The following is a 214035-nucleotide window of genomic DNA, read 5'->3' on the forward strand; positions in this document are numbered from 1 at the left end:
ACGCTTAAACTCTTCGCTGAAATTCGATTTGCTCATGATGCTCTTCTTGCCTCAAAATTAGGAAAGAAGGTGTCTACAAATCTAGGGGCTATTCAAACCGGTGTCAGCAATTTCACGCGCAATGTTCAGAAGTCGATCTTTTACGTCCTCGTAGAGGCAATAGATGATTTGGCTCTCGCTCAAGACGTCTTGAAGAAATTCGGTCTGGCTCGCGATGAGTTGATGGACAAGGCGCGTCTTTCCGTACCCCGATGGTCCTATTACACGTACTGCATTGCCGCGTGTAGAAAGAAAGGTAGATATGACCTGCCTAATACCCTCAAAGGACTTTTCCTGTAAAATTGAGGCATCTTCGTTCTGCCAAGTCTGGGTTTCCGATCCTTTGACAACAAATCGCGTATCGTCACTTTGCTGAAACTCGATTTCTGAAATTTCCGGAGATCGCTTCCAATCATCAAACGTTTGAAAACCGCCAAGATAAACATCACGCAGCAACGCGTTGAGCCAAAGCACCACTGACGGATGCGTATTTGTCCAGGCAGCAAGTCTGTTACAGTCATAAATTTGGATGGAAGACAACAAAGACGGATCGCTACCCGTGTCGCCGATTCCCTCTCGAATAGCATTAATACGGCGGTCAACGTTTGTACCGACAACCGGAGTGGGCGTAACGATGACATAGGCGCCGCTCTGCAAAATGGCTTCCTCAAGCGCCTCATTCAATTTTGGAGCTTTGGTGCCTTGCGTGGATTTAGTGTGAGTCTCTGCCTTTAACCCTGCGGGAGAGGTCGCTCCCTTTTTGCTCTGAAAAATCGTAAAGCGGCTGGGCAGCCAATCTGTTTCATTTGGGCCGCCTGACCATGAAACTCGTGAATCGTCACCACCGTCAGGTATGGTGATCTGTGCAGGGGCTGTACCGGATCGTAAAGGGATAGAATTCTTATTGAGTTCGGCGCTGATGAGACGACGTAGAAGATCAATAACCTGATGTTCATCCAGCCGTTCAATCTGATCGGAATTGACCTCAAAAATCATGGATTCTCCCCTGATATATCTGAGTAAGCTGCCCTAAGTTAGGGCGCCACGACAGGAATCACTCATTAGCTGCAGAGCTTAACAAAAACAACCAAAGCTCACATAACGATTCTAGAATCGGCAGGCTCTTGCGATGCACTGGTTTCCAAGCTGTGACTCGACACTATCTATTATGAGGGAGTACCACTTCAAAACTGCTGCATACCACCAGCCACTTTTGGCGCGGATGAGAGCGACGACTGCGGCCAGAACCGCGAATATCTCAAATAGAACCAGGGAACACGAATGGATCAAAAATTGAAGGTCACCACGGGAACCGGATTTGCGGCTGCCGCAATGCTCTTTTCCAGCGCTGTTGCCTTTGCCACGCCAACATACCTTAGCTGTGAATTCGCAAGTTCGAAAGGAACTCCTCAGGTGTTCAATTTCGCTCTCGACGAAGCCGCCGGGACATTTGGAGTTTATGTCCCGGCTTCTGGAAGTCAGAGAATGGAGAAAGGCACCTTTGCCGGTGGTAAAGCGAGCCTGAATGAAGGCTCGGTGGCATGGGAGATCGATATCGCCAAGGGTTCGGTCATTCGTGACAAGCGCATGGTTGGCGAGAAGGATGGTGGAACCTGCAAGACGATCTCGCGCGCGCAGAGCGGCTTTGAAGAGTAATTGTCGGTCTGGACAAGAGGCCAGTATCGAGACCTCCGCACATGGAGCTGGCGGCCCGGCTCATCTATAGCGCCTTGGCGAAGCGTTCCAGTTTGCCCAGCGTTTGCTGACCCAGCTCCACGGCGCCGAAGCCCTTCGCTTGCTGGAACTCGGCTTCCGTGCTGAACACCATGCCCAGCACAACTTTCGTCTCGCCGTCCTGATCTTCGAAGGAGGCCCAGGCATCGGCATGTTTCGGCCCGTTTTCGCCCCATAGCAGCGTATAGCCGATTCGCTCTTCGGGCCGGACCTCGACATAACGATGATGGTTCGGGAAGACTGTGCCGTCAGGGCCAATCATGTCAAAGACCCATTCCCCGCCGGTGCGCAGGTCAATCCTCTTCGTGCGGCAGGAAAACCCTTCAGGACCCCACCATTGCGGCAGCGTCTTCTCGTTCATCCAGGCTTTCCAGACGATGTTTCGCGGCACCTTTATCGTTCGCTCCAGCACCATGGTTCGCCCGGCCACGCTGGCCAGATTATTGAGACCGGCGCTGAAACCTTGTTGATAGCCATCGCGCATATCCTCCGCCAGAGAGGAAAGCTGTACCGTTACGGTCAAGCGGCTACGCTCTTCCGCAGCCTGAAAATCGGCAGTTACCAGCGCTGCCGACTGGGTTACGCCGCCGGATGAGACCACCTCGTAATTCACGCTGCGGCGGGTTGGCTGCAGCTCCAGCCAGCCGCATTCACAGCGAATATCCGGCTGGCCGGCGACCTTGCAGAGCGAAACTTCGCGACCGCCCAGCCTGCTGTCCGCCTCCAGGAATTCCACGGTGACCGAGGGCGAGGGAGAGGCCCACACCGCCCGGGCGGCGGGTGAGAGCCAGACCTGCCAGAGAGCCGATAGCGGAACGGCAATTTCCCGTTCGAAGCTGAGCGTCGCGAAACGGTCTTGTGGCAGATGCGGTTCAGCGTGCGCGCTTTGTTGACCCGGTTTCGTTGTCATTCTGAATCCTCCTTCATGGCCTGCATTGCAAATGCCTCCAGCCGGTCAAGCCGGCTCTCCCACACGGCCCGCTGCTCATCGAGCCATGTGCTTACCGGCTCCAGCGCTTCCGGCACGATGGCGCAGGTGCGCACCCGCCCATCCTTGGACGTGATGATCAGCCCTGCCTCCTCCAGCACGGAAAGATGCCGCATCACCGTGGGCAGACGCAGCCCCGTGGGTGCGGACAGTTCCATGACCGGCGCCGGCCCGCCGCCAAGGCGCGCCAGAATCGCCCGTCGCGTCGGATCGGCCAGAGCCTGGAAGATCAGTGAAAGTTCCTGATGATGCTTAGTCATGTTGCTAACTATCATGTTTCATCGTGACGGGGCAAGGGAAAACTTAGCAGATTAACTAAGTTTTTTCGGGAGGGATGGTCCCGGGGATGAAATGCCGATGCGTCGCCCGGCCGTTTCGTTTGGGTAACCGGCCTTTCCCCTTCATGCGCCTGGCGTTCGGCAACGGGCGGCGGATGCAACTGTTGGGTCGAAAACAAGCCATCAAAAGTTGCAGAAAAAGATTGACTCTCGCTGCCGCCTGAGTGAGCTTCGCCGGGAAAATGACGGGGAAAACATCAAATCATCATGTCACCAGAACGCTTCAATCAATGCCTGCGGGTGATCCGCTGGACGCCGATCAATATTGCGTCCGCGCTGCAATGCGAACTTTCATGGATTGAGGCGCTGGAAGCGGGCAACGAGGAAGTTCCCGCTGGCCTGGCGACATGGCTTGAAACGCTGGCGCAGGCCCATGAAGCTCTTCCGCCTCCGTCCACCTACAGAGGAAAACGGTCGACATTCTGATGCGGCCGGCAGCTTTCGGCCTTTACCAACGATTGGATTATTCGAAATGAAATATGTCATAGCAGCTCTTGGCCTGATCGCCTTCTCAAGCCCCGTCCTCGCCGCATCCTGCGAGAAGAACTTCACTGTCTCAGGCGTACCGATGGTGACGGCTGTCTCTTACAAGTCCTGGCAGGAACTGCCGAAGGCGAAAGCGCCTGCCGTGCTGCAAAAGCTTGCTCAGGCCGTGGCGGCGGAAGGTTTCTCCGGCATCCAGATCAACAAGGCGTTGTCTTCCATCGATGCGCACCAGGAGACCAGCGGCAGCGGCAGAATTCAGACGCTGCGGGTCGTGGCCCGGCAGAAGGGCGCCGCTGTGCGGATTGATGCTGTCTTCAACATTCAGGCAGGACAGATCGCGGACAAGAACGTCATCCGCGAAGGCATCTGCAATATCATCAATGGCGCATGACGCACGGTGAATGAACTGCCCCTTCGCAGTCTCGATGCCGGCGCAAGCTGACATCGAGAAGGGCTGCTAAGCGGGTGCGGCGGATCTGTGGCGGAGCGACCGCGCCGGCTAGCGCGGCGTGGGCATAGGCGGGTTCATGCCGTTGATGGTGATGCTTATGGTATGGCGGGCGACCCCGGAATCTGCGATGGGTGCAGGCAGGGATAGTGTCCGCAGCCGGAAGCAGGCTGCGAATCGACGGGGAAAACATGCCGATCTATGAACTGGCTGCCGTGGGCGCCGCGACGTGCTGGGCGATAACCGGGCTTCTTGCCGCGGGCCCGGCGGGGCGGCTCGGAGCGCTGGCCTTCAACAGGACGCGGCAGCTTTTTGTCGCCGCTCTGCTCGGGGTCTATGTGCTCGCGTCAGGCTCCTGGCGGGAAATTCAGCCCGAGGCGCTGTCGTCACTTCTTCTTTCCGGCTTCATCGGCATTTTTGTTGGCGACACGCTGCTCTTCACCTGCCTCAACCGGCTGGGGCCGCGCCGTTCGGGAATCCTGTTTGCGCTGAATGCCCCGATCGCCGCGCTGCTGGCATGGGCGGTGCTTGGCGAGCAGCTTCCCGCAAGTGCCGTTGTCGGCATAGGCCTGACGCTCAGCGGCGTGCTACTGGCAATTCTCTTCGGCAAGCGCAAGGCGCAGCTGCATGAATGGGAGAGCGTGAAGGGGCCTCTCTGGCTCGGCGTGCTCTTCGGGCTTCTGGCAGCGCTCAGCCAGGCGGTCGGCTCGCTCATTGCAAGGCCCGTGATGGCGACCGGGATCGATCCTCTTGCCGCTTCGATGCTGCGTGTCGGGGTGGCCGCCCTTTGCCTGACTGCGCTTACCATGATGCCTATCGACGCGGTTCGGCCCAGAGGCCCGATGACCAGAAGCCTGTTCCTCCAGACGGCGTTCACGGGCATCATCGCCCTGGCTTTCGGCATGACGCTGCTTCTTTTTGCCCTTTCCGGCGGCAAGGTCGGCATTGTCTCGACACTGTCGGCAACCACGCCGGTGATTATCCTGCCGCTGCTGTGGCTGAGAACGCGGGAGGCGCCGGCGCCCGGCGCATGGGCCGGCGCCGCACTTGTCGTGAGCGGTATGGCGCTCATGTTCTGGAGATAGCTTCAACCCGATGGGGAACGGGTGCGGAAACACCTCATCCGCGTCGAGACTTTTCACGCCGGGATTCAGACAGCAATGACCACTTGCTAAGCAACTTTTGCGTGCTTAAAAGGCGGCTAATATCAGTTCGTTAGAGAGGACCAACTTCGTGGAACAGGAAAACACCCAGACCGGCAAGGGTCGGCGCCGGGCGCTTTGGGCGGCGGTTGCAATTATTGCCGTTGCTGCCGCAGGCGTCATCGGCGGCAAGACCTTCTACGAAGCAAAGGTGAAGGAACTCGTTGCCCGCAGCGGCGCGACGGCCACTTCCATCGAGGTCGATTTTCTCGGGAAAATTCATGTTCGCGATCTGACGCTGCCGCTTGAAGACGGCAAGAATATCAAGATCGCGGCTATCGACGGACGTCCGAAACTTCCGTTTCTGGACGGCGCGCTTGATATGAAGACCATCGATATCGATGTGCCCACCGGAAAGATTTCGATGGCGCAGGCCCGCGTCGAGAATGCCGCTTTCGAAAAGCCGGGACAGGCGAAGGAAAACGGCAACTCCCTGCCCCGGCGCATCGAGCGCTTCGCAGCCGCGCGTATCTCCACCCCCGAGGTGACGTTTACCCAGTCCGTCGCGACCACCGAGCAGAAGACCGTTTACAAGAACGTCGCTCTCTCCGAGATCGCCGGCGGTCGCATCGCCCGCTATTCGATCGACAATGGCGGCTACGATATCAAGATGCAGCTTCCCGACAGCGACGGGGCGATGAAGGACAAGCATATGGTCGTCTCGACCGGCGCAATCGCCGGCGAGAACATCGATGTCGCTTATCTCGCCCGGCTCTATACGGAAAAGGCCGGTCCTGAAGACAAGGAAGAAAAACCGCTTTACGGGCCGCTCTCCGTCAAGGCTGTCTCCTTTTCTGACGGAGACGCTCATTTCAGCTATGATGAAATCCGCAGCGACGGCTTTACCGCCCGCATGCCGTCTGAACCGCTGCTGGAGACCCTGAAAGCGCTGACGACCACCCAAAATCCTGACGAGCTTTCACCGGAAGCGCGCCAGGCGCTTTTCGCAAAGGTCGTGTCCATTCTCGACATGATCGGCAAAAGCAACATGCAGCTCATCGGCTTCAAGGTCGACGCGCCGGATGAAAAGGAAGGGGCGGCTGGCAAAAGGGTCAAGGCCGCCATCGACCGCATCGACATGCAGATGGACAGCCGCAAGCTCGACTTCGGCTTGAATGGCATGTCTATCGGAGATGGCGACGGCAAGATCGAAGTCGCGGAAGCAAGCCTCAAGGGCTTTGACTGGAGTTCAACGATCAAGGGAATTTCCGAGATCATCGCGCTCGACGAGACGCAGATCGAGACCTTTCAATTTAACCGCCTGATACCGGAACTTGGCCGGGTGCGCGTCGGCGGCATCAACGTCGACATGGCCGCGCCGGAAAAGCCGGAGGAAGAAACGACGGGAACGCCTGAACGCATCAAGTTCTCACTCAAGAATTTCGAGATGGGGCTGACCAAGCCCTTCAACGGCATCCCCACCGATATCGAGATCAGGCAGGACGAGCTCACGCTTCCGATCCCCGCCGACTCGGAAGAGGAAGTTTTCGTCGAGGCCCGCAAACTGGGTCTTGAAACGCTCGCCTTCTCTTATGGCCTTGCGGCCGGCTGGGACGAACCGAACAGCAACCTGGTGATCCGCGACATCTCGCTCAGCAGCAAGGATTTCGGCAGCGTCAATTTTGCCGGTCTGGTAAGCGGCTTTACCGAAGAGTTCTTCTCTTTTGACGTCAATCGCGCGCAGGCGGCGCTCTTCGGGCTCGCCGGCCGCGAGGTGAAACTCACGATCAAGGACGAAGGTTTGATGGCCAAGGCGATCAAGCTTTATGCCCTGCAGAACGATATGACAGAAGATCAGGTGCGCGCCACTTTGACACTGGTGGCTGGCATGATGCTGCCGCAGGTGGCAGCTGAACAGCCGAAGCTGCAAAACGCGGTGGAAGCGCTCGTCCAGTTCATCAGCAAACCCGGGACCCTGACGGTAACGGTCAAATCCACGGGCGCAAATGGCCTCGGTATTTTTGACCTGGTTGCCGCCTCCGACAATCCGATGGGGCTTCTCGACAAGGTAGACATTCAGGCGACGGCCGAATAAACCGGCCACTCCTCCGGCAGTCTCAAGCTTGGTTTTCCGAGCTTGAGACTGCCGGAACTGGTATTCTCATGAGATTATGACCTGAACGTCCGAGAAGCCCGCCCTCTTGCGTGCAGGGCGGTGAGGAGCATCAACATGAAAACCGAGCAACTCACTTTCGGCCCCGGCGGGCAGGTTCCCAACAATCAGACCTTTGCCGTCGTCATTTATCGAAATGTCGGCACAGACTTTCATTCCGCGGATTTCGAAGCGATATTTTCCCGCAACGGATGGAGCGGCATCTGGCGCAATGGCGTGTTCGACTACCATCATTACCACAGCGGCGCACATGAGGTTCTGGGCGTGGGGCGTGGTGAGGCGACATTGCAGATCGGCGGGCCGGAGGGGCAAATCATTGATGTCACCCAGGATGACTGCATGATACTGCCCGCCGGAACCGGCCATATGAAGCTGAGATCTTCTGCGGATTTTCAAGTGGTAGGTGCTTATCCGCCCGGTCAAAAGGCCGATATTCAGACATCTTCACCAAACGCGGAAATGCTTGAGCGGATAAAATCCCTGCCGAAACCTGAGACAGACCCAGTGCATGGAGCCTCAGGCGGCCTGATGGAAATATGGCGCTGAAGGCCAGCCCGCCGATCTACCCTTATACCCCGCAGGCATGCGCTTTCAGCCCAGGATTTTGCGCAAGGGCTGCGTGCCGTAGCTAATGCAGCCACTCGCAACTATAAGCGAGGACCGGCTCGGCAAAGCCCTTCAGCCTGTAACGATCGCCATGCACGAGCACATCAGCGCCGCCATATTCCTGGAAGGTCTTGTCCGATATCAGGATCTGATCGCTCTCAGCAGCAGCGCAAAGTCTTGCGGCCAATTGCACGGTCGCGCCGAAGAAGTCATTGCTGTCTTCCACCGGCTCCCCACAATCCAGCCCGATGCGGATGTGAATGGGCTCCCCTTTGTCGCTGTTGTAACGATGGAACTCGCGCTGGATATCAATGGCGCAGTCCACGGCAAACGGCGCGGAGGAGAATACGGCCATTATGCCATCACCGGTATGCTTGACCTCCCGTCCCGATCGTCGCCCCAGACAACCACGAACGAGGGCATCATGCGCACGGATGAGTTCCGCCGCCATGCGATCACCGAGACGGGCCGTCATCTCGGTTGAACCGACAATATCAGTGAAAAGGATCGCGCGGTGGCCGGCGTCCATATCTTTCGAGACAGCCCCAACAGCCACCGGATCCTGTATGCGCCCGAGAAATGCTTCCACCGCCGACAGCGCGACTTCCACCACTTCACTGGCGACAAACCCGTGCGCTTCGCGATGCACGCACTGCGCGGTTGCGGCGTCCGGGGCATCCATAAGGCAAAAGGCCGTGCCGCGTCTTTCATCAAACCAGTAGGTCAAGAACCTGACGCCATACTGATCCTGGATGTTGAGATCTTTAAGGTGTGCCGCAGCAATATCCGCGGCGGAAACGCCGGCAAGCTCGTGCCGGTCCATGAAGATAGGCATTGTTTCCTCCCAAGAGTATTTCGTTGCCTCCTCTGCCAGCCATTTTATGACGTCACCGCATGGACGTCTATCGTTCTTACGGGTGACACCGGACAAGACGGGAACACCGGAAAGGGCGATATTCATTCTCGTTAGAATTTCGGGGCCACTGACGGCCTCTTACCGGCGCTTGACCATACGCCGAAGCAGGGAGCCGGATCGGGCCTTGCGGGGAATGAGGAGGATGTCGCTGACCAGCTTTGCGCCGCCTTCCCGACGTTCCAGCGTTATCTTTCGGCTATGGAAGGCCTCGAGCTCGGCACGATGCGCCACGCTGATGATCGTGGCGTCTGGCAATTCGTCAATCACCGTCTGCATCATCCTGTCCTGGCTTTTTTCGTCGAGAGCTGCGGTCGCTTCGTCCATGACGATGATGTCAGGATTATTCAGCAACAGCCGGGCAAAGGTCAGCCGCTGTTTTTCACCGCCTGACAGCGTCTGGTCCCACGGCGCTTCCTCTTCCACCTTGTCCCTGAGATGGCCAAGACCGACCTTGTCGAGAGCCTCCCCTATTTCTTCGAAAGTCCAGCTCTCGGCCGCCTGCGGATAGCAGACCGCCCGGCGAAGGGTGCCGGAGGGAATATATGGCCGCTGCGGCAACATGAAAAGCCGGCTGCCGGCGCGAAAACTGACGCTGCCCCCGCCCCATGGCCACAGGCCCGCAATTGCCCGAACAAGCGTGCTTTTGCCGGATCCGGATTCGCCTGCGACGAGCACTCTTTCTCCGCGCCCGATTTCGACATCGGTCTCCTTGACGACGGCCGTACCGTCGCCGAGCGACACCGAAACATCCTTGAGGCTGAGCATGGTCTCGCCTTCCGTTTCACCACGGACGATCCGGCCAAGCTTTTCGCTCTGTTCGGCCCGCTCTAGCCCGTCAAGCGACATCATCAGGGAGGCAACGCGGCGTGCGCAGGCATTCCAATCCGCCAGCCGGGGATAGTTGTCGACCAGCCAGCCGAAGGCGGATTGAACGATGGTGAAAGCGGATGCCGCCTGCATGACCTGACCGAGGGACATGCTGCCGTCGAGAAATTTGGGCGCGCAGAGAAGAAGCGGAACAACCGGCGCAATCAACATCGATCCATGCGACACGACAGTGGTGCGCATATATTGCTGCGCCATCTGCTTCCACTGCTGCCGGACATTGCGGAATCTGTTGTCGAGGTCGCTTCGCTCCTCCTCTTCGCCACCAAGCAGGGCGATGCTTTCCCCGTTTTCCCGGACGCGGGTCAGCGTGTAGCGGAATTCCGCCTCCAGCTGGTTCTTGACCTCGGAGACCCTGACGAAGTTCCGGCCGATCAACGCGATGGAACTCGATGTAATGAGCGCATAGATCACCGCCGCAATCACGAGAAAGCCGGGTATCGTGATCGATGCTCCGCCGATCGGCAGCGTCAGGGCGCCGCCGATCGTCCACAGGACGACGATAAAGGTAGACGCCGACACGAAGGCGGCAATGACGCCCGCCACGAAATCCACGGGTGCTTCGGTGGCGATCCGCATATCCTCCGACAGCCTCGCTTCCGGATTCTGATGGTCACCATCGATCAGGTTGAGCTGGTAATAGCGGCCATGTGCAATCCATCGGGAGACCAGCACCTTGGTCAACCAGGAGCGCCAGCGCCGCTGGATGCGCATTCTGACGTAGACCTGTGAGGTCACGATCATAACGCTTCCGAGAACCAGCGGCGGAAATATCGAAGCGAGAAAATAAACCGTGGATGCATCCCGTTTTTCAATCGCGTCGAAAATCCCGCGATTCCAGACGTTGATGCCATATTGGAAACCGACATTTATGCCGATCATCGCCAGGAGCCCGATCGAGAACGGCCATGCCAACGCATCGCCACGGCGGCTCCAGAACCCTCGCGCGCTGATCCAGAAGCGTTTCAGAAGATATTTCTTGCGGGCCTCTGCGGCCTCTTCCGGTGTCAAACCCGAAGCAGGTTCCATTTCCTCCGGCGGTAGGGGATCATCGTTAGCATGAACATTCTCTGCACCATTCTGGCCGGTGCCATCGACTGGTTTCGGTTTTGCGTCAGCATCGGTCATGGATGCTTAAACGGATGGCGGTTTGAAAGGTTGCCGGTCCAGAATGATTTGCCTTTGGCCCAGGCGGCCGCGCTCGCGACCTCTGCTTTTCCCCCACTTCAGCAGATAACCAAATCCCCGTCCCAACAGAACGACGGCAATGACCCGCTCCGTGAGACCTGGCGGGCTTTCATCGGGATCGTGCCCGGTGACTGCGTCGTGATGTTGACCGCAGCACCGGGACGCCTGATCGATCGCAGCCGTGTCACCGTGTCAGGATACTGGAAGAACGGCGAGACGGATTTCCGTGGCGCCGAAGGCGATGAGCGGTGCCCTGCCAATGAACCCCGACTGAATAGTGCCTTCAGCTTCCGTTCCGGCGGGACCGTCTAAAACAAAGACGTTCAACCGCGGTCTTATCCGCCTGAGGAGACACAGTCATGATCCGGAAGTCTTTCATTGCAAGTGCACTCGTCACTCTCGTCGGCATCGCTGCCGCGGCGCCCGCCATGGCCAATGATGTGCGCATCGAACAATATGGCTGGTCCAACTCTGCCGGTGGTGCACAGGAAGGGTATGGCAACCGGATCCGCACCTACCAGAACGGCAGCTACAACCGGATTGTCGGTCACCAGTATGGCCGGCATAACCTTTCTGCTGTCGGCCAGGAAGGGCATGACAATTACGGCTCCACTTATCAGAACGGCAGCCGCAATGTGGCCGGCATCGGCCAGTTCGGTTCCAACCACACCACCATCCTGACGCAGGATGGCAACGGCAATATCGCGGCCGGTGTGCAGGTGGGCCGCGGCTGCAGCGCCAATGTGAGCCAGGGCGGCAACGACAATGTCGCGGCCTTCGTGCAGGCCTGCCCTTAAGCGGCGGTGCGACGTGAAACCGGTCGGGATCGAAACTCAGGTCATCAGGGAGACTAGCCATGCCCCATAGCGTCAGACATCCGCACCGCCTGGCGGCGATCCTTGCAATGGCCCTGCTTCCCGCCGGCGCCGTTGCGGCCATATCGACGGCAAGGGAACCGGCAGAGGGAAAGGTCTGCGAGATCAAGGCGACGCCGCAGGCGGGCATGGTGAGGCTGGAGGCCTTTGCCAGGGGCGACACACCTGCCGGCGGGACCTATGCCTTTCACGTCGAAAAGTCGGGAAGCGGCGGACGTTCGGTCATCAATCAGGGCGGCGACTTTGATGCCGCCGCCGGACGTTCGCAACTGCTGAGCGCGGTGACGCTGGATGCCAAGGGAGCCCGTTACAAGGCCGTGCTCGATATGATGATCGATGGCAGGAGTTTCAGCTGCACGAAGCAGGTTGACGGCGACTAAGCCGCGGCATGTTTGTGAATTATTCACATAGAGGGCGCCAGTTCGGGCGCCCTTTTCTTTTGATCGCGCCGAACGACTGAACGACATGTGAATGGGCAATTCCGGTCGGGTTCAGTTGCAGGATGCGATTATCGATCATCGGCAAGGCGCTGACAGATGGAGATCAGAATGACCCGCAACATATTGAAACTTCTTACCGTTACCCTGCTTGTTGGTGGCCTGACACCCATTGGATTTGCCGCACCCGCCCATGCCGGCGGCCGCATCTCCTTCGACCTCGCACCCGGCAATGCCGCCGATGGTGACCTGCTTTCGACAGGTCTTCGCGCCTATTCGCTCTACCGTGGCCTGAAAGATGCCGATATCCGCCAGCTCGGCCGTGGCAACGCCGCCGGCATCGCCCAGAACGGCGGCGGCAATCTCGGCTTTATCCGGCAACGCGGCGTTGGCCATTCCGCGACGCTGCAGCAGAATGGCAACAACAATGCCTATGGCATCTTCCAGTATGGCCGCAACACGGAAACCAATGTAGTGCAGGATGGGAATAACGGCAGCGGGCTGACCTTCAGTTATGGCTGGTAAGGAAAGCGGACGTCCGATCATGGGTCGATCGGAAAGGCGAATCCCGCCTTCACGCGGTCCATGACGACCATCGTCTTGAACCCCTTGATGTCATGGTTCTCATAAAAGAACCGGCGGGTGAAGGCTTCATAATCTTCCATATCCTTGGCCGTGATCACCAGGATGAAGTCGGCGTCACCAGTCACATAATAACCGATCATGACCTCCCGGGTGGCGCGAATGGCGGCCTTGAAGCGATCGACAATATCGGCCCTTTCTCGCTCCAGCGAGACGAGAACGATCATGGTGATGCCACGCCCGACGGCCTTGGGCGAAATAATTGCCACATCGGCTTCGATCACCCCCTCATCACGCAGGCGCTTTAACCGACGCTGGCACGCGGTTGGTGACAGGTTGACGATTTTGGCCAGCTCTTCCGATGTCAAGCGATTGTTTTTCTGCACGGCGTCAAGCAGCGCTCGGTCGGCTCGGTCAATCTGATTCATGCGGGATCCCTGCGTTTTTATATAAAACTAAGCATTATTCCTGCGTCAAAGCGCGCTTAAACGCTGCCGGTCAATCATGCAGCGCAGTTAAGCTTCTGACAAATAAAAAGGGAATCTGCTCATGAAAGCTATCGCCAGCGCAGCGCTGAAAAATCTTCAACGACCGGAGCTGATCGAGCATCGTGCCTTTCTGGGCGGACAATGGGTGGCACGCCAGGAGACGCTGGGCGTTGTCGATCCGGCAAGTGGCGATCATCTGCTTGATGTGTCCTCATGCACAATTGAAGATGTCGATACCGCAGTGGAAGCAGCCGGCAGCGCCTTTCTGGCGTGGCGGGACATGCTGCCCGTCGAACGCGGCGATATTCTGCGCGCATGGGGCCGCCTGATGCGCGACAATCTCCGTGACCTCGCCACCATCATCAGCGCCGAACAGGGAAAGCCGCTTTCGGAATCGCTCGGCGAAATTTCCTACGCCACCGGTTTTCTCGACTGGTTTGCGAGCGAAGGCGAGAGATCCTATGGCGAAACAATTCCGAGCCACCTTAAAGGCGGCAATCTTTCCGTGCGGATGCAGCCGATCGGCGTCACGGTGGCCATCACACCGTGGAATTTCCCCTCAGCCATGATCACCCGCAAAGCGGGCGCGGCGCTTGCTGCCGGCTGCACGATGATCGTCAAACCGGCACCCGAAACACCGCTTTCGGCGCTGGCCCTGGCAAGGCTGGCGCAGGAAGCGGGCATGCCGGCAGGCGTGTTGCAGGTTTTGCCCGGTGAAGCCGCGCCGCTTGCTCGTCGGCTGCTGGAACACACGCAGGTGCGGGCTTTTTCCTTCACCGGCTCCACCGAGGTTGGACGCCTGCTCCTCACGCAATCGGCGGCGACCATCAAGAAAGCCTCGCTGGAACTCGGCGGTCATGCGCCCTTCATCGTCTTCGGCGATGCGGATCTCGCTCAAGCCGTGCAGGGCTGCCTTGCCGCCAAATTCGCCACATCGGGACAGGACTGCCTCGCGGCAAACCGCATCTATGTTCAACGCGGGGTTTATGACCGTTTCATTGATCGCTTTGCCAGCGCAACCGACAAACTGACGGTTGGCCATGGCCTTGAACCGGGTATCGACATCGGCCCGATGACGCGGCCGTCCGTCGCCGAAAAGTGCCGACAGCAGATCGCGCAGGCTCAGTCTGCCGGCGCGCGCCTCGTCTGCGGCGGACAGGACAGTCCGCTCGGCGGCAATTTCGTCACGCCCACCGTGCTCGCCGACGTGACTGACGACATGCTGATCGCCCGCGAAGAAACTTTCGGTCCGGTCGCCGCCATATTGCCCTTCGATGAGGAGCAGGAGGTGATCCGCCGCGCTAATGCGACGGAGATGGGGCTTGCGGCCTACGTCTACACCAACGATCTCGGCCGGGCGATGCGCCTGACCGACCAGCTCGAATACGGCATGGTGGCGGTCAACACACCGAAATTCACCGGTGCGCCCATTCCATTCGGGGGCTGGAAACAATCAGGCCTCGGCCGAGAGGGCTCGCGCCACGGCCTCATGGAATATCTCGAACCCAAATATGTCTGCTTCGGCAATCTGGCTGCATGAAAGGAACTCGCCTATGACCATCGACATCAAGACTATCTCGGAAATGGATCGAAATGCGGTTCTGCATCCCTTTACGCAGTTGAAGGATTTCGCCAGCGGCAAACTCGGCGAACCGACCATCGTTGAAACCGGCAAGGGCATCCGCATTCAGGACGCCCATGGCAGGCAGCTTATCGATGGCTTTGCGGGGCTTTATTGCGTCAATGTCGGTTATGGCCGCACCGAGGTGGCGGAAGCCATTTCCCGTCAGGCCTACCGGCTTGCCTATTACCATTCCTACGCCGCCCATACGACGGACGAACTGGCCATTCTTTCCGACCGGTTGGTGAAGATGGCGCCCGGCAAGATGAGCAAGGTGTTTTATGGCATGTCCGGTTCCGATGCCAACGAGACCCAGGCCAAACTCGTCTGGTATTACAACAACCTGCGCGGCAAGCCGCAGAAGAAGAAAATCATCTCCCGCGAACGGGGATATCACGGCTGCAGCGTGGTCTCGGGCTCCATGACCGGCATGAGTTTTTATCATGACCACATGGACCTTCCGCGCGCAGGCATCCTCCATACCGGCGTTCCGCATCACTATTGGGGCGCGGAAGCCGGCGAAACGGAACTCGAATTTTCCAGGCGGCGCGCCGAAGAGCTGGAAGAGCTCATTCTACGCGAAGACCCGGACACGATCGGCGCCTTCATTGCCGAACCGGTCCTTGGCACCGGCGGCATCACGCCGCCACCGGAAGGTTACTGGCCGGCGATACAGGCCGTCCTCAAAAAATACGATGTCCTGCTGATTGCCGATGAGGTCATCACCGGCTTCGGCCGGACCGGCTCCATGTTCGGTTCACAACATTATGGGATCGAGCCAGACCTGATCACGGTCGCCAAAGGGTTGACCTCGGCCTACTTCCCCCTTTCAGGCGCGATTGTCGGCGAGAAGGTCTACAAGGTGATGGAGGAAGGGGCGGATCGCGTCGGCGCATTTTCGCACGGCTACACCTATTCCGGCCACCCGATCGGTGCGGCTGCGGCGAATGCCGTGCTCGACATCGTGGAAAAAGAAAACCTGCCGGGCAATGCGCGGGCCGTCGGCAGCTATTTTCAGGAACAGCTGAAGGCGAAATTCGCGCAGCTTCCAATCGTCGGAGAGGTGCGTGGCGTCGGCCTGATGGGCGCAATCGAATTCGTCGCTGATCGGGAGAAAAAGACCCGTTTTGCCCCCCATCTCACGGTTGGCGCTCGCGTTTCCAAGGCAGCGCGCAACGGCGGTCTCATCGCACGGGCCATGCCACATGGCGACATTCTGGGTTTTGCGCCGCCGCTGGTCACGACCCGGGAAGAGGTGGACGAGATCATCGCCATAGCCGAAGCAGCCGTCCGCAGCGTCATGGATGATCTGGTTCAGGCCGGCGAGAAAATCTGACGCTCAGACGTCGCGTTCAACGGGCGCTACCGCTGCTTATCTGCACGGCAAAGAGATGACAGTTGCGCCTATTTGCGGTGCAATTGTCATCTCCTCTGCATAAGGCTTCATCTTTTTGCAGAAGCGTGCATAATGTCATGAAATTACCCCTCTAAAAACGAGACAATTTCATGCGTCGTCAAGCCAATCCGCTCAGCCCAGATCCGGCGCCATCAACCAGGCCGGTGGCGTGGCGGCCGATGCTGGCCAAGCAGAAGGGTGAAACGAAACATTCCGCGCTGACGGAACGCATCATTGCCGATATCGACGCCGGCGTCCTGAAGCCGATGGATCGCATGCCGACCCACCGGGATCTGGCGCGCGAGCTTGGCCTTTCGGTACAGACCGTCAGCCTGTCCTACAAGGAAGCTGAGCGGCTCGGTTATCTCAGCGGCGAAATCGGCCGCGGCACTTTCGTCAAGGCACGCGTCACGGATCGTGCCGGCCGCATGATGCTTGATCACAGCCCAACCGAGGTGCTTGATCTCTCCATCATCCGCGGCGTTTATCTGGAGGAACACGAGGCCGCCTCGCGCGCCATCCTTCGTGAGTTGGCCGACGGTGACAATTCAGGCTTCATGCGCCCATGCCGGCCTGTCGCGGGTCTCGACAGCCATCGTGAAACCGCGCGGACATGGCTTGAAATGATGGGCGTGACTGCGAGGGCCGAACGCATCCTTGTCACCAACGGCGCAGCACACGGCATTTTCCTTGCCTTGAGCTGCATTGTCCGCTCGAACGACGTGGTTCTCTGCGAAAACCTCACCGATCACGGCATTATCGGCCTGTCGAACATTCTGGGCTTCAGCCTCAAGGGCCTGCCCACCGACGAGGAGGGCATTCTGCCGGACGCATTGGAGGCCGCCTGCGAAGCAGGCGGCGTCAGGGCTCTCGTGCTCATTCCAACGCTCAATAATCCGACCGGACATGTCTCAGGCGCAGAGCGCAGACGGGCCATAGCCGCAGTTGCGGAGCGGCATGGGGTCTTTGTCATCGAAGACGAGGTCTACCGACCGATGATAGAGGATGATCTGCCATCCATCGCGGAAATGCTGCCTGATCTGGGCTTTTTCGTCACCAGCTTTACCAAGACGGTGCTGACCGGGCTGCGCGTCGGTTATCTCGTCGTGCCTCCTGCCTACTCCATCCGCGCCGCCTCGATCCTGCGTGTGTCGAGCTGGAGCGGAACCTATCTGACGGCCGAGATCGCCACCCGCTGGGTGGAAAACGGCACCGCGCGGCGTCTGCTGGACGTGCAGCGCACCGAAGCACGCGCACGGCAAAAGATTGCGACGGAGATATTGGGCGACCACATAGCCTCGACCCATCCCCTCTCCTTTTGCGCCTGGCTCAAGGTTCCCACACGCTGGACAGAGGATGGACTGGTGCGTTCGCTGACAAACCAGAACGTCGCAGTCACCCCTTCGGAACCGTTTGTTGCCGGCCCGGGCCATGGCGGCGGCATCCGCATTTGCCTCGGTGGCCGCCTCAATCATCCCGCCCTTGTCAAGGCGTTGACGACCGTGCGCCAGGCCTTCGAGCAATTGCCGCCCGTCTACGATATAGGTTCAATCGGCTGAGGTGGCCGGTTGAAAATCATTGAATCATTACAATATAATAATTGACATGATTTTAGTTCGCTCTCAACATGACAATCATGAAGAGCGAAAACCTGTCCATATCCGCTGGAAAAAATCCGCTTCCGGTCTCGATGGCCGCGATCAGGCAGGCTGCAGCGCGGCTTGCAGGACAGGTGGAACGCACCCCGCTGGTTTACTCGGACAATCTGTCGGAACGCTGCGGTCACCCCGTTCATCTCAAGCTGGAGACGCTGCAGCCCATCGGCGCCTTCAAACTGCGCGGCGCAATGAACGCCGTCCTTTCGCTTGATGACGGTGCGCGCAGACGCGGCCTCGTCACCGCCTCCACCGGCAATCATGGCCGCGCGGTTGCTTATGCGGCGCGCAAGCTCGAAATTCCCGCCACGATCTGCATGTCGGCACTCGTGCCGGCGAACAAGGTCGAAGCCATCCGTGCGCTCGGCGCAGATATCCGGATCATCGGCATGTCCCAGGATGACGCGCAGGAGGAAGTGGAGCGCCTGACCGCAAGCAACGGCCTGACTGCGATCCCGCCTTTTGATGATCCAGACGTCGTGGCAGGCCAAGGGACGATCGGCATCGAGATTATCGAGGATATGTCCGATCTGTCCGCCGTACTCATCCCTCTTTCAGGCGGAGGCCTTGCGGGCGGCATTGCCGTTGCTGTCAAGGCGCTGAAACCGCAGGCCCGGGTCATCGGCATCTCCATGGAGCGGGGCGCAGCCATGCACGCCTCGGTCACGGCCGGCCGGCCGATCTCTGTCAAGGAAGAAGAAACCCTGGCGGATTCGCTTGGCGGCGGGATTGGTCTGGCGAACCGCGTGACCTTCGCGCTGTGCCGCGAACTGCTCGATGACATCGTGCTGGTCTCGGAGGACGAAATCGCGGCCGGCATTTGCCACGCCGCGCAGAAAGAAGGTTTGACGGTGGAGGGCGCGGCGGCCGTTGGTTTCGCAGCGATCCTCTCCGGCAAGATCGACATCACCGGCCCGACCGCCATCATCGTTTCGGGCGGGAACATCGATCCGGCGATTCACAAGAGGATCATCGACGGGGGAGCCGCATGAGCCACGTTACCATCCTGACGGAAAAAGACCTGCGCGCCATCGTCAAGCTGGACCTTTCCGCAGTCGATTGCGTGGAGCGAGCCTTTGCGGCTCTCGCCACGGGGACTGTCGCCATGCCGCCGATCCTGCGCCTCGATATTCCTGAGTTTCGCGGCGAGGTGGATGTCAAGACGGCTTATGTGCCGGGCTTTGACGGTTTCGCCATCAAGGTCAGCCCCGGTTTCTTCGATAATCCGAAGCTTGGTCTGCCAAGCCTGAACGGCCTGATGATCCTCTTCAGCGCGAAAACCGGGCTGGTGCAGGCCCTTCTCCTCGACAATGGCTATCTCACCGATGTGCGCACCGCAGCAGCAGGCGCAGTCGCGGCACGACATCTCGCCCGCAAAGATGCTTCCGTCGCCGCCCTCTTCGGAGCCGGCATGCAGGCGCGTCTGCAACTCGAGGCCCTGATGCTGGTGCACCCGATCCGGTCGGCGCGAATCTGGGCGCGCGACCATGACAAGGCTGGGAGACTTTCGGGCGATTTGGCCCGGGAATACGGCATTGAGGTGACCGCCGTGGCCGATCCGCAGACAGCCATTCGCGGCGCCGATATCATCGTGACCACCACACCGGCCGAAAAGCCGATCCTTCTTGCCGACTGGCTGGAAGAAGGCCAGCATCTGACCGCCATGGGGTCGGACGCCGAACACAAGAACGAGATCGATCCGACCGTATTCGGCAGGGCGCGATACGTCGCGGACCGGCTCTCGCAAACCCGTATTCTCGGTGAGTTGCATCACGCCATCGCCGCCGGGCGCGCCGCGTCGGATCAGCACTTCGCCGAACTTGGGGACGTCATTGCCGGCAGGCTGCCGGGTCGTGTTTCGACCAAAGACATCACCTTTGCCGATCTCACGGGCACCGGGGTGCAGGACACCGCCATCGCCAATCTCGCCTTTGCACGCGCAAAGGAGGCCAAGAGCGGCCAAATCATCGAAAACGCCATAAAAATGGGAGACGCAGCGTGAGCGTAACGCTGAATTTTACGCGCGAGGAATATGCCGCGCGCCTGTCTAAAACCCGCAATGCCATGGACAAAGCCGGGATCGATCTTCTCATTGTGACCGACCCGTCCAACATGCATTGGCTGACCGGTTATGACGGATGGTCCTTCTACGTGCATCAATGCGTGCTGGTGCCGCCGGATGGCGAGCCGATCTGGTACGGACGCAAGCAGGACGCCAATGGCGCCAGGCGCACGGCGTATCTCGCCCATGACAACATCATCGGTTACCCGGACCACTACGTTCAATCCACAGAACGGCACCCGATGGACCTGCTGTCCGAGATCATCCAGGAGAGGGGATGGTCCGGCCTCACGGTCGGCGTCGAGATGGACAATTATTATTTCTCGGCCGCCGCCTTTGCATCGCTGCAGAAACATCTGCCGAACGCCCGTTTCAGGGATGCCGCCGGTCTCGTAAACTGGCAGCGCGCGGTCAAAAGCCCGACCGAACTCGATTATATGCGCAAGGCAGGCAAGATCGTCGAACTGATGCACAAACGTATCGTCGATGTGGTTGAACCGGGCATGCGCAAATGCGACCTCGTGGCCGAAATATACGATGCCGGCATTCGTGGCACCGCTGAGTTCGGTGGAGACTATCCCGCCATCGTTCCCCTCCTTCCCTCGGGCGCAGACGCATCCGCACCGCATCTGACATGGGACGACAAGCCGATGCGCTTGGGAGAAGGCACCTTCTTCGAAATCGCCGGCGCTTACCGGCGTTACCACTGCCCGCTATCGCGCACCGTCTTTCTCGGCAAGCCGACGCAGGCGTTTCTCGATGCGGAGAAGGCAACGCTTGAGGGCATGGAGGCCGGTCTTTCCGCAGCGAAGCCGGGCAACACCTGCGAAGACATCGCCAATGCGTTTTTCGCCGTGCTGAAAAAATACGGGATCATCAAGGACAACCGCACCGGTTATCCGATCGGCCTTTCCTATCCGCCCGATTGGGGCGAGCGCACCATGAGCCTGCGGCCGGGCGACCGGACCGAGCTGAAGCCCGGCATGACGTTCCATTTCATGACCGGCCTCTGGCTGGAAGACATGGGACTCGAAATCACCGAAAGCATCGCGATCACCGAAACCGGGGTCGAATGCCTCTCCAATGTGCCGCGGCAACTCTTCGTGAAAGGCTGAGACGATGTTGAAGACCGCGCTACGTCCCTCGCCGATCACGCCCACCGTCGATTTTGACGCGCAGGGCGTGCAGCACGGTCATCTGCGACTGCCATACAGCCGCGATGACAGCGCCTGGGGTTCGGTGATGATCCCGATCTGCGTCATCGCCAATGGCGAGGGGCCGACGGCGCTTTTGACCGGAGCCAATCATGGCGACGAATATGAGGGGCCGGCCGCCCTGTTCGAACTCGCCCATAAACTCGATCCGGAAGAGGTAAGCGGCCGCATCATCATCGTGCCGGCACTCAACTATCCCGCCTTTCGCGCGGGAACGCGCACCTCGCCGATCGACCGGGGAAACCTGAACCGCAGCTTTCCCGGCCGCCCTGACGGCACGGTGACGGAGAAGATTGCCGATTATGTCACCCGCCATCTGATACCGCTTGCGGATATCGTTCTCGATTTTCATTCCGGCGGCAGGACGCTTGATTTCCTGCCCTATGCCGCAGCTCACGAATTATCCGACAAGACGCAGGAGGCCCGGTGTTTTGAAGCGGTGGCGGCTTTTGCCGCGCCCTATTCGATGAAGATGCTGGAGATTGACGCCGTCGGCATGCTCGACACGACAGTTGAGGAACTTGGCAAGGTCTTTGTCACCACCGAGCTCGGCGGCGCGGGGACGGCGAGCGCGAAATCGATCGACATCGCCCGCAAAGGCATTGTCAATCTGCTCTGCCATGCCGGCATCCTCGCCGGCGCACCGGTGGCGACGCCAAGCCGCTGGCTGGACATGCCCTCCAGCGATTGTTTCACCTTTGCCGAAGACGACGGGCTCGTCGCCTTTGTCCGCGATCTGGGAGACGCGGTCATGGCAGGTGAAACGGTCGCCCTGGTTTATCCCGTTGGAAAAACCGGTCTTGCGCCGGTTGATTACCGCGCTTCCATCAATGGCGTGCTTGCCGCCCGTCACGTTCCCGGCCTCATCAAGGCCGGAGACTGCCTTTCCGTCATCGCCACGGTCACGGAGAATACCTAACCAGAAGAACCATCGTGAGATCCGAAAACGGACCACGCAACCCAACCAGAGGAGTAAGAACATGCGTATGACCAGAATTGCCGGGCTTTCCGCCCTCGCTCTCACCATTGGCGTGACGTCGGCCAGCGCCTTGACCGTCGAAGACGTCAAGAGCCAGGGCTATATCCGCGCCGCAACGGCCAATGAAGTACCCTATTCCTACATGCAGCCCGACGGCACCTCCGCCGGCATCGGCCCGGATGTGGCGAATGCTGTCCTGAAATCGATGGGCATCGAAGAGGTCAACTGGACGGTGACGCCATTCGGCACGCTGATCCCCGGCCTGAAGGCGCGTCGCTTCGATTTTGCCGCCGCCGAACAGAACATCTCGCCCGAGCGCTGCAAGCAGGTTGCCTTCACCGAACCGAACTCGTCCTATGGCGAAGGCCTGCTGGTGAAGAAAGGAAATCCGAAAAAGCTTACCACCTACGCCGATATCGCCAAGGACCCCTCATTGAAGGTCGCCGTTGTTTCCGGCGCAAACAACGTCGATTTCCTGCGCGCAGTCGGCGTCAAGGAAGAGCAGATCGTGTTCATCCCTGCCAATGCCGACGCCATTCCCACCGTACAGAGCCGCGCCGACGCCTATGCCGCGACGGAGCTCACGGTTTCGGAACTCGCCAAGGGCCAGGCCAATGTCGAGCAGGTCAAGCCCTTCGTCGATCCCGTTGTGAAGGATACGCCGGTGCGCAATTACGGCGGCTTTGCCTTCCGGCCGGAAGACAAGGAGTTGCGTGACGCCTTCAACGCGGCGCTCGTCGAATTCCGCAAGACGGAGGACTACAAGAAAATCCTCGCCAAATACGGCCTCTCCGAACAGAGTATCGCTGCAGCGGCCGAAAAGAAGGTCGCCGATCTCTGCGCCGGCAAATAATGCCAGCCGGCGCCCGGGGCATATCCGGGCGCCGTTCATCAAGAACTCGGGAAAACTCCAGATGGACATGACCGCTTACCTGCCGATGTTGTGGCAAGGCGCCGTCGTCACCATGACGATCACGCTGGCAGCCCTTGTCGTCGGAACGGCTCTCGCCTTCTTTTTTGGCATTCTGCGCATCGAGGGAGGACCGATCCTGTCGGCCATCGCGCTCTGTTACACGGAAGTGTTTCGCGGCACCTCGCTGCTGGTGCAGCTTTTCTGGTTCTATTACGCCCTGCCGCTGGTTGGGCTGAGTTTTGATCCGATCACCACGGGTGTGCTGGTGCTTGCCGCCCACGCCGGCGGTTATGGCGCGGAAATCGTTCGCGGCGCGCTGTCTTCAGTCTCAGTGCAGCAACTGGAGGCAGCAAGAGCGCTGAATTTTACACGCCTGCAGACGCTCTTTCGCATCTCGCTGCCGCAGGCCGTTGTTGAGATGATGCCGGCATTCGGCAATCTGGCGATCGAGACGCTGAAGCTATCCTCGCTCGTGTCACTGATCTCCATTGCCGACCTCACCTTCGCGGCGCAGTCGATCCGCAACCTGACGCTGGATAGCGCCAGCATCTATTCGATTACGCTGCTTTGCTATTTCGCGATGTCCCTGATCCTCATGGTCGTCATCCGGGTGATCGAGCACTTCGTGCGGCGCGGCAACGTCTTCCCGCGCGCCCGCCATTCATAAGGATATCCTGTCATGATGTATGGTTACGAATGGGACACGACCACCTGGCTCACCTACACGACCTCGATCCTGCCCATCATCCTGATTGGCCTGACGGTAACGCTGAAGGCCGCCGCCGCAGGCTTCGCGATCGCGCTGGTTCTGGGGCTTGTCTTTGCGCTGCTGCGCCGCAGCCGCATCAAGATGATCTCCTGGCCCACCGCGCTGATTGTCGAGTTCCTTCGCGATACGCCGCTTCTGGTGCAGCTCTTCTTCCTTTATTACGTGCTTCCGGATTTCGGCATCGTTCTGCCCGCTTTTCTGACCGGCGCGTTAGCACTTGGCCTGCAATATGCCGCCTATACTTCCGAGGTCTATCGCGGCGGCATAGAGGCGGTGCACCACGGCCAGTGGGAAGCGGCAACGGCGCTGAACCTGACGCCTATGCAAACCTATCGCGACATCATCATTCCCCAGGCGATCCCGCGCATCGTTCCGGCGATGGGCAACTATCTTGTCGCCATGATCAAGGAAACGCCGGTGCTTTCCGTCGTCACCGTTCTCGAGATGATGGGGCTTGCCAATATGATCGGCGAACGCACCTTCGAATATCTGGTGCCGCTGACGCTTGTCGGCCTGATCTTCCTCCTTCTGACAATAATCTGCTCGGCAGGCCTCAGCCGCCTGCAAAGGGCGCTTCCAAAAGCAGGAATACCCTTGCGATGACAAACAACACCAATCAGCCACTGATCGAATTTTCCGATGTCACGAAGCGCTTCGGCATTCTGACGGTACTCGACCAGTTCAATTTCAACGTGGCAAAAGGCGAAAAAGTCACCCTCATCGGTCCGTCCGGCTCCGGCAAGTCGACGGTTCTGCGTATTCTCATGACGCTGGAACCATTCCAGGAGGGAAAGCTGACCCTTGCCGACATGTCCTACCATGAGCAGGGAGGCAAAGGCCCTTTCAAGGCCTCGGAAAAGCACCTGCGGCAGATCCGCAACCATGTCGGCATGGTTTTCCAGAGCTTCAATCTCTTTCCGCATATGACTGTGCTCCGCAACATCGTGGAGGCGCCGGTTCGGGTGCTGGGCATCGGCCGCGCGGAGGCGGAAGCGCGCGCAATTGACTTGCTGAAGATGGTCGGGCTGGCGGACAAGAAGGACCATTATCCGGTGCAGCTTTCCGGTGGGCAACAGCAGCGTGTCGCCATTGCCCGCTCGCTCGCCATGCGTCCGCGTGTCCTGCTTTTCGATGAGCCGACCTCGGCGCTGGATCCGCAACTGGTGGGGGAAGTCCTGTCCGTCATCCGCGATCTGGCCCATGAGCATGATCTGACGATGCTTCTCGTCACCCACGAAATGCGCTTTGCCCGGGAAGTATCGGACCGCGTCTGTTTCTTTGACAAAGGCCGTATCTGCGAACAGGGAAAACCGGACGAGATTTTCGGTCAGCCGAAAGAAGACCGTACACGCGAATTTCTCGCTTCCGTCTTGCGGTGAATTTTGGTTGCCCCTCCCTCATGCAATCAATCCGCAGAGGTGGACAGAACCTTTCCGTCCCTGCCCTGCACAATATCATACGACGGAACCGGTAGAGCATCGGGTGCAGGCAGAGGCGGGATTATCAACCACGCGCCGGGATAGTCGTTGCGAAGACGCCGGGAATTATAACGAATATTGGTTCCGGCGGCATGGTGAAGCGTTCCGAGCGTTGCATCTTTTGACAGGACACCTCTGCTGATTTCGTGGAGTTTTTGGTTGCCATCAAGGGCAAGCGTTACTTCCGAAAGATCGAAACTGTCGATGTGAACGGTCTGCTCCTGCGGCGTGTCGAGAACCCATCTGTCTGAATCGACGAAGCCGTCGGTGTAGACATTACCGGTGGAGGCGCGCAGGGACGTGCCTTTCGGCAGGCTGATACCGTCAACGACATTGCCATCGGCGAGAATGCATTTGCTGAAGGCGGAGATGCCGCCATCGGACAAGAGATCGAACTCAACCGGCTGCGTCGCGTCGCAGCGCCAGCCGCTCTGGGTGGTCACTCCATTGCCGGTTATGCGCATGTTGCCAGGGGTAAAGCCGATCGTTTCGTAATTCTCATTGGTCTTTATCGCGATATAACGGGCGATCTCGATGGCATCGATATCAGCGATCCGCACCGGATGCGGAAACACGGCCCGGTTGAAGGCCTGCCTGTTATCGGCAATGGCCAGTTCGAGTTTCGTACCCTTGGGCATATCGATCCCGCCAAGGCGCGCCGGCTGCGAGAGTTCCGGCCGATAGCTTGCCGCTCTTTCCCTGTCGTAAGCACTCATCTGCAGATAAAAATCACCGAACCGAAAGAGCGTGAAAAGCGCAACGGCGGTCACCAGCCCGTAAGGCAGGATCATCGGGCGCTTCCAGCGGCCGCTCACGTATCGGACGAACAGCAACAACGTCCAGACGACCCACACAAGGGTCGTGACGAGAAAGAAGGCAAGGAGAAGCAGCGCTTCGACGGAGGGCAATGCGACAGGGATCATGCAAACCAATGGTCCTGGGCGGATCGTTTTGATCCTGAAGAGACATCAGTGCTTTAGCCCACAAGCGGCTGTCATTTCAACTCGGTGATGGCGGACGGACATAGCGGTGGTTGTCCGGGCGACGGATGGCGGCCGCCCGGACAACGCGCTTATGGGGTATCAGCCGCCAAGGACGAAACGGGAGAATGCCAGGGCATTGCGGGCGTCCTCGTCCATTTTCGCGACATCGGCGCCGCCGCTGAGATCGCGCCACACCTTGATGTCAGAGCCGATCGTACCGCCGGTCTTGACGAAGGGCTCCATGACAACGGCACCGGTGTAATTGATATCGCGAAGGGCCAGACCAATTTCGTGCCAGGGCATCCTGCCCTTGCCCGGTACGCGGCGATTGCTCTCACCGGTGTGGAAATGACCGAGAAGCGGGCCGGCCGTGCGGATGGCTTCGCCAAAACTGTCTTCCTCGATATTCATGTGGAAAGTATCCAGCATGACCTTCACATTGTTCTTGCCGACATCCTTGACGAAGGCGACGCCTTCGGCCGCCGTGTTGAGCACGTGATTTTCAAAGCGGTTGAGGACTTCGATGCAAAGGTTGATGCCGAGATCATTGGCGAAATCGGCAATGCCATTGATGCCCTCGACGCCGCGCGCATAATCACCTGCCTTGTCGACCGGCTGCGAATAGTCGATCGGCCAATAGGCATGCAATGCGCCGCCGATCGTGTGGATATCGAGCTTGGCGACATTGGCGAGCGTCTGCTCAAAAAACGCCTTGCCGGCTGCGCGCACGGAAGCGTCCTCGGACGACAGGTTTTTGGTTTTCGAAGGGCCGATGCCGGCGGTGAGGATGATGCCGTTATCCTTCGCGCTCTGCCTGATCACGGCGAGCTCGGCGTCGCTATATTCATTGATGTGGTGTGCGGCGACTTCGATGATATCGAAACCGAGCTTGGCGACCTTCTCGATATAGGGGCCGAACTTGGCGCTCCATTCATGTTCCCAGTAAGAATAATAGATGCCGTGTTTCATGGGGATTTCTTTCGCTTTCTGTTTCGCTGAATTTGAGTTTGGGCGGGACAGCGGTTCAGCCGGCTTCAGGAAGTCGGCTTGCTTCCCGGATTTCCGATATGAAGATCCGGCTCCGTGCTCGCGGAAATGATGAACCGGCCGTTCGGAAGGTCGTTCTCTTCAACCTTGCGATTGATCTCGTCTTCACCGAGGCCAAAACTGCGCCAACGCTCTCTCAGCCGTGCACGCAGTTCGTCCTCATCGACATCGACAAAGACAGTCAGGTCAAAAATCTGCTTGAGACGATCCCAGGGCGACTGGCTGGCAAGGAGATAATTGCCCTCACAGACGATGATATCGACGGATTGCGGGATGAGACGGCCGCCTGCGCGGGCAATTTCAATCGCGCGATCAAAGACTGGGACAGCGACGACATCGTCCTCATTCGCCTTCAGTCGCTCAAGCATGTGGCGCAAGCCGTGAGCATCGAAGGTATCGATTGCGCCCTTGAAGGGACGGCGCTTCATCTCTTCCAGCACGGCATCGTCATAATGAAAGCCATCCATCGGAAAGAGCGCTGCAGACACGCTTTCACCTGCGTTCAAGACGTCAACCACATGCTCGGCAATGGTCGACTTTCCCGATCCGGGCGCACCGGCGATCGCAATCATCACACGCCGCCCATTGGCGCCGGCAAGACGCTTGAGGGTCAGGCCCGCAATTTCACGGGCGTTATCGTCAATAGTGTTCAAGGTGCTCGCCTCGATAATGGGTACTGTCAGAAAATCCGGTACTGGTCCGCCTTGTCGCGCAGGAATGCCAGGCCCTTGTCGAGAACCTCGTCAGCGCTGGGCGCAACCGGCCGCCAGGTCGAAATCGCGCCCGCCATGTCCTTCGGCATCGCGACAAAACTTTCGAGCGTCAGCACGCCCTTGAAACCGATGGCGGCGAGTGCGGAAAACACTTCGTCCCAGGCAACGTTGCCAAACCCGGGCGTGCCGCGGTCGCTTTCCGACATATGCATGTATTTCAGGTGGTTGCGGGCGGTGATGATGCCGTTTGCGATGCCCTTTTCCTCCATGTTCATGTGGAAGGTATCGAGATGGATAAAGACGTTGTCCGCACCGATGCGCTCCACCAGCGCCACCGCCTGCTCGGCGGAATTGAGCAGATGATTTTCGTAGCGGTTCACGGTCTCGATGCCGAATTGCAGGCCGAGCGTTTTTGCGTGGCCGGCAGCCCGCGAAAGCGCCCTTGTCAGGTTGTCATATTCACCCGGTGTCGGAGGAAATCCGGTTCGCTCATTGGTGCCGCCATAGGTGACCCCCGTCAGCGCCTCCGCCCCCATTTCTGCGGCTTTGTCGAGCGCGGCGTTCAGATGGTCGATAGCCGCGTCGGGACGCACCGACGCCCAGGCGGGCTCCGGCAGCACCAGCGAACAGACGGCGCGCAGACGGTACTTCTCCAGCAGGGCGCGCGTGTATTTTGCATCGACGGAGGGAATATCGATGAGCGGAATCTCGATGAAATCCTGACCGTAATCCGCGGCAGCGGCGATGGACCGTCTGGCGTTTTCGTGGTCCCATTTCAGAGACCACATCATTGCGTGAACACCGAAGCCTTTCACGTCATACCTTCTTTCTGAGAGATGCGAAGTAGCTTGAAAACAGGCCGCGCGCCGCCATGACGACAATCATCAGCACACCCCAGAGCGCCGTTGCCAGATGCTGGTTGGCGCCGAGAAGATTGAGGCCCGACGACAGGAGCTGCAGAACGATGAGCGCGACGAAGACCGGCAGCACCCGACCGAAACCGCCGAACGGATTGATGCCGCCGAGGAATGCAGCCAGCACCGTGATCAGCAGATAGGATTCCCCGTGGCCGACACGGACGGAATTGAAACGGGCAAGCATGATGATGCCGGCAACCGCACACATCAGACCCGAGAGCGTATAAACGAGAACCTGGATCTTGCGCGTATTGAGGCCGGAATAACGCGCGGCTTCGATGTTCGAGCCAATCATCAACAGGCCGAAACCAAGCTTGGTGCGCGTCAGCAGCACATGCCAGAGCCCGACGCAGACGATGAAAATCAGAAGCGGGACCGGCAGACCGAGAAGGGTGCCGTGACCGAGCGGCGCCATATAGGCGGGGAAACCCGAGACATCCCCACCACGGGTGAGAAACTCACCCAGTCCACGCAGAAAGATCATCATCGACAGCGTCACAAGGATCGGATGGGCGCGGGTGTAGGCGATCGCCGCTCCTGTCATCGCGCCGGCAGCGCCGCCGGTTGCGAGTGCGGCAAGGCAGGCGAACAGGAAGGCGCTCGGCGGCGCATCCACGCCGCCATGGGCCTGCAATACCCAGGCTGCGGCAAGACCTGACAGGTTGGCGGCGAAGGTGACGGAAAGATTGATACCGCCCGTCAGAAGCGGCAGCAGCATCGCAAGTGTGAGAAGGCCGAGCTCCGGCAACTGGAAGGCGACCGAACCGAATGTCGCGAGCGAGAGAAAGTTATCGGCGAAGGTTCCGAAGATGAGCATGACAGCGATGAAAGCAATCACCGGCCCGGCCATGTCGGCACCGAAAATCGCGTTGAATTTCCGAACGAGACTGCTCATTGCTGGGCGCTCCCCTTTTTCGTGGATGTGCGAAGCGCACTCGGCAGAAGCTTGTCGAACCGGGTGGAAGAGAGCGTAATGGCGATGAGAATGATGGCCCCGACGATCATCTTGAAGGCAAAGGGGGAAACGCCCATCAGGTTGAGGCCGTTCTGGGTGATCGACACCATCAGCACGCCGAGCACGCAGCCGATGACCGACCCCTTGCCGCCGCCAAGCCGCGCGCCGCCGAGCACGGTGGCTGCAAGAACATCCAGCTCGCGGCCATAAAGCGCGTTCGGCACCACCTCCTGCGCATAATGCGCCTGCATGAGCCCAGCAATGCCCGCCATCAGGCCGAGCCAGCCGAAAGAAATGTAATGCATCGCGCCGATATTGATGCCGAAGCGGCGAGCGCCTTCCGGGTTGTCGCCGAAAGCATAGAGTTTGCGCCCGACGGTGGTGCGGGAAATCATGAACCAGGTGGCGACACAGCAGAGGATCATGACGACAACGGGCAGCGTCAACTCCACCCAGGAACCGTCAGACATCTCACGCTCATAAAATACCACCCGCGTCGACAGCCACTCCGGCAGGTCGTAGATCGACACGCCCTTGGTGAAGAACATCAGCAGCCCGAAGAAGATGTTGAAGGTGGAGATGGTCGCAACGATGGAAATGATGTTGAGCCGCCAGACGAGGAAGGCATTGACGAAGCCGAGACTAAGGCCAACCGCGCCGGCGATGATGAAACCTTCCGCCCAGTTGCCGCCGCCGAGCGCATTGAGCGCCAGCACCGTCACATACTGGACGACGGAGGCCGCGACCGCGAAGGAGATGTCGATGCCGCCTGAAATCAGCACCACGAGCAGGCCAACCGCGAAGATGATATTGACCGCCGAGACATTCAGCACGTCGAATGCATTGGAAATGGTGAGAAAGCGGTCTGTCGCAAAGGACAGTCCCGTGCAGAGCAGCACCATGACCACAAGCAGGGTGAATTCGGTCGTATGTCCGAGGATGAGCCTACGCATAGATGGCGGACTCCAGTTCGGTAAGCGACAGGCGTCGCGGATCATAGGTGGCGTGGAACCGGCCTTCGACCATGTGGATGACCCTGTCTGTATTGAAATAAACTTCCGGCGCTTCGTCGGAGATCACGATGATCGAGAGACCTTCTGCGGCGAGCTTGCGGACGATTTCGAAGATGCCGGCGCGGGCGCCGACATCGACCCCCACGGTCGGCGCATCGAGGATGAGGATTTTCGGCCCGATCGCCAGCCACTTGGCAATCGCCACACGCTGCTGATTACCGCCAGATAGCGTGCGGATCGGATCTTCCGGCAGGCCGATCTTGACGCCGAGAGCCGAAATCCAGCGGGAAACGACATCCGCCTTTTTTGACGGCGAGATCAGGCCGCCGCTCAGCAAGCGGTCGAGCGAGGCCATGACGAGATTGTCGGCGATGGACTGCGGCTGGTTCAGACCAAGCGAAAGCCGGTCCTCGGAAAGATAAGCGACGCCCGCCCGGATCGCATCGCGGTTGGAATGGAAATCCACCTTCTTTCCATCGATGAGGACTTCACCCGATTGCGCCCGATGCATGCCGAACAGCGTCAAAGCCAGTTCCGTGCGGCCGGCTCCCAAAAGACCGGTTATGCCGAGCGTTTCTCCGCGCCGCAGATCGAACGAAACATCTTCGAATTCGCCGGCCCGGCTCAACCCGCGCACCGAGAGAACAACGGGTTTGTCATCGTGGTCAGCGGCGATGACGGCGCTGTCGAAATTGCGGCCGGTCATCAGCTCGGTCACCCGCGACTGGGTCATGCCTTCAACGGGAAAGACACCGACGAGCGATCCATCCCGCAGCACCGTGATGCGGTCTGAAATCTCCAGCACTTCCGCAAGGCGATGCGAGACGAAGACGACCGCGACACCCGAGGCCGACAGGTTGCGGACGATGTCGATCAGATAATCGGTTTCGGACTGCGTGAGCGACGCGGTCGGTTCATCCATGAAAACGAGCCGCGCTTCCCCGACCAGTGCGCGGGCAATCGCCACGATCTGACGCTGGGCGATGGGCAATTCCTTGAGCGGCTTATCAAGATCGATCTCGACGCCGAGCCGGCCCAGCGCCTTTTCGGCCGCCTGTTCGATGGCGCGTTTGTCGACCAGCCCGTATTTTCCATTCACCGCGTACTGGAAGCCGATATTCTCAGCCACCGTCATTTCATCGAACAGCGCCAGATCCTGCCAGATAACCTGGATGCCAAGCGATTGCGCAAGCGTCGGGGTCATCGCCGCTATCGGCTTGCCGTCGAAATAAAGTTCGGCGTCGCTTTCGGGCGTATAAACGCCTGTTATGACCTTGATCAACGTGCTTTTGCCACAGCCGTTTTCGCCGGCAAGGCAATGCACTTCCCCCGGATTGACCTCGAAAGAAACACCCTTCAGCGCGCGCACACCGCCGAAGGTGACTTTGACATTTTTAAGAGACAGGAGCGGTTCTGCGCTCATGATAACGTAAATCTCCTTCCGCCGCGAAAGCATTGCAGACGTGGCGCTCGGCATGTTTTTCCAGATGAGGCGTCGCGCGCGTATCGCACCCGCGCGACGCCCTTGGCCTTGGGGAGGATCAGAGGCCCATGGAAACGAGCTTGTCGATGCTTTCCTTGTCGATCTTCAAAAGCTGGTCGACAACGATGGTGTTACCTTCGGGATTGATGGTGCCGAGACCTTCGATATTGTCGCCGGCCTTGGGCGTCTCGCCCTTGGCGATACGATCGGCGAGGGTGATGAAGACTTCACCGGCCTGCTTCGGGTTCCACATGAAGCCCCCCGTCAGCGCGCCTGATTTGATGAGCTTTGCGCCCTGCCCCGGCGAGAACGGGCCGATGACGAAGACCTTGCCATCCTTGCGCCGCTCTTCGACGGCGCGGCCGGCGCCGATCGGTCCCTGCGAACCGAAGGCGAGGAAACCGCTCAGGTCGGCATTGGCGGACATCAGGTCAAGCGCCGTCGAACGGCTCTTGTCGAGGTCTTCAGCGACACCGTAGCGATCGCCGACCAGCTTCATGTCGGGATAATTGGCCTTGATATAGGCGATGGCGGCATCCGCCCAGGCATTATGAAGCGGAACCGTAAGCGAGCCGACGAAAACGGCATAGGAGCCCTTGCCGCCCATCTTTTCCGCCAGAAGCTTGCCATGCGCTTCACCGAAACCCTTGGCGGAGGCGAGCTCGAAATCCCAGTCAGCGCCAAGCTGCTTGGGCGATTCATGGGTGATGACCTTGATACCGGCGGCCTGGGCTTTTTTCAGCACCGGCTCCAGCACCTTTGCATCATTCGGCACGACGCCGATAAAATCGACCTTCTGGGCGATCAGGTCCTCGATGGCGCGAACCTGCAGCGCCGGGTCGGCGCTGGTCGGGCCGACCATGAAACCGTCAACGCCGAGCTTCTTGCTCTGCTCCTTGATACCGGCCTCCATGGCGTTGAACCACGGAATGCCGCCGATCTTGACGACGACGCCCACCTTCGGCCCTTCGGCGAAGGCGGCGGACGAGAGCAGCGCGAGCGACAGGCCGACCGCTGCAGCAATAATTTTCTTCATGATGTTCCTCCTCAAAAAATTGGGCAAACGAAACCCGCCGCAGCCATTTTCATCTGGCGCGCTCAAAATTTCTCATCTCGCTTATTCGAGACTCTCCCTTGCCACTCCCACAGCAACCATCTTGCACAATCGATATTGCCAAGTTGCACAATCGATGGTGCAATAACCATATCATGAAGCGCCCTTCCGTCAAGGGGATGTGTGCTCTAATAATTGGAATCAGTTGGGGAGATCACAGTGACGGGTATAAGTTCCAAGAAAGCCACCATTTATGACCTGTCGATATTGTCGGGCGCATCAGCCTCGACAGTGAGCGCGGTGTTGAACGGATCATGGCGCAAACGGCGGATTTCGGAGGAGACTGCGGATAAAATTCTCTCGCTTGCCAAGGCGCATCGCTACACCACCAACCTGCAGGCCCGCGGCCTGAGGAGTTCAAAATCCGGTCTCGTCGGGCTCCTGGTGCCCATTTATGACAACCGGTTCTTTTCATCGATGGCGCAGACATTCGAAGGGCAGGCGCGCAAGCGCGGCCTGTCGCCCATGGTGGTCTCCGGGCGGCGCGATCCCGAGGAAGAACGCCGCACCGTGGAGACGCTGATCGCCTATTCGATCGATGCCCTCTTCATTGCGGGCGCGACCGATCCCGACGGCGTGCACCAGGTCTGCGCCCGCGCAGCATTGCCGCATGTCAATATCGACCTTCCCGGCAAATTTGTACCCTCCGTCATTTCCGACAACAGGCACGGTGCGGAAATACTGACATCCGCAATCCTTGCCCATGCGGAAAAAGGCGGGCCTCTCGGCCCTGACGACGTCATCCTGTTCGGCGGCCACGACGACCACGCCAGCCGCGCCCGTATAGATGGCTTCCACGCCACCAAGGCCGCCTATTTCGGGGTCGATAACGGGGACGATATAGAGATCACCGGCTATTCGCCCCGCATGACGGAACTGGCTTTCGAACGTTTCTTCGAACGCAGGGGCCGCCTGCCCCGCTGTTTCTTCGTCAACTCCTCGATCAATTTCGAAGGCCTGCTTCGTTTCATGGGGCGTCATGACGGTGAGGCCTTCGGCGACATCGTTGTCGGCTGCTTCGACTACGACCCATTCGCATCGTTCCTTCCCTTTCCGGTCTACATGATCAAGCCCGATATAGCGCAGATGCTCGACAAGGGTTTTGAACTTCTGGCAGAGAACCGGACCGACCCCGAGGTCATCATTATCGAACCGACGCTCATTCCGCCGCGAACCGCTCTCGAAGGCCCGCTCGACGACATATGGGACCCCGTTGCATTGCGCCGCATGGCGCAATGAACGTGCGAAATGCCGCTTGACCTCAACAGCGCTTGAGGTCGTACCGATTGCATGGCGCTTCACCATTGCAACGGGATAGTGATGATAGAAAAACTCATGAAGATGCTGGAAGACGGACGGGATAGTCCGCTGCTGCGCTTTTCAATCGCGAAGACTCTGGCGGCCGCAGGGCAATTCGAAGATGCCGCGCATCATCTGCAGGAGGCTGTGCGGCAGGATCCCGATTATTCGGCGGTCTGGGCCGAACTGGGCGAATGCCGCGCACGGCTGGGAGATGACGACGGCGCCATTGCGGCATGGGTGGAAGGCATGTCGGTGGCCATCAGGCGAGGCGACATTCAGGCCAAAAGGCAGATGGAGGTGCGGCTTCGACGTTTGCGGTCGCGCACCCTGAAGGGCGTCAGTTGACGAGACGGGTATCAAGATGCAGCCGGTCGCGTCGTTGCCAGCGATCGAGCCCATGCGCAAAAATTTGCCGGAAGGTTAGCCAGATTTCATAAAACTGGCTATGATCCCCGGAAAAATCACGGGAGGCGGCTGTCGAGGGCCGGTGATTTATGGGTTTTTCGGATCACATCAAGGAAATCGAGCACGTCGGACAGGGCAGGAATACTGGCCGCGATGCGGTGGTGCTTGAATCCTGGCGGCGTTGTCTCGATACCTATCAGCTTGATCCGGCCAAGGCCCGCGAAGCCGTCATCGTTTCCGAAACATGCCTGCGCGAGCATCGCCAGCGGGCGGAAGACCTCGTCCACATCGCCCGTTCCGGCCTGGAAAGGCTGTACCGGCAGGTGGCCGAGCAGAATTACGTTCTTCTTCTGTCGGATCAGCAGGGGGTGACGGTCGAGTTTCTGGGCGACCCGTCATTCAACAACAATCTGCGCAAGGCCGGGCTTTACCTCGGCTCGGAATGGTCGGAACCGCGTGCCGGCACCTGCGCCGTCGGCGCGTGCATCGCCACCGGCGAAGCGCTGACGATCCACCAGACCGATCATTTTGATGTGACGCATACGCCGCTTTCCTGCACCGCAGCCCCGATCTACGATACGCAGGGTGCATTGACGGCGGTGCTCGATATTTCACTCCTGAGTTCCCCCATCCTCAAGACGAGCCAGAACATGGCGCGTCATCTGGTTTCATCGACCGTGCGAAGGATCGAACTGGCAAATCTGATGGCCAGCAGCCGCCATGATCTGGTGCTGCGCTTTGCGGGCGCGCCCGAATTTCTGGATGTCGACCCCGAAGCCGCCGTCTCCGTCGATGGCTCCGGCCGGATCACGGGCATGACGCACGCCGCCGCACGCCTTCTCGCCGCATCGCGCGGGCTTGACTGGCGCATGCCGGAACGCCTCCTCGGAGAGCGCGTGGAGGAGTTTTTCGAGGCCGGCTTCGATGAACTCGCCTCCCTCACCCGATCAAGCCTGCCGCAGGAGAGGCGCATCGTCGTGAAGGACGGCACCGTGCTTTATGCGCACGCGATCGAACCGCAGCAGCGCCGGTCGACCGTGCCGCTTGCCCGTCTGAAATCCCAGCCGGTTATGGAAGACATTGGCGGCGATGGGCCGGCGGTTCGAAACCTCAGGCGCAAGGTGGAAAAACTGGCGCCTGCAAAATTGCCGATCCTGCTGCAGGGCCAGACCGGAACCGGCAAGGAACATCTCGCCCGCATCATTCACGACACCAGCGGCGTTTCCGGCCGCTTCGTCGCCGTCAATTGCGCCGCCATTCCCGAACAGCTGATCGAAAGCGAATTGTTCGGTTATCTGCCGGGAGCCTTCACGGGGGCGCTGGCGAAAGGACGCAAGGGGCTGGTGGAGGAGGCGCAGGGCGGGACGCTTTTCCTCGACGAGATCGGCGACATGCCGTTTGCGGCGCAAAGCCGGCTGTTGCGCGTATTGGCCGAAGGCGAGATCCTGCCCGTTGGTGGCTCCACCCCACAGAAGGTGGATTTCAGGGTGATTTCTGCCTCGCACCGCCCTTTGAGCGACATGGTGCGGACAGGTGATTTCCGCGAAGACCTCTATTATCGCCTGAATGCGGCTGTGTTGACCTTGCCCGCGCTTTGCGAGCGCGACGACTTCCCCTGGCTTCTCGATAAGCTTCTGGAAAAACATGGGCTGCCGGGTCGTCCTCTGACGCTCTCCAACGCCGCCCGGATGTTGATCCTTGGCCATTCCTGGCCCGGCAACATCCGCGAGCTGGACAATGCCATAGCCTTTGCCGCCGCCCTTTGTGATGACGGGCTGATTACGGCGGAAGACCTTCCCGATCATCTTGCCTCTGCAACATCAGCCCCGATGATCGACAGTCACGGCGCCGATCTCGGCGCGCTTCTGGCGGCCTGCAACGGCAATGTGTCGGAGGCCGCCCGCCGGCTTGGCATCGATCGCACGACGATGCACCGGCGAATGCGACGCCTCGGCATCGGAAAACCTCACTAGAAAAGGTGAGGCAGGCGCCACGGCTGTCGCGCCACAGCTGTGGCGTCATACAAAACCGGCACTCTGGTAAAACCCCGCAATTTCGGGCTTCCGGCACGGCAAACCGCGCTGGCACGGGCATTGCACCTTCTCTGGCATCAGGAGCCATCGAGGAGAAAACATGCGCGCGCTCAGATTTCATGCAGCCAGGGACCTGCGGGTTGAAGACATTCCCGAGCCGAAACGGCCGGGGCCGGGACAGGTTCTTGTCCGCAACCGATTCGTCGGCATCTGCGGCACCGATCTGCATGAATATAGTTACGGTCCGATCTTCATCCCCACCGAACCGCACCCCTTTACCGGCGCACATGGCCCGCAAATTCTCGGTCACGAATTCGGCGGTGTCGTGGAGGCCATCGGCGAAGGCGTCACCTCGGTCGACGTCGGTGATCGCGTCTCGATCCAGCCGCTCATCATGCCGCGATCCGGTGACTATTTCGCCGACCGTGGCCTCTTTCATCTGAGCACGCAGCTGGCGCTGGTCGGTCTCAGCTGGGAAGGCGGCGGCATGGCGCAGGCGGCACTCGTCAACGAATATAACGTTCAGAAGATTCCCGACGAGATGACAGATGAAGAGGCCGCACTCGTTGAACCCTCGGCCGTTGCTGTCTATGCCTGCGACCGCGGCGGCGTCACCGCCGGCAACAGCGTTCTGGTCACGGGCGCTGGCCCGATCGGCATGCTCACGCTTTTGGCAGCGCGTGCGGCCGGCGCTGCCCAGCTCTTCGTGTCCGATCTCAATGACGCCCGCCTTGAGCTTGCCCACAGTATCGTCCCCGACGTCATCACTATCAACCCGAAGCGCGACAATGTCGGCGATGTCGTGCGCGCAGCAACGGAAGGCAAGGTCGGCTGCGATGTCGCCATCGAATGCGTAGGCAATGAACATGCGCTCAAGGCCTGCGTCGACGCCGTGCGCAAACAGGGCGTCGTCGTACAGACCGGCCTGCATCCGCATGAAAACCCGATCGACTGGTTCCAGGTGACATTCCGCGACCTGGAGATCAAGGGCTCATGGGCCTATCCGACCCATTACTGGCCGCGGGTCATCCGGCTCATCGCCTCCGGCCTGCTGCCGGCGACGAAGATCGTTACCAAGCGCATCACGCTCGATACGGCCGTGTCTGAGGGCTTTGATGCCCTGCTCGACCCCGCCGGCACCCATCTGAAGATCCTGATCGATCTTTCGAAATAGGCCTGCCTCCCAAGGCATGCCGGGAGAGGAGCCCGGTATGCCTTGCGCACAGGCTTTCGGGGCGGTGATTTCGCCGCTCCACCCATCAGACCAAGCACCATGGAGGAGATGAATATGCTTGATGTCAGTCCCGCCACCAAAATCGACACGGTTCTTTCCAAGCTCGGCAATGCGCTGGAAAATGGAGACATAGATGCGGCCGTCAACCTGTTTCAGGCCGATTGCTACTGGCGCGACCTCGTAACCTTCACCTGGAACCTGAAAACGCTGGAAGGCCGTGAGCAGATCCGCGACATGCTGACAAACCAGCTTTCCGCCATCAAACCCTCGGGCTTGGTGCAGGATGTGAAGGAGCAGGCCTCGGAAGGCGATGGCGTCACCGAAGGCTGGTTCGAGTTCGAGACCGGTGTCGCCCGCGGTTACGGCCACATCCGCCTGAAAGACGGGCTGATCTGGACCCTGCTCACCACCATGAGCGAACTGAAGGGCCACGAAGAGCCGAAGGGCATCCGCCGCCCGATGGGCGCGGAGCACGGCCACGACCGCAACCGCCGGACCTGGAAGGAAAAACGTGAGGCTGAGGCCGCCGAACTCGGCTATTCGGAGCAGCCCTATGTCGTCATTATCGGCGGCGGACAGGGCGGCATTGCGCTCGGCGCGCGGCTTCGCCAGCTCGGTGTGCCGGCGATCATCATCGAGAAGAATGAACGGCCCGGCGACAGCTGGCGCAAGCGCTACAAATCGCTCTGCCTGCATGACCCCGTCTGGTACGACCACCTGCCCTACATTCCGTTCCCGGAAAACTGGCCCGTCTTTACGCCGAAGGACAAGGTGGGAGACTGGCTGGAAATGTACACAAAAGTCATGGAGCTGAATTATTGGGGCTCCACCACCTGCAAGTCCGCCCGATATGATGAGGCGACGGGCGAATGGACCGTGGTTGTCGACCGCGCCGGCAAGGAGGTCGTGCTGCGGCCGAAACAGCTGGTGCTGGCGACAGGCATGTCAGGCAAGGCGAATATCCCGAAATTCCCCGGACAGGATGTCTTCAAGGGCGAGCAGCAGCACTCCTCGCAGCATCCGGGTCCGGACGCCTACGCCGGCAGGAAGGTCGTGGTGATCGGTTCCAACAACTCGGCGCATGATATCTGCGCAGCGCTCTGGGAAGCGGGCGCCGACGTCACCATGCTGCAGCGGTCCTCCACCCATATCGTCAAATCCGACTCGCTGATGGATATCGGTCTCGGCGACCTCTATTCCGAGCGGGCGGTGGCAAACGGCATGACCACGCGCAAGGCCGACCTTATCTTCGCTTCCCTGCCCTACAGGATCATGCATGAATTCCAGGTTCCCGTTTACGATCGCATTCGCGAACAGGATGCCGACTTTTATGCCGCGCTTGAGAAAGCCGGTTTCATGCTCGATTTCGGCGATGACGAATCCGGCCTGTTCATGAAATATCTGCGGCGTGGATCGGGTTATTACATCGATGTCGGGGCCTGTGACCTCGTGATCGACGGCTCGATCAAGCTGAAATCCGGGGTGGATGTCTCGCACCTGACGGAGAATGCCGTGGTGCTGAAAGACGGCACGGAACTGCCTGCCGATCTGGTGGTCTATGCGACCGGCTATGGTTCGATGAATGGCTGGGCGGCCGATCTCATTTCGCGCGAAGTGGCGGACAAGGTGGGCAAATGCTGGGGCCTCGGTTCCGACACCACCAAGGATCCCGGCCCATGGGAAGGCGAGCAGCGCAACATGTGGAAGCCGACACAACAGCAGGCGCTGTGGTTCCACGGCGGCAACCTGCATCAATCGCGGCACTATTCGCAATATCTCTCGCTCCAGCTCAAGGCGAGACAGGTGGGCCTGAAAACGCCCGTTTACGGCCTTCAGAAGCCGCATCATATGTCCTGACCTGGACGGAGTTCCGGCCCGTCTCGATGAGGCGGGCCGGGGATTTTTACGACTGGGACTTATCGGATTGCCAGAACCGGTAAAGCTCCGCGACATTGCCGCTGGTCATGAGCGGCATTGCCGCCTTCAGCTGCTCCGCCGGCCAATCCCACCATTTCATCTCGAGCAGGAGGGCGATGCTGTCATCATCGAACCGCTTGCGGATCGTCTTTGCGGGATTGCCACCAACGATGGCATAGGGCTCGACATTCTTCGTCACCAGCGCCCGCGTTCCGATCACCGCGCCATCACCAACCGTGACGCCGGGCATGATGATCGCTTCCGAGCCTATCCAGACATCGTTACCGATGACGGTATCGCCCGCCGGCAGATAACCATTCCCGGCATTTTCGAATTCCGGCACCTCGGGCATGAAGAAAAACGGGAAGGTGCTGATCCACTCGTTGCGATGCCCCTGATTACCCGCCATGATGAAGGCGGCGCCCGAACCGATCGAGCAGAAGCTTCCGATCACCAGCCTGTCCGCGCCCTCATCCGACAACAGATAACGGGCGCAGTCCTCAAAGCTGTGGCCGTGATAATAACCGGAATAATAGCTGTATTTCCCGACCACGAGGTTCGGGTTCTTGACCTGCTTGTCAAGCGTGATGCCCCGGAACGGGCTTTCGAAGTAATTTTCCATTGGAGTAATCTCACTACATATGTTCGCATTCGCTTGCCTCAGGGCAAGCCGACGCCGAGCGCCAAGCCTGTCGGCTTTTCGCTCGATGCTCCTCACGCAACGGCGGGAGCTAGATGCAGGTGATACTCGAGGCTTTTATCATGCAGTCTGGTTATCGCAAAAACCGGAGAAGACCAAGCCAAGACATGTTTGAAGCCTGCATTGCCGAAATCCCGGCGGCACATAAAGCAACAGCGGGGATTTCTCCCCGCTGCTCTCGTTGGTTCGGCATTTTCACTGCATCGCCGGCGCGGGCGTCCTTGTCCCGCACACCGCGATGGTCCTGGCCTTAGTAGTGGACCGACTGGGAATCGATCGGCGTTACCTTCGGCGGGGCGAACTTCGTCAGGTCGATCCCGTCTACGGCGGAGCGATACTCCTCGATGCTCGGCGTGCGGCCGAGGATGGCCGAGAGCACCACGACCGGCGTGGAGGCCAGAAGCGATTCACCCTTCTTTTCGGCGCTGTCTTCAACGACACGTCCCTGGAAGAGACGAGTGGACGTCGCCAGAACCGTGTCGCCCTTTGCCGCCTTTTCCTGGTTGCCCATGCAAAGGTTGCAGCCCGGACGCTCGAGATAAAGGATGTTTTCGTATTCGGTGCGGTTGGACGTCTTCGGGTTGACGTCATCGAACTCGAAGCCGGAATATTTCTGCAGGATTTCCCAATCCCCTTCGGCCTTCAGCTCATCGATGATGTTGTAGGTCGGTGCGGCGACGACGAGCGGCGCCTTGAACTCGACCTTGCCTTCGGTCTTTTCGATGTTCCGCAGCATCTGCGCGACGATCTTCACGTCACCCTTATGCACCATGCACGAGCCGACGAAGCCGAGATCGACTTTCTTGGCCGCACCGTAATAGGATACCGGGCGGATTGTGTCGTGCGTGTAGCGTCTGGAGACGTCGTTGTTGTTGACGTCAGGGTCGGCGATCATCGGTTCGTTGATAACATCGAGATCAACGACGACTTCGGCGAAATATTTCGCGTTGGCGTCCGGTTTCAGAGCTGACTTTTCACCTGAACGGATTTCCGCAATGCGTTGATCTGCCTTGTCAATCAGACCCTTCAGCGTCTGCGCGGCATTGTCCATGCCCTTGTCGATCATGATCTGGATGCGCGACTTGGCGATTTCCAGCGACTCGATCAGCGTCTCGTCTTCGGAAATGCAGATCGACGCCTTGGCCTTCATCTCGGCCGTCCAGTCGGTGAAGGTGAAGGCCTGGTCCGCCAGAAGCGTGCCAATGTGGACTTCGATGATACGGCCCTGGAAGACGTTGTCGCCGTGCTGCTGGAGCATCTGCGCCTGCGTGGCGTGCACCACGTCGCGGAAGTCCATATAGGGCTGCATCGTGCCCTTGAAGGTGACCTTGACCGACTGCGGGATCGGCATGGTCGCCTCGCCCGTTGCCAGCGCCAGTGCGACGGTACCGGAGTCAGCACCGAAGGCAACGCCCTTGGACATGCGGGTGTGGCTGTCGCCCCCGATGATGATCGCCCAGTCATCCACGGTGATGTCGTTCAGCACCTTGTGGATCACGTCCGTCATGGAGTGATAGGCGCCCTTCGGATCGCGCGCGGTGATGACGCCGAAATTGTTCATGAAGGACATGAGCTTCGGAATATTCGCCTGCGCCTTCTTGTCCCAGACGGAGGCCGTGTGGCAGCCCGACTGGTAGGCGCCATCCACCAGCGGCGAAATGACGGTGGCCGCCATCGCTTCCAGTTCCTGCGCGGTCATCAGGCCGGTCGTATCCTGCGAGCCGACGATGTTGACCTTGACGCGAACGTCCGAGCCGGCATGCAGCACCTTGCCGGGGGTGACGCCAACGGCGTTGCGGTTGAAAATCTTCTCGACGGCGGTGAGGCCCTGGCCTTCGATGGAAATTTCCTTGTTGGGCGCGAAGACCGGAGTGGTCTCGACACCGAGCGTTTCAGCCGCAAATGTCTGGAGCTTCTTGCCGAAGACGATAGCGTAAGAGCTGCCGGCCTTCATGAATTCCATCTTCTGGGGCGTGAAGGAAGAGGCGATATCCACCAGTTCCGTGCCGGCCTCGTCGCGGAGCTTGCGGTTCTTGGCGTCAATCTTGAGGACGGTGCCGGTCTCGACCGAATATTTCTGCTCGAGGATCGGGTTGCCATCGTTGTTGAGGATCGGCTTGCCGTCTTCGCCGAGCTTCTTCACCCAGTTCTTCAGGTTGATACCGATGCCGCCCGTCACATCGACGGTGGTGGCGAAAATCGGCGAGATGCCGTTGGTGCCGGCGACGATGGGGGCGTAATTGACGAAGGGCACATAGGGGCTGGCCTGCTTGCCGGTCCACAGCGCCACGTTGTTGACGCCCGACATGCGTGACGAGCCGACGCCCATCGTGCCCTTTTCGGCGATCATCATCACCCGCTTGTCCGGATGCTGCTTCTGCAGCGCGACGATTTCCGCCTGCGCTTCCGGCGAGATCATACACTGGCCGTGCAGCTGGCGGTCCGAGCGCGAATGCGCCTGATTGCCGGGAGACAGGAGGTCGGTGGAAATATCGCCTTCGGCGGCGATGAAGGTGACGATCTTGATCTCGTCTTCTACATCCGGAAGCTTGGTGAAGAATTCGGCCTTGGCGTAGCTTTCCAGCACGGCCTTGGCGATGGCGTTGCCGGCCTTGTAGGCGTCGCGCAGGCGGAACATGTCGGCATCGTAAAGGAACACCTGCGTCTTCAGCACTTCACCGGCCTCAGCGGCAATCGCAGCATCGTTGCCGAGCGCGATATCGAGCAGCACCTTGATCGACGGGCCGCCCTTCATGTGCGACAGCAGCTCCAGCGCGAAGGAAGGCGCGATCTCCGGCACGACGACTTCGCCGAGGATGATCTGCTTCAGGAAGGCCGCCTTGACGCCGGCGGCGCTCGTGGTGCCCGGCAGGGTGTTGTAGATGAAGAATTTCAGGGCATCAGCGCGGTGCTCGCTGCCCGCATCCTTGATGAGTTCGATAATCTCGGCCGTCAGTGCACCGTCATCGATCGGCTTGGGCGCGAGACCCTGTGGTTCTCTGCTTTTGATTTCAGCCAGGTAATCCAAGTAAAGGTTCATCGCAATCCCAACGTCATGATGTCTATGGGGCCGAACACAGCGTCACCGAACGGTACTGTTGATCGGCCCGGGTTTCTATCGATTTCGAGTACGCCAACCGGGGCCGGCTGACAAGATGTCGCATTTCAGTAAAAAACTCGTAGACGGGATTTAGCGTCGATCCTGTGCTTTGCAACCACGTCGCGACACTTTTGATTGTGGCGCCCGCTGCATTTCAGCCAGTGGTTTTTCAGGCATCCCTCATTAAGGATTTATTAACCAAATCGGTACGAGTATTAGATTATTCTAATTACCCGTTATTGGCGTAATTCCATGTTGCGCACCGAAAAATCAGCAGCGCAGCAGCTTGGGGAGGCAGCATGAAGTTTGCAGCATCAGGCTATTTATTATCATTTGCGGCACTGGTCCTCACACCGGCATCGGGCGTCGCGCAGGTCGCCACGACGAATTTCAACGTCCAGATCACCATTCAGGCGGCGTGCCAGATCAATTCCGCCGGCAATCTCAATTTCGGCACCAATGGTGTGATCGGCAGCAATATCGATGCGACCAGCGATATTGTCGTGCAATGCACGACCAGCACACCCTTCAGCCTGGGTCTCAGCGCCGGCGCCGGCTCGGGGGCGACGGTCGCCAACCGTCTGATGACATCGCCTGCGGGCGCGACCATTTCCTACTCGCTTTATACGACTGCGGCACATAGCACGGTGTGGGGGAACACCGTGGGAACGGACCGGCAAACGGGAACCGGAACCGGGGCGCCGCAGACTTTCACTGTCTATGGGCGCGTACCTGCCCAAACGACACCCGCGGTCGGCGTCTATACCGATACGGTGACGGCCACGCTCAACTACTGATCGCCACAGGGAGGATCGCGCATGCGTGTTTTTACCTTAGCGGCTGCGTTTTTTGCCGGTTTGAGTGTTTCACCTTCACAGTCTGCATCGCTACGGGTCGCACCCGTGCTTCTGGATCTTAAAGCGCCCACTGCGGCCTCCAGCCTCCGCATCTGGAACGATGCGAAAACCCCGATCAACGTTCAGGTCAGGATATTCCGCTGGACCCAGCAGAATGGGCAGGACGTCTATACGGCGGCGCAGGACGTCGTCGCCAGCCCGCCGATGACGCAGCTGAAGGGAGGCGCGGAAAACCTCATCCGCATCGTCCGGCTTTCCAAGGCGCCGCTTCGGGCCGAAGAGAGTTACCGCGTCATTGTCGACGAATTGCCGCCGGCGGGAAGACCGCAATCCGGCACGGTCAATCTGGTGGTGCGCCACTCCATACCCGTTTTCTTCTCACCCGCCTCCACAGGCGATGCGGAACCGGCCTGGAAGGTAACGCCGCAGGGCAATGGCTACCGGGTCTCGGTGTCCAATACGGGCGCAAAGCGGATAAGGATCGCCAACCTGATGCTTTCCGGTAGCAACGGGCAGGCGCTTGCCCGGCAGCAGGGGCTGGTGGGATATGTGCTTGGCGGATCCGCCGCAAGCTTTGTGGTTCCGGCAACGGGCGGCAAAAAAGGCGGCGGCACGCTGAAGATTTCGGCAGACAGCGAAGGCGGCCCCGTCAATGCGACGGCGCGCGTCTCGGGCGGCTGATCTCGCCGTTTTGACGATTGCCGCTCTGACGGTCATTTCATCGGGCAGTTTCTCCGTGGCGCAGGATATTCCCCCTGCGGCGCAACCGGCCTCTTTTGCCGCAAAAGAAGCGGGACAGTTGCAGCTCGAAGTCTACATCAACGATGTTTCGACAGAACTGATCGCCACATTTCGTCAAAACGACGCCGGATCGTTTCTCATCGAGCCGGAACAGCTCACCAATATCGGGATTTCCCCGGTTGAAAGCGCTGCCGGCGATGATGGCTGGATCGATGTTTCCCGGCTGCCGGATGTGGTGGCGCGTTACGATGAAGGCAGCCAGTCCATGCATTTCACCCTGCCGATGGCGGCGCGGGCGAACAGGGTGATCGACGCCTCCGGCAAGATTGCGCAGGAAGAAGATGAAGAGACCCGGGAAAAGGCCACGAGCGATTTTGGAGGTCTGGTGAATTACACGATCTATGGTTCCTCCGGCGGCAACAAATGGTCGGATATCGCCGACTTCAACGGTGTCTCGGCCCTTTTGGAAAGCAGGGCCTTCGGTCCGCTCGGCGTGCTGTCCTCATCGCAGGTTCTGAGCACATCGCGCCTGTCGGAGTTCGATACCCAGCGTCTCGATACCACCTGGAGCTATTCGGACGAGGACACGTTGACGAGCTATCGGGCCGGCGATCTCATCACCGGCGGGCTGAGCTGGACACGCCCGACACGGCTGGGCGGTTTGCAGATTCGCCGTAATTTCGACCTGCGGCCGGATATCGTCACCATGCCGATGCCGGAATTTGCCGGTTCCGCAGCCGTGCCCTCCACCGTCGACGTCTATGTCAACAATGTCCGCCGCCTGTCGCAGGATGTTCCCGAAGGGCCCTTCTCGATCACCAATCTCCCCGTCATCAGCGGCGCGGGCAATGCGCGGCTGGTGGTGCGGGATGCGCTGGGGCGCGAAACCGTGTCCGAAACGCCCTTTTATGCTTCACCGGACTTGCTGGCGCAGGGCCTCATCGATTTTTCGGCCGAGCTTGGCTTTGCCCGGCGCAATTACGGAACCTCGTCTTTCGATTACGATGACAAACCGCTGGGCTCGGCGACGCTGCGTTATGGCGTGTCGGACAGCCTGACGCTGGAAGGCCATGCGGAAGGCGGCGAGAATTTCTACAATATCGGCTTTGGCGGCGTCTTCACCCTTGGAGCGGAGGGATTGGCGGCGGTTTCGGGCGCATCGAGCCGCTTTGGCGCGGAAAGCGGCTATCAGCTTTCCGCAAGCGTCGAAGCGGAATTGCTGGGGGTAAAATTTCACGCACGGTCGCAAAGGACATTCGGCGATTATCACGATATGGCCTCCGTCTCCGCCGACCTGTCCGATATCCGCACGGTATCCGGGCTGCTGAGCGCGCGGCCGCCGCGTGCCCTCGACCAGATTTCCGTTTCCACCCAGCTCGGTTTCGATGAGACCAGCCTCAATTTCTCCTATACGGAACTCGAAACCTTCGATGAAAGACGATCCCGGCTGCTCGGCCTTTCCGCCACGCGGCCGTTCGGCGAGAACGGCAATATCTTCATCACCGCCTATAAAGATCTCGAGGACAATAAATCCTACGGCATCTTCGCGGGCCTCTCCTGGTCGTTCGGCGGCGGCGTCTCCGGCTCGGCCGGCATGTCGTCGGATGCGGATGGATATTCGCTGACGGCCGAGGTCGGAAAATCCGAAGAGCAGGCCGAGGGAAGTTATGGCTGGCGCCTGCGCGGCTCGACCGGCGGCAACGATATCGCCTCCGTTTCCGGCAGTTACCGCGGCAGCGCCGCGCGCGTTTCGGCCGGCGTCGACCAATTCAACCGCACGACACAGGCCTATGCGCAGATCGAAGGATCGATAGCGCTCGCCGGCGGCGATGTCTTTGTCGGCAACCGGATCGACGACGCTTTCGCCGTGGTGGATGCGGGTGCGCCCGGCGTCGATATCCTTTTGGAAAACCGCCCCATCGGCCAGACCAACCGCCGCGGCAAGATATTGCTTCCGAACCTGCGCTCCTATGACGTTAACAACATCACGCTCGACCCGAGCAATCTTCCCGTCGACGCCCGCATCGACCGGACGAAACAGACCGTCAGGCCGACACAGCAGGCCGGCGCGGTGGTCAATTTCAAAGTGGAAACCGAGGGGCAGGTGGCGCTGGTGACGCTGAAAGACGAGAGCGGCGAATTCATCGAAACCGGATCGACCGGCAAAATCGACGGCAAACGCGATTTCATCGTCGGTTATGACGGACAGGCCTATCTCGACAATATCAGCGAAACGCATCGGCTCCGCATCATGCAGCCGACGAAGGGCGAATGCGAAGCACAGATCACCCTACCCTCTGCGGGCACGACGCGCGCAACTTTCGAAACCCTATGCAGGAGCATCCAATGAAGGTCCTGACCCGTACCGCCCTTGCCATCGCCGCTTTCCTCCCGGCTTCACCGGCACTGGCGCAAAGCTGCACCTTCAGCATGTCGGACATGAATTTCGGCTTCGTCAATCTCGCAAGCGGCAGCGCCGTGGACACGACGGCGACATTGTCAGTCACCTGCTCCAATCCCCTGTCGCTGGCGCTTTCCATCCGCATCTGCCCCAATATCAATGCCGGAAGCGGCGGGCAGTCGGGCGGCATACGTCGCATGCTTCAGGGCAGCAACATCCTCAATTACCAGCTCTACCAGAACTCGGCGCGGACAACCTCATGGGGATCGGTCACGCAGCCCGCACTCGGTTCGCCTCCGCCAATCGATATGGCGCTGCCGCTCCTGATCAACACCACGAGCCGCACGGTCTATGGCCGGATCAACGCCGGTCAGGCCTCGGCTGCGCGCGGCCTTTATCTTTCCAGCTTCGCCGGCGCGGAAACGAGCTTCACCTATACGAGCTTTACCCTGCTCGCACCGAGCTGCTCTTCCGTGACCCAGAACCCCACGCAGGTGCCGTTCAACGTATCGGCCGCAGTGGCGCCCACATGCATCATCTCGGCCCAGAACATCGATTTCGGCAGTCACGGCGTGCTGAACACGGCAGTTAATGCGACCGGAGCGATCAATCTGACCTGCACCACCAATCTGAACTACAGTGTGGCGCTCAATGGCGGACTGAGCAACAGCCCGCCCGCCGCGCGCCAGATGGTGCAGGCGGGCGCATCGATAACCTATGGTCTCTACCGCGACGTGAACCGCACGAATGTCTGGGGAAGTGCGGCGGGCGAGATAGCCACCGGCACCGGAACTGGCAGCCTGCAGACATTGACCGTCTACGGACGCGTCCCGGCGCAGAACACGCCGGCGCCGGGAAACTACTCCGATACGGTGGTCGTGACGGTGAACTACTGAGGGGCCGAACGCACCTCTGACTTTCCAAGTTCCAGCCGCCGATCGATGCCGATGCCGGCGAGAAACGCCTCATCATGGCTGACGACCAGCAAGGCGCCGTCATAGGCCCGAAGGCCAGCCTCCACGGCGGCGATGGAATCGATATCGAGATGGTTCGTCGGCTCATCGAGGATCAGCAATTGCGGAGGCTGCGGGCCTCCCAGAACACAGGCGAGACCTGCCCTGAGCATCTGCCCGCCCGAGAGTGTTGCAACGATCTGCAAGGCGGCATCGGCACGAAACATGAAGCGTGCGAGCGCCGCGCGACAGGCATTCTCCCCCGCCTGTGGGTTGAGACGAAGGAAGTTGTCGCGGATGGACAGGCTCGCGTCGAGCAGGCTGACCTGCTGGTCGAGAAACACGGACTTCACCCCAACATGCACCGTCCCTTCGAATGGCGGTAAGTCCCCCGTGATCACCGAAAGCAGCGTCGTTTTTCCCGATCCGTTCGGACCAGTGACGGCAACGCGTTGCGGCCCGGTGACCTCGAAGGACAGGTCGCGAAGCACGGGGTGTTCGGCCCGATACCCCGCAGTCAGATTTTGCAGGCTCAGAACGGTTTTTGTCGCGTGCAGCCCGCTGGGCGGCAATGTGACACTGACGCCCTGCAGAATTTCGATCCGCTCCCGCGCCGTCTTCAGATCTTCCGTCGCCTCGGCCGTCAGGCGGCTGGCCAGATTGGCGTTGTCGCCGCTCGTCTTTTCGGCACGCCTTTTCATCGCACCGACAAGGATACGGGGCATGTCGCCCCTCGCCGCCTTAGCAGCACCCCTGCTGTCACGGCGGGCCTTGCGCTCCAGCGCCTCCTGTGAACGGCGCCTGACCTCGGACAGACGCTTTTCCGCATTCGCGAAGTCCTGTTCGGCGGCGGCCAGCTCCAGCGCTTTTTGTGCGCGATAGTAGCTCCAGTTGCCGCCGTAACGGGTTGCCCCGAGCGTGGTCATTTCCACGATCGCATCGAGGGTTTCGAGAAGCTCCCGATCATGGCTGACGACGATCGCTCCGCCACGCCAGGCCGCCAGAAAATCGGCGACGAAAATGCGCCCCTCCCGGTCGAGATTATTTGTGGGTTCGTCGAGGATCAGGAAATCGGGGGCGGCGTGGATTTGAGCCGCAAGTGCGGCCCGCGTGCGCTGCCCGCCGGACAGCGCCGAAAGCGGTGTGGAGGGCAAGGCGTCCAGCCCGACCTGCGCCAGAGCCCCGGCAATTTTGTCCTCCAGCATCCAGTCGATATCTTCAAGCTCTTTGAGACTGGCCGTTCCCGCCTGCGCACGGGCAAGGACATCAAGCGCATCGCGCGCGCCAAACAGGTCGGCGACGGTCTCTTCGGACATGACCTGCACGCTCTGGCGCAGAAGATTGACGCTGCCCGAGACGGAAACCGTGCCCGCGGATGGCGACAATTCCTCCGCAATCAGTTTCAGAAGCGTCGTCTTGCCGACGCCGTTGCGCCCGACAAGGCCGGTGCGTTCCGCTCCGAAGCGAAGATTGATGTTGGAAAAGAGCGGATGACCGTCAGGTGTTGACCACGAGAGGTCGGAAAGCGTGATGGAATGCGGCATGGATATGGGTTCCCCTGATGACAAGGCGTTGCGGCTTTGTGATCGGGTGGAAATCCATGGTTCACCGTCCTGTTGGTGTTGCGCAGAACACGCCCTTACGCGAAGAAAACGGCGTGTTCGTGGCGCGGGTTTAATGTTCGGGAAGGGAACGCCGGGGGAAACCCCGGCGTTTCGTTTTTTCAGGCCACCAGCCCCTTGGTCAGCTCCAGCGCCTGCCGTTCGAACAGCCGGCGATAGATGCCGTCATGGAGGCGGATCAGTGCCTGGTGGTCACCCTCTTCGACAATCTTGCCCTTGTCGAAGACCAGCAGCCGGTCCAGCGCCCTGACCGTGGAAAGCCGGTGCGCGATGACCAGTGTGGTGCGGCCGACCATCAGCCGTTCCATCGCCTGCTGGATCTGCACTTCGCTTTCACTGTCGAGGCTGGAAGTCGCCTCGTCCAGTATCAGCACCGGCGCATCCGCGAGGAAAGCACGGGCAATCGCGACACGCTGACGTTCGCCGCCGGACAGCTTGACACCACGCTCGCCCACCATCGTCTCATAACCCTTGGGAAGGGACATGATGAAATCATGGGCGCTCGCCTGTTTCGCCGCCTGCTCGATCTGACGCCGCGTGGCGTCCGGCCGGCCATAGGCGATGTTTTCCGCCAGCGTGCGGTGAAACAGGATAGGCTCCTGCTGCACGATGGCGATCTGGCCGCGCAGGCTCGATTGCGTGACCCCGGCGATATTCTGGCCGTCGATGCGGATCGCGCCCGACTTGACGTCGTAAAGCCGCTGGATGAGCTTGACGAAGGTTGTCTTGCCCGAACCGGAATGGCCAACCAGGCCCACACGTTCACCCGCCTTGATGGTGACCGAAAAGTCATCGTAAAGCGGTGTGGTATGCGCGCCATACTGGAAGGTGACGTGATCAAAGACGATCTCGCCCTTTCCGATCTTGATCGGTCCGGCGTCCGGCCTGTCTTCGATGCCGAGCGGCATCTTGTCCAGCAGCACCAGCTCTTCCATGTCGTTGACGGCGCGTTGCAGGTTGCGGATATCCTGCCCCACATCGCGCAGATAACCCTGCAGCACGAAGAACATCGCCAGCACGAAGGTAATGTCGCCCGGCGTCGCCAGCCCCTGCCGCCACATGATGAGGCCGGTGCCGAGAATACCGGCCTGCATGGAGACCATCATGAAGCTCTGGATCGTGCCGTTCAGCGTGCCGCGCTTCCATGTCCTGCGCGTGCGGTTGTCCCACTTCACCAGCACATGGCCCAGCCGCGTTTCCTCGCGGGTCTCGGCGCCGAAGGCCTTGACCACGGAGTTGCAGCTGATGGCATCCGCCAGCGCGCCGCCAAGCCGGGTATCCCAGGCATTGGCGAGCCTTGCCGCCGGCGAGACATAACCCATAGAAAGTCCCACAGTGACGCCGACATAGATCAGCGAGCCGAGGCCGACAATCAGGCCCATGACCGGCCAGTAACTGCCGAGCACGATGGTGGCGCCCACCAGCATCACGATGGAAGGCAAAAGTGCGACGAGCAGCAGGTCATTAAGCGAATCCAGCGCCCACATGCCGCGCGTGATCTTGCGCACCGTGGAACCGGCGAAGCTGTTGGCATGCCAGTCGGTGGAGAAACGCTGGACCTTGTGGAAGCCGTTATGGGTGACATCCGCCATGGTCTTCAGGGTGAGCCTGATGATGCCATTGAAGATGAACCAGCGCAGCACCACACTCACCAGCCCAAGCGACACAACGATGACGAAAGCGCGCAACGCCCCATCGGCCCCATTGCCAGCACCGTTACCGCCGGCAATGGCATCAACGATCTGGCCGGAAAAGACCGGCACCATCACTTCGGCCAGCGTGCTGGCAATTACCAGCACGATGATGAAACCCACCAGCGCCGGCCGGTTGCGCCAATGGTTGAAAACAAAGCCGAGCACATTGCGATATGCATCAGCGCGGAAATCGAGCTTCTTGCGTGACATTTTAACCAGCCCGGCGCGACGGATTCGGCAACCGGTCCTCAAAACGGAAGTTGGATGGCACAGCCCGGGCGGGAGACAAAATGATCCCGTCAGATCAATCGGGCTATGAAGGAAAACAGAACCGCATGTCGGGCGCGCTCAGGGCGGGCCGCGAATGGATATGACCTAGTGGCGGGCCATTCCCTGCGGGAGGGTTTTGATGAATACTGGTGTCATGCAACGCCTCCCTTTGTTCGATCTGACGCGGTATTGAGATTTGTAACTCAGCAGTTCGAGCTTGCCAAGCGGGTTTTTACAACCGGCTGGTGAGTGATGCGGAAACGCCACACCGGCTGGATGCGGCGGTATAAACCGTGGCCGATGCGACGAACGCGTCGGCCACGGTTTTATCAGGTTGGATGCACGGCGGAAAATCGGAATGGTGCCTACCGTTGCCGGTCAGTCCATCTGCACATTCGCGTCCTTGACCACCGGTCCCCACTTGGCGATCTCAGCCGCAACGTGGGTTTTCAGTTCATCCGGCGAAGAGGCGACGATCTTGGCGCTGAAATCCGCCATGCGTGCGGCCACCGCCGGATCGGCAAGCGCCTTCTTGGCGGCGGCGTTCAGCTTGTCGACTACCTCGGCCGACGTACCGGCGGGCGCAAAGAGCGCATTCCAGGTATAGGTCTCATAACCCGGCACGGTCTCGCCGATGGTCGGCAGATCCGGGAAAGATGATGCACGCTCCTTGGTGGTGACGCCGAGCGCCCGCAACGTGCCGGATTTTATATGTCCCGATGAAGAGGGCAGATTGTCGAACATGATCGAAATCTGGTTGCCGAGCAGATCGTTGAGCGCCGGGCCCGCGCCCTTATAGGGGACATGCTGCATGCTGACACCGGCCATGCTCTTGAACAGCTCGCCGGAAAGATGCAGCGGGGTGCCGTTGCCGGAAGAGGCATAGGCATGTTTGTCCGGCTCGGCCTTCAGCAGGGCAATAAGCTCTGCGACGCTGTTGACGTTGAGCTTCGGATTGACGACCAGCACATTCGGCACCACCACCAGCAGCGAGACCGGCGTAAAATCCTTCTCCGGATCATAAGGCTTGGTCTTGAGAATAAGCGGGTTGAGAGCGTGGGTGGCAACCGTGCCCATCAGGATCGTGTATCCGTCGGGTTCGGCGCGGGCCACGCGGTCTGCACCAAGATTGCCGCCTGCGCCGGCGACATTTTCAACGACGATCTGCTGGCCGAGTTCATCACCCATCTTCTGCGCGATAACACGCGCGACCACATCGGTAGAGCCGCCCGCCGCGAAAGGAACGACCAGAGTAATCGTTCGCTCGGGGAAGCCCTGCGCGCTCGCAGCCGTTCCAAACATTCCCAAAGAAACCGCCGCGGCGGCAAGTTTCAGCACCGTGCGCCGTTTTGAAGACCGGTAAATCATGAACCCTCCTGTAACATGGCCTCCTCGCCATGGGCGCATAGTAGCTCAAATGCACCTCAGGGCAACCCGCCGGGGACCGGACGCTTCCGGCGGGTTTCGGGAGAAAGAGGATTCGTTACGCTTTCAGGCGCTCTTCGATGACCCGCCAGTTCACCAGCTTGTCGAGCACGGCGCGGATATGTTCGGCCTTGCGGTTTTCATAATCCACGTAATAGGCATGCTCCCATATATCGATGCCGAGATAGGCCGGGCGGCCGACAGCGACGGGGTTCTTGCCGTCCTCATATCCGATCAGCGCGAGCTTGTCGCCGTCGTCACGCGTCAGCCAAACCCAGCCGGTGCCGAAGACCGTATCGGAGACATCGACCGCGCGTTTGATGAAACCATCATAATCGCCGAAGGTCTCGTTTATCGAAGCGGAAAGATCACCCGTAGGCCGGTTCGGACCGCCCGGTACGAATTGGTCCCAATAGGCGACATGGTTCCAGGCCTGCGCGGCGTTGTTGAAGATTTTGACATCGGCCGCCTCTTTTGATTTGGCGGATTGCGTCACGATTTCCACCAGCTCCATATCGGCGTAAGGCGTGCCGGCGGCGAGCGTGTTCAGCTTGTCGTAATAGGCCTTGTGGTGTTTTCCATAATGCAGACCCACGGTTTTCGCCGAGATGACCGGAGCCAGATCGGCTTCGGCAAAAGGAAGCCTGGGCTGCGTCAGGGGCAGTGCGGCACGCGCGACATGCGGGCGGGGAAAGATTGCAGCGGCGGTAGTAGCGGCGGCGGCGGTGAGAATGGTGCGTCTGTTGATGTCCATCATATCCTCCTTATGAACAGTGATATGGGACTAACCCCAAACTGCCGCCCGGGTTTCCTCACGCCGAATGCAATTCTGTCGCAGGTTATGGAGATGAGAGGCGGCGGCGCTGTATTCACGCCCTGCCGGGGCGGGATGCGGGATGAATTGACCGCCCCATAGGAGAAAGGCCCTCCCGGCTGGAGAGGGCCTTGCCCGATCAGTATCGATAGTAGTCTCGGCGGTCGCGATAGTCTCTGCGGTCGCGCCACTCACGCCATTCCCGTCTTGCCTGACGCTCGCGCCATTCACGACGGGCTTCCCAGCGGTCGCGCCGGTCCCAGCCGCGCTCATAGCGGGGCGGGCCATTCGGACGGCAATAGCCGCGGGGTGACAGGTGAAAGCCGCGTCCGCAGGCATAATCCACCCTTTGAATGTGGGATGCCGAGGGTGCAGACGGTTGGCCCACGGGCATGGCATTGGCACCGGTGCCGAACAGGGCGCCGAAAATCAGTCCGGCGGTTAAAATCATCTTGCGCATCTTATTTCCCTCCTTGTGGGATGGGGGGATTTAGCGCCCTGCCGGGTGAACTGTGGCTGAATGAATCGTGATCTTTTCGTGGCAGCAGGCCACAGTTGCGCCGAACATTCCGGCCGCCGGGCGGAACCCTGCGCAGGCTCGGACATTTACCAGTGCAAGCCAAACAAAATGGGAGAGCACCGATGGATTGGAATCGCGTTGAAGGAAACTGGAAGCAGATGAAGGGCAAGATCAAGGAGCAGTGGGGTAAACTCACCGACGACGATCTTGACGTCATCAACGGCAAACGCGAGCAGCTCGAAGGCAAGATCCAGGAGCGCTACGGTTATGAAAAGGACCGCACCAGGAAAGATATCGACGACTGGTATGGACGCCAGACCTGGTAAGACGAGACCCCGCTTCGGCGGGGTTTTTCTTTGCGCGGGATTTCCCGGTCAGCTGGCCAAGGCCAGAACGGCGGCAATGGCGATCAGCAGAGGCCCCATCCATCTGAAATGACGAACAACCGGCGGCTGACTAACCGTGTTTTTCGACAGCGGTAGATAACCAAAGCCGACGCATGTTATCCACAGCCCTGCACAAAACATGATGAACTCGTCAATATAGGCTGCGATCATCGCTCCCCTCCCTCCCGTGTTATCGCTGTCATCCTATCTGCCCGAAAACCGCTTTGGTAGAGCCCCCGGCGCCTTCGGATCACCCGTGGCCACAAAGGGCGGCGAGACCGGGCCGGCATCAACCGTCACGAAAGCGTTATGGAAAGACATTAGAACCGCCGCCGGCCCGTTCAAAAATGCACGGCTGTGCAACTGATGGCCAGAGCCTTTCCCGTCCATCTCTCAAGCGTCAGCGCTCAGAGTTCCACTCGCGCCGAAAACATCGGAGACATAGATGAAACGCCGCACCTTTATGATGTCCGCCGCAGGCGCCGCCGCCGGCCTCGCCCTTGCACCGCGCATGAGCTTCGCTGCTCCGGGCACGATCGACTGGTACACCAGTTCGGATACGAATATCCTCGATTTCTGGTCCAATACGATCAAGCCCGCTTTTGAAGCCGCCAATCCCGGCCTGAAGCTCAACCTCGTCGATGCCGGCGACAGCGCCGGCATCATGGCCATCGGCGAGCGCGCCATCGCAGCAAAGCAGACGGGCACCGATCCGCAGGCCGATTATTTCGAAACGGCCGATCCGCTGCTTCCCACCGGCGCCATCGATGCCGGCATCTACGTGAACATGGCGAAAGCCGGCCTTTCCAATTATTCGCGCGTCAACCCGCTTGCCATCCGCAGCGAATACAGCCTGCCCTATCGCGGCAGCCAGGTTCTGCTCGCCTATGACACCAGCAAGCTCAAGCCGGCGGATGCACCGAAGACCTGGGATGAACTCGTCAAGTGGATCAAGGCAAATCCCGGCCAGTTCGTTTATAACCGTCCCGACAAGGGCGGCTCCGGCGGCAACTTCGTCCGCCGCGCCATCCATCAGGCCAACGGTCTCGATCCCAAGGCCTTCACGGTCGACAATTACACCCAGGAAGCCGGTGACAAGGCTCTGGGCAAGGCATGGGCGCTGCTGACCGATATCGCCCCGTCGCTCTATGACAAGGGCGCATACTCCTCCGGCAACACGCAGTCGCTGCAGCTTCTTTCCCAGGGCGTCGTCACCATGACCCCCGTCTGGTCCGATCAGGTGCTGAAGGCCATCGATCAGGGCGTTCTGCCGAAGGAAACCGGCCTCGTCCAGCTTCAGGATCTGGCGCTCTGCGGTGATTTCTCGCGCGCCGTGGTGCTTGCCAACGGGGCCAATCGTGATGCGGCCCTGAAGCTCGCCAATTTTGTGCTGTCCGAAGAAATTCAGGGCGCGATCCTCAACGAGCTGGGCGGTTTCCCCGGCGTTTCCTGGGACCATGTGTCGGCCGACCTGCGCAAGCGTTTCGCCGACATCATTCCGCAGACCATTCCAACCTTCCCGGCCGGTAAATGGGAAACCGCCATCAATGATGGCTGGTATCGCAACGTCGCTCCCAACGTTAACCGCAAGTCGTGACCGAGGTCGGAGCAGGAGCGGTTCGCCCGCTCATTGACAATACGGCAGGCAGGAGGCCCATCGGCCTCCTGCTCGTCGCCATTCCCGTGTTCCTGATGATCTGGCTCGTCATCTGGCCTGCCATCAATGCCATCGGCCGCACCGTGTGGCGCACTGGCGCCAATGGTGAAACGAGTTTCGACCTTTCGAGCTACGCCTTCTTCTTCTCAGATCGCTACAGCCTCGACAATCTTGCCGTGACATTGTGGACGACGATGGTCTGCGCCATCCTCCTGCTGGTCATCTGCCTGCCGATCGCGCTTTACCTTCGCTTTTCGCAAGGTCGTCTTTCGGCTTATGTGCAGGCGCTTGCCATCTTCCCGATGTTCGTGCCCTCCATCATCCTCGCCTTCGCCTTCATCCGCGTTCTCGGGCCGAACGGCATGGTGGACATCTTGCTCAATGCGGTCGACCTGCCGAAAATCCGCACGCCCTATCTCACGCCATGGGGGCCGGTCATCGGTCTTGTCTGGGACAATATTCCGCTGACCGTGCTCATCCTGCTTGCAGGCCTCGGCAGCGTCGCCAACCAGTCGGTGGAGGCGGCGCGGGATGTGGGCGCAAACGCGCTGCAGGTCTTCTGGCACATCATCCTGCCACGCATTTCCAATTCCATTCTCGTGGTGCTTTCCTTTTCGGTGCTCGGCATTTTTTCTTCCTTCACCCTGCCCTATCTCCTGGGCCCGGCCTCTCCCGAAATGCTCGGCCCCTTCATGCAGCGCACGCTGCGCGAAGTGCAGGACCCCATCGGCGCCATGACCCAGGCCGTCATCGCTTTCGGTTTCTGCATCGCATTCGGCCTCTTTTACGTGCGTTCGGTCGCACGCAACCAGGGGAAATGACATGACGACCCTTACGCCGGCGCGAACGCGCATGGACTGGCCCGGCATCTTTTTCGCCACCCTTCTCACCATCGCCATCGTCGGGCCGCTGCTTGTTGTCGGAACCTGGGCATTTACCGAGGTCTGGCGTTTTCCCAACGTCATTCCCCAGCAGTTCGGTTTCCGCTTCTGGGGCCAGACGCTGGGGCGCGCCGACGTGTGGAACGCCCTGATGCTGAGCCTGCGGCTGACAACGGTGGTGACGCTGCTTTCGGCGATGATCTGCCTTCCCGCCGCCTATGCCTTTGCGCGTATGAGCTTTCCCGGCCGCAACCTCCTCTTCTTCTCCTTCCTCGCCGGCCACGCCTTCCCGAAATTCGGGCTTCTGGTAGCGATTGCCGCCATTTTCCTGCAGCTCAACCTTATCGGCACCTTCTGGGGCGTCGTTCTGATCCAGCTCGTCGGAACGCTGATGTTCATGATCTGGATTCCCGTGGCGGCATTCCAGGCCGTCGACCGGCGCATGGAAGAGGCTGCCCGTGATGTCGGCGCCAGTCCGCTCCGGGTCTTCTGGTCGATTACCCTGCCGCAGGCGGGACCGACCATTGCAGCCGCCGTTTTGCTCAGCTTCGTCGGCACTTTTTATGAAACCGAAGGCGCGTGGCTCATCGGGGCGCCCGGCATCCGCACGATGCCGGTTCTGATGATCAGCTACATCAACAACCAGATGGTCATCCAGTATGGCGCGGTTCTGTCCGTGCTGCTCTGGGTGCCGTCCTTCATTGCCCTCATGTTCGCCCGCCGCGTCATCGGTGGCGGTGCATTCGCCCGCGGTTTCGGCGGTTAGGAAATCATCATGTCCGTACTTCACATCCGCGAGGTCTCAAAAACCTTTTCCGGCGGCACCAAGGCAGTCGACAGTTTTTCGCTTGATGTCGCCGATGGCGAGCTCGTCTGCCTTCTCGGTCCCTCCGGTTCGGGCAAGTCGACGCTGCTGCGCATGGTCGGCGGTTTCGAGCAGCCGACGGGCGGGCAGATCACCATCGATGGCGAAGATGTGACCCACCTGCCGCCGGAGCGACGGCCAACGGGCATGGTATTTCAGAGCCATGCGCTGTGGAGCCATATGAATGTCTTCAAAAACCTCGCTTTCGGCCTCAAGCTGCGCCGCATGCCGGCTGCCGTGATCAGAGAAAAAGTGGAGGCGGTGCTCGAACTCGTCGGGCTTTCCGGTTATGGCGAGCGCGCCACCGGCCAGCTTTCCGGCGGCCAGCAGCAGCGCGTGGCGCTTGCCCGCTCGCTGGTTCTCGAACCGAAAATCCTCTTGCTTGACGAACCCTTCGCCAGCCTCGACCAGCATCTGCGCGAGCGGTTACGGGAGGAAGTGCGCGATATCCAGCAGCGCCTCGGTATCACCACGCTGTTCGTCACCCACGGTCAGGATGAGGCCCTTTCCATGGCCGACCGCATCGTCGTGATGGCGAATGGCAAGACCGAACAGATCGATCGGCCGAATATCATCTACCGCGAACCGCAGACCCCTTTCGTCGCCGGCTTCATCGGCACCATGAACCTGATAGAGGGCGCGGTCTCAGACGGAAACTTCATGCGCGCGGATTTCACCCTTCCGCTTCCCGTCGCCGATGGTCCGGCCATTCTCGCCGTCCGCCCGGAAGCCATCGATCTGACGATTTCCGAAACGCCGGAAGCGCACGTACACCGGGTGACGGATTATGGCACCCATGGCCTTGTCGACCTTGATCTCGCCGATGGTACAAGGATCAAATCCATGGTCGCCCATCCGGATATGTTCCGGACGGGACAGGGCGTGCAAATTTCGCCCCGTGCCGTCACGGCCTATCGCGACAACCGCCCAATCTATCGGAGCTGACATGAACCAGCCGATCCTTATCGAACGCGACGGCCACAGGACTTGGCTCAAATGGCATCGCGCCCGCCGAAACGCCAGCGATCCGGTCTTTACCGGCGAGCGCATCATCGAGGCGATGCGCCTTGGTGCGAGCATCGAGGTCGATCTGGTCATTCATGCCGATCACGGCTGCGCCGTTTTGCATGACCGGACGCTGGAACGGGAAACCACAGGCACCGGCCGAGTGCGCGACACATCCGCCGCTGCGCTGCGTCAGCTTCACCTGCGCGACAATGGCGGCCAGCCGATCGCTTCGAAGGTGATGCTGCTCGAAGACCTCTGCGCCCTGCTCGCCTGCGAGACCGTGCATCGCGACGCGCTGTTGCAGCTCGATTTCAAGGAGGACCTGCAGGCGCTTACCCCGCAGGTGGTCGCCGGTTTCCGAACAAGCGTTTCGCCCATAGCAAGCTCGGTGATCCTGTCCGGCGGCGATTTCGACGCCATCGCCATGCTGGCCGGCTCAGCGCCGGGACTTCGCACCGGATATGATCCCTGCGATCACGGCACACTTGCAGACCTGAAGACAAGCGGAAACTACCTGGGTTTCATCGAAGACGCCCTTGCCACCGCGCCCGATGCCGGGATGATCTATCTCGACTACGAGATCGTGCTTGCCGCCGAGGATGCCGGTGTCGATATCATCGCCCCCATCCACGCCGCCGGCCGCCGGGTCGACGCCTGGACGATCAACAGCGTCACACCGCAATCCATCGAACAGGTGAAACGCCTCCTGGGGCTTAAGGTGGACCAGATCACCACCGATGATCCGGAAGGGCTCGCCGAGGTTTTCAGCCGATGACAGTCAATTACAGCACCATCCTCGACCATATGGTCGCCACCGCCCGCGAGGCCGGCGCATTGACGCTCGACCATTTCAGGCGCTTCCGCGACATCGAGATCGGCGTCAAGGGACCGGGGGATTTCGTTTCGGATGCGGACCGGGATTCCGAGACGCTGATCCGCGAGCGCCTGCTCGGCCAATATCCCTGGGGACTGACGGGTGAGGAATTCGCGCCCGTCGAAGGGGTGGATCAGGATCACCGCTGGCTGGTCGACCCGATCGACGGCACCACCAATTTCCTCTTCGGCCAGCACTACACCATCACCATCGCGCTTCGCCGCGGCAATGAAACGATCTGCGGGCTGGTCTATAATCCCGTTTCCGACGAGATGTTCACCACGATCAAGGGAGACGGCGCCTATCTCAATGGCGAGCGCCTGCGGGTCAATGCCAGCACGGATGTCGCGCTCATGTGTGTCGGCACCGGCCTGCCCACGCCCAATCTCCAGCTTTATCCCGGCGCCTATCAGCGCCTTGACGCCATTCGCGCGCCGATCGGCGCGGTTCGTGTTGTCGGCAGCGCCGCCAATTCCTGTGCTTACGTCGCCTGCGGACGGCTTACCGGTTATTACGAGGAGACGGGATTCGTCGACACGGCAGCCGGCATTCTCCTTGTTCAGGAGGCCGGCGGCATTGTGACCGACTGGTGGGGTCGCGGACCGGAATTCTATGAGAAGACCGGAACGCTGATCGTCGCCAATGCCGCGACCCATGCCTATCTGATGGAGCATCTGCGCGGCGTTTCGCCCAAGAACCCCTTATAACGGTTTCTTCGTCGAAACATTCCGCGCTGCCGTAATCGTCTCAGGCTATCTGCACCATGTGGCCGGGCGATACGGTCCTGTAGTTTCGCGTCGGCGTTTCATATCCCATTGCCCGTATCGGGCTCTTCAGCTCGTCATTGGATATGCCGCGCCTTATCCCGCGCCTTGCCGGATCCGGCACGGGTACGGCGGCCATGAGCTTTTTCGTATAGGGATGCTGCGGGTTGTCGAAGACGGCGGCACGCGGGCCGATCTCCACGATCTCGCCGAGATACATGACCGCGACACGATGGCTGACACGTTCCACCACCGCCATGTCATGGCTGATGAACAGGAAGGCGAGGTTGAGGCTCTGCTGCAGGTCGAGCAGCAGATTGCAGACCTGCGCCTTGATCGAAACATCGAGCGCCGAGACGCTTTCATCGGCAACGATGACCTTCGGATCGAGGGCCAGTGCCCGGGCAATCGCGATGCGCTGGCGCTGACCACCCGAAAATTCGTGCGGGTAGCGGCTGGCCATATCGGCGGAAAGGCCGACCTTTTCGAGAAGATCGGCAGTCTTTTCCTTCGCCTGTTTGGCGCTGCCCAGCCTGTGCTTGATGAAGGGTTCGGAAATTGCCGTGCCCACCGTCATGCGCGGATTGAGCGACGAGAACGGGTCCTGAAAGATCATCTGCACCGATTTGCGCATGTTGCGCAGGCCGACGTTATCGAGACGCATCACATCGTAACCGTCGAGCGACACATCGCCGGACGAAGGCTCAACGAGGCGCATGATCGAACGGCCGGTGGTGGATTTTCCGCAACCGGATTCACCCACCAGCGACAGCGTTTCTCCTTGAAAGAGATCGAAGGAAACGTTTTCGACGGCGTGAACCGCACCCGTCTGGCGCGCCAGCAGGCCGGAGCGGATGGGAAAGCGCGTCACAAGGTTCTTGACCGACAGAACCGGCGTCTTGCCGCTTGCAACCGTTTCCGCCACCTCCTCCGGCTCGGTCGAAAGACCGGTTTTCATGTCGAGAACCGGAAAACGCGTCGGCCATTGCCGGTTACGCATCGAACCGAGCTTCGGAACCGCCGAAAGCAGCGCCCGCGTATAGGGATGTTTGCCGTGCCGGAAGATGTCCTCCGTCGGCCCGGTCTCGACCTCATCGCCGCGATACATCACGATCGTGCGGTCAGCGATCTCCGCCACCACACCCATGTCATGGGTGATGAAAAGGACCGACATGCCCTCCTCTTCCTGTAGCAGCTTGATCAGGTCGAGGATCTGGCCCTGAATGGTGACGTCGAGCGCCGTCGTCGGCTCATCGGCGATCAGCAGTTTCGGCCGCGAGGCGAGCGCCATGGCGATCATCACCCGCTGGCGCATGCCGCCCGAAAACTGATGCGGATATTCGTCAAAACGGCTGGCCGCATTGGGAATGCGGACCTTTTCCAGAAGCCGCACCGTCTCTGCCCGCGCCTCCGGCTTCGAAAGCCCCTTGTGCCTGATGAGGACTTCGGAAATCTGGCGGCCGATGGTGAAGATCGGATTGAGCGAGGTCATCGGCTCCTGAAAGATCATCGAGATATCGTTGCCGCGCACGCCGCGCATGTCCTTTTCGGAAAGCGCCAGCAGATTGCGTCCGTTGAGCAGGACTTCGCCTTCGATCCGGCTGGAGGCCGGGGCAAGCAGGCGCATCAGAGATAGCGACGTGACCGACTTGCCGGAACCGGATTCGCCGACAATCGCGACGGTTTCACCGGGCGCGACATCGAAGGACACATTGCGCACCACACTTTTCCATTTGTCATCAACGAGAAAGGACGTCGTCAGGTTACGGACGGACAGGACGGGTTTTGTTTCCATGGTGTCAACGCCCCACCGCATAGGCCTGCATCAGCCGCGGTGTTGCGGCGGCGCGCAACAGGCCGTCCGCATCCCGCCGCGCGGCGGTGAGCCTCCCGACGGACCATGCATCGGCAACCGTGACGCGGTGTCCACGACGGCGAAGCTCCTGCAAGGTCGCTTCACCCACGGTGCTTTCCACGGTGATTTCCCCCGGCGAGCTGGTGCGCGGATAAAACGAGCCCGGAAAATGCGCGGTGTGGAACAACGGCATATCTATCGCGGCCTGCAGGTTCTTGCCGTGATGGGCATAACGCAGGAAGAAGGGCAGTTGCCACTGATCCTGCTGGTCGCCGCCCGGCGTGCCGAAGACCATGGAGGGGCGTCCCTGATGCAGCGCAAGCGAGGGCGTCAGCGTCGTGCGCGGGCGCTTGCCCGGCGCAAGCGAGGTGGGCAGTCCTTCTTTCAGCCAGAACATCTGGGCGCGGGAATTGAGCGCGAAACCGAGACCCGGCACGATGGGCGAGGATTGCAGCCAACCGCCCGAAGGCGTGGTGGAGACCATGTTGCCCCAGCGGTCGATGACGTCGATATGCACCGTGTCCCCGCGCTTTTCCGTCAGATGCGACATGGTCGGCTCGTAGACGGTGCCGGTGCCGCTCATTTCGGCCAGCATGGCCATGGTGGCATCCACCTGCTTTTGGTAACCCGGCACGGTGCCCGGACGCAGCTCCAGCGACGCCTCGCTGCCGATCAGCGCGCGGCGTCCGGCATTGTAATTTTCCGAGAGAAGATATTCCGTCGGGATTTGGCCGAATTCCGGATCGCCGTAGTAGACTTCGCGGTCGGCATAAGCGAGCTTCATGGCTTCGACGATGGTGTGGATAAAATCGGGGCCGGACGGGTCCATGCTCCCAATGTCGAAGCCCTTCAGCAGCGCAAGCGATTGCAAGAGAACCGGACCCTGCCCCCATGCGGGCGTCTTGGCAATCGTCCAGTCTTGATAGTCGAACGTCTGCGGCGCTTCGACGGTCGCGCTCCAGTCCGCCATATCCTGCGCCGTCAGCACGCCCTTGTGCCTTGCGCCGCTGGCATCCATCACCTCTGCGGTCTTTACGTAGCTGTCGATGGCTTCCGCTACGAAACCCCGATAGAAGGCATCGCGCGCCGCCTCGATCTGGTTTTCGCGGCCTGAGCGCGCTTCGGCTTCGGTGACGATCCGCTGATAGGTGGCGGCGAGAACCGGGTTGCGAAAACTGGCGTGAGGTTCGGGCGCCGCGCCGCCCGGCAACCACGTCTCATGGGATGTCGGCCATTCCTTCTCGAAGAAATCGGCCAGGCCCTTGATGGTGGCGGAGACACGCGGCAACGTCGGATGCCCGTGCTCGGCATAATAGATTGCGGGCTCCAGCACCTCGCGCACGCTCATCGTGCCATAGTCGCGCAGCATCAGTATCCAGCCGTCGAAAGCGCCGGGAATGACGGTTGCGAGCAGCCCGTCGCCGGGGATCAGCTTCAGGCCTTCCGAAGTGTAATGTTCAATCGTGGCGCCACTCGGGGCCGGGCCCTGTGCGCAGATGACTTCCACCTTGTCCTTCTGCTTCGAGTAAAACACGGCCGGCATATCCCCGCCGGGACCGCACAGATGCGGTTCGACAATCTGCAGGACGAAACCGGTGGCCACGGCGGCATCAAAAGCATTGCCGCCCTTTTCGAGGATCGCCATGCCAACGGCCGATGCGATCCAGTGCGTCGAGGTGACGACGCCGAAGGTGCCAAGGATTTCAGGGCGTGTGGTGAATTCATTCATTCCGATATTCCTTGTAAAAAATCATGCTTCGCGCGGATCGAGCGCGTCGCGCAGGCCGTCGCCGAGAAGATTGAAACCGATGACGACGAGGAAGATGGCGATGCCGGGCCACATCGTCATCCACGGCGCCTGGCTGAGGAAATTCTTCGCGGTATTCAGCATCGAACCCCAGGATGGCGCCGGCGCCTGCTGGCCAAGGCCGAGGAATGAAAGGCTCGCCTCCGCAATGATGGCGGTCGCCACCGTCAGTGTCGCCTGCACGATGATGGGGGCAAAGACATTCGGCAGGATGTAACGCGTCATGATGTCGATGTGGTTGAGGCCGATGGACCTCGCGCCCTCGACATAGTCCTCCATCTTGACGGCCAGCACCTGCCCGCGCGTCAACCGCACGAAGATCGGCATGGCGGAAAGGCCGATGGCGATCATCGCATTGGTAAGGCTCGGGCCGAGAAAGGCGGCGAGCGCGATTGCCATGATCAGGAAGGGCATGGCGAGCAGCGCTTCGGTGATGCGGGATATCACCATATCCACCCAGCCGCCGAAATAACCTGAAATCAGGCCAAAGGGCACGCCGATCACCACCGCGATCATCACCGAGACGACGCCGGCCATCAGCGAGGCGCGGGCGCCATAGATCATGCGCGAGAGAATATCACGGCCGAGATCGTCGGTGCCGAGCCAGTGGGCCGCCGACGGCGCCTTGCGGATGGCCGACCAGCTGGTCGCAACCGGATCGGCAATCGGCAGGATCGGCGCGGCGATGGCAAGCACGGCGAAAAACAGCACGATGATCATGCCGACAAACGCCGATTTGTTGCGCTTCATTTTTTTCCAGGCGCGGCTTTCCTGCCGTGTCGCCGGTACGGATAGATTTTGATCGAGAACGGTCATGATATCAGGCCTCAGATCGTCGCCCTGAGGCGGGGGTTAAGCAGGACATAGGCAATGTCGGCCAGAAGATTCATGAGGATGAAACCGACGGCGGTGCATAAAACGATGCCCTGCACGACGGCATAGTCACGGGTGAAAACCGCATCGACCGTCATCTTGCCGAAACCAGGAATGGTGAATATCTGCTCCGTCAGAACCGCACCGGCCAGCAGCTCCCCGAAGAGCAGCGCCAGCAGCGTGATGACGGGAAGAAGCGCATTGCGGAAACTGTGCGACAGGATGATCTCGCGCGGCGAAAGTCCCTTGGCGCGGGCGGTTCGGATATAGTCCGAACTCAAGACCGCAACCATCGCAGACCTCGTGTGCCGCATCAGCGTTGCCGCAAGCGCATTGCCCAGCACAAAGGCGGGCATGATCATCGTTTCGATGGAACGGACAGGGTCCACGAAGATCGATTCATAACCGGATGCCGGCAACCAGCCGAGTTTTACCGAGACCAGCAGGATCAGCATGATGCCGAGCCAGAAATTCGGGATCGACAGGCCGGAAAGCGCAACGATATTGGCGGTGTAGTCGATCCAGGTATTCTTCTTGACGGCGGCCAGAATGCCGATGGGGATGCCGATCACCATGGCGAAGAACATCGCCATGACAGCCAGCTGAATGGTAACCGGCAGCTTTTGGCCGATCAGTTCCAGCACCGGCTGGTTGGACCGCAGCGAAATACCGAAATCGCCGGTCACCACGCCGCCAAGCCAGTTGATATATTGCAGCGGCACGGGATCGTTGAGGCGATATTTCTCGCGCAGGAATTCGATCGTCGCGGGATCGCGCTCCTCGCCCGCCATGGCGAGAACCGGATCGCCCGGCAGCAGTTTCTGCAGCGAGAAAACGAAGATTGAAATGATGAGAAGCGTCGGGATCGCGACCAGCAGTCGCTTGCCGATGTAAACAGGCATGGCATTGCCCCCGTTTGGGTCCGGTCTGGGGCCGCACGGCAAGCCGTGCGGCCCATGCGAAACGGTCAGTCCTTGGAAACGCCGAGAAGGCGGATCATACCGTCAGGCGACGGCGCCCAGCCCTTGACCTTGTTGGAAATGGCGTAGGCGTAGGGCTGGTGGCCGAGATAGATGATCGGCATATCATCGTTGAGGATGACGCTTGCGGCATCGTATTTTTCCTTGCGGACCGCATCTTCTGTTGAAGCGCGGGCCTCGTTCAACAGCTTGTCGACTTCAGGATTGCAATATTTCACATCGTTGATGCCGCCCTTGCAGGTGACGAACTGGTGCAGGTTGCCATCGGGATCGATACGTCCTGACCAGTCGGAACGGCTGAGCTGGTAATTGCCGGCGGTCTGCTCGGACAGGAGCGTGGCAAACTCGGTCGCCTTCAGGGTGACGTTGAAACCGGCCTCGGCCACCATGGACTGGATGACCTGCATCATCTGCGTCTGCGTGGTGTTGTTGGCGTGCTGAAGCTCGACATCGAGCGTCTCGTAACCCGCCTCCTTCATCAGCTGCTTGGCCTTGTCGATATCGCGCGGCGGCACCGGCAGGTTCTGGTTGAACCAGGGGCTCGTTGGCGGGAAAGCCTGATTGCCGCCCTTTGACGTCCCTTCGAAGACGATCTGGCCGATGGCCTCGCGGTCGATAGCATAGGAGAACGCCTGACGCAGGCGCTTGTCCTTGCCGAGCGGATTATCCGCACGCGCACCATTGTTCATGTTGACATACATGGCCATGTAACCCGGTCCGATGACGTCGGCATAGGTCAGTTTGGGGTCATTCCTGACGGATTCCGCATCGGAGGCCGAGATACGCTCGGCGATATCGAGGTCGCCTGCGCGAAGGTTCGCGAGCTTCACGGTGGTGTCGGGGATCGGCAGATAGACGATCTTATCAACGAGGACCTTGTCCTTGTCCCAGTAGTCCGCGAATTTCTCGAGCACGATACGATCCTGCTGGATGCGCTCGACGAATTTGAACGGACCGGCGCAGACCGGTTTCGAACCGAAATTCGCGCCCAGTTCCTTGGCCGCTTTCGGCGCGACGATCATGCCGGCGCGGTCGGAAAGCTGCGCGAGCAGGGTGACATCAGGCGTCTTCAGCGTGAACTTGACGTCCAGCGGCCCTGTCGCCTCGACCTTCTCGACCGACGAAAGCTCGCTCTTGCGGCGGGATTCCGGCAGCGTCATGTTGCGCTCGATGGTGGCCACGACGGCCGCCGCGTCCAGTGTTTCACCATCGTGGAACTTCACGCCATCGCGGATTTTCATGGTCAGAACCTTGCCGCCTTCGGACCAGGCCCATTCGGTGGCAAGCTGGGGCACGATCTTCATGTCCTGCGAGATATCCACCAGCTTGTCGCACATGGCGGTGTAAACGATACGACCGACAAAGGTGCGCGACTGTGCAGGGTCAAGCACATCGGCGTCGTCGTTCAGGCCGATACGCAATTCGGACGATAACGCCGGCGTGGTCAGGAATGCGCTTGCCAACAGCGCAGCAGTCAATGTCTGGATTTTCTTCATGTTCGTTCCTCTGGTCTGGTTATTTTGACTTTTTGTCATTGGCCGCCCCTGACGGGGCGACAGTTTTCATCAGCCGCCTTAAGAAGCCTCGGTCAGCGAATTATCGGCGCCGGCCGCAGTGCCCTCCCCGGTTTCCTCCTCCAGAAAGCCGAGGGAGGTGGCGCGGATCAGCCTTTCCTGATGCATGAGAAGATGCTGGCGCATGGCTTCACCGGCGCGCGCCGGATCACGGTCGGCGATGGCGTCGACAATGGCCATGTGCTGTTCGAAAGACGCCCTGACATTTGTTCCGCTGCGTCGGGCGAGTTCCCGTATCGACTGCCAGGCGTCATCCTGGCGGACACGATTGATGACATCGAAAATCGAGAGAAACAGCTTGTTGCCGGCGCTCTGGGCGATCTGGCGGTGTAGCGACCCATCCCACAATTCCTTGGCATCGGCATCCGTGCTCTGGCCGGTCTTTTCCACCAGCGCACGCATGCGCTCCACCTCGGCCGGCTTGGCGCGCATCGCCGCTAGCTGCGCCAGCTGCGGTTCGATGCGCAGGCGCACCTCCATGATTTCCATGAAATCCGTACCGGCGACCAATTCCGTGACCTGGGCGGACCAATCATCAGGTTTTTCACCCACAAAGGTTCCCGCCCCCTGCCGCCGCCAGATAAGACCTTCGGCTTCCAGAACCTCCAGCGCGCGGCGGATCGACCGGCGGCCGACGTTAAAAGTCTCCGCAAAGGCCCGTTCCGTCGGCAGGCGGCCATCCCTGACGAGATGATTCGCCTGAATATATTCACGCAACCGCGCCAGCGCGTAGTTGGAATTGTCGTTAGGGCCTGCCGCCACACCGCACCATTTGCTTGAACCAATCTTACATTGGTTCATTTGGTGAGAAATTTTCGCCGACGTCAAGCGCATTTTTGAGCGACAATTTTTGACGCTCAAAATATGGGCATGTGGCGTTTTTTTGACTGCGGAGATAGGACGCAGGGGCATAGCGTTCGCGCGCGCCCTGCTCTCTTTAAGGCCCGATGGAAAGCCTGATGCGCCCCGATAGATGTTCGCCGGGTGCTACGATCCTGACGGCCAGCGCTTCCCGCTGCGCCTCCGGCAAGCCGAGCGCTCCGGCGGCCATGGAAACGGGCTCGAGGCAAAGATAGCTGTCCATGCGGTGCACAGCCAGATGACCGAAAACGGGATCGGCCTCGATCAGCAGTGAAAACCTGCCGAATTCGACATGCGCATTTGACCAGTCTGTGTAGTGCAGCGTGTATCCTGTCGCTGCGGGAATGGCTGCTGTGTGGCGAGGGGTTGCGGGCTGGCCGGTCGGCACGTTCTGCGGATCCAGCGGATATTCCTTCCTTGCATTCGTTCGCGCGTTGCAGCCAAATCCTGCAGCCAGATAGGGATGCCAGCCCAGCGCCATCGGCGCAGGCGCATCCGCCAGATTGGTGATCGACAGGTCCACGGTGAGGCCGGCGTCTTCAAGCAGAAAAGACTGTTCAGCGCGGAAGGAAAACGGCCATTCCCCGTCAGCCTCATAGTGGAGTATCAGCCCCGCCCGATCTGAAGACAGGCCGGAAATCTCCCAAGCTCGCCGGTGCGCAGGCCCATGCATGGCATCAGGTGCAAGGGCCGGATGCGGCAGGAGATCATGGCGGATGCCCGCATGAACGAAGGAGCCGCCATAGAGCCTATTGTGGTAAGGAAACAGCGGATAGGCGCCGGCGCGCGGCCAGTTGAACGGCTGGAAATCCTCCCCGGTTGCTGGCGCCAGAATATCACCGTAGTCCGCGTGGTGCAGATGGGTCATCCTGCCGCCCCATGCGGGACGCAGGCGGGCAGAGAGCCGCCCGCAGGCAATCGCGATCGTTTCAGGCAAAGGCATAGGAGCCGTCAGGCCGTTTCGGCACCCGTCTCTGCCAGTGAATGTAACCGTCTTCCTGCATGGCTTTTTCATCCATTTCCACCCCCCAGCCGGGACGATCCGGCCTCAGTTCCAGATATCCGTCCTTCGGCAGATAGGGGTCGACGACATAGCGGGTTTCATCCTCGCGTTTTTCAAGATCGGTGCCGCCATAGACGTAGCATTGCCCTTTCGGCAGCCGGTATTCGAGAATGCGGAAATTCTGCTGGGCGGCGGAGAAATGCACGTTGACGGCGGTGGCTAGCGGCCCCATCGGGTTGTGCGGCGCAATGCTGACGAAATGGGCTTCCGCAAGCGTGGCGATACGGCGCATTTCGGAAATGCCGCCGACGACGCAGATGTCAGGCTGAATGATGTCCGCACCCTTCACCTGAAGAAGCCGCAGGAACTCGTTGCGATTATAGAGACTTTCACCTGTTGCCAGAGTGCAGTTCAGCCCCTGTTTCAAGTCTCCCCACATCTCGATGTTTTCGGGACGCAAAGGCTCCTCGAAGAACAGCGGATCGTAGGGGGCGAGCGCATTGCCAAGCTGGCGGGCGGCGGCGGGTTCGAAAATCTTGGCATGGGCGTCAAAGGCGATGTCGTAGTCAGACCGCACGGTCTCGCGAAGCGAGCGGAAATAGTCCGCCGAACTGCGCACCACCTCCCCCCAGCGATGGGCGTGAATATCGACGCGCCACGGGCTGAGCTTGAAGGCCGTGAAGCCCCAGCCCTCGTTGAGGCGGTCGAACTCTTCCTTTGCCGCCGGCGCATCCGGCGCCGTGTAGACGCCGGCATAGACCTTGATGCGGTCGCGCACTTCGCCGCCCAGCAGCTTGTAAACAGGCACGCCCGCCGCCTTGGCGGCAAGGTCCCACAGGCAATGATCAAGCGCCGAAATCGCAGACAGACCGAGCGCGCCGGGCGGAAAGCGGTTCTGCTGGAGAAGGAGATTGTAGAGATATTCAACCCGTGTCGGGTCCTGCCCGGCGAGGAAACCGTAGAGGTAGTCCAGCACCGGCGGCAAGGCGAGATCGGGGCCGTGGTTGTAACATTCACCCCAACCGGTCAAACCGTCATCCGTATCGAGAGCGACGATGACGCGGGGGCGGTCCTTGTCGCGGGTGACGAATACCCGCATGCGATCGATTTTCATGCTTAGTCTTCCTCATCAATTGCAGCGCGCAACGGGCGCAACACTATCGGGCGGCGATCCCGTTTTTGATCTCGGGCGGTTCGACGTAGCGGAACCTGCGGGTGCGGTCCCGGTCCCGCGGGTCCGGGCGCGGAATGGCGGAAAGAAGCGCCTGCGTATAGGGATGGTCGGGCGCGTTGCAGACCTTTTCGGCGTCTCCCACCTCGACAAGCTTGCCCCGATACATCACCCCGACACGGTCGCACATGTATCTGATTACGCCGATGTCGTGGCTGATGAAGATGTAGGCGAGACCAAGCTCGTCCTGCAGACGCATCAGCAGATCCAGCACCTGGAACCGCACCGAAACATCAAGCGCCGATGTCGCCTCATCCGCAACGATGATGCGCGGTTTCAGGGTGATGGCGCGGGCAATCCCGATGCGCTGGCGCTGGCCGCCGGAAAAGGCGTGCGGGTAACGTTCGCGCCCGGCAGGATCGAGACCCACCTGCTCCATCAGGGCGCAGACGCGTTCATCCAGTTCCCTGCCCCTGGCAATGCCGTTGACCAGCAACGGTTCGCCGATGACCTGCGCCACCGTCATGCGCGGATTGAGCGAGCCGAAAGGATCCTGGAAAACCATGCGCAATTCACGCCGCGCGGCCTTCAGTTCGGCACCTTCGATCTTGGCCAGATCGACCACCGTGCCATCTGCCCGGCGATAACGCATTTCGCCGCCGGTCGGATCGTATAGACGCATGATAGAGCGGCCCATCGTGGTCTTGCCGGAGCCGCTTTCGCCGACGATGCCAAGCGTCTCGCCCGGGAGAAGCTTGATCGACACGCCATCCAGCGCCTTCATTTCACCGAAGTGCATGGAAAGGTCGTTCACTTCCAGCACCGGCGCAGCCGTGAGATCGAGTGGAGGCCGCGCAAGCCGGATTTCCGCCTTTTGCTCCAGCTTCAAAACGGAGCCGATCAGCATGCGGGTATAGGGGTCCTGCGGGCTGTGGAATATCTGTTCGACAGCGCCATATTCCTTGGCGACGCCGTGATGCATGACCAGCACGTCATCGGCGATCTGCGCCACCACGCCCATGTCATGGGTGATGAACAGCACCGCCATGCCGTGCGCCTTTTGCAGCCGCGATATCAGGTCGAGGATTTCGGCCTGTGTGGTGACGTCAAGCGCCGTCGTCGGTTCGTCGGCGATCAACAGTTGCGGTTTGCAGGCCAGCGCCATGGCGATCATCGCACGCTGGCGCATACCGCCCGAATACTGGAAAGCATAGCGATCCAGCGCCTTTTCGGGATTGGGAATTTCCACCTGCCGCAGCAGCTCGATGGCCTCGGCCCGCGCCTGTGCCTTGCTCATTTTCAGATGCAGACGCAGGACCTCGGTGATCTGATCACCCACGGTGTGCACGGGCGACAGCGAAGACATCGGCTCCTGAAAAATCATCGCGATATCAGCGCCGCGCACCGAGCGGATGGCCCGGCTGCGCGGATCAAGTTTTGCCAGATCGAGCGACGTCCCATCGGCGCGGTTGAGGATGATCGACCCGGACGCGATGCGGCCGGGGCTGTCGATGATCTGCAGGATCGAACGGGCGGTGACGGATTTGCCGGAGCCGCTTTCGCCGACAACGCAGAGGGTCTTGCCGGGATCGATGGAAAAAGACAGGTCGTTGACCGCCCGGAAGACGCCGTTTCTGACCGGAAATTCGGTCACGAGATTGCGAACTTCAAGCAGTGGCCTGGCGGGCTTCAAGGAGAGAATGTCGCTCATCAGGACCTCACTTATTATAGGGATCGGCTGCATCGCGCAGGCCGTCACCGAGCAGATTGAGCGCCATGACGGCAATGACAACAGCGACGCCCGGCAGGAACAGCCACGGCGCGGTTGCGATCGAGCGGATGTTCTGCGCCTCGCGAAGCAGCACGCCCCAGGAAATCGTCGGCGGCTGGAGGCCGAGACCGAGGAAGGAGAGCGAGGTTTCCGCAAGGATCATCGCCGGAACAGCAAGCGTGACCGAGGCGATGATATGGCTCGAAAAACTCGGCAGCATATGGCGGAAGATGATGCGCCCTTCGGGCACGCCATCCAGCCGCGCCGCAGCCACGAATTCTTCTGTTCTAAGCGACAAGAAGCGGCCACGCACGACGCGGGCGAGCTGCGCCCAGCCGGTCAGGGACAGGATGATGGTGATCATCATGTATTGAAGCGTGGCAGGCCAGCCCTGCGGCAGGGCGGCGGCCAGCGCCAGCCAGATGGGAATGGTGGGCAGCGACAGCACGAAATCGATCACGCGCTGCATGACGAAATCGATGCGGCCGCCATAATAACCGGAGATACCGCCCAGAACGACGCCGAGCAGCAGCGAGAAAAACACGCCGACGAGACCGATCGACAAGGAAACCTGCGCACCCTGCACCACGCGGCTGAAGACATCGCGGCCAAGGCGGTCCGCGCCGAAGAGGAAGAGCGGGCGCGTCTTGTCGGCGGAAGCCAGCAGGTGGATATTCGTATTGAACAGGCCCAATACGGAATATTCGTAACCCCTGCCAAAAAGCTGGATCGGTATTTTCTTGGCCGTATCTTCCACGAACACCGCAGCCAGCGTTTCGGGGTTACGCGTCAGCTTCAGCGGATAATAATGCAGCCCGAGCGAGAAACCCTCGGTCGTATCGACGAAATGGACGCGCTGCGGCGGGTGGAAGGTGGCGCGGGCGTTCTGCAGCACCGGATCGTTGATGGCGAAGAAGCCGGGCACCAGCGCAACGATATACATGGCAATGGTGATGAACAGCGCGGCCATGGCCAGCTTGTGGCGCTTGAATGCCCACCAGATGAGCTGCCACTGCGAGGCGACGGCGGCGCGGTCCTGCCGGGCATTGGTGGTAATGGTGATATCGCTCATGGCGCCCTCCTATTCGAGACGGATGCGCGGATCGACCAGCGCAAGCAGGATGTCGCTGATAAGCGATCCGATCAGCGTCAGCGCGCAGATCAGAAGCACGAAAGCGCCGGCGAGATACATGTCCTGCGCCATCAGCGACTGCAGAAGCAGGGGGGCGGCCGTTGGCAGATTGAGCACGATGGCGACCACCACGGAGCCCGAAATAAGATTGGGCAAAAGCCATGCGATCGTGGAAATGAACGGGTTGAGCGCAATTCTGAGCGGGTATTTCGTCAGCAGCTTGAACTCGGACAAGCCTTTCGCCCGCGCCGTGGTCACATAGGGCTTGGGCAACTCGTCCAGCATGTTGGCGCGCATGACGCGGATGAGGCTCGCGGTGGAAGACACGGCAAGAATGGCGACCGGCAGCCAGATATGGGCCATAAGGTCAACCATCTTGGCGATGCTCCAGGAGGCCGTTTCATATTCGGCTGAAAACAACCCGCCGACATCGGCCCCGAACTCCACCGCCGCCACATACATCAGCACCAGCGCCAGCAGGAACGAGGGTATGGAAAGGCCGAAGAAGGAAAAGGCGGTGAAGAGATAATCGCCGATCGAATATTTGCGCACGGCGGAAAAGACGCCGATCGGAAGTGCAATGGCCCAGGTGGCGAGAAGGCTTGCGATGGCGAGAACCAGCGTCAGCGCCATGCGCTCCCAGATGAGGCCTGAAACCGGCTGCTGCCACTCGAACGAAATGCCGAAATCGCCACGGCTGATGATGCCCCATATCCACTTCAGATATTGCACGATCATGGGATCATCGAGGCCGAAACGTTCACGCAGCTGCGCCGCGGTATTGTGGTCGATGACCTCGTTGGAGGCGGCCAGCGTGGCGATATAGGTCGTCACATAGTCGCCGGGCGGCAGCTGGATCAGGACAAAGGCAAGGAAACTGACGGCAAACAGGGACGGTATCATCCACAGCAGGCGTTTTACGATAAAAAGCAGCATGTCGCTCTCGCAATCACATTGTGCCATACGCACCGCCTTCCACTAAGGAAACGGTATGCGCGTGGTCGAAACAACCTGAGAGGCGTCGCCGCGTTACGGCAGCGACGCCCATGTGGTGGTATCAGCTTGTGAAGGTGAACTGTTGCGGCAGCGCCGGGCCGGGGTTGGGCCATGTCCAGCTGTCGGGTTCCGTTTCCGGCACATTGCGCAGATTATTGCGGATGATGCCGAAACCACCCACGGCAAGGCAGAGACCGATCGTCTCGAACTCTTCCGCCGCGATATCGAAGATTTCCTTCATCTTCTCGCCGCGCTTGGCAAGGTCGGCCGTCGAGCGCGCCTCGTCAAACAGCTTGAAGCGCTTCTTCTGGCTTTCCGGCGGCTCTTCGCCCTTCTGGCCATTCGAGGTGTACCAGAGCGCCCACGGAATGGCGTAACGCGACCCCTGCGGATGGAAAGCGAAGAAATCGCGCGGATCAAGCATCGGATCGAGACCACCGGGGCCGGGCCAGACGGCGGCATCATGGGCGTTGTCATCGCCGCGTGTATAATAGAGCGCGCGTTCGATGGTGTTGACCTTGATGTCGACGCCGATCTGCGCCCATTGCGCCTTCACCAGTTCCAGCGCATCGACGAGATCAGGATAGAGCGTCGGGATGACGTCGATCGAGAAGAAGACGGGCTGGCCATCAGGCCGCAACCGCATGCCGTTGCCGTTCTTCTTGTCGTAACCGGCCTTGTCGAGAAGATCATTCGCCTTGTCGGCATCATATTCGGTGAACTGGCGCGCCAGCTTTTCATTATACCAGGGGTGTGTCGGGCGTGGCCCGGCCTGATACCCCTCACTCTGGCCGAAATAGACGATGTCGATGATTTCCTGCCGGTTGAGCGCGATCGACAGCGCCTGACGGAAGGACTTGTCCGCGAACATCTTGCGCATCGCCGGGTCTTTGTGGGTGATGTTCAGGTAGATCTGGCATTGCTGCGAAGCAGACGGCACCAGCGTCAGCAGGCGGTAGTCACCCTTCTTCATGTTCTGCGACAAGGTGGGCTTGTTGGCGAGAACGCTGATATGGCGCTCCTGAATGTCAATCTTGCCGGAAATGACGTTCAGCATCAGCGATTCGACATCCTGCGAAATGCCGAAATTGATTTCATCGATATAGGGCAGCTGGTTGCCTTCGGTATCAACCTGCCAGAAGTAAGGGTTGCGGGTCATGACCACCCGTGTCGCACCGCCGGAATAGGGTTCCTTCACCACCCATGGATCAAGCGTCGGCTTGTCGACATTCGACCAGCGGGACGGAATTTCGATATCGCCGCATTTGGCGCGGAACAGTTCGGTCCAGCTGGAGACACCCGCCGCCTTCACATCGGCATCGAGCGCCGTATTGTATTTCGGCAGGAACTTGCTGCAATAATGCTTCGGAAACAGCGTCGGATGCTGGCCGAGCGGTGTGGCGAGATTTTCGAGATAAAGCGCATTCGGCGCTGCGAATTTAAACTTTACCGTGAAATCATCGACTTTTTCGACATCGACCGCCTTGCCCGCGACGGAGAGCTGCGCCGGTGTGGCGCTGTAAAGTTCCTTGTTCTTGATGCAGTCCTCGATGGCGAACACCACATCATCCGCCGTGAAGGGATGACCATCAGACCATTTCGCGCCCTCCAGCAAATGGAAGGTGAATTGCGAAGCATCGTCGTTGACTTCCCACTTCACCGCAAGGTTCGGCAGAACCTCGGTGAAGTCCATGTTCCAGCGAACCAGCCCCTGATTGCCGACCATGCGCAGGATGCCGTTATGGTCCGACGAACCGCGCAGGCCGCGACGCAAGGTGCCGCCATAGGAGCCGATTTTCTCGTGCGGTGTCACCACCATCGGGTTTTTCGGCAGACGCTCGGCCAGGGGCGGCAATTTGCCGTCCTTTACCAGCGCCTCCAGTTGCGGCGCCTGCTTGCCGGCAGCAGCCCGCGCCGAGGTCCCGATGACGGAAAGGGCGGCCACGCCGCCAAGCCCCGCCATAAAGGTTCGGCGCGTTACGCCCAGTGAAAATGCTTCGCCATCGCGCATCGACAATCCTCCCAAAAAATCACCGGCAGCGAAACGGTTTTCACCGTACCGCGACAGCCCTCCCGGCCAGCCAGCACGCCGATCCTCCACCGGCAGTGGCAGACCATATGAGCGTTTTCAGATGATTACAAGTATTGACAGATTTTTACATATTTTTTATTCGTAGACCGGTTTTCAGGATCCGGCTTGAAGAAAAAATCGGTACAACAGCCCTCTCGCTCACAAAAACCCCGGTATTTCTGTTGCGATTGAAATGCAGGAAACCCATTAACTTCAGCGATTTGCAACGGAAGGGCTGCTGATGGACAATCAAACCGCATCTGCCGCCGCTCGAGGCGAGACTCGGCTGAGCGACATCATCTACGAAAAAATCATCGGCATGATTTCCGACGGGCGGTTTCCCGTGAACGAACGGCTGCCATCGGAACAGAATCTGGCGTCGTTGTTCGGCGCCTCCCGGCCGGTCGTGCGCGAAGCCCTGGAACGGCTGCGGAACGATGGCCTCATCGTCTCCCAGAAGGGATCGGGCTCCTATGTGCGCCAGCAGCCTGATTCGTCCGTGTTGCAACAGGTGCCTGTCGGTTCGCTTGCAGACGTGCAGCGGTTTTTCGAATTCCGGTCCGGCCTTGAATCTTCGGCGGCCGAACTTGCGGCGCGCAACTGGCAGGCCGCCGACAAAACCCGCATCGAGCAGGCCATTGCAGCGCTGGAACAATGTCTGGAGCGCAACGATCTCGGTGCGGAGGAAGACTTTGCCCTGCACGAAGCCATTGCCAAAGCGAGCCATAACCAGTTCCACATCACCGTGCGGATCTGGTTCAAGCCGCATTTCGCGATCGGCCAGTCGGTGACACGCAGCCTCAGCCTCAAGCGCACGCCGCAACATGTGCGCGAGGTGCAGAACGAGCATACGGCAATCGTGGAAGCAATCTTTGCGCGGCAGGAGCAGGCCGCGCATGACGCGATGAAAGACCACATCCTCAAGGCGCGCGCCCGCATGTTTCAGGGCGTCGGCAGCTAGAACCGTTTCCGCAATTCGAAGGATGAGGCCCTATAGGGCGATGGAGAATAATCAGTGAGCCAGCCGCGCATCATAGAGCCAAAACTCCGCTCCCTTATCGATACGCCGTTGAAGGTTGGAGAATCGCCGGCATGGGATGAGCGGACCGGCAATCTGTGGTTCGTCGATATTCTCGCCCCCGCCATTTTCTGCCTGCATCCGGGCGGAAAACTCGACAGATATGATATGCCCGCCCAGGTGGGATGTCTCGGTCTTTGCGACAATGGCCTGATCGTGGCGGGTCTCAAGACCGGCGTGCATCTTCTTGATCCCGCGACCGGAAAACTCGAACTTCTGTGCGACCCTGACGAAGGGCGGCCTGACAGCCGCCTCAACGACGGGAAGGTTGGCCCGGACGGCCATTTCTGGGTGGGGACCCGCGACGAGGCCGCGATACAGACGGGCAATGCACGCCTCTATCGCGTCGCGCCGGATGGCGGCGTAGAGCGCATCATCGATGGCGACATGTTCACCTCTAACGGGCTCGCCTGGAGCCCGGATGGCAGGCGCATGTATCATTCCGACAGCAGCGGTCTCATGTATCAGGCGTTCGATTTCGATGTCGCGACGGGCCGGCTCGGGCCGGCCGAACGTCTTCACGATTTCGCACCGGACGAAGGCAGGCCGGATGGCGCGGCGACCGATTGCGAAGGCTGTTACTGGAGCGCCGGCGTTCAGGCCGGACGTCTCAACCGCTTTTCACCGGATGGCGAGCTGTTTGAGATTTACAGGCTGCCGTTCAGGGGGCCGACCATGCCGTGTTTCGGCGGTCCTGATCTCAAAACGATCTATCTCACAAGTCTCGTCACCGAGACGGACGGAATAGCCACGCCGGGCACCCTCGTGGCCTTTGACGCACCCGTTGCGGGGGCAGCCGTACACAAGTTTTCCATCTGAAGACGCTTTCATCTTGAGGAAACCAGTTGATGACGACATTTGATTTTCGCCAGGCCCTGCACGGCATCTCCGGCGTTCCCGTAACAGCGTATGAGGCCGGCGGGGAAGTTGATATTGATGTCACGACCGAGGTCTATGCCCGCGTTGCAAGGGCGGGCATCCACAACATCGTTGCAGCCGGCAATACCGGCGAATTCTACGCTCTCACACCGGCCGAGATTCTCAGGGTCTACGAAGCCGCGATAAAAGGTGTTGATGGCAAAGCCCCGGTGACGGCGGCGATTGGACGCTCGCAGCGCGAGGCTCTCGCCATGGCGCGCCAGGCAAGGGAGATGGGCGCATCCGCCGTCATGTCCCATCAGCCGGTCGACCCCTTTGCAGCGCCTCAGTCGCAGATCGACTATTTCATCGGCCTGGCTGACGGCAGCGAGCTGCCGCTGGTTGCCTATGTCCGCGCCGACGGTTTTTCGGTCGATGACATGGTGAGGCTTGCCAGCCATCCGAATGTTGCTGGCATCAAGTTCGCAACGACCGACATCATGCTTCTGTCGCGTGCGATAGCCGCTTCCGATCAGAAGGGCGCGCTCTATGTCTGCGGCCTCGCGGAAAGCTGGGCGCCCGCCTTTTCGGCAGTGGGCGCCCGCGGCTTCACATCCGGCCTCGTCAACGTGGCTCCGCAATTCTCGCTTGAGGTTCATGAGGCCCTGACGTCAGGCGATTTTTCAACGGCACGGAAGGTCGTTGAAAAGATCGAACTCTTCGAGCGGCTGCGGACGCGCTATCGCAACGGCGCAAACGTGACAGTGGTGAAGGAAGCCATGGAAATCCTTGGCCTAAAGGTTGGCCCGGTTCGAGCGCCGGGACTTGCCCGTCTGGACGAACAGGATCGCAAGACGCTTGAAGGGCTGCTCGCCAGCTGGCGTTGACGGACCAGTTACCGGCAAGCTGCATTTTGTTTATGTAACATGCCGGCCATCGGCCGGCATGTTCGTTGCGGGTGGCGCAGCAATCCTGCGCCACCGAAGGGGTCATGGATGTTCAGCCGAACAGAGCCAGACTGCTCCTCATGGTCACCCACACGCCCCAGAGAAGCGGAATGCCGACCGCAATCCAGGCCAGTGCCGCCTTGGCGTCCAGCCCGCCGCGTCCGATGCCGAAGGAACCCGTGGGGCCGGCATTGGCTGCCGCCGTCTTGGCCTGCAGCGCCGCGACCTCCGCGTCCGACATGAACCACTTGTCCGAAAGCGGCCGCACGAAGGCGTTGGCCACGAGGCCGATCGCCAGCATGCCCGCCAGAATATACATGGTGCTGGTGTAGAGCGCCGGCCCGGGCGCGACACCCGCCGCGATCTGCGCTTCGCGGATGTAGTTGACGACGACGGGACCGGCAATGCCGGCAGTCGCCCAGGCTGTCAGCAGGCGACCGTGGATTGCGCCGACGAACTGCGTGCCGAAGATATCGGCGAGATAAGCGGGAATGGTCGCAAAACCACCGCCATACATGGACAGGATGATGCCGAAGGCCAGAACGAACAGCGCCTTGTTGCCCATCGTCGCCAGCGTCGGCGCCAGCGCATAAAGAACGATGCCGAGAATGAAGAAGCAGAAATAGGTGTTCTTGCGGCCGATCTTGTCGGACATCGACGCCCAGAAGAAACGTCCGCCGATGTTGAACAGCGAAAGCAGGCCGGTGAACCCGGCCGCAATGGCCGCAATCTGCGCCTTCTGCCCGGCATCGAGATCAGCGAAACCGACACCCGGCAGGCCGATCAGCGAGCCGGCGAAGATTTCCTGCAACATGGGCGAGGCCATGCCGATAACGCCGATGCCCGCCGATACATTGAGGCACAGCACCGCCCAGATAAGCCAGAACTGCGGCGTCTTGTGCGCATCGCGCAGATGCACATGGCGATGGGTTATCATGGCGCTTTTGGCGGAAGGCGCCGTCCAGCCTTCCGGACGCCAGCCCGATGGCGGAATGCGGTAACCGAAGGCGCCCGCCATCATGAAGACGAAATAGATCAGGGCCATGACAACGAAGGTCTGCCAGACACCGACCGAAACATCCGTCTTGAAGCTGTTCATCAGAAGATTGGCGAGCGGCGCGCCGATCATCGCCCCGCCGCCGAAGCCCATGATGGCCATGCCGGTCGCCATGCCGCGACGGTCCGGAAACCATTTGATCAGCGTCGATACGGGCGAAATATAGCCAAGGCCGAGCCCGACGCCGCCGATGACGCCAGCGCCCAGCCACATCAGCCATAGCTGATGGGTCATGACGCCGACCGCCGCCACCAGAATGCCGCCGCACCAGCAGCAGGCGGAAACGAAACCGGCCTTGCGCGGCCCCACTCTTTCCAGCCAGCCGCCCCAAATGGCCGCCGAGCAGCCAAGAAGAACGAAGAAGAGCGTATAGATCCAGCCGAGATCGGCCACGCGCCAGTTGCACTCGGTGGTGAACAGCGCGCCCAGAAGGGTAAGGCTGGAGCAGCTTGGATCCGTCGCCGGCAACGCCTTCGACAGCGGCAGCCAGAACACGCTGAAGCCATAAGCCATGCCGATGCATAGATGAATGGCAAGGGCCGCCGGGGGCACCAGCCAGCGATTGAAACCCGGTCTTGCGATTATTCGTTCGCGGTCCAAAAACCCGGCTTGCGCCGCCTCTCCCGCCGTTGCGTCTGCTACTGCCATTGACATTACCTCCCTCGTGAATGTCTGGACATCTCAAATTCGCCCCGCCAGGCGAACATCGATATTGCCGGACGTCCTCCTGTCCGGCGGAAAGTCTGAATTGTGGTCGTGCCGCTCACGCCCCCGTGTTTTCGGGTATGCTCGGCTCGGAAAGGGACTCACCCGCAATTGCGCCCTTCCCGCCCGGAGCGCCCTTCGCATCACCGCCGAGACCAACCGCATCGGCTGCCGGATCACCGGGCCGCTTGATCTCCTTCGACGCAGCAAGCACAAGCGGCAGAAAATCACCGGCCCCGGCATCCACCATCTCGAAGAACCGGCGTCGCATGCGCGGCTCCCAGAACTTGTTGATGTGCGTGGCGACACCGTTGATGCGAATATCTTCCGGCTGCGACAGAAAAAATGTCGCGATCTGGTTCGCCATTCTCACCAGCTTTTCATCGGTGTGGTTGAGCAACATGACCTATTCCCCCGCGCCGACCGTCAGCCGACGCCTCTGTGTGTGACAAGGCCGGGCGCACCCGGCCCTCCTTATTCCGCCGCTTCGAGCTTGCCGGCGATGCGCCGTGCACGGCGGCCAAGCGCATCATATTCCTCCTGCCACTCGGTCGGCCCGTTGGAGGGCGAGACCTGCACGGCGGTCACCTTGTATTCGGGACAGTTGGTGGCCCAGTCGGAGAAGTCGGTGGTGATGACATTTGCCTGCGTGCCGGGGTGGTGGAAGGTCGTATAGACCACACCCGGCGCCACACGGTCGGTGATCAGCGCTCTCAGCGTCGTGTCTCCAGACCGGCTGCCGAGCTTGATCCAGTCGCCATCCTTCACGCCGCGCTGTTCAGCATCATGCGGATGGATTTCGAGACGATCCTCCTCGTGCCAGACGACGTTTTCGGTGCGCCGTGTCTGCGCCCCGACATTGTATTGCGACAGGATGCGGCCGGTGGTGAGCAGCAGCGGGAAACGCGGCCCGGTGCGCTCATCCGTCGCCACATATTCCGTTCGGATGAACTTGCCCTTGCCACGCACGAAACCGTCCACATGCATGATCGGCGAACCGTCAGGGAACTTCTCGTTGCAGGGCCACTGCACCGAGCCTTTTTCTTCCAGATAGGCGTAGGAAACACTGGCAAAGCTCGGCGTCGTTGCCGCGATCTCATCCATGATCTCGGACGGATGGGCGTAATTCCACGCAAGACCCATGGCTTGCGCCAGCTTCTGCGTCACTTCCCAGTCGGCATAACCGTTCTTCGGCGACATGACCTTGCGCACCCGGTTGATACGGCGCTCGGCATTGGTGAAGGTGCCATCCTTTTCAAGGAAGGTGGAACCCGGCAGGAACACATGGGCATAATTCGCCGTCTCGTTCAGGAAGAGGTCATGTACCACGACACATTCCATGGCGGCGAGACCGGCGGACACATGTTTCGTGTCCGGGTCGGATTGCAGAATATCCTCGCCCTGAATGTAGATGCCCTTGAAGCTGCCATCCACTGCCGCATCGAGCATATTGGGGATACGCAGCCCCGGCTCGTTGTTGAGTTTCACGCCCCAGAGTTTCTCGAAGACGTCGCGCGTCGCATCATCTGAAATATGCCGGTAGCCCGGAAGCTCGTGCGGGAAAGATCCCATGTCGCAGGAACCCTGCACGTTGTTCTGGCCGCGCAGCGGATTGACGCCCACGCCCGGACGACCAATGTTGCCGGTCGCCATGGCCAGATTGGCGATCGCCATGACGGTGGTCGAACCCTGGCTGTGTTCGGTGACACCGAGACCATAATAAATCGCGCCATTGCCGCCCTTGGCATAAAGCCGGGCAGCACCACGCAGATCTTCCGCCGGAACGCCCGTGAAACGTTCCGTCTCTTCCGGGCTGTGCTGCGGCTCGGCCACGAAAGCCGCCCAGTCCTCGAATTCCGACCAATCGCAGCGCTCGCGGATGAAGGCCTCGTTGAACAGCCCTTCCGTGACGATCACATGCGCCAGTGCCGTCAGCACGGCAACATTGGTTCCCGGAAGCAACGGCAGATGGAAAGCGGCCTCTACATGCGGCGTACGCACGAGATCGATGCGGCGCGGATCGATGACGATGAGTTTTGCGCCCTGACGCAGCCGCTTCTTCAGCCGCGAGCCGAAAACAGGGTGGCCATCCGTCGGATTGGCGCCGATCACAAGCACGACATCGGACTGCTCGACGCTGTCGAAATTCTGCGTGCCGGCGGAGGTGCCGAAAGCCTGACCGAGACCATAACCCGTCGGCGAATGGCAGACGCGGGCGCAGGTATCAACGTTGTTATTACCGAAGCCGGCGCGGATGAGCTTCTGGACGAGGAAGGTTTCTTCATTCGTGCAGCGGGACGAGGTGATACCGCCGATGGATTCCCGGCCATATTGCCCCTGGATACGCCGGAACTCCGAGGCAACGTGAGAGAAGGCCTCCTCCCACGTGACTTCCCGCCATGGATCGCTGATCTTTTCACGGATCATCGGGTTGAGAATGCGGTCCCTGTGGGTGGCGTAACCATAGGCAAAACGGCCCTTGACGCAGGAATGGCCGCGATTGGCCTGCCCGTCCTTCCACGGCACCATGCGCACCAGTTCTTCACCGCGCATTTCCGCCTTGAAGGAGCAGCCCACACCGCAATAGGCGCAGGTCGTGACCATGGAATGTTCCGGCTGGCCAATCTCGATCACCGATTTTTCGGTAAGCGTCGCCGTCGGACAGGCCTGCACGCAGGCGCCGCAGGAAACGCAATCGGAATCAAGGAACGCCTCATGCGCGCCGGGCGAGACGCGGCTTTCAAAACCGCGCCCTTCGATCGTCAGCGCGAAGGTGCCCTGCACTTCCTCGCAGGCGCGCACGCAGCGGGAACAGACGATGCATTTGGAAGGATCATAGGTGAAATAGGGATTGCTTTCGTCTTTTGGCATCCAGCGGGCATTGAGATCACCATCACCGCCGCGGGCCTTGACGTGGTTGTCGCCTTCATAACCGTAACGTACATCGCGCAGGCCAACGGCACCCGCCATATCCTGCAGTTCGCAGTCGCCATTGGCGGCGCAGGTCAGACAGTCGAGCGGGTGATCGGAGATATAAAGCTCCATCACGCCCTTGCGGATCTGCTTCAGCCGCTCCGTCTGCGTGTGCACGACGAGACCGGCAGCGACCGGCGTGGTGCAGGAGGCGGGGGTGCCGTTACGGCCCTCCACCTCGATAAGACAGAGACGGCAGGAGCCGAAGGCATCCACCATATCGGTAGCGCAGAGCTTGGGAACATCGATGCCCGCTTCACGCGAGGCGCGCATGATCGACGTTCCGGCCGGAACGGTTACCTGACGTCCGTCGATGGTGAGCGTCACCATGTCGGTCGCGAGGGATTTGGGGGTTCCATAGTCGAATTCTGTCACAAGGGCCATGGTCTTACTCCGCCGCTTCAACACGTGGGATGGGGGCAAAATCAGCCGGGAAATGCCGGAGCGCGCTCATCACGGGATAGGGCGTGAAGCCGCCGAGCGCACAGAGCGAACCGAATTTCATGGTTTCGCAGAGGTCTTCGAGGAGTGCGGTGTTTTTCTCCCGCTCGATGCCGAGCGCGATCTTGTCCACCGTCTCGACGCCGCGCGTCGAGCCGATACGGCAGGGCGTGCACTTGCCGCAACTTTCAACCGCGCAGAACTCAAGCGCAAACCGCGCCTGGCGGAGCATATCGGCCGTGCCATCGAAAACCACGATACCCGCATGGCCGATCAGGCCACCGGCGGCGGTGAAGGCCTCGTAGTCGAAGGTCGTGTCGAATAAGGAAACCGGGAAATAGGCGCCGAGCGGACCACCCACCTGCACCGCCTTGACGGGACGGCCGGTGATCGTGCCGCCGCCGATATCATTGACGAGCTGTCCGAGCGGCAGGCCGAAAGCGGTCTCATAAAGCCCGCCATGTTTGATGTTTCCGGCAAGCTGGATCGGGATGGTGCCATGCGAACGGCCAACGCCGAAATCACGATAAAACGCCGCGCCGCGATCCATGATGACCGGAATGGAGGCGAGCGAAATCACATTGTTGACGACGGTGGGCTTGCCGAACAGGCCCTGCAGGGCAGGCAGCGGCGGCTTGGCGCGAACAGTTCCGCGTTTGCCTTCCAGACTGTTCAGAAGCGAGGTTTCCTCGCCGCAGACATAAGCGCCCGCGCCCATGCGTACTTCCATATCGAAGGCGCGGCCGGAGCCGAGCACGGACGGGCCGAGAATACCCTCGCGCCGGGCGATCTCGATCGCCTGCTGCATGACCTTGATGGCGTAAGGATATTCCGAGCGCGTATAGATGAAACCTTTCGTCGCGCCAACGGCGAGGCCGGCAATCGCCATGCCTTCGACCAATACGAAGGGATCACCCTCCATGATCATGCGGTCGGCGAAGGTGCCGCTATCGCCCTCATCCGCATTGCAGACGATGTATTTCTGGTCGGCGACCGCATCCGCAACGGTCTTCCATTTGATACCCGTCGGGAAACCCGCGCCGCCACGTCCGCGCAGGCCGCTCTCGGTCACCTCGGCAACAATCTCCAGCGGCGCCATGGCGACGGCCTTTTCGAGGCCCTTCATGCCCTGATAGGCGCGATAATCCTCAAGCGATAGCGGATCGGTGACGCCACAACGCGCAAATGTGAGACGCGTCTGGCTTTTCAGGAACGGAATGTCCTTCGTCAATCCAAGACAGAGACGATGCCCGCCGCCGGTCAGAAAACCCGCATCGAAGAGCGAAGCAACGTCGCTGGCCTTGACCGGCCCGTAGGCAATACGGCCATGCTCGGTGCGCACTTCCACAAGCACTTCAAGCCAGAGCATGCCGCGCGAACCGTTGCGGACAATATGCACATCGAGATTGCGGCTGGTCGCCTCGCGGCTGACCGCTTCGGCCACACGGTTTGCGCCGACGGCCAGCGCGGCGGAATCGCCGGGAATAAAAACGGTGACACTCATCGGCGCGCCTCCGCCAGAATGTCGCCAAGACAGTCCTCGTCAAGGCGGGCATGGACTTCGTCGTCCAGCATCAGGGCCGGTGCCTGAGCGCAAAGCCCGAGGCAGAAGACGGGTTCCAGCGTGACAGAGCCGTCAGCGGCGGTTTCGTGCCAGTCGAGGCCGAGCCGGGTCTTGATGGTGTCCGCAAGAGGCTCGCCACCCATCGACTGGCAGGCCTCGGCGCGACAGAGCTTTAAGACATGCCGGCCGGACGGATGATCGCGAAAATCAGGATAAAAGGTTATGACGCCATGGACTTCCGCGCGTGAGATGTTCAGCGCGGATGCGATGATCTGTTTGGCGCTTTCCGGGATGTAGCCGAATTCTTCCTGCACCGCGTGCAGAATGGGCAGCAGCGGCCCCTCCAGGTGGAGATGTTCGTCAATGACGGCGGAAACACCGGCCGCCTCATCTGCGGCAACCACTCTGATATTCATAAGCCAGTCCTCCCAAACCGACGGGGGCAAGGAATGATGAGCGGGATATGGTGAAATCCCTTCGCAGCCCCTGCATCGTTTGGAAGAATGTCGAGATCGGCAGGATCAGGTCAATAATCAGTTTCCGTCAGTTGATAGGAAATTCCTATCAAACGCCTTTTCCGCGGCCCGCTGACGGGCCTCGTGAAGCAGCGCGGAAACAAGCGGCGTGTGTGGTTCGCGGTGTGTAGCAATCAGCCCCACGAGATGCTCCGCGTCCGGTTCGGTGATCGGAATGATTTTTATCTGTTTCGGGAAACCAAATGATTCCGCAAGGTTACGCGGCATTATTGAAGCCCATTGTCCGGTTCGTATATGAGAAAACAGCACGATCATGGAGTTGGATTCGAGCGTCGGCTTTGCCTCTACGCCTGCCTCGGCCATATGTTTGTTGATGATGCGGCGGTTCTGCATATCCGAAGTCAATAGGCATAGCCTAAGACCGGAAACCTGCTTCCAGGTAACGCATTCCTGATCGGCGAGCGGCGTTCCGCCTGCCGTGATGAGGTGATATCGCTCCGAATAAAGCGGCACCGTGGTCACTCGGCCAAGTGGTTCGTTGTCGAGATAGCTGATTCCCGCATCGATCTCGAGGTTTTCGATCTGGCTCAACACCTGAAGGGAGGTACGCGACGTGACTGAAAAGGTCACATCAGGATGACGCGCCTGGAAGGACTCCGTCAATCGCGGCACCATCGCAAGCGCCGTCGGAATGACGGCAAGCCGGATGTGGCCGGCCAGACCCTTGCGGGCTGCGCGCATTTCCTCACGCATGGTGCGCGTATCGCCAACGATGCGGCGCGCCCATTCAAGGACACGCTGGCCCTCCGGTGTCAGCCCCTGAAAACGCGCCGCGCGCACCACCAGAACCACACCCAGCTGGTCCTCCAGCTGCCGGATCGCGGCCGAAAGACTGGGTTGGGAAACACCGCACTCTTCCGCCGCGCGGCCGAAATGCTCTGCGCGCGCCAATGCAATGAAAAATTCCAGCTTGTCGATCATGCGTCCTCCCGCCTGACTCGCGACCATGCCGATGGTGCGAGCGGAAGAACACTAGAGCGCGGCGGGGAAGCCCGCAAATGGATGCGGGTATTTTCCTGCAAACTGTGCGCAAACGGCAAGACTGAATTCCCTCAAGCGGGGACGGTCATAGCGTCAGTCTGCTTTGACCTGCGGTCCGCCATCCAGCGAGCTGGACTCGACGATGGGAACCGTCTCCCGGACGACGGTGGCCGCACCCTGCCCTCTCAGTCGTGTGAGTTTCCAACAGGATGCAAACGACATCGTTCGACGCCTCAGCCGCCAAAATCTTCACTTGCCGTCCGCTTGATAAAGTCGGTGATCGCGGGCGCCTTGAGAACGAACTGGCGATCCGAGCTGATGTAATTATCGGCGTGGAGGCGCGCGATCGGCTGATATCGGTCCGGATCGACATAACGCCCCTCCGCATCGAGGCAATCCTTGTGGACATGCATGTGCACGACTTCGCCCAATACCAGGGTACGGCGCGGATAATCGATCAAACGTTCCACACGGCACTCGAAAGCGCAGGGCGACTCCGCCGCAAAGCTCGCATCGATCTTGCTGCAGGGTGTGGACGTCAGTCCGGCAATGGAAAGTTCATCAACCTCGCTGTCGAAGCCGAGGCCGCAGACAAGCATTTGCTCGGACAACGCCATATCGACCATGTTGATGACAAATTCACCCGTGCGGCGAATATTGGCCATCGTATCCTTCTCCTCGCCCGTCTCACGCGGCTGGATACCGAGGACAACGATCGGCGGATCGTGGGAGAAAACGTTGAAGAAGCTCATCGGCGCGGCATTGTTGTGGCCAGCGGCCGAACGCGTCGTGACAAGCGCTATCGGCCGCGGGCCGATAAAATTGGTCAGCAAACGATAACGGCTCTGCGGTTCAAGCGAGGTAAAATCGAATTCCATCGGAGCACCTGACAATATTGTATACAATAATATTTCATATTGCAGACAATTTCTCAATCACGCTCATCGCGAGATAGCCCATTTTTGCTGTCAGGTTTTGGGGAGCCAGGAACCGAGCAGCGAGCCCATAGTCATTCTCCAACTCCCTGGACGGGTCCACCGTCTACGCATCAACTACCAGCGCAAAAACTCCCCGGCCTGGAGGGTCCGGGGAGCAAACCTGACATCATGTCAGGAACTTTGACTGGAGCTAGTCACTCACCCGTCCGGAGACGGGGTGGATCTGAGTTATCTAACCCTGCTATGCTTTTTGCTTATACGTTCTATTAGAACGAACGCTGCAGACGAACGAAACCGGTCCACTTGTCGCCAGCGCCGCTGTCGATGCGTTCACGACCGTCGACGTCCTGATAGGTAACCGAAACCAGCGTGGAAAGGCCCGAGGTGATCTTGTAGCCAGCAGCTACACCAGCGCGCCATGCATCGCGGCTGCCAACGAAGTCGTTGTTAGCGCCGATGTCGATTGTGCCGAAATACTGGAAGCCGGGGGTGATGGTCAGCTTGTCAGTTGCCTTGATGGCGTATTCAGCAGCAACCGTCCACTCGGACTCTTCGTAGTAGTAGTTGGCGCCGGAAGCCCATGCACCCGAGATGCCAAGCGTGCCCGGACCGATGTCAGCCGTGATGATTGCACGGATTGCACCGTTTTCCTGGTTCGTATCGTAACCGCCGAGCAGGTTGGCCTTAACGCCGCCGAACTTGGCGCCGATGATGGCGCTGATGCCGACATCGTTCGTCCCGGCTTTGTTCGTCCCGGTTTTGAACGCGCCGCCCTTTGTGATGCCGAGTTCTGAATCGCCCTTACGCGAACCTTCAAGCTCTTCGACAGCAGCACCAACATAGAAGGAACCAGCGTCGTAGGTGTAACGGATGGCGTTCAGACGGGTGCGGTTGGAGCTGAGCTGGTCATATTCGCCGGAGAGACCGTCATCCCACCAGTTGTAGTAGTAACCGACCTTCAGGCCGCTGAGTTCGATGAAGGCTTGATCAAGGATAGCACCCTTGTCGGTATCGTTGTCAGCCTGGGCGCGGAAACCAATGTAGCCACGCAGAGCGCCGAGGTCGGTGTCGGTGCGGGTGTCAATGTTGAACTGGGCGCGGGTCATCGAATCCCAGTCGGACGTGCCGGACTGGTTGCGACCGAAGTCGGTCTGGAAACGGACGTAACCGTCGAACTTCAGGCAGGTTTCGGTGCCGGGGATGTAGAAGAAGCCGGTGCCGAAAGCGTCGCAAACGCGAACATATTCCATAGGCTCGGGCTCGGCAGCGACGATAGCGTCAGCGGCCTGTGCGCCGGATACCGCTGCGAGAGCGGCAGCGGAGCCGATCAGAAGGCTCTTGATGTTCATTTGTAATCTCCAGTCAAAAATTTTTCAACAAATGCGCAAATTTGAGGGCTGGTCTTTCCCTGCCGCCCGCTTCCCTGCGCTGACTCAGCAAATGACAGATATTGCCGCAGACTCGCAATTCAAATCGACAGAATGCAAATACAGATAAAGTACGCAATTCAATTACGTAGTAAAATTACAACAAATTAACAGTTTAAATTATAATATATCTGAATATTATTTCGCATAAATCAAATTTATTACTTATAAATACCGTCATAAATTTCTAAAATATAAAGCAGTAAAACAATGAATGCCCGTCACGCCCGGGATCGGGAGGTGACAGCACGCGCGGGCATGAGGAAGCGAAGTGGTTTCGTTGGGGAACAGGAGGCGACGAAGGCGGCAAGGCGTCTGCCCGCCCGGAAAGCCGTGTCTGGCCGATCTGAAATAGTCGCCGCCGGGCCAGCCTATTTGCTGACTTCGGGCAAGCCGGTGGGGAATATCGTCTTCTTCGCCAGCATGTCTTCGATCAACCCGGCGGGCACCGGCCGGCTGAAATAATAACCCTGGCCATAGGGGCAACCGGCCTCACGCAGAAATGTCGCCTGTTCGCCGGCTTCCACACCTTCGGCAATGACATCAATGCCCAGAGACCCGGCAAGCTGGATCATGATCGAGACGATGGCGCTGTCCTTGGTCTTTTCCGGCAGGTGGGTGAGAAACGAGCGGTCTATCTTCATGCAGGACAGCGGAAAGGTCTTCAGCATGCCAAGACAGGAATAACCGATCCCGAAATCATCCAACGCCAGGCTTACGCCCATCTGTTTGATGGCCCGCATGATCCGGACCGATGTTTCGACATCCTGAATGATAAGCGTCTCGGTGATTTCGATTTCCAGGAGCGATGGCGCAAGGCCGGTTTCCTTCAGCACCGACCTGATCTGCTGCACCAGCCCGCCCTGAAACTGCCGCGGCGAGATATTGACCGCCATCTTGACGGGCAAGAGGCCGGCGGCCGCCCATGCCTGCGCCTGACGACAGGCCTTCCTGAGAATGCTTTCTCCGAGTTCCACGATCAGCCCGGTTTCTTCCGCAAGCCCGATGAATTCCGCAGGGCCAAGCAAACCTTCCGTGGGGTGCTGCCAGCGCACCAGCGCCTCCACGCCGCTGATTGCGCCACTGACAAGATCGACCTGCGGCTGGAAGTGCAGCACGAACTCGTCCCTCTTCACGGCTTTGCGCAATTCCTCGATGCGGGTGAACTTCTTCCTCAGATCATCCGCCATATTGGGGGTGAAGGTGGCAATGCTGTCGCGCCCGTTATGTTTGGCTTCGTACATGGCAAGATCGGCCGCCGCGACGATTTCCGCCGTGGTTTCCCCATGCTCCGGGAAAAACGCCATGCCGATGCTGCATGTGACCTTGATATCGTAATTACCAATGCGCAATGGCTGCGAGACTGCGGCACGAATGTGCTGCAGCCGGGCTTCCACATCATTCCTGCCCTCTTCAAGAATGATGATGAACTCATCCCCGCCCACCCGGAGAACGAGATCGTTTTTCCGGAGGCTTTTCGCAATGCGCTCGGCGGTTTTCGACAAAAGCATATCGCCGATGCTGTGGCCGAGCGTATCGTTGATCTGCTTGAAATTGTCGAGATCGAGAAAACCGATGCCGACCATTCGGTTCGTCTTTGCCGCCGCCGCCAAAATTTCAGGCAGTCTCGTATCGAGGAAACGGCGGTTCGGCAGCCGGGTCAGCATGTCGTGATCAGCCAGAAAGGCGATATGCTCCGCCGCCCTTTTGCGGTCGATCGCCAGGCCCGCCATGCGCGCCGCGGCGCCGATAAACTCCACCAGCGCCGCGTCCGGCTCGCGGCTGGCCAGCATGCACCAGACGAAACCATGCGCCTTGCCTTCGCTGGCCGGAATATCGAAACTGAAGGCGATGTGTGCTGCCGGATGGGTGAGGCTGTCAGGCTCACTGACACTGGAAACAAGTGCGGCCAGCCCCTCCTCCTGCGCAAGTGCGGGCGAGGCATAAACGGAGGGCTCCCCATCCGCCGCATCAAACACCCGCACGGCGCAGGCCAGTCCGGTTGCGAGATTTTCGATAGCTTTGACGAACTCCTCGAGAAAATCTTCGATACGCGCGGCGGCGACGATCATTTCCAGAATATGCGCCTGCGCCTGAAGCAGTCTCTCCGAAGCCTTTTTCTGGGTTATATCCCGCGAGGCGCCGACCACGCCGATGATGTTGCCAGCCTTGTCCTTCAGCGGCACGCGCGACATCATGAGCCAGCGGTCGATATCGCCGCGCATGGCGCGTTCCTCGTAACCGAGATCCGGTTCGCCGGTGCGCATCACCCGCGCCTCGGTATCGGGAATGCCGGCACGCCGCGCTGCTTCACCGTTAATATCGTAATCGGTGAGCCCGATCAGTTGCTCGACCGTATCAAAGCCGTTTTCGGTGACGATGGCGCGATTGGCGAAAAGGAAGCGTCCTTCCAGATCCTTGGCATAGATAAAATCCGGTACGTGGTCGATCATCGCTTCCAGAAGCGCGTGCCGGTCGGAAGGATTGGCATTCTCGCTCATGGCAGTAGTGGCAGATGGCGTGACGCCGCGCTTTTTTCGCGGCATCCGGTTCTGCTCGGCTGTCTTCGGGCCTTTGGAACGCACCTCTCCGCCTCATTACTTTGTAAGGAAGCAGAATAGTAGGATTATACGTATTATATAAATATGAACGGCGAAAAGAGATTGCCGGGAAACCTGCCTTTTGCAACTGGCTCCATAACGTCCCGCCTGCCTGAATAGGAACGGCGCAGCAGAAGCCGCGCCGTCAGACCAAAAGGGGCAATTCGTTGTCCGTCACACCACCGGCGTCGGCAGCTCTTTGCCGGCAAAATGCGCATCGAGATTGGCGAGAACAAGATCGGCCATGGCGCGTCGTGTCTGGTGCGTGCCGCTGCCGACGTGCGGGGCGAGCGTGACGTTGTCAAACGCGAAAAGCGCTTCCGGCACCCGCGGCTCATCCTCAAAGACATCCAGCGCCGCGCCACCGATCGCGCCGTTCGAAAGCGCTTCGACCAGCGCCGTCTCATCCACGAGCGAACCGCGCGCCACATTGACGAGCACACCCTGCGGTCCAAGCGCCTTCAGCACATCCGCATTGACGATATGGCGCGTTTCGGCGGTGGCGGCGGCGGCGATGATCAGCACGTCGCAATTGGCAGCCAGCGCTTCGATGCTGTCATGATAATCATAGGCGACATCGCGACGGCTTCTCGCGGTGTAGGAAATGCGCGCATCAAAACCCTCGAGCCGCTTTGCTATCGCCTGGCCAATGCGGCCAAGGCCAAAAATGCCGTAACGGCGGCCGGCCACACGGGTGGAAAGTCCCATATCGCCCTTCAGCCATTGGCCGGTGCGCACATGTTGATCCGCCTGCGGCAGCTTGCGCGCCTGCGCCAGAACGAGGCCAAGCGCGAGGTCGGCGACATCGGCCGTCAGCACATCGGGCGTATTGGAGACGCGGAAGCCGCGCCGTTTCGCGTCAGTCAGATCGACCTTGTCGAAACCGACGCCGTTGATGGCGACGATTTCAAGATTGGGAAGCGCCGCACCAATATCCGCCGGCAGGCCGATATGGCCGCCGGTGACGACGCCGCGGATCGCGCCGCCCTTTTCAGCAAGGAACGCCGCCTTGTCTGCGGCTTCGAACAGGCGATGCACGGTGAAGCGCTCGGCGAGTTCGCCTTCCAGTGCCGGGATGAGCGGGCACAGTTGCACGATTTCAGTGGTCATGGAGTTTCCTTTGCGCCGGTGAACTACTTCACATCGGCCTTGACGAATTGCCGGAGTTCCGGCGTTTGCGGGTTGGCGAAGAGTTCGGACGAACGGCCCTGCTCCCAGATCTTGCCCTTGTGCATGAAGATGGTCTCGGTCGCCACGCGGCGCGCAAAGGCCATTTCATGGGTGACGAGGATCATGGTCATGCCGTCTTTGGCGAGATTTTCCATCACGGTCAGCACTTCCTCGGTCAGCTCAGGGTCGAGCGCCGAGGTCACCTCGTCGAACAGCATCACCTTCGGCCGCATGGCGAGCGAGCGGGCGATTGCCACGCGCTGCTGCTGGCCGCCGGAAAGCTGGTCGGGATAGGAATCGAATTTCTCCGACAGGCCGACGAGTTGCAGGACCTCGCGGGCAATCTCCTTCGTTTCCGATTTCGCCACATCCTTGACGATGCGCGGCGCGAGCATGATGTTTTCGCCGACGGTCAGATGCGGGAAGAGATTGTAGCTCTGGAAGACGATGCCGACATCGGTGCGCAGCTTGCGCAGCGCCTTGGCATCTTCCCCGATGGCGTGACCTGCAATTTCAATACGACCGGAATTGATCTTCTCCAGCCCGTTCATGCAGCGCAGCAGCGTGCTCTTGCCCGAGCCGGAGCGGCCGATGAGGGCGAAGACTTCACCGCGGCCGACCGAAAGCGACACGCCTTTCAGGACTTCCAGAGCGCCAAAGCTCTTGTGAACGTTTTCAACGATTACTTCCGGCATGAAGCCTCCTTTCCAGCCAACGCGACAGCTGGGACAACGGGTAGCAGACGATGAAATAAAGCACGGCCACCGCGACGAAGACGCGGAACGGCTGGAACGTGGCATTGTTGATGAGCTGCCCCGCTCTCGCCAGTTCGACGAAACCGATGATCGATGCGATGGACGTGTTCTTGACGACCTGAACGGCAAAACCGACGGTCGGCGGCAGGGAAATGCGGATCGCCTGCGGCAGGATGACGTAGCGATATTGCTGGGCGCGGGTAAGCGCCAGCGATTCCGATGCTTCCCACTGCTGCTTCGGCACCGCCTGGATGCAGCCGCGCCAGATTTCCGCGAGATAACCTGACGTATAGATCGTCATCGATGCGCCGGCGGCGATCAATGGCGGCAGTTCCAGTCCGGCAAGGCTGAGGCCGTAATAGGACAGGAACAGGATCATCAGTACCGGAATACCCTGAATGACCTGAATATAGGTGCCGGCGGCAATGCGCAGCGCCTTGAAATTCGAGGTGCGGGCCAGCGCCACGAAGAAACCGACAAGGCCGCCGCCGATGAGCGCAATGATCGTCAGAAGCACGGTCCATTGCAGCGCGGTCAAAAGGAAGCCGAACTCGTTCCAGCCGAAAGTTCGAAGAGTCATGACTGCACCTCCGGCAAGGCGGTCATCGTCTTGCGGGCCACGCGGCGGCCGAACAGCCACATGCCGACAAGGGCAAGGATGAGCCGCAGGCTGAGCGCCAGCGCAAGATAGATGAGCGTGACGACGATATAGACCTCGAAGGAGCGATAGGTCTGCGATTCCACAAAGGCTGCGGCGGCCGCAAGCTCATGGGTGGAGATGGCCGAGCATATGCTCGACGCCAGCATCATCAGCACGAACTGGCTGCAAAGCGAGGGATAGACCTTGGCGATGGCAGGCACGATGATGACGTGACGGTAGATCTGGTATTTTGTGAAGCCAAGAGCCTCGCCCGCCTCGATCTGCGACTTGTGCACCGCCTCGATGCCGGCGCGGATGATTTCCGTCGAATAGGCGGCAAGATTGATCGTCATGCCGATCAGCGCCGCCGTATCCGCCCCGACGCGAAAGCCGAGACCCGGCAGGCCGAAATAGACGATGAAAAGCTGCACGAGAAACGGCGTGTTGCGGATCACCTCCACATAGGCGTCCACGATGATGCGGACAATGCCGCCATTGATGGAGCGCAGCGAGGCCAAAAGAATGCCGAAAGCGCAGCCGAGCACGATGGAGAGGACCGACAGCTTGATCGTCAGCCATATGCCGTTCAGAATCTCATTCTGATACTGGGCGAGCGCGCCGAATTGAAATGTATAGGACATGCGTCACTCCGTTGACATTTCCCGGTCCGCCGGAAATTTTTCTCCGGCGGACGCGTTGAAAGGCTCAATCAGAAGCTTGGCAATTGCGGCAGCGGACGGCCGGTCCACTTCACCGAGATACGGTCGAGATCGCCCGACATCTTCATGAGGTAGATGGAGGTGTTCAGCCACTGACGCAGCTCGAAATCCTCAATCTTCGTCGCCATGGAATTGCCCTGCTGGAAGAAGGTGAAACCCACCTGCAGACCGGCTTCCGGACGCTGCTTGATGATCGCCTCGCCGACCGTGGACGGCAGGGCCACGGCATCTACCTGACCGGCAAGCAAAGCCTGGGCGCTGGTGGAATCGTCCTCATAAACGACGATTTCAAGACCCTCGACATTGGCCTTGCGCAGCGCGGTTTCCTGCGAGGAACCGCGATTGACCGAAACGCGCTTGCCTTTCAGGCTCTCCAGATTTTCGAACTTCTGGTCCTTGCCCGAGATGATGTCCATGTTGAAGGCGCTGTAGGGCTGCGTGAACATGACGGTCTTGGCGCGTTCGCCGGTCGGGGCGAGCGTCGCAACGAGGAAATCGACCTTGCCGGTCTGGAGCGCCGGAATACGCGCCGGCGGCGTCAGCGGTACGAGTTCAACCGGCAGCGACAGGTAAGAGCCGATCAGATTGGCGACATCAACGTCATAACCGGAAGGGTTGCCCTTCTCGTCCACCATGCCCATCGGCGGCGCGCCGGTGAGAACACCGATCTTGACCTTGCCGCGCGCGGTGATCTCGCTGAGCGAGACGGCATGGGCCGAGGTGGTGGCGGCTAGCGTTGCTGCGGCAACACCGACTGCGACGGTCATGTTTTTCAGAAATCTGGATATGCTCATGGTTTTTCCTCCAACCCTATAGTGGCTGCCCGAAGTGGGACAGCGGCCTTGCGCAAACCGGAAAATGTTCTCGATAACATTTTAACGCGATTGACTAAAAACTCCTCCCAAGAAACCGCGAAAGCACAAAACCAGATGAATTCCCTATGAAATTCAACAATTTCGGCTGGTTATCGATTTTCCTCTGCTCGACACCGTTTCACGTTCTTGGCAGGACCAATAATGCATGTTATCGGTATCATTGCAAGTCCGATCTACAGAACTGTTTCGGTCGGCATTCATTCGGGAGGAAACATGTACACACGCTCGGCAATTTTCGAAGGCAGGATTCACCCCGGTCGGGAGGAGGAGTTTTTCCGCATCGTCGAGGAGAAACTTCTGCCGGTCTGGAAGCGCATGCCGAATGCGCAGGCCGTGCGGGTGATGCGCACCGAGCGTACCGATCCGGACGCGGCCTCGATCATCATGGTGCAGGAAATCGACTATCCGTCGATGGAGGCGGTGGAGGAAGCACTGGTTTCGCCGGTCCGGCTGGAGGGCCGTGTGCTGACGGATGAGATGATGAGCATGTGCGACGGACGTTTTTACCATCTGGTCTACAGCCGCGTCGCATAAATCCGGTGCACGCCGCACCGATCTGCAATCATGCGGCGTGCTTTCCCCTGATATCTTCGTGTATGTCTTGTCCTGAACCGGTTCGAATTTAGGGAGACATGCTTTGATGGAGCGCACGCCCTTGGCCGCAGCGTTAGTCACGTCAAAAAAAGCAACCATGAGCGACGTCTCGAAACTTGCGGGCGTCTCCAAGATGACCGTCTCGCGGGTGCTGGCCGATCCGGCGCTGGTGTCTGAAGACACGCGCCAGAAGGTGATGAAGGCGATCGAGAAGCTCGGCTATGTGCCGGATAGAATCGCCGGATCGCTCTCATCCCGCCGCACCAATTTCATCACCGCCATACTGCCGACGCTCACCAACTCCAACTTCGCCGACAGCGCGCAGGGTCTCGCCAAGGCGCTGCGGGCGGCCGACTACCAATTGCTGATCGGTTATACGATGTATGATCTGCAGGAAGAGGAGCGCGTCATCCGCACCATGATGGAGCGCCGCCCCGACGCCATTGTCGTTGCCGGCACGGTGCATACCAAGATGGCGAGCGAAGTTTTGATGCGCGCCGGCATCCCGATCGTGGAAATCTGGGACGTTCCCGAACACCCGATCGACCATGCGGTCGGGTTTTCCAACTACGAGGTGGGAAGAACTGCCGCCAAACACCTGATATCGCTCGGGTTTAAAAGAATCGGTGCACTTGGCTCACGGGCCGATGGCGATGTGAAGGACTGGCGCGGCGAAACCCGCCTTCTCGGTTTCGGTGCGGCGCTTCGCGAAGCCGGCATTGCTGACGACCTCATCATCCGCGAAGGCAGCGCGCCGGTCTCTTACGACCACGGAGCAAAAACGCTTGGCTCGCTGCTGGCGAAGGAACCGGATGTCGAGGCCATCTTCGCCGTTTCCGACATCTCCGCCGTCGGCGCGCTGATGGAATGTCATAGGAGGGGAATCAGTGTCCCTGACCGCATTTCCATCCTCGGCTTCGGCGACTTCGATATCGGCCGGCAATGTTACCCGGCGATTTCAACGATCCGCGTCGACGCCCAGATGATCGGCCGCAAGGCGGGCGAATTGCTGCTGTCGATACTGGAGGCGGAGAAGGATGCCATTGTTCCCGAGGGTGCAAGGGTGGATGTCGGCTTCGAGCTGATCGTGCGGGAGACGACAAAGCGGCTGAGTAGGTGAGACTCTAACCAGGGGGAACGAGCGGCGGCCACTTGTTTCTTTTCCCCAAGGGGGAGAAGTCCGCGGCAGCGGGATGAGGGGGCAAGGCCGGCGATATGCAGTGAGCATACCCCCCCCTCATCCGACCCTTCGGGCCACCTTCTCCCCGACGGGGAGAAGAAACAAGTGGCGCCATCCTCACCCATTCTCGACGTCATCTTCGGGCTTGACCCGAGGACCCACGCCCCACGCGCAAGGAGCGAGTTCCGCTACCGCGCACCCCAGGTATCCGTCAGCCGATACCCTTCCGGCCAAGGATCAGAGGGATCAAGCATGTGCTGGTGGATGCCGGTGATCCAGCCGCGGCCGGAAATTTCCGGCAGGATTGCCGGACGGTCGCCGACCGTTGTCGTTCCGAGAATACGGCCGGTGAATGTGGAACCGATCAGCGATACCGCCGTCAGCGTTTCGCCTTCCTTCATCTCGCCGCGCGCATGCAGCACCGCCATGCGGGCCGAAAGCGCGGTGCCGGTCGGCGAGCGATCCACCTTGCCTGGCTGGATGGCGACGGCAGCACCAGCCCGCAGGCCTTCGGCCGTGCGCTCCACCTTGCCCGCGAACAGGCAGAAGGAAAAATGCCGCCAGTCCGGGTTTTCGGGATGGTCGAAGCCCAAAGCCTTGTTGGCGGCATTGGTGATGCGCACGCCGAGGCGGGCAATCTCATGCGCCTCTTCCGGCTTCAGACTGAAGCCCATCGCCTCGGCATCAACGATGACGAAACTGTCGCCGCCATAAGCAGTATCCACCTTGAGCTTACCCAGACCTTCGACCTCGAGTTCGGCATCGAGTTTCGCGGCAAAGCTCGGCAGGTTCTGCACGAAAATGCGCTCGGCCTTGCCGTTGCGGCATTCAGCGCGCACCTTCACCAGCCCGCCCGGGGCTTCCAGAAGCATATGGGTTTCCGGTTCCTGCATCGGCACGATGCCGCCATCCAGCAGCACGGTGGAGACGCAGATGGAGTTGGAGCCGGACATGGGCGGCGTGTCTTCCGGCTCCATGATGATGAAGGCGGCATCCGCGTCAGGATGTTTCGGCGGCACCAGCAGGTTGACGTGGCGGAACACGCCGCCGCGCGGCTCATTCAACACGAAATTGCGCAGGGTCTCATCGCGGGCGATGAATCGGCTCTGTTCCCAGATCGTTTCACCCGGTGGCGGCCTGACGCCGCCAACGATCACATCCCCCACCTCGCCTTCCGCGTGGGCGGAAATGACATGAACGGTCTTGATACTGCGCATTGAATTCTCCTCAAGAGCATTTCCAGCAAAAGTGCGTAGCGGTTTTACGTCCGGAAAATGCGGAAAACGAAAGATCGAGAGCGCGTCTGAACGCGCTCTAGGAAAGCCAGGCGGGAAGACGGGAAGCAACTCGGCCGGTCAGCGCGCTTTCAACGCAATCGGCAAGGCTGCCGAAGCGCACCGCGCGGCCGCTGAGGCCGGGGCCGTAATGGGCGTATTTGCCGGAATTGGTCATCAAGGCGCGGGTCTTCGTGGGAAAGACCGGCTCGGAAATCGAGCACCAGCAGAGATCAGGCAGCACCTGCACGCCGCTGCCATGCAGGCTTTGCAGCGTGCCGTCCTGCCCGGCTGCATCGATGACCTGCTGACCGGCAGTGACGATGACGGCGACATCCGCATGACGCCTGCGCCCGGCAAATTCAGCCGCAAGCGCGCGGCACTCCTCCAGCGAGGCATGCGGACTGCCGATGGCGACAAGCTGCACCTCTTCCGGCCCTTCGTTGAGAAGCGACCAGCCCGCGGCCATATCGGCAAGCGAGATGGTGACGGTATCGGCTGTCTCAAGAGGCGCAAGCCCGGCTTCCGGCGTTACGCCCTCGATATGCAGCATGGGTGCTGCGGAGGTGGTGCCGAAAGCAGCGCAGAGCGCCTTCAAATCATCCCGCGACGGTTTCGCGGGACCGAGGCCGCGCAAAAGCGGGATGCAATCGGGCGCAGCCTTGCCGGAGAGATAACCGACGAGCGGCCAGAAGGCGTCGTTGATGCCCTCAGGCAAAACCACATCGACAATGCGCTGCGGACGACGGTTCTCTTCGAGATACACGCCTGATAATGGCGCCCTGCCCGTCAGCGCAATGCAGAGATCGAGAAAATCAGGATGTTTGGCAGTGCGCGCGCCGAGCACCGTATTGGCGAAGATCACCGCGTTCGATTCAGCCCAGGCGATCGATTCGCCGGCACTCGGCGCGCTGTCGAGCAGGTAAGGCGAACAGGTGAAAGTGGGCCGACAGCCCATGCGCACATAGGTATCCGCCAGTCTCGCGGCCGGATCGCCGAAATCATCAGGCACGCCCTGCGCCCGCCAATGCGCCTTGTCCACCGAAATGGCGTTCATGGTCGTCGGCACCCGCACCCTGCCGCCCATGTCAGCCATCTTTTCCGCGAAGGTGAGGTTGGCGGGGCTGGCATAGATACAGCCGTCGATGTGACCCTGCGTGATATCGATAAGCGCAGACGCCCCCTGCTGGGCCGCCATGGCGACGATGATGCGCATGGCCTGGCGCACGGCAATGCCGTCGCGACCCTCGAGCATCGCCCGGTCCGCATCCTCAAGGTCGAGATGAGCAATTGCCGGCGGCGCGACGGCAAGCGACAGGCCATCGGCCTCGATGCTGTTTCCATCGATGCGGACATGGGCGGCCCGGGAAAAGCGGGTGAAATTTTCGGCGTCGAGGCGGATGACCGGCAGCGCCCTGTCGAACATTTCCGCCGCCACAAGTGCGCCGAGCGTCAGAACATCTTCCGCCTCACAGAAAACCAGCGCTGACGGCGCGCGGCCGGTGAGGATGAGATCGAGCAACACGCCGGAACCCGTGCACGAGCCGCGGCTGGTGGGCATGAACAGCACGCCGCCGGTAAGACAGGCGCCGTGCAGCGGGTGATGCACATCGATCACCCTGCCGGTGGCGGGATCGACACCGCCCCAGAAGCTCAGCGCCTCCGTCGTGGCGATCACGGGGCCCTCGGCCGCACCGGTCAGGATGCTGCGGGCTTCAGGAACGGCTGTTGTCGAAACGGCAGAAGACATCGGAAATCTCCCCAAAAGCATTCCCAGTAAAAGTGCGTAGCGGTTTTACGTCTGGAAAATGCGTCATAAAAAGCTAGAGAATTTTTGCGTTTCGAAGAAAAGCCAAAATTCTCTAGAAACGTTGCGGCGAAAATGCCCCTGTATCGATGGCGGGCTTTTGCCCCGTCAGAAGATCGGCGACGATGCGGGCTGTGCCTGCCGATTGCGTCAGCCCCAGATGCCCGTGGCCGAAAGCATAAACCACCCGCGCCGTGTGCCGCGTTTCGCCGATGGCCGGCAGGCTGTCCGGCAGCGACGGGCGGAAACCCATCCACTGCTTGCCGCCCTCGGTTTTCAGGCCCGGCAGGAAGGTTTTCGCCTTGGCCAGAAGCGCCTCGGAACGGGCGAAATTGGCCGGAAGCTCAAGCCCGCCCAACTCAACCGCGCCGCCGACGCGAATGCCGGAGGAAAGCCGCGTGACGACGAAACCGTGGCCGCCGAATGTCACCTGCGTGCGCAGATCGAAAGCCCCGGACGGCAATGTGGTATTATACCCCCGTTCGGTTTCCAGCGGAATTTTTTCCCCGAGTGAACGGGCGATGCGGTGCGAAAAGGCGCCCGCCGCCAGCACCACCTTGCCCGCCTTGCGGGTGCGCCCGTCATGGCTCACCACCTCGACACCGTCTTCAAGCGGTCTGAGCGCGGCGATATCGAGGCGTTCGATACGCCCGCCGATGCTGCGAAAATGCTCGGCCAACGCCAGCGTATAAAGCTTGGGATCGGCAATGGAATACCATCCGGGCGTGAACGTGCCGCAGGTGAAACGCGGCGCGATGCCGGGCTGTATCTCGGCCATCTGTTCGGCATTGAGATGCCGGAATTCGATACCGTGCCGCTCGCGCGCCTTCCAGCCGGGAAGCGAACTTTCGAACTCCGCATCGCTTTCATAGACCTGGAGGTTACCCTCCTTGCGCAGCATGGCTGTTGTCCCGGTCTTTTTCAGGAACGGCTCCAGCTCGGCCTTCGACAGATCCATCAGCGCCGTCTGGGCGGCGGTGGAATGTTCCACCTTCGATGCCGCACAGGCCCGCCAGAACCGGAACATCCACGGCGCGATCTTCAGCGCATAGGAAGGCGGCACGCTGAGCGGACCAAGCGGATCAAGCAGCCATTTTGGTGCTTTCCAGAGAATGCCGGGCGATGCCAGCGGCAGGATATCGGTGAAGGCGAAGGCGCCGGCATTGCCGGCGGACGCGCCCGCCGCCGGCCCCTCGCGGTCTATGACCGTGACCGAGAGGCCGCGGCCCTGAGCGGCGATTGCCGCCGAGAGGCCGACGACGCCGGCCCCAATGACGATGACATCGTTTGCAGGCATTACCGCACGCTCGACAGGAATTTCTGCGTCTCGGCATGCTGCGGCGCGCCGAAAAGCTGATCCGGCGTGCCGATTTCCGCCATCACGCCCTGATGGAAGAAGGCGACGCGGTTCGACACATCGCGGGCGAAGGCCATTTCATGGGTGACGCAGATCATCGTCATGCCCTCATCCGCCAGCATCTTCAGCGTATCGAGCACTTCGCCCACCAGCATCGGGTCGAGCGCGGAGGTGACTTCGTCGAACAGCATATATTCCGGCGACATGGCAAGCGCGCGGGCAATCGCCATACGCTGCTGCTGGCCGCCGGACATGCGGTTCGGATAGACCTTCAGCTTTTCGGCAAGCCCCACATGGGTCAATTGCTTGACGGCGATTTCCTCCGCCTTCTCCTTGGAAATACCCAGCACCTTGCGCGGCGCGAGCATGACGTTTTCCAGCACCGTCAGATGCGGAAAGGCGTTCCATTGCTGGAAAACGATGCCGACCTTGCGGCGCAGCTTGTTGAGGTCAGTCGATTTGGCGTGCACCTCGGTGCCGTCGATGACGATCTTGCCGCTGTCGATCGGCTCAAGGCCGTTGATGCAGGTGAGCAGCGTCGACTTGCCGGAACCGGAGCCGCCGATGATGGTGACGACCTCGCCCTTGTTGACGGTCAGGTTGATCCCTTTCAGAACCTCCAGCGGGCCGAAGGATTTGCGGACGTTTTCGATCTCAATCATTGGGGGACCACCGTCTTTCGAGATACCCGCCGAAACGGGCGATGGGGAAGCTGATAAGGAAGTAGATGGCGCCGCAGATCATCAGGATGGTCAGCGGTTCCTGCAGGCGGGTGACGAGTATCTGCGAGGCGCGCAGAAGCTCGATGAGGCCGAGCCACAGCACCAGCGCCGAATCCTTCATGACGCCGAGCGTGAGCCCGATCCACGAGGGCAGCGACACGCGGGTGGCAAGCGGCAGCACGATATAACGCATGTCCTGCGACCAGGTCATGCCGAGCGACCGGCAGGCGCGCCGCGTATTCGACGGCACCGCACCGATGCCGCCGCGCACGATCTCGGTGCAATAAGCCGCCGTATAAAGCGACAGCACCACGCAGGAGGTGGTGAATGGCGGCCAGCCGAGCTTGGCGATCGACTGGAAGGCATTGCCGAGCACCAGCTGGATGAGCAGCGGCACGGAGCGGAAAATATCCAGAATGAAAGTCAGCGGCAGCGACCAATAGGGGCCGAACTGGAAACGGATGATGCCGAAGATGATCCCCATGAGGGTGCCTGCCGTGACGGCGACGGCGGTGACAGCAAGCGTCATGCCGGCACCCTTGGCCAGGAAGGCGAGATCACTCCAGGTGAGAGCGGTTTCAAACATGGCTCACCTCTCTCAATAACGGAACAGACGCGCAGCCAGCAATCGGGCGGCGAGCGTGACGATCTTGGCGATCACGTAATAGATGACCGCGGCGAGTGCGAAGAATTCGAAGGTGCGGAACGAGCGCGCATTGAGTGCCTGCGTGACGCCGGCAAGGTCCGTATTCATGCCGACAGTGACACCGAGCGAGGTCATCAGGATCGCCCAGACCATCTGGTTGGTGGCGGGCAGGAAGGCGACGCGCAGCATCTGCGGCATGATGATGAGCCGGAAGGTCTGCATCGAGGTCATGCCGAGCGAACGGCCGGAGCGTGTCTGCGTGTCGGGGATGGCTTTCAGCGCGCCGCGGAAATTCTCCGCGAGATAACCGGCATTGTTAAAGGCGATGCCGACCAGAAGCGCCGTATAGGGGCTGAGGTGAATGCCGAAATTGCCAAGCCCGAAATGGGCCATGTAGATCTGGAACAGCGCCGGCGTGTTGCGGGCAACCTCCACCCAGATGGAGGCGAGTGCGCTTAGAATTCGGTTACCGGAAAGCCGGAACAGCGTCAGCACGATGGCGAAGGCAAGACCGATCACCATCGAGAGAATGGCAATCTGCAGCGTCACCACCGCACCGTCCAGAAGCTGCGGCAGAGCCTTCAGCGCCTGATTCCAGTGGAATGTATAGTTGAACATTAAGTGTCCCGCCTTTTCAGAAACGATCAACGGCGCGGTCATCTTGACCGCGCCGTTTACGAAAAGTCCTGATCAGCGATAAACGCCGTTGACGGTGAGCGAGGGAACTTCGCCGCCAACCCATTTTTCGTAGAGTTCGGCGTAACGGCCAGTGCGAACCTGCTGGTTGATGAAGAGGTTCAGGTAGTTGATCAAGCCGTATTCATCGCGGTTGGTGAAGAGCGCGACATAGTCGATGTCGTAAGGCGCCTTGCCGACCACGGAGATGCCGGCGAACTTGCCGCCCTTGACGTTGGACTGCGCAACCGTCGAGGTGGAAACGGTGGCGTCGATCTGGCCCTGGCTGAGCGCGAGGAACACATCGGCCTGCGTCTGGTACGGACGGAATTCGCCGACGCCCCATTCCTTGACCGATTTTTCAAGCGCGATGGCTTCGAACGTGCCGGCGGTTGCACCGACGGTCTTGCCCTTCATGTCTTCAAAGGACTTGATACCGGACTTGTCGTTGGCGGTAACGGCCATTTCGAAGGCGAAGTAAGGCACCGTCATGCCGACCGTCTTGGCACGTTCCAGCGTATCGGAGGTGGAAGCAACGCCGACATCGACGCGACCGGACATCAGGGCCGGAATACGCTCGGGGAAAGGCGTTTCGACGATTTCAGCCGTGACGCCGAGCGCCTTGGCGAGATCGTTGCAATAATCGACATCGAAACCAACAGGATTGTTGGCGTCATCACGCGCGCCCATGGGCGGGAAATCGAGCACGACAGCGCAACGCAGCGTGCCGGACGAAATGATGTCGTCAAGTTTGTCGGCCTTGGCCGGAGTAATAGCGAAAGTGGCGGCCAGCAGGCCGGCGACGATGACCGATTTTTTCATTCTTTATTTGCTCCCACAATTGGTCTGCCCTTGAAGGCGCGGTCACTATTTCCCCACGGGAGCGATAAATCAACATAAAAATACAAGGAGTATACAAAAAGAATTTTTTGCATGTGCGAACAATCGGGATTTTGTCAGGCAAGCTTTATGGAAAACGGTGCAGGAAAATGTGGAGCGATGCAGAAAGGCCCAACGCCCCTCATTCCTGTGCTTGTCACAGGAATCCAGTCGGCACGCGCCGGCGGAACGGGAAGAGTCTTTTCAGCCCAAAGACTTGGGCTGGCTGGATTCCTGTGGCAAGCACAGGAATGAGGGCGCGGGAAACGTCGTGGAAAACCGGGAGCTTTGCGCCTAGCGCTTTGATCTGCGCTCTCATAACACTTCACTGAAAAGACGAGTTGCAATAACATCACCTTTGTATACTTTATGTATTCAAAATGTGCGAGCCCGACATCGGAGGATTATGATGAGCGACACCACCACCTTGACCATTGGAGAGCTTTCGGCCCGGGTCGAAGCAATTTTTCGCAAGGCCGGTCTCAATGCCGTCCAGTCCGGAGCGATCGCACGCGTCATCACGGCCGGTGAGAGGGACGCCTGCAAATCCCATGGCATTTACCGCATCGAGGGTGCGCTCCGCACCGTCAAGGCGCGCAAGGTGAAGCCCGATGCAATCCCGGAAGTGGCCGAAGATGACGGCACGGCGATCGTGAAGGTCAACGCCAATGGCGGATTTGCCAACCCCGCTTTCGAGCTTGGCCTGCCTGTTCTGGTCGAGCGGGCAAAACGCTCCGGCATCGCAGCCCTCGTCATCAATGACTGCACGCATTTCTCGGCGCTCTGGCCGGAAGTCGAGGGCCTTACCTCGAATGGTCTTGCCGGGCTGGTGATGTGCCCGAGCTATTCCACCGTCGCGCCCACCGGCGGCGTCAAGCCGCTGCTCGGCACCAACCCCTTTGCCTTTGGCTGGCCGCGCAGGGACACTTCCCCTTACGTCTTCGACTTTGCGACATCGGTTGCGGCGCGCGGTGAAATAGAGTTGCATCGGCGCGCGGGAAAATCCCTGCCGGAAGGCTGGGCTCTGGATGCCGACGGCAAGCCGACGACCGACCCCGAGGCGGCCCTTGCCGGCTCCATGCTGCCCTTTGGCGGCCACAAGGGGTCGGCCATCGGCACGATGATCGAACTTCTCGCCGGCATCATGATCGGCGACCTGACCAGCCCCGAAGCGCTCGAATTTCTCGGCACCACCACGCTTGCCCCGACCCATGGTGAATTGATCATCGCCTTTTCGCCGGAAGCCTTTGCCAAGGGCCGCCCGGGCGATCCCTTTCAGCGGGCTGAAGTGCTGTTCGACGCTATCATCGGCCAGGGCGCCCGCCTGCCCTCCGGCCGCCGTTTTGCCGCCCGCGCCAAATCGGAAAATGAAGGCATTACGCTGACCGCTGCTGAAATGGGCAGCCTCGACCGGCTGCTTGAGAAGGGACTGGACGCGGTTTCCTGACCGTGTCGGAGAACAATATACATAATGCCCGCGGCCCGGTGCAGAGTTGACGGCGGAATCCGCAAACCTCTCCTCCGTCATCCTCGGGCTTGTCCCGAGGATCTGCAACGTATTGATTTTATTCACCGTGATTAGATCCTCGGCACAAGGCCGGGGATGACGCCGAGAGAATATCCACTCTTCATCACCAACTTCGTGGGGATTGTAGCCAGCAGAAAATTTAAACCGGACAGCCGTGGGACAAGTTCGGGGATGACGTCGAAGCCAAGAAACGCTCAAACCTCATAAATACAAAAAGGCCCGCATTTGCGGGCCTTTTGTTTTCACGTCAGCGACTGCTCAGGCCGCCTTGCAGGCCTGCACTGCGCCCGGAAGCTTGCTCCAGTCGGCGTACCAGCTGTTGAACAGCTTGAACTGCGCCTCGACATAACCGCGCTGGCTGTCCGTCAGGGCGTCGGTCTCGTTGAAGTGCAGCGTGTATTCCTTGTCGCCCTTCAGCACCATCATGTGCTTGAAATAGAGAACCAGATCCGGGCCCTCATCGAAGGACGAGAGAACGGCGAGCGCCTGTTCCAGTTCCAGCGCGCGGGCGCGGGCATCCGCATCACCCTTGGCGGCGGCCTGCGAAAGCTTGCAGAGGTGAATGACTTCCTTCGGCAGAACGTTGCCGATGCCGGTGATGGCGCCGGTTGCGCCGCAATTGACGAAGCCGTGGAAAACGGCGGTATCGACGCCGATCATCAGGGTCACGTCGTCATCGCGGCTGGTGATGTTCTCAGCGGCGTAACGCATATCCGCCGGGCCGCCGAATTCCTTGAAGCCGACGAGGTTCTTGTGTTCGGCGCGCAGCGCGAAGAAGAGATCGGCGCGGGTGGCGAAGCCATAATAGGGGCTGTTGTAGATGACGGCCGGAATTTCAGGTGCGGCCGCGAGGATGGCCTTGAAGTGAGCCTTCTGGGCGGAGATGACCGAACCACGCGACAGGACGCGCGGAATGACCATCAGGCCCTTGGCGCCGACCTTCTGGGCGTGGGCGGCATGGGCAACGGCAGATGCGGTGTTGACCGCACCCGTGCCGACGATGACGGGAATGCCGGCTTTCACGAGACGCTCCACGCCTTCCATACGCTGCTCATCCGTCAGGAGCGGCCAGTCGCCCATGGAGCCGCAATAGACCACCGCCGACATGCCATCGGCGATCAGTTCCTTGCCCTTGCGGACAAGCGCATCGAAATCAGGGGTGCGGTCATCCTTGCAAGGGGTCATCAAGGCGGGAATCACGCCGGAAAAAATGCTGGCCGTCATTACTAGCTCCTAAGGGACATGTTTTTCGGGAATGGACGCACGTCCGCGCCACCCTTTCGACAGGGACATTACTATCTTGTATTTTATTTGTCGACAAGAAATCGACAAGCTACAGATTTATTTCCAGCCGTTCGTTTCGCACCAGCAGTTTCTGCACCTGCCGCACGATCTGTTCGGCGTGCTCCCGCGCCAGCCTTTCGGAAAGAGCGATATCGCGAGCGGCAATCGCCGCGATCATCTCTTCATGATCATCAACGAAACGCTTGGGCAGACGATCATCATAGGACTGGTAATAAAGCCTGAGGATGCGCCGTCCCTCGTCCAAAAGCCGCTTGAACAGGCTGGTGAAATAGGGATTGCGCCCGGCTTCGGCGATGGAGAGGTGAAGGGCGGCGTTGGTGGAAATCATCGCCAGCGCATCCTGCTCTTCGACGGCGATGGCGAATTCCGCATTATGGGCGCGGATTCCGGCCAGATCTTCCGGACGGTGATATTGCGCGGCAAGCTGGGTCGTGACCCGGTACATCAAGACCAGCGCATCGAAATAGGTGTGCATGTTGAGGAAATCGATATTCGACACCATGGTCGAACGGTTCGGCAACGTATCGATCAGCCCCTCGCCCGAAAGCCGCACCAGCGCCTCGCGGATCGGCGTGCGCGACATCTTGAACCGTTCGGCAAGCTGCACCTCATCGATGGGGCTGCCCGGCGGCAGAACCAGATCGAGAATCTCGTCGCGCAGCAGATCATAGACCATCTTCACGCCGGAGCCGCGCTTGCGCTCGGCAGAAGCAATTATATCCGTCATCATCAAATCCCTCTTGTCGACATAAAGAGTACTATTATATTTTTTCGCAATCAACGCCGCGCAGCGCCGTCGCCTCTTCGAATGGTGGAATAATTGTTCAAAAACAACAAAAAGCCGTCGCGAAAATTGCCCGCGACGGCTTTTGATCGTTCAGTTTGTGGCGTGGGCGCTGTTTATACGGCATCGCCGACTAAAGAAGGCGATTTAACCAGGAAGCAAAGAGTAAGCCGCTTGTCTCTTCTCCCCGAGGGGAGAAGTCCGCGGCAGCGGGATGAGGGGGCAAGGGTAGAGATATTCGGAGAGCTAGCCCCCTCATCCGACCCTTCGGGCCACCTTCTCCCCGGCGGGGAGAAGAAACGCCCAGCAATGTCCCACCTCAAGCCAGCCTCAGTTGCGCAGGCCGGTGGCCACGACGGAAATCTTGAAAGCGCCGTCCAGCGTCGGGTCGAAGGAAGCGCCCATCACCACATCGGTCTCCTCGCTGACCGCCTCACGCACCAGCGTCATCGCTTCATCGATCTCGTAAAGCGTCAGGTCATTGCCGCCCGAGATGGAAACAAGCGCGCCGCGTGCTTCCTTCAGCGACGGCTCACCGAGCAGCGGATTGGCGATGGCAGCGGCCGCCGCTTCCGAAGCGCGTTTTTCGCCCTTGGCCTGCGCCGTGCCCATCAGCGCACGGCCGCCATTCTTCATGACATAGCGCACATCGGCGAAATCGAGATTGACGAGGCCTTCGCGCAGGATGAGATCAGTGATGCAGCGCACGCCAAGCGACAGGACCTTGTCGGCCGTCTTCAGCGCATTTTCGAAGGTGGTGCCGGCATCGGCAATGCGCAGCAGGTTCTGGTTGGGGATGACGATGACGGTATCTGCCGTGTTGAGCAGGTTGGCGAAGCCATATTCCGCAGCCCGCATGCGGCGCGCACCCTCGAAGCTGAAGGGGAGCGTCACGACACCGACAGTCAGGATGTTCTTCGCCCGGCAGGCTTCCGCGATGACGGGAGCCGCACCCGTGCCGGTGCCGCCGCCCATGCCGGCGGTGATGAAGCACATGTCGTAACCGCTCAGGTGATCCATGATCTCGTCGAGGGAATCGATCGCCGCCTGACGACCGACCTCGGGATCGGCGCCCGCGCCAAGCCCGCCGGTCAGTTCGGAGCTGAGCTGCACGAGCCGCGGTGCATTGGTCTTCTTCAGCGCCTGCGCATCCGTATTGGCGGCGATGAAATCCACCCCGCCGATGCCCTCGGCAATCATGTTGTTGATCGCATTGCCGCCGCCGCCGCCGACGCCGACGACGGCGATATTTGGCGTGTTGCGGGCAATGGTGGCGCGCGGAGACTGGGTCATCGTGTTATTCTCTTTCTAAACTCATAGGGTCCGGCGCCGTTTTTTGACCGCGGCACGCGAATGATCGGCAAGCTCTCAGCGCTTCCTCCCCGAGAGGGAAAGAGGCTGTAACGCTTTGAATTCTCATGCCGGCCTATCGTCCCATAATGGCGAAAGACCGGCGTTCCAGGGGGCGAAAGATGCTTCACGGCGACGTTCTCCGACCCCTTCCCCGGATGAAAACCGAACCGAATCAACTGCTTCGCTTCCTAGAGGTGATAGCCGAAAAGGCACGCCGTTTACACTCCATTCACTATGTTTATCTCACTTTGGAACGAGTTACGCTGACAAGTGTTTGCTTGCCGACCACGCTGGAGCGGCGGGCGATAAAACGGAACCCGCCCTCCCCGCTCCAGGTTTAGTGGAAGCATCGGATGCCTGGAAAACCGCGCTGCACTTTCGGTCCGATGCTCTGAAGCACACAGAATGGAGACAGGCATATGTTGGCAGACGTCTTGCAGAACGAACCGGGTTTCCGCACGGAACAACCGCGTGTGCTGATCGTGGAAGACGAGTTCCTCATCGCCATGGATATAGAGGATTCCATTTTGCAGGCGGAAGAAGAGGCAGATGTCATCGGCATCGCCAACCGGCTGGAAGAAGCCGTGGCGCTTGGCAGCCGAGCTGATATTGCCTTCGTAGACGTCAATCTTGCCGATGGACAGACCGGCCCGGAAATCGGGCGGCGGCTTTCCGAAGACCATGGCGTGGTGGTGATCTTCATGACGGCGAACCCCGAAGTCGTCGTCAATCTCGGCATCGGCGCCGGCGTGATCGCCAAGCCCGTGCCGCAGGATGCCGTGGAGCAGTGCCTTGCTTATGCCCTTGCCAGACGCGCAGGCACCCATGCCATAACGCCCATCGGCATGATGGCTTTCGACTAAGATAATCCTGAAGATAAAGCGAAGTTTTCGAAAACAAAAAAGCCTGCCGCGGGAGGAGGTGCGGCAGGCTTTTTGAAAAGATGAACAGCGATATGGGAGGAGGAAAACCGCTGTCCCCGGGGCAATCCTTTGGGAGGAGGAGTAGGATCACCCGCATTACCGAAAGGATGTGGGAGGAGGTACATCCGTTTCGATGATTGCAAGATACCATTTTTCTGCGCGTTTGACAGGCACAAGGTTGCAGCACAGATATGCGCTTGGCGCATGGCGATATTCATCGTCGAAAATTCCCGGCGATTGGTTCGCTTCAGTCGTCCTCGGGAGTGGAATGACATCGCTTTACACATAGTCAACGTCATCCTCGGGCTTGACCTGAGGATCCCCACCGGTGGAAAGCAATGGACCCCCGGGTCAAGCCCGAGGATGACGCAGGAGAGGTGTCCAAAACAAAAACGCCCGCAAAGCGGGCGTTTGGGGATTCAACAGCGGCAATATCGTTATGATTACTTGCCGACGGCGGCGCGGGCGACGCTGGTGATCTGGCTGCGATCGATACCGAGATCGTGCAGTTCACGGCTGCTCATACGGCCGAGTTCGTTGATGGTCTGACGATATTTGCGCCAATTGTTGAAGCTGCGTGCTACGTTCATGACATTACCCTTTCTGAGGTTTAGGTGACGTCAGTAACGTTTTCGTCCCGGCGTCCTTTGATGTCCTCTATATGCGCTTTTCGATGACGCATTAACAGGCAGAATAAGGCAATCCACCCATGCACTACACGCACGGGTTCCCCATGAGGGTTTGCGGCGAAAAAGAAACGTGACTGAAATTCAGACAGTTCACCGGGCGTGGGACCGTCCCTGCCGCTCAGAACTTGTAGCGGACGCCGAATACGTTGGCGTTTGTGGCGCCTTTCATATTGCCCAATGTTTTGCCACCACCGGAACGGTGATGAAGACGCCAGAAGAATTCCGTCGAGGAATCCTCGCTGAAGGACACGTTGATTTCCGGCCCCAGATAAAACAGGACATTGGCATTGCCGTCGTCCTTGATTTCCTGTTCGCGCTCGCGGCCCCGCTGCGCATCCGTGACAAGGCTGAGGCCGGCGGTAAAGCTTGGCGTGATGAACAGCCGCTCTCCGAGCCTGATCTGCTCGTAACGCGCAACCGGACCCACCCAGACCTCACCCGTAAAGCCCTTGCCAAATCTGGCAGCGACGCCGATTTCGCCGCCGAGTTTCACATTGCCGATATGGTAGGGATAAAACTGGTAGCCGCCGCCCAGAATGGCGTTGCGCTCATATTCCACAGGAAAGAGGGCTGCACTTTTCAGCATGTCTTCTTTCGTCAGGGCGCCGCCGAAACCGAATATCGCTTCGCTGGTCTCCGACGTCATATCTTCCGACGCGAGAGATGGTGTTGCCGCCAGAGCGATCATGGCTGCCAGTGAAAGACGTGCCGCAATATTCATTTTGCTACTCCTGAACAAAGCCCGCTTACTCAGCCGTCCTCATAGGCATATTCACGGAAGGCGAACATACCGTTACCGAACACAATTAATTCAACTTGCGCGGAAATGGGCAGAACAAGCGGAAAATCCGGCTGTTGTCAGCGCAGGAACCGCCTGAAACGGCGAAGCGCAAAAACGAAGAGCGCGGAGCCGATGGCCAGCAGCGCCAGCAATTGCGGCCAGACCACATCCAGCCCCGCCCCTCTGAACAGCACCGATTGCGCCAGAATGACAAAATGGGTGTTTGGCGCAAGAAGCATGATGTACTGGATGATATCAGGCATGCTTTCACGCGGCGTCATGGCGCCCGAGAGCACCTGCAGCGGCAGCAGGAACAGGATCAGCAACATGCCGAATTGCGGCATGGAACCGGCGACGGTCGCGAGGAATATGCCCATCGAGGTCATGGCGAAGAGTTGCAATGCCGTTCCGAGCAGGAAAAGCGAAAGCGAGCCTTCGATCGGAATGGCGAGCAGCCCCCTGACGACCACGAACAGGGAAAATGCCGAGGCCACCAGCACGACGAGGCCCATGGACCAGACCTTGCTGAGCATGATTTCCAGCGGCGTGACCGGCATGACCAGCAGATGCTCGACCGTGCCGTGCTCCCGCTCGCGAATGAGCGCGGCCCCCGTCAGCACGATCGACAGCATGGTGATGGCGGTGATGATATTGTTGATCGAGCCGAACCAGGACTTGTCCAGCTCCGGGTTGAAACGGGAGCGCAGGGTGAGGTCCACCGGCACCGCAGTCGCACCGCGATAACGGTTGACATATTCCTGAACTTCGCTGGTCACGATGCTCTGCACATAACCGCCGCCGCTGAAGGCCTGGCTCATGCGGGTGGCGTCGATATTGAGCTGGATGGCGGGTTGTTGGCTCGCCATCAGCCGGCGCTGGAAATCCGGAGGGATGTTGAGCGCGAAAGTATCGAGCCCGGCATCCATGCGCTTGTCCATTTCCGCGATGGAAATCTGCTTCGGCGGTGCGAAATAGGGTGGATAAAACGCCGTACTGATGCGGCCGGAAAGCGGTGACTGATCCTCATCGACCATGGCGATGGCGGCATTGTTCAGCGTTTCCGGCAGCGCGCTGGAGCCGGTGTAGATCTGCAGCGTGAAGGCATAGACAATCAGGAGCAGCAGCATGCCGTCACGCGCAAGGCCACGCAGTTCCTTGATGCCGAGCTGGAAGATGTTGGACGAAAACAGCCTCATGACGCCTGTTTCCTCAAAAGTGCGGCACCGGCAATAAGCAGCAGCGGAATGGCGATGATGAGCGGCAGGAACGAGCCGGAAAGCCCGGCGAAATCAAGCCCCTTCGAAAAGGTCCCGCGCGAAATGGTCATGAAATAGGTGGCCGGATAGATGTTGCCGATAAAGGCGCCGGCGCCCTGCAGCGAGGAGACGGGATCGATCATGCCCGAATATTGCGTGGCCGGAATGAGCGTCAGCAGGGCCGTGCCGAAGATCGCTGCGATCTGGCTCTTCATGAAGGATGACATGAGAAGGCCGATGGAGGTGGCGATGATGACGTAGAGCAGCGCTCCCGCCGTATAGGTGAGATAACTTCCGGTGAAAGGCACCTGGAAGACGAACACCGCAAATGCCGTCAGAAGCAGGAAGTTGAGCATGCCGAGGGCGACATAGGGAAGCTGTTTGCCGATCAGGAATTCCAGCCGCGTGGTCGGCGTCACATAGAGATTGACGATGGAGCCAAGCTCCTTTTCCCTGACGACGCTGAGCGCCGCCAGCATGGCGGGAATAAGCATGAGCAGCAGCGGAATGACCGCCGGCACCATGGCGACGAGGCTCTTGACGTCGGGGTTGTAACGATAGCGCGTCTCGATGCTGAAGCTGTTCTGTGTGGCGGCGCTGCCGTAAATCTCGGCGGCCTTCCGCGCAAGCCATGTCTGGTGCATACCCTGCACGTAACCGCGCACCGTCTCGGCGCGCTGCGGCATGGCGCCGTCGATCCAGGCGCCCACCTCCACCGTCTTGCCGCGCAAGACATCCCGGCCAAAGCCGGGGGGAATTTCAATGGCAAGGCTGAGTTCCCCATCACGCATGCGCCGATCCATATCGGCATAGTCGCGGATCGGTTCCTTTTCGATGAAATAACGGGAACCGGCAATATCGAGCACGTAGTCACGGCTGATGGTGGAATCGTCACGGTCCAGCACCGCGAAAGTCAGGTCCTCGACATCGAGATTGATGCCGTATCCGATGACAAACATCAGGATGACGCTGCCGAGCACCGCCAGCGTTCCGCGAATGGGATCACGCTGCAATTCCAGCGCCTCACGGCGGGTATAGCTGAACATGCGCCTGAAATCGAAAAACCTCTTGCGGACGGGGGCGGCATGTTGTGTCGTGGGCACCTCAGCTGCCGGAGCGGACGGTGCCACAGGTTCCGCCTTTTTCACACCCGAGGCATCCTCGAGATAGGCGACAAAAGCCTCTTCAAGCGTTGCGGCATTGCGGCTTTTGGTAATCGCATCAGGCGTATCGCTGATCAGCACCTTGCCGGCATGCATCAGCGAAATACGGTCGCAGCGCTCCGCCTCGTTCATGAAATGGGTGGAGATGAAGATGGTGACATTGTCGTTGCGCGAGAGATCGGCAAGGATTTGCCAGAACCCGTCGCGCGCCACCGGGTCGACACCGGAGGTCGGCTCATCGAGGATGAGAATGTCAGGCGAATGGATCATCGCCACCGCCAGCGACAGCCTCTGCCGGATGCCGAGCGGCAGGTCGTCCGGCAGGGTTTCCATAACCGCGCCGAGATCGAATCGCTCCGCCATTTCGGCGATACGCGGCTGAATGGTGTCTTCCGGCAGCTTGAAGAGTCGGGCGTGAAGATCGAGGTTCTGCCGCACCGTCAGTTCTGAATAAAGCGAGAAGGCCTGGCTCATGTAACCGACGCGGTGGCGGATCGCCATGTCGCTCGCATCCACCTTGTGCCCGAAGAGCTTGGCCTCGCCTTCGCTGGCCGCCAGAAGCCCGGTCAGCATCTTCATGGTGGTGGATTTTCCGCAGCCGTTCGAACCGAGAAAGCCGAAAATCTCGCCGCGCGGAATCTTGAAGCTGACATTGTCGACGGCGGTGAAATCGCCGAAGCGCATGCTGAGATGCGACGCCTCGATGGCGTAATCGCCCTCACCGGTCACCTTGCGCGGCGCGATATGGACCTCGTGGTAACCCTTGCGCTTTTCTTCGGGAAGAAGCGCGATGAAGGCTGCATCGAGATTGGGTGCCGAAGTGCGCTCGAGAAGTTCGGCGGGCGAACCGGTAGCCAGTATTTTGCCGCCATCCATGGCGACCAGCCAGTCGAAACCGGCGGCCTCTTCCATATAGGCCGTGGCGACGATGACGCTCATGCCCGGACGCCCGGCCCGGATGGAATCGATCAATTCCCAGAACTGCCGGCGCGACAAAGGGTCTACGCCTGTGGTCGGCTCATCGAGGATAAGCAGGTCCGGATCGTGGATCAGCGCGCAGCAGAGCCCGAGTTTCTGCTTCATGCCGCCGGAAAGCTTCATTGCGGGGCGATCGGCGAATGGTTCGAGGCCGGTACTCTTCAGCAATTCGGCAATGCGCGCCTGCCGCTCTCTGCTGCCCTGTCCGAACAGCCTGCCGAAAAAGTCGATATTCTCGAAGACGGACAGGGTGGGGTAAAGGTTCTTGCCAAGACCCTGCGGCATATAGGCGATACGCGGGCAGGTATCCTCACGGTGGCGCGGATCGGACATGTCGCCGCCCAGAACCTCCACCTTGCCCTTCTGGATGGCCCGCGCGCCGGAGACGAGCGACAACAGGCTCGACTTGCCGACGCCGTCAGGCCCGATAAGCCCTATCATCCGTCCTGCGGGAATCTCGACCGATATGTCGGCCAGCGCGACGGTGCTTCCGAAGGTCAGCCGCACATCGGTCAATCGCGCGACCGGTGCATGCCTGTCATTCGTTGCGGGAGGCGCGACCATGGTGGCCACCGTCACTTGACGAGATTGCGTTCGAGGTTTTCCGGCCAGGCGGCCTGCGGATCAAGCCGGACATAGGCCATGCCGGGCAGTCCGGTTTTGACATACTGGATATATTTCTGCAGCAGTTCCTGCGGGATTTGCGCCCGCACCCGGAAGGTGAGCTTCTGGCGTTCCTCCTCGGTTTCAACCGTCTTCGGCGTGAACTGCGCGACATCTGCGACGAAGGAAACTTTCGCCGGGATGGTGTATTGCGGTGCCGCATCCAGTATCAGGCGCACATCGGAGCCCATGGACGTGCGGCCAGCCTCTGCCGTCGGCAGGAAGAAGGTCATGTAGACGTCTCCGAGATCGACGAGGTTGAGAACTCGTCCACCGGCGGACAGCACCTCTCCCGGCTGGGCGATCCTATATTGCACGCGGCCGTCGCGGGGCGATTTCAGCGTCGCATCGGCTATGTCAGTCTCAATGCTTTCAATATCGGCCTGCGCCGCATCGACAGCCGCCTCGGCATCAATGATCTGCGCTTTGGCCGCGTTGATTGCCGCATCGGAGGCGGCAAGCGAGGCCTGCGCGGAGGCGAGTGTGGCGCGGGCGGACAGCTCGGCGGCTTCACCGTCGTCGACGATCTGCTGCGAAACGGCATTGCCCGTCAGCAGCTGCTTCGAGCGCGCATAGGTCTTGGAGGCGGAATCAAGCTGGGCCTTGCGCTGTTCCACGATCGCCAGCGCCGAGGTCTTCTCCGCCTCCCGCTGGGCGACAAGGCTGTTGGCCGTATCGATTGCTATTTTCGCACGGCGAAACTGTGCTTCCGCCTGACGCTTCCGCGCTTCCAGCTGGGCGGTGTCCATCTGCGCCAGCACCTGCCCGGCCTTCACGAAATCGCCTTCGCGCACCATGATGTCCTGAAGGCGACCGGCGGTCTTGGTGGAAATGTCGATCTCGACCGCCTCGATCCGACCGTTGCTGGACGCGAAACCGGAAGGCAGCCCCTCCCCCTTCAGCTTCGACCAGGCAAAGTAAGCGGCAACGGCAACAGCCAGAACCACCAGACCAATGAGCAAGCCTTTTTTAGACATCCGTCTTCCCCATGAACCCTTCAGGTTTCAACCGTAATACGCAAAAACCGAAGAAGCCAGCCACCATTGCGTTTAGAATTCGCACCCGACATTTCTTCTGTTTGAGGAAATGGTCCGGGTCATGCGGCTGTTTAAGTGAGGGTGCACTTCGTGGCTTTGACACAAGTCAAGTGCATGAGAGTTTTCGGGCAGCGATTGGAAACGCCATGGGAACCCAGCACCGAAAGTGATGGACAGCATGACAATCCCTCCGTCATGCTCGGGCCTGTCCCGAGCATCTGCTACCCATCAATTTTCGCTACGTGGTTGGATCCTCGGGACGAGCCCGAGGATGACGTCGATATGGAAAGAGGCGTGTCGGTGAACGGCCGCAGACGAAAGCCCGCGACTTCCAATTTACCGCCCCCCCCATTTCACACCGCCCGCGCCCGCTTCACCTCCACCTGCGTCCATTCCGGCAGCCAGTCACGATGCGCGACGAGGAGATCGTCGACCAGCGACCAAATCTGGTCGAGATCGAGTTCCGCCGCCGTATGCGGGTCCATCATCGCGGCATGGAAGATATGCTCGCGATTTTCGCTCATCAGCGCCCGAACCGTCAGTTCCTGCACATTGATGTTGGTGCGCATCAGCGCTGTCAGTTGCGGCGGCAATTCGCCGATGAAGGTCGGCTGTATGCCGTTATGATCGACCAGGCAGGGCACTTCCGCCGCGCAATCAGATGGCAGCGAGGTGATGCAGCCATTGTTGCGCTGGTTGCCGTAGATGACAGAAGGCTCGCCGGTCCAGACCGAGTTGATGATGGAGGAAGCATATTCCTTCGATTGTTTGACCTCGATCTTCTCGGCCGAACGATAGGCCGCCGCCTGCCCTTTCCAGCGCTCGATCTGCTCGATGCAGCGCTTCGGATATTCATCAAGCGGGATGCCGAATTTCTCGATCAGGTCTTCGCGTCCTTCCTTGATGAAATAGGGCGTATATTCGGCAAAATGCTCGGAACTTTCGGTAACGAAATAGCCGAGCCGCGTCAGCATCTCGTAACGCACCTTGTTGGGGCAGCGCGGGTTCCAGCCGGGTTTTGGCGCGCGGCCTTCGCGATAGGCGCGCACGAGATCGGGATAAAGGCTCCTGTAGCTGCCATCTGGCTGGCGATGTTCGAATTCGAGGAAAAACGCCATGTGATTGATGCCGGCCGAACGGTAGCGGATTTCCCCGTATGGGATATCGAGATCATGGGCGAGTTCCATGGCCGTGCCCTGAACCGAATGGCAAAGACCCACCTGCCGGATCGTCGGGTACTTCTCGGCAATCGCCCAGGTATTGATCGCCATGGGGTTCACATATTGCAGCATGATCGCGTTCGGGCAGACGGCCAGCATGTCCTCGCAGATCTTCCACAGATGCGGCACGGTGCGAAGACCGCGCATGATGCCGCCGACGCCGAGCGTATCGGCAATGGTCTGGCGCAGGCCATATTTGCGCGGCACCTCGAAATCGGTGACCGTGCAGGGCTCGTACCCGCCTATCTGGAAGGCGACGACGACGAAATCCGCGCCGGCAAGCGCCTTTTTCTGGTCGGTGTAGGTCTCGGCCTTCGCCTTTGCCCCCAGCGTCGAAATCAGCTTGTTGACGACGATGGCGCTTTCTTCCAGCCTTTCACGGTTAATATCCATGAGTGCGATGGTGGCGCCCGAAAGGGCCGGACGCTGCAGCACGTCGCCGACGATGTTCTTCATGAACACCGTTGAGCCTGCGCCGATAAATGTGATCTTGGGATCTCTTGCCATGTCTACCTCCGGCATTGGAATTCAAGCGATTTCGAAGGCGGCCCGTACAAGCCGCTGAGTATATTCTGTTTTTGGGTTTGTCAGCACATCCTCGACAGGACCTTGCTCAACGATCTGCCCGCGCTGCATGACGATGACGCGGTGGCAGAGCGCGCGGACCACTTTCAGGTCGTGGGAGATGAACAGATAGCTTAAGCCCCGCTCATCCTGCAGCTTACGCAGCAGATCGATGATCTGCGCCTGCACGGAAAGATCGAGCGCCGAGGTCGGCTCATCGAGCAGGATGAATTCCGGCTCCAGCGCCACGGCGCGCGCAATGGCGATGCGCTGGCGCTGGCCGCCTGAGAACTCATGCGGGAAACGTGAGAGGATGTTACCGGGCATGCCGGCCGCCTCCAGCGCATCACGCACCCGGTCCAGCCTTTCTGCCTTGGTCCGGCCAAGGCCGTTGATGATCAGCCCTTCCTCGATGATCTGGCCGATTGTCATGCGCGGATTGAGTGATGCGAAGGGGTCCTGAAACACGATCTGCATGCGCGAACGCAGGGGGCGCATCTCAGCGCGGGAGCGGCCATCCACCCTCTCCCCATCAAAGATCACCTCGCCGCCCACCGGTTCGTTCAGCCGCAGCAGGGATTGGCCGAAGGTCGTCTTGCCGGAACCGGATTCGCCGACGAGGCCCAGAGTCTCGTGCCTGTTGAGGGTGAGCCCCAGGCTGTCGACGGCGATCAGTTCCTTCAGTTCCGGTTTGAACAGTCCGCCATAACGCATCATGAAGGAGACACGCACGCCGCTTGCCGTGAGCAGCACGCCGGAATTCTCCGGCAGCGGCTTTGCCGTTCCCTGCGGTTCGGAAGCGAGCAGCCTTTTCGTGTAGGGGTGCTGCGGTGCTGCAAACAGCTGTTCGGTGGTGTTATGTTCGCGCATCTCGCCATGCTGCATGACGTAAACGTAATCGGAAAACTGCTTCACGATCGTCAGGTCATGGGTAATGAGAACCACGGCCATGCCGCGTTTTTTCTGCAGATCGCGGATAAGGTTGAGAATCTGCGCCTGCACCGTCACATCGAGCGCGGTGGTGGGTTCATCAGCAATCAGCACATCAGGATCGTTGGAGAGCGCCATGGCGATCATCACACGCTGCCGCTGGCCGCCGGAAAGCTGGTGCGGATATTGTTTCAGCCGCGCTTCCGGTTCCGGTATCTGCACCTGCCGCAGAAGATCGAGCGCCCTTGCCTCCGCTTCCTTGCGGCTGAGTTTTGAGTGCACCCGGATCGCCTCGACGATCTGACTGCCGATCGTATAGATCGGGTTCAATGAACTCATCGGCTCCTGAAAGATCATCGAAATGCGATTGCCACGCAGCGCCCGGCGCTGGCGTGACGAGAATTTCAGGATGTCCTCGCCGTTGAAGCGCACCACCGCCGATTTCGAAATCGTCGCCCGTTTCGTCAGAAGGCCCATGACGGTGCGGGCAGTGACGGATTTTCCCGACCCTGATTCACCGACGATGGCGATCGTCTCGCCGCGATAGAGCTGGAAGGAAATATCTTTCACCGCCTGCACCGTTCCGTGCTCCACCTTGAAGGTCACGGCAATGTTGCGGGCATCGATAATGGCGTTGTCCTTGCGGTCATCGGCATCGAGGCGGATGGCGGGGGCGTAGGCGTTGTTCAGGGCAGCTACCATGTCACGCTCCTCTCAATAGGGATCGACGGCGTCACGCAGGCCGTCGCCCAGCGCGTTGAAGGCAAAGACGGTGACCAGCACGAACCCGACCGGCGCGAGGATCCATGGATAGGAACCGATGACGGAATAGGTCGCGGTATCCTGCAGCATCAGCCCCCAGGAGATGAGCGGCGGTTTCACCGCAAAACCGAGGAAACCGAGGAAGGATTCGAGCAGCACGACGCTCGGAATATGCAGGGTGACGGCGACGATCACGTGGCTCATCACATTCGGCAGAATGTGCTGGAAAATGATGCGCCGGTCGGTGGCCCCGACGGCAATCGCCGCCCGGACATAATCAATACGCGCCAGCGCCAGCGTCTTGCCGCGCACCTCGCGTGACATCTGCGCCCAGCCGAGCGCCGACATGACGCCAACCACGAAGACGAGGAAAACGGTGGTCGGTGCGGTGACGGGAATGAGCGATGTCAGCGCGAGATAAAGCGGCAATTGCGGAAAGGCGAGCACCACCTCCACGAAGCGCTGCACCCAGGCATCCAGCGGCCCGCCGAAATACCCTGATATCAAGCCGACACTGGTGCCGATGACAGTGACGATGGCGACGACGCTAAGCGCAATCGCGAGCGAGATGCGCGAACCGTATATGGCGCGCGACAGCACATCGCGTCCGAACTTGTCGGTTCCGAGAAAATGCACCGGCTGACCGTCGGTCGAGCCGAAGAAGTGACGGCTCATCGGGATGAGGCCCAAAAGCCTGTATTCCGCGCCTTTGACGAAGAAGCCGAGATAGACGGGATTGTCGTAGTCCGGCCCGACGATAGGCTGGAACGTCACCGGATCGAGTTCTTCGGTCTCGGCAGTCGCATAAACCCGGGGGAAAGGACTGATATTGCCGTCCTTGTCAGAAAAACGCACCACCTGCGGCGGCGAGAAGCTGGCATTGGTTTCCAGCGGGTTCATCGGCGCGAAGAAATCGGCGAAAATTGCGATCAGGATCAAGAGCACGACCAGCACCAGCCCCAGCATGCCGGTGAAGGACCGCCTCAGACGCCGCCATACCAGGGCGAGATAGGACTCGTTGCCCTGCGTGCCGCGTTCGGGCTTGGGGGTGGCGGTGGTTTCGGTCTTCATGTTGTCAACGGCCACCATCTCAAGCCCTCCCGAATTCGCGAACGCGCGGGTCGAGCATGGCGAGCAGCATGTCGGCGATGATGTTGCCGACGATCAGCGTGGCGGCGAGCACCATCATGAAGGTCGCGGTGACGTAGACATCGCCCACCGCCATGGAGCCGACAATGGCCGGACCGACGGTCGGCAGCGCGAAGATGATGGCGGTCTCGATTTCGCCGCTCAGCATATAGGGCAGCACAACGCCCTGATACATGACGAGCGGGTGCACCGCATTCGGCACGGCATGGCGCATGATGACCGCACCTTCGGAAAGCCCCTTGGCGCGCGCTGTCTCGACATATTGCGCATTCAGCGTATCGAGCAGATTGCCGCGCATCACCCGCATGTTGTAGGCGAGGCCGCCGAAGACGGCGATGGCGACGACCGGCCAGACATGGCTGACCAGATCGACAAACTTGCCCCACGACCACGGCGCACCGCCATATTGCGGCGAGAAGAAGCTGCCGATCTCAGACACATCGAAATGAAACACCATGAGATAGACAAGGATCAGCGCCATCAGGAAACGCGGTATCGTCATGCCGAGAAAGGCGATGGTGGAGAGCAGGTTGTCGACCCAGGAATATTGCCGTGTAGCGGCCCAGATTCCGAAGGCGATGCCGAGAACAGATGCGAAGATGTGGCAGACCAGCGCCAGCGCAATGGTGCGCGGCAGGCGTTCGCCAACCACATCAGCGACCGGCTTGTTGTAATAGAAACTGTAACCGAAATCGCCGCGGGTGATGATGCCGCCGATCCAGTTGAAATATTGAATGACAAGCGGCTTATCGAGGCCGTGTTCGATACGGTACGCCTGCGCCTGCGCTTCCGCCTGCTCGAAGGACGCTCCACCCTGGTTCATCAGCTGTGAGCGGATGTAGTCTGCATAATCTCCGGGCGGCGCCTGGATGATGGCGAAAGTCACCACGCTCAGGATCAGCAGCACCGGAATGGCGGAGCCTATGCGTATCGTCAGGAATCTCAGCATCGAACGGTCTTCCTCCGTTTGGGCGGGCCGTGATGGACAGCGGTCCGCCGGGTGCCTCCGGCCGCGCTTCACGCGCGACCGGTACCGGGTGTTCTCCGGGAGGAGTTCTTCAAGTCTGGCGCATTTCCGGACGGAAAACCGGGGTCCAGTTTTCCTGGAAATGCTTTAGTTGATCGGCCCGCCCTCGCCCGGCTTGCCGGGAAGCTGCTGCGGGAAGAGTTCGTATTTGCCCTGCTTGTCGGCTGCGACCCACAGGCGTTCACGGATGATGGAATCTTCGGCCCAGTTGAACATGAAGATCGGCGTACCCTGCGGCACGTTGGAGAACCGCTTGTTGACGATGAGCGCACCGGGATATTCGGTGAGGCCAATCGTATAGAGGTTCTGCGTATAGACCTTCTGATATTGCTTCATCAGTTCCGCCCGCTCGGCATTGTCCTGCGAGGAAATGAACTTGCGGACCAGATCGGCCATCTCTTTCTCGAACGGCATCAGATCCAGCTCCTTGCCCTCGGGCGAGCGGTGGTTCCAGCTTGTGCGGGGGCCGACGGGTGCCAGCTGCTCGGTATTCTGCACCACGGAGGAAAGCTCGGTGGAATTGCGGCGCACCAGCCAGTCGAACTGCCCGCCATAATGGGCGGCATCGCGCTGGTTGGAATCGAGGCTGTTGATGACGACGCGCAGGCCGAGTTTCGCCATCTGGCCAACGAGACCTTCCGCAAGGCTCTTGTCCGTCGCGTAGCCGTTATTGACGAGAAGGGTGATCTCGACATTGCGGCCGCCGAGCGTTTCCTTGGGGAAATTCAGGAACCCATCGCCATCGGTGTCCTTCAGGCCGATTGAGGCGAGCGAGGCCTTGGCGGCTTCGAGGTTGAAGGGGTAATAGACCGTGGAGGCGCGATCATAGAAGCTGGTGCCAGACGAAATGCCGCCCGGATAGATCGCCGTGAAAGGCCCCTTCACCAGCGAGTCGCCGATCGCCTTTCGATCGAGAGCGGAAGTGACCGCCTGGCGAAATACCTCATTGCGGTTAAGCTCACGGATGGCCTGTCCGCGCTCATCCGGATTGCCCCAGCCATTGGCGGAAAAGTTCATCTGCAGATTATAGCCGATGAGGCGCGGCCCAAAGGCAAGGCGGGCCGGCGCATTGGGATCTGCGGCGCGTTTCAGCGAGGCAACGAAATTCTCCGGCTGTTCGAGGTTTGAGAAATCGCCAGAGCCCGCAACGGCCTGCACATCGCGGTCCGCCCAGGTAGAAAGCTTGTAGTGGACCTCGTTGAGATAGGGCAGCTGTTGGCCCTTTTCATCGACCTTCCAGTAATAGGGGTTGCGCCGCAGCACGATGAGATCGTCCGGCCGGTAGGACACAGGCACCCATGCGCCCATGACCGGCATGTTCATATACTCAGGCGGGAAAGCGTTCTTGAACTGGTTATAGGTGTTCTTGGAATATTTCGGATGCTGGGGTTTCAGAATATGCGACGGCCCGGGGCAGAAGCTCGGATATGCCATGGTGTAGAGATATTGCTTGGGAAAGGCAGCCTTGAAGGTCCATTCGACGGTGTAATCATCGACCTTCTTCAGCGTCGTTCCCTCACCGAAAGCCTCCGGCGAGGCGCCGCCGCCAAGCGGTGAAACATTGGGGTCGATGACGGCATCTTCCCAATAGAATATCACATCATCGGCGTTGAAGGGTTCACCGTCCGACCACTTGGCCCCCTTGACGAGATGCATCGTCAGCTTGTGGCCGTCTTCGGACCATTCCCAGCTTTTCGCCAGATTGGGCAGCGGCTCGGTATCCTTGGCATCCACCTGGAAAAGCGGCGCGGTACGCGTCAGGCATTCGGAAAGGGCGATATCGATGCCGCCCCAGCCCTGGCTCTGGCCGGCAATATAGTTCCAGCCCTCCGGCCGGCCGCCGACCACATGGCGCATGGTATCGCCATAAACGCCCATGCCATCTGGCATGTTGCCGGTCTTGTAGACCAGCGGTTCTTCCGGCAGGCGTTCCTTCAGCGGCGGCAGCTTGCCGGTCTTTTCGAATTTCTCGCTGACCCAGTCCGGCTCGCTGTAATCAGGCAGCGCCTTGAATTCGAGGATCGAGTCGCGCGCCACGTAATTGATCTTGCCTTCGGCCGGAAATTGCGGCGGCTCGGGCGGCGTGGTGGTCTCGAAGGCATTCGCATTGAGTGCGATCATCGAAACACTGAGCCCCAGTGCCGAGATGATACCGATCCTGCGTTGAAGTAACATCGTCATTCCTCCCAAATGGCAGCTCTTCGACCGCCCACCCTCTGTGATCGTTCCGGTCGTGGCGGCGAACTCCCTTCCGCCGCCAGACCTGTTCCCATGTCTTTTCCTCAAACAGCCTTTTTCAGCGCCGATTTCTCGGCGCGCAATTCCTCGATGGAACGCACGTTGCGGCGTGCGGCGCCGGCCCAGTCGCGGGTCTTGACGCTCGATGTCGCAAGCCGCTCCTTCGCCGCCGGTACGGCATCGGCATATTGCGGCAGCCAGCGCGCTTGCGCGACAACCATCTCGTCCACCATCTGCCAGACCTCCTCCGGCGTGGCGACGGCGCCCACCAGCGGGTCATGCAGCACGGCGAGCTTCAAAAGATCGATATCGCCGCTCACCGCCGCATGGACAGACATGCGCTGCACATTGATGGAGGCCATGCAGGTGGCAGCACAGGCTTCCGGCAGGGTCACACCCGACACCATGTTAATGCCGAAACGGTCGACAAAGCCTGGCGATTCGATGATGGCATCCGCCGGCAGATTGCTGATGACGCCATTGTTCTTGACGTTGAAATGGCCGCGATAGACCCGCCCCGTCTCCAGCGCTTCCAGAATATGGCTTGCGTGTTCGTTGGAGCGCTTGGCCGGATCGATCGGCTTGGCGGCTGAGGCGAGGAACTGCGGAAACTCCGTTTCGAACCAGTTGCGCGTCTCGGTGGAGTGACGCAGATAACCGCCGGTTTCGCCGTGAATCCAGTCGGACATGTCGATCCAGCGGGAGATTTCATCCGGGCGCTTGCGATACCACGGCAGATATTCGGAGAGATGGCCGTTGCTTTCGGTCGAATAGACGCCGAAACGCTTCAGCACGTCGATGCGCAGCTTCTCCTGCTGCGAAAAGACCGGATGCGCTTCGAAGGCCGCGACCAGCTCATCCTTGCCGATCTTGCGGCCGTTAAGCCTCAGATCGATGAACCATGTCTGGTGGTTGATACCAGAGCAGATGTAATCGAGTTCGGAGGGGGATTTCGCGCCGAGGATTTCGGCAATCTGTTCCGCGCCATGCTGCACGCCATGGCAGAGACCGACGGTATCCACCTTACCATATTCGATGGCCGCCCAGGTATTCATGGCCATGGGGTTGGCGTAGTTCAGGAATTTCGCACCCGGTGCTGCGACTTCGCGTATATCCTTGCAGAAATCGAGAATGACCGGAATGTTGCGCTGACCATAGAGAATGCCGCCAGCGCAGATGGTATCGCCCACACACTGGTCGATGCCGTATTTCAGCGGAATGCGGATGTCGTCGGCATAGGCTTCGAGCCCACCGACCCGCACGCAGCTGATGATGTATTTCGCGCCCTCCAGCGCCCGGCGGCGGTCCGTATGCGCGGTCACCTTTACCGGAAAACCATTGGCCTCAACGACCTTGTCGAGGATCGCCCTGATCATATCCAGATTGTGCTGGCTGATATCCGTCAGCGCGACTTCGATGTCGCGAAACTCCGGTACGCACAGGAGATCGGTGAACAGTTTTTTCGTGAAACCGACGCTGCCTGCGCCAATAATAGCGATTTTGAAACTCATAACGCCACCTCTGTTGCAAATCGAACGGGTGAAACGGGCCGAAGGATCATGAAATGGCGCTGCAGGAAAATACCCGTAAGAATCCCGGAAAACCGGCCTTCCTCCCAAATTTTTCAGCAACAATATCCCGCTGGCTGTCTCCTCGGATCGGGATTATGCGTATAAAGTTCGATAGAACCAGAGAAGGATTATGCTTTCATGGGTAATTTTGTGCTGCAGGATTTGATCGATCAGGGGCCATGCATGCGAACCGTCTCGCTGCCGCGCGGCCGCCAGACGCTGCACACCATGCCGACCAGCAGCGGTTATGAAATCCGCCGCAGTGGCAATTACGACTGGGACGGGCGCAAGCGTGGCCAGACGCCTTTCACCGTGCTGCAATATTGCATCGCCGGACAGGGCAACCTCCGTTACGAGAACCGCCACTATGTGGTGAGGCCGGGCGAAACCCTGCTGCTGCTCATTCCCCACAATCACCGCTACTGGCTGGAAGAGGGCAAGGAATGGGAATTCTTCTGGATTTCCATGAATGGCGAGGAAGCTTTGCGCATTCACCGCAATATCCTCTCTGTCACCGGCCCCGTCTTCAAACTCAAGCCCGAGACGGTGGACCAGCTCGCCGAATGCTGCTCAAGACTCGTCAATGGCGCGGAGACGCCGGGCGCTGCCTCGGCCGTCGCTTACGAGGCGGCGATGACGCTTTATGATGATGTCTTCGGTTCGCACCCTTCCTTCGGCGGCGAATATCGCACGATGCAGCAGGTGCTGAGCTACATAGACGGGCACCTTGGCGAACGGCTGTCCGTCAGCGACCTTGCTGATGTGGCGGGCTTGAGCCGCGCGCATTTCTCCCGCATCTTCACGGCAAGCGAAGGCATGCCGCCTGCGGAATTTGTGCTGCAACGACGCCTGCGCCGGGCGGCCAAGCTTCTCACTTCGGCTGCGAACATTCCCATCAAAGAGGTATCCGTGCTTTGCGGCTTCGAGGATCCGAATTATTTTTCCAAGGTCTTCCGCAGGCTCTACGGCACCAACCCGAGCGAATTCCGCACCACCGGCATGTATGCGAGCGTTCGGCAGAACTGACAGAAAATGCGACTTGGTTTTGACATGTTTCAGGCGATTAAGGATAGGCGTTACGCCCTTTTTGGAGACTAATCGAGGTGAACAGCAAAATCCGGACGATCCTCGTCTTTCCGATCAGGGCAATCATAATCTTCGCCCTTGTTCTCGACGGCATTTTCCGTCCGCTCTACCGGCCGGTCATCAGGGCCATATCGAACCTGACATTTATCCAGCGGCTGGAAAGCTGCATCGAGCGACTGCCGCGCCTTGCCATTCTCCTCTGTCTTGCCGTTCCCTTTGCGATTGCCGAACCGATGAAGATCGTCGGCCTCGTCCTCATTGCCCATGGTGCCTTCAAGTCGGGTCTGGTTCTGACGATCCTTGCCCACCTTTCCACCTTCCTGATTGTCGAGCGCATCTATCATGCGGGCCGGGAAAAGCTCCTCACCTATGGCTGGCTCGCCTGGATCATGCGCTATGTGCGTTTCGCACGTTCGTTTTACGACCGCTTCAAACTTGCAGCATTGAACTGGATTCGGCTCCGCGTCCTTGCGCAATCGAGATAGAGCGCACCCGTCTCAGCCTTTGCGGCGCAGCCTTTTCAGCAGATATTCCGCAACGGCAGTCGATTGCAGCGACACGAGAATAATGACGATGCCGAACACCACGCGGGTTTCAGGCACTTCATCGAACAGAAAATATCCGACAGCAATCACAAACAGGATCGACAGATAGCTGACAGGCGCAAGCACGCTGGCATCCGCGATACGATAGGCCCGCAGGAAACAATATTGCCCCATCTGCGCCAGCAATCCGATGCCGAGCAGCGGAACCCAGTCGAATGACGCAACCGGTTTCCATGTCCAGATCGCCGGGACGGCGGTAATGACGGCGAGGCCCACCGTGTAGAACACCATCATGACCGTGGTGTTCTCCTGCCGCAGCGCGCGGGTCTGGATCACCGCAAACGCCCCGAACACCACCGACACCAGAACAACAATCACGCCCGCGCCAAACTCCGTGCCGCCCGGCCCGATAACGACCAGAACGCCGACAAATGCAAGACAGGCACCCGTCCAGCGAAAACGGCTCACGCTTTCGCCAAGAAAGGCAACGGCCATCGCCATCGTCACCAATGGCCGGGAGAAACCGACGGCATTGACGGTCGCAAGCGGCAAAAGGGTGATGGCGATGAAATTGCTGGTGAGTGCGATGGCGTTGCAGCAGATGCGGAAAATGTTGCGCCAGGGATATTTGACGCGCAGCATTTCGCCCCTGTGCCGCCAGATGAGCGGCAGGATGAACATCAAACCGATCATCGCCCTGATAAAGACCAGCTGGAAGGCGGGATAGGTGACGCCCTGCGCCTTGACGAGCGCAGTCATTCCGCCCGCAACAAGGGTCATGTCCAGCAACAACCAGCCAATGCCCGCGCGCGTATCCGTCTCGCGCGGGTTTTGCTGTTCTTCGCTCTGGGTGTCGCCATTCACGCCGGCTGCACAAGATTGGCCATGAGGCGGAAGGCCCCGGGCACAAGCTTGTCCATCTGGTGGTGCAGCACGAGGCTGGTATGGGTATGCCGGCCCTTGCCGATGACACCCGAAACCAGCGCACCCTTGAGCGGCTGTTCATCGACATCATGCATGGCGAGCAAGGGCTCGTAGACATCATCCCAGCGCGCGGCGAAATAGAGCCCGCGTTCCTTGTCCCAGCCCGCCCAGTCGGCAGCATCGATCCTGTTGGGGCCGGCAAGCAGCGGATGTTCGGGCGCCAGCACCGTTACCTCAGCCTGCGGGTCGGTCACACGCCAGCGCAAGGAAGGTTTGCCGATCTCAAGCCGCCTCACAGGCGTCGTCTCCGGGTTCCATCCATCGGTCGGCCGGTGATAGAGCGTGACGAGATGGCCGCCATCCTCGACGAAACGGTGAAGCCTTTCCGTTGCGGCGGCCAGATCCTTGCGGATGCCGAAGGCAAAAATGCCGATAACGATCGTTGTGAAGGACGACAGGTCACCGCCCAGCGCCTGGGCATCGAGTTCGGTGACATCAAGACCCATGCGCGACAGCCAAAGACCCACCCTGTCGGCACCGCCACCGACATAACCGACGCGTGCGCCCTCGGGCAGCTTGAGGTCCAGTGACAGGATTTTCAAAACGGACGGCGTCAGAAACCTTGCCCTGCCGATATGCGGATAGGCGATGGGCGTGATCTGGAAAGCGGGTTGCGAACCGACAAGCGCTTCGATCTGGGCAAGGCCTGCCTTCGCATCGCCGGTGCGTTCCGCAATCCAGTCGCCGCCGTTTCTGCGCAGGTTCCAGCCGCCCGTATTCCTGAACGACAGCGGCGCATCGGCGCCCTTTACATGCGCCTGAAAGACATGGAGGTCCTGCCCCTTTCCAAGCGGAACCAGAAGGGCATCCGGCGCGATCGTCAGCGACTGCGCGGGCGTTACGAAAAACGGTTCTTCCAGATCGAAGGCGGCCGAGACCTTTCTGCCTTCAACCGTTGTGGAAAGCAGCACAGAGGCATGACCATTGCCGCCCGAGGCTTTCCAGTCGGGCTGATAAAGCCCGGAAACAGCAGCATCCTTATCGGCGACAAGCGAAAAGACCAGCGCCTCACCACGCGACTGAACGGATGCCGACACCCCTGATGGCAGGACCGGCGTGACCTCAACATCAAGTTCAGCCGCCCTGTCTGAAAGCTCCACCGAAAGAACCGACGTTCCGCCCGGAACGATCTCTGCCGGCTCGGCATAGGCCCGTTCGAAAACATCGAGCGCCGTCAAGATGGCGGCGTCGACCTGCGCCCGCTTGCGCGCGATCCGATGGCCGTGCAGCTCCTTGAAATCCGCAGCTGCGGCCTCGTCAACCGTCTGCAAAAGCGCCGCCGCCGCAAGAAGCGACGCCGTGATCCGCCGCCTGTCGGGAAAGGCCGAGATTGCTTCGCTTATTGCCCGCTCGGCCTTGACCAGCGCCTTTGACAATTCCGCATCCAGCCCCGCAAAGGCCGCAAGGTCAGACAGGCAAGACGGCAGGCTGTCGAAGATCGAGTGCTCCTCACCCGCCGCTTCATCGGCGAGTTCCAGATGCAGCGGCCAGTTCTCCTGCGCCCGCTTCGGCCAATGCCCCATTCCCTGCGACGCATGATAATAACGCGACCATTCGCCGATGCGGTCATATTGCGCACCGGTGGCCGCCTCCTTGCCCGGAGCATTGACTATCAGCGTAGTCTCCGGCGGCGGCACTTCGTCATCATAGGTATCGCCACCGCCAGACCATGCGGGGAGGTAATATTTGGCCACCTTCCACGGTTTCAGCCCCTCGGCGAAATGCTCGGGATAGGCCGCAGGATCCGCCGCCAGCGCGATCGCGCTTTTCGCCGCCCGCGTCATGGCGCGGTGGTGCCCGTGCTGTCCCGGCACATCGAGAAATGTCGGAATGACGATATCCGGCCGCTCCTTGCGGTAGGCGCGAACCAGCCGCTCGACAATGCGTTGCTGCCCCCAGCGGCCGAAGGTCTGGTCGCCATCCTTGGAAAAACCGAAGTCGTGAATGATGTCCGCCGGACCATGGCCAAGCCAGCTGATATCAGCATCGATGACGCGGGCAGCCTCCTCCAGCTCCCGCGACCGGATGACGCCAAGCGCGCCCAGCCGTTCCGGCCCCAGCGCATTCTGCCCGCCCTCGCCGCGTGTGGAGCAGGCGATGATGATCCGCATACCCAGTTCCATGCGGAAACAGGCAAGAAGTCCATTCTGCTCGTCGTCGGGATGTGCGCCGGTGTGCATGACGGTGACGGTGGATTTAAGCGCGCTCAGCTTGCGATGCAGGCGAATGAGCCACGGATCGGCCATCTGCCGTTCGATGCGCTCCCGAGGGTTAAGCATGGGCGGTCTCCTCCAATATTCAGCCGGGCGCCTGCGCTGCAGCTCCCGGGGATGTCTCGAGTTTTGGTGTGACGATGTCGAACAGCGGCAAGGCGGCGGCACCGAGCGCCGCAGTCAATTGCCCGGACTTGCCGTGGATGACCCGTGGCAGTTCCCGTTGCCGCCGGCTCGCGACCGAGGTCGGCAAAGGCCCCATCCGCGCAATGATCTCGCTGATGATGATCTCAGGCAGCGCGCCGCCGAGAATGACCGTCTGGGGATCGAGAATATTCTCGAGCATCGCAACCATGGGCGCGAGATGGACGGCTGCCTCCTCTATCCATTCCATCACCACCGGATTGCCAGCCCTGAACAGGGCCTCCAGATCATCAAGTTCCGTATCCGCGACACCGGCGCAGACAAGCTTTTCCTTCAGCACATAGACTGAGGCATAGGCCTCCAGGCACCCTCTTTGCCCGCAGGAGGGGCAAGGCCTTCCCTTCGGTGAAACGGTCACATGGCCGATTTCGCCGGCATTTCCGAACGCACCGCGATAGGGCGCGCCATCCTGAATGATGCCGAGGCCGATACCGACGCCGAAATAGATCATGCAGAAATTCGGGATGGCCAGCCCCGCACCGAACAGCCGTTCCCCGACCGCTGCCGCAGTCGCATCGTTTTCGACCACGACCGGCTGACCGCAGGCTTCACCCAGCATCTGCCGGGCATCGATGCCGCCCCAGCCGGAAAGCGTCGTCGGCCCCACGGAGGTCATGCCATCAATTTCGAAGGGACCGGGCATGACGACCCCGGTGCCAAGCAGCCTGCAGCCCAGATTTTTCGCGACAGCGGCATGCTCGGCGGCAAAGGTCTTGAATATGGCGTCCGGTGTCGTGTCCTTGAGAGGGGTAACACGATGAGTACGCAACACGCCGGCAAGATCAAGGCCTACGGTGACCATATGGTCGGCGGCGATTTCCACACCGATCGTCGCGCCGCCATCCGGATTGACGGCGAACTGGATCGGCGGCTGGCCCCTGCCCGTGCGACGACGGCCGAGTTCCTTCAGCAATTCCTCGCCCATCAGTTCATCAACGATATTGGCGACCGCCTGCGGCGTCAGATGTGTGATCTTGGCAATCTGGGCGCGGCCGAGCGATCCGTGCCGCCGGACGATGTCTAAAACGACTCGCCTGTTATGTTCGCGGCTCCGCTCAGGATTTTTTCCGATTGCTACGGGATAAGCGTCCACCGTGTGCACCGTCATCTCTTCAACTTCCCGTCTCTTATAAAATTCATAGCGTCGAATTGACGATAAGCGCAATATAATAATTCAAGTAAATTATCTTATTGACAAACGCGCGCCTTCAGAGAACCGTAGAGGGCGACCGGGGGTCAGGCTTGTTTGGAGCGGAAGAGGAAACTCCGCAGCCGGCAAATCGATGAGCGCGCGCGAAAGCGCGGATAAAGGGAACGATCGCTCCGCATCCGGAAGACCGGACGGAGGAAATGGAGGCTTACATGCGCAGGGCAACTCTGTTCGCCGGCTTGGTTGCCGGTTTCAGCACATTTGCATTCAACGCCGCGCAGGCGGTTGAAATCGAATATTGGCAATATGTCTTCGACACACGCGTAAAAGCCATGGACGAGCTGATCGCGGAATTTCAAAAGGCCAACCCTGACATCACCGTCAAGCAGGTGACCTTTCCTTACGCCGACTACCAGACCCGCGTGATTGCCGCCAACATGTCCGGCAAGGGGCCTGACGTGATGCAGCTGTTTTACGGCTGGCTGGACAAGTTCGCAGCCGGCGGCATCTTGCAGCCGCTGCCGGCAGACGCTTTCCCGCATGACAAGATCGAAAGCGAATTCTTCCCCATCATCAGCGCCATGAAGCGCGGCGACGACTACTACGGCCTGCCGACAGCGGTTCGTTCGCTCGCCCTGTTCTACAACAAGAAGCTCTTCACCGAGGCCGGCCTCGATCCAGCCAATCCGCCGAAGACGCTCGATGAGTTCGTCGCAGCCGCGGAAAAAATCGCCAAGCACGACGCCGCCGGAAACCTCACCGTCGCCGGGTCCACGCTCGATATGGGCGGCCAGGATCACCAGTGGTGGCGTGAAGTTCTGATCCGTCAATATGGCGGCGAGCCCTACACCGACAATGATCGGAAGGTCACCTATAACAGCGAGCCGGGCGTTCAGGCCCTGAAATTCTATACCAGCCTGCAGCTTGAAAAGAAGATAGGCCAAGTGGGTTTCATGGATGAGGGCCAGGCGGCCTTCCGCGCCGGCAAGGCCGGCATGACCATCGACGGCACCTTCCGGCTGGGTTCGTTCCGCACCATCAAGGATTTCGACTGGGGCGTGACCGAACTTCCCACCAATGACAAGAATATCCGCTCCAACTATGCCAGCTACTTCGCCAATGGCATCAGCGCCAAGACCACGGGTGAAGAGCTTGAGGCCTCCAAGAAGTTCCTCGCCTATATCTCCTCCCCGGAAGCCATGGCGATCTGGCTGAAGACGGTGGGCGAGTTGCCGGCACGGCGCTCGGCGGCGCTGACCGAAGAAAACCTGAAGGACCCGATCTACGCGCCGTTCCTGAAGGGCCTGGAATATGCCCATACGACACTGTTCATGGATGAGGCGGCCCAGCGGCAGAACGCCATCGACATGACCAACCGTGTCCTGCTCGAGGGCCAGTCGGTCGAAGATTCCATCAAGCAGGCCGCCGAGGCCGAGCAGGAAATCATCGACGCGGCGAAACCCTGAAAACCGCAGGTCCCACCATGACAGCGATAGATCAACAGGGGGCGGCATCCGGCCGCCCCGGCGGCCCCTTCGGGGATCGCCTTTCCATGCGCACGAAACGGCTTTTGTGGATCTGGAGCTTTCTGGCGATCCCGATCCTCTTCTACAGCGTCATCCGTTTTTACCCGACGCTACAGGCCTTCTATCTGTCCTTCACCAACTGGGACCTTCTGCGGCCAGCGAAGTTCATCGGCATCGCCAATTATGTGAAGCTGTTCAAGGACCCGCAATTCTGGAAGGTATTCAAGAATACCTTCACCTATCTCATCGTCGGCACGCCGATCAGTCTCGTGCTGGCTTTTGTCATCGCCTTTTATCTTGACCGGGTCCGCATCCTGCACGGTTTCATCCGCGCGCTTTATTTCCTGCCCTATCTGACGACCGCAGCGGCCATGGCCTGGGTCTGGCGCTGGTTCTACCAGCCGCCGCCGATCGGCATCATCAATGATGTGCTTGGCATGATCGGCATTCCGCAGCAGCCCTTCATCCGCTCCACCGATCAGGCGCTTTATTCGGTCATGGTGACAGCCATCTGGGCGGGGCTCGGTTTCCAGATCATCATCTTCATGGCGGGCCTGCGCGCCATTCCGACGACATTCTACGAAGCCGCCCGCATCGACGGGCTCGGCGAATGGGCGATCCTTCGAAAGATCACGCTGCCGCTCCTGAAACCAACCACCGTTTTCCTCGTGGTGTTTTCCTCCATCGGCTTCCTGCGCATTTTCGACCAGGTCTACAACATGACCACCAATGATCCGGGCGGACCGCTCGGCTCAACCAAGCCGCTGGTGCTGATGATCTACCAGACCGCGTTCAATTCCTATGCGATGGGCTATGCCGCAGCACAGACGGTCGTCCTGTTCACCATTCTTCTTGTCGTATCGCTGGTCCAGCTCTGGGTCCTGAGGGAAAAGAAATGAGCGAAGCGCCGCCACTCTCCCACGCCCGCATCCGCCCCGGCCGCATCGTCACCTGGACGCTGCTGTTCATCGGCGGCCTGATCATGGTCTCACCACTGCTCTTCATGTTCTCGACCTCGTTCAAGACGGCGGACCAGGTCTATGATCTCAGGCTCATCCCGGCCGCGCCGACGCTTGCGAACTATATCACGGTCATGGCCGACGGCCGTTTCCTGCGCTGGTTCTTCAACTCCATGCTGGTCGCGGTCATCGTCACCGTTTCCAACTGCTTCTTCGACAGTCTGGTCGGCTACACGCTGGCGAAATTCGAGTTCCGCGGCCGTTATTTCATCTTCCTCGCCATCCTGTCCACGCTGATGATACCGACCGAAATGCTGGTTATTCCGTGGTATCTGATGTCCAGCCAGCTGGGCTGGCTCGACAGCTACTGGGGGATCATGTTCCCGGGAATGATGACGGCGTTCGGCACCTTCCTCATGAAGCAGTTTTTCGAGACGGTTCCGAACGACTTCATCGAGGCCGCACGCGTCGACGGTCTGAACGAATTCCAGATCTGGTGGAAAGTGGCCCTGCCGCTGGTAACGCCTGCTCTTTCGGCGCTGGCAATCTTCACCTTCCTCGGCAACTGGACCGCCTTCTTCTGGCCGCTGATCGTCACGACAAGCAAGGAGCTTTACACCCTGCCAGTCGGTCTTTCGAGCTTTGCCGTGGAACAGCAGATCCAGTGGGAAATGATCATGACGGGCGCAGCAATTGCGACCATCCCCACCCTCATCGTCTTCATCGTCCTGCAACGCTACATCGTTCGCGGTGTGATGCTGGCGGGCCTGAAAGGATAACATCATGGCCGATATCAACCCGCGCCTGTCCGACACCAGCAGGTTTCCCGACCCTGTCTACAAGGAAACCGTGCTGCGCCCGCTTTTCGATGGCGCCAAGAACCACCATGTCGACGGCTTCCGCCGCATCGACCGCGCGCATCTCGTCATGCTGCGCGAAACCGGAATTCTGGATGCCGAAACGGCGGCGAAAATCGCCGGCGCGCTCGAAGACATCGACAGGACCATCGAGCCGTCGGAGCTGGTCTATACCGGCGAGGTCGAGGATTTCTTCTTCCTGATCGAAAAGGAACTGAAAGCCCGTATCGGCGTCGATGTCGCCGGTCGCCTGCACACGGCCCGCTCGCGCAACGATATCGATCACACCCTGTTCAAGATCGGCCTCAAGGAAAAGATCGACACGCTCACCGCCAAGGCGCGTGTTCTGCTGAAAGCGCTGATCGATGCCGCCGAGCGCAATCAATCCACCCTGATTGTGGCCTATACGCATGGGCAGCCGGCCCAGCCCACCACTTTCGGCCATTATCTCTCCGCCGCCATCGAAGTCCTCATTCGGGATATCGACCGTTTCGCGGAAGCTCGCCGAATCGTCGATCTCTCACCCATGGGCGCCGCCGCCATCACCACCTCCGGCTTTCCCATTAATCGCGCCCGCGTCGCCGAGCTTCTCGGTTTTGCCGCGCCGCTGCGCAATTCCTATTCCTGCATCGCCGCCGTCGACTATACGACGGCGACCTATGGCGCGATCGAGTTGATGTTCCTGCATCTCGGCAGGCTCATTCAGGACTTCCAGTTCTGGACGAGCTTCGAAGTCGGCCAGATCTACGTGCCGAATTCGCTGGTGCAGATTTCCTCGATCATGCCGCAGAAACGCAACCCGGTGCCGATCGAACATCTGCGCCACCTCGCCAGCCAGACGTTCGGGCGGGCGCGAACCATGCTCGACGTGATGCACAACACGCCCTTCACCGATATGAACGACAGCGAAGGTGAAACGCAGGGCATGGGTTACGAGGCCTTCGCTTCGGCCGGCCGGGTTCTCGATCTCCTCGCCAGCCTTGTCGGCCAGATCAGCATCGACCCTGAAAGGGTTGACCAGAATATTCGCCGTTCCTGCATCACCATCACGGAACTGGCGGATTCACTCGTCCGCATCGAGGACCTGTCATTCCGCCAGGCCCATGAGATCGCCGCGACTGTCGCCAAGAGCGTTGTGGCGCTGAAGGGCGATCTGCCGAATGACGGCTACCAGCCGTTCCTCAACGCGTTCGAGGAACTGGCGGGGCGCAAACCCGGCATCAGCGAAGAAAAGTTCAGGCAGATCGTCTCGCCGGAGCACTTTGTCGCGGTACGCGGCCGCTTTGGCGGCCCTGCCCCCGAACCGATGCGGGAGGCGATTGCCGCCTATCGCGGCAAGCTTGCTGCATCAGAGGCGGAAGCAAAACGATCCGCCGATCACGAGGCGGCAAAGGCCGCCGAACTGGCAGAGAAATTCACCGCCCTGACGGGAGCGCGATAATGGCGACAATCGAACTCACTCAACTCGTGAAGCGCTACGGCAAGGTGGAGGCGGTCAAGGGCATCGACCTTGCCATCGAAGATGGCGAATTCGTCGTTTTCGTCGGCCCCTCCGGCTGCGGAAAATCGACGACGCTGCGTATGATCGCAGGGCTCGAAGAAATCTCCGACGGCACGCTGAAGATCGGCGGGAACGTCGTCAACGAGAAAGAACCGAAACAGCGCAACATCGCGATGGTCTTCCAGAACTATGCGATCTACCCGCATATGACGGTTCGCCAGAATATTGGCTTCGGGCTTTATACCGCAAAGCTCGACAAGGCGGAAAAGAACCGGCGTATCGAAGAGGCCGGGCGGGTGCTGGGGCTTGAGGCGTTGCTCGACCGTCGGCCAGCGGCTTTGTCTGGCGGCCAGCGGCAGCGCGTCGCCATCGGCCGCGCCATGGTGCGCGATCCCGCAGCCTTTCTTTTCGACGAGCCGCTCTCCAATCTCGACGCCCAGCTGAGATCGCAGATGCGTATTGAAATCAAGCGCTTGCACCAACGTCTTAAGACGACAACCGTCTATGTTACCCACGATCAGGTGGAAGCCATGACCATGGCGGACCGGATCGTCGTCATGAAGGACGGCCATATCCTGCAGGTTGGCACGCCGACCGAACTCTACGAAACACCCGTCGATGTGTTTACCGCCCGCTTCATCGGCAGCCCCTCGATGAATCTCCTGCGAGGGACCAAAACAACCAACAGCGTTACGCCCTCCGCCACGGGCGAGCTTTTACTCGGTGTGCGGCCGCATGATCTGCTGGTTGGAGAAACCGACGCCACACAGGGAACGTTTACGCTTGAAGGAACGGTAACGGCGGTTGAGCCTCTTGGCCCGGAAACACTGGTTCATCTGGACACCGACACTACCTCGGTGATCGCAACCTCTAGAGGCAAATCCATTCCGGCAGTCGGCACCCGGCTGCAATGCCGGGCGGAAACAGGCGCGCTCTATCTTTTCGATGCGAAGACGGAAAAGCTTCTGGGCCGCGCATGATGACAACAGAAAAATCAGCCGTCATCAGCATTGGCCGCATCTATTGCGACCTCATTTTCACCGGGCTTGACGAATTGCCGGTGCTCGGTCGGGAACTGTTTGCACGCGACATGGAAATCGCCGCCGGCGGTGGGGCTTTCATCGCCGCCGCGCATCTCGCCCATATCGGCCGTCCCGCTGCGCTGCTGGCAAGGCTCGGCACCGACACCTTCTCGCGCGATATCGGTGAGAAAATGCAGGAGAGCGGTGTCGACCTGCAATTTCTGGAGCATTCGGCGGATGCGGGGCCGCAGGTCACGGTGGCGACGGTGGTTGGCCACGACCGTGCATTTTTGACGCGCCGCGCCGGCGCTGCCCGGCCTTCGACACTGGATGCCGCCCTTGCGTGGGACAAGGCACGTCATCTGCACATCGCCGAATTCGCTACTTTGCACGAAATCCCCGATCTCGTCGCGCGCGCCAAGGCGAGCGGATTGTCCGTCTCGCTCGACCCGAGCTGGGACGCCTCGCTGATCTACGACAAGGGTCTGCTCAGGGCCTGTGCCGGTGTCGACGTTTTTTTGCCCAATCTTGAAGAGGCCGAAGCAATCACCGGGCATTCGGAACCGGAAACGGCTATCCGGAGATTGGCGGAGGCTTTCCCGATCGTCGCCCTCAAAGGCGGCGCGGAGGGTGCATGGGTATCATCTGCAGCCGGGATTCAGCATAAAGCCGCCCAAAAGGTCCCGGTGGTCGATACGACCGGCGCAGGCGACGCCTTTAATGCCGGTTTTCTTGATACATGGCTTCAGGGTCAGAACGAACAGCAATGCCTCGAAGCCGGCATCGCAGCGGGCAGTCTTGCCGTGCAGGCGGCAGGCGGTGCACCGAAGGTGACCGCCGCTGCGTGAGACGCCCTGCCCACATCACTCCCCGCGCGGAAAACGCTGGTTCTCTTCCAGCACGTTAAGGTCCATGTGGTTGCGCATGTAGCGTTCGGAGGCCTTTTGCAGCGGCTGGTAATCCCACGGGTAATAAGCGCCGTTGCGCAACGCCTTGTAGACCACCCAGCGCCGCGCCTGACTTTCCCGCACGGCAGCATCGAAAACAGGCAATTGCCAGCGCCGGTTGATTTCGCTGGCAAGCGATGAAAGCACGGCACTGAAAGCGGGATCGCCGGCAAGGTTGGTGCGCTCCTCGGGATCAGCCTCGATATCATAGAGGAGCGGCGGATCGGCTTCGCAGACCGAGAGCTTGTAGCGGCCTTCCCTGATGGCGACGAGCGGCGCGATCGAGCCTTCGGCGGCATATTCCATCGGCACCGGGCCGCGCTCTCCAGTTCCCGCAGCCAGCGCCGACAGGTCTTCGCCATCGGTCCAGCGTTTGAGCGAGGTGATGTCGAGGCCCGCAAGCCCGCAGAGCGTCGGCGTGACATCGAGCGTCGAGACGGGCGTGTCGATCAGGGCCGGCTGCCAGCCGGGTGCGGCGATCATCAGCGGCACGCGGGCGGAGCCCTCAAAGAAACACATCTTGAACCAAAGTCCACGCTCGCCCAGCATGTCGCCATGGTCGGACAGGAAGAGGATGATGGTGTCCTCCTCCATCCGCGTCGCTTTCAGCACGTCGAGAATCTCGCCGATCTTCTCGTCGATATAGGAGATATTGGCGAAATAACCGCGCCTTGCACGGCGTATCTGCTCTGGCGAAATATCGAAAGCCTCATGATCGCAGGCTTCCAGCAACCGTTTCGAATGCGGATCCTGCTCCTCGAAGGCAATCGCCGATGTCTGCGGATCAAGCGCCGGGCAATCCTCGTAGAGATCCCAGAATTTGCGTCGCGCCACATAGGGGTCGTGCGGATGGGTGAAGCTGACGGTCAGGCACCAGGGGCGGTCATCGAGCCGGCGCGACAGATCGTAGAGCTTGCGGGTGGCGTGATAGGCCACCTCGTCATCATATTCCATCTGATTGGTGATTTCAGCGATACCCGCACCGGTGACCGAGCCGAGATTGTGATACCACCAGTCGATCCGTTCGCCGGGCTTGGTATAATCAGGCGTCCAACCGAAATCCGCCGGATAGATATCCGTCGTCAGACGCTCTTCGAAGCCATGTAATTGGTCCGGTCCGACGAAATGCATCTTGCCTGAAAGGCCGGTGTAATAACCCGCCGCCCGCAAATGGTGCGCATAGGTCGGAATGTCGGAAGCGAATTCGGCAGCGTTATCATAGACCCGCGTCCGGCTGGGCAACTGCCCGGACATGAAAGAAGCGCGGGCCGGCGCGCAGAGCGGGCTTGCCGTGTAAGTGTTGGCGAAGCGGACAGACCGCTCCGCCAGTGCTTTCAGATGTGGTGCGTGGATAAAATCGGCCGGACCATCGGGAAAAAACGTCCCGTTGAACTGGTCGGCCATCAGGATCAGGATATTGGGACGCGGCATTTCGACTTTCCGGCTTAGAGACCAAGCTTGCCTTTGACGGCGTCCGCACCCGGCTTGCCATCCAGCGTGGTGACGCCTTGCAGCCAGCCATCCAGCACCTTCGGATTGGCCTTCAGCCAGGCCGTCGCCGCCGCTTTGGAATCCTCACCGCCGAGAATGGAGCCCATCAGGCTGTTTTCCATGCCGATATCAAACTTCAGGTTCTTGAACAGCGTCGCCGCATTCGGGCATTGCTGCGCCCAGCCGGTGCGGGCCAGCGTATAGACTTCGGCGCCGCCGAAATTCGGGCCGAAATAGGCGTCACCTCCGGAGAGATAGGCGATATCGATCTTCTCATTCATCGGATGCGGCGCCCAGGCGAGGAAGACCACGGCCTTCTTGTCCCTGCCCGCCCGTTCCACCTGCGCCAGCATGGCCTGTTCGCCGGATTCAACGAGCTGCCAGCCTTTCAGGCCGAAATCATTAGCGTCGATGATCTTCTGGATATTCTGGTTGGCCGGCGCGCCCGGCTCGATGCCGTAAATCTTGCTTTCGAACTCATCGGCATGTTTGGCGAGATCGGCAAAATCCTTCACGCCCTTTTCCGTCATATAGGAAGGCACCGCCAGCGTGAACTTGGCGCCCTCCAGGTTCTTCGTCATCACCTCGGCCGCTTTCGCCGCGTTCAGATCGTCGACGAAGGACTTCTGGGCCGGCATCCAGTTGCCGAGAAAGACATCGATTTCGCCATTTTTCATGGCCTGGTAGCCGATCGGCACCGAAAGCGTCTTGATGTCGGCTTCATAACCCAGCGCATCGAGCACGACGGAAGCGATACCGTTGGTAGCAGTAATGTCGGTCCAGCCGGGATCGCTGAGGCGAATGGTCTTGCAGGCGGCGTCATCGGCCGCCTGTAGCGGGGTGGAGAATGCCGCCACGGACAGAATGAGACCGGCGGCGATGCGGTGCAGATGAGAAACGGTTTTCATTGCGGCTCCCATTTTATTAGTCCAGTTTATTGAACACCACATTGTTTTTGCCTGTGAAGCGGGTATTTTTCGATGACTGATATAAGGAAATTTAATGTCTGACCGGCCGCTTGACCTTGGATGGATGCGCATTTTCACCGATGTCGCGCGCCGCGGCAGCCTCACGGCTGCGGCGGCATCGCTGCGACTGACCCAGCCGGCCGTCAGCTATCAGATGCGCAAACTCGAGGATGAGCTGGGCGTGGTTCTTATCCGGCGCAAGCATCGCGGCATCGAACTCACCGCCGAAGGACAAAAGCTGTTCGACATCGTCTCGCGTAATGTCGACGCCATCGATCTTGTCGCGCAGCAGCTTCGCCGGACGGAGGACCGGCAGACTATCCGCCTGCACACGGACTATGCCTTTTCGTCCCTGTGGCTCATCCCGCGCATGCATGGCTTTCGAGCGCTCAACCCCGACATAAACATCCAGATCGTGGCAACGCAGGACCCTCTTGGTCAGGGCAAACATGATAGCGACGTGATGATCATTTTCGGAACGCGGCAGGAAGCCGGCGAAGGGGCGGTGTTGCTGCTCTCGGAAAAGGTCACGCCGGTCTGCTCACCTGCCCTGCTGACCGAAACACCGGCACCCGCGACCGTCGCGGATTTTTCACGGCGAAAGCTCATCCACCTCGAAAACACCTCACAGGCGCACTGGTTCGACTGGGCTGCCTACTTCAAGCATTTCGGCGTGCATCGCGGTGCCGAGCATGATGGCGGCGATATCAGCTTCAACAATTACACCATGGTGGTGCAGGCAACCATCGGCGAACAGGGTTTCGCGCTCGGCTGGGCCGGGCTCATCGATCCGCTGCTCGAGGCGGGCGTGCTGGTGACCGCAGGCCCAAGCCTCGACGCACCGGGCCGCGGATACTGGCTGATGCGGCCGAAAAACAGCGATAGCGCGGTGAGAAAACTCACCGGCTGGCTGATTGACGAGCGGCGGTGACGCCGCCCGCCACCCTGTACGTTTCCTGTTCAGATCGGATAATGCAGCGGCCCGTCCTGCAGCGTGACCCAGCGTAGCTCAGTGAATTCCGCAATGCCCGCCGTACCGCCGAAGCGGCCGTAACCGGAAGCCTTGACCCCGCCGAAGGGCATCTGCGCTTCATCGTGAACGGTCGGGCCGTTGATGTGGCAGATGCCGCTTTCAATGCGGGCGGCAATGGCAAGCGCCCGTGCCTGATCCCTGCCGAAAATTGCGGCGGAAAGACCGAACTCGGTTTCGTTGGCGATGCTCACCGCCTCATCGATGCTGCCGGCGCGGATGATGGAGACGACGGGACCGAAGCTTTCCTCCGCATAAAGTCGCATGGCGGGCGTGACGCCATCGACGGCGATCGCATCCACCATCGTGCCATTACCGCCGCCGCCCGCGGCCAGCCGCGCGCCCTTGGAGACGGCATCATCCACCAGCGCCCGAATGCGCGATGTCGCTTCGGCGCTGACCAGCGAGCCGAGCGGTGTTTTGCCCTCACGCGGATCGCCGGCCGTGAGGCTCGACGCTTTTTTGGCGAAGGCCTCCACAAATGCATCGGCAACGCTGTCGAGTACGATGATGCGCTCCGTCGACATGCAGATCTGGCCCTGGTTCATATAAGCGCCAAAAGCGGCAGCCGCGACAGCCGCATCGATATCGGCGTCATCAAGCACGATGAACGGCGCCTTGCCGCCAAGCTCCAGCAAAGCGGGTTTCAGATAACGGCCGGCGGTTTCGGCAATCACCCGGCCAACGCGGGTCGAGCCGGTGAAATTCACGCGTCTGACGGCGGGGTGTGCGATCAGCGTATCGACGATCTTTGCCGCATCTTCCGGTGCATTGGAGACGGCGTTGAGCACGCCCTTCGGCAGACCCGCCGAAGCGACGGCTTCAATGATCAGCGCATGGGTGCGCGGGCACAGTTCCGAGGTCTTCATGACAACCGTATTGCCGCAGGCGAGCGGCGTGGCGATGGAGCGCACGCCGAGAATGACCGGCGCATTCCACGGCGCGATGGACAGCACGACACCGGCGGGCTGGCGCAGTGCCATCGCCATGGTTCCGGGACGGTTGGAAGGAATGACCTCGCCCTTGATCTGGGTCGTCAGGCTTGCCGCCTCCACCAGCATATCGCTTGCCAGTTTGACGTTGAACCCGGCCCAGGCATCGGTTGCGCCGATTTCTTCCTTCATCGCCTGGGTAATGTCAGGCCCGGCGGCGAGAAGCGCCTGTGCGGCAGCCAGAAGCAGGCGGCGGCGTTCACCGGGAGACGTTGCCGACCAGACCGGGAAAGCGGCCGCCGCGGCATCGGCTGCCCGGGTGGCGTCCTCCACCGTTGCCGCCGCAGCACTCGTCGCCACGTCGCCGGTGATGGGGTTGCTGCGTTCGAAACGCTTGCCGCTTGTGGCCGGGCAATGGTCGCCGCCGATGAAAAGATTGACTGTCTGCATGGTCTTCCTCCTGAATTCAGACAATGGCGGCGGTGGTGCCGCCAAGAAACGCCCGTTGCACGGCGGGATCGGCGGACAGGGCCTCAGCCGTGCCTGCCCCGACAATCCGCCCTGCTTCCAGCAAATATCCGCGATCGGCAAGTGCGAGGCTTTCGCGCACATTCTGCTCCACGAGCAGAATTGAAAGGCCGCTCTTCTTGATCTCCGCCAAAGCGGCAAAAAGCTCCTGCGTGACGATGGGCGCAAGGCCAAGGCTCGGCTCGTCCAGCAATAGATAATCCGGCGCTGACATTAGCGCACGCCCGATGGCGACCATCTGCTGTTCGCCGCCGGACATGGTGCCGGCAAGCTGCTGCCGCCGCTCGGCAAGGCGCGGAAACAGCGAGAAAATATGCTCTCGTGTCGCTTTTTCCGCTGAACGGGCATGGCGGGGATTGGCCCCGAGACGGAGATTGTCCTCCACCGTCAGCGCCGCGAAAATTCCGCGTCCCTCCGGCACCAGCGCCACGCCCCGCTCCACAATCTGATGGGCGGGGACAGCGGCAAGCGACGCGCCATTGACGCGCACTTCGCCGGAGACCGGAGCCACCATGCCGCCGACCGCCTTCAGCAAAGACGACTTGCCCGCACCATTGGCGCCAAGCAGCACCACCGTTTCGCCCTTGGCAACATTGAGCGATGTGCCGTCAACCGCGAGATGTTTGCCGTAGCGGATTGTCAGTGCGTCTATTTCAAGCATGCGCCGCTCCCAGATAGGCGGAAATGACCTGCGGATCGTCAAGCACCGTTGCCGTCGGCCCATCGGCGATCTTGCGACCGGCCGCCATGACCACGGAGCGCGGGCAGAGTGCGCGCACAGCAGCCATGATATGTTCCACCAGCAGGATCGTCGTACCCTCGGATGCCAACCGCCGGATCAGCGCTATCCCTTCCTGCAGTTCGGTGGGATTGAGACCTGCAAGCCATTCATCCAGCAACAGAAGATTCGGTTCGCCCGCCAGCGCACGCGCCAGTTCAAGGCGTTTCTGATCGATATAGGTGAGGTCGCCGGCCGGCATGGTTTCCCGCCCGGCAAGGCCTATTCTTTCGAGGCAGGCGCGCGCGACCTTCTCCGCCTCGATACGGGACAGGCGTTGTGGCCCGAACATGGCCGATACGGCAACGTTTTCAAGCAGGGAAAGCGACGGCAAAAGCCGCACGAGCTGGAAGGTGCGCGCCACGCCGGCGCGCGCAATCACATCCGGCCGCCGGCCTGCAATCTCCTGCCGTTTGAGCCGGATAGACCCTTCAGTGGGCTTCAGCGCCCCGGAGACGAGGTTCATCAGCGTCGTCTTGCCGGAACCGTTTGGCCCTAGCAGCCCGACGACCTCGCCGGCCTCGATGGTGAGGCCAAGGCCATCCACCGCCTTCAGCCCGCCAAAGGTCTTGCGGATATCAGTGATTTCGAGAACGGCGCTCATGCGGCTTTCTCCTTTTTGCGCAGCTTCTCCAGCGCCGCCAGCACCCCATCCGGCAGAACAAAAACGATGAGGATGAAGAGAGCGCCGAGAATGATGGAAAAATGATTGGGGAAGTTCGCGCCCAGCCACTCGAACAGCAGGAACAGCGGCACCGCACCGAGAATGGGTCCCCAGCGGCGTGTGGCTCCGCCGAGCAACGCCATGATGACGGTGAGGAACGATACCTGCGGATTAAAGACGATGGCCGGCTCGATATAGACCCAGCGCGGGGCCTGAATGGCGCCGACCAGCGTGATGATCGTGGCGGACAGCACGAAGAGCGTCAGCTTGGTGCGGGCCAAGTTGATACCCGCATGGGCGGCCACGACCTCGTCGTCACCGATTGCCTTCAGCGCCAGTCCGAGCTTGCTGCGGTCGATGAGGATCGCCAGCAAAAGTGTGACGACAGCCAGCGCCAGCAATTGCCAGAGTACGTGTTGCGGCTCCAGCGGCAAGAAGATGTAACGCCCGAGCGTGCCGGTCACATTCACCTCATACCAGGTGATGAGCTGGCGGATGAGCTCGGCAAGACCAAAGGAAAAGATCACGAAATAAATGCCGGCGACGCGCAGTGTGGAAAGCCCGACGACAAGCGCCAGCGCCGCGCCGACAAGGGCCGCACACAGGAGCACCAGCGGCCATGGCAGAACCTCGCTCAGCACCGCGACCGTATAGGCCCCGACACCGAAAAAGGCGACGGTGGCGAGCGAAATATAGCGCGTCGGGCCGGAGAACATCGCCCAGGCGGAGGCAAGCGTCGCATAACCGAGAAGGCCGATAATGACGCCGACGCCATAGGCATCGAAAAAGAAGGGGGAAAGCGCCAGCAGTGCAGCTGCGGCAAGGCCGATGAGAAGCGGGATCATTTGCTCCTCCTTGCGAAGATGCCTTCCGGACGCCAGAGCAGCACCACGAGAAAGAGCAGATAGGTGGCGGCAAGCGTGAGGCCGGGATCGACATAAACGAGCACGAAGGTTTCCACGAGACCGAGCAGCAGGCCGGCCACCAGCGCGCCAAGCAGATTGCCGACACCGCCCATGATAACGACGACAAGCGCCTTCATGGTGAAGACCACGCCATAGGAGGCGGAAAAGGTCTGGTACATCGAAATCATCACCCCGCCGGCCACGGCGAGTGCTCCGCCAAGCGCAAAGCCGATCGAGGCCACACGGTTCACATCAATGCCGACCAGCGGCGCGGATTTGGGCGCAAGCGCCACCGCTCGCAGGTTGAGGCCCCAGCGGCTGTGGGTGAGCGCCAGATAAAGCCCGCCGCCAATCGCAACCGACAGGCCAAAGGACAGGAGCCGGTTCAGCGCCACGGTCGTGCCAAAGATATCGACGCCTTCGGCAAGATAGGAATAGGAATGGTAGTTGCCGCCGAACGCCACGAGCATGATGCCCTGGATAACGAAGAGCAGCCCGAAGGTCGCCAGAATGGAATCGACTTCCAGGCGGCCGGAGCCGCCCGAACGGCGCACCAGCGGCCGCATCATGACCCGGTAGATCACGAAAGACAGGGCGTAACCGAGCGGCACGATGATGAACAGCGACCAGAGCGGCGACAGGCCATAGCTGGAAAACAACACGAAGGTGATGAAGGCAGCCGCAATCAGCACCTCGCCATAAGCAAGGTTCATGATGCGGGCAATGCCATATTGCAGCGAAAGTCCAAGCGCGATCAGCGCATAGGTCCCTCCCAGCATCAAGCCGAAGATGAGGGTGGATAAGAACAAGGGAATGTCTCCAGTATGGAAGATGGCCGAAGCCTTCCGGCCGGGGTTCGCGGCCCCGGTCGGCAAAGGCTCACCATTGCGGCTTCGGAACGACCGGCTTGGCCGCACCCGGGCGGTCTGCGGGCGCAATCGCCACAAAACGCTCACCCTGCCATTGCCCGGCCCACCAGAGCTGGCGAAGCTGGTTGTCTTCAAGCTTGACCGGGCCGATGACGGTGTCGAAGCTTCCCGTCGAAAGTTCATTTGCCACCGCCACCTTGTCGAGGCCGACGCGCTGGATGGACTGGGCCAGCATTTCGAGGCTTGCATAGGTGATGGCGCTTGCCCAGCTGTCCGGCTTGGTGCCGATGAAGGCTTCGTGGCGTTTGAAATAATCCTCGATCTTGTCGCTGCTGCCATCGACGCCGCCGATGCTGATCACGCCCTCCTGCTTGCCATCGGAGACCTTCGGGAAGATCGGGAAAGCACCGCCGACGCCGACATAAAGGACCTTCGGGTTGAACTTCGCCGTCTGCGCCTGTTTCGTCACCGCAAAACTATCGGGCGGATAGGAAAAGGCGATGAAGCTGTCCGCACCGCTCGCCGCCGCCTCGTTCACAAGTGCTGCGAAATCGGAGGTGCCGACCGGATAGGTCTTGTCATAGGCAAGTGTGAAACCCGCTTCCTTCAGCGCCGGCCGCGCGGCCTTGATGAGATCGATGCCGAAACCGTCAGCCACGGAAATCACCGCGACCTTGTCGTTGATCTGGCCGGCATCGCGCGCAGCTTTCAAGACATCGGCGAGCGCATTGGCATAGTCATGACCACCGCCCAGCATCCAGAAGCTCTTTTTCCAGCGCGCCGCGAAATCGGGCGCCTTGTCGGTAACGCCGGTCACGGCCAGCTGTGGATAACCAAAACGGTCGTAAAGCGGTGCGACGGCCAGATTGAAGCCCGTGCCCCAGGGCGGCAGGATGAAATCGACCTTGTCCTGGCTCGCCAGACGCTCGGTGAACCGCACCGCATCCTCGGCCGAGGAGCGGTCGTCATACTCGACCACTTCCACCGGCAGGCGCTTGCCATCCGGCAGGGTCAGGCCACCGGCATCGTTGACCTCTTTCACCCATAATTTGTAGTTCGGAATGGTGGTGATGCCAGCACCCGTGGCATTGGCGCCGCTTTTTGAAACGGCATAACCGATCTTCACCGAGGTACGATCCTGCGCAATGGCGTGACCGAAAGATACCGCCGACAAGGCAGCACCGGAGAGCAGGCAGAACAGCGTTCTGCGCTTCAGATTATTCATGATGTTCCTCCCAAAGCGCCTTATCGGGGTTGCCGTTCTCCTCAAGGCTTTCCCCTGCGCTGATCAAAGTTTAGCAATGACAGCCGCATATAAAATGCACTAATGTAGTGCATTATTGTACTTTTGGAGGCCGGAATGCCGCTGCATAGCCAGATTGCCGGCAATCGCGTGGAGATCACGGCGCGCACCCTCGCCTCGACGCTGCGCATCTCCGAGTTCCGGCTGGAATCGGACAGCGCCCATCTGCTTCTCCTGTCCGCCGGGGAAGCGGAAATTCTCCAAGGTGAAAAGACGCTGCCCGTTGTGGCACCGGGGCTCGTCTGGTTGCCCATGGGCCCCACTGGCCGCCTGCGGCTGACTGCCGGAAGCCGTGGATCTCTGCTGAGGACGAGCGAAATCGGGCTTGCCCATGCGATGCCCACCGGCACGAGTGCGAGCGCCGTGCGCAATATATTGCAGCGTGTTCTGACGCAGGTGCCGGCGGAAAGGGACCGGCAGGAACTTGCGGGTTATCTCGAGACCATCGCCAGCGAAAATGTCCGCGCGACAACCGGTTCGGACACGATCATCGCCAGCCTGCTCTCCGTCACCCTCATTCGCATCTGCCAGCACGCCATCGCCGATATTGCCGCGGCCGTCTCCACGCCCGGCAGCCTCACCGAGCGTTTCGTGCTACTGGTCAGCCAGCACAAACGCGATCAATGGGGCGTGGAAGACTATGCAAGGCAACTCGGCGTCAACCGCGAACGCCTTGGATTTGCGGTGCGCAAGGCGACGGGGCTTTCGCCGCAGGCCTATATTCACCGGGAACTGCTGTCCGAAGCGCGGGACCTTCTTCTGAACTCATCGCTGCAAGTGGCTGAAATTGCATTCCGATTGGGATTTCAGGACCCCGGTTATTTCAATCGCTTCTTCACCCGCAACGAGGGCACGTCTCCCGGCCGGTTCAGGAGAACGGCAACGCGAATGCAGAACGTGCCGCCGCCGTCTTATGCGGCCTGGCCATGACCTGACAGGCGGGGCTGAGAATTAGGCCGCTTCCAGTTCCTTGATATTGGCAAGGTCCGCTTCCAGCCTCACAGCCGCCGCCTTAATGTCGAAGGCGTTCTGCAAGTTCAGCCAATATTCCGGTGTGGTCTTGAAAAACTTTGCAAGGCGCAAGGCGGTGTCGGCGGTGATACCAAGTTTCTCTCCCGCAATCCGTTCTATGCGGGTGCGCGGAATATTGAGGTGCCTTGCAAGGGCGTAAGCCGACATCCCCAGCGGCTCAAGATAGAGTTCCCGCAGGATTTCGCCCGGATGGATCGGAGGCGATTTACTGATTGTCATGCTCGCTGGCCCTCCTTGGCCGATTTTTCATGAGCCTCTCCACGAGAATTCCAGACTAGTGATAGTCGGTTATTTCCACGCTTTCCGGCCCTGCTTCCGTCCAGACGAAGCAGATGCGCCACTGCTTGTTGATCCGGATCGAATATTGGCCCTCACGATCGCCGGACAGCTTTTCCAAACGATTGCCGGGCGGTGAGCGAAGGTCTTCTACCGTGGTCGCCGCATCCAGGATCGTGAGCAGCTGCTGGGCGCGGCGTACGAGATCGGCGGGAAAGCCCTTCTTCACAGATCCGTCGTCAATCGATGCGGTCAGCTTGTTTTTGAAAGAACGGATCATTGCTGGCCTCGTGATGTTGGTATCATAAACAGATACGCACAGAAGTCAACAGAACCGTATCTTAAAGAGATACACCTATTGCCACCCCGCCACCGTCCGATGCCGCCCGATCGGCAGCATCATCGGCTTGCCAGAGGTCGGATCTTCGATGACCCGGCTTTCGATGCCGAAGACGTGGCGGACATTCTCCTCTGTCAATACGTCCTCCGGCGTGCCGAAGACATGCAGCTTCCCGTCCCTCATGGCGACGAGATGATCGGCATAACGGGCTGCGAGATTGAGATCGTGCAGCACCATGACGATGGTGGTCTCGCGGGCGTGGTTGAGGTCGGTCAGAAGATCCAGCACCTCGACCTGGTGGCTGATATCGAGGAAGGTGGTCGGCTCATCCAGCAGCAATATGTCTGTCTGCTGGGCGAGCGCCATGGCGATCCAGACGCGTTGCCGCTGGCCGCCGGAAAGCTCGTCCACCGGCCGCTCGGCCAGTTCCACCGTATCGGTGGCGACAAGGGCTGCGGCGACGGCCTCGTCGTCCTGCCGCGACCAGCGGGCGAACAGGCCGTGATGCGGGTGCCGGCCACGGCTGACGAGATCGGCAACCACGATGCCCTCCGGCGCTATCGGCGATTGCGGCAAAAGGCCCATGCGCCGTGCGAGATCGCGTGAGGGAAGACGATGGATCGATTTCCCATCGAGCAGAACCTGACCGGCGCACGGCGCAATGAGCCGCGACATGCTGCGCAGCAGGGTGGACTTGCCGCAGGCATTGGCGCCGACGATGACGGTGATCTTCCCGCGCGGGACAGTGAGGTCCAGCCCGTCGATAATGAGGTTTTCGCCATATCCGGCCGAGAGGCGGCTTACGGAAAGGGAGTGGCCAGTCATAACGAGCCTCCGCTGCGGTTGACCCGCACGATAAGGTAAATCAGATAGGGTGCGCCGAGCGCCCCCGTGACGACGCCGACCGGATAACGGCCCGGCAACAGAAACTGGCCGCAATAATCGCCCACCAGCACCAGCGCCGCCCCGACCAGAGCCGCAGGAATGAGCAGCGAGCCGTTGCTGCCGACGATGCGCGCCGCAATCGGCCCGGACAGGAAAGCGACAAAGGCGATCGGCCCGGAGACCGCCGTTGCAAAGGCGATCATGCCCACGGCGGCGATGATGACGATAATGCGGGTTCGTCCCACCCGCACGCCGAGCGCTGCTGCAGCATCATCACCCAGTCTCAGAGCTTCCAGATCACGCGCACGGCTGAGGAGCAGGCCGCCGAACAGGATGAGCGCGATGGAAAGCGGCAGCAACTGGGCGACCTTCGCGCCGTTGACGCTGCCTGTCAGCCAGCGCATCGCCTCCTGCAGCGTCCAGGCCGGCGCGACGGAGAGAATATAGGCAATGAAGCTTTCAAGCATCGCCGACACGCCGATGCCGACGAGGATCAGCCGCGTGCCGGCCACGCCGTTTCGGAAGGACAGGAGATAGACCAGAAGCGCAACGCCGAGACCGGCGGTGACGGCGAAGACCGAGACCAGCGGCCCGCTCATCTGCAAAACGACGATGGCGAAAACGGCCGCGGCACTCGCGCCGGAGCTGATGCCGATGATGTCGGGGCTGGCGAGCGGATTGCGCAGCATGATCTGAAAGGCGACGCCGCCGAGCCCGAAGCTCAGGCCTGCGAGAACCGAAAGCAGCGCGCGCGGCAGGCGCAACTGCCCGACGGTGAAGGTGACGCCGGCAATATCCTCCCCCAGCAGAACGCGGATGACATCACGGGGCGGCGTGAAGGATTGCCCGAGCATCAGCGTGATTGCGAAAGCGGCGATCAGGATCACCGACAGGACAGCGATGACAAGGCGACGCCGGCGCTGGCGGGCGTGACGGTTGAAGACAAGAGTTTCGATGACGGGAGCGCGCATGGTCACAATTCGCGCACCCTCTGGCGTCTGACGATCCAGATGAAGAAAGGCGCGCCGACAAGGGCGGTGACGATGCCGACATCAAGTTCGGACGGCCGCGCCACAATGCGCCCGACAATATCGGCGGCAAGCAGCAGACACGCCCCGCCTAGCGCCGAGAACGGCAAAAGCCAGCGATTGTCCACGCCAACCAGCAGGCGGCAGAGATGCGGCACCACCAGCCCGACAAAACCGATCGGCCCGCAAATGGCGGTGGCCGCGCCGCAGAGCAGAATGGCGCCGAAGGACGCCACGGCTCTGGCTGCCATGACATTCTCGCCAAGCCCGGCGGCGAGTTCGTCTCCGAGCGCCAGAGAATTCAGCTTGCGCGCCGAAAGCAGGCTGATGATGAAGCCGGCGGCGAGAAAGGGCAGCACGGTCTCGATGCGCTCGAAGGTCGCCCCACCGACGCCGCCGATCTGCCAGGAGCGGATGCCGCCGGCAATATCGCTGCGCGGCAGCACGACGGCGATGACGAGCGAGGAAAAGGCGACGGAGGTGGCGGCGCCCGCAAGTGCGAGTTTCAGCGGGGTCGCGCCGCCTCGCCCCAAAGAGCCGACAACATAAACGAAAACCGCAGATGCCCCCGCCCCCGCAATTGCGGTGATGATGAAGGCCTGCGCCGTGGCGATGCCGAACCAGACAATGCCGATGACGACGGCTAGCGACGCCCCCATGTTGACACCGAGAATACCGGGATCGGCAAGCGGATTGCGGGTAATACCCTGCATGATGGCACCGGCCAGCCCGAGTGCGGCCCCGGAAAGCAGGGCGAGCAGCGTGCGCGGCAGACGCACCGCAACCGCCGCTTCGGCAACCGTCTCGACGCGACCGCTGAGCCCGCCAAGAATATCCACAAAAGAGACGTCACGCGTGCCGATGGCGACGGAGAGCGCACAGAGCAGCGCGAGAAGCGTCAGCACCGCGCCGAGCCATGCGGTTCTCGCGCGGCTGGAGCGGCCGGCGAGCAGCACCGTTGTCGCTTTGCCGGGTCCGGACATTGTCACTGCGATTTCCCGGAGGATTTGTCGGCGGCCTTCGCCAGGAGATCGGCATAGTCCTTCAATACCCATGAAATCGACAGCGGTGTGGGGTTGGAGGCCGTGCCAAGCGGATCGCGGCCGAGCATGACGATGGCATCATTGGCGACGGCCGGCATGCGGGCGAGAAGCGGATCGGTGCGCATGGCGTTCAGCAGCGGCTGGCTGCCATAGGTCACGACGATATCGACATCGTCAAAGGCATCCACACGCTCGGCGCTGACGCCGGCGGCGAATTGCCCCGGCTTCGTCGCCTCCAGGACGCTTTTCGGCGAGGCAAGCCCCAGATCGGCGAAGAACTTCACCCGGGTGTCATTGGCCGTATAGAAATTGACGACGCTGAGATTGGTGGCATCGAGATGGGTGACGAACATGGCCGACTTGCCCTTCAGCTGCGGGTGGCCGGCGACGACCTGCGCGATTTCGCCCTCGATGCGTTTGATCAGCGACTCACCTTCCACCGCCATGCCGAGTCCGGCGCTGTTGAGCCGGATCATCTCGCGCCAGTCCGTCGCCCAGGGGGAGACGGGATAGGCGACAACAGGGGCGATCTGGCTCAGCGTATCGTAATCGGACTGGCTGAGGCCGGAATAGGCGGCAAGGATGACATCCGGCTGCGTTGCCGCCACGGCCTCGAAATCGATGCCGTCACCCTCGTCGAACAGAACAGGCTTTGCCGCGTCGAGTTCGGTGAGCCGCTTTGCCACCCATGGCAGCAGGCCGTCGCCATCATCATCGCCGAAATTGGCCGCCGCAAAACCGACGGGCACGATGCCGAGCGCCAGCGGCACCTCATGGTTCGCCCAGGCGACAGTTGCGACCCGCTGCGGTTTCTTCGCAATCGTGGTCGTACCGAACGCATGTTTGATGACGATGGGATAGCGGGCCGTCTCCTCCGCCGAGGCCATATCAGGCGCGATCATCGACAGGAAAAGTACAAATACCGGCACGAGGCAGCGAAACGGGCGAAGCATGGCGAAGCTCTCAAAGGTTCAAAAGTGGACTTGAACTCTCAGCTTCAAATGCCCCCGTCAAGCCCAGGCAAGAAATGCCGCCGCAACAGCGGTGAAATTTCCGGGGTTTTGTACAAAACCGCAAAAAGTTACAATACCGGAGAAAGTTTCTCAAGTTATTGGGCGCTTCGAGAGTGGGTCGTGAAAACGGCGATCGGGGCATCAAGGTCTGGAACATACCAATGAATATCGAAACCGAAGGCAGACACCGCAAAACCGCGCGACGTCGTTACCAGGATGCGGCCCTGCTTGCCTGCACGGCGCTTGCCGCCACCCTGCCCGGCTCCCTGCTGGCGCAGGAGGCCGCCAATACAGGCGGCAGCACGGTTCTGGAGCGCATCACCATCGATAGCGGCGATAATGACCAGAAGTCCATTGTCGCCACCCGCACCACGAGCGGCAGCAAGATGGCGACCGATATTCTCGACACACCCGCCTCCGTTTCCGTCATCACCGCCAAGGAAATGCAGCAGCGCGGCGTGCAGACCGTGGAAGAGGCGCTGCAATATACCGCTGGCGTGACCACGGATTTTTACGGCTCCGACGACCGTTTCGACTATTTCAAGATTCGCGGTTTCGACGCCTATACCTATCGCGACGGGTTGACGCTTGGCCGTCCCTTCGGCGCGCTGCGCGAAGAAACCTATGCCTATGAGCGCGTGGAAGTGCTGAAGGGCGGCAATTCCACCACCTTTGGCGTCTCGGATCCCGGCGGCTCGGTGAATTATTCCACCAAGGTGCCGAAACGCACCCGTTTCGGTGAAGCCTATGTGACCGGTGGTTCCTATAGCCGCGCCGAAACCGGCTTCGATTTCGGCGACAACATCACCAGCGACGACACGCTGTCCTATCGTCTGACAGGCAAGCTCAGAAATGCCGATGCGGAATATGACTATTCCCGTGACGACGAGAAATTCTTCATGGGCGGCCTGACCTGGCGTCCCACTGATGTCACCAGCCTCACCGTCGTTTACGATCATCTCAACAAGGATGGCGTTCCCGGCGGCGGCGGCCATCCCGTCGGCTCGCATTTCGACCGGAGCCGCTTCTTCGGCGAACCGGACTACAATTATCGCGGCACAAACCGCAATTCGTTAAGCGTGATGTTCGACCACGATTTCGGCTCGGGCCTGACCCTGAGTTCCAATGCGCGCTACAGCAAGGCGAATACGGACTTCGGTTACGCCTATATCTCATCCACGCCGACCAATGGTTCGACCATCGCCAACCGGTCCTATTTCGGCAACGACACCGAGACCGAAAACTTCCTGATCGATACGCGCCTGCAATATGACACGCGGTTTGAAAATGTCGAAAGCCGCAGCCTCGTCGGCGTTTTTTATAACAATTACGAATCAGGCAGCAAAAGCTACTTCGGTGCTGCGCCGAGCATCAACTGGATGAACCCGGTCTATACCGGCGCGCCCGCCTCGGTGCCGCTCTATGCCAGTTCCCTGACCGACCAGAAGACCAGGGCGATCTATCTCCAGCAGGACCTGACCTTCTTCGACAGGCTCACCGTCAGCGCCGGCCTGCGCAACGACTGGATCGACACCGACCAGACCAACCGGCTTAATGGCACGACGGCAAGCGGCGACATCAGCGAACTGACCAAGCGTATCGGCGTATCCTACAAGGTCACCAACGAAATCGCGCCCTATATCAGCTACGCCGAATCGGTTGTGCCGGCATCCGGTCTCACCGTTGAACCGGAGCGCGGCGAGCAGATCGAGCTCGGCGTGAAATACCGGCCGGACGCTTTCCCGGCCCTGTTCACCGCTTCGATCTACGATCTGAAGAAGAACAACATCACCGTCACCAGCCCGATCACCAGCCTGCCGACCACCATCGGCGAAGTGCGCGTGCGTGGCCTCGATCTTGAAGCCAAGGCGGAGGTGACAGACAATCTCAGCCTGACGGCGGCCTATTCCTATCTCGATGCTGAAATCACCGAAAACGGAACGGGCGGTAATGTCGGCAACCGACCGCAATTCGTGCCCGAGCATCAGGCTTCACTGTGGGTCAATTATACGCTGGAAGGCAATGACTGGCGCGGCGACATGACCTTCGGTCTCGGCGGCAGATACACAGGCGCCTATTATTTCGACAATGCCAACAAGGTCGAAACCGGAAGCAGCGTGACCGTGGACGCGGCATTTAGCTACAAGATTCAGGAAACCGCCTTACTGGATGTCAATGTCTCCAACCTGTTCAACGAAAAACACGTTTCGTATGGCGGGTTCGGCGCTGACTTCTATAATCCCGGCCGGGCGTTTTCTGTGACTTTGCGAAAGACATGGTGAAAATCTATATTAGCAATATTTTTCAATATATTGCACATATTTCCTAACACACTACGTCATCCTCGGGACAAGCCCGATGATGACGTGGAGAGAGGCTCGAGGAATGCGCCAAACCGCTGAACATGGGCGGCGCAGGGCCGACCCGCTATCAAAGCAGCCTGTGCAGACGCCGCCAGGCGGCCGGCGTGTTGCCCACGGACTGGCGGAAAGCCTTGGTCAGATGGGCCTGATCGGAAAAACCGAGCTGGGCGGCGATATCGGCCACCGTCAGATCGCCTTCCAGCAGAAGCTTCTGGGCGGCGTTGATGCGCCGTTCCAATTGCCATTGCAGCGGTGTCTTGCCGGTGGTCTGGCGAAACACGGTCGCGAACCAGCTTTCCGAAAGCCCGACAATATCGGCCATCTCGGCAACCGTCATACGGTCGTCGCCACGCTTTTCGACCTGGGCAAGAAGCTTGTTCAACTGCGCCTGCGTCAGCCTGCCATTCACCTGCTCAGGCGCAGGGCCGGGAATATCCAGCAGCCCGGCAACGATGCTGCCGACCAGACTTTCCGCATAGACCGCATGTTTCGAGGGTTCGGCCAGTTCGTCGACAAGCAGGCCGGCAAGGGTTTCCACCGAACCGATATCCTGTATCTCGACCGGGCGGCGCAACGCCGTCATCGCCGCCGAACTGCCGACCGAAGGTGACAGGAAGCGCAACAGCCGATCCTTGTGAATATGCAGGTTGAGATGCGAAAACCGGTGCGTGGCGTTGCTGCTCGTCCACATCGGTACGCCGGCCGGCACATAAACCGCCCGCGTCATCGGTCGCGAATGGTTGCTGAACTCGCCGTTCCGGTTAGACATGCTGATGCGCGAGGAGACATCATTGAAAAAAATCATGATGCGCGGATCGGCGGCCAGATAATAACCCTTCGCCCCCATCTGGCTTTCCGCCTCCCAGAAGGCACTGACCAGCCCGTCCAGCTGACGCCATTTCACCGGCGCGGTGACGCTGATGCCTTCCGTGTGCCAGGTCATGGAATGCCAGAAACTCAATGCGGGTACCGTCCGGTTGTCGGGTCTGGGTTGAGGATATGGAAAGACGGGCGCTTCGCACCAGTCATCGCGCTCTGCCCCAATAACATGACTTATCAATTCATGTTAATAGCAAAGATTGTTATGAAGAGAAACATTCGCTGACGCGACCGCGCTGGAACCTCTGCCCAAGACACCCGTTGAACTCCTGACAGGAACGCAACAATGGAGACTATCATGGACAGCAAGAAGGAACCGGGCAACTTCGCAGACAAGAAACGCGAAGAGAAGGGTCACGGCGTCATCGTTGCCGGGCCGGATGCGCATGAAAATGAGAAAAGCGGCAAAGCGCCGTCGGAGAAGTCCGAAAAATCCTCTCCCAGCAAACCGGTTTCGTCTTCGGACCGGCGATAGGGCGACACACTCCCGCTGCGAGCGGAATGCTGAGGCTAACAACCTCCCTCGCCGGATCGCGTGGTGACTGATTCAGCCTCGCCGACCTATCGGTAGCAAAAACACCTCCCCGATCGCTCAGGGAGGTGCATCTTCATTTGGCGGTCAACCTTTCCTTACAGAAGGTCGAAACGGTCAGCGTTCATCACCTTCGTCCAGGCGGCGACGAAATCACGCACGAATTTCTCCCTGCTGTCGTCCTGTGCATAGACTTCCGCATAGGCGCGCAGGATGGAGTTCGAACCGATGACGAGGTCGACGCGGGTGGCCGTGTATTTGGCTGCCCCAGTCTTGCGGTCACGAATCTCATAGAGATTGTTGCCGGTCGGAACCCAGGAATAGGCCATGTCCGTCAGCGTCGTGAAAAAGTCCGTCGTCAGCGCGCCGGGCTTGTCGGTGAACACGCCATGCGCCGTACCGGCATAATTGGTGCCGATGACGCGCAGGCCGCCGATGAGCACGGTCAGTTCCGGCGCGGTCAGGCCCAGAAGCTGCGCGCGATCCAGCAGCAGTTCTTCGGGGCTGACAACATAGTCCTTCTTGACCCAGTTGCGGAAACCATCCGCCAGCGGCTCAAGCGGAGCAAAGCTGTCGGCATCCGTCTGCTCGGCGGAAGCGTCACCACGGCCGGCCGCAAAAGGCACGGCAATGTCGAAGCCGGCCGCCTTGGCCGCCTGTTCCACACCGTAATTGCCGGCGAGAACGATCACATCCGCAATGCTTGCGCCGCTTTCACGGGCAATCTGCTCCAGAACCGAAAGCACGCGGGAAAGACGGGCGGGCTCGTTGCCTTCCCAGTCCTTCTGCGGTGCGAGGCGGATGCGCGCACCATTGGCGCCGCCGCGCTTGTCCGAACCGCGGAAGGTGCGGGCGCTGTCCCAGGCGGTCGAGACCAGATCAGCAACGGAAAGGCCAGACGCCGCGATCTTCGCCTTGACGGCAGCGACATCGTAGCTGGTGGAGCCTGCGGGGATGGGATCCTGCCAGATCAGGTCTTCCGCCGGAACGTCAGGGCCGATGTAACGGGACTTCGGTCCCATGTCGCGGTGGGTCAACTTGAACCAGGCTCGGGCGAAGACCTCGGAGAAATGGTCCTGATCATCCCTGAACTTCAGCGAAATCTCGCGGTAGATCGGATCAACCTTCAGGGCCATGTCGGCATCGGTCATCATCGGGATGGTGCGGATCGAGGCATCCTCGACGTCGACAGGCTTGTCTTCTTCGGCAATGGTGATCGGCGCCCATTGCGATGCACCGGCGGGGCTGTGGGTCAAGGTCCATTCATGCTTGAACAGCATGTCGAAGAAACCATTGTCCCACTTGGTCGGCTCGCTCGTCCAGGCGCCTTCGATACCGGAAACAACCGTGTCGCGACCAATGCCGCGGCCCTTGGTGTTGATCCAGCCAAGACCCTGAAATTCCGGGCCTGCGGCTTCCGGATCGGGGCTGAGGTTGGCGGCGCTGCCATTACCGTGCGACTTGCCGATGGTATGACCGCCGGCGGTGAGAGCCACGGTTTCCTCGTCGTCCATGCCCATGCGGGCGAAGGTCTCGCGCATCTGCGCCGCCGTCGCCAGCGGATCGGACTTGCCGTTTACGCCTTCCGGGTTGACGTAGATGAGGCCCATCTGCACGGCAGCGAGCGGGTTTTCCAGCGTCTCGGGCTTGGTCACGTCGCCGTAACGGCCATCGCTCGGCGCCAGCCATTCCTTTTCGTCACCCCAATAGGTGTCCTTTTCCGGAGCCCAGATGTCTTCACGGCCGAAGGCGAAACCGAAGGTCTTCAGACCGGCGACGTCATAGGCAATGGTGCCGGCGAGCGCGATCAGGTCGGCCCAGGAAATCTTGTTGCCGTATTTCTTCTTGATCGGCCACAGCAGACGGCGGCCCTTGTCGGTGTTGACGTTATCCGGCCAGGAATTGAGCGGGGCAAAACGCTGGTTGCCGGTGTTGGCGCCGCCGCGACCGTCAGTCACGCGGTAGGAGCCCGCCGCATGCCAGGTAACACGCGCCATCATGCCCACATAGCTGCCCCAGTCGGCCGGCCACCAGTCCTGGCTGTCGGTCATCAGCGCACGCAGATCGGCCTTCAGCACCTCGACGTCGAGCGTCTTCAGGGCTTCGCGATAGTTGAAAGAGGTGCCGAGCGGATTGGTCTTGGTATCGTGCTGATGCAGGATGTCGAGGTTCAGCGCATTCGGCCACCATTCGGTAACCGATTTACCGGAGGCCGTGTTGCCTCCATGCATGACGGGACACTTGCCAGCCAGTTTTGAAGTTGCGTCCATTTCGCCCTCCGATGGGTTTAGCAATTAAACGAAATAATCAATTCGACATGTGCAGCCTGTTGGAGCCAGAGCCTGCGGCAGGTCATGGGAAACCGTGCAGCGAGGCTGGTGATCTCTGACAGCTACAGCTTCTTTCTGTCATGAAGATGACTAACAGCCGGGTTCCATAATTTCCAATTGTATATTCTAAAGGCTGCGATATGCTGAGCTTATGATTGCGCTCTCCATGAAACATCTCCGTTATTTCGACGCTCTGGCCAAGATCGGCCATTTCGGCCGGGCGGCGGAGGCATGTGCGATTTCCCAGCCGGCGTTGTCGCTGCAAATCCGCGAACTGGAGGAACTGATCGGCGCGCCGCTTGTCGAACGCGGCAGCCGCCAGATCCGGCTGACGACGCTTGGCGAAGAATTTGCCGAGCGCACCCGCTCGATCCTGCGTTCGGTGGACGAGCTGCAGGATCTGGCGCGTGCGGGCCAGGGCCCGCTCAGCGGCCGCCTGCGCATCGGCGTCATCCCGACGGTCGCGCCTTATCTTTTACCACAGGTCATCAAGACTCTCACCCGACATTATCCCGGACTGGAGGCCCGCCCGCGCGAGGCGGTGACGCAGAAGCTCATCGAGGACCTGCTGGAAGCCCGGCTCGACATGGCGATCGTCGCCCTGCCCGTTTCGGAGCCCGCGCTGGAAGAGGTTCCGCTGTTTTCGGAGGAATTCATTCTGGTGCGGCCGATGGAAGATGCGGGCATGCCGGTGCCGAGCGCCGACAAGCTCGGCGAAATGCGGCTTCTGCTTTTGGAGGAAGGCCATTGCTTCCGCAATCAGGCGCTTTCCTTCTGCAGCATGACCAATGCGCCGCCGCGCGTGCTGATGGAGGGCTCCTCGCTCTCCACCCTCGTGCAGATGGTCGGTGCCGGCATCGGCGTCACGCTCATTCCGCAGATGGCCGTCGATATGGAAACGAGGCAATCCACCGTTTCGGTATTCCGGCTTGCGGAGCCGCGCCCGTCGCGCACCATCGGCATGGTCTGGCGCAAGAGCAATCCGCTTTCGGCCCAGTTCGCCCATATTGCGGAGATCGTCCGCGAATGCGGCCTCCAGAAGCTCGGCCTCGCGGCATAGGGACTTGGCTCGGAAGATCGCGCGCCGTAATGCGCGCGATCTTCACATGGAGCGGCTGGCCTATCGCGAAGCGGCTTTCACGCGCCCGTCGTCGGTCCATTGCGGCGGCGCGCCGAACTTGTCGGCCACCATGCCCTTCAAGCCACGTGACCGGCCATAGGCATCGCACTCGACATATTTCGGTTTTCCGCCCAGAGCCGACCGGATTCGATGGCCGGAGGGAATAGAGAGGTTCAGGCCGTCGGAAACTTTGCCTGTCACGAGAATACGCGAGAAGTAGTTGGAGAAATCGGTGGCAAGCTCGTAAGCGTCGCCGATTTCCGACGCGCGGGCGTTACCAGTGATGGAATTCGCGCCCTTGGACCAGACAGCCGCCGCACGCTGAACGCCGCCACTATCCACCGCCTCGGCCTCAACGGCCAGCCCGCCAAGCCCGAATGGGAGACGCGGCACGCTGACCGGCAGGACGAAGCCGCTGCCGAGCGTCACCGCCGTCGATACCCCGGCCATGGTCTTGTCGGTCGGCACCAGATCGGTGATGACCGTGCGCACCGTCATATCTGCCGGCTGTCCAAGAGCGGCGATCCGGTATTTATCGCTGAGCGCCACGCAGATGGCGCGATCCAGCGCATTCGAAACAAGGGCACGATCCTTTTCCGATGTGATCCGCGACGAGGCGGCGAAGGAGAAGGTGGTCGGCACGATGGCGACGGTCTTGACCCCGGCCAGCCCGGTGGCGTCCACGAAGGTTCGCGATTTGGTGAACTTTCCCTTGGCCGGGCTGAGCTGCGCATAGGAGGTAAGCGTGCCACCTTCTTTCAGCGGCACGGAGGTGCAGCCGGACATGATGATGGCGAAGGGCAAGGTGGCGAAGGCGACACCGCGGCTGCGGGACGCCTTGTCGCCGGAACCCCGGGCAAACAGATTCCACTGTTGTTTCACTGCACGTACTCCGGTTGGGATGATTGATCCTGTGCCCCGCACGGTACGACAGCTAAAATTGCGGCAACATTACAATCACCGGCCTCTGAACAGCGCGCAACGCGACGATCAGAAACGTAACCGGAAGGTGCTTCCGAAAGCGCTGCTATCCAGAAAGATTCGCCCGTTATGGTTGGCGACAATCTGCTTGACGAGGCTGAGGCCAAGCCCTGCCCCGGTGCTGCGCGGTGTGATGCGGTAAAAGGGCTCGAAAATCCGTTCCCGCTGGTCTTCGGCTATCCCCTGCCCTTCATCGGAAATCGCGATCTCACCATTGGCGAGAACCGAGATATGGATCATCCCCCTGTTGCCACCATAATCGATGGCATTGCGTACGATGTTGCTGATGGCGCGCGGCAGGGTGAAGGGGTTGCCCATCACCTCATATCGCGCGATCTGCGTATCGAAGGAGATGTCATAACCCGCCGAAAGCGCAAGCGGCGCAAGATCGGCGACGACGGTGCGGGTCATCTCGACGAGCTCCACCGTCTCGCGCCGGTCGTTCACCTGATCGTTTCTTTCGAAAGCGAGAAGCTGTTCGGTGGTTTCGCCAAGCCGCGCGACATCCTCCATCAGGCGTTGCTGTTCCGGCCCCGGCAAGCCCTCTATCCGGGTCTGCATGATCGCAATTGGTGTTCTCAGTTCATGCGCCGCATCGATGAGAAAACGCTGGCGCGCCCGAAACTGCTCTTCCAGCCGCTCGAGGATGCTGTTGAAGGCAAGGATCAGCGGAACCACCTCGCGAGGCACATCCTGGACGGGAAGCTTTGAGCCCGGCCGGCGCGGATCGATCTCGGGGGCCTTTTTGACGACGGAACTGAGGCCGGAGAGCGCCTGGCGCACGATGCGGGGAACCGAGAAGAACACGGCGGGCAGGATGACAGCCAGCAGGGGAACGTAAATCTTGTAGGTTCCGGCAAGAAGCGTCAGGAACTGCCCGCCTACATGCGTCGTTCCGCCGAACATGACCCTTACCGCACCCCATTTCGTTTCCATGCTTTCAACCAGGGCGACCTCGACGATGCCCTTTCCTCCACGAATATCGGCATCCGTCATCAGATGCAGATACCGCGACAATTCCTCATAAACGGCAGGCACGGCGCCGTAGGTCACCACCCGCCCATCCAGCGTGGAGGCAACGAACCAGAGTGTTGAGTTTTCCGCCTTCAGGGCCCGCAATGCCGGGCTCTCGGTAATGACCAATCCCTTTTGCGGATCGAGCGAAAGTGAACCATCAAGCGTGGCCGAGAGGTCGTCCCAGAGCGCAATATTGGGGGAAAGCATCATCACGCCGTAAAAACAGAGCCCGATGATGACCACGGCAATCATGGCAGAGACGACGACGCTGAGCTGCCAGCTCAGTTTCCACCACAAGGACGGGTTGGACGTGCCCTGCGCTTTCATGCTTCTTCCTTCAACAGATAACCGATACCACGAATATTATGGACGCCGACGCCTGCGGATGCATCGAGCAGGCGTTTTCGCAGCCGCGATATATGCGCGTCGAGCGCATTGGACTGGATCTCTTCCTCATAATTATAGACCGCTGCCTCGAGCGTGGAGCGCAGCACGGATTTGCCCTTGCGTTTCGCCAGCGCAATGAGAACCGCAAGCTCACGTCTTGGCAGGTCGAAGGGAACCGAATTGATCGTGACGCTGAGATGGAGCGGATCAATGACGATGCGGCCAGCGGTGATCTGGGCCGGCGCAAGGTTTGCCGGCCTCCTTAGAACCGCGCGCACCCGGGCCAGCAACTCGCCGACGAGAAACGGCTTGCCAAGATAATCGTCTGCGCCGCCGTCCAGCCCCGCGATCCGCTCTTCCGGCTCGTTCATCGCCGTCAACAGAATGATCGGCGTGTCGATACCTGCGCGGCGCAGCTGCGGAATGAAGGAGAGCCCTTCCCCGTCAGGCAGGCGACGGTCGAGCAGGATGGCGTCATAGACGTGCTGACGCGTCAGCTCCATCGCATCGCCGAGCCACATCGTATGGTCGATGACGATCCCCTGCTTGCCGAGCGTCGCCGTCAGCGCATCCGCCATTTCCTTTTCGTCTTCGATCAACAGAAGTCTCATGCGTCACCGTCCCTTCGCCTTCCGTTTTCTGCCAGAAAGGTTGCGGCAGTATTGCGGCGAAGACGACGCTGGAGCATTTACAACCAGGATCCATAATGGTTTCACCTCTGGAAAATTCATAAAAACAGAGCTTGGATCATTAGACGGTTCCGTTTAGGCAGGCGCGCCCCGGAGGGTAATGCTGCTGCAATTATGGATGCCTATCCAGAAACCATCCGCCTCGACAGAGGCAATGCGACCGCCTGAGCGGCGGTCCCGGGATGGAAAGGATTTCAGCATGTGGATGAAGAGAACCATCAAGGCGGGGATCGCGCTTGCAGGTTGCGTTCTCGTTGTCACCGCTCTCGATCCGGCGCGCGGCGGCGTCGATGCGAATGAGCGTGTCAAAGGCATCGTGAACGGGCTCGTCGAAACCGCTTCGATGAGCCCCGCAGGCACGCCATTCGAGCTGACGGCCGCGGAAACGGCAAAGATCGGCACGCGCCCGATGGTGGAGCGGCTTGGCGTCAGCGGCGAGCTTCAACCGATCACCCGTGTGGTGATCCGCGCCCGTGAGGCCGGCAAGATCGTGGAAATGAATGTCCGCGACGGAGATACGGTGCAGGCGGGCAAGCTGCTCGTGCGTTTCGAAACCGATGAGTTGCAATCGACGCTTTTGCTGCGGCAGAGCGACCGGGATGCGGCTGAGGCCGAGCTGATGCTGGCGATGCAGGCCCTGACGAGAACCGAACAGCTTGCCCTGAAAAACATCGCGTCGGCAGAACAGCTCGACAAGGCAAAAAGCGATGTCGCGGTGAAGACGGCAAGGCTCCAGAGCCTTGCGGCGCAGGCGGATATCGCCCGCCTCGCCCTTCGCAATGCCGAAATCCGCGCACCCTTCAGCGGCACCGTCACCCGTCGGCTGGCCGAGGCGGGATCGCGAGTCGGTGCGGACGGCGAGCTTCTCACACTGGTCGATACCAGCGTGCTGGAAGCGAAGGTTCTTGTCGCCACCCGCGACATACCGCGCGTGGCGCTCAGCCAGACGGCGGAACTGGCGATCGACGGCCTTGGCGGCCAGATCGTCAAAGGCACGGTCGACCGCATCAGCCCGGTTGCCGAAGACGGCACCCGTTTCGTCGCCGTCTATCTGCGGCTTGCCAATCGTGACGGCCGGCTGTGGGGCGGAATGTTCGCCAGCGGATCGATCCTCCTGCGTGAAAAGAACGATGCGCTTGTCGTTCCCGCAATCGCGCTGCGCAAGGACGAGACGGGTTACCATGTGCTGAAGGTGGAGGATGGCCATCTTCGCCGCCAGACGGTCGCAGTCGGAGCGCGCTGGAACGATGGCGACCTGGTCGAGATCGCTGCCGGCCTGAAGGATGGCGAGACCATCCTCACCGCACCGCTTCCCGAACTGGGGCCTGACATGGCCGTCACCATCGACAAGGCAGGCTGAAATGTTTTTGACCCGCATATCCGTTACCCATCCCGTTTTCGCCACCATGATGATGGTGGCGCTTCTGGTCATGGGCGCCTTCTCGCTGCAGCGGCTTGGGCTGGACCAATATCCCAATGTCGACGTTCCCGTGGTGGTCGTCGTCACTTCTTATCCGGGCGCGACGCCGGAGACGGTGGAGACCGAGGTGACGCGGCCGGTCGAGGACGCGCTGAACGCCATTGGCGGCCTCGACGAGGTCACGTCCACCTCCTATGAGGGGCGCTCCGTCGTGGTCGCGAAATTCAAGCTCGAAGTGCAGAGCTCGGCCGCCGCGCAGGAGGTCCGCGACAAGATCGCCGCCATCGAGGCGAATTTTCCGAAAGACGCCAAAAAGCCCGTCATATCGAGGTTCGACCCCGCCGCCGAGCCGGTCCTGTCGGTTGCGATCAGTTCGACGTCGCTCGATGTGCCCGCCCTCACCACGCTTGCCGACCAGAGGGTGGTGCGGCAGCTGACGACCGTTGCCGGCGTCGGCCAGGCAACGCTGGTTGGCGCCCGCAAACGGCAGATCGATGTGACGATCGACGAGACGCGCATGCGCGCCCTTGGCATCGGAATCAACGAGGTGGTGAATGCGCTGCGCGCCGGCAACACCAACAGCCCGGCCGGAAGCGTCATCGATCCCGTCTCCGAACGGACGATCCAGGTACAGGGCCGCATCGAGGAGCCGCAGGCGCTGCTGGACATGGTGGTGGCAAGGCGCGGCGGCGCGGCCATCGAGCTTCGTGATGTCGCCAAACTTTCCGAAGGCGCAGCCGATGCCGAAAGCCGCGCCCTCTATAACGGCCAGACGGCGCTGGCGATCGACATCGTCAAGGTTCAGGACGCCAATACCGTTCAGGTGGCGACGGATGTGAGAAAGCGTCTCGATGCGCTCAACGCCGAGCTTGCCCCGCAGAACGTACAGCTGCGTATCGTCACGGATTCATCGATACCCATCCGCGAATCCGTCGGTCAGGTACAGACGACGCTGATCGAAGGTGCGGCGCTCGCCGTCGCCATCGTCTTCCTGTTTCTCAATTCCTGGCGCAGCACGGTGATTACCGGGCTGACATTGCCGATCGCCATCATCGGCACGCTCACGGTGATCGATTTCCTCGGTTTCACCCTCAATACGCTCAGCCTGCTGGCGCTGACGCTTTCCATCGGCATTCTCGTGGATGACGCCATCGTGGTGCGCGAAAACATCACCCGCCATCTGCATATGGGCAAATCCCACCTGCGCGCAGCCCTCGACGGCACCAATGAAATCGGGCTTGCGGTCATCGCGACAACGGCGACGATCGTGGCGGTTTTCCTGCCGGTTGCCTTCATGGATGGCATCGTCGGCCGGTTTTTCTATGAATTCGGCGTCACCGTCTCCGCCGCCGTGCTGATCTCGCTTTTCGTCGCCTTCACGCTCGATCCGATGTTATCAAGCGTCTGGTATGATCCGGACGCCCAACCCGATGCAAAACGCGGCCCGATAGGCCGACTGATCGCGCGTTTCGACCGCGGCTTCGAATGGACGGCCGGCCAGTATCGCCGCGCCATCGGCTGGACCCTGCGGCACCGGCTCGTCACCCTGCTTGTCACATCGGGCATATTTATCGGCAGCCTGTTCATGGTGCCGCTGGTCGGCACGGAATTCGTTCCGAATGCCGATGAGGGCCGCTTCCAGGTCAACATCACCGCGCCGGTCGGCTCCTCTCTGGACTATACGACCACCAAGGTGCGGCAGGTCGAGAAGGCGCTGAGGGAATTTCCGGAGGTCGAGATGCTTTATTCCACCATCAACACCGGCGGCGCCGCGGGCAAACATCGCGCCGCCATATTGGTGGGGCTGGTGCCGCTCGATACGCGAAGCCGAACCCCGCTCTCCCTTGCCGAGCCGGTTCGCAAGCGCCTGTCAGCCATACCTGGCATTGAGGTCACGATCCTGCAGAATGGCCTTGGCGGCGGCGAAAGCCCGGTACAGCTGAGCATCCTCGGCGACGACCGGGCTGTTCTTGAAAAAATCGCCGCCGGCCTGGTCGAAGACATGAAAAAAATTCCGGGCCTCGTGGACGTGACCTCCAGCGCCAAGGATGTGACCTCTGTCCTGTCGGTACGCCTGAAGCCTGCGGCGGCGAGCGATCTCGGCATTGCCCACGCCGATCTTGCCGCAGCACTTTCCCCCCTTATCGGCGGCGAGGATGTGTCGAAATGGACGGATAGTGACGGCAATACGTACGATATCGTCACCCGCCTGCCCGCCGAGCGGCGGTCCGACCTGGCAAGTCTCGGTGAATTGATGATTGCGACCGGCCGCACGGCGGCGAATGGTGCACCGCTGATGGTGCGTCTCGATCAGGTTGCCGATATCGGCATCATGCCGGCCCCCGCCGAAATCCGCCGCATCGACAATCGCCGCGAGATACTGGTTTCGGCCAATATTGCCGGCCGCACGCTTGGCGACGTGACGGAGACGCTTCAGGGCCTGACCGCCGGTCTTGACCTGCCGAACGGCTATCGCATCCGCTTCGGCGGTGACGCCGAAACCATGCAGGAAACCGTCGGCCACATGGTCACGGCGCTCAGCATGGCCGTCATCTTCATCTATATCGTGCTCGCCTCGCAGTTCGGCAGCTTCTTGCAACCGCTCGCCATCATGGCGTCGCTGCCGCTGTCGCTCATCGGCGTCCTCGTCGGGCTGATGGTCGCCGGCAGCACCATCAACATGTTCTCGCTGATCGGCTTCATCATGCTGATGGGCCTCGTGACCAAAAACGGCATCCTGCTGGTGGATTTCGCCAATCGCGAGCGGCGGCGGGGGCTTTCGCTGAACGAGGCGCTGGAGAATGCGGGCGTCATCCGCTTCCGTCCGATCATCATGACGACGCTTGCAATGATCTTCGGCATGATCCCGCTCGGTCTGGCCGTTGGCGGCGGCGGCGCGCAGCGTGCGCCGATGGCCCATGCGGTGGTTGGCGGCCTCATCAGTTCCACGCTGCTGACCCTGATCGTGGTGCCGACCATCCTGTCTTATCTGGACAGCATCATCAGGCGTTTCGCCCGCCTGTTACCGAAAGGGCCCGATGAAACGGGGCATTCGAACCATGAGACACAATCTGCCCAAAAGCAGCCGGCCTGATAAGGCCGGCTGGACATCAATCCGGCTGACAACGGGAAGGCGCCACCGCCTTCCCGTCATTCCGGATGGCGCGCCTGTCGTCATCTCAGCAAAAGAATCGCGGCCGGGCCCGCCAGAAGCAAAGCGATGGCGATAATCGGGTGGAGATAACGCAATAGGAAGCGGAGAACGGGGCGGCGTAAATTCATGCAACGGCTCCTGATGACAATCATCAGGCAAGGTTGGGCATGCCCTATTGCGGCGGCATTACAGTCCTGGCGGAAGGAAGGAATGCCGGCAGATGCGGTTACGGTGTCTCAGCGCTCCGGCGTTTCTTTTTGCCCTTTGGCCGGAAATCGACCAGCAGCGATTTCAGTTCGATATCACGAACGCGTCTTGCCGCTTCGTCAGGGCGCACCCATTCCAGCAGGCGTTCGCCGTGCTCCTTGAAGGTCGCGTCCGTTTCCGTCACCTCTATTTGGAAGACGTCGACCATGCAGGGAACGACATCGCCATTGTCGAGCATCTTGAGATAGGTATAGCGGCCCACCGCATCCTTCTTCACCCGGCCGCGCACACCCGCCTCCTCCCACGCTTCGATCGCCGCCGCCTGATGCGGTTTCTTGCGCTTCATCGGCCAGCCGCGCGGAATGATCCAGCGCTGACTGGTGCGGGACGTGACGAGGAGGATTTCGACATCCACGCTATTGTCGGCATAACGGAAACAGAGCGCGGCATATTGCTGCCGGAAAGCACCGGTGAAGAGCTTTTCGGGAACCGCAGCCAGCTGCTGGAGCAATGTGAGTGGACGGGCCGGACGGGTTTTCCGGCGTTTCTTGGAAGATTTCATATCCGTTGATAGTGCTGATTTTCCGGGTTGCATCAATGCCCCGCGTGCATTTATGACAGTTTTATGACAATCACCCCCCACAACTGATAAAGCGCCATTGAGGGCCAATTCGCATGATGAGTATTTTTCGCAAGCTGATGCCGCGCGAGGACCGTTTCTTCGACATGTTCAGCAAACATTCCGAAACCGTCATCAAAGCGGCTGAAGCCCTTGACCAACTTTTAAGCGGCATCAACGTCGAGAAGAACTGCGACCTCATCGTCGCCCTCGAGCATCAGGCGGACGAGATCACCCGCGAGGTGCTGCTTGCGGTCAGGCGGAGCTTCATCACGCCATTCGATCGTGGCGACATCAAGGACCTCATCCAGTCCATGGATGACGCCATCGACATGATGCACAAGACCGTCAAGACCATCCGCCTGTTCGAGCAGAGCGAATTCGACCCGCTGATGAAGGAGATGGGCCACGAGATCGTGCGCGCGGCGGGCCTGATTGCGGAAGCCATTCCGCTTCTCAACAAGGTCGGCACGAATGCGCATCGCCTCTCGGCCATCGCCGAAGAAGTGACCCGCGTCGAAGGCCGCTCCGACGAGCTTCACGACCTGGGTCTGAAGGACCTCTTCCGTCGGCATGGCGCGAGCGGCGATGCCATGGCCTATATGATCGGCAGCGAAATCTACGGCGAACTCGAAAAGGTCGTTGACCGCTTCGAGGATGTGGCCAACGAGATCAGCGGCATCGTGATCGAGAACGTCTGATGGATGTCGCGCTTGCCCTGCCGCTGCTCGTCGGCCTTATCGCCATCGCGCTGTTCTTCGATTTCCTGAACGGTCTGCATGACGCCGCCAATTCCATCGCCACCATTGTCTCCACCCGGGTGCTGCGGCCGCAATATGCGGTCGCCTGGGCGGCCTTCTTCAATTTCATCGCCTTCCTGTTCTTCGGCCTGCATGTGGCGGAAACACTCGGCACCGGCATCATCGATCCGGCCATCGTATCGCCGCAGGTCATTTTCGCGGCGCTGATCGGCGCCATCGTCTGGAACATCGTCACCTGGATTTTCGGCATTCCCTCCAGCTCCTCGCATGCGCTGATCGGCGGCCTCGTCGGTGCGGGTTTCGCCAAGGTGGGCTTTAACTCCATCGTCTGGTCGGGCCTGCTGAAGACCGTGGGGGCGATCTTCATGTCGCCGGCCATCGGCTTTTTTTTGGCGCTCGTTCTCGTGCTCGCCGTGTCGTGGCTGTTCGTGCGGCAGACGCCCTTTGCGGTCGACCGCACCTTCCGCGTCATGCAGTTCATCTCCGCCTCGCTTTATTCGCTGGGGCACGGCGGCAATGACGCGCAGAAGACCATGGGCATCATCGCCGTGCTGCTGTTCAGCCAGGGGCATCTCGGCGAGAGTTTCTATGTGCCCTTCTGGGTGGTGATTTCCTGCCAGTCGGCCATGGCGCTCGGCACGCTGTTCGGCGGCTGGCGTATTGTCCATACGATGGGATCGAAAATCACCCGGCTGAACCCGATGCAGGGTTTCTGCGCCGAAACTGGCGGGGCGCTGACGCTGTTCGGCGCCACATGGCTCGGCATTCCGGTCTCCACCACCCATACGATCACCGGCGCCATCGTCGGTGTCGGCGCTGCCCGCCGTGTCTCGGCCGTGCGCTGGGGGCTTGCCGGCAATATCGTCATCGCCTGGATCGTGACCATGCCGGCAGCCGCACTGATCTCCGCTGCCGTTTACGGGCTGACCTCGCTGTTCTGATAGCTTCATTACTGCCCGGATTTGCCGCTCCGCCCGGAACAAAAGCCACCCAGTGGCTGTTGTTCCGGGAGACCAATGCGGATCGCGGACATGGCACGGCAGGTTTTCTGGAAGGGTTATCTGAAGCTGTCACTGGTGACGGCCTCTGTCTCGCTGACGCCTGCGACGACCGAAGGCAACAAATACCGCTTCCACATCCTCAATCGCAAAACCGGCAATCGCGTCGAAAGCCGCTATGTCGACAGTGTCACCCACAGGCCGGTCGCCGCCAGGAACCAGATGAAGGGTTTTCCGCGCGGCGAGGATGACTACGTGCTGCTGGAGGATGACGAGATCGATGCGGTGGCGCTGGAAAGCACCCGCACCATCGATATCAAGACCTTCGTGCCAAAAGGGTCGATCGACTGGATCTGGTACGACCGTCCGCATTTTCTGCGCCCGGAAGACAAGATCGGCACCGAAGCCTTCAGCGTCATTCGCGAAGCCATGAAAGCGAACGATGTTTTCGGCATTGCGCGTCTGGTGATCTACCGTCGTGAAAGGGCAGTCCTGCTGGAACCTTCAGGCAAGGGCATCATCCTGTGGACGCTCCATTATGGCGAGGAGGTGCGCGAAAGCATCGACGCGCTGGAGCCGAAGATGAAAATCGACCGGCCGTTGCTGGACGCCATGGAAAAACGCATCGGCAAACAGGTCACGGCTTGGAAGCCAACTCTGGTGCAGGACCCCATTCAGAAAAAGATCAAGTCCCTGTTGAAGACCAAGGGCGAAGAGGTCTCCTCATCGACAAAGAAAACTAGCATGAATGCCCGCACCGGCGGCAATGTCATCAATATCATGGATGCGCTGAAGAAAAGCCTCGCTTCGGAAAAGAGAAGCTGAGGATCGGCGTCTTCACCGTGCCTTTTTCGGCAGCGGCTTGGCAGCGGCAAAAAAGCCGTCCCACGGGTCTTTTTTCAGCGCCGCAAGACGAGCCCCGATATTGTTGACGGTGAAATGGGCCGGACCGATCTCGGCTGTCAGTTCCGACCATTCGAGCGGCGCTGAAATGGCGGCTCCCGGCCGGGCGCGCGTCGAATAGGCCGCAACCGCCGTATTGCCCCTGCCGTTGCGCAGGTAGTCGATAAAAATACGGCCCTGACGTTTCGCCTTGGTGGCGACGGAAAGATATTTCTCCGGTTCGGCTTTCGACATATCCGCCGCCATGGCCTTGGCGAAGGCTTTTACCGGGGCCCAGCCCGCCTGCGGCTTCAGCGGCGCGACGACATGCAGTCCCTTGCCGCCCGAGGTCTTGACGAAAGCGGCAAGCCCGGCCTCTTCGAAACGCCGTTTTAGTTCCAGCGCCGCCTCGATCACCTCTTCCCATGCCACATCCTCGCCGGGGTCGATATCCATGGTGATCATGTCAGGCTTTTCCCAATTGGCGGTGGTCACACCCCATGGGTGGATTTCAAGCGCGGCAGATTGCACGAGCGCCATCAAGCCATCGAGATCGGTGATGCGGATCAGCGGCTCACCGCCCTTGTCCTTGGGGTCCCTGATTTGCTCGACCGCCTTGTTGATGCCGCGCCAGGCATGTTTCTGGAAGAAACGCTGCCCTTCTATACCCTCCGGGCAGCGCAGCAGTGCCAGCGGCCGGTTGACGACAAAGGGCGCGATGCGCCGCCAGACCTGCGCATAATAATCGGCAAGCCCCTCCTTCGTCACGCCATCGTCCGGCCAGTAGAGCCGGTCAGGATGGGTGAACTTGATCGTCGATTGCGGCGCCTTGGTATCGGACACGGCCTTCTCCTCGCGTTCGATTTCTTCTGCGGGCTTGTCTTCACGCAGCCCCCGGAAGGAGGCGTGGCGCAGATTGCCATCTCCAGACCATGCGCGAAACTCCACTTCAGCCACCAGTTCCGGCTTCACGAAATGAAGATCACGTCGGGCAAGCGCGGTGAGCTTCTCACCGAACGGGCTTTCCTTGCGCTCCAGCGGCTTCAACAGGCCAAGCAGCATCTCTGCCACGTCGCCCGTATAACCTGTCCCGACACGGCCGACATGGCGCAGCTCGCCATTTTCATAAACGCCGAGCGCCAGCGATCCGATCGCATGGTCCGATGTCGAGGAGACGGTGTAGCCACCGATAACGAATTCCTGTCGCATCGAGCATTTGGATTTTACCCATTCTCCCTTACGCCCGGAAACATATTTGCTGCTCTTGACCTTGGAAATGACACCCTCAAGACTGAGCCGGCAGGCATGGTCGAGGACAAGCGCGCCGCTTTCTTCAAAATGCTGGCTGTAACGGAGATGGGGATCGCCCGCCGGCAACAGCCTTTCCAGCAGCGCTTTTCGTTCGCTCAATGCCGCACCGCGCAGATCGCTGCCATCGAGATAGAGAAGGTCGAAGGCGTAAAACACAAAACGGTCGCTGCGTCCTTCGCTCAGATCCTGCTGCAAGGCGGAGAAATCGGAAGCCCCGTTATCGCGTTCCACGACGATTTCGCCGTCGATCAACACCGTTTCCACCGGCAGCGCCTTGATAGCGCCTGCCACGGCCACACCGAATTTCTCCGTCCAGTCCAGCCCGCTGCGGGTCAGGAGCTGGAGCTTGCCCTGATCGACACGCGCCTGCAGGCGATAGCCGTCAAATTTGATTTCATTCAGCCAGCGATCTCCGTCGGGCGGTTTTGGCTTGAGCGTGGCGAGCGCCGGCGGCACGAAGGACGGCATGGCCTGTTTGCGCGCGCCTTTGGGCAGCGCATGCGCCTGTTTTTTGCCCGACGTCGAAGCCGCGGCCTTTTTCGATACCGGCTTGGAATTCCAGGTATCTTTTGGCTTGGCAGCAACCTCCTCGACGCTGCGCCCGGTCTTTACGGATTCCGGCCGTTCCTCGAGAATATCCGCGCCGCCTTTATGTCTGGCTTCTTCGTCGTCGCCTTTGATCAGCAGCCAGTTTTCCCGGCTTTCGCCCGGCTTTCCGTGCATGCGCACCAGATGCCAGCGTCCCTTCAGCTTTTCGCCTTCCAGTTCGAATTCCAGATGGCCTTTGCGATAGCCTTTCCGGGCGTCACCGATCGGCTGCCAGAAGCCGCGATCCCAGACAATCACGGTGCCGCCGCCATATTGTCCCTTGGGGATAACGCCTTCAAAATCACCATAGCTGAGGGGATGGTCCTCCACATGCACGGCAAGGCGTTTGTCCTCGGGATCGAGACTGGGACCGCGCGTCACCGCCCAGCTTTTCAGCACGCCATCCATTTCCAGCCGAAAATCATAATGCAGACGGCGGGCATCGTGTTTCTGGATCACGAAGCTCGATCCCTGCTGTTCGGCCTTCGTACCCTTGGGCTCCGGCGTCTTGTCGAAACTGCGCTTGGCGTTATAGGTCTGCAATCCCATGGATCAGCCCGCTTTCCGCGACGCCTTGCGGCCTGCTGCCGTCGCCTTTTTCCCGGCTCCCGCCCCCGCGCTGCGGCGCAGGGCCTCCTTGAGATCGATGATATTGTCTTCCTTGCGCGGCGGTTGCTTGGCGATTTCCCGGCCTTCGATCTTGGCTTTCACAAGTTCTGCCAGCGCATCATTATAACGGTCGCTATAGTCTGCGGGATCGAACGTGCCGGCGCGCTTTTCGATGATGTGACCGGCGAGTTCCAACATTTCCTCATCGAACTCGATGTCGGGGATCGACTTGAAGACCGATGTCTGCGAACGGACCTCGTAGCTGAAATTCAGCGTCGTCGCGACGAGAGCCTTGCCGCTCGGACGGATCAGCAGGACACGGTTGCGGCGGAAAAGCACCGCTTCGCCGAGAGCTGCGACATTCTCGTCGTCCATCGCCCTGGCGAGAAGCGTCAACGCCTCTTCGCCACCCTCCCCGCCCGGCGCGAGATAATAAGACTTGTCGAAATAAAGCTTGTCGATCTCGTCACAGGGCAGAAAGTGACTGACGCGGATGACCTTGTCGCTCTCCGGCATCAGCTTCGCGATCTCGTCTCCCTCGATGACGATGTGGTCGCCATTGTCGAGCTCGTATCCCTTGACCTGATCGTCACGAAGAACCGCCTCTCCGGTATCACTATCAACATATTGCCGCTCGACGCGATGGCCGGTCTTGCGGTTGACGATATTGAACGCGATTTTCTCCGCCGAGGTCAGCGCCGAATAAAGGCCGACTTCGCAGTTGAAATCGGCAAAGGTCAGATGGCCTCTCCAGCTGGCTCTGCGGTTCATGTCCGTCGTCCCTCGTCATCGCTGCGGGAGGGCATTTCCCGGCGTCGGTCGCCGGCCAGAATGCGCTCGATGGCGGGCACGTCCGCCTCCGCCAGAACCGGCACCGGGTCGGACGCCATGGCTTCCAGCACCTCCGGCGAAAGGCCACCATTACGGATCACCCACTCCATCGCCTCACGGGTCTGCCGCTCCGCTTTCAACTGCGCATAAAGCGCCAGTATCAGCCGATCGCGGACATCGAAGCTCTTCAAGTTTATGTCTGAACGTTCTGCCTGCCGTTTCATCTCGAAATCCTCAAAGGCCATCCGGCATTGGCGGGCATCGCCTCAGGCAATGCCCCTGCCGCCGGTGACGCCATAAACCTCGCCATTGATGAAGCTCGCATCCTGCGACGCCAGCAGCACATAAACGGGCGCCAGTTCCACCGGCTGTCCCGGGCGGCCGAAATCGCTGTCCTTGCCGAAATTCTTCACCTTCTCGTCAGGCTGGCCGCCGCTCGGCTGAAGCACCGTCCAGAACGGCCCCGGCGCAACGGCGTTTGCACGCACGCCCTTTTCGATGAGCTGTTTGGCAAGCGCTTTCGTATAGGCGACGATACCGGCTTTGGTGGTGGCGTAGTCCAGCAGGATTGCGGAGGGCTCATAAGCCTGTATCGAGGCGGTGGTGATCACCGACGACCCCGGCTTGAGATGGGGAACAGCCGCCTGCGCAATCCAGTGCAGGGCATAAAGATTGGTCTTCATGGTGCGGTCGAAATCGTCGGTCGACAGTTCTTCTATGTCTTCGCGATATTGCTGTCTCGCGGCGTTGATGACCAGAATATCCAGCCCGTCGAGATCGCCGGCCGCCTTCTCTACCAGTTCGCGGCACCATGCCTCATCGGTAATATCGCCGGGCAGCGCGACCGCCACGCGACCTTCCGCCTCGATGAGCGCCACGACCTCCTCAGCGTCGGATTCCTCTTCCGGCAGATAGGAGATCGCCACATCAGCACCTTCCCTTGCAAAGGCGATGGCGACGGCGCGGCCGATACCTGAATCGCCGCCGGTAATCAGCGCCTTGCGCCCGGCAAGCTTGCCGGTGCCCTTGTAGCTTTTTTCGCCATGATCAGGGAAAGGCGTCATATTCGTCACCAGACCCGGCATCTCCTGGGTCGGGGTCGAAAAGGGCGGGCGCGGATACTGGCTGCGCGGGTCCTGCGGCTCGAGGCGGTCTGTCATCGCGGTCTCTCCCGTCAATAGAAGTTCATCCGAGGCGCGTTCATGACAGGGGATCAAACCACTCCCGTCAGGCTGGTCGTCGGCACCGCCGGGGCAACCGCAGCATGGACGCGCCACACGCAAGCCTAACGATCTGCCGTCGCTCTCGTTCCATCCGATGTGGGAAAGGCGGGGCGACGGCGTCCTGCGCCGTCGCCTCTTTTATCAAACGGAATGTTTCTTCCGCGTGGTGGTTCTTACGACCTGCGCGGGTGCGACATCCGGTTTGCCGAAGAGATAACCCTGCGCCTGCGCGCAGCCCTCGTCGACGACCATGCGATATTGCGCATCCGTTTCAATCCCCTCCGCCGTGACCGGCAGATCGAGGCTGCGGCCAAGGCCAATCACCGCGCGCACGATGGCGCGAGCATTGTCATCGTCGCTCATGGCGGCGATGAAACTGCGGTCGATCTTTATCTTGTCGAAGGGGAAGCTCTGCAGGTTGCTGAGCGAGGAATAACCCGTGCCGAAATCATCCATGACGATGGCGACACCGAGCGCCTTCAACTGGTTGAGGATGATCAGCGTCGTCTTGCGATCTTTCAGAAGGGCAGCTTCCGTGATTTCGAGCTCCAGCCGGTTCGGCGAAAGCCCGGTCTGCATCAGGACGGTGCAGACGACATGACCGAGATTGGCCAGCGAAAACTGCAATGGCGAGACATTCACCGCGACCTTCAGATGCGGCGCCCAGCCGGCCGCCTGACGGCAGGCCTCGCGCAGCACCCATTCGCCGAGCGAGATGATGATCCCACTTTCCTCGGCAATCGGAATGAAGACATCCGGCGGCACCACGCCCCGTGTCGGGTGCTGCCAGCGCACCAGCGCCTCGTAGCCGACGACCTGGCCGCATTCGACTGACAGCACCGGCTGATAGTTCAACAGCAGCTCGTTGCGATTGATGGCAAGCCGCAGATCCGTCTCGAGCTGGCGGCGTTCGCGCGCCTCCTGATCCATCACCGGGTCGTAGAAGGCCAATATGCCGCGCCCGCCCATCTTCGCGCGGTAAAGCGCCAGATCGGCGGCATGCATGATGCTTTCGTGATCCCGGCCGTCCCGCGGGAACACGGCGATGCCGATGCTGACGCCGACGGAGGTCGGATCGTTGGCGACATTCATCTTCAGTGCGAACATGCCAAGGATCGTTTCTGCCAGCAGGCGCGCCTCTTCCGCCCTGGTGTGGCGCGCGGTCAGGATGACGAACTCATCACCACCGAGACGGGCGACCACATCGCCTGCCCTTGCACATTCATCGAGAATGGCGGCGACCTTTTTCAGGACGCGATCCCCTTCGGCATGACCGAATATGTCGTTGACAGCCTTGAACCGGTCGAGATCGAGCGCCAAGAGCGCAAATTCGTCATCCTCGTCGCAATGCTCGATCTGCTGGTGAAGACGGGTCTGGAACATGGTGCGGTTGGAAAGGCCCGTCAGAACATCATGGCGGGCGAGATATTCGATTTCCCGCTGCGCTTCGCGCTTTTCCGTGAGGTCACGGATGGCCATCACCTCACAGGGGCGGCCGCGATATTCGATCGTACGCACGCTGAGTTCGAATATCTGCGCTTGCCCGGCACGCTCGCGCACCGCCTCCACCGGCGTGTGGCGTGGCAGATAAGCGGGCTGCCCGTCGATCGCCTTGAAGAGATCGTCGGGGTTCTGTCCGACCAGCGATGCTTCATCCCTGCCCAGAAGGCCGGCAAAACGGGTGTTCAGCTCCACGATCCGCCCATCGCGGACGACGGCGAGGCCATCAAGCGTCGCATCGACGAGACCCTTGAGATCGACGAGATAACGATCCACTAGGGCCGCGGCGGCGGTGGAGGACAGGATCAGGAACGTGACGCCGGAAATGGCGCAGATCATGATCAGCCGCGCGACATTGTCGGGATCAGGCCCGGATACGGACGGATCGGGCGAAAGCACCGTGGCCGACATGGTCGTGAAATGCAGCGCGCAGATCGCGAAAATCGCCGATGCGGCCGGCGCGGCGATGCGCTTCCAGGAACCGATGCGACAGAAAAGAAAAAAGGCCAGAAGGAAAGATACCCAGGCGACCGCAAAACCGCCCAGCACCGGTCCCCACCGGTAGCTGATCGTGGCGGCGACATCCATTCCCGCCATTCCGACGAAATGCATGACGGCGACCGACAGGGTGATGAGCGTGCCGACGATAACAGGGCTGTAAGCGGCCTGCGAGCGGGCGGTGAGCGCCAGCCAGAAACCGATAACGGCGAAAACCGCCGACAAAGCCGTGAAGGCGAAATCATAACCGATCGGAACCGCACCCTTATAGGCGAGCATGGCGACGAAATGCGTGGCCCAGACGCTCAGGCCTCCGGCAAAGGCGGCAACCAGCACCCAATAGGGCTTACGGCCAGCCGGACTTTCCTCCGCACGCAACAGAAGGTGAAAAAAAGCAAACATGCCAAGCAGGCAGATAACAGCTGCAAGAAGAACGACCGCCCGGTCGTGCTGTATGGCAACGCATTCCAAAACCGTGAACATGATGCACTCTCCCAGCCTCTGAAGAACCGCTCACGGTGGCACTATGGGAGTGGTTTATTTATAAATCTCTAATGCAACCCTTGATAATTGCATCAATATTTTTTCGCGCACGAAAAATAGTCCGGGCCGGCGTGCCAAGCTGTAACACTTTTGGCAAACCGACCCGAAAAAGTGATCGACGGAAGCCTTTACTTCCAGCTTCGATAATCTGCCGCGGTGCATCCGAAAGGCGCCGGACCATCGGCGAAACGCTCCTGCAGACGGGCGCAACCCCACTCGTTGAGTGCTGCCGGCAGCATGTTGTTGATGTCCATTCCGGGTGAGTTGAATTGCGACGGAGCGCTCGTGACATACCACAGCCAGTAACCGAACACCGCGACGATGATGACGGCAACGATGGCAACGAAAATGCCCAGTCTGCGCAGCAGGCCCGGTCCTTTCTTCATCGCCGCAGCCTCGGCCGCAGCAGCCCCCTGCGTCTCAGTCGCGACTATCGGGGCAAGCGATGCCAGAGCCTCCGCCCGCTCCTGCTCCGTAAGGTCGATCCGCTCCAGCTGATCATCGAGCAGAACCGGCAACGCGCTGTTGCCATGCAGGACCGCGAGCGCCACATCATGTTTGCCGGTATGGCCGACGACGACGGGAATGCGACCACGCTCCAGATGCGTAAAGGATTGCCGTTTGGTTTTGTCGTCCCTTACCGTATCGGCATAGGTCACGAAAAGACGGCTGCGTTTTTCGGCAACGGCCGTCAGCGCGACCGGGATGACGGTCAAAGGCGCGGGCTTGCGCAGCTGCAGACGAACCCGCAGGACACGAATAAGCGTGAACAGCATCGCAAGACTGCCGAAACCGAGCAGGGCGACGAACACGCCGAGCGTGATGATGCGGTTCCAGAGCATATCGAGGCCCAGCGAAATCGTTGCGAGTTCCGGGTTCTTCGCAGAAATGACCAGCCCGGTTTCGTAATCGCCGGAATGGAAATCGACGAACATGACCTCGACATCCTTCTTGTAGCTCACACCCGCATGTTCGTAGGAAAGATCCGCCTCGCAGGTCGTGAAGATCGCCTTGCGCGTCTTGCAGCTGCCGTTGATATCGCCGTTTTCAATCTCCAGCGGGTCTTTGCTGATCTGATAGTCCCGCAATATGCCCGGGCCCTCGGCCACGAGCATGACGACCGTGATCACCAGAAGCACGGGAATGGAGAAATAATAGGCTGCCGGCACCGAAATGACGCCACGTTTGAGGCTAAGCGGCCGCGACGGAAGTTTTATCTGTGCAAGGTTCATGGTCGTCAACGCATTCTTCGGGAGGTGGGTGAGCGGAGTTCGCGACTCTCGCCCGACGGAAGGAATAGTCATCGGACGGTCTAATCCGATGAAGTCCTTGAGAAAACCCCTGAAATTACGGGATGACGTGCGACAATCCTCTGCCGCGTCCGGGCTTCGCGGTTGGCCGCTGATAAAAAACGGGCGGTAAAACCGCCCGTCGCAGGTTTTTCAGAGACTGTGGTTTGCCCTTAGTCTTTCGTGACCTTTTCCAGCCGGGTCGTCTGGCTGGGATGGCCCACATAATCCTTCACGCGCGCATTCAGCACGATCGGCTCGAATCTCTCGAACATCGGCAGCACCGCCGGCTTCTGGGCGACGAACATTTCCTGCATCTGGGTGTAGATTTCCCCGCGCTTCTTGGCGTCCGGCTCCAGCGAGGCCTTTGCCGTCAGCGCGGTCAGTTCCGGAATGTCCCAGGCTGAGCGCCAGACGAAATTACCGGCATTGTTGGCGGCAAGCGAGTTGTCGGGATTGCTGGAAAACTGCTCCATCGAGCCCAGCACATTCGGCATGTAGGCGCCGGTCTGCGGAATGAGCAGATCGAAATCCCGCGCGCGGTGGGCGGCAATCACGTCCGAACCGTTACCCTGCTGGATATTGACCTTGATGCCGATCTCGCTGAGCGAGGCCTGGATCGCGGTGGCGAGGTCGATGCGTGGTGTCTGCGCGATCGTCTTCAGATTGAGCGTGAAGCCGTTCTCATAACCGGCCTCCTTGAGCAGGGCCTTCGCCTTCTCGACATCGAGCTTCCAGTCCGGGCTCGGAATGGCATATTCGAAGTTTTCCGGCACCGGCACCGTGCGCGCCCGACCGTAAGGACCCATGATGGTCTTTTCCATGCCCTTGTAGTCGATGCCATAGGCAATCGCTTCGCGGACTTTGGGGTTGGACAAGGGCTCCTTGCCGGCATTCATGGATAGGACGTAGAAGCCGCCCGTGGGCACACGCTGGATCTGGAAACCTTCCTTGTTGTTGAAGATCGCAAGGTCGGCAGCTGTCAGCGCGCTGGCGATGTCGATATCGCCGCGTTCCAGCATCAGGCGCTCCACCTGGCTTTCCGGCACATGGCGAACGATGACGCGGCGCATTTTCGGGCTGCCGGCCACATAGTCCTTGTTGGCCTCGAGAATGATGATCTCATTCGGCGACCAGCGATTGAGCGTAAAAGGACCGGAACCGGCGGAATTGGTTCTCAGCCAGCCATTGCCCCAGTCGCCATTGCTCTCATGTGACTTGAGCTCCTTGCTGTCGACGACGCTGGCGATGACCATGGCCAGACGGTAAAGAAGCAGTTCGGAGGTCGTTTCGCCGGAAAGATCGATGCGTACCGTTTTTTCATCCGGCGCGCTCACCAGCTTGTCGACATTATCGGCGTTATAGCCAACGCGCTTGAGGTTGGCTGCGGCCGCCTGGTTCATCTTCAACAGCCGGCCGAGCGAGTAGACGACGTCTGCCGAGGTTACCGGATTGCCCGAGGCGAAATTTGCCTCGCGAAGATGGAAGGTGATGCCCTTGTCATCTATCTCCCAGCGTTCGGCAAGCTGCGGTGAAACCTTGCCCGAACCATCGACCGAAATCAGGCGGTCATAGAGGTTGGACATGATTTCGTTGGCTTTTCCTTCGGTGGCCTGATGCGGGTCGAGCGACAGCACCTGGGCCAGCGAGGTTCCGATGACAAGCTGGTCGTTGGGTGTCTTGGCCAGGGTTGGCGCGGCCTGCAGCAGCATCGCCCCAAGGGCCGTGGTGAATGCGAGACGGATCAATGTTTTTTTCATACCTGCTCCTCCTACAGATCGGTAATTCGTGTCTGGAAAACGAGCCGGCGACGCAAAGGACGTCGCCGGTTTAATTCGTCAAAGATGTTTGTTATCAAGCGCTTCGATCAAGGCGGCGATGTAGCCGTAGCAGAAGGCGAAAGCGACACCGACGGCATCGCGCCCGGCAATCGTCGGCACATGGTCTGGCATGATCATGTAGCGATAGCCGAGTTCGTGATAGAGTTTCAGCGACCGCACCATGTCCATGTCGCCCTCATCGGGGAACGTCTCCATGAAGGAGAGTTTGCCGCCGCTGATATTGCGGAAATGGACGTTGAAGATCTTGTCGCGGCTGCCGAACCACCTGATGATGTCGTCGATCTCCTCGCGCGGATTGTCGAGCATCTCGCCGATCGACCCCTGGCAGAAATTCAGGCCGTGATAGGGATTTTCGCGCATCTGCACGAATTTCTTCAATCCCTCGACAGTGCCGAGCACACGCGTGACACCCTTGTAACCCGGCGGGGTATAGGGATCATGAGGGTGGCAGGCGAGACGCACCTTGTTGCTTGCCGCAACCGGCACGACGCGTTCGAGGAAATAGTCGATGCGTTCCCAGTTTTCGTCCTCGGAAAGAACGCCCGCGAGGCCCGGCGCGGCGTCATGATCCGCCTTATCCCAGCGCCAGGCTTCATTAAGCGATCCGCCACGTCCGCGTTCCATCTCCGTGCGCGGAATGCCAATGAGGTTGAGATTGTATTTCGCCGCAGGGATACCGGCCCTGGCGATATCTTCTATCATCTTGCAGACCGCATCGATCTGCCGGTCACGGTCCGGCCCCGCCAGCAGGATATCGGGATACGACGCCTGTTCGATGGGCCGGGACGGCAGCGGCAATTGCACCATGTCCAGGACAAGGCCAAAGCTTTCGACCTTGTCACGGTGGCGTTCAAAGTCCTCGAAAGTCCAGCTCGCGGGCTTTCCGGGCGGATCAGCGTTGATGTTTTTGACGCCGAGCTGCGCCCAAACCTTAAAATCCTCGTCATCGCGCGCAGCAACCTGGGTGCCGACATACATCGATTCTCTCCTCTCTCCATGCAAGTCATCATATGACATCGCATGAAATAAGATGAGTGTCGAGATGCTATTGCGCTTCCGAGAGCAACCTGTATCGGCGCTGGCTCGCAAGCATATGTTCACGCATGGCTTTTCGCGCCGCGTCGGGATCCTGTTCGACGATGGCGCGCAGGATTGCCTCGTGCTCGGCCTGCACTTTGCGAAGATAATTCGCGTCACCGGTTTCCGGCAGCGTCGGGAACTGCCCGCGCGGTATGGAGCGCGAACCGAACTGACGCAGCGCCTCCAGATAAAAGCGGTTATTGGTGGCGATTGCGATGGCCGTGTGAAACTCGTAATCGGCATCGACCGTGGTTTCGCCCGCATCGATGGCGCGGGCCATTTTCCGGTGCGCCGCAGAGATTGCGGCCTCCTGCTGGGCTGTGCGGCGATAGGCGGCGATTGCCGCCGCCTCGCCTTCCGTTGCAAGCCGGAACTCCAGCATTTCCAGCGTCTCTGCAATGGTGCCGACCTCGGATTGCGTCAGTTTCACGCCGGCCCATTCACTGGTATTGCTGACGAAAACCCCCTTGCCCTGAATGGGAACGACATAGCCGGCGGAACGTAAATCCGCGATCGCCTCGCGAACCACGGTGCGGCTCACGCCATAGCTGCGCTCAAGCTCCGGTTCCGTGGGAAGCTGATCACCGTTTTTCAGTTTTCCACTGCGAATTTCTGCGCTGAGATTATCGATGATCTGTTGCGCCCGCCTCTCCCGCGGCTTCACCCTGTCGCCCATCATGCCATTCTTCCCTCTTGCAGAATACGAATCCCTTCGCTACTCATATGATGACATGACAGCACGTCATATGTTTTCATGTTAACTCAGGGAGGAGTTGGGATGAAGTACCATCGAGAGTTTTTGCAAAGGAGAATTGCGCGTCTGCGGCGAGCAGCGTGCAAAGGCTTCACCGCTGACGGCGTTCTTGCAGGGAAGTACGGCCAGCAATGACGGAGATCTCACTGCGCGGGCTTGGACATCGTTTTCTGCAACTGATCGTCAGCCTCTTCATCCTGCTCTGCATCACCTTCATCATCGGCCGGGTCATGCCGACCGATCCGGTCGGGGCGATCGTCGGCGAACTTGCCGACCCCAAGGCCTATGAGGCCATGCGAGCGCGGCTGGGGCTTGATCTGCCGCTTTACCAGCAGTTCTTCATCTACCTGCGCGGCCTGCTGCATGGCGATTTCGGTATTGCGATCCTGACCGGCAATCCGGTGACCCGGGATCTTGCGCAGGCCTTCCCCGCCACTTTCGAACTCGCCACGCTGGCGATCATCATCTCGACGGTCGTCGGTGTCCCGCTCGGTCTTGCCGCCGCCCTCTTCCGCGATACCTTCATCGACAAGTTCGCGCGCGTTTTTGCGCTTGTCGGGCATTCGATACCGGTCTTCTGGTTCGGCATCGTCGGGCTGGTGATTTTCTACGCAAACCTCAACCTTGTCGCGGGCCCCGGCCGGGTCGATGTCTTTTACGAAGGCCTTGTGGAACCCAAGACGGGATTGATGCTCATCGACACCCTCCTTGCGGGCGAGACGGAAATCTTCTGGAACGCGCTTGGACACATCATCCTGCCCGCCATCATCCTCGCCTATATGGCCATGGCCTACATCACCCGCATGACGAGGGCCTTCACCCTCGAACAGCTCAGCCAGGACTATGTCATCGCGGCACGGGCAAAGGGCGTCAGCCCAGCACGCACCATAACTCGCCATGTGCTGCCCAACATCGCCGTGCAGCTCATCACCGTCCTGGCGATCTCCTATGGAAACCTGCTGGAAGGCGCCGTGGTCACGGAGATCGTCTTCTCCTGGCCTGGCATCGGCCAGTACATGACGAATGCGCTGCTCATCGGCGACATGAATGCAATTCTGGCCGCCACGATCGTTATCGGCTTCATATTCATGCTGCTCAACTTCTTCGCCGATCTGGCCTATACCACGCTTGATCCCCGTACACGGGAGGCCGCCCGATGACCGATATCGCGCATAACAATACTGTTGATCGACCCAGCGCCCTGTCGCGCCTGTCGACCACCACCATGCGGACGCTTCGAAAGCTCGCTGACGAACCGCTTGGCATGTTCGGCTTCGCCATTCTGGCCATTCTGGTCGTGGTCGCCATTTTCGCCCCGCTCATCGCGCCTTACGATCCTGCCCGTCAGGCGCTCGAAAACGCGCTCCAGCCTCCCAGCTGGGCGCATCTGGCCGGAACCGACGAATTCGGCCGCGACATTTTCAGCAGGCTTGTCTACGGCACCCGCATCACCATCCAGACGGTTTTGTCAGTCTCGATCATCGTTGGTCCGATCGGCCTTGCCATTGGCGTGATGGCCGGTTTCTTCGGTGGCAGAACCGACGCGATCCTGATGCGCGCGACCGATATCGTCCTGTCCTTCCCGTCGCTCGTGCTGGCGCTTGCCTTTGCGGCCGCCATGGGCGCCGGTCTCGGCACGGCGATCATTGCGATCTCGCTGACCGCATGGCCGCCGATTGCGCGTCTTGCCCGTGCGGAAGCGCTTGTCGTGCGCAATACCGATTATGTCGCCGCCGCCCGTCTCTATGGCGCCTCGCCGCTGCGCATCCTGTTTTTATACATTGCGCCGATGTGCATTCCCTCGGTCATCGTTCGCCTGACATTGAATATGGCCGGCATCATCCTGACCGCCGCTTCACTCGGCTTCCTTGGTCTAGGAGCCCAGCCGCCGCTGCCGGAATGGGGCGCGATGATCTCCAGCGGCCGCAAGTTCATGCTCGATTACTGGTGGGTCGCCGTCATGCCCGGCATCGCCATCCTGCTGACGAGCCTTGCCTTCAACATCGCCGGCGATACGCTGCGCGACCTCCTGGATCCGCGTCATGCCCGTTCCTGATAGCTCCCCCATCCTTTCGGTCCGCGACCTCAATGTCCGTTTCGGCCGCAACACCATTCCGGCCGTGTCCAACGTCAATTTCGACGTCGGGCGCGAAAGGGTCGGTATCGTTGGTGAATCCGGCTCCGGAAAATCCACCACCGGTCGCGCCGCCATGCGGCTCCTGCCGAAAAGCGCCACGGTGACGGCGGAGCGGATGGACTTTCTCTCCGAACCGCTCCTCGAGAAATCCGAACGGCAGATGGGCGCGATCCGCGGCAGCGAGATGGCGCTGATCATGCAGGATCCGCGTTACTCGCTGAACCCGGTGCTGCCGATCGGAAAGCAGGTGGCGGAGGCAGCCGAACTGCATCTGGCGCTGACCGGCAAGGCGGCGAGAGGTGCTGCCCGCGACATGTTGCTGCGCGTGCGCATCAACGATCCCGACCGCGTGATGGCGCTTTATCCGCACCAGATATCGGGCGGCATGGGCCAGCGCGTGATGATCGCCATGATGCTGCTCGCCAAGCCGAAGCTGGTCATTGCCGATGAGCCGACCTCGGCCCTCGATGTCAGCGTGCGCAAGGATGTGCTTTTGCTTCTGGACGAGATGGTGCGCGAGAATAATTCCGGCCTGATCCTCATCAGCCATGACATCCGCATGGTCGCGGCCTTCTGCGAACGCGTACTGGTCATGTATGGCGGGCGCGTCGTGGAGACGTTGACCAAGCTGGAGGATGCGCAGCATCCCTATACGCGCGGCCTGATTGCGGCGATGCCCGATCCCCGCAATCCGGTGCGGCGTCTCAAGGTGCTGGACCGTCAGGCAATCGATGCGGAGGTGATGCGATGATCACGGTAGACAAGCTCGACGTCGTCTACGGCACCAAGGAAAACCGCAATCACGTCGTGCGCGGCGTCAGCCTCATGGTCAACAAAGGCGAGACCCTTGGTATCGTCGGCGAGAGCGGTTGCGGCAAGTCGACCTTGCTGCGGTCGCTGGCGGGGCTGGAAGCCGGCTGGACCGGCTCGATCAGCTTTAACGGCAAACCGGTTGGCAAGACCCGCAGCCCCGACGAACTGAAGCTGGCGCAGATGGTATTTCAGGACCCCTATGGTTCGCTGCATCCACGCCACCGCATCGGCCGGGCGCTCGCCGAACCGATCCGCGCGATGGGCCTTGGCGATGGCTGGTCGAAGGTTCCCGCCGCCCTGCAGCAGGTGGGCCTGCCCGCACATTTCGCCGAGCGCTTCCCGCACGAACTTTCCGGCGGCCAGCGCCAGCGCGTGGCAATTGCCCGCGCGCTGATCCTCGAGCCGCCGATCCTGCTGCTCGATGAGCCGACATCCGCGCTCGACGTCTCCATCCAGGCCGAAATCCTGAACCTGCTTGCCGACCAGCGCGAAGAACACGGCCTGACCTTTGTTCTCGTCAGCCACGACCTCGCGGTCATCGCCCATATGTGCGACCGCGTGCTGGTCATGCAGAACGGCGTTTTTGTCGATGAGTTGACCAAGGCCGATCTTGAAGCGGGCGTTACCCATTCGGCCTATTCAGGCGAGCTGTTCGAAAGCAGTTTTCTCTGAAATCCTCCGTCGCGACATGGTCGGCAATAGCCTGAACCGCGACGGAGCTTCCTCCGGATGGACATAGGGTCTGCGGCTCGCGCCAGCCGCGGACGCGACAATCAGTTCAGCCGATCTCCGTTTTCATCCGAAAACAGATGGATGCAGTCGAGCGCTGGCGAAACCCTTATCTCGTCGCCAACGACCTGCCCTATGCGTTCACGAAAGACGCCGAGCACCCTAGAGCCGCCGAGTTCCATGGTGACCTGCGTTTCCGATCCCAGCGGTTCGACGAGCATTATCTCCGCCGGTACACCGGACACATCGAGTGAGAAGTGCTCCGGGCGGATACCATAGACGGCCCCTCTTCCCGCCAGACCGGCCGCAGTAGCCGGCGGGGGCAAAACCACACCCCCGGTTTCAAAACCGCCCGCCGATATCGTCCCGGACAGAAAATTCATCGATGGCGATCCGATGAAGCCGGCGACGAACTGATTTGCCGGACGGTCGTAAAGTTCAAGCGGCGTGCCGACCTGCTCGACCCTGCCGCCATTCAGGACCACGACCCTGTCCGCCATGGTCATCGCCTCCACCTGGTCATGCGTTACATAGATCGTGGTGGTCTTGAGCTTCTGGTGCAGCGCCTTGATCTCGCCACGCATGACGACGCGCAATTTCGCATCGAGATTGGACAGGGGTTCGTCGAACAGGAACACCTGCGGATTGCGAACAATGGCCCGGCCCATCGCGACACGCTGGCGCTGGCCGCCGGAAAGCTGGCGCGGATAACGGTCAAGCAGCGGTGTGAGGCCAAGGATATCAGCTGCCCAGTTCACCTTCTCGGCGATCTCCTGCTTGCTCGAACCACGATGCTCCAGCGAGAAGCCCATATTGCTGGCGACCGTCATATGCGGGTAAAGCGCATAGGACTGGAATACCATGGCGATATCGCGGTCCTTCGGGTCGAGATCGTTGACGATCCGCTCGCCGATCCTGAGTTCGCCGCCGGTAATCGTTTCAAGACCGGCTATCATCCGCAGCAATGTGGACTTGCCGCAGCCGGAGGGGCCGACAAGGACGACAAATTCGCCATCCCTGATGTCGAGATCGACGCCGTGAATGGTTTTCACCGCGCCATAGCTTTTGCGGATGTCGGACAGGGTAACGTTAGCCATCAATCAATTCCGGTTCTTCAGCCCTTGAGGCCGGTATGGGCGAGGCCTTCGACGAACTGCTTCTGGGCAATCACGAAGACGATGAGCACGGGCAGCGCGGTGAGCGTCGCTGCGGCAAGCTGGATGTTCCACATCGGCCCGCCATAGGCGTCGGTATATTGGGTCAGCGCCTGCGGCAGCGTGAACATCTCGGCGCTGGAAAGAAAGACGATCGGCTCGAGGAACAGGTTCCAGGAATGCAGGAAGGTGAAGATTGCGACCGACGCCAGCGCCGGTTTGGCGAGCGGCAGCGCAATCTTGCGGAAAATCTTGAAACGCCCGAGACCGTCGACACGCGCCGCCTCTTCCAACTCGCCCGGCAGCGTCACGAAAAACTGCCGCATGACGAAGGTGGCGAAGACACTTGGCGCGCCGAAGATCGGAACAAGGATCAGCGGCCAGTGGGTGTTGACCATGCCGGCCTTCAGGAACATCTGGAACAGCGGCACGATCGTCACTTCCGAGGGGATGAGCAGGCCAAGCAGCACGATCATGAAGATGGCATTGGCGCCCGGAAACCGGATCCGCGCAAAAGCATATCCCGCCATGGAGGAGACGATCATCGTGCCAATCGTCACGACAGCGGCAATATAGGCGGAGTTCCAGTATTGCCGCACGAAGGGCTGCAACTCGAATACCTTCGAATAGGTCGTCCAATCCTGGTTTTGCGGAAAGAACTGCGGCGGGAAGGCGAAGATGTCGCTGATCGGCTTGATCGACGATGTCACCATCCACCAGGTCGGAAAGACGAACGGGATCAACAGCACGCACAACAGCCCGTAAAGCACCACCTGCATGCGGGGGGAAAGGTCAGCTTTCATAAAAGACGATCCTCTTGCGCATCTGCCACTGGGCGAAGGTCAATACCGCGACGATCAGGAACAGCAGGATGGACAGCGTCGAGCCATAACCGAAGAAATGGAACTGGAAAGCCTGCTGATAGAGGTAATAAACCAGCACCGTGGTCGAGAGACCCGGCCCGCCCTGGGTGAGAACCGCAATCTGCGCAAACACCTGCAGCGAGCCGACGATGGTGATGATCGAGGTCAACAGGATAGTGGGGCTGATCAGCGGCAGGGTGATGCGACGAAACTGCTTGAAGGCGGGCGCACCGTCGATGCGGGCCGCCTCGTAGAGTTCCTTCGGCACGCCCTGAAGGGCCGCCAGAAACAGGATCATGTTGAGCCCGACATTCTTGAAGACCTGCACGACGATGACAGAAATCATCGCTGTCGTCTCCTCGCGCAGCCAATTGGGCCCCTCGATGCCGATCATCAGCAACATGCCGTTGATGCCACCGTTCTTCTGCAACAGAAAACCCCAGACAATCGTCCAGGCGACCAGCGAAACGACCACCGGCGAGAAGAACAGGGTTCTGAAGATCGCAATGCCGGCAAGTTTCTGATTGAGCAGCACGGCAAGCAGCAGCGCCAGCGACAGGTTGAACACGACAAGCCCGGCGGAGAAGATCGCGGTCGCGCCCAGCACCTCACGAAGATTGCCGTCCTCCATCAACATCCGGTAGTTCTGCGTACCGGTATAGGTGAAGGTATTGGCGAGCACGTTCCACTCATGCAGCGAATACCAGAACACCAGCCCGAGCGGGATCAGCACGAAGATGACGATCCCGATCAGTTGCGGGGCGATGAACAGAAAGCCTGCGAGGCTGTCGCGCCGCGCGATGGTCCAGAACGCCGATACCGGGCGATCTGGACGACGGGTAACTTCCTGCGCGACAGCCATGGCTTTCTCCTCAGCGCTTCAGGAGCGGCCCGATCTGGCCGCAGATTTTTTGAAGCGCCCCCGCGACATCGGCCTCCGGCCGCCAGACCGCGTCAAGGTTCGAGCGCACGATCTGCTGTATCTGCGCAAAGCCGGTATGGCCGGGCATCACCTTGCCGGTGGCGATGCCTGATATGACGACCTTTTCGATCTGCTCCTGGCTGAGCAGCGGATTGGTCTTTTTCAACACCTCCGCATTCAGCAGCGACTTGCGCGCCGAGGGAAAGAACTGGCTGAGCTTGGCGGAATTTTCCGGATTGGTCATGTAGGCGACGAACTCGGCTGCAGTCTCGGCATTCTTGCCGGACTGCATGACGCCGATGCCCGCCTGGCCGATCAAGGCATATTCGCCAGCCGGCCCCTTGGGCAGCGGCACGAGGTCCCAGCCGAAAGGCTTGTCCTTCGGCAGAAGCGAGGCACGGCTGATCTGGGTTATGGTCATGGCCGCATTACCGGCAAAGAAATCGACCGTCTCGCCCGGACCGGGCATGGCCTTCTTCTCGAAGATGGCGTCGTGGATGAACGAGACGGCATCCGCCATCGGCTTTTCCGCCATGGTGCAGGTTGCACCGTCAGCGCTCCAGGGGGAAGCACCCCAGCCGTTCCACACCGAGGTGAGATATTGCCAGCTCTGGTAATTGAAATCACGGACGACAAGCCCGCCCTTGCCGGCTTTTGCGACGGCAGAGGCCGTGGCGATGGCGTTCTCCCATGTCCATTCGCCGGCAGCGATCATGTCCGCCGGCGTCTTGGCGCCTGCGGCCTTGATGAGATCATTGTTGACGAAGACGGCAAAGGGTGAGGTCGAGAACGGATAGGCAAAGAGCTTGCCATCCTGCGACCAGCGTTCCGTGGCGCCGGCGCTGACTTCCTCGAGATTATAGCCCGGCGCGGCCTTCAGCGTATCGGTGAGCGGGTAGAGCGCACCGGATTTGACGAAATCATAGGCCGAGGTCTCGAAAATCCAGGCCATGTCAGGCGCATTGCCGCCCGCAATCTGGGTCGTGAGCGCAGTCGTATAGGTGTCGAAAGGCAGGGACTCATAGGTCACGCTGACGTTTGGATGATCCTTCTTGAAGCCCGCCGCGATGTCGTTGAACAGCTTCAGATGCGCCTCGTTGGCGCTCCAGATTGTCATGCGCAGCTTGATCGCATCCTGCGCCGCTGCGGCTCCTGCGAGCGCAAACGAGCCGATGAGGGCCAGCGCGCAGGCGGTGGATTGCATTTTCCAATGATTGTTCATTCCCAGTCCTCCTCCAAAGATGGGTTCGATCGAACGGCAGTCCGCCGTCCTAATAGGCCGCTATGTCCGGCCAGCGTATTTCGATGCCTTCGCGGGTCAGCGCCGTCTGGAAGACATGAAGATGGTCGTCCTCTTCCTGCACCTGATGCGGTGTGAGACCTTTTTCCAGGCAGTGGGCCGCAAGCATTCCGGCCACTTCGCCGATATTCCATTCGACCGGATGCAGCCGGTAGCAACCGTTGGTGATATGCGTCGTGCCGATATTCTTGCCGGCTGGAATGAGGTTCTTCACGCGCTGCGGGATCAGCGCGCCGAGCGGAATCTCGAAGGGGCAGGAAGGCACGTCGATGTAATTGTCGCCGCCGGTCGATGGATGCAGATCGATGCGATACATGCCGATGCCGATGCTGTCGCGATACCGGAAAGCCCCCCTGTCACCGCGAACCGTGTAGGAAAGGTCCTGCTCGACGATGCGCGTGACCGGCTTGATGCGGCGGCTTTCACGAATATAGGGCGCCATGGCGAGGCCATGTTCGGTGCCGGTGATATCGCCTCTCAGCCGCAGCCCGCGGAAACCCTGCCCGCCATCAAGACGCGGCGCTTCCGTCTGCAGCCAGTAGAAGACCGCATAGGAAAGGTCCGCCGCCGCTTTCAGATGCCGCGCCTTTTCCTCTTCCGACACATCGATGATAGTGCCGTCCATATAGTCGATCATCGGCCAGTTCACGAGGCAGATGTCGGACTTGTAGAAACCGGGCGTAAAGTTCTTCCGCGCCGCGATACGGCGGAAAATCCAGAGGTTTTCATCGCCGCCGCCCTTGCGCTGGTCGGCATCGACCAGCAGCGGATCGTCATCGGGATTTGGCGTGAAGGATCGGGTGGTATGATCAAGCGTGCGCGGATGCGGCGCGGTGAAGCCGAGGAGCGGCCCGCCCCAGAAGTGCGGCTGGTAAGAGCGCCAGTAATCGTAATTGTCAGGCTTGTCGATCGTCTGGTCACCGTCGACATGGTCGATGGCAAAGCAGATCGATACGGCCTGCACATTGTCCGGCTGGACTTCAGCCGGCGCACTTGGTTCACCCGTGTCCGACTGCGCCTCGAAACCCTTGGCATATTCCGTGCCCGTCATCGGCAAGAGATCGCCGAGTTCGGTGGCATCGAGGATGTAATCGGCGGAAATGACGATTTCAGCGCCGCTGTCGCGATGGCGGACGGTTACTGAGCGAACCCTGTCGCCCTCGACATCGGCCGCGACCGGACGCCAGGGCTTGAGTACCGTCAGGCGGCCGGCGCCGATATAGGGCATCAGCATGCTTTCCATGACCGCGAGGCTGACACGCGGCTCGGCGCAGATGCGGCTCACCCATCCGCCACCCGGATTGAGATCGCCCCAGGCCCGTGCGCCTTCCGTCAGCGGATAATGGTCACGATAATATTGCCGCACACCGTTGCGCAACGCCCGGTAAGAGCGGGTGATGCCGAATTGCTCGACCCATGTATGCTCGTCCGACGGAACGGCCTGACTGGTCAATTGCCCGCCGATCCAGTCATATTCCTCGGTCATGATAACGCGCTTTCCGGCCCGTGCGGCAGCCAGTGCCGCCGCCACGCCGCCAAGGCCGCCACCGACCACGAGAATATCTGCTTGCATGTCTTTCACGTCGTCACATCCGTTTTGTTGACTGGGGACTTGTTTGCGGAGGCTGCCGGGGCCGGGCCCAATGTTTCCCCTCTGACGGGTTCACATTTGAGAAGGATTTGGCTACCCGGACTGCCGGTCTCGATGCGGTTGACCAGCATGGCAGTCGCCTGCCGGCCCATTTCCTCGCGGGGAATTTCATAGGAGGTGAAGCGCACCGGGCTGCGTGCGGCCCTGATATGGCTGCCAAGCACGATCATCGAAAAAGCCTCGGGCACGGCAAGCCCGCGCGCCCTTGCCAGGGTTTCGACACGCACGGCATCGGCCAGCTCTATGAAGAAGGCTGCCGTCGCCCCGCTTTCAAGGATGGCATCGAGGATCTTGTCGGCCGGCCGGTTGACGGCCTTGATATGAAGGGCAAGCGTGGCTGCATCACCGAGCGCCGCACTGAAACCACGCCAGCGGTCGGCGATCGATTCCGCCGGGCCATCGGGGCCGATATAAGCGAGCTTCGAGTGCCCCAGCGCTCTCGCGTCCTCGACAAGCTGCCGCGTTCCCGCGGCATAGTCGCCGCCCACATAAGGAACCGGCCCACCGGCATCTTCCCGTCGGCCGATCGCGACGAAAGGATAGTCTTCCGAGACCAGCCGGGCGAGTTCCTTGCGGTCGAATTCGCGACCGAGAACCAGACAGCCATCGGCGATCCTGAGCCTGTTGCCTTCCGAAAAAATCTTGCGGTTATTGCCGACGCCGGCGCTGGTCAGCAGCAGAAGATCATAAGCCTGCTGCTGCGCTTCTTCCTCGATACCCAGCAGGAACGGCGTGAAGAAGTCGGCCTGCGCGCTCGGGAAAGCCGGCTCGTAGGTGAAAACGCCGAGGATACGGTTCAGCCCCTTGGCCATTCGCCGCGCGATCGGGTCGGCGACATAACCTGTCTGGCGAATGACCGCCTGTACCCGCTCGCGGGTTTCAGCCGGGATGCGGGCAATCGCGGCCGGTGCGCCATTCAGAACCAGCGATACCGTTGCCTGACTGACGCCGGCGAGCTTGGCGATGTCGTTTTGCGTGAGGCGTTTGTGATTGGCCACCCGATGCCCTCCCCGACATCCGATCGTTGCTAATACGTATTAGCCGCTAATGCGCATTAGCACTATTTCCGGGCGCTGAGTCAAGCGACAAAGATGCATTTGCTGCGGGAGGCCACGGGGTCTGACAAAAAGCCTGCCCCGCGGCGGCCTTGGGTGGGATCGGCTATAGCAGCCGTAAAATAGCGATCAGGCCGGATTCACGGACCCGAAGAGGCTTTCTCACCGGTGAGCTTCTGTTCAAGCAACCACGTCCACATCGCTTCGTCCTTCAGCACTTTCCCTTCGACCGCTTCATGGTCCGTATCTTCGAACACGGTAAGCCGGACATTTCGTTTCAGTTCCTGAAGGCGTTGCACGAGGACCACCGTGTCGGACAGCGGAATCACAGCGTCATTTGCGCCATGAAAGGCCCAGAAGGCTGTTCTGTCATTCGTTCGATTGAGGTAATGCCGGATACCGCCGCCGGCGATCGGGACAATCGCGGCAAAAGTTTCGGGGAATTGCGTGGCCATCGACCATGCGCCGAACCCTCCCCGGCTATAACCGATCAGATAGATGCGCTCGCGATCCACCCGATGATCGGCCACCACCGCCTGAAGAACACTCGCCACACGTTCGATCGGATAGAGCAGCTCCTCACTCGGATTTTGCGGCGAGAGCACCAGAAAAGGAAAATCGCGGCCTTCTTCGATCATTTTCGGCAGGCCGCTGCGGCGCAGCTTTTCGATGTCGCTGCCGCCCTGATCGCCGCCATGCAGCCAGACGACAAGAGGATAGGTCTTATCCGAACTGGCGTAGTCCTTGGGCGTGTAGAGCAGATAGTTGATATCAGAGGCGATGGTGACATCGGATTTCATCGCCTTCTGTTCGGCCTGGGCAAAGGTCGAGGCAGCGATTGCGGCGACAGCGATCAGGCAAAGTTTCAGATGCTTCATGGTCTGGTCCTCCCAAAATGCGCCTCCTCCCGAGGCGCGATTATTGAACTCGCGGATCACCGGGTTGGTTCAAAGGTTTCGCGGCAGAATGCGAAAATGCACTAATTAAAATCAAGAATATCAATATATTTCAGAACAATATCGCCGCTTCCTAATGCCTAACTTGATCTGCGAGTGCGGGATCGGGCACGCCCGGCAACCGGCAACCACCGACGAACTGCACGCAACCTTTCGAAACGATAAATCTCACCACTGACCGCGTTTAAACGACGGGAAAGAGGCGTTCAGCATTTGTTCTGGATTGGTGTTTGAGTCTTTGCTAATCATTGCGACCACAGGGCAGACAATGGCCGGCGATTCCGACAACTGCCATCTCTGAACGGGTCCTCACCCTGAGGACAGGCAGGTATCAAGGATTGTTCGCATGGCGGTTGCCTATCTGGAAAAGCTCAACGAACAGCAGCGCAAGGCGGTGGAGCATGGCGTTGGGCTGACAGATGGCCACACGGCCGGGCCTCTGCTGATCATCGCCGGGGCCGGTTCGGGCAAGACCAATACGCTCGCCCACCGTGTCGCACATCTGATCGTGAATGGCGCCGATCCCCGCCGTATCCTGCTGATGACGTTTTCGCGGCGTGCCGCCACGGAAATGTCGCGCCGCGTGGAGCGTATCTGCAAACACGTCCTTGGCGGCAATTCGGGAGCTCGCACCGACGCGCTCGCGTGGTCAGGCACCTTTCACGGCATCGGCGCCCGCCTGTTGCGCATCTATGCCGAGCAGATCGGGCTCAACATCGATTTCACCATCCACGACCGCGAAGACAGCGCCGACCTGATGAACCTTTCCCGGCACGAGCTGGGTTTTTCCAAGACCGAAAGCCGCTTTCCGACAAAAGGCACCTGTCTTGCCATCTATTCGCGCGCGGTGAATTCCCAGACGCCGCTCAAGGACATATTGCGCCAGCATTATCCCTGGGTCGCCAACTGGGAGAGTGAACTCAAGCAACTGTTTGCAGCCTATGTGGAGGCAAAACAGGTTCAGAACGTACTCGATTACGACGATCTCCTGCTCTACTGGGCCCAGATGGTCAGCGACCCCATTCTGGCTGATGATATCGGCAACCGCTTCGACCATGTCATGGTCGACGAATATCAGGATACCAACCGGCTGCAGGCCTCCGTGCTGATGGCGCTCAAACCCGGCGGCCGCGGTTTGACCGTGGTGGGCGACGACGCGCAGTCGATCTATTCGTTCCGGGCGGCGACAGTGCGAAACATCCTTGACTTTCCGGCGTCCTTCAGCCCGGCGGCCGACATCATCACGCTTGATCGCAACTATCGCTCGACGCAGCCGATCCTTGCGGCCGCCAACGGCGTGATCGATCTGGCGCGCGAGCGGTTCACCAAAAACCTCTGGACCGAGCGGGAATCACTGGAGCGCCCGAAGCTCGTGACGGTGAAGGACGAAACCGAACAGGCGAACTTCATCATCGACCAGATTCTCGCCAATCGCGAAACCGGCATGACGCTGAAACAGCAGGCCGTGCTGTTCCGCACCTCCAGCCACAGCGGGCCGCTCGAGGTGGAACTGACCCGCCGCAACATCCCCTTCGTCAAATTTGGCGGCCTGAAATTCCTCGACAGCGCCCATGTGAAGGACATGCTGGCAGTGTTGCGCTTCGCGCAGAACCCACGCGACCGCGTCGCCGGTTTCCGGCTGCTGCAGATGCTGCCCGGCATCGGACCGAAGAAGGCCGGCAATATTCTCGATGCTATCGCGACGGACCCCGAGCCGCTGCTTACCCTTGCTGAAATTCCGCCGCCGCCGAAGACCGGCGACGACTGGACAGCCTTCACGCAGATGCTGGTGGGCCTGCGGCAGGTCCCGAATGGCTGGCCGGGGGAAATCGGGCAGGCACGGCTGTGGTACGAACCCCATCTCGAGCGCCTCCATGAGGACGCCGACACCCGCAAGGCAGATTTGCTGCAACTCGAGCAGATTGCCGGCGGCTACCCCTCACGCGAGCGCTTTCTGACCGAGCTGACGCTCGATCCACCCGACGCCACCAGCGATCAGGCAGGCGTGCCGCTGCTCGATGAGGACTATCTCAGCCTGTCGACCATCCATTCGGCAAAAGGCCAGGAGTGGCGTTCCGTCTTCATCCTGAATGTGGTCGATGGCTGCATTCCCTCCGACCTCGGTGTCGGCACCACCCAGGAACTGGAGGAAGAACGCCGGCTGCTCTATGTCGCCATGACCCGCGCCAAGGACAGCCTGTCGCTGATCACGCCGCAACGCTTCTTCACCGGCGGGCAGAACCAGCAGGGCGACCGGCATGTCTACGCCGCAAGAACCCGCTTCATACCGGCGACCCTGCTGCAATTCTTCGAAACGATGACCTGGCCACTGGTTTCGGCCGCCGCTTCGGAACGCAGTGCGCAGCAGATTCGGATTGATGTGGGTGCGCGGATGCGGGCGATGTGGAAATAGGGCCGCAACTATGTGCCGGTGCATAGCTGGCACCTTGATAGAAAGCGATCGAGCTGAATATGTCACAACGCTTATCCGAATGCACCGAAGTTGGGGAGAATACGAAAAAAAAAAGCGCCCGTCGTTGAGGCAATCTCGCTTGGCGGCTAACGTCGTTAAGATATTACTTTTTTGGTATCTTAGATACCGCATGCGAGGGGCACATTATGAAACTTTATGTTGGCAGCCGGAACTACAAACCTGAGGGCTATTTAACCGTTGATATCGATCCGTCGATGATGCCTGACATCGTCGCGGACATAACTAAAATGTCTTCGGTAGAAAACAATTCCTGTTCCGAGGTGGTTGCTGGCCACGTACTGGAGCATATCGATTGGCCCGACAGCTTTTTGGCGTTTTCGGAGTTTTCCAGAATCTTACGACCTGGTGGGGAGTTGAAAATTGCAATCCCTGACATGGGGGCATTGCTTCGAATGCTGTTGAGTGGGGATAGTGCTTTTCACGTCGTTGGATTGATATATGGCGTGGGAGGAAGAGTAAATAAATTCGAACAACACAGGTACGGTTTCACGATCGGAATGATAATCGATATACTCGAGGTGCTGGGTTTCAGCGACTTCGATTGGTGGAATTCTAACATTAATGACGCGTCCAATGGCTGGTGCCCAAGGTACGAGGGCCAGCATGTTGGTATCTCTCTAAACATCAAGGCAACCAAAAAGAGAGAGCCGGTTGTAGAACCGCACAAAATCTACGAAAAACTAATTGCCAGCCCTTTGTCAGACTTTTTGGCGGTGGTCGGCGATCTTATTGCGGAAAAACCACCAGAGGCCGCAGGCACAGACGCAGCGAAAGTGTATCAGAGGATTCATTTTCAACTGATTGATGCACGGCAGCGTATCAAATATCTAGAAAACAACATCAGCGAGATGGAAAAAAAAAGCGAAATGTAAATCTGCTGTCAAAGCTTCCGTCTAGATGGCGTTCCTAGCCCTCAAATAAAATCCCTTTTAAAATACACTTTTAATAATCGCGCCCCGGACTGTGAAATAGCTTAGACCGGGGCGCGGCAAATATCAGCATCAGAAATCCTACAGCAGCAAATCGAACTTCTTGGACGGCAACGCTATTACATTTAATCTATCATCATATGAGTTTCTGCGATTGGTATCGAGTTCTATGAAGCTGGGTGAAAACGTAAATTGACTTTTCTCCCGCATCTCCATGATAAAAAACTCATAATCAAGAGACATGCGGCGTAGCTCAAGAAAAGGGGCGAGCGTTTTTTCTTCCGATTGGCTGATCCAGTTCTCAAAAATAATCACTGGTTCAAATTTCTTAATCGTATCCTTCGCTCCGCGCAAAACTGCGTCTTCCACGCCCTCAACATCGATTTTTATCAAGTCTATTCTAGAAATATCACCATTTCCAAGTAAATCGTCAAGCGTCGTACAATCAACCTCGACGGCGGTAGACGACGTATCTTCGATTACCCCAGATATACTATTATTTCCCGTCCATAATTCATCAGATATACGCACTTTACCCGAACTATCAGATACCGCCACCGGATGAGTAGCAACTCTATCACTAATATCCAGCGACGATACAATCTGTTGAAGATCACGATTTGCGCGTGGAGCAGGTTCTACCGCCACACATTGGCCAGAAAACCCCGAACGCGCGGAGAGATACACTGGGAAATAACCCCAATTTGCACCGATATCGACGTAAACACCGTCATTAGGAACAAACCGGTCGATACAAAACAGAATATCTGGTTCATACCCGTTACGGAAATGGCCAACTTTTAGATCGGCTCCGATAAACTGGGTATTGCGCATATCAACCGTTACGGATTTTTGCACTCCGTCGATTTCAACATTGAGTTCGTCATTATATATCCACTCTGGCTTGTTATTGCGTAGCGCCTCCTGCACATCTCTATGAAGAATCCAGAACGATTCCTGAGTTGCTGGAAAATCACTACTGTAGCCGGAGTAGCGGATAATACGCGTCAAAGCAGAGAATGCCCTGAGAGAGATACAATTTCGAACTCGAAAATCCGATAAATCTTTCAATATTTCTCGACGTTCATCTCTCACCACGGAAACACTCCCCTTAATTGCAACACTTAAACACCAGGCGAAATATTCTGGTTTTCCCACCAGTTATAGATATTTCGCGCCAAAACCTCTGCATCATAAGCTGACATGCAGATCGGAGCCAAATCTCCTTTTGGACACGCCATCATCCAAGTCTTCTCACTCCACCAACAATCCCCACATTGCAATGGAGCGAAATTCAAATTTGAGGAATAACCAAAATAATCAACCGACGTAGGCCCGAAGACGACGCAGCTTCTTTTCCCGAAAGCTGCCGCAGCGTGTACGAAGCCTCCCTCATTATCCAAATGAAATGCAGTATTCGCCAGAAGCCCCAGAGCCTCCGTCAAAGACGTCATACCAATCAAATCAACATCTACCCCAGAGATGGGCTCACTCGTCTTAGCGGTGCCGATTTGAACAAATTTAAAATCTCCGCCAAACTTTTCCATAAGATAAGAAATCACATCACTCCATCCCGGATAGGCTTTTGTAGCCCGTCGTCCAGGGGGGCCCTGCATCGCCTCATCATAACCGTTATGGATCGTTATGTATCTGCCAGCAATGAGACCATGTCGTTCTAAAATCGTTTCATCGCGGCTGAGAGCTAATTTATCCCCCCCGTATCCAACACCCGTTACATAGTGCAGGAAATCGTTTCGGGACCGGCCTTTGATAGCCGCGTACCGACCTAAAGTTCCATCGAGAAAAGGGTGATGCGCGCGTACGACATCAAGCGGCTCGATTTTCTTCTCGTAAGCCTCCAGTATTCGTACAAGTTCATATATTTTTGTATCTGCATTCGCCAATGCACGATGACCTGGCCATTTCTCAACATATATAAACTGGTTGATTTTCAGCCCATAAAGACAGACATCTTTGGCATATTTATAGAAATGCGACGGATATGCCCCCTTAAATCCAGGTACACTTCTGAAAACCATTTCCGCCACCGAGGGTGAGCTATAAAAAATGGAAAACTCACCACCGCCTAAATGCTGCAAAAGATCACGCATAAACCGGGCAATCACTATGAGATCACCCAGTCCACCTGTTATAAGTATTGCGCCATCATCATTTTCAACGATACCTGCCGATGCAAGTTTACGTCTTTTATATGCATGTCTGAGTTTTTTTTCGAGCGCTTTGAAAACTGCCACCACACACTCTCTACTTTGTCGCGATATATGCGATATTATCAACCAAAGATAGCGTTAACTCGTTGCAGATATCAAGCCGTCTACAGATCTGTAGACATGATCCACCTGAATGTCGTTCATACAAGCATGACCTTGTACGCAATTCTCAATTTTTGCGATGTAACACGGAGAGCAGGGAATTGGTCGCCTCACGACTTCTACTGTCGCGCCTACTGGCTGCCATAGATTCACATCTGCAACCCCGCTGAACACCGCCACCGTTGGGGTACCTAAAAGAGCCGCAAGCTGAGTGGCACCCGTATCAGTACCTACGAATATCCTGGCACCCGCTGAAACCTTTGCCATATCGACAAGCGGCAGACTTCCTGTCAGATCAAATACCTGTCCTTCGGGAAGAACTCTTGAAACAGCCTCACCATATTCTTTCTCCTGCACACCACCCAGGACCACAATTTTTAGATCATGATTTTGGGCGATCCGAACAGCCAATTCGGCAAATCTTTCGGCTGGCCATTTCTTGGCGAGTGTCCCACCACCGGGTGCCAAGATTGCGTATTTTGCTCCAGCCCAAATGAAGTCTTCGTGCCCGGCAGAAATCAGAGCAGCACCCGCATCGAACATCAATGGCTTCACTGAGTTTATCACGTGGCTGCAAAGCAGCATTAACCTGCGGATATTGTGAGGGCTTTTGTGAAGGCCGGAGCGTTCGGGAATTGGGGGAAGCGAGACATCGAGCGGAACGAACTGCTTGCCATGGGTCTGGTACCCGGCCTTTATCTTTGCATTGACAAAAGCCAATACTGGTCGCGTATCTTGGTCATGCCTAAGATCAATAGCGATATCGTAAGTCTCCCTAACCACGTCACCGATATTGGAAAATTTGGACATGTCAGCCTTCTTAACGTCCTGCGAAAGCTGCGCAAAAAAATTATATTCTTTCACCTCATCGAAATAACCGCATGCCTTGGCCAAACCTGAGTTGGTCGGCGAACAGACAATCGTAAAATGCCCATGGGGCCATGCGTCCTTAAGGAGCCGAATGGCAGGCAGGGACAAGATAAAATCGCCTATATGATCAAGTTTGACGATAAGTATTCTGGGTTCCGCATTGCCGGAAAAATGCGCAGCATGCGGCGACGTCGTTAATATCTGCCGATCAGAGATTTCCGACTGCTCAGATGGGAGTTTTTTTTTTGTGTCGAAACGACCTTTGCGTTTTTTTTCCTTGATACGGGCCACCAATCCGGCGGCTCCCGCAATAATCACCGACAACGGATAAGTTAGTGGCAAGAAAATAGCAGCCTGCCAAGTCAATCGACGTATACGGCGCTCCGCTTTCGAGAGGCGGTGTGAAACACTTCCTGCTTCCAACGCAGCGCTTGAAAGCTCTGCAATCACATCCGCACTCATCTTCGACTGACTGCGCCAGTCCCGCATTGCAGACATTATTTCTTTTAAAGAGAGAGCCAGGGTCCCTTCAGAATCGGCACCAGCTTTTAAATCCGCATATCCGTTAATTGAGCTGATTGCCCGACCGACAGCCGAGACAGGATGTTCCACATCAGCGTATGATTTCTGCGAAATAACCGCAGCTACAAACGGGGTTCCAGCCTCGCCAATTGGACCTGCTGGAAAGTAACGCGTTTCGATCGAAGAAAAGCCTAAATACCGCTCAGCTCCAGCAAGAATAAATTCGGAAACAACTTCGATCGAACGAACGCTTTGACTGGGAGAGACGCCAACATCACCGGTCGGCCTTTTTACTTCCAAGATAAGGACGCCTCCGGCGGAAAGACGACTCTTTGCGTTGGAGACAATCTGATAAGCGGCCTTTGAATCAAGATGGGGATCGATAAAGCGACAAATCACGAGATTGGCAGTCGGACTTTTGTCATCATCCCGGTGGTCTGCCAGAATCTCGTCACTCTCGCCCAAAACCGCCGTCCAGCCCTGAGCCTTTATCCAATCTACTTCGTTCTCTTCCCATAAGCCGAACAACGCGGCGACCCGTGGCTCCGCCAATTCGAGAGCGAGTGTATAGAAAAGCGCCTGATATGTGGCTGGGCCGCTATATTTCGGATGACGCTGCTGCGACAGATAGGCCTCGAAAGCCTCGTAGGAGACGCCTTCTTTCATGCCTCTGTTTTCCCATAAGAAGACTTCAAAACATTTCCCATCATAAAATGTTTTCTTCTTCAGCGAAACGCATCAAATTCTGACCACTAAAAAGGCGACCGTCGATTCTAGCTGCGATTGCAGCCTCTACATCCGATGGTTTGTCGCCTATAAGAACGCTTCGCTTTCTGTCTATGTTCCACCGGACAACAATATCCTCGATCATTCCCGGAGACGGCTTTCTCCAATAGTGATTGCCCCGATACTTTTCGACCGTGGCGTTTTCGTGAAAAGGGCAAAGGCGCTCATCATCAATATAAGCCCCTTCTTCACGAAGCAACTTCCCGATATGTGCCCGCAAAATGATGTAGTCGAGATCATCATAATAACCACGTCCTATGCCGGACTGATTTGTTACAACGAAGACGCGGTATCCCCGATCTCTGAAAGAGCTGATAACTTCCGCCGCCCCCGGAATGAGCCGGACGTCCTCAACCTTACCGGGGTATCCGGTGTCTTCTATAATCACCCCATCACGATCCAGGAAAAGTGCAGGCAGGCTTTGTGCGTGAGGTTCCAGCAGCCTATGCATTTCCTCAATGGCGCAGACGATATGATAAAGAGAGGACGCTGGCGCGGGCTCGTCCACCGCACGTCCCTTTTCATCAAAACGGTCCACCCAAAGGCCAGGTAGAACATCGTTGAAAAAACGCTTCAGAGCAGAGGCCGCATCCGCGACCTTCGCATAAGCATTTTCTCTATCCTCTGGAGTTATCGCCGTTTCGGCCATCATAAGCCAAGCCTTAATCCGCTCCGTTTGCGGCCATAGGCGAAAAGCTCTATCTGCAGGGTTCAGGCTGAAATCAAGACCATTTTGCGCCAATGAAAGCGACTCATCGACCCCTCTCTCGCCAATCTCCACCAGTCTGCGCGCTACGATCAGGGCATCCTTACGCCCAACCATCTTGCCCCACCTCGCCAGCAACCACGCCCACTCAAATTGGTGCCCGGGCTCGATCGGCGCAAGAGTATGGTCCCGCATCACCGACCAGTCGTGATTATAATATTCACGAAGCGACCCGTTTTCATCGGATACAAATGCAGATAGGCACAAATCTCCGATTTCGTTGAGACAAGACAGCCAGCGTTCGGGATTCTTGACCCGCGGATTTTCGAGCCAGGTAAGAAAAGCCTCGAAGAGGTGCATATGAGGATTTGACCGAAGCGGGACGACGGAAGGATTCGCCTCTTCGAAACCCGCAATCGGATGTTTCCAGCCAGATATCATCGCCTCGAGACAGCGCAGGGCCTCATCGGCGGCACTTTCTCCCCCCTCCAGAGTATCCGCAACATAACTCAAACCGAATAACGCAAACGCATGGTCATAAAGATCGAATGAGGTCTTCTTTACCTCGCTGACTGCGTCTACAGTCGTAATCAACGTACCATCTGCGTTAAAACAGTGGCGGCGAAGAAAATCCCACCCGTGCTGGACCAGACCTTCAGCATCCCCCGACCATCCCATATTTTTTGCAGCCGAAAAGCTGTAGATTTGTCGACAGACGACCCTCGTTCTACGCGCAGCCTCAATGGCTACGCCGCCTCTGTCGATCTTTTCAAAAAAACCGCCATTAACGTCGTCCCGTCCAACCGACGACCATAAAGGAAGCGCCGCTTCGAAAAGCCATTTCTTAAGCTCCAGATATTCACTCTGAGCGGTTTTGAAACCCGGCTGGACCATTGAGGGTCTTCCTAACTATACTACTTGACTAAAAGAATTGGCAAATCGATAGCTGCGCCACCAAAAAACCTTCAGGCTGTACGAACTCTTACGGAAGTCTCATCCCAGTTTCCTTGAGGAACAGACGCCTCTTGGATCAGATATTTACCTTAGCGATACCTGTCTTCATGCCGTAGATAAGAGTTAATATAGTCATCAAGCCCCTCTTCCAGGGATGATTGCGGACCGTTATAGCCGATCGATGCCACCTTCGACATATTTGCTTCCGTAAAATACTGATATTTGCCGCGGATAGCCTCAGGCATTTCAATGAAGTTTATATTCAGCTTCTTGCCAAGAAGATCGCCCATGACGTGGACGATATCTGCGAATGACCTTGCTTTGCCGGACCCGCAGTTGAATATTCCACTCCGACTTCCGTTGTGCAAAAGCCAAAGAATGAATGACGTGCAGTCTTTAACATAAACAAAATCGCGACGCTGTTCCCCATGCGCAATATCAGGTCGATAGGACTTGAACAGGGAGACCTCATTTGTTGTCTGCACAACGTCGAAGAGTTTGCAGGCTACGCTGCGCATGTCATCCTTGTGATATTCGTTAGGCCCGTAAACATTGAAGAATTTCAGGCCAACCCATTGGGGGGGAGCGCTCTCGCCTCGCGCTACACGTTCGACAAAAATATCATCGGTCGTCTTTTTGCTCCAGCCATAGGCATTTAGCGGCGCAAGAGCTGCGCGCCCTGCGGATGTCTCGTCGTCATCAAAGCCCTCTTCGATCCCACCGTAGGTCGCCGCGGAAGACGCATAGATGAACGGGACGCCACGCTCCGCGCACCAATCCCACAACATAACCGAATAATTGATGTTCAAATCGATCAACCGGTCGACGTCGGCCTCCGTGGTGGCTGAAATCGCGCCCATGTGAATAACCGCCTTCACGTCCACCTTGAGGCCACGAAGATAGTCCGAAAGTCCCTCAGGGGTGACATAAGCGGCGATATTCCGCTTGGCAAGGTTGCGCCACTTGTCACCGCGGCCGAACCAGTCAACCACGGCAACGGGCCCCAGACCCGCCGCTTCCAAATCAGCGACAATGTTTGACCCGATAAATCCGGCAGCTCCGGTAACAATATACATTAAACTGCCCTTTCCTGGCTGCGCGCAATTGTCGCCGTCGTGCTTTTCCCTGGTACTATTTCAAACGTAACAACCTTGCCACCGTCCCCTAAGACGACGTCAGCACCGACAATTTTATCGACCGTGTAATCTGCGCCTTTTACCAATACGTCCGGACGTATCATCTGGATGAGTTCAAGCGGCGTGTCCTCTTCAAACACCACCACCGCGTCCACAAAAGCCAGCGCGCCCAACAATTCTGCCCGATCAAATTCTGTATTTATGGGCCTTGCCGGGCCTTTAAGCCGCTTTACCGAGCTATCGGCATTCACCCCCACAATAAGACGGTCGCAATTATCTCTTGCATATTGCAAGAGCCTGATATGACCGACATGCAGGATGTCGAAGCAGCCGTTGGTAAAGCCCACTTTCAGATCATCGCTCCGCCAATCTTGTGTGAGGGCCTTGATATCCTGCCAAGCAACAAGCTTATCAGAAGGGCTTACTTCCCCAGACGATGTATCATGAGACAACGCATCTCGAAGCTCCGCAACGGAGACAGTCGCGGTCCCCTTTTTCCCAACCACGATACCGGCTGCAGCATTCGCAATGCGCGCGGCGTCAGCGCGCGAAATATGCGAGCCAAGGCCCACCGCGAGCGCTGCAATCACCGTATCCCCGGCGCCGACAACATCGAAGACCTCTTTCGCATCCGCACGAATATGGAAGGGCTTGTGACCTCGCTCAACGAGCGTCATGCCTTTCTCAGCACGGGTAATGAGGACTGCCTCAATTCCAAAACGTGACAGAATCAACTCGCCAGCCGATTCCGCTTCCTGATCTGTATCGGGCCACACGCCCGTCACTGCCTGCGTTTCCTTTTGATTGGGCGTCACAATCGCCGCCCCGGCATAGCGGGAAAAATCAGAAGTCTTGGGGTCGATAATAACGGGTTTTCCCTCAGACCGGCAGGCCGCAATAATTGCTTTTACAACCCTTTCGCTCAAGAGACCTTTGGCGTAGTCGGAAAGGATGATAACGCTGTGCGAACTGATCAAGGATACCGCGGTTGAGATGACCCGATCTTCTTCTTCCGACGAAATCGGAGAAGCGTCTTCAAAATCGACGCGCAACATTTGTTGGCCGTGACCCAAAAAGCGTGTCTTGATCGTCGTTGGGCGCTTATCCAAGGTCACAAATTCTGCCGACACATCATGAACAGCATTCAACAATTCGAGCAGCTTGGCTCCATTGTTGTCTTTGCCGGTCGCTCCTAGCAGGGTACAACTCGCACCGAGAGACGAAATATTGCGCGCAACATTTGCAGCACCGCCGGCAAAATATTCTTCCGATCGCGCACACATCACGGGAACCGGGCCTTCCGGCGAAATGCGACCAACATCGCCAGAAATAAAGCAATCCAGCATTACGTCACCGATGCAGAGAACTTTAACTTCAGAAAACCTCAAATAGTCCAACATCACCAGCTACTCTTCCTGTCCCTGCCTTCGTGTGATCTGCAGAACACACGAACGACAATGCCAAAAAATTACTCTGAATCTACAGAGCCCCCGCCCCCCAAAAAAAACGATTCAATCGAATCGAGTTACCATTCTAATTCACCCAAATTGCGCCAAACGTCCAACAACGTATTCTGGTTGCAAGAATATTCCGGCCTGCCTATAGCCGCGGAAGATTCGCTGAGGTCCTGCTTCCAGAAAAATTCACCACAGAAATCACAAGGAAACTCTCGAGACCTCCCAATACATCACCAGAAAACCAGATGCAACATCCTGCACACAACCATCATTCGAAATAATATAGAAGTATGCATCTAAACTAATCCGAATTTTTACTTATTTAGATTGTTCTTTCTTTGACCGCCTGAAGCACATCACTCGCGACGTCTTTCCAAGTGCGCATTTGTGGCCTGGAGAGTTCGACGTTTCTTTTCAACGCTGCATATTCGACGGGATTCTCGATAAGAGTCTCTAACTGGATCGCCAGCTCCTCCGGATTTTCCGGATCGAAGTAGCGCGCCAGATCCCCCCCGGCTTCCCTTAAAGCAGGAACATCTGCGGCCAAGGCCGGAGTTCCACACCACAATGCCTCGCTAACGGGAAGCCCCCAGCCTTCCATTCGGCTGGGCAAAAGAAGGGCATAGGCCTTCTGGTAAAGCGCCCGTAGCTCCGCCTGGTTCGGGTTGAAAACAAAGTGAAACTTTCCGAACAAAGGTGCGAATTTCTCTTTCTTCAGAAATTTCTCGACTCTCTTGCGACGCGCACCCGCCAATACGAGCTCAGGAACGGAAACGCCGCGTTGATGTAGTGAAAGCATTGCCTCCACAACGCACTCCAGATTCTTTCGCCCGTTGTAGATACCAACGCAGAGGAGATATGGGTCCTCAGGACCACGTTTATTGACCGGTTCATTCGTCGGTCGTAATTCATGGCAGAGCGGAACAGCGACAACATCCGGCACGGGCGGCAATGTCCCGACTTCGGAGAAGTGCTTGACTTCAGTCGCCGTAAACTCGGAATTGGTCAAGACCATGGACGCAGCCTTGATCGTCACCTGATTGTCGTAGATAAAGTTCCTGGGAAATGAAAACTGATTTCGATGGCTGAAATCATGCAGCGGTATCATGTCGTGGAGAAGTGGAACGAAAATCGGCTTCGTACCACTTTCTGCAAGAGCCATCAGATAATCAGACATTATCTTCGGGCGCCCAAGCGCTATAAGCATATTCCCATTGAGATCAACTTCTTTAACCGCCCCAGCTGGAACCGTCGCCCAGCGCTTTTTATTGCGATGTTGAACAATACTTTGCAAAACACGGTAGAACGCGTTCTTAAACACGTTTTTATCATACAGGTTTTGACGAAGCCGAAGAGGCGTTGCGGAAGATGGAATATTAGGGTCTAGAACCCCCGTAGGTGAAGCATCACCTGTTCGGGGAAAAACTTCAAAGAACCTTCGATGCAAAGGTGAGTATATCACATACCGAACGGTCGCATCGATTTCAGTCAGCTCATAGGCAACTTCCATCACCGTACGCGCAATGCCGTAATATTTGAATTTCACGCCGGAGTTCAAATACAGCTCAGATAAATCAAAAAAAACATCGGGCATTCACTGACCTGCCTGCCTTGAACTGGCCCGACGGACACCATCGGGGATGCAACCAAAAAATGCCTGCGATCAGTCAATGGGCGGTCCATTGCTCACCGATAAGCGAGAACGTTCCAAGCCAGAACCTTCGCAACACTTGGCCGATATAGATTTCAGCCTGCGGGCTTGTCAATCAGGCAACAATGCAAACATCCGCCTCAACACCTCAATTGGAAACAATGTCCGACAGCTTTGAACGCGAGCAATTTGTATTTTTTACGATCTAGGGCCCGAGTGACTTTCTAAAATACGCTGGAGGCGCAGCTTTTTCGAAATATTTCCTGCAGAAAAGAAGTGAGTTTCAAAGCCCCCCATACTCCCTATAGTAGAATTTACGGGTCATTTTTTGATTTCTTCTGTAGGAAGAATAGCGAGCGGCAAGCTTCGATATGAATAGCCCCTAGATTTGTAGACACCTTCTTTCCTAATTTTGAGGCAAGAAGAGCATCATGAGCAAATCGAATTTCAGCGAAGAGTTTAAGCGTGACGCGGTGCGGCAGATCACGGAGCGGGGCTATCCGGTTGCTGAGGTTTCGCAGCGTCTCGGCGTCAGCCAGCATTCGCTGTATGAATGGAAGAAGAAGTTTGCTGGGTCGGACTCCAAGGGTAACGACGAGGCCGAGGAGATCAGGCGGCTGAAGAAGGAACTGGCTCGCGTCACTGAGGAACGCGATATC

At 59.6% G+C, this 214035-nt stretch carries 185 protein-coding genes; 69 read left to right on the forward strand and 116 right to left on the reverse strand.

The annotated features are described in order from the left end of the window. Positions 1–81: 81 nt before the first annotated feature. On the reverse strand, positions 82–1035 hold the full coding sequence (locus CFB10_RS19180; RefSeq protein ID WP_020009929.1) for a hypothetical protein: 954 nt from the start codon (positions 1033–1035) through the stop codon (positions 82–84). Between the two features lie 285 nt (positions 1036–1320). Between CFB10_RS19180 and CFB10_RS23830 the strand changes: the two genes are divergently transcribed. Beyond that, positions 1321–1695, forward strand: a complete 375-nt coding sequence (locus CFB10_RS23830; protein WP_244559879.1) for a hypothetical protein — start codon at positions 1321–1323, stop codon at positions 1693–1695. Between the two features lie 64 nt (positions 1696–1759). Here the strand turns inward: CFB10_RS23830 and CFB10_RS19185 are convergent, their stop codons facing one another. Next, positions 1760–2683, reverse strand: a complete 924-nt coding sequence (locus CFB10_RS19185; RefSeq protein WP_020009927.1) for an SRPBCC family protein — start codon at positions 2681–2683, stop codon at positions 1760–1762. Continuing rightward, positions 2680–3021, reverse strand: a complete 342-nt coding sequence (locus CFB10_RS19190) for a helix-turn-helix transcriptional regulator (protein ID WP_020009926.1) — start codon at positions 3019–3021, stop codon at positions 2680–2682. Before CFB10_RS19190 ends, CFB10_RS19185 begins: the two co-directional genes overlap by 4 nt. A gap of 285 nt (positions 3022–3306) precedes the next feature. Here CFB10_RS19190 and CFB10_RS19195 point away from each other — a divergent pair, with 285 nt between their 5' ends. From CFB10_RS19195 to CFB10_RS19215, 5 genes are all read left to right on the forward strand, one after another. Continuing rightward, a complete protein-coding gene (locus CFB10_RS19195) occupies positions 3307–3525 on the forward strand; it encodes a hypothetical protein (protein WP_003505772.1) in 219 nt (72 codons plus the stop codon). A 46-nt stretch (positions 3526–3571) separates the two neighbouring features. Then, on the forward strand, positions 3572–3976 hold the full coding sequence (locus tag CFB10_RS19200; protein WP_020009925.1) for a hypothetical protein: 405 nt from the start codon (positions 3572–3574) through the stop codon (positions 3974–3976). Between the two features lie 248 nt (positions 3977–4224). Next, positions 4225–5118 carry a DMT family transporter gene (locus CFB10_RS19205; protein WP_026363556.1) on the forward strand — a complete coding sequence of 298 codons (894 nt, stop codon included), beginning with the start codon at positions 4225–4227 and terminating at the stop codon, positions 5116–5118. A 148-nt stretch (positions 5119–5266) separates the two neighbouring features. Continuing rightward, a complete protein-coding gene (locus tag CFB10_RS19210; RefSeq protein WP_020009923.1) occupies positions 5267–7270 on the forward strand; it encodes a hypothetical protein in 2004 nt (667 codons plus the stop codon). 135 nt (positions 7271–7405) lie between these two features. Continuing rightward, positions 7406–7894, forward strand: coding sequence for a hypothetical protein (locus CFB10_RS19215; RefSeq protein ID WP_020009922.1), 489 nt, complete (start codon positions 7406–7408; stop codon positions 7892–7894). Positions 7895–7976: 82 nt separating this feature from the next. On the opposite strand, the gene CFB10_RS19220 is transcribed toward CFB10_RS19215, so the two are convergent. After that, positions 7977–8789: a nickel-binding protein gene (locus tag CFB10_RS19220; protein WP_026363555.1), complete on the reverse strand. Its 813-nt coding sequence runs from the start codon at positions 8787–8789 to the stop codon at positions 7977–7979. 159 nt (positions 8790–8948) lie between these two features. Continuing rightward, positions 8949–10883 carry an ABC transporter ATP-binding protein/permease gene (locus CFB10_RS19225; protein WP_026363554.1) on the reverse strand — a complete coding sequence of 645 codons (1935 nt, stop codon included), beginning with the start codon at positions 10881–10883 and terminating at the stop codon, positions 8949–8951. Here CFB10_RS19225 and CFB10_RS23835 point away from each other — a divergent pair. The 4 genes from CFB10_RS23835 to CFB10_RS19240 all read left to right on the forward strand — a co-directional run bounded on the left by CFB10_RS23835 (position 10815) and on the right by CFB10_RS19240 (position 12780). After that, entirely contained in the window at positions 10815–11255 is a 441-nt protein-coding gene (locus CFB10_RS23835; protein WP_020009919.1) for a hypothetical protein, read from the forward strand. The two genes, CFB10_RS19225 and CFB10_RS23835, sit on opposite strands and share 69 nt — an antisense overlap. Before the next feature lie 47 nt (positions 11256–11302). After that, positions 11303–11740, forward strand: a complete 438-nt coding sequence (locus CFB10_RS19230) for a curlin (RefSeq protein ID WP_020009918.1) — start codon at positions 11303–11305, stop codon at positions 11738–11740. Between the two features lie 59 nt (positions 11741–11799). Then, on the forward strand, positions 11800–12198 hold the full coding sequence (gene csgH, locus CFB10_RS19235; protein WP_026363552.1) for a curli-like amyloid fiber formation chaperone CsgH: 399 nt from the start codon (positions 11800–11802) through the stop codon (positions 12196–12198). A gap of 168 nt (positions 12199–12366) precedes the next feature. Then, a complete protein-coding gene (locus tag CFB10_RS19240; RefSeq protein WP_026363551.1) occupies positions 12367–12780 on the forward strand; it encodes a curlin in 414 nt (137 codons plus the stop codon). Between the two features lie 17 nt (positions 12781–12797). On the opposite strand, the gene CFB10_RS19245 is transcribed toward CFB10_RS19240, so the two are convergent. Beyond that, entirely contained in the window at positions 12798–13265 is a 468-nt protein-coding gene (locus CFB10_RS19245) for an Lrp/AsnC family transcriptional regulator (protein ID WP_020009915.1), read from the reverse strand. A 121-nt stretch (positions 13266–13386) separates the two neighbouring features. Between CFB10_RS19245 and CFB10_RS19250 the strand changes: the two genes are divergently transcribed. The 11 genes from CFB10_RS19250 to ehuA all read left to right on the forward strand — a co-directional run bounded on the left by CFB10_RS19250 (position 13387) and on the right by ehuA (position 25313). Then, entirely contained in the window at positions 13387–14865 is a 1479-nt protein-coding gene (locus tag CFB10_RS19250) for an NAD-dependent succinate-semialdehyde dehydrogenase (protein WP_020009914.1), read from the forward strand. Between the two features lie 13 nt (positions 14866–14878). After that, positions 14879–16282, forward strand: coding sequence for an aspartate aminotransferase family protein (locus tag CFB10_RS19255; RefSeq protein WP_020009913.1), 1404 nt, complete (start codon positions 14879–14881; stop codon positions 16280–16282). 170 nt (positions 16283–16452) lie between these two features. Next, on the forward strand, positions 16453–17901 hold the full coding sequence (locus tag CFB10_RS19260) for a PLP-dependent aminotransferase family protein (protein ID WP_034501056.1): 1449 nt from the start codon (positions 16453–16455) through the stop codon (positions 17899–17901). Between the two features lie 68 nt (positions 17902–17969). Then, a complete protein-coding gene (gene eutB, locus CFB10_RS19265; protein ID WP_020009911.1) occupies positions 17970–18989 on the forward strand; it encodes a hydroxyectoine utilization dehydratase EutB in 1020 nt (339 codons plus the stop codon). After that, complete coding sequence (gene eutC, locus CFB10_RS19270; protein ID WP_020009910.1) at positions 18986–19999, forward strand: ectoine utilization protein EutC; 1014 nt, start codon at positions 18986–18988, stop codon at positions 19997–19999. Before eutB ends, eutC begins: the two co-directional genes overlap by 4 nt. Next, positions 19996–21174, forward strand: a complete 1179-nt coding sequence (doeA, locus tag CFB10_RS19275) for an ectoine hydrolase DoeA (RefSeq protein WP_020009909.1) — start codon at positions 19996–19998, stop codon at positions 21172–21174. The genes eutC and doeA overlap by 4 nt, the downstream gene beginning before the upstream one ends. A gap of 4 nt (positions 21175–21178) precedes the next feature. Further along, positions 21179–22192: a N(2)-acetyl-L-2,4-diaminobutanoate deacetylase DoeB gene (doeB, locus tag CFB10_RS19280; protein ID WP_020009908.1), complete on the forward strand. Its 1014-nt coding sequence runs from the start codon at positions 21179–21181 to the stop codon at positions 22190–22192. Positions 22193–22253: 61 nt separating this feature from the next. Beyond that, positions 22254–23105: an ectoine/hydroxyectoine ABC transporter substrate-binding protein EhuB gene (gene ehuB, locus CFB10_RS19285; protein WP_026363549.1), complete on the forward strand. Its 852-nt coding sequence runs from the start codon at positions 22254–22256 to the stop codon at positions 23103–23105. Positions 23106–23166: 61 nt separating this feature from the next. After that, the gene (gene ehuC / locus CFB10_RS19290) at positions 23167–23832 is read left to right on the forward strand and encodes an ectoine/hydroxyectoine ABC transporter permease subunit EhuC (protein WP_020009906.1); all 666 of its coding nucleotides are present in this window, start codon (positions 23167–23169) and stop codon (positions 23830–23832) included. Positions 23833–23844: 12 nt separating this feature from the next. Next, complete coding sequence (gene ehuD, locus CFB10_RS19295) at positions 23845–24537, forward strand: ectoine/hydroxyectoine ABC transporter permease subunit EhuD (RefSeq protein ID WP_026363548.1); 693 nt, start codon at positions 23845–23847, stop codon at positions 24535–24537. Then, positions 24534–25313: an ectoine/hydroxyectoine ABC transporter ATP-binding protein EhuA gene (gene ehuA / locus CFB10_RS19300; RefSeq protein ID WP_020009904.1), complete on the forward strand. Its 780-nt coding sequence runs from the start codon at positions 24534–24536 to the stop codon at positions 25311–25313. The genes ehuD and ehuA overlap by 4 nt, the downstream gene beginning before the upstream one ends. A gap of 26 nt (positions 25314–25339) precedes the next feature. Here the strand turns inward: ehuA and CFB10_RS19305 are convergent, their stop codons facing one another. From CFB10_RS19305 to CFB10_RS19340, 8 genes are all read right to left on the reverse strand, one after another. Next, positions 25340–26335 carry a hypothetical protein gene (locus CFB10_RS19305; RefSeq protein WP_020009903.1) on the reverse strand — a complete coding sequence of 332 codons (996 nt, stop codon included), beginning with the start codon at positions 26333–26335 and terminating at the stop codon, positions 25340–25342. 159 nt (positions 26336–26494) lie between these two features. After that, the gene (locus CFB10_RS19310) at positions 26495–27364 is read right to left on the reverse strand and encodes a sugar phosphate isomerase/epimerase family protein (protein WP_020009902.1); all 870 of its coding nucleotides are present in this window, start codon (positions 27362–27364) and stop codon (positions 26495–26497) included. Between the two features lie 65 nt (positions 27365–27429). Next, positions 27430–28095: a nucleoside triphosphate hydrolase gene (locus CFB10_RS19315; RefSeq protein WP_020009901.1), complete on the reverse strand. Its 666-nt coding sequence runs from the start codon at positions 28093–28095 to the stop codon at positions 27430–27432. Positions 28096–28121: 26 nt separating this feature from the next. Further along, positions 28122–28970 (reverse strand): sugar phosphate isomerase/epimerase, encoded by an 849-nt coding sequence (locus CFB10_RS19320; protein WP_026363547.1) that lies wholly within the window; start codon positions 28968–28970, stop codon positions 28122–28124. A 1-nt stretch (position 28971) separates the two neighbouring features. Next, positions 28972–29967, reverse strand: coding sequence for an ABC transporter permease (locus CFB10_RS19325; RefSeq protein WP_020009899.1), 996 nt, complete (start codon positions 29965–29967; stop codon positions 28972–28974). Next, on the reverse strand, positions 29964–30980 hold the full coding sequence (locus CFB10_RS19330; protein ID WP_020009898.1) for an ABC transporter permease: 1017 nt from the start codon (positions 30978–30980) through the stop codon (positions 29964–29966). Before CFB10_RS19330 ends, CFB10_RS19325 begins: the two co-directional genes overlap by 4 nt. After that, the gene (locus tag CFB10_RS19335) at positions 30973–32463 is read right to left on the reverse strand and encodes a sugar ABC transporter ATP-binding protein (protein WP_026363546.1); all 1491 of its coding nucleotides are present in this window, start codon (positions 32461–32463) and stop codon (positions 30973–30975) included. Before CFB10_RS19335 ends, CFB10_RS19330 begins: the two co-directional genes overlap by 8 nt. A 118-nt stretch (positions 32464–32581) precedes the next feature. After that, positions 32582–33559, reverse strand: a complete 978-nt coding sequence (locus CFB10_RS19340; RefSeq protein WP_003521644.1) for a substrate-binding domain-containing protein — start codon at positions 33557–33559, stop codon at positions 32582–32584. Positions 33560–33796: 237 nt separating this feature from the next. Here CFB10_RS19340 and CFB10_RS19345 point away from each other — a divergent pair, with 237 nt between their 5' ends. From CFB10_RS19345 to CFB10_RS19365, 5 genes are all read left to right on the forward strand, one after another. Beyond that, positions 33797–34876, forward strand: coding sequence for a LacI family DNA-binding transcriptional regulator (locus CFB10_RS19345; protein ID WP_026363545.1), 1080 nt, complete (start codon positions 33797–33799; stop codon positions 34874–34876). Positions 34877–34957: 81 nt separating this feature from the next. Next, positions 34958–35284 (forward strand): tetratricopeptide repeat protein, encoded by a 327-nt coding sequence (locus CFB10_RS19350; RefSeq protein ID WP_020009895.1) that lies wholly within the window; start codon positions 34958–34960, stop codon positions 35282–35284. A gap of 149 nt (positions 35285–35433) precedes the next feature. After that, the gene (locus CFB10_RS19355; protein ID WP_020009894.1) at positions 35434–37317 is read left to right on the forward strand and encodes a sigma-54-dependent Fis family transcriptional regulator; all 1884 of its coding nucleotides are present in this window, start codon (positions 35434–35436) and stop codon (positions 37315–37317) included. A 160-nt stretch (positions 37318–37477) separates the two neighbouring features. Further along, positions 37478–38551: a 2,3-butanediol dehydrogenase gene (locus CFB10_RS19360; protein WP_020009893.1), complete on the forward strand. Its 1074-nt coding sequence runs from the start codon at positions 37478–37480 to the stop codon at positions 38549–38551. Positions 38552–38665: 114 nt separating this feature from the next. Further along, positions 38666–40468 (forward strand): NAD(P)/FAD-dependent oxidoreductase, encoded by a 1803-nt coding sequence (locus CFB10_RS19365; RefSeq protein WP_026363543.1) that lies wholly within the window; start codon positions 38666–38668, stop codon positions 40466–40468. Between the two features lie 46 nt (positions 40469–40514). Here the strand turns inward: CFB10_RS19365 and catB are convergent, their stop codons facing one another. Then, positions 40515–41150, reverse strand: a complete 636-nt coding sequence (catB, locus tag CFB10_RS19370; RefSeq protein WP_020009891.1) for a type B chloramphenicol O-acetyltransferase — start codon at positions 41148–41150, stop codon at positions 40515–40517. 328 nt (positions 41151–41478) lie between these two features. Further along, on the reverse strand, positions 41479–44268 hold the full coding sequence (locus CFB10_RS19375) for a bifunctional aconitate hydratase 2/2-methylisocitrate dehydratase (protein WP_020009890.1): 2790 nt from the start codon (positions 44266–44268) through the stop codon (positions 41479–41481). 359 nt (positions 44269–44627) lie between these two features. Between CFB10_RS19375 and CFB10_RS19380 the strand changes: the two genes are divergently transcribed. Genes CFB10_RS19380 through CFB10_RS19395 form a run of 4 tightly spaced genes read left to right on the forward strand, consistent with a single transcriptional unit; the run spans position 44628 to position 49223 of the window. Further along, positions 44628–45125: a spore coat U domain-containing protein gene (locus CFB10_RS19380; protein WP_020009889.1), complete on the forward strand. Its 498-nt coding sequence runs from the start codon at positions 44628–44630 to the stop codon at positions 45123–45125. Between the two features lie 21 nt (positions 45126–45146). Then, complete coding sequence (locus CFB10_RS19385) at positions 45147–45866, forward strand: molecular chaperone (RefSeq protein ID WP_026363542.1); 720 nt, start codon at positions 45147–45149, stop codon at positions 45864–45866. Continuing rightward, the gene (locus CFB10_RS19390) at positions 45838–48276 is read left to right on the forward strand and encodes a fimbria/pilus outer membrane usher protein (RefSeq protein ID WP_020009887.1); all 2439 of its coding nucleotides are present in this window, start codon (positions 45838–45840) and stop codon (positions 48274–48276) included. The genes CFB10_RS19385 and CFB10_RS19390 overlap by 29 nt, the downstream gene beginning before the upstream one ends. After that, on the forward strand, positions 48273–49223 hold the full coding sequence (locus tag CFB10_RS19395) for a spore coat U domain-containing protein (RefSeq protein WP_020009886.1): 951 nt from the start codon (positions 48273–48275) through the stop codon (positions 49221–49223). The genes CFB10_RS19390 and CFB10_RS19395 overlap by 4 nt, the downstream gene beginning before the upstream one ends. Here CFB10_RS19395 and CFB10_RS19400 read toward each other — a convergent pair. The 5 genes from CFB10_RS19400 to CFB10_RS19420 form a co-directional block, all read right to left on the reverse strand. Beyond that, complete coding sequence (locus CFB10_RS19400) at positions 49217–50824, reverse strand: ABC-F family ATP-binding cassette domain-containing protein (protein ID WP_020009885.1); 1608 nt, start codon at positions 50822–50824, stop codon at positions 49217–49219. The genes CFB10_RS19395 and CFB10_RS19400 overlap by 7 nt on opposite strands. 179 nt (positions 50825–51003) lie before the next feature. Next, positions 51004–52806, reverse strand: a complete 1803-nt coding sequence (locus CFB10_RS19405; RefSeq protein WP_020009884.1) for an ABC transporter ATP-binding protein — start codon at positions 52804–52806, stop codon at positions 51004–51006. Between the two features lie 438 nt (positions 52807–53244). Continuing rightward, positions 53245–54234: a tripartite tricarboxylate transporter substrate binding protein gene (locus CFB10_RS19410; RefSeq protein ID WP_020009883.1), complete on the reverse strand. Its 990-nt coding sequence runs from the start codon at positions 54232–54234 to the stop codon at positions 53245–53247. 115 nt (positions 54235–54349) lie between these two features. Then, positions 54350–55045, reverse strand: a complete 696-nt coding sequence (locus tag CFB10_RS19415; protein WP_026363541.1) for a superoxide dismutase — start codon at positions 55043–55045, stop codon at positions 54350–54352. Between the two features lie 199 nt (positions 55046–55244). Continuing rightward, positions 55245–55565 (reverse strand): GCG_CRPN prefix-to-repeats domain-containing protein, encoded by a 321-nt coding sequence (locus CFB10_RS19420; protein WP_026363540.1) that lies wholly within the window; start codon positions 55563–55565, stop codon positions 55245–55247. Between the two features lie 182 nt (positions 55566–55747). On the opposite strand from CFB10_RS19420, the gene CFB10_RS19425 reads away from it, so the two are divergent. After that, positions 55748–55951 carry a CsbD family protein gene (locus tag CFB10_RS19425; protein ID WP_003521659.1) on the forward strand — a complete coding sequence of 68 codons (204 nt, stop codon included), beginning with the start codon at positions 55748–55750 and terminating at the stop codon, positions 55949–55951. A 48-nt stretch (positions 55952–55999) separates the two neighbouring features. On the opposite strand, the gene CFB10_RS19430 is transcribed toward CFB10_RS19425, so the two are convergent. Continuing rightward, positions 56000–56182 carry a hypothetical protein gene (locus tag CFB10_RS19430; RefSeq protein WP_020009880.1) on the reverse strand — a complete coding sequence of 61 codons (183 nt, stop codon included), beginning with the start codon at positions 56180–56182 and terminating at the stop codon, positions 56000–56002. A gap of 274 nt (positions 56183–56456) precedes the next feature. Between CFB10_RS19430 and CFB10_RS19435 the strand changes: the two genes are divergently transcribed. From CFB10_RS19435 to CFB10_RS19460, 6 genes are read left to right on the forward strand one after another with little or no spacing between them, the layout of a single operon-like run. After that, complete coding sequence (locus tag CFB10_RS19435) at positions 56457–57608, forward strand: extracellular solute-binding protein (RefSeq protein ID WP_003505702.1); 1152 nt, start codon at positions 56457–56459, stop codon at positions 57606–57608. Further along, the gene (locus CFB10_RS19440; RefSeq protein ID WP_020009879.1) at positions 57605–58489 is read left to right on the forward strand and encodes an ABC transporter permease; all 885 of its coding nucleotides are present in this window, start codon (positions 57605–57607) and stop codon (positions 58487–58489) included. The genes CFB10_RS19435 and CFB10_RS19440 overlap by 4 nt, the downstream gene beginning before the upstream one ends. Before the next feature lies 1 nt (position 58490). Continuing rightward, entirely contained in the window at positions 58491–59315 is an 825-nt protein-coding gene (locus tag CFB10_RS19445; RefSeq protein ID WP_020810974.1) for an ABC transporter permease, read from the forward strand. Between the two features lie 9 nt (positions 59316–59324). Beyond that, the gene (locus tag CFB10_RS19450; RefSeq protein WP_020009877.1) at positions 59325–60359 is read left to right on the forward strand and encodes an ABC transporter ATP-binding protein; all 1035 of its coding nucleotides are present in this window, start codon (positions 59325–59327) and stop codon (positions 60357–60359) included. Between the two features lies 1 nt (position 60360). Next, entirely contained in the window at positions 60361–61197 is an 837-nt protein-coding gene (locus tag CFB10_RS19455; protein WP_020009876.1) for a glycerophosphodiester phosphodiesterase family protein, read from the forward strand. Then, positions 61194–62003 (forward strand): inositol monophosphatase family protein, encoded by an 810-nt coding sequence (locus CFB10_RS19460; RefSeq protein WP_020009875.1) that lies wholly within the window; start codon positions 61194–61196, stop codon positions 62001–62003. Before CFB10_RS19455 ends, CFB10_RS19460 begins: the two co-directional genes overlap by 4 nt. A gap of 40 nt (positions 62004–62043) precedes the next feature. Here CFB10_RS19460 and CFB10_RS19465 read toward each other — a convergent pair whose 3' ends face one another. From CFB10_RS19465 to CFB10_RS19520, 12 genes are all read right to left on the reverse strand, one after another. Further along, the gene (locus CFB10_RS19465; protein WP_020009874.1) at positions 62044–63855 is read right to left on the reverse strand and encodes an ABC transporter ATP-binding protein; all 1812 of its coding nucleotides are present in this window, start codon (positions 63853–63855) and stop codon (positions 62044–62046) included. A gap of 4 nt (positions 63856–63859) precedes the next feature. After that, the gene (locus CFB10_RS19470) at positions 63860–65644 is read right to left on the reverse strand and encodes a gamma-glutamyltransferase family protein (protein ID WP_020009873.1); all 1785 of its coding nucleotides are present in this window, start codon (positions 65642–65644) and stop codon (positions 63860–63862) included. 21 nt (positions 65645–65665) lie between these two features. Then, positions 65666–66538: an ABC transporter permease gene (locus CFB10_RS19475; protein ID WP_020009872.1), complete on the reverse strand. Its 873-nt coding sequence runs from the start codon at positions 66536–66538 to the stop codon at positions 65666–65668. Between the two features lie 11 nt (positions 66539–66549). Beyond that, the gene (locus CFB10_RS19480) at positions 66550–67497 is read right to left on the reverse strand and encodes an ABC transporter permease (protein WP_003505689.1); all 948 of its coding nucleotides are present in this window, start codon (positions 67495–67497) and stop codon (positions 66550–66552) included. A 65-nt stretch (positions 67498–67562) separates the two neighbouring features. Further along, positions 67563–69071, reverse strand: a complete 1509-nt coding sequence (locus tag CFB10_RS19485; protein ID WP_026363539.1) for an ABC transporter substrate-binding protein — start codon at positions 69069–69071, stop codon at positions 67563–67565. Positions 69072–69149: 78 nt separating this feature from the next. Then, positions 69150–69950, reverse strand: coding sequence for a FadR/GntR family transcriptional regulator (locus CFB10_RS19490; protein ID WP_026363538.1), 801 nt, complete (start codon positions 69948–69950; stop codon positions 69150–69152). A gap of 136 nt (positions 69951–70086) precedes the next feature. Continuing rightward, on the reverse strand, positions 70087–70953 hold the full coding sequence (locus CFB10_RS19495) for a galactose mutarotase (RefSeq protein WP_026363537.1): 867 nt from the start codon (positions 70951–70953) through the stop codon (positions 70087–70089). Beyond that, positions 70940–72127 (reverse strand): galactarate dehydratase, encoded by a 1188-nt coding sequence (locus CFB10_RS19500; protein ID WP_003505685.1) that lies wholly within the window; start codon positions 72125–72127, stop codon positions 70940–70942. Before CFB10_RS19500 ends, CFB10_RS19495 begins: the two co-directional genes overlap by 14 nt. 43 nt (positions 72128–72170) lie before the next feature. Then, positions 72171–73895, reverse strand: coding sequence for an ABC transporter ATP-binding protein (locus CFB10_RS19505; RefSeq protein ID WP_020009868.1), 1725 nt, complete (start codon positions 73893–73895; stop codon positions 72171–72173). Between the two features lie 7 nt (positions 73896–73902). After that, complete coding sequence (locus tag CFB10_RS19510) at positions 73903–75027, reverse strand: ABC transporter permease (RefSeq protein WP_020009867.1); 1125 nt, start codon at positions 75025–75027, stop codon at positions 73903–73905. Between the two features lie 9 nt (positions 75028–75036). After that, the gene (locus CFB10_RS19515) at positions 75037–76023 is read right to left on the reverse strand and encodes an ABC transporter permease (protein WP_003505682.1); all 987 of its coding nucleotides are present in this window, start codon (positions 76021–76023) and stop codon (positions 75037–75039) included. Between the two features lie 121 nt (positions 76024–76144). After that, the gene (locus tag CFB10_RS19520) at positions 76145–78094 is read right to left on the reverse strand and encodes an ABC transporter substrate-binding protein (RefSeq protein WP_020009866.1); all 1950 of its coding nucleotides are present in this window, start codon (positions 78092–78094) and stop codon (positions 76145–76147) included. A 301-nt stretch (positions 78095–78395) separates the two neighbouring features. On the opposite strand from CFB10_RS19520, the gene CFB10_RS19525 reads away from it, so the two are divergent. The 3 genes from CFB10_RS19525 to CFB10_RS19535 are packed head-to-tail and all read left to right on the forward strand — an operon-like array spanning position 78396 to position 80977. Next, positions 78396–79115 (forward strand): FadR/GntR family transcriptional regulator, encoded by a 720-nt coding sequence (locus CFB10_RS19525; RefSeq protein ID WP_020009865.1) that lies wholly within the window; start codon positions 78396–78398, stop codon positions 79113–79115. A 54-nt stretch (positions 79116–79169) separates the two neighbouring features. Then, positions 79170–80051: an SMP-30/gluconolactonase/LRE family protein gene (locus CFB10_RS19530; protein ID WP_020009864.1), complete on the forward strand. Its 882-nt coding sequence runs from the start codon at positions 79170–79172 to the stop codon at positions 80049–80051. Between the two features lie 29 nt (positions 80052–80080). Next, a complete protein-coding gene (locus CFB10_RS19535; protein ID WP_020009863.1) occupies positions 80081–80977 on the forward strand; it encodes a dihydrodipicolinate synthase family protein in 897 nt (298 codons plus the stop codon). Positions 80978–81089: 112 nt separating this feature from the next. Here the strand turns inward: CFB10_RS19535 and CFB10_RS19540 are convergent, their stop codons facing one another. The 14 genes from CFB10_RS19540 to CFB10_RS19605 all read right to left on the reverse strand — a co-directional run bounded on the left by CFB10_RS19540 (position 81090) and on the right by CFB10_RS19605 (position 98337). After that, a complete protein-coding gene (locus CFB10_RS19540) occupies positions 81090–82742 on the reverse strand; it encodes an OFA family MFS transporter (RefSeq protein ID WP_026363536.1) in 1653 nt (550 codons plus the stop codon). A 115-nt stretch (positions 82743–82857) separates the two neighbouring features. Continuing rightward, a complete protein-coding gene (locus tag CFB10_RS19545) occupies positions 82858–83202 on the reverse strand; it encodes a formate dehydrogenase subunit delta (protein ID WP_003505676.1) in 345 nt (114 codons plus the stop codon). A 71-nt stretch (positions 83203–83273) separates the two neighbouring features. Then, on the reverse strand, positions 83274–86156 hold the full coding sequence (fdhF, locus tag CFB10_RS19550) for a formate dehydrogenase subunit alpha (RefSeq protein WP_020009861.1): 2883 nt from the start codon (positions 86154–86156) through the stop codon (positions 83274–83276). A 4-nt stretch (positions 86157–86160) separates the two neighbouring features. Continuing rightward, entirely contained in the window at positions 86161–87717 is a 1557-nt protein-coding gene (locus CFB10_RS19555) for an NADH-quinone oxidoreductase subunit NuoF (RefSeq protein WP_020009860.1), read from the reverse strand. Further along, entirely contained in the window at positions 87714–88193 is a 480-nt protein-coding gene (locus CFB10_RS19560) for a formate dehydrogenase subunit gamma (RefSeq protein WP_020009859.1), read from the reverse strand. Before CFB10_RS19560 ends, CFB10_RS19555 begins: the two co-directional genes overlap by 4 nt. A gap of 117 nt (positions 88194–88310) precedes the next feature. Continuing rightward, positions 88311–89234, reverse strand: a complete 924-nt coding sequence (locus CFB10_RS19565; RefSeq protein ID WP_020009858.1) for a LysR family transcriptional regulator — start codon at positions 89232–89234, stop codon at positions 88311–88313. A gap of 293 nt (positions 89235–89527) precedes the next feature. Continuing rightward, positions 89528–90172: a flavin reductase family protein gene (locus CFB10_RS19570; protein ID WP_020009857.1), complete on the reverse strand. Its 645-nt coding sequence runs from the start codon at positions 90170–90172 to the stop codon at positions 89528–89530. Between the two features lie 326 nt (positions 90173–90498). Next, positions 90499–91581 (reverse strand): porin, encoded by a 1083-nt coding sequence (locus tag CFB10_RS19575; RefSeq protein ID WP_020009856.1) that lies wholly within the window; start codon positions 91579–91581, stop codon positions 90499–90501. A 449-nt stretch (positions 91582–92030) separates the two neighbouring features. Continuing rightward, complete coding sequence (locus tag CFB10_RS19580; protein ID WP_034501048.1) at positions 92031–94205, reverse strand: bifunctional diguanylate cyclase/phosphodiesterase; 2175 nt, start codon at positions 94203–94205, stop codon at positions 92031–92033. Positions 94206–94433: 228 nt separating this feature from the next. Beyond that, entirely contained in the window at positions 94434–95369 is a 936-nt protein-coding gene (locus CFB10_RS19585) for a 2-hydroxyacid dehydrogenase (RefSeq protein WP_020009854.1), read from the reverse strand. Between the two features lie 23 nt (positions 95370–95392). Continuing rightward, positions 95393–96124, reverse strand: a complete 732-nt coding sequence (locus CFB10_RS19590; protein ID WP_026363534.1) for an amino acid ABC transporter ATP-binding protein — start codon at positions 96122–96124, stop codon at positions 95393–95395. Beyond that, positions 96105–96764 carry an amino acid ABC transporter permease gene (locus CFB10_RS19595; RefSeq protein WP_020009852.1) on the reverse strand — a complete coding sequence of 220 codons (660 nt, stop codon included), beginning with the start codon at positions 96762–96764 and terminating at the stop codon, positions 96105–96107. Before CFB10_RS19595 ends, CFB10_RS19590 begins: the two co-directional genes overlap by 20 nt. Then, positions 96761–97465: an amino acid ABC transporter permease gene (locus CFB10_RS19600; RefSeq protein WP_006700307.1), complete on the reverse strand. Its 705-nt coding sequence runs from the start codon at positions 97463–97465 to the stop codon at positions 96761–96763. The genes CFB10_RS19595 and CFB10_RS19600 overlap by 4 nt, the downstream gene beginning before the upstream one ends. Before the next feature lie 68 nt (positions 97466–97533). Then, entirely contained in the window at positions 97534–98337 is an 804-nt protein-coding gene (locus CFB10_RS19605; protein WP_020009851.1) for a transporter substrate-binding domain-containing protein, read from the reverse strand. Positions 98338–98631: 294 nt separating this feature from the next. On the opposite strand from CFB10_RS19605, the gene CFB10_RS19610 reads away from it, so the two are divergent. Together CFB10_RS19610 and CFB10_RS19615 are read left to right on the forward strand one after the other, a co-directional pair. Further along, on the forward strand, positions 98632–98952 hold the full coding sequence (locus CFB10_RS19610) for a hypothetical protein (protein ID WP_003505663.1): 321 nt from the start codon (positions 98632–98634) through the stop codon (positions 98950–98952). 157 nt (positions 98953–99109) lie between these two features. Beyond that, a complete protein-coding gene (locus tag CFB10_RS19615) occupies positions 99110–100132 on the forward strand; it encodes a LacI family DNA-binding transcriptional regulator (RefSeq protein ID WP_020009849.1) in 1023 nt (340 codons plus the stop codon). Between the two features lie 248 nt (positions 100133–100380). Here the strand turns inward: CFB10_RS19615 and CFB10_RS19620 are convergent, their stop codons facing one another. The 7 genes from CFB10_RS19620 to CFB10_RS19650 form a co-directional block, all read right to left on the reverse strand. After that, positions 100381–101409, reverse strand: a complete 1029-nt coding sequence (locus CFB10_RS19620; RefSeq protein WP_020009848.1) for a proline racemase family protein — start codon at positions 101407–101409, stop codon at positions 100381–100383. Between the two features lie 97 nt (positions 101410–101506). Continuing rightward, positions 101507–103216 carry an aconitase X gene (locus tag CFB10_RS19625; RefSeq protein ID WP_020009847.1) on the reverse strand — a complete coding sequence of 570 codons (1710 nt, stop codon included), beginning with the start codon at positions 103214–103216 and terminating at the stop codon, positions 101507–101509. A 112-nt stretch (positions 103217–103328) separates the two neighbouring features. Continuing rightward, positions 103329–104570, reverse strand: a complete 1242-nt coding sequence (locus CFB10_RS19630; protein WP_020009846.1) for an FAD-binding oxidoreductase — start codon at positions 104568–104570, stop codon at positions 103329–103331. Further along, positions 104570–105292 (reverse strand): amino acid ABC transporter ATP-binding protein, encoded by a 723-nt coding sequence (locus CFB10_RS19635; protein ID WP_020009845.1) that lies wholly within the window; start codon positions 105290–105292, stop codon positions 104570–104572. Before CFB10_RS19635 ends, CFB10_RS19630 begins: the two co-directional genes overlap by 1 nt. Next, positions 105285–105938: an amino acid ABC transporter permease gene (locus tag CFB10_RS19640; RefSeq protein WP_020009844.1), complete on the reverse strand. Its 654-nt coding sequence runs from the start codon at positions 105936–105938 to the stop codon at positions 105285–105287. Before CFB10_RS19640 ends, CFB10_RS19635 begins: the two co-directional genes overlap by 8 nt. Before the next feature lie 12 nt (positions 105939–105950). Further along, positions 105951–106616, reverse strand: coding sequence for an amino acid ABC transporter permease (locus CFB10_RS19645; protein WP_020009843.1), 666 nt, complete (start codon positions 106614–106616; stop codon positions 105951–105953). Positions 106617–106688: 72 nt separating this feature from the next. Continuing rightward, positions 106689–107495: a transporter substrate-binding domain-containing protein gene (locus tag CFB10_RS19650; RefSeq protein WP_020009842.1), complete on the reverse strand. Its 807-nt coding sequence runs from the start codon at positions 107493–107495 to the stop codon at positions 106689–106691. A 466-nt stretch (positions 107496–107961) separates the two neighbouring features. Between CFB10_RS19650 and CFB10_RS19665 the strand changes: the two genes are divergently transcribed. Then, positions 107962–108999 carry an Ldh family oxidoreductase gene (locus CFB10_RS19665; RefSeq protein ID WP_026363533.1) on the forward strand — a complete coding sequence of 346 codons (1038 nt, stop codon included), beginning with the start codon at positions 107962–107964 and terminating at the stop codon, positions 108997–108999. A gap of 339 nt (positions 109000–109338) precedes the next feature. Here the strand turns inward: CFB10_RS19665 and CFB10_RS19670 are convergent, their stop codons facing one another. The 3 genes from CFB10_RS19670 to ftsZ form a co-directional block, all read right to left on the reverse strand. Further along, positions 109339–110304 (reverse strand): dihydrodipicolinate synthase family protein, encoded by a 966-nt coding sequence (locus CFB10_RS19670; protein ID WP_003505652.1) that lies wholly within the window; start codon positions 110302–110304, stop codon positions 109339–109341. Positions 110305–110413: 109 nt separating this feature from the next. Continuing rightward, positions 110414–111112: a GntR family transcriptional regulator gene (locus CFB10_RS19675; RefSeq protein WP_003505651.1), complete on the reverse strand. Its 699-nt coding sequence runs from the start codon at positions 111110–111112 to the stop codon at positions 110414–110416. Between the two features lie 387 nt (positions 111113–111499). Further along, the gene (ftsZ, locus tag CFB10_RS19680; protein WP_003521714.1) at positions 111500–112462 is read right to left on the reverse strand and encodes a cell division protein FtsZ; all 963 of its coding nucleotides are present in this window, start codon (positions 112460–112462) and stop codon (positions 111500–111502) included. 479 nt (positions 112463–112941) lie between these two features. Between ftsZ and CFB10_RS19685 the strand changes: the two genes are divergently transcribed. After that, complete coding sequence (locus tag CFB10_RS19685; RefSeq protein ID WP_020009838.1) at positions 112942–113385, forward strand: response regulator; 444 nt, start codon at positions 112942–112944, stop codon at positions 113383–113385. On the opposite strand, the gene CFB10_RS23840 is transcribed toward CFB10_RS19685, so the two are convergent. From CFB10_RS23840 to CFB10_RS19740, 12 genes are all read right to left on the reverse strand, one after another. Beyond that, a complete protein-coding gene (locus tag CFB10_RS23840) occupies positions 113382–113663 on the reverse strand; it encodes a hypothetical protein (protein ID WP_141097737.1) in 282 nt (93 codons plus the stop codon). The genes CFB10_RS19685 and CFB10_RS23840 overlap by 4 nt on opposite strands. Positions 113664–113888: 225 nt before the next feature. Next, positions 113889–114035, reverse strand: a complete 147-nt coding sequence (locus CFB10_RS19690) for a DUF1127 domain-containing protein (RefSeq protein WP_003505647.1) — start codon at positions 114033–114035, stop codon at positions 113889–113891. A gap of 217 nt (positions 114036–114252) precedes the next feature. Next, positions 114253–114855 carry a hypothetical protein gene (locus CFB10_RS19695; protein ID WP_020009837.1) on the reverse strand — a complete coding sequence of 201 codons (603 nt, stop codon included), beginning with the start codon at positions 114853–114855 and terminating at the stop codon, positions 114253–114255. Positions 114856–114992: 137 nt separating this feature from the next. Beyond that, the gene (locus CFB10_RS19700; RefSeq protein ID WP_020009836.1) at positions 114993–116111 is read right to left on the reverse strand and encodes an ABC transporter permease; all 1119 of its coding nucleotides are present in this window, start codon (positions 116109–116111) and stop codon (positions 114993–114995) included. After that, entirely contained in the window at positions 116108–118876 is a 2769-nt protein-coding gene (gene rbbA / locus CFB10_RS19705) for a ribosome-associated ATPase/putative transporter RbbA (RefSeq protein ID WP_081629490.1), read from the reverse strand. Before rbbA ends, CFB10_RS19700 begins: the two co-directional genes overlap by 4 nt. An 11-nt stretch (positions 118877–118887) precedes the next feature. Next, entirely contained in the window at positions 118888–119952 is a 1065-nt protein-coding gene (locus tag CFB10_RS19710; protein WP_020009834.1) for an HlyD family secretion protein, read from the reverse strand. A 413-nt stretch (positions 119953–120365) separates the two neighbouring features. Then, on the reverse strand, positions 120366–121739 hold the full coding sequence (locus tag CFB10_RS19715; RefSeq protein WP_020009833.1) for an alpha-glucosidase/alpha-galactosidase: 1374 nt from the start codon (positions 121737–121739) through the stop codon (positions 120366–120368). Positions 121740–121760: 21 nt separating this feature from the next. Then, the gene (locus CFB10_RS19720) at positions 121761–123428 is read right to left on the reverse strand and encodes an ABC transporter ATP-binding protein (RefSeq protein ID WP_020009832.1); all 1668 of its coding nucleotides are present in this window, start codon (positions 123426–123428) and stop codon (positions 121761–121763) included. A 12-nt stretch (positions 123429–123440) separates the two neighbouring features. After that, positions 123441–124577 carry an ABC transporter permease gene (locus tag CFB10_RS19725; RefSeq protein ID WP_020009831.1) on the reverse strand — a complete coding sequence of 379 codons (1137 nt, stop codon included), beginning with the start codon at positions 124575–124577 and terminating at the stop codon, positions 123441–123443. 1 nt (position 124578) lies between these two features. Next, a complete protein-coding gene (locus CFB10_RS19730) occupies positions 124579–125586 on the reverse strand; it encodes an ABC transporter permease (RefSeq protein WP_020009830.1) in 1008 nt (335 codons plus the stop codon). A gap of 165 nt (positions 125587–125751) precedes the next feature. Beyond that, entirely contained in the window at positions 125752–127839 is a 2088-nt protein-coding gene (locus CFB10_RS19735) for an ABC transporter substrate-binding protein (RefSeq protein WP_026363532.1), read from the reverse strand. A gap of 107 nt (positions 127840–127946) precedes the next feature. Then, a complete protein-coding gene (locus CFB10_RS19740) occupies positions 127947–129413 on the reverse strand; it encodes an alpha-glucosidase/alpha-galactosidase (protein WP_020009828.1) in 1467 nt (488 codons plus the stop codon). Between the two features lie 198 nt (positions 129414–129611). On the opposite strand from CFB10_RS19740, the gene CFB10_RS19745 reads away from it, so the two are divergent. Further along, entirely contained in the window at positions 129612–130499 is an 888-nt protein-coding gene (locus CFB10_RS19745; protein WP_020009827.1) for an AraC family transcriptional regulator, read from the forward strand. Between the two features lie 77 nt (positions 130500–130576). After that, a complete protein-coding gene (locus CFB10_RS19750; protein ID WP_020009826.1) occupies positions 130577–131044 on the forward strand; it encodes a hypothetical protein in 468 nt (155 codons plus the stop codon). A gap of 12 nt (positions 131045–131056) precedes the next feature. Here the strand turns inward: CFB10_RS19750 and CFB10_RS19755 are convergent, their stop codons facing one another. The 3 genes from CFB10_RS19755 to CFB10_RS19765 are packed head-to-tail and all read right to left on the reverse strand — an operon-like array spanning position 131057 to position 135613. Then, entirely contained in the window at positions 131057–131968 is a 912-nt protein-coding gene (locus tag CFB10_RS19755; protein WP_020009825.1) for a DMT family transporter, read from the reverse strand. Further along, positions 131965–134367: a PIG-L family deacetylase gene (locus tag CFB10_RS19760; RefSeq protein ID WP_020009824.1), complete on the reverse strand. Its 2403-nt coding sequence runs from the start codon at positions 134365–134367 to the stop codon at positions 131965–131967. Before CFB10_RS19760 ends, CFB10_RS19755 begins: the two co-directional genes overlap by 4 nt. Positions 134368–134386: 19 nt before the next feature. Further along, complete coding sequence (locus tag CFB10_RS19765) at positions 134387–135613, reverse strand: ROK family transcriptional regulator (RefSeq protein WP_020009823.1); 1227 nt, start codon at positions 135611–135613, stop codon at positions 134387–134389. A 242-nt stretch (positions 135614–135855) separates the two neighbouring features. Between CFB10_RS19765 and CFB10_RS19770 the strand changes: the two genes are divergently transcribed. The 6 genes from CFB10_RS19770 to CFB10_RS19795 are packed head-to-tail and all read left to right on the forward strand — an operon-like array spanning position 135856 to position 142368. Next, entirely contained in the window at positions 135856–137121 is a 1266-nt protein-coding gene (locus CFB10_RS19770; RefSeq protein ID WP_020009822.1) for an extracellular solute-binding protein, read from the forward strand. Positions 137122–137138: 17 nt separating this feature from the next. After that, positions 137139–138080, forward strand: a complete 942-nt coding sequence (locus CFB10_RS19775; protein WP_026363531.1) for a carbohydrate ABC transporter permease — start codon at positions 137139–137141, stop codon at positions 138078–138080. Continuing rightward, on the forward strand, positions 138077–138919 hold the full coding sequence (locus tag CFB10_RS19780) for a carbohydrate ABC transporter permease (RefSeq protein WP_003505628.1): 843 nt from the start codon (positions 138077–138079) through the stop codon (positions 138917–138919). The genes CFB10_RS19775 and CFB10_RS19780 overlap by 4 nt, the downstream gene beginning before the upstream one ends. Positions 138920–138923: 4 nt before the next feature. Then, positions 138924–140438: an argininosuccinate lyase gene (gene argH, locus CFB10_RS19785; protein WP_020009820.1), complete on the forward strand. Its 1515-nt coding sequence runs from the start codon at positions 138924–138926 to the stop codon at positions 140436–140438. Next, positions 140438–141478, forward strand: a complete 1041-nt coding sequence (locus tag CFB10_RS19790) for an ABC transporter ATP-binding protein (protein WP_020009819.1) — start codon at positions 140438–140440, stop codon at positions 141476–141478. Before argH ends, CFB10_RS19790 begins: the two co-directional genes overlap by 1 nt. Further along, complete coding sequence (locus CFB10_RS19795) at positions 141475–142368, forward strand: carbohydrate kinase family protein (protein ID WP_020009818.1); 894 nt, start codon at positions 141475–141477, stop codon at positions 142366–142368. Before CFB10_RS19790 ends, CFB10_RS19795 begins: the two co-directional genes overlap by 4 nt. A 15-nt stretch (positions 142369–142383) precedes the next feature. Here the strand turns inward: CFB10_RS19795 and betC are convergent, their stop codons facing one another. Both betC and CFB10_RS19805 read right to left on the reverse strand, forming a co-directional pair. Beyond that, positions 142384–143898, reverse strand: coding sequence for a choline-sulfatase (betC, locus tag CFB10_RS19800; RefSeq protein WP_020009817.1), 1515 nt, complete (start codon positions 143896–143898; stop codon positions 142384–142386). A 14-nt stretch (positions 143899–143912) separates the two neighbouring features. Continuing rightward, positions 143913–144866: a choline ABC transporter substrate-binding protein gene (locus CFB10_RS19805; RefSeq protein WP_020009816.1), complete on the reverse strand. Its 954-nt coding sequence runs from the start codon at positions 144864–144866 to the stop codon at positions 143913–143915. 94 nt (positions 144867–144960) lie between these two features. On the opposite strand from CFB10_RS19805, the gene CFB10_RS19810 reads away from it, so the two are divergent. Next, a complete protein-coding gene (locus tag CFB10_RS19810; protein WP_026363530.1) occupies positions 144961–145857 on the forward strand; it encodes a LysR family transcriptional regulator in 897 nt (298 codons plus the stop codon). A gap of 29 nt (positions 145858–145886) precedes the next feature. Here the strand turns inward: CFB10_RS19810 and CFB10_RS19815 are convergent, their stop codons facing one another. From CFB10_RS19815 to CFB10_RS19840, 6 genes are all read right to left on the reverse strand, one after another. Continuing rightward, positions 145887–147338, reverse strand: coding sequence for an aldehyde dehydrogenase (locus tag CFB10_RS19815; protein WP_020009814.1), 1452 nt, complete (start codon positions 147336–147338; stop codon positions 145887–145889). A 16-nt stretch (positions 147339–147354) separates the two neighbouring features. Continuing rightward, the gene (locus tag CFB10_RS19820; RefSeq protein WP_020009813.1) at positions 147355–148077 is read right to left on the reverse strand and encodes an ABC transporter ATP-binding protein; all 723 of its coding nucleotides are present in this window, start codon (positions 148075–148077) and stop codon (positions 147355–147357) included. Beyond that, positions 148070–148798 (reverse strand): ABC transporter ATP-binding protein, encoded by a 729-nt coding sequence (locus CFB10_RS19825; RefSeq protein ID WP_020009812.1) that lies wholly within the window; start codon positions 148796–148798, stop codon positions 148070–148072. Before CFB10_RS19825 ends, CFB10_RS19820 begins: the two co-directional genes overlap by 8 nt. Then, the gene (locus tag CFB10_RS19830) at positions 148795–149703 is read right to left on the reverse strand and encodes a branched-chain amino acid ABC transporter permease (RefSeq protein ID WP_020009811.1); all 909 of its coding nucleotides are present in this window, start codon (positions 149701–149703) and stop codon (positions 148795–148797) included. Before CFB10_RS19830 ends, CFB10_RS19825 begins: the two co-directional genes overlap by 4 nt. Then, positions 149700–150572: a branched-chain amino acid ABC transporter permease gene (locus CFB10_RS19835; protein ID WP_026363529.1), complete on the reverse strand. Its 873-nt coding sequence runs from the start codon at positions 150570–150572 to the stop codon at positions 149700–149702. Before CFB10_RS19835 ends, CFB10_RS19830 begins: the two co-directional genes overlap by 4 nt. 70 nt (positions 150573–150642) lie before the next feature. Then, positions 150643–151857, reverse strand: a complete 1215-nt coding sequence (locus CFB10_RS19840) for an amino acid ABC transporter substrate-binding protein (RefSeq protein WP_020009809.1) — start codon at positions 151855–151857, stop codon at positions 150643–150645. Between the two features lie 135 nt (positions 151858–151992). Here CFB10_RS19840 and CFB10_RS19845 point away from each other — a divergent pair, with 135 nt between their 5' ends. Continuing rightward, positions 151993–152865 carry a helix-turn-helix transcriptional regulator gene (locus tag CFB10_RS19845; RefSeq protein WP_020009807.1) on the forward strand — a complete coding sequence of 291 codons (873 nt, stop codon included), beginning with the start codon at positions 151993–151995 and terminating at the stop codon, positions 152863–152865. Positions 152866–152886: 21 nt separating this feature from the next. Here CFB10_RS19845 and CFB10_RS19850 read toward each other — a convergent pair whose 3' ends face one another. From CFB10_RS19850 to CFB10_RS19875, 6 genes are all read right to left on the reverse strand, one after another. After that, positions 152887–153186 carry a HigA family addiction module antitoxin gene (locus CFB10_RS19850; RefSeq protein WP_020009806.1) on the reverse strand — a complete coding sequence of 100 codons (300 nt, stop codon included), beginning with the start codon at positions 153184–153186 and terminating at the stop codon, positions 152887–152889. Positions 153187–153241: 55 nt separating this feature from the next. Beyond that, positions 153242–153523, reverse strand: a complete 282-nt coding sequence (locus tag CFB10_RS19855; RefSeq protein WP_020009805.1) for a type II toxin-antitoxin system RelE/ParE family toxin — start codon at positions 153521–153523, stop codon at positions 153242–153244. Between the two features lie 75 nt (positions 153524–153598). Then, the gene (locus CFB10_RS19860; protein WP_020009804.1) at positions 153599–154408 is read right to left on the reverse strand and encodes an ABC transporter ATP-binding protein; all 810 of its coding nucleotides are present in this window, start codon (positions 154406–154408) and stop codon (positions 153599–153601) included. After that, complete coding sequence (locus CFB10_RS19865; RefSeq protein WP_020009803.1) at positions 154405–155439, reverse strand: iron chelate uptake ABC transporter family permease subunit; 1035 nt, start codon at positions 155437–155439, stop codon at positions 154405–154407. The genes CFB10_RS19860 and CFB10_RS19865 overlap by 4 nt, the downstream gene beginning before the upstream one ends. Positions 155440–155441: 2 nt before the next feature. Next, the gene (locus CFB10_RS19870) at positions 155442–156479 is read right to left on the reverse strand and encodes an iron ABC transporter permease (RefSeq protein ID WP_020009802.1); all 1038 of its coding nucleotides are present in this window, start codon (positions 156477–156479) and stop codon (positions 155442–155444) included. A gap of 2 nt (positions 156480–156481) precedes the next feature. Continuing rightward, entirely contained in the window at positions 156482–157492 is a 1011-nt protein-coding gene (locus CFB10_RS19875) for an iron-siderophore ABC transporter substrate-binding protein (RefSeq protein ID WP_020009801.1), read from the reverse strand. A gap of 221 nt (positions 157493–157713) precedes the next feature. Between CFB10_RS19875 and CFB10_RS19880 the strand changes: the two genes are divergently transcribed. Further along, on the forward strand, positions 157714–159834 hold the full coding sequence (locus CFB10_RS19880; protein ID WP_026363527.1) for a TonB-dependent siderophore receptor: 2121 nt from the start codon (positions 157714–157716) through the stop codon (positions 159832–159834). Between the two features lie 148 nt (positions 159835–159982). On the opposite strand, the gene CFB10_RS19885 is transcribed toward CFB10_RS19880, so the two are convergent. Then, positions 159983–160876 carry an AraC family transcriptional regulator gene (locus CFB10_RS19885; RefSeq protein WP_026363526.1) on the reverse strand — a complete coding sequence of 298 codons (894 nt, stop codon included), beginning with the start codon at positions 160874–160876 and terminating at the stop codon, positions 159983–159985. A gap of 216 nt (positions 160877–161092) precedes the next feature. On the opposite strand from CFB10_RS19885, the gene CFB10_RS24080 reads away from it, so the two are divergent. After that, positions 161093–161269, forward strand: coding sequence for a hypothetical protein (locus CFB10_RS24080; protein WP_020009798.1), 177 nt, complete (start codon positions 161093–161095; stop codon positions 161267–161269). A gap of 155 nt (positions 161270–161424) precedes the next feature. On the opposite strand, the gene katG is transcribed toward CFB10_RS24080, so the two are convergent. Continuing rightward, complete coding sequence (gene katG, locus CFB10_RS19895) at positions 161425–163596, reverse strand: catalase/peroxidase HPI (RefSeq protein ID WP_026363525.1); 2172 nt, start codon at positions 163594–163596, stop codon at positions 161425–161427. A 211-nt stretch (positions 163597–163807) separates the two neighbouring features. Between katG and CFB10_RS19900 the strand changes: the two genes are divergently transcribed. Beyond that, positions 163808–164716, forward strand: a complete 909-nt coding sequence (locus CFB10_RS19900) for a hydrogen peroxide-inducible genes activator (protein ID WP_020009796.1) — start codon at positions 163808–163810, stop codon at positions 164714–164716. Between the two features lie 60 nt (positions 164717–164776). On the opposite strand, the gene CFB10_RS19905 is transcribed toward CFB10_RS19900, so the two are convergent. From CFB10_RS19905 to CFB10_RS19915, 3 genes are all read right to left on the reverse strand, one after another. Continuing rightward, positions 164777–165658, reverse strand: coding sequence for a DUF3313 domain-containing protein (locus CFB10_RS19905; protein ID WP_020009795.1), 882 nt, complete (start codon positions 165656–165658; stop codon positions 164777–164779). A gap of 108 nt (positions 165659–165766) precedes the next feature. After that, positions 165767–167101: a HAMP domain-containing sensor histidine kinase gene (locus CFB10_RS19910; RefSeq protein WP_020009794.1), complete on the reverse strand. Its 1335-nt coding sequence runs from the start codon at positions 167099–167101 to the stop codon at positions 165767–165769. Continuing rightward, positions 167098–167772, reverse strand: coding sequence for a response regulator transcription factor (locus CFB10_RS19915; protein WP_020009793.1), 675 nt, complete (start codon positions 167770–167772; stop codon positions 167098–167100). The genes CFB10_RS19910 and CFB10_RS19915 overlap by 4 nt, the downstream gene beginning before the upstream one ends. Positions 167773–168049: 277 nt before the next feature. Between CFB10_RS19915 and CFB10_RS19920 the strand changes: the two genes are divergently transcribed. Together CFB10_RS19920 and CFB10_RS19925 are read left to right on the forward strand one after the other, a co-directional pair. Further along, positions 168050–169210, forward strand: coding sequence for an efflux RND transporter periplasmic adaptor subunit (locus CFB10_RS19920; protein ID WP_020009792.1), 1161 nt, complete (start codon positions 168050–168052; stop codon positions 169208–169210). A 1-nt stretch (position 169211) separates the two neighbouring features. Next, positions 169212–172364, forward strand: coding sequence for an efflux RND transporter permease subunit (locus CFB10_RS19925; RefSeq protein WP_020009791.1), 3153 nt, complete (start codon positions 169212–169214; stop codon positions 172362–172364). 286 nt (positions 172365–172650) lie between these two features. Here the strand turns inward: CFB10_RS19925 and CFB10_RS19930 are convergent, their stop codons facing one another. Continuing rightward, positions 172651–173193 (reverse strand): NUDIX hydrolase, encoded by a 543-nt coding sequence (locus tag CFB10_RS19930; RefSeq protein ID WP_020009790.1) that lies wholly within the window; start codon positions 173191–173193, stop codon positions 172651–172653. Positions 173194–173306: 113 nt separating this feature from the next. Between CFB10_RS19930 and CFB10_RS19935 the strand changes: the two genes are divergently transcribed. The 3 genes from CFB10_RS19935 (at position 173307) to CFB10_RS19945 (ending at position 175834) form a co-directional block, all read left to right on the forward strand. Beyond that, positions 173307–173951, forward strand: coding sequence for a DUF47 domain-containing protein (locus CFB10_RS19935; protein WP_020009789.1), 645 nt, complete (start codon positions 173307–173309; stop codon positions 173949–173951). After that, positions 173951–174952 (forward strand): inorganic phosphate transporter, encoded by a 1002-nt coding sequence (locus CFB10_RS19940; RefSeq protein WP_020009788.1) that lies wholly within the window; start codon positions 173951–173953, stop codon positions 174950–174952. The genes CFB10_RS19935 and CFB10_RS19940 overlap by 1 nt, the downstream gene beginning before the upstream one ends. 90 nt (positions 174953–175042) lie before the next feature. Further along, positions 175043–175834 carry a Ku protein gene (locus tag CFB10_RS19945; protein WP_026363524.1) on the forward strand — a complete coding sequence of 264 codons (792 nt, stop codon included), beginning with the start codon at positions 175043–175045 and terminating at the stop codon, positions 175832–175834. 12 nt (positions 175835–175846) lie between these two features. On the opposite strand, the gene ligD is transcribed toward CFB10_RS19945, so the two are convergent. The 9 genes from ligD to CFB10_RS19990 all read right to left on the reverse strand — a co-directional run bounded on the left by ligD (position 175847) and on the right by CFB10_RS19990 (position 187883). Beyond that, the gene (ligD, locus tag CFB10_RS19950) at positions 175847–178339 is read right to left on the reverse strand and encodes a DNA ligase D (protein ID WP_020009786.1); all 2493 of its coding nucleotides are present in this window, start codon (positions 178337–178339) and stop codon (positions 175847–175849) included. 3 nt (positions 178340–178342) lie between these two features. Next, on the reverse strand, positions 178343–179170 hold the full coding sequence (locus CFB10_RS19955; protein WP_020009785.1) for a Ku protein: 828 nt from the start codon (positions 179168–179170) through the stop codon (positions 178343–178345). Further along, positions 179167–179454: a hypothetical protein gene (locus CFB10_RS19960; RefSeq protein ID WP_026363523.1), complete on the reverse strand. Its 288-nt coding sequence runs from the start codon at positions 179452–179454 to the stop codon at positions 179167–179169. Before CFB10_RS19960 ends, CFB10_RS19955 begins: the two co-directional genes overlap by 4 nt. Before the next feature lie 42 nt (positions 179455–179496). After that, positions 179497–180390, reverse strand: coding sequence for an SDR family oxidoreductase (locus CFB10_RS19965; protein ID WP_003505598.1), 894 nt, complete (start codon positions 180388–180390; stop codon positions 179497–179499). A 204-nt stretch (positions 180391–180594) separates the two neighbouring features. Then, on the reverse strand, positions 180595–182934 hold the full coding sequence (locus tag CFB10_RS19970; protein WP_020009783.1) for an EAL domain-containing protein: 2340 nt from the start codon (positions 182932–182934) through the stop codon (positions 180595–180597). A gap of 188 nt (positions 182935–183122) precedes the next feature. Beyond that, positions 183123–184226, reverse strand: a complete 1104-nt coding sequence (locus tag CFB10_RS19975; protein WP_020009782.1) for a hypothetical protein — start codon at positions 184224–184226, stop codon at positions 183123–183125. 230 nt (positions 184227–184456) lie between these two features. Continuing rightward, entirely contained in the window at positions 184457–185995 is a 1539-nt protein-coding gene (locus tag CFB10_RS19980) for an ABC transporter substrate-binding protein (protein ID WP_244559880.1), read from the reverse strand. Between the two features lie 126 nt (positions 185996–186121). Beyond that, a complete protein-coding gene (locus CFB10_RS19985) occupies positions 186122–187102 on the reverse strand; it encodes a mannonate dehydratase (RefSeq protein WP_020009780.1) in 981 nt (326 codons plus the stop codon). Positions 187103–187169: 67 nt separating this feature from the next. Beyond that, positions 187170–187883, reverse strand: coding sequence for a FadR/GntR family transcriptional regulator (locus CFB10_RS19990; protein WP_020009779.1), 714 nt, complete (start codon positions 187881–187883; stop codon positions 187170–187172). Positions 187884–188089: 206 nt separating this feature from the next. On the opposite strand from CFB10_RS19990, the gene CFB10_RS19995 reads away from it, so the two are divergent. The 4 genes from CFB10_RS19995 to CFB10_RS20010 are packed head-to-tail and all read left to right on the forward strand — an operon-like array spanning position 188090 to position 191580. Continuing rightward, positions 188090–189118, forward strand: a complete 1029-nt coding sequence (locus CFB10_RS19995; RefSeq protein WP_003505592.1) for an ABC transporter permease — start codon at positions 188090–188092, stop codon at positions 189116–189118. After that, positions 189115–190014, forward strand: a complete 900-nt coding sequence (locus CFB10_RS20000) for an ABC transporter permease (protein ID WP_020009778.1) — start codon at positions 189115–189117, stop codon at positions 190012–190014. The genes CFB10_RS19995 and CFB10_RS20000 overlap by 4 nt, the downstream gene beginning before the upstream one ends. Continuing rightward, entirely contained in the window at positions 190001–190846 is an 846-nt protein-coding gene (locus CFB10_RS20005; RefSeq protein ID WP_003505590.1) for an ABC transporter ATP-binding protein, read from the forward strand. The genes CFB10_RS20000 and CFB10_RS20005 overlap by 14 nt, the downstream gene beginning before the upstream one ends. Further along, positions 190843–191580 (forward strand): ABC transporter ATP-binding protein, encoded by a 738-nt coding sequence (locus CFB10_RS20010; RefSeq protein WP_020009777.1) that lies wholly within the window; start codon positions 190843–190845, stop codon positions 191578–191580. The genes CFB10_RS20005 and CFB10_RS20010 overlap by 4 nt, the downstream gene beginning before the upstream one ends. A gap of 101 nt (positions 191581–191681) precedes the next feature. Here CFB10_RS20010 and CFB10_RS20015 read toward each other — a convergent pair whose 3' ends face one another. The 7 genes from CFB10_RS20015 to CFB10_RS20045 form a co-directional block, all read right to left on the reverse strand. Next, on the reverse strand, positions 191682–192734 hold the full coding sequence (locus CFB10_RS20015) for an ABC transporter ATP-binding protein (protein ID WP_020009776.1): 1053 nt from the start codon (positions 192732–192734) through the stop codon (positions 191682–191684). Positions 192735–192751: 17 nt separating this feature from the next. After that, entirely contained in the window at positions 192752–193594 is an 843-nt protein-coding gene (locus CFB10_RS20020; protein WP_020009775.1) for a carbohydrate ABC transporter permease, read from the reverse strand. Beyond that, the gene (locus CFB10_RS20025) at positions 193584–194516 is read right to left on the reverse strand and encodes a carbohydrate ABC transporter permease (protein WP_020009774.1); all 933 of its coding nucleotides are present in this window, start codon (positions 194514–194516) and stop codon (positions 193584–193586) included. The genes CFB10_RS20020 and CFB10_RS20025 overlap by 11 nt, the downstream gene beginning before the upstream one ends. Before the next feature lie 10 nt (positions 194517–194526). Continuing rightward, complete coding sequence (locus CFB10_RS20030) at positions 194527–195798, reverse strand: sugar ABC transporter substrate-binding protein (RefSeq protein ID WP_020009773.1); 1272 nt, start codon at positions 195796–195798, stop codon at positions 194527–194529. A gap of 49 nt (positions 195799–195847) precedes the next feature. Beyond that, positions 195848–197449, reverse strand: a complete 1602-nt coding sequence (locus CFB10_RS20035; protein ID WP_020009772.1) for an FAD-dependent oxidoreductase — start codon at positions 197447–197449, stop codon at positions 195848–195850. A 5-nt stretch (positions 197450–197454) separates the two neighbouring features. Beyond that, entirely contained in the window at positions 197455–198525 is a 1071-nt protein-coding gene (locus CFB10_RS20040; RefSeq protein ID WP_020009771.1) for a LacI family DNA-binding transcriptional regulator, read from the reverse strand. 197 nt (positions 198526–198722) lie between these two features. Then, positions 198723–199460: a prolyl oligopeptidase family serine peptidase gene (locus CFB10_RS20045; protein ID WP_020009770.1), complete on the reverse strand. Its 738-nt coding sequence runs from the start codon at positions 199458–199460 to the stop codon at positions 198723–198725. A 424-nt stretch (positions 199461–199884) separates the two neighbouring features. On the opposite strand from CFB10_RS20045, the gene CFB10_RS20050 reads away from it, so the two are divergent. After that, positions 199885–201951, forward strand: a complete 2067-nt coding sequence (locus CFB10_RS20050; protein WP_020009769.1) for an ATP-dependent helicase — start codon at positions 199885–199887, stop codon at positions 201949–201951. Positions 201952–202157: 206 nt separating this feature from the next. Continuing rightward, a complete protein-coding gene (locus CFB10_RS20055) occupies positions 202158–202904 on the forward strand; it encodes a methyltransferase domain-containing protein (protein WP_020009768.1) in 747 nt (248 codons plus the stop codon). Between the two features lie 138 nt (positions 202905–203042). Here the strand turns inward: CFB10_RS20055 and CFB10_RS20060 are convergent, their stop codons facing one another. The 7 genes from CFB10_RS20060 to CFB10_RS20090 all read right to left on the reverse strand — a co-directional run bounded on the left by CFB10_RS20060 (position 203043) and on the right by CFB10_RS20090 (position 213319). Beyond that, positions 203043–204059, reverse strand: a complete 1017-nt coding sequence (locus CFB10_RS20060) for an FkbM family methyltransferase (protein WP_141097738.1) — start codon at positions 204057–204059, stop codon at positions 203043–203045. Between the two features lie 26 nt (positions 204060–204085). Continuing rightward, positions 204086–205216 (reverse strand): glycosyltransferase family 9 protein, encoded by a 1131-nt coding sequence (locus CFB10_RS20065; protein WP_141097739.1) that lies wholly within the window; start codon positions 205214–205216, stop codon positions 204086–204088. 54 nt (positions 205217–205270) lie between these two features. Next, the gene (locus CFB10_RS20070) at positions 205271–207352 is read right to left on the reverse strand and encodes a glycosyltransferase family 9 protein (RefSeq protein ID WP_020009764.1); all 2082 of its coding nucleotides are present in this window, start codon (positions 207350–207352) and stop codon (positions 205271–205273) included. Positions 207353–207392: 40 nt separating this feature from the next. Next, positions 207393–209072: an HAD-IIIA family hydrolase gene (locus CFB10_RS20075; RefSeq protein ID WP_020009763.1), complete on the reverse strand. Its 1680-nt coding sequence runs from the start codon at positions 209070–209072 to the stop codon at positions 207393–207395. A 149-nt stretch (positions 209073–209221) separates the two neighbouring features. Next, positions 209222–210208 (reverse strand): ADP-glyceromanno-heptose 6-epimerase, encoded by a 987-nt coding sequence (gene rfaD, locus CFB10_RS20080; protein WP_020009762.1) that lies wholly within the window; start codon positions 210206–210208, stop codon positions 209222–209224. Then, entirely contained in the window at positions 210208–211668 is a 1461-nt protein-coding gene (rfaE1, locus tag CFB10_RS20085; protein ID WP_020009761.1) for a D-glycero-beta-D-manno-heptose-7-phosphate kinase, read from the reverse strand. The genes rfaD and rfaE1 overlap by 1 nt, the downstream gene beginning before the upstream one ends. Before the next feature lie 379 nt (positions 211669–212047). Next, positions 212048–213319: a glycosyltransferase family 1 protein gene (locus CFB10_RS20090; RefSeq protein WP_020009760.1), complete on the reverse strand. Its 1272-nt coding sequence runs from the start codon at positions 213317–213319 to the stop codon at positions 212048–212050. A gap of 488 nt (positions 213320–213807) precedes the next feature. Here CFB10_RS20090 and CFB10_RS20095 point away from each other — a divergent pair. Then, positions 213808–214035: transposase (locus CFB10_RS20095; protein WP_020008882.1), on the forward strand; the 228-nt coding region annotated here is incomplete at its 3' end.

Source organism: Agrobacterium sp. 719_389 (assembly GCF_900188475.1).
Lineage (GTDB): Bacteria > Pseudomonadota > Alphaproteobacteria > Rhizobiales > Rhizobiaceae > Agrobacterium > Agrobacterium radiobacter.

Excerpts from the sequence above, each read along its gene's own strand:
- CFB10_RS19640 (WP_020009844.1), bottom strand. The coding sequence starts at position 105,938 with ATGTTTGAAACCGCTCTCACCTGGAGTGATCTCGCCTTCCTGGCCAAG.
- CFB10_RS19615 (WP_020009849.1), top strand. The coding sequence starts at position 99,110 with ATGAGCGACGTCTCGAAACTTGCGGGCGTCTCCAAGATGACCGTCTCG.
- CFB10_RS19735 (WP_026363532.1), bottom strand. The coding sequence starts at position 127,839 with ATGTTACTTCAACGCAGGATCGGTATCATCTCGGCACTGGGGCTCAGT.
- CFB10_RS19880 (WP_026363527.1), top strand. The coding sequence starts at position 157,714 with ATGAATATCGAAACCGAAGGCAGACACCGCAAAACCGCGCGACGTCGT.
- CFB10_RS19605 (WP_020009851.1), bottom strand. The coding sequence starts at position 98,337 with ATGAGCATATCCAGATTTCTGAAAAACATGACCGTCGCAGTCGGTGTT.
- rfaE1 (WP_020009761.1), bottom strand. The coding sequence starts at position 211,668 with ATGTTGGACTATTTGAGGTTTTCTGAAGTTAAAGTTCTCTGCATCGGT.
- CFB10_RS19765 (WP_020009823.1), bottom strand. The coding sequence starts at position 135,613 with ATGACGGTGCACACGGTGGACGCTTATCCCGTAGCAATCGGAAAAAAT.
- CFB10_RS19415 (WP_026363541.1), bottom strand. The coding sequence starts at position 55,045 with ATGGACATCAACAGACGCACCATTCTCACCGCCGCCGCCGCTACTACC.
- CFB10_RS19780 (WP_003505628.1), top strand. The coding sequence starts at position 138,077 with ATGAGCGAAGCGCCGCCACTCTCCCACGCCCGCATCCGCCCCGGCCGC.
- CFB10_RS19230 (WP_020009918.1), top strand. The coding sequence starts at position 11,303 with ATGATCCGGAAGTCTTTCATTGCAAGTGCACTCGTCACTCTCGTCGGC.
- CFB10_RS19725 (WP_020009831.1), bottom strand. The coding sequence starts at position 124,577 with ATGGTGGCCGTTGACAACATGAAGACCGAAACCACCGCCACCCCCAAG.
- CFB10_RS19430 (WP_020009880.1), bottom strand. The coding sequence starts at position 56,182 with ATGATCGCAGCCTATATTGACGAGTTCATCATGTTTTGTGCAGGGCTG.
- CFB10_RS20005 (WP_003505590.1), top strand. The coding sequence starts at position 190,001 with ATGCCCGTTCCTGATAGCTCCCCCATCCTTTCGGTCCGCGACCTCAAT.
- CFB10_RS19770 (WP_020009822.1), top strand. The coding sequence starts at position 135,856 with ATGGAGGCTTACATGCGCAGGGCAACTCTGTTCGCCGGCTTGGTTGCC.
- CFB10_RS19830 (WP_020009811.1), bottom strand. The coding sequence starts at position 149,703 with ATGATCCCGCTTCTCATCGGCCTTGCCGCAGCTGCACTGCTGGCGCTT.
- CFB10_RS19190 (WP_020009926.1), bottom strand. The coding sequence starts at position 3,021 with ATGACTAAGCATCATCAGGAACTTTCACTGATCTTCCAGGCTCTGGCC.
- CFB10_RS19250 (WP_020009914.1), top strand. The coding sequence starts at position 13,387 with ATGAAAGCTATCGCCAGCGCAGCGCTGAAAAATCTTCAACGACCGGAG.
- CFB10_RS19670 (WP_003505652.1), bottom strand. The coding sequence starts at position 110,304 with ATGACGGCCAGCATTTTTTCCGGCGTGATTCCCGCCTTGATGACCCCT.
- CFB10_RS19435 (WP_003505702.1), top strand. The coding sequence starts at position 56,457 with ATGAAACGCCGCACCTTTATGATGTCCGCCGCAGGCGCCGCCGCCGGC.
- CFB10_RS19920 (WP_020009792.1), top strand. The coding sequence starts at position 168,050 with ATGTGGATGAAGAGAACCATCAAGGCGGGGATCGCGCTTGCAGGTTGC.
- CFB10_RS19595 (WP_020009852.1), bottom strand. The coding sequence starts at position 96,764 with ATGACTCTTCGAACTTTCGGCTGGAACGAGTTCGGCTTCCTTTTGACC.
- CFB10_RS19245 (WP_020009915.1), bottom strand. The coding sequence starts at position 13,265 with ATGAATCAGATTGACCGAGCCGACCGAGCGCTGCTTGACGCCGTGCAG.
- CFB10_RS19815 (WP_020009814.1), bottom strand. The coding sequence starts at position 147,338 with ATGCAGACAGTCAATCTTTTCATCGGCGGCGACCATTGCCCGGCCACA.
- CFB10_RS20050 (WP_020009769.1), top strand. The coding sequence starts at position 199,885 with ATGGCGGTTGCCTATCTGGAAAAGCTCAACGAACAGCAGCGCAAGGCG.
- ehuC (WP_020009906.1), top strand. The coding sequence starts at position 23,167 with ATGGACATGACCGCTTACCTGCCGATGTTGTGGCAAGGCGCCGTCGTC.
- CFB10_RS19515 (WP_003505682.1), bottom strand. The coding sequence starts at position 76,023 with ATGCTGCTTTTTATCGTAAAACGCCTGCTGTGGATGATACCGTCCCTG.
- CFB10_RS20025 (WP_020009774.1), bottom strand. The coding sequence starts at position 194,516 with ATGGCTGTCGCGCAGGAAGTTACCCGTCGTCCAGATCGCCCGGTATCG.
- CFB10_RS19355 (WP_020009894.1), top strand. The coding sequence starts at position 35,434 with ATGGGTTTTTCGGATCACATCAAGGAAATCGAGCACGTCGGACAGGGC.
- CFB10_RS19505 (WP_020009868.1), bottom strand. The coding sequence starts at position 73,895 with ATGAGCGACATTCTCTCCTTGAAGCCCGCCAGGCCACTGCTTGAAGTT.
- CFB10_RS19365 (WP_026363543.1), top strand. The coding sequence starts at position 38,666 with ATGCTTGATGTCAGTCCCGCCACCAAAATCGACACGGTTCTTTCCAAG.
- CFB10_RS19630 (WP_020009846.1), bottom strand. The coding sequence starts at position 104,570 with ATGCCTGCAAACGATGTCATCGTCATTGGGGCCGGCGTCGTCGGCCTC.
- CFB10_RS19260 (WP_034501056.1), top strand. The coding sequence starts at position 16,453 with ATGCGTCGTCAAGCCAATCCGCTCAGCCCAGATCCGGCGCCATCAACC.
- CFB10_RS19470 (WP_020009873.1), bottom strand. The coding sequence starts at position 65,644 with ATGAATGAATTCACCACACGCCCTGAAATCCTTGGCACCTTCGGCGTC.
- CFB10_RS19495 (WP_026363537.1), bottom strand. The coding sequence starts at position 70,953 with ATGCCTTTGCCTGAAACGATCGCGATTGCCTGCGGGCGGCTCTCTGCC.
- CFB10_RS19525 (WP_020009865.1), top strand. The coding sequence starts at position 78,396 with ATGGACAATCAAACCGCATCTGCCGCCGCTCGAGGCGAGACTCGGCTG.
- CFB10_RS19685 (WP_020009838.1), top strand. The coding sequence starts at position 112,942 with ATGTTGGCAGACGTCTTGCAGAACGAACCGGGTTTCCGCACGGAACAA.
- CFB10_RS19445 (WP_020810974.1), top strand. The coding sequence starts at position 58,491 with ATGACGACCCTTACGCCGGCGCGAACGCGCATGGACTGGCCCGGCATC.
- CFB10_RS24080 (WP_020009798.1), top strand. The coding sequence starts at position 161,093 with ATGGACAGCAAGAAGGAACCGGGCAACTTCGCAGACAAGAAACGCGAA.
- CFB10_RS19360 (WP_020009893.1), top strand. The coding sequence starts at position 37,478 with ATGCGCGCGCTCAGATTTCATGCAGCCAGGGACCTGCGGGTTGAAGAC.
- CFB10_RS19340 (WP_003521644.1), bottom strand. The coding sequence starts at position 33,559 with ATGAAGAAAATTATTGCTGCAGCGGTCGGCCTGTCGCTCGCGCTGCTC.
- ehuD (WP_026363548.1), top strand. The coding sequence starts at position 23,845 with ATGATGTATGGTTACGAATGGGACACGACCACCTGGCTCACCTACACG.
- CFB10_RS19695 (WP_020009837.1), bottom strand. The coding sequence starts at position 114,855 with ATGAATATTGCGGCACGTCTTTCACTGGCAGCCATGATCGCTCTGGCG.
- CFB10_RS19450 (WP_020009877.1), top strand. The coding sequence starts at position 59,325 with ATGTCCGTACTTCACATCCGCGAGGTCTCAAAAACCTTTTCCGGCGGC.
- CFB10_RS19220 (WP_026363555.1), bottom strand. The coding sequence starts at position 8,789 with ATGCCTATCTTCATGGACCGGCACGAGCTTGCCGGCGTTTCCGCCGCG.
- CFB10_RS19480 (WP_003505689.1), bottom strand. The coding sequence starts at position 67,497 with ATGCCTGTTTACATCGGCAAGCGACTGCTGGTCGCGATCCCGACGCTT.
- CFB10_RS19620 (WP_020009848.1), bottom strand. The coding sequence starts at position 101,409 with ATGCGCAGTATCAAGACCGTTCATGTCATTTCCGCCCACGCGGAAGGC.
- CFB10_RS19825 (WP_020009812.1), bottom strand. The coding sequence starts at position 148,798 with ATGAGCGCCGTTCTCGAAATCACTGATATCCGCAAGACCTTTGGCGGG.
- CFB10_RS19700 (WP_020009836.1), bottom strand. The coding sequence starts at position 116,111 with ATGAGGCTGTTTTCGTCCAACATCTTCCAGCTCGGCATCAAGGAACTG.
- CFB10_RS19405 (WP_020009884.1), bottom strand. The coding sequence starts at position 52,806 with ATGTCACGCAAGAAGCTCGATTTCCGCGCTGATGCATATCGCAATGTG.
- CFB10_RS19310 (WP_020009902.1), bottom strand. The coding sequence starts at position 27,364 with ATGAAACACGGCATCTATTATTCTTACTGGGAACATGAATGGAGCGCC.
- CFB10_RS19930 (WP_020009790.1), bottom strand. The coding sequence starts at position 173,193 with ATGAAATCTTCCAAGAAACGCCGGAAAACCCGTCCGGCCCGTCCACTC.
- betC (WP_020009817.1), bottom strand. The coding sequence starts at position 143,898 with ATGCCGCGTCCCAATATCCTGATCCTGATGGCCGACCAGTTCAACGGG.
- CFB10_RS20000 (WP_020009778.1), top strand. The coding sequence starts at position 189,115 with ATGACCGATATCGCGCATAACAATACTGTTGATCGACCCAGCGCCCTG.
- CFB10_RS19720 (WP_020009832.1), bottom strand. The coding sequence starts at position 123,428 with ATGGTAGCTGCCCTGAACAACGCCTACGCCCCCGCCATCCGCCTCGAT.
- CFB10_RS19205 (WP_026363556.1), top strand. The coding sequence starts at position 4,225 with ATGCCGATCTATGAACTGGCTGCCGTGGGCGCCGCGACGTGCTGGGCG.
- CFB10_RS20030 (WP_020009773.1), bottom strand. The coding sequence starts at position 195,798 with ATGAACAATCATTGGAAAATGCAATCCACCGCCTGCGCGCTGGCCCTC.
- CFB10_RS19760 (WP_020009824.1), bottom strand. The coding sequence starts at position 134,367 with ATGCTTAACCCTCGGGAGCGCATCGAACGGCAGATGGCCGATCCGTGG.
- CFB10_RS19455 (WP_020009876.1), top strand. The coding sequence starts at position 60,361 with ATGAACCAGCCGATCCTTATCGAACGCGACGGCCACAGGACTTGGCTC.
- CFB10_RS19710 (WP_020009834.1), bottom strand. The coding sequence starts at position 119,952 with ATGTCTAAAAAAGGCTTGCTCATTGGTCTGGTGGTTCTGGCTGTTGCC.
- catB (WP_020009891.1), bottom strand. The coding sequence starts at position 41,150 with ATGGAAAATTACTTCGAAAGCCCGTTCCGGGGCATCACGCTTGACAAG.
- CFB10_RS19390 (WP_020009887.1), top strand. The coding sequence starts at position 45,838 with ATGCGACGGCGCGCGTCTCGGGCGGCTGATCTCGCCGTTTTGACGATT.
- ehuA (WP_020009904.1), top strand. The coding sequence starts at position 24,534 with ATGACAAACAACACCAATCAGCCACTGATCGAATTTTCCGATGTCACG.
- rbbA (WP_081629490.1), bottom strand. The coding sequence starts at position 118,876 with ATGGTCGCGCCTCCCGCAACGAATGACAGGCATGCACCGGTCGCGCGA.
- CFB10_RS19240 (WP_026363551.1), top strand. The coding sequence starts at position 12,367 with ATGACCCGCAACATATTGAAACTTCTTACCGTTACCCTGCTTGTTGGT.
- CFB10_RS19555 (WP_020009860.1), bottom strand. The coding sequence starts at position 87,717 with ATGAGTGTCACCGTTTTTATTCCCGGCGATTCCGCCGCGCTGGCCGTC.
- CFB10_RS19690 (WP_003505647.1), bottom strand. The coding sequence starts at position 114,035 with ATGAACGTAGCACGCAGCTTCAACAATTGGCGCAAATATCGTCAGACC.
- CFB10_RS19185 (WP_020009927.1), bottom strand. The coding sequence starts at position 2,683 with ATGACAACGAAACCGGGTCAACAAAGCGCGCACGCTGAACCGCATCTG.
- CFB10_RS20070 (WP_020009764.1), bottom strand. The coding sequence starts at position 207,352 with ATGAAAGAAGGCGTCTCCTACGAGGCTTTCGAGGCCTATCTGTCGCAG.
- rfaD (WP_020009762.1), bottom strand. The coding sequence starts at position 210,208 with ATGTATATTGTTACCGGAGCTGCCGGATTTATCGGGTCAAACATTGTC.
- CFB10_RS19580 (WP_034501048.1), bottom strand. The coding sequence starts at position 94,205 with ATGCCGCGAAAAAAGCGCGGCGTCACGCCATCTGCCACTACTGCCATG.
- CFB10_RS19940 (WP_020009788.1), top strand. The coding sequence starts at position 173,951 with ATGGATGTCGCGCTTGCCCTGCCGCTGCTCGTCGGCCTTATCGCCATC.
- CFB10_RS19635 (WP_020009845.1), bottom strand. The coding sequence starts at position 105,292 with ATGATTGAGATCGAAAACGTCCGCAAATCCTTCGGCCCGCTGGAGGTT.
- eutB (WP_020009911.1), top strand. The coding sequence starts at position 17,970 with ATGACAATCATGAAGAGCGAAAACCTGTCCATATCCGCTGGAAAAAAT.
- CFB10_RS19395 (WP_020009886.1), top strand. The coding sequence starts at position 48,273 with ATGAAGGTCCTGACCCGTACCGCCCTTGCCATCGCCGCTTTCCTCCCG.
- CFB10_RS19900 (WP_020009796.1), top strand. The coding sequence starts at position 163,808 with ATGATTGCGCTCTCCATGAAACATCTCCGTTATTTCGACGCTCTGGCC.
- CFB10_RS19775 (WP_026363531.1), top strand. The coding sequence starts at position 137,139 with ATGACAGCGATAGATCAACAGGGGGCGGCATCCGGCCGCCCCGGCGGC.
- CFB10_RS19255 (WP_020009913.1), top strand. The coding sequence starts at position 14,879 with ATGACCATCGACATCAAGACTATCTCGGAAATGGATCGAAATGCGGTT.
- CFB10_RS19875 (WP_020009801.1), bottom strand. The coding sequence starts at position 157,492 with ATGCTTCGCCCGTTTCGCTGCCTCGTGCCGGTATTTGTACTTTTCCTG.
- CFB10_RS19600 (WP_006700307.1), bottom strand. The coding sequence starts at position 97,465 with ATGTCCTATACATTTCAATTCGGCGCGCTCGCCCAGTATCAGAATGAG.
- CFB10_RS19845 (WP_020009807.1), top strand. The coding sequence starts at position 151,993 with ATGCCGCTGCATAGCCAGATTGCCGGCAATCGCGTGGAGATCACGGCG.
- doeB (WP_020009908.1), top strand. The coding sequence starts at position 21,179 with ATGTTGAAGACCGCGCTACGTCCCTCGCCGATCACGCCCACCGTCGAT.
- CFB10_RS19960 (WP_026363523.1), bottom strand. The coding sequence starts at position 179,454 with ATGAAACGGCAGGCAGAACGTTCAGACATAAACTTGAAGAGCTTCGAT.
- CFB10_RS19540 (WP_026363536.1), bottom strand. The coding sequence starts at position 82,742 with ATGGCAGTAGCAGACGCAACGGCGGGAGAGGCGGCGCAAGCCGGGTTT.
- CFB10_RS19535 (WP_020009863.1), top strand. The coding sequence starts at position 80,081 with ATGACGACATTTGATTTTCGCCAGGCCCTGCACGGCATCTCCGGCGTT.
- CFB10_RS19740 (WP_020009828.1), bottom strand. The coding sequence starts at position 129,413 with ATGAGTTTCAAAATCGCTATTATTGGCGCAGGCAGCGTCGGTTTCACG.
- CFB10_RS19820 (WP_020009813.1), bottom strand. The coding sequence starts at position 148,077 with ATGCTTGAAATAGACGCACTGACAATCCGCTACGGCAAACATCTCGCG.
- CFB10_RS19500 (WP_003505685.1), bottom strand. The coding sequence starts at position 72,127 with ATGAAAATCGATCGCATGCGGGTATTCGTCACCCGCGACAAGGACCGC.
- CFB10_RS19790 (WP_020009819.1), top strand. The coding sequence starts at position 140,438 with ATGGCGACAATCGAACTCACTCAACTCGTGAAGCGCTACGGCAAGGTG.
- CFB10_RS19955 (WP_020009785.1), bottom strand. The coding sequence starts at position 179,170 with ATGAACCGCAGAGCCAGCTGGAGAGGCCATCTGACCTTTGCCGATTTC.
- CFB10_RS19870 (WP_020009802.1), bottom strand. The coding sequence starts at position 156,479 with ATGTCCGGACCCGGCAAAGCGACAACGGTGCTGCTCGCCGGCCGCTCC.
- CFB10_RS19860 (WP_020009804.1), bottom strand. The coding sequence starts at position 154,408 with ATGACTGGCCACTCCCTTTCCGTAAGCCGCCTCTCGGCCGGATATGGC.
- argH (WP_020009820.1), top strand. The coding sequence starts at position 138,924 with ATGGCCGATATCAACCCGCGCCTGTCCGACACCAGCAGGTTTCCCGAC.
- CFB10_RS19965 (WP_003505598.1), bottom strand. The coding sequence starts at position 180,390 with ATGACAGACCGCCTCGAGCCGCAGGACCCGCGCAGCCAGTATCCGCGC.
- CFB10_RS19305 (WP_020009903.1), bottom strand. The coding sequence starts at position 26,335 with ATGATCCCTGTCGCATTGCCCTCCGTCGAAGCGCTGCTTCTCCTTGCC.
- CFB10_RS20045 (WP_020009770.1), bottom strand. The coding sequence starts at position 199,460 with ATGAAGCATCTGAAACTTTGCCTGATCGCTGTCGCCGCAATCGCTGCC.
- CFB10_RS19195 (WP_003505772.1), top strand. The coding sequence starts at position 3,307 with ATGTCACCAGAACGCTTCAATCAATGCCTGCGGGTGATCCGCTGGACG.
- CFB10_RS19380 (WP_020009889.1), top strand. The coding sequence starts at position 44,628 with ATGAAGTTTGCAGCATCAGGCTATTTATTATCATTTGCGGCACTGGTC.
- CFB10_RS19925 (WP_020009791.1), top strand. The coding sequence starts at position 169,212 with ATGTTTTTGACCCGCATATCCGTTACCCATCCCGTTTTCGCCACCATG.
- CFB10_RS19990 (WP_020009779.1), bottom strand. The coding sequence starts at position 187,883 with ATGATGGGCGACAGGGTGAAGCCGCGGGAGAGGCGGGCGCAACAGATC.
- CFB10_RS19475 (WP_020009872.1), bottom strand. The coding sequence starts at position 66,538 with ATGACCGTTCTCGATCAAAATCTATCCGTACCGGCGACACGGCAGGAA.
- CFB10_RS23840 (WP_141097737.1), bottom strand. The coding sequence starts at position 113,663 with ATGAATATCGCCATGCGCCAAGCGCATATCTGTGCTGCAACCTTGTGC.
- CFB10_RS19200 (WP_020009925.1), top strand. The coding sequence starts at position 3,572 with ATGAAATATGTCATAGCAGCTCTTGGCCTGATCGCCTTCTCAAGCCCC.
- CFB10_RS19945 (WP_026363524.1), top strand. The coding sequence starts at position 175,043 with ATGGCACGGCAGGTTTTCTGGAAGGGTTATCTGAAGCTGTCACTGGTG.
- CFB10_RS19745 (WP_020009827.1), top strand. The coding sequence starts at position 129,612 with ATGGGTAATTTTGTGCTGCAGGATTTGATCGATCAGGGGCCATGCATG.
- CFB10_RS19560 (WP_020009859.1), bottom strand. The coding sequence starts at position 88,193 with ATGAATATCAGAGTGGTTGCCGCAGATGAGGCGGCCGGTGTTTCCGCC.
- CFB10_RS19715 (WP_020009833.1), bottom strand. The coding sequence starts at position 121,739 with ATGGCAAGAGATCCCAAGATCACATTTATCGGCGCAGGCTCAACGGTG.
- CFB10_RS19565 (WP_020009858.1), bottom strand. The coding sequence starts at position 89,234 with ATGATCGACAAGCTGGAATTTTTCATTGCATTGGCGCGCGCAGAGCAT.
- CFB10_RS19995 (WP_003505592.1), top strand. The coding sequence starts at position 188,090 with ATGACGGAGATCTCACTGCGCGGGCTTGGACATCGTTTTCTGCAACTG.
- CFB10_RS19465 (WP_020009874.1), bottom strand. The coding sequence starts at position 63,855 with ATGGAAACAAAACCCGTCCTGTCCGTCCGTAACCTGACGACGTCCTTT.
- CFB10_RS19485 (WP_026363539.1), bottom strand. The coding sequence starts at position 69,071 with ATGAAGAAAATCCAGACATTGACTGCTGCGCTGTTGGCAAGCGCATTC.
- CFB10_RS20010 (WP_020009777.1), top strand. The coding sequence starts at position 190,843 with ATGATCACGGTAGACAAGCTCGACGTCGTCTACGGCACCAAGGAAAAC.
- csgH (WP_026363552.1), top strand. The coding sequence starts at position 11,800 with ATGCCCCATAGCGTCAGACATCCGCACCGCCTGGCGGCGATCCTTGCA.
- CFB10_RS23835 (WP_020009919.1), top strand. The coding sequence starts at position 10,815 with ATGAACATTCTCTGCACCATTCTGGCCGGTGCCATCGACTGGTTTCGG.
- CFB10_RS20015 (WP_020009776.1), bottom strand. The coding sequence starts at position 192,734 with ATGGCTAACGTTACCCTGTCCGACATCCGCAAAAGCTATGGCGCGGTG.
- eutC (WP_020009910.1), top strand. The coding sequence starts at position 18,986 with ATGAGCCACGTTACCATCCTGACGGAAAAAGACCTGCGCGCCATCGTC.
- CFB10_RS19350 (WP_020009895.1), top strand. The coding sequence starts at position 34,958 with ATGATAGAAAAACTCATGAAGATGCTGGAAGACGGACGGGATAGTCCG.
- CFB10_RS19915 (WP_020009793.1), bottom strand. The coding sequence starts at position 167,772 with ATGAGACTTCTGTTGATCGAAGACGAAAAGGAAATGGCGGATGCGCTG.
- CFB10_RS23830 (WP_244559879.1), top strand. The coding sequence starts at position 1,321 with ATGGATCAAAAATTGAAGGTCACCACGGGAACCGGATTTGCGGCTGCC.
- CFB10_RS19730 (WP_020009830.1), bottom strand. The coding sequence starts at position 125,586 with ATGCTGAGATTCCTGACGATACGCATAGGCTCCGCCATTCCGGTGCTG.
- CFB10_RS19650 (WP_020009842.1), bottom strand. The coding sequence starts at position 107,495 with ATGAAAAAATCGGTCATCGTCGCCGGCCTGCTGGCCGCCACTTTCGCT.
- CFB10_RS19460 (WP_020009875.1), top strand. The coding sequence starts at position 61,194 with ATGACAGTCAATTACAGCACCATCCTCGACCATATGGTCGCCACCGCC.
- CFB10_RS19590 (WP_026363534.1), bottom strand. The coding sequence starts at position 96,124 with ATGCCGGAAGTAATCGTTGAAAACGTTCACAAGAGCTTTGGCGCTCTG.
- CFB10_RS20020 (WP_020009775.1), bottom strand. The coding sequence starts at position 193,594 with ATGAAAGCTGACCTTTCCCCCCGCATGCAGGTGGTGCTTTACGGGCTG.
- CFB10_RS19180 (WP_020009929.1), bottom strand. The coding sequence starts at position 1,035 with ATGATTTTTGAGGTCAATTCCGATCAGATTGAACGGCTGGATGAACAT.
- CFB10_RS19665 (WP_026363533.1), top strand. The coding sequence starts at position 107,962 with ATGAGCGACACCACCACCTTGACCATTGGAGAGCTTTCGGCCCGGGTC.
- katG (WP_026363525.1), bottom strand. The coding sequence starts at position 163,596 with ATGGACGCAACTTCAAAACTGGCTGGCAAGTGTCCCGTCATGCATGGA.
- CFB10_RS19325 (WP_020009899.1), bottom strand. The coding sequence starts at position 29,967 with ATGAGCAGTCTCGTTCGGAAATTCAACGCGATTTTCGGTGCCGACATG.
- CFB10_RS19570 (WP_020009857.1), bottom strand. The coding sequence starts at position 90,172 with ATGGAATTCGATTTTACCTCGCTTGAACCGCAGAGCCGTTATCGTTTG.
- CFB10_RS19375 (WP_020009890.1), bottom strand. The coding sequence starts at position 44,268 with ATGAACCTTTACTTGGATTACCTGGCTGAAATCAAAAGCAGAGAACCA.
- CFB10_RS19850 (WP_020009806.1), bottom strand. The coding sequence starts at position 153,186 with ATGACAATCAGTAAATCGCCTCCGATCCATCCGGGCGAAATCCTGCGG.
- CFB10_RS19545 (WP_003505676.1), bottom strand. The coding sequence starts at position 83,202 with ATGTTGCTCAACCACACCGATGAAAAGCTGGTGAGAATGGCGAACCAG.
- CFB10_RS19810 (WP_026363530.1), top strand. The coding sequence starts at position 144,961 with ATGTCTGACCGGCCGCTTGACCTTGGATGGATGCGCATTTTCACCGAT.
- CFB10_RS19410 (WP_020009883.1), bottom strand. The coding sequence starts at position 54,234 with ATGATTTACCGGTCTTCAAAACGGCGCACGGTGCTGAAACTTGCCGCC.
- CFB10_RS19935 (WP_020009789.1), top strand. The coding sequence starts at position 173,307 with ATGATGAGTATTTTTCGCAAGCTGATGCCGCGCGAGGACCGTTTCTTC.
- CFB10_RS19225 (WP_026363554.1), bottom strand. The coding sequence starts at position 10,883 with ATGACCGATGCTGACGCAAAACCGAAACCAGTCGATGGCACCGGCCAG.
- CFB10_RS19610 (WP_003505663.1), top strand. The coding sequence starts at position 98,632 with ATGTACACACGCTCGGCAATTTTCGAAGGCAGGATTCACCCCGGTCGG.
- CFB10_RS20075 (WP_020009763.1), bottom strand. The coding sequence starts at position 209,072 with ATGGTCCAGCCGGGTTTCAAAACCGCTCAGAGTGAATATCTGGAGCTT.
- CFB10_RS19420 (WP_026363540.1), bottom strand. The coding sequence starts at position 55,565 with ATGCGCAAGATGATTTTAACCGCCGGACTGATTTTCGGCGCCCTGTTC.
- CFB10_RS19510 (WP_020009867.1), bottom strand. The coding sequence starts at position 75,027 with ATGAGCGATATCACCATTACCACCAATGCCCGGCAGGACCGCGCCGCC.
- CFB10_RS19970 (WP_020009783.1), bottom strand. The coding sequence starts at position 182,934 with ATGTTCACGGTTTTGGAATGCGTTGCCATACAGCACGACCGGGCGGTC.
- CFB10_RS19520 (WP_020009866.1), bottom strand. The coding sequence starts at position 78,094 with ATGCGCGATGGCGAAGCATTTTCACTGGGCGTAACGCGCCGAACCTTT.
- CFB10_RS19490 (WP_026363538.1), bottom strand. The coding sequence starts at position 69,950 with ATGAACCAATGTAAGATTGGTTCAAGCAAATGGTGCGGTGTGGCGGCA.
- CFB10_RS19575 (WP_020009856.1), bottom strand. The coding sequence starts at position 91,581 with ATGAACATCAAGAGCCTTCTGATCGGCTCCGCTGCCGCTCTCGCAGCG.
- CFB10_RS19385 (WP_026363542.1), top strand. The coding sequence starts at position 45,147 with ATGCGTGTTTTTACCTTAGCGGCTGCGTTTTTTGCCGGTTTGAGTGTT.
- CFB10_RS19910 (WP_020009794.1), bottom strand. The coding sequence starts at position 167,101 with ATGAAAGCGCAGGGCACGTCCAACCCGTCCTTGTGGTGGAAACTGAGC.
- CFB10_RS19645 (WP_020009843.1), bottom strand. The coding sequence starts at position 106,616 with ATGTTCAACTATACATTCCACTGGAATCAGGCGCTGAAGGCTCTGCCG.
- CFB10_RS19625 (WP_020009847.1), bottom strand. The coding sequence starts at position 103,216 with ATGTCTTCTGCCGTTTCGACAACAGCCGTTCCTGAAGCCCGCAGCATC.
- fdhF (WP_020009861.1), bottom strand. The coding sequence starts at position 86,156 with ATGGCCCTTGTGACAGAATTCGACTATGGAACCCCCAAATCCCTCGCG.
- CFB10_RS19400 (WP_020009885.1), bottom strand. The coding sequence starts at position 50,824 with ATGCCGCATTCCATCACGCTTTCCGACCTCTCGTGGTCAACACCTGAC.
- ligD (WP_020009786.1), bottom strand. The coding sequence starts at position 178,339 with ATGGGATTGCAGACCTATAACGCCAAGCGCAGTTTCGACAAGACGCCG.
- CFB10_RS20035 (WP_020009772.1), bottom strand. The coding sequence starts at position 197,449 with ATGCAAGCAGATATTCTCGTGGTCGGTGGCGGCCTTGGCGGCGTGGCG.
- CFB10_RS19585 (WP_020009854.1), bottom strand. The coding sequence starts at position 95,369 with ATGACCACTGAAATCGTGCAACTGTGCCCGCTCATCCCGGCACTGGAA.
- CFB10_RS19805 (WP_020009816.1), bottom strand. The coding sequence starts at position 144,866 with ATGAAAACCGTTTCTCATCTGCACCGCATCGCCGCCGGTCTCATTCTG.
- CFB10_RS20090 (WP_020009760.1), bottom strand. The coding sequence starts at position 213,319 with ATGCCCGATGTTTTTTTTGATTTATCTGAGCTGTATTTGAACTCCGGC.
- ehuB (WP_026363549.1), top strand. The coding sequence starts at position 22,254 with ATGCGTATGACCAGAATTGCCGGGCTTTCCGCCCTCGCTCTCACCATT.
- CFB10_RS19975 (WP_020009782.1), bottom strand. The coding sequence starts at position 184,226 with ATGAACCTTGCACAGATAAAACTTCCGTCGCGGCCGCTTAGCCTCAAA.
- CFB10_RS19425 (WP_003521659.1), top strand. The coding sequence starts at position 55,748 with ATGGATTGGAATCGCGTTGAAGGAAACTGGAAGCAGATGAAGGGCAAG.
- CFB10_RS19675 (WP_003505651.1), bottom strand. The coding sequence starts at position 111,112 with ATGACGGATATAATTGCTTCTGCCGAGCGCAAGCGCGGCTCCGGCGTG.
- ftsZ (WP_003521714.1), bottom strand. The coding sequence starts at position 112,462 with ATGACCCAGTCTCCGCGCGCCACCATTGCCCGCAACACGCCAAATATC.
- CFB10_RS19840 (WP_020009809.1), bottom strand. The coding sequence starts at position 151,857 with ATGAATAATCTGAAGCGCAGAACGCTGTTCTGCCTGCTCTCCGGTGCT.
- CFB10_RS19985 (WP_020009780.1), bottom strand. The coding sequence starts at position 187,102 with ATGTATGTCGGCACCCAGGTTGCTGCGCGCGATGACGAGGATTTTAAG.
- CFB10_RS19865 (WP_020009803.1), bottom strand. The coding sequence starts at position 155,439 with ATGCGCGCTCCCGTCATCGAAACTCTTGTCTTCAACCGTCACGCCCGC.
- CFB10_RS20055 (WP_020009768.1), top strand. The coding sequence starts at position 202,158 with ATGAAACTTTATGTTGGCAGCCGGAACTACAAACCTGAGGGCTATTTA.
- CFB10_RS19215 (WP_020009922.1), top strand. The coding sequence starts at position 7,406 with ATGAAAACCGAGCAACTCACTTTCGGCCCCGGCGGGCAGGTTCCCAAC.
- CFB10_RS19980 (WP_244559880.1), bottom strand. The coding sequence starts at position 185,995 with ATGCTGCTGCAGGCCGCGCCAACCCTGGCCAAGACACCCAACGACCAG.
- CFB10_RS19330 (WP_020009898.1), bottom strand. The coding sequence starts at position 30,980 with ATGCGTAGGCTCATCCTCGGACATACGACCGAATTCACCCTGCTTGTG.
- CFB10_RS19795 (WP_020009818.1), top strand. The coding sequence starts at position 141,475 with ATGATGACAACAGAAAAATCAGCCGTCATCAGCATTGGCCGCATCTAT.
- CFB10_RS19855 (WP_020009805.1), bottom strand. The coding sequence starts at position 153,523 with ATGATCCGTTCTTTCAAAAACAAGCTGACCGCATCGATTGACGACGGA.
- CFB10_RS19335 (WP_026363546.1), bottom strand. The coding sequence starts at position 32,463 with ATGAGCGCAGAACCGCTCCTGTCTCTTAAAAATGTCAAAGTCACCTTC.